Here is a 230,686-nt window from a genome sequence, read left to right as displayed (position 1 = left end):
CTGGTCGGATCGGCGCTCGACGGCCCGACCGCGCTGCGGCGGGCCATCGACCTGCGGCCCGACGTGGTGGTGCTGGATCTCTCGATGCCCGGCATGAGCGGCATCGAGGTGGCGCGGAAGCTGCTGGCCGCCTGTCCCAGCAGCCGCGTGCTGCTCTTGACCGTGCACGAGGACGCCGCCTATTTCCGCCAGGCGCTCGAGATCGGCATCGTCGGCTATGTCCTGAAGCGCACGGCCACCGAGGAGCTGAACCGTGGCATTCACGCGGTCGCCGCCGGCGCGGTCTATCTCGATCCCGCGATCGCCGAGCGCGCGCTCGGGACGGCGGCGCGGCAGATCCCGATCCGCGCCGACGCGCTCTCCGGCGTCGAGCTCAGCCTGCGCGAGGCCGAAGTGGCGCGGCTGACGGCGGCCGGATACAGCGCCAAGACCATCGCGCTGAAACTGCAGATCGGCGTCAAGAGCGTCGAGACCTACAAGAAGCGCTGCATGACCAAGCTCGGCTTCCAGAGCCGGGTCGAGCTGATCCACTACGCCATCGGCAAGGGCTGGCTGAGCGCGCCATGAGACGGTGACGGGTCTGCAGCCCGCCATCGCGGATCACCGCAACCCGTCGCGGATCATGTAGCCGGCGCCGCGGATGGTGTGCAGCAGCGGGCGGTCAAAACCCTTGTCGATCTTGGAGCGCAGCCGCGAGATGTGGACGTCGATCACGTTGGTCTGCGGATCGAAATGATAATCCCAGACGTTCTCCAGCAGCATCGTGCGCGTGACCACCTGCCCCGCATGCTTCATCAGATATTCGAGCAGGCGAAACTCGCGCGGCTGCAGGGTCAATTCGTCCTTGCCGCGGGCGACCCGATGCGACAGGCGGTCGAGCTCGAGATCGCCGACCTTGTAGGTCGTCTCCTCGGCCGGCCCGCCATGGCGGCGCGACAGCACCTCGACGCGGGCGAGCAGTTCGGCAAACGCGTAGGGCTTCGGCAGATAATCGTCGCCGCCGGCGCGCAGGCCCTTGATGCGGTCGTCGACCTGCCCGAGCGCCGACAGGATGAGAACCGGGGTGCGGTTGCCCTTGTCGCGCAGCGCGCCGATCAAGGACAGGCCGTCGCGCTTGGGCAGCATGCGGTCGACCACCAGCACGTCGTAATCGCCGCTCTCGGCCATGGCGAGGCCCTCCTCGCCATCGCCAGCGAGATCGGCGACATGCCCGACTTCGCGGAACGCCTTGACCAGATAGTCGGCGGACTCGCGGTCGTCTTCGATGATCAGGAGGCGCATTGCGGAAACGGGGGCGACGGTCACGGTTGGATGTCCATCTACATGGCCCGGCCGCCGTTTCCGTGCAAGGCGGCCTCAGCCCGGGGGGTTAATCAAACGGGGAAAGTGGGCGGTGAAGCTGGGGGACTTCACCGCCCGAGTTCCTTCCGACGGAGGGGGGCGTTGTTCCTACCGGAAGGTTTGCGGGAGCGGGACTTATGCCCGCCCCCAGGAAGAGCCGCCGACGCGGGGGCAACATGCCGGCGACTCTCCATCTCGTGAAAGCCTCAGCCCTTCATCAGCCTTTGGCCAGCGGCACCGCGACGAAGCGCGACTGGCCGCCGCTCTTCACCCGCATCAGCACGCTGTTCTTGTTGTCGTTGCGGGCGGCATTGATGGCCTCGCGCACGTCACCGGCCGAGGTCACGCTCTTGCCGGCCACTTCGAGGATGACGTCGCCTTCCTTGAAGCCGCGATCGGCCGCGGCGCTCTTCGGATCGACCTCGGTGACGACGACGCCTTCCTTGCCGGCGCCGGCCACGCTCGATGCCGGAGCGACGGTCATGCCGAGCTTCGGCACATCGGCGCCGCGGGTCGGGCTGGAATTGTCGCCGCCGGTGTCGGCCTTGGCCTCGATCGTGTTCGGCAGCTTGCCGAGCGTCAGGCTGATGGTCTTCTCCTGGCCCTTCTGCAGCACGTTCAGCTTGACCGACGCGCCGGGCGCGAGACCGCCGATGGTGCGGGCGAGCTCACGCGCGTCCTTCACCGGTTCGCCATTGACCGAGGTGATGACGTCGCCGGACCGGATGCCCGCCTTCGCCGCCGGACCATCGGCCTGGGGCTCAGCGACCAGCGCGCCCTCGGCCTTCTTCATGCCCAGGCTGTCGGCGATGTCCTGCGTCACCGGCTGGATCTGCACGCCGATCCAGCCGCGGCTGACCGAGCCATTGTCCTTGAGCTGCGCGATCACGCTCTTGACCGTCGAAGCCGGGATCGAGAACGCGATGCCGACGCTGCCGCCGGAGGGGGAATAGATCGCGGTGTTGACGCCCACGACATTGCCGTCGACATCGAACGCCGGACCGCCGGAATTGCCCTTGTTCACGGGCGCGTCGATCTGGATGAAATCGTCATACGGGCCGTTGCCGATGTCGCGGCCCACGGCCGAGACGATACCAGCCGTCACCGTGCCGCCGAGGCCGAACGGATTGCCGACCGCCAGCACCCAGTCGCCGATGCGCGGCTTGCCGTCGGCGAGCTTGGCGAACGGGAAGTTCGAGCCACCCTCGACCTTGATCAACGCCAGATCCGTGCGCTGGTCGGTGCCGATCACCTTGGCGCTATAGGTCTTGCCGTCGTCGGTGGTGACCTCGACCTTGTCGGCGCCGTCGACCACGTGATTGTTGGTCACCGCATAGCCGTCGGCGGAGATGAAGAAGCCGGAGCCTTGGCCGGTCACGGCGCGACCGCCACCGCGGCCGCCGCGGCCCGGCATGCCGGGAATGCCGTTCTCACCGCCGAAGCGGCGGAAGAAGCGCTCCATCGGCGAGCCCGGCTGGAACGGCGTGTCGTCGTCGCTGTCGTTCTTGGCGACCTTCTCCGCGATATTGACCTTGACCGAAATCACCGACGGCTTCACCCGCTCCACGATGTCGGCAAAGCCGACCGGGCGCGCCACCTTGCTGACCTCATTCGCGACCTGCGCATGCGCCGAGGTCGAGAACAGGTCGAGCGGCGCCCCCTGCGGCGACAGGCCATAGGCGGCGACGCCGAGGCCCGCGACCACGGAGGCCATCAGCGCGAATTTGCGCGCCGAGAACAGCCCACGCCAGGGCTGGCGATAGGAGGGAAGCGAGGACAGGTCGGTCGGACGGTCAGTCATACGGTTTTCTCCGCAAGCGATTTTGTTCAAGGTCAAAACTTGGGTCCCGGGCTACTCGCCCCGTTCGCCAGTGAAGATGGGGCTCGCCGCCTTACGGCGTGCTGGCTGCGGCGTTAAACTTCTGTAATGGACGGACATGAAGACTGCGGCAGAATGGCGCAGATCGCGGGCCACGCAAGAAAAGAGGCGTACTTTCAATCTCTTGTCGCAGTCCCGACAGCCCCACCGCTGCCATCTCTGTGACCGCCCGACCAAAGTCGTAGCGCACCTCCCGTCCGTTCGCCGCGGGTTCACCGCAGGCGTAGACCACCACACCAACCGCCTGGCCAAAACGACGGATGACGCTGGCACTCATCCGCCCTCCCCGTTCCGGCTGCGTCCGGGCCCCGTAGCCCGCATGAGCGAAGCGACATGCGGGGATCACCGCCCCCATCAATGTCGCGCAAGCTCCCGCCCCGCCCTCAGCCGTCATTCCCCGCGAAGGCGGGGAATCCCGTACGCCGCGGCCTCTCGGTCAAGCCACGACGCCACGGAGTCCTGGATCCTCTGACTGAGACTGTCCTCGGCTCGCCTGAGTACTACTCGACTCAAACTCCCCTCTTTGCGAGCGCATGCTCGCAATGACGCGAAGAGCCATCCCGATCCACACTGTCAAACAGCCCACGGAGAGACATGACAGCAAGCCGAGCCCCATCACCCTCGCGACGCATTCCGCGCCCGAGCCATGCCCGACATCTCACCCTCACGGCGAGGACGCAGGAAAGGCCGGGAGCTCGCCGCTCCCATGGCCGCGTGCGTCGGACACGCGCGATCTCACCTGATGACGGGCTTGACCCGGCCATCCACGTTTTTCCGCTTTGCGCGGGAGATGGATGCGCGGGTCAAGCCCGCGCATGACGCCCGAGTGTGTTGAGCTCGTGTGTATCGGGTCAAGCCCGGCCACGACAATGGAGAGAGGTGTGCCTCACAGCATAGCGAAGACGTCGATGAGCGTCACTTGTCGCCTGATCAGCTCGCCTTCACGCTGATGATGAACGCGTCGACCTCGCGCTTCAGCGTCTCGGCCTGTTGCGACAGCTCGCCGGCGGCATCGCGGGCGTCGGTAGCGAGGCGGCCGGTTTCGGCCGAGGTGGAGGTGATCTGGGCGATGTGGTTGGAGACGTCGAGGGTGCCGCGGGCGGCTTCCTGGACGCTCTTGGAGATATCCTGGGTGGCGTTGCGCTGCTGCGAGGTGTCGACCTCGATGCCGGACATGATGGCGCTGATCTCGCTGAGCGTGGTCGAGATGCCGTCGATGGCGCCGCGGGTCTCGGCCGTAATGCCTTGGATGCTGGCGACATGCGACGAGATCTCATCGGTCGCCTTGCTGGTTTGGTCGGCGAGGTTCTTCACCTCGGAAGCGACCACCGAGAAGCCCTTGCCGGCCTCGCCGGCGCGCGCCGCCTCGATGGTGGCGTTGAGCGCCAAGAGATTGGTCTGCGCGGCGATCGCCTGCACCAGCTGCACCACGGTGCCGATCTTCTCGGCGGCATCGGACAGCGAATGAATCGTGTTCTTGCTCTTCTCGGCCTGCGACGCCGCGCCCTCGGCGCGCTGGGTGGCGTCGGAGACGCGGCGGCTGATGGTGCCGATCGAGTTCGTCATGTCCTCGGTCGAGCCGGCCACCGTCTGCACGCTGCGATTGGCGTGGTTGGCGGCGGCCTCGACCGCGTTGGCCTTGGCCGAGGTGTCATTGGCGGCGCGCGACAGCGTCTCGGCATTGCTCTTCAACCGCACCGCGGAGGACGCGACGCTGCTGACGACGCTGGCGACGAGCTCGTTGAAGGAGTGAATGCGGCCGTCGAGATAGCGCGAGCGCTCGCCCTGGCGCTGCGCCTCCTGCAGCTCGCGTTCGGTGAGGCGCTGGCGCTCGATGCCGTTGGTCTTGAACACCTCCAGCGCGCCGGCGAGCTGGCCGATCTCGTTGCCGAGACCGAGGCCGGGGATGCGCGTGTCGTATTTCTGGTCGGCCACGTCGCGCATGGCGCTGACCATCGCCGCGAGCGGACGCAGGATGCCGTTTTGCACGGCGGCATAGGTCATCAGGCAGACGGCGCTGGCGAACACCGCAATCGCAACGCAGGCGACCAGGAACCAGGAGAACGCCGACTGGGCCTGCTGATAGATGACGGTCGCATGATCGCGCGCCGGGCCGCTCAGGGCCGCGAAGTCTGAGGACAGGCTGGTGATCTGGTTGTTGAGATAGAGCACCGCGATGAAGCCGGTGCCGCCGCCGATCGCCAACAGCAGCAGAAGCGAGGCGACGACGCCCCCCACGAGGAAGCGGATGGTCAGATTGCTGTTGGAGAACATTGGCTTTGCCCGGGAACGTCAGACGGAATGTCTGACGCACGTTTCCAGACAAAGGTAAAATAAGCTGAAAGCCGGGGGGCGTGCCGACCACGGGAGAGCACGGGACTTTGCGAGATGTGCGCCCGCGCGACCTTGGCGCCGCGCTCCTCACCATGAGGAGGCTGGTCCGAAACCGGAGCTGCGCCGGCTCCTCGACAGCGCGTTGCAGCCGGGCCTTTACGACGCCGGCGGCTGCTGCTCCGCTGCCATCAGGGCGGCGAGGCGCGTCTCCTCCTCCGCCGTCAGCTTCGGCGCGGTCTCGACGCCGCGCTGGCTGCGGCGGCGGACCTGCAGCCATAGCGCGAGGCCGCCACCGAGCAGCAGCAGCGGCGGCAGCAGCCACAGCAGCAGGGTCTGGCGCTCGAAGCGCGGCTTCAGCAGCACGAACTGGCCGTAGCGGGCGACCAGGAAATCCAGCACCTGATTGTCACTGTCACCGGCGGCGAGACGCTCGCGCACCAAAAGGCGCAGGTCGCGCGCCAGCGGCGCATCGGAATCGTCGATCGACTGGTTCTGGCAGACCATGCAGCGCAGGTCGCGCGACAGCGCGCGGGCGCGCTGCTCCTTGGCGGTGTCGGCCATGACCTCGTCGGGCTGCACGGCATGCGCCACCGGGGCGGCAAGCAGCAGCAGCGCGAGGCAGGCCAGACGGAGACGATTCCGCATCCGCTTTACTCCGCCGGCTGCAGCGCGCGCGCCGCACGGGCCGGCCGCGGCGCACCGACGCGCAGCCGCCGATCCGACAGCGAGAGCAGCCCGCCGAACGCCATCAGCACCGGGCCGAACCAGATCAAGAGCACCAGCGGCTTGTGATAGATGCGCACGGCAAGGCCGCCATCGGCCGTGGTGTCGCCGAGCGAGACATAGAGCTGGCTGACGCCGCGGGTCATCAGCGCCGCCTCCGTGGTCGACATGCCGCGTGTGGCGAAGCTGCGCTTGGACGGCGTCATCACGCTGAGCTGCCTGCCGTCCTCGCTGATGATGAAGGTGCTGACGACCTCGGTGAAGTTCGGCCCCTGGCGCTGGGTCATGCCGTCGAACTTGATCTCGTAGCCGGCGAGATTGCGGACATCCCCCGGACGCAAGGTCGAGATCAGCTCGCTGTTCCAGGTGGTCTCGCAGACGATGCCGAGCAGGGCTATACCGAGGCCGGCATGGGCGAAGGCGGTACCCCAGACCGAGCGCGGCAGGCCGCGGGTACGGTGCAGCGCGGTCCTGAAGGGGACGCGCGCGACGCCGCTGCGCTCGACGAGATCGACGATGGCCCCCGTGATGACGAAGATGCCGAGTCCGATGCCGAGCGGCGCCAGCGCGCTGCCGCCGCGCGCCCAGGCCCAGGCGATCGCGATCGCCACCAGCGACGCGACGCCGGCCGCAAGCAGCCGCTGCGCCGCGGCGACGAGATCGCCGCGCTTCCAGGCCAGCATCGGGCCGAACGGCACGATCAGCAGCAAGAGCGCAAACAGCGGGCCGAAGGTGAGGTTGTAGAACGGCGCGCCGACCGAGAGCTTGAAGTCGAGCGCCTCCATGATGACCGGATAGAGCGTGCCGAACAGCACGGTGGCGCAGCTCACGGTGAGCAGCAGATTGTTCAGCACCAGCGCGCCCTCGCGCGAGATCGGCGCGAACAGGCCGCCCTGCTTCAGCGCGGTGGCGCGGCCGGCGAACAAAGTCAGGCTGCCGCCGATGAACAGCACGAGGATGCCGAGGATGAACACGCCGCGCGTGGGATCGCTGGCGAAGGCATGCACCGAGGTGATGACGCCGGAACGCACCAGGAAGGTGCCCAGCAAGGACAGCGAGAAAGTCAGGATCGACAGCAGGATGGTCCAGACCTTGAGCGCGTTGCGCTTCTCCATCACCAGCGCAGAGTGCAAGAGCGCGGTGCCGGCGAGCCAAGGCATCAGCGAGGCGTTCTCGACCGGGTCCCAGAACCACCAGCCGCCCCAGCCGAGCTCGTAATAGGCCCAGTACGAGCCCATGGCGATGCCGAGCGTCAGGAAGATCCAGGCCATCAGGGTCCACGGACGCACCCAGCGCGCCCAGGCGGCATCGATGCGGCCTTCGATCAGGGCGGCGATGGCGAAGGAGAACGAGATCGAGAAGCCGACATAGCCGAGATAGAGCATCGGCGGATGCACCGCGAGGCCGATGTCCTGCAGCACCGGATTGAGGTCGCGCCCCTCGATCGGCGGGGTGGCGAGCCGCGCGAACGGGTTGGAGGTCATCAGGATGAAGAGATAGAAGGCGGCCGCGACCCAGGCCTGCACCGCGAGCACGCGGGCGCGCAACGACAGCGGCAGATTGTTGCCGAACAGTGCGACCATGGCGCCGAACAGCGCCAGGATCGACACCCACAGCAGCATCGAGCCTTCGTGGTTCCCCCACACGCCGGTGATCTTGTAGAGCAGCGGCTTCATCGAGTGCGAATTCTCGAACACGTTGGCGACGGAGAAATCCGAGGTCACGTGCAGGGTGATCAGCGCGATGAAGGACAGGCCGGCGAAGACAAGCTGCGCCAATGCCGCCGAGCGGCCGACATTCATCAGCGCAACGTCGCGCTGATGCGCGCCAAGCATCGGCACGGTGGACTGGATCAGCGCCAGCGCGAGCGCCAGCACCAGGGCATAATGTCCGCTCTCTGCAATCACTGGGTCGCTCCTGCCGCCGTCTTCTCGCCCTCGCGCATCGACACCGGGCCCGGCTTCGCCGCTTGCGGCTTGCCGTAATCGTCCTTCCAATGGCCCTGCTTCTTCAGCGTGTCGGCGACTTCCTTCGGCATGTAGGTCTCGTCATGCTTGGCAAGCACGGTGTCGGCCTTGAACACACCGGCGGCATCGAGCGCGCCCTCGGCGACGACGCCCTGCCCTTCGCGGAACAGATCCGGCAGGATGCCCTTATAGGCGACCGGCAGCTTGGCGCCGCCATCCGCAACCTCGAACGTCACCGCGAGATCGTCGCCACGCTTCAGCGAGCCAGGTTGGACCAGGCCGCCGAGCCGGAAGCGCTTGCCCGGGCCGATGTGCTTCTCGGCCACCATGGTCGGCGTCGAGAAGAACACGATGGAATCGCGCAGCGCATTCAGCACCAGCCCGGCTGCGACCGCGAGCACGAACAGCGCCCCACCGATGATCGTCAAACGCCTCTGCTTGCGTGTCATCCCAACATCCCGTTGGCGGCGGAAGCGCCGCTCATCCATCCAGCCCGAACGTCTTCACGCCCTCGTTGAGCTGGCGCAACCGTTCTGTATCCTTCACGGCCTGGCGCGCATCCGATAACGCCGATCGGGCCTTGTCGAGATCACCCATCACGACATAAGCGCGCACCAGCCGCAGCCAGCCCTCGACATCGTCGCCATTCTGCTGCAATCGCGCCGCGAGACGGTCGACCATGCCGCGGATCATCGTCTCGCGGTCATTGTCGCTCATGCCCTTGGCGGCGGCCATGGCCTCGTTCGGCAGCGCCGGCGCCTCGCCGCCGCCGACCCGGGCAAGCGCGGCGCTGACCAGCGGCCGCCACGGCGCGTCCGCCGGACCCTTGCTCAGCATCTTCCGCCAGATCGCGGCGGCATCGTCCTTGCGGCCGTCCTGCTCGGCGGCGACGCCGAGATAATAATTGGATTTGGGCTCATCGGCGTCGAGCGCATGGCCGCGCTCGAACTCGGCCTTGGCTTCGGCGGTGACGACGCCCCCCGCGGCCGCCGCGATCATCTCGCCCAGATCGGCGCGCTTGGATGCGCCGTCGCCGGCATAGGTGATCATGTTGCGATAGGCGCGGATCGCGTCCTCGGTGCGGCCGAGCCGGGCCAGGACGGGGGCGAGCACCGTCCAGCCGCGGCCGTCGGTCGGGTTCTTCTGCAGATGCTGCTCGACCTGCGACACCAGGTTCTCCAGCGGCTGCGAGCCGTCCGCGGGCGTGGCGCGGGCGGTCAGCGGAAAGTCCGGCAATTGCGGCGAACCGAGCGGCAGATAGACCGCGAGCGCCACGATCGGCAGCCCGATCAGCGCCAGCACGGCGGCAAGCCGGCGCAGGCCGAGGCTGGTTTGGACCGGCGCCTCGCCCTCCTGCTCGGCGGCAGCCAGCAGGCGGCGGCCGATCTCGACCCGCGCCGCCTCGGCCTCGACCTTGCCGATCAGGCCGGTTTCGACATCACGCTCGATCTCGGCCAGTTGGTCCTTATAGACGGCGACCTCGCGGCCGTCCGACGCGGCGCGCGCGCCGAGCCCGAGCGGCAGCAGGACGGCGAAGATCGCCGCGGCCGTCATCACGGCAAACACGAACCAGAGCGTCATCAGACAGAGTTCCAGGCGGCGTCCACCGGCAGACGCGCGTTGCGCAGCTTTTAACCAGCACCGTTCCCGGCGGCAATTCACAATTGCCACCCTGGTAGCCCAGCCCCCGAAGCCAAAAAACTCAGGAAGATTACGTAATTAGGGCACCTCGAAATCCGCGCTTTTGGCCAGATAGGTGCCGTGGCCGTTCAGCGCCATGAGGAAGTAGGTGCCCGGCCTGATCTCGTCGGTCAGCCTGATCCGCAGCGACCCTGCCGGGACCGGAGACGCAATCGTGGTGACGGGATCGGGCAGCGGCGCCCCGCTCGTCTTGTCGACGAGCACGACCTTGGCCTTGATCATGAGGTTGCGATAGGTCGCCCGCACAACGCGGTTCTCGACCTCGACGAAGTTGATGACGGAAATCATGGTCTTGATGAAAAGTCTGAAATTGACAGCGTGAACGGGTGCCCAGCCCCGGAGCGAGACCAGACGAAACCACAATCTAAAAACGATGGAACTATAGCAGAGAGATCAACCAGCGCGTGAAGATTTTCGCTCGCCATTCAGCGCATTTTCGGCGGCCCGGCTCATCAGCTGAGCATAATCATTGCCGAACAGGACGTGGCAGAAGCGGATCGCCGCCGAGACTTGCGATTGCCGATAGGCGCGCGCCCGCGCATCGCCACTGCGAAGCGATTGCACCAGAGCCTCGGTGGCCTTCTCGACATATTGCTGCAGATCGGAATAGGTCCGCAGCGTCACCTCGTTGATGGCGAGCTCACTGGCGTAGTTGCGGCACACCGCGACGAACTCGATCAGCGCCGCGACCTCTTCGACCTCGCTGGTATCGACGCCGGCACCGGCCGGAATGTCCTTGTCGGCGCGCTGGCGCAGGATGCGGCGGGCACGGCCCGGCACGCTGTCGATCTCCGATTGCAGCGCGTTGGAGATGTCAGCGCGGATCGCGGTGAGCTGCTTGCCCCAATTCGATTCCGAGCGCAGATCGAGCTCGGTGCGCAGGCCGCGAACGCCATCATGCAGCGTCTTCAGCGTATCGCCGAGATTGGCGAAATGGCCGCGCCGGATGTCGGCACGCAGCACCGTGGCGAGGTTGGCCAGATCGTTCAGCGCAATGGTGACGGCGACGCCGAACGGCGTCGCCGCAACGCGGATCTCGTCATCGGAGGCCGCGATCTTGGTGGCGAGGCGGATGATCTGCCAGGGCGCGGCGAGCCGCTGCATCACCAGCGCCAGCGCGAAAGGCAGCATCAGCGGGGTCTGCAATGACGGCACGTTGATGGCGTCGGTCACCGAAGCGATCTGGGAATCGCCGAGCACCCGGATGATGCCGGGCAGCCGCCCGTTGAGACCGTCGAGCGCCTCGCGATTCTGCAACACGAGGGCGATCGGCAGCAGATCCTCGATTACGCTGGGAGCACCGATGCGCGCGAGCGCGCGCTGGCGGTCGCCGGTCGCGTTGGGGCCGACCAGCTTCATCAGCGCCTCGGCGGTGGCAAGCTGCAGCTTGCGGGCCGCCATCTCGACCTCGCGCGAGCCATCGCCCGCGGTGGACAGCGCCGCTTCGAACTCGGCATAGCGCTCCGGCGCGCCTTCGCGGCCGAGCCACTGCCAGACGGCGAGCAGCGAGGCGCGGCGGATCTGGCCCGGACGCAGCGGCCCCGAAGAATCGGTCAGGAAAGGCTCAAGCGGGCGAAACAGCCGGCGCGGACCGTCGCCGCTCTGTCGGCGATCCTCGCGTGCCGGCGGACGGCTGACCTCGATGGCCGGTTGCGGCCGCACCGGCTCTGCGACGGGCGTCGGCGGCGCGGCGGGTGGCGCGGGACGCACCACCTTGCGCAACTGCTCGAGCACCAAGGTGGCGACCGCGACATCCTGGCCGCGTTCGATGGCGCGCTCGAACTCGCGCATCAACAGCGACTGCGCGTTCGGCGGCAGCTGCCCGAGATATTCCCTTAACCGCTCGTGAGCTGTCTGACCCATGCGCCGGCGTGCAAATTTCCACGGCGAGAGCGCACATCGCGCACCCCGGCCTCAACCATAGCGCCCGCGTTATTAAGAACACCTTTAGGATGGCGAAAATCGCCGCCCGGTCAGACGCCGGGCAATCTCAGTTCGGCCCGCAGCCCCCCGATCGGGGCGTCGTCTAGCGTCAAACGGCCGCCGTAGAGGCCGGCGAGATCGTTGACGATCGACAGGCCCAGCCCCGACCCGGGCTTGGATTCGTCCAGCCGCTGGCCGCGGCGCAGCACCTGGGCGCGCTCGGCCGCCGACAGGCCGCGGCCGTCATCGTCGACGATGATGCGCAGCATCGGCGTGGCCCCCGCCTGGGCCGGCGGCTCCACGCTGACCTCGACCGCGACCCGCGACGTCGCCCATTTACAGGCATTGTCGACCAGATTGCCGACCATTTCCTCCAGATCCTGGCGCTCGCCCCGGAACCGGGCGGCCGGATCGGCGGTCGTCTCGACCACGATGCTGCGCGCGCGATAGATCTTCTCCATGGTGCGGCGCAGCGCCTCGATCGCCGGCGCTACCTCGGTCACCGTCGAGACGATGGTGACGCGGGCAGCGATGCGGGCCCGCTCGAGGTGGTGGGCAAGCTGATCGCGCATCACATCCGCCTGCTCCATGACCTTGGCCGCGAACGGATCGGCCGAATGCGTCGCCGCCTCATTCACGATGACCGAGAGCGGGGTCTTGATCGCATGGGCGAGATTGCCGACATGGGTGCGCGCGCGCTCGACGATCTCGCGGTTGGCGTCGATAAGCGCATTGGTCTCGCGCGCCAGCGGCGCGATCTCGACCGGAAACTCCCCTTCCAGGCGCTCCGCCCGGCCGGAACGGATATCGGCGATCGATTCGGAGATGCGCTTCAGCGGCGCGAGGCCGTAGCGGACCTGGAAGATCGTGGTCAGCAGCAGCACGATGCCGAGCGCGGTGAAGGTGCCGCCGAGGTAATAATCAAAGCTGCGGGTCTCGTCGAAGATCTCCGAGGCATCCCCGGCGACGCTGACCAGGAACTTGCCGTCGGAGCCGAGATCGACGGGACGCTCGACCATCCGCAGGTCCTGGTTCTCAGGCCCCTCGACATAGCCGATCCTGATACCGGCCGCGGTCAACTCGATGCCTTGATCTTCCAGCTTCGGCAGCTTCTTGTCCCACAGCGAGCGCGACGCCCGCACCTCCGGCTTGTCGGCGTCGGTGCGGGTGATCTGCCAATACCAGCCGGACAGCGGCAGCTCGAACAGCGGCTCGCCGAGCGACTGGAATTGGCGCTCCGGCGGATCGTCGGGGGTCGCCACCTCGGCAATCAGCGTCCGCAGATAGAGGTTGAGCCGGCGGTCGAAGGCGCGCTCGGTCGCATTGCGATACACCGAGGACAGCACGATGCCGGTGATGGCGAGGATGACCACGAGCCACGCGGTCGCGGACAGGAACAACCGGGTGGCAAGTGAACTCTGGCGCATGACCGCAAATTAGCCAAACGACCGGCGCCGGGCCACAGGGAAAGGCGTCGCCGGAGGGCGGATTACGCCCCGGCAGCCGGTGGCGGCGTCAGGAGATAACCGAGGCCACGCACGGTCTGGATGACGTCGCAGTCGAGCTTCTTCCTGATACGGCCGACGAACACCTCGATGGTGTTCGAGTCGCGGTCGAAGTCCTGGTCGTAGAGATGCTCGACCAGCTCGCTGCGCGACACGACGCGGCCGGAATGATGCATCAGATAGGATAGCAGCCGGTATTCATGTGAGGTCATCTTGACGGGATTGCCCGACACGCTGACCTTACCGGTGCGGGTGTCAAGCGTGACGGGCCCGCAGGTCAATTCGCTCTGGGCATGGCCGGCCGAGCGGCGCAGCAGCGCGCGAATGCGCGCCAGCACCTCCTCGAGATGGAACGGCTTGGCGACGTAATCGTCGGCACCGGCGTCGAAGCCCTGCACCTTGTCGCTCCAGCGATCGCGTGCGGTCAGGATCAGAACCGGCATCGCCCGGCCATTGCGCCGCCACGCTTCCAGCACCGAGATGCCGTCCATCTTGGGCAGGCCGATATCGAGCACCACGGCATCGTAGGGCTCGCTATCGCCCAGATAGTGCCCTTCCTCACCGTCGAACGCACGGTCCACGACGTAGCCGGCGTCGCTCAGCGCGGTCGTAAGCTGGCGGTTGAGATCCGGATCGTCCTCGACAACGAGCAGACGCACGCTTGCCTCCAAAGCTGAACTGCACGATTTCCGCCCTCAAGATGAACCGGAAGGCCGTGAACCGCGCATGAACGGAACCCGACCGACCACGTTACTTTTTGGTCATCTCGGTCAGGATCGTCGGCAAGGGCCGACAGGATTGGGGGCATATAGGCTATCGCGGGCAATAATGAAAAGCCCGGCCGTGTGCGCGGCCGGGCTCAGACGTGGTCGGATGATCCGAGCGGGCCGGTCCAAGACGCACGCCGCCCCGGCGGCATCGCCGCGGCGCGGCCGCGCCTGCCGCTCCCGTCGTCAGGTGTGGAAGAACACGAACCAGATCAGGCCCAGGATCAGCAGCGCCAGTCCGGTGGAGATCGCGAGCATCGCCAGGACCGACGGTCCCAGCTCACCCTGGCGCGCTTCGGTAGGAGTTTCGACGATCTGCGGCGGTCGTCTGGTTGCCATGGCGCCCTCAGCTCTCGAGTTCAAAAGGTATTGCGCTGTCGTGTGCGCGTACTCCCTCTGGCAACGTCGGCCGTCAGATGATGTTCCGGCGGCTTAGCCCGCCCGCGACCAGTTAACGCCGATGAGCAAATAAGCCGCGGAGCCGTGTTGAATCCGGGGGCTCGGGTGTTATCCTCGCCGGACGTCTCGGCAGCACGCGCCGCAGCAGTCCAGTCCGGAGCACATCGTCAGTTCAGAGTAGGTGGAGTAGGTCATGGCCCCGCGCGCCAATTGGAAGGGTTTTCTGCGGCTGTCGCTCGTGACCTGTCCGGTCGCGCTGTATCCAGCGACCTCGGAATCCGAGAAGGTCTCCTTCAACCAGATCAATCGCAAGACCGGCCATCGCATCAAATACAGCAAGGTGGACGCCGAGACCGGCGAAGAGGTCACCAATGACGACATCGTCAAGGGCTACAAGGTCGATACCGACACCTATATTGAAGTGACCAAGGGCGAGCTCGACGAGCTGGCGCTGGACTCGACGCATACCATCGACATCGATGAGTTCGTGCCGCGGAGCGACATCGACAGCCGCTATCTGATCCGCCCCTACTACCTCGTGCCCGACGGCAAGGTCGGACACGATGCCTTCGCGGTCATCCGCGAGACCATCCGCAGCATGGACAAGGTCGCGATCGGCCGGGTGGTGCTGACCAACCGCGAGCACATCATCGCGCTGGAGCCGCTCGGCAAGGGGCTGATGGGAACCCTGCTGCGCTACCCCTACGAGGTGCGCAGCGAGCAGGACTATTTCGACGACATACAGGACGTGACCATCACCAAGGACATGCTCGATCTCGCCAAGCATATCGTCGAGAAGAAGTCGGCCGATTTCCGTCCGGAGAATTTCGAGGATCATTACGAGGCCGCGCTGATCGAGCTGATCAACAAGAAGCGCAACGGCGTGGCGATCACCGCAAAGGCCGCGCCGAAATCGAGCGGCAATGTGATCAACCTGATGGACGCGCTGAAGCGCAGCCTCGCCAGCACCGACACAGCGGCCCCTGCCCCCGCACCGAAGGCAAAAGCCAAGAAACCCAAGAAGCGCGTCGAGGGCCAGCGCGAGATGCTGCTGCCGATCAGCGGCAAGAAAGCGAAAGACGAGCCGAAGAAGGCGGAGGAACCGAAGAAGGCCGAGAAGCCGGCCCGAACGAGCGCGCGTTCGCGCAAGGCGGGTTGATGCGCAAACACCAGATCCCGCTCGTCCCTCCGGCCGGCGAACAGCGGGTTCCCTTTACATCGGGTTCCCTTAAGTTAGAGAGCGTGCGGGCGACGGCCCGACCAACGCGCCTGCACGCGGCTCGCCTCCCCCGCGACCCGTCGTGTCTTCCTTTCCGCCTCGGTAAAACGGTCCAGCTCAGCTGAGTCGATCCGCCAATGCCGATCAAGCGCCTGACGCGGATTTGTGATCGATGCCATGCGTCCTGGATGCTTGCGGAATGAGCAGGCCGCGCCTAGTTCTGCACCGCGGGTGAATGATCAGGCGCGACCTCCAAGCAGATGCGACTGGTCAGTGATGGTGGATCGACCTTGGCGGAGTCGGTCCGGCACGACACGGCGTATGAGGGGGCATGAATGGTTCAGCATGATCAGAGACAAGGCCTGGCGCGGCACGACTAGAGCATGGCGCGGGTCCAGTTCTCTGAGCTCTCCGCATTCGCGGCCGTCGCGGATACGTTGAGCTTCACCAAGGCTGCAGCTCAGATCGGCTGCTCCTTGCCGACCATCAGCCATACAATCAAAAGCCTTGAGGAACGGTTGGACGTCAGGCTGTTCAATCGTACGACCCGCAGCGTGGCACTGACCGAAGCCGGCGAGCGGCTGCTCGCAGAGATCCAGCCGATTTTCGAGCAGGTCGACCAGGCCATCGAGAGCATCAACGCGTTCCGCGACAAGCCGGTCGGAACGCTGCGGATCGCGGTGCCCCGCGTGTTCGCAATCAGAGGGCTGGGCCCGCTGATCAGATCGTTCCTGGCCGAATATCCGGACATCCAGCTCGAACTGGCGGTCGACGACACGAACAGTGACATTGTGCGCAATCGATTCGATGCCGGCATCCGATCCGGGCATCGCGTCGAGCGCGACATGAAGGTGATCCGCGTAGTCGACGACCTGCAATTCGTCGCCGTCGCCTCTCCAGACTATCTCGCCGTCCATCCGGCACCGTCTTCTCCGGAAGATCTTGGCGCACATAATTGCATCCGTCATCGCTTTCCCGCTGATGAAACGTTGCAGCCCTGGGTGTTCGAGCAAGGTGAGCAACGGGCCGAGATCGCCGTGGACGGCTCGCTGATCGTCAACGATTTCGACCTGGCCCTGAATGCCGCGCTCGATGGCGTCGGCATCGCCTATCTGGTCGAGCCGTTGGTCGACGCACATCTGGCGGAAGGACGATTGGTCCGCGTGCTGCCGGATTGGAGCAGTGCAACGCCCGGGTTGTTTCTCTATCACCCGAGCCGGCGGCAACCGCCGATGCCGCTGCAGGTCTTTCTCGACTTCGTCAAGCGATGGCGTATCCGTGCGACGATCGCTCCGATGACGCGCGCCTCGGATGGCGGCCGAAGCGCGCTGGTTGCGGCCACGCCCCACCGATCCGCGCTCCCTATCGATTAGAACTTCTCCTGAGATCTTCCGTGAGATCGATCGCGCATCGCCAGCGGTGCGCGATCGCATCGGCGTGCGCGCAATGCTCCACCGCGCGCCGCGATTATTCGGCTTTTTGATCTACCCTATTCACGATTGGCATCATTAACAAATTGGCAGCGAAGCGTCAGAACCGCGGCGTGGCTGCGTCGAAGCCGGTGCGAGCAGCCGGGCGTGATCGGCAACTAAGTGAAGCACCGGCAGACCAGAGCACATTGATCGAATCCAGATGAGCTCGCGCACATTTCGCTCGCACGTATCGCAAGTCGATGAGTTCGACCCGACCCGGAACGCAGGTGTGCGAGCAGCAATCTGGCAAGGCCAGGGGCGACACGCGGGGGACGTGTGCATCGCCGATGAACCGGAGATACCAAGATGAAGACGATGAGGGGCCTGCTCCTGGCAACAGGAGCAGCGTTATTGTCCACCGCAGCCGCTCAGGCCGCGGACCTTCCGCTGAAGGCGAAGGCCGTTGAGTATGTGAAGGTGTGCTCGCTCTACGGCACGGGGTTCTACTACATCCCCGGCACCGACACCTGCATCAAGCTCGGCGGCTATCTGCGCGCCGAGACCGCGCTGTGGACCAACAGCAATTATGGCGGCGCCTATTCGGGCCAGGCCGGTGCCGACAATCGCCTCAGCAATCGCTACCAGATGCGCTCGCGCGAAAACCTCAACATCGACACGCGGACCGCGACCGAATATGGCGTGGTACGGACCTACTTCGAGACGGTGATGAACTGGACCTCCGGGTCCTATGCCGGCGCGGGGGCCGGCGCAACGTCCTATACGGGCGACGCCATATCCGGCGGCAGCATCGGCGTCTACTACGCCTTCATCCAGTTCGCGGGCTTCACGATGGGCAAGGCGGTGTCGACCTTCGACGCCCCCTGGACCAACTATCCCGGCAATAATTTCGACGGTCTGGTCGGCGGCAGCGGCTCCAATAACGGCGTCAATCAGTTCACCTATACGGCCGATTTCGGTCAGGGCATCTCGGCCGCAGTGTCGCTGGAAGATCAGACGCAGTTCTTCACCACGAACATCTGGAACACGTCGGGGATCACTGCAGCCGGAGTGCTCGGTGGCAGCTATGGCGCGAGCGCCTTCGGCGGCACGGTGGCTCCTGACATCATCGGCATGGTTCGCATCGACCAGGCCTGGGGTCTCTTCCAGGCGTCGTTCGCAGCGCATGACAATCATGCCGCCTACTACGGCGCGGCCGAGACCTCGGGCCATCCGTCCGACAAATGGGGCTGGGCCGCGCAGCTGTCGCTGTCGGTCAAGAACATTCCGACCGGCGCTGGCGACGTCCTCAACCTGCAGGCAGTCTATACCGATGGCGCAAGCCGCTACAATTTCCAGAGCCTGGCCAGTACATCCTATTCGATGTACGGCAGCACCGGCGTGACCGGCGCCTATCAAAGCATCGGCTTCGCCGGCGTCGGCGACGCGGTGTTCGGGACCGGCACCGGGCTCTCGACCGTGCAGACCTGGGGCATGCGCGGCGCGTTCACCCACAACTGGAATCCGAACTGGAATTCGGCTCTCTACGGCGCCTATGCGCAGGTCCGCTACGGTCAGACCGGCGCGAGCCTGATCTGCGCCGGCATCGCCGCGACCGGCATGCTCACCGCGGGCTCGACCTGCAACCCCGATTTCAATCTCGGGCAGATCGGCCTGATCACGCGCTGGACGCCGGTCAAGAACCTGACCTTCTCGGCCGACGTGACCTACAGCCACCTCGACCAGAAGTACTCCGGGACGGCCATCGCCCCGGCTGTCGCGAGCACGGCCAAGCCGGCCGCGATCTACCAGCTGAAGGACCAGGACACGGTAAGCATGCTGCTGCGCGCTCAGCGCAACTGGTGACGTTGAACTGTTAAGCCTCCAACTGCTCCACGAGCTTCCGGCGATGCCCCGCCGGAAGCTCGTTGCTTGTCGGCGGCAACGTCACGGCGACGGCACAAACGCAAGCGGCGCCGTAAAGACCAACGGCGCCTTGCCATGAGCGGCCCGCGATGGGACGGCGATTACTTGATCGAGCTGTTGATCGAGGTGAACTTGCTGCTGAGGCCAGATCCCAGACCGTTCACGGCTGCCAGGATCACGATGCTCAGTCCGCCAGCGATGATCGCGTACTCGATCGAAGTCGCGCCAGCCTGATTCTTCAGGAAGCTCGCAATCATCTGCCGCATCTACCACTCCGGTCGGGCTCGATCATCGACGCGCCGCAACGGCGCGCGCACACAGGCCGGGACGGACGCCCCTGGATCGACCCTCGGCCATCGGCTTGAACAATCAGTTAATCTGCTCAGATAGCGCAGGGTCGCCGTGAGCAGGCCGGGCCCTGCACCATTGGTCCTTTCTGGCCGGGCGGCCGGACGCGAAACTGTCCGCAAATATATGGATTGATTGAGCTTTATTTTCGAATGCCGGCTTTCGGGCCGTGCTGCTTGCATGGCCCGAATGCCGGCATTTGGCCCGGACACGTTCAGAAAAAATTCGGCTTGCCCGATGGATGCCGTGTGATGGCAAGTGATGGGCCGGGGCATGATCTGGGTCAACGGGCTTGGCGGGGATCGGCCTAGGGATAATGCTGGTCGCCATGAGCACAATCGATTCCGCCCGTCCCCAACTGAAAATCCGCAGCGTCGCGCTCGACACCGGCCGCGAGAACGTGGTCGTGATCTCACGCCGGTCGCGGGCGTTGCGCCCCGAAGTGTTCAGCGGCTTCAGCCGGGTCGAGCTGCGCTGCAATTCGCGCACGCTGTTGGCGACGCTCCTGATTACCGACGATGATGCCCTGGTCGGGCCGGACGAGATCGGGCTGTCGCAACCGGCGCTGCGGCGCTTCGCCGAGCCGGCCGGCACATTCGCGACCGTCTCGCCGGCGACCCCGCCTGACAGTCTGGAGGCGGTGCGCGCCAAGATCCGCGGCGAGACATTGAGCGACCAGGCGATCTCGGCCGTCATCGACGACCTCGCTCACTACCGCTATTCGGACATGGAGATTGCGGCCTTCCTTATTGGCTCGGCCAGCTTCATGACATCGGGCGAACTGCTGGCCCTGACGCGCGCCATGGCCAATGCCGGCACCCAGCTGAAATGGCCCGAGCCCGTGGTCGTCGACAAGCACTGCATCGGCGGCATCCCCGGTAACCGCACCTCGATGGTGGTGGTGCCGATCGTCGCCGCCCACGGCCTGACCATTCCGAAGACGTCCTCCCGCGCGATCACCTCCCCGGCCGGCACCGCTGATACGATGGAGGTGCTGGCACGGGTCAATGTCGGCGCCGAGGAGATGAAATCCATCGTCGCCGCCTGCAATGGCTGCGTGATCTGGGGCGGCCACGTGAATCTGTCGCCGGCCGACGACATCCTGATTTCGGTGGAGCGTCCGCTCAGCCTCGACACCCGCGAGCAGATGGTGGCCTCGATCCTGTCGAAGAAGCTCGCGGCCGGCTCCACGCATCTGCTGCTCGATTTGCCGGTCGGCCCGACCGCCAAGCTCAGCAGCGGCGCGGAGGCGATGCGCCTGCGCAAGCTGTTCGAGTTCGTCGGCGATCGCTTCGGCCTCAACGTCGAGGTGATCACGACCGACGGCCGCCAACCGATCGGCAATGGCATCGGCCCGGTGCTGGAAGCGCGCGATGTGATGGCGGTGCTCGGCAATGAGCCGGGCGCGCCAGCGGATTTGCGCGAGAAGTCGCTGCGGCTGGCAGCGCATCTCCTCGAATATGATCCGAAGCTGCGCGGCGGCGCCGGCTATCAACGGGCGCGGGAGTTGCTCGACAGCGGCGCGGCGCTGAAGCAGATGCAAAAGATCATCGATGCCCAGGGGCCGACAACGAGCCGGAACGAACTCGGCGACCTCGCCTTCGACGTCAAGGCCGGTCGCGACGGCATCGTGTCGGCGATCGACTGTCTGCGGCTCAATCGCCTGGCGCGCACCGCCGGCGCACCGATCAACAAGGGCGCCGGAATCAGGCTGTTCAAGAAGATCGGCGACCGGGTCGACCAGGGTGAGCCACTTTACCGCGTGTTCACCTGCGACCCGTCCGAGCATGATCTGGCGGTGGCGGCAGCCGCGGCCGACCATGGTTACGGCTTCGCCGACGAACCGAACGGCCATCAGCGATGACCGCGCGTCAGACCTTGTTCAATTTCGATCGCGAGGCCCCATGAGTGTGACCCTTCGCTTCTGCGGTGCCGCCCATACGGTGACCGGGTCGTGCTACCTGGTCCGCACCGACAAGGGCCAGATCCTGATCGATTGCGGCCTATTCCAGGGCCAGAAGACGCTGAAGGAGCTGAACTACGGCGACTTCCCGTTCCGCCCGGCGGGCATCGATGCCGTGCTGCTGACGCATGCGCATATCGACCATAGCGGCCTGCTGCCCAAGCTGGTGCGCATGGGCTTCGACGGCAAGATTTTCGCCACGCGCGGCACCATCGATCTCTGCTCCTGGATGCTGCCCGACGCCGGCAACATTCAGGAGCAGGAGGTGCTGGCGCTGAATCGCCGCAACAGCGCGCGCGGACGCGGCGAGGTGACCCCGATCTACACCCAGGCCGACGCGATCGCCTCGCTGCAATATTTGCAAGCCGTCGCCTACGAGACCTGGACCGAGATCATCCCCGGCGTGCGCGCCCGCTATTGGAATGCGGGACACCTGCTGGGCTCGGCGTCGATCGAGATCGAGTTCGCGGGCCAAGGCGCCGACGGTGCGCCGCTGCGGCTGCTCGCCTCCGGCGATGTCGGCCCTGATGCCAAGCTGCTGCAGCCCGATCCCCGGGCGCCTGAAGGGTTCGACTATGTGATCTCGGAAGCCACCTATGGCGACCGCATCCGCGAACCGACGACGCCGGAGCTGCGCAGAGGCCGTCTCGCCGGCGAGGTGCGCGACGCCGCCACGACCAAGGGCGCGCTGCTGATCCCGGCCTTTGCGGTGGAGCGGACCCAGGAGCTGATCGTCGACCTGGTTGGCCTGATGGAGCGCGGCGAGATTCCGTCGGCGCCGATCTTCCTCGATTCACCGCTCGCCATCCACGCCACCGAGGTGTTTCGCGACCATGCCGCAAGCCTCGACGGCGGCAATGATGTCGGCCGGTTGCTGTCCTCGCCGCACCTGCGCTTCACCGAGACGGTGGATGAGAGCAAGGCGATTGCCAAGCTGACGGGCTTCCACATCATCATCGCTGCCAGCGGCATGTGCGACGCCGGGCGCATCCGCCATCACCTGAAGCGCTGGCTGTGGAACAATCGCGCCACGGTGCTGCTGGTCGGCTATCAGGCGAACGGCACGCTCGGGCGCTTCCTGCAGGACGGCGTCAAGGCAGTGCGCATCCAGGGCGAGGAGATCAAGGTCGCCGCGCGCATCCGCATGATCGACGATTACTCCGGCCATGCCGACGGCGCCGAGATCGCGCGCTGGATCGCCGCGCGTCGCCCGATCGCGCGCGGCCTGTTCCTGTCGCATGGCGAGGACGCCGCCATTGCCGCCTTGGCGGCGCGGGTCGGCGAGCGGATCGTGCCGTCGGCCAGGCTGTTCTCGCCCCTGCTCGACGACGTCTATGAGCTGACCAGCGCGACGCCGGCCTTGCTGGACGTAGCGCATCGGCGGCGGCTGGCGCCGGAAGCGGTGACGCGGCTTGATTGGCACAACGACATGTCGGGCCTGCTGCTCGACATTCACGAGCGCATCGAGCAGGCGGCGGATGATCGCGCCCGCGGCGTCATCATTCGCCGGCTCAGGCGGGCGCTGGAAGAACAGCGTCCGTGAACGGCGTGACGTTGACGGGCCTCCGTCGTCGAACGGTCACAGTTTGATCGCACCTTCATCGGCTTGAACGTCGAACAGAAACGGCCGAGGTTTTGAGGAACGCAGCTGCAGGTCACGGCGCCAGCCCCGCTTGTGAATAGCCAAGGGCACAACGCGGGGACGACTGGTCTTCGAAGCCGATTCTGTTACGCTGATCACGTGGTTCGCGATGCCGGATTGATCCGACTGAACCCGGCGCAGGTGGGGAAACGGGGGCTCTCACATGCATCAACCATCGAAATGGTGGCCAGGCCTGATCGCTATCGCCGTGCTGTGGCTGGTTGCGATCGCCTTCAAGACCGCCGGGGTGGAAGACGAGATCGCACCGCGCGCCCGCGCCGCCGTCGCGTCCGCCGCCCCCGATACCGTCGCAGCATTGAAGGTCTCGGTCGCCGGCCGTGACGTTCGCATCGAAGGGCCGGAGTTCAGTCCAGAGCAGGCGGACCGGCTGGACGACGCCGCAGCCGTGAATGGCGTCCGGCTCGTCGTCGGCAATTACGACAAGCTGCCGACGCCCAAGCCCTACGCATTCCGCGCCGCGCGCGATGGCAACCAGCTGGTGCTCGAGGGCGGCGTGCCGACCCCCGCGGTCCGCGAGGCCCTCATCAAAACCGCGCGCGCCGCCCTCGGCAGCGGCGCGGTGGTCGACCACCTCGGCTATGCCCTGGGTGCCCCCGCCGACTTCGCGGCGATCGCCAGCCATGGACTGACGCAGGCCGGCAAGCTCAATGGCGGCACCTTTGCGCTTGCGGACAAGGCCTATTCGATCGCCGGTGCGGCGACATCGTCCGACATCTATGAGGCGGCCGTCGCTGCGATGCGCCAGTTGCCGGGCGGCGCCGTGCTCGACAAGGTGTCGATCCTGCCGCCCGAGGCCAAGCCGTTCATCTGGAGCGCGGTCCGCGAGGGTCAATCGGTCGTGATGTCCGGCGTGGTACCGAACGACGCGATCAGGCGCGCGCTCGAGGCTGCCGCGGCCAAGGCCTGGCCCGGCGCGTCGGTGATGCATCATATGCAGATCGCACGCGGCGCGCCGTCCGGCGATTTCAGTGCGTACACGACTTATGCCCTGGCCGAGCTGTCCCGGCTGAGTACCGGACGTGTCGTCATCTCCGATGCCAACTACACGATCGCTGGCGAGGTCCCCTCGCCCGCCGCGTATGACGAGGCCATGGCCGGCGTCGGCAAGCTGCCGAGCGGACTGACGCTTGCCAAGGCCGACATTGTGCCGCCTGAGATCAAGCCCTATCGCCTGTCGGCGGAGCTCGGCCCGACCGGCCTCACCCTGACCGGCCTTGCGCCCAGCACGTCCGTTCGCGACGCGATCACAGCCGCGGCGAATGGACAATTCGCAGGCAGAACGGTCACGGCCAAGATCGGCATCGCGCGCGGCGCGCCCGAGGGCGACATCGCCAAAGCGAGCGTGAGCCTGCTGACGGAGCTCGGCAAGCTGGCCCAGGGCCGCGCCGAAATCAACGACGCGCAGATTTCGCTCAGCGGCGTCGGACTGGCCAACGTCACCGGCGCGGCGGTGCGGCAGTCGCTCGCCGGCGCGCTCGCCGCGCCGTTTGCGGTCGCGGCGGTCGACGTGCGCGACGGTCCGGTGTCGCCTTACGCGTTCGAACTGCAGAAGCAGGACGGCCGCGTCCGATTGAGCGGCTACGTCCCTGACGACGCGGCACGGCGCGATCTCGTCGAGGCCGCCAGCGCGGCCTTCGTCACGGACACGGTCGAGGACGGCCTGAAAACCGCTGACGGTGCGCCGAAGGCGTTCGTCACGTCGCTCAAGGCGACGTTCCCGGCGCTGGCGCGGCTGTGGTCGACCAAGCTCGCCGCGAAAGACGCTGACATCACGATCGAGGGCGAGGCCATCTACGACAAGTCGGCCGAGCAGGTCCGCAAGGAGCTCACCGACGCAGCCGGCGGTGACGTCAAGCTCGCGGACGTCAGGATCGGCCTCAAGCCGGAGAGCCCGCCACTGCCCACCGAGGCCTGCCAGCCGGCCTTCAACGGGCTGCTCGCCAAGGGCCGGATCCGCTTCGATACCGGCAGCGCCGAGCTCAGCCGCGAGTCGCTGGCGCTGCTCGACCACATCGTCGTCGTGGCGCAGCGCTGCAAGGACGCCGAGATCGTGATCGAAGGCCATACTGACAATGTCGGCGACGAGGAGGACAATATGGACCTCTCGAAGCGGCGGGCGGTGGCCGTGGTCGGCTACATCGGCGAGGCCGGCATCGACACCTCGCGCATGACCTCGGCGGGCTACGGCCAGACCCGGCCGATCGCCTCCAACGACACCGCGGAAGGCCGGGCGCAAAACCGCCGCATCGAATTCGTCGTGAAGTGAGGCGCTGACATCATGATGTACGACCTTACGACGTTCTTATTCTGGATCCTGCTCGCTGCGGTCATCGGCGGCTTCGTCGGCTGGTACAGCTGGTCGGACGACAAGCGCCCGGACTGGCTGCGCAGCTGGCTGCTGCCCGCCACTTTGGCCTTCGGGATCGGCGCCCTTCTGGCATTGCTGAGCGTGCTGCCGGGGCGCGCCGGGCTGTGGCTCGAGGTCGCGCTGCTAATGGTCAGCGCCTATGTGCTCGGCTGCCTGAGCGGCGGACAGTTGAAGGAATATGTCGGGCTCGGCGACAGCAGCGCAATGGCGCCGGGAGGCCCCGGGACCAGCGCGGCGTTCACGGCGGCCCCAGCGCCGCCGGCACGCCCGTGGGCAGACAGCCCTTCGCCGGCCGTGCAAGCCGCAGCCAGTATCGAGGCTGATCGGCTGGCCGCTGAAGCTGCCGTAAAGACAGAGGCGGATCGCCTGGCTGCTGAAGCTGCGGCAAAGGCCGAGGCCGATCGCCTGGCTGCTGAAGCTGCGGCAAAGGCCGAGGCGGATCGCCTGGCCGCTGAAGCTGCCGCAAAGGCAGAGGCCGATCGCCTGGCCGCTGAAGCTGCCGCAAAGGCAGAGGCGGATCGACTGGCTGCTGAAGCTGCGGCAAAGGCCGAGGCCGATCGACTGGCTGCTGAAGCTGCGGCAAAGGCCGAGGCCGATCGACTGGCCGCGGAGGCTGCCGCAAAGGCTGAGGCGGATCGTCTCGCTGCGGAGGCTGCCGCGAAGGCCAAGGCCGATCGTCTGGCCGCTGAAGCTGCCGCGAAGGCCGAGGCGGATCGTCTCGCTGCGGAGGCTGCCGCGAAGGCCGAGGCCGATCGACTGGCCGCTGAAGCTGCGGCAAAGGCCGAGGCGGACCGACTGGCTGCTGAAGCTGCGGCAAAGGCCGACGCAGATCGACTGGCCGCGGAGGCTGCCGCAAAGGCTGAGGAGGATCGTCTCGCTGCGGAGGCTGCCGCGAAGGCCGAGGCAGATCGACTGGCCGCTGAAGCTGCCGCAAAGGCCGAGGCCGATCGCCTGGCCGCGGAAGCCGCCGCAGCAAAGGCTGAGGCGGATCGCCTTGCCGCGGAGGCCGAAGCCGACCAGCTTGCGGCCGAAGTTGCGGCCTCAGCGCCGACCACCGTCACCGCCGACGACAGGCCACCGGCCCTGCCCGCCCCCGACGGCACGGCTGACGACCTCAAGCTCATCAAGGGCATCGGCCCGAAGAACGAGCGCATCCTCAACGAGATCGGCGTGCATCATTTCAGCCAGATCGCGGCATGGTCGCCAGGCCAGGCGAGCTGGGTCGGCGATCACATGGCGTTTCCCGGCCGCATCGAGCGCGAGCACTGGATCGCTCAGGCGAAGCTGCTCGCGGCCGGTCTCGACACCGCGCATTCGAGCGCGGTGAAATCAGGGGCCATCACGATCGATGATACGGCCGATGCGCCGCTGAGCGGCGACGAGGCCGACGCCCTCCTGGCGCAGCTGCCGGATTTGGCGCCCGCGGTCGAGAACGAGGACGCCCATGCTGGTCGCCGGCCGCTCGGCCTGGCGGCGCCTCGCGGCGGACAGGCTGATGATCTCAAGCTGATCAAGGGCATCGGCAAGCAGAACGAGGCGCGACTGCACGGCCTGGGGATCTGGCACTTCGCGCAGATCGCGGCATGGACCCCCGACCACGCCAAATGGGTCGGCTCCTATCTCGCCTTCGCCGGCCGGATCGAGCGCGAGCAATGGATCGCGCAGGCCGAGGAGCTGGCCAGCGGCGGCACCACCGAATTCGCCCGCCGCGTCGAAGCAGGTCTGGTGAAGTCGTCGCTCGACGACGGCTCGCATGGCCAGGACAATATCGAGATCGTGCAGCCGCGGGAGTGAACTCGACGCGGAGAGCCCGTGGCGCTCCTCCCTCATTGCGGGACGCGCGGAGCCTGTGTCCCGCTGTTTTACTCCGCCATATCCACCGGCTCGGTGCGCGACGGGCCGGCCAGCGGCCGCTCCTCCATCAGGATCATGCAGACGGAGGCGCAGGCGAGCATCACGGTGGCGGCCGCAAACACGAAGCGGAAGGCATAGATCATGTCGGCTTCCGCGATGCCGCTGACCGCGCCATGCGCCCCCTCCGCCAGCGAGATGTCTGCGCCGAGCACCATCAGCAGGATGGCGCTGAAAGCCGCGACGGTGAACGACGACATCATCGAGCGGAAGAAGTTCATGGCGCCGGTGATGGTGCCGATCTGCGACCGCGCCACGGCGTTCTGCAGCGACACCACCGAAATCGGGAACGCCGTGCCGAGCCCGATGCCGCAAACCGACAGCAGCACCAGCAGGACCCACAGCGACGGCGTGGTCACCGTCATGACCGCGGCCGCGATGGTGCCGATGAAGGTGCCGAGGATGGCGACGCGCTTGTAGTGCTTGACCCGGGCCATGGTGCGGCCGGCGATGGCCGCCCCGAAGGTCGAGATCGCAGCGATCGGAATCAGGCCAAGACCGGCCTGGCTCGGCGTCAGATGATAGACCAGCTCGTAATACAGCGGCAGGTGCACGGTCAGCCCGATCAGCGCGCCGAGCGCGCAGCCGCTCGCCAGCATGCCATAAGGCACCACCGTGCCGCCCATCAGCGACAGCGGCAGGAACGGCTCATCGGCCCGCTTGGCGTGCCAGACGAAGCCGAGGCCGAGCGCAACGGCGCTGCCGATCATCGCCAAAATGGTCGGCGACAACCAGGCCAGCCGGTGGCCGCCCCAGGTCAGGACCAGCATGAACACGACGGCCGAGGCCATCAGCAGCAGGCCGCCGGCCCAGTCGACCTTGCGCAGCCGGTGATAGACCGGCAGCCGGGCCATCTTGGGCAACAGCAGTGCCAGCGCGGCAATCGCGAGCGGGACGTTGATCCAGAAGATCATCGACCAGTGCAGGTGGTCGGCGAAGAAGCCGCCGATAACCGGCCCGAGCAGGCCGGCGAGCAGCCAGACACCACTGAAATAGGCCTGGTACTGACCGCGCTCGCGGGGGCTGACCACGTCCGAGATCACCGTCTGGACCACCGGCATGATGCCGCCGCCGCCGAGCCCCTGCAGGCCGCGGGCGAGGATCAAGACCGGCATGTTCGGCGCCAGCGCGCAGACCACAGAGCCGACGACGAACAGGCTGAGCGCCGTGATGATCATGGCGCGGCGGCCATAGATGTCGCAGAGCGTGCCGAACACCGGCGCCACCGCGGTCGAGGCCAGCAGATAGGCGGTGATCACCCATGAGAGATTGGTGACGTCCTGGAACTCGCGGCCGATGGTCGGCAGCGCCGTCGCGACGATCGTCTGGTCGAGCGCGGCCAGGAACATCGTCAGCAGCAGGCTCATCAGAATCGTGCGGACCTCGGTCTGGGTCAGCGGCACCGGCGGCGCGATCGGCGGGGCGTCCTCGACCGCCTGCACCTGCGGCGGAATGGCCGCCAGCTCGGCCGCAATCTCTTCGGGCAAGGATTGGGACGCAGCCGGATAATGGCTCTGCCGATCAAACTTGTTCATGGGGATAAATGCTATGCCGCGCGCGGCCAACGCCGCGCAGATTCGCCAGATAGCGAACTACTTAAGGGATAATTTTCCCTTGCGGCAGCAGGCGGCGCGCATGGGTGCATCCCGGCAGCGCACGTGCGGTCGCGCCGAGTTGAATTGCTGCGAGCGCGAAGTGACCGGCCTATTTCGGCCGGCGCTTAAGCTTGGCGCGCTTCGGCAGCAGCACCGGCCACGCGACGATGTGGTTCTCGAGCTGGTCGTCCGGAACAGTGTCCTCCGTCCCCTCGACGCGGCCGCGCACGGACACCCCGGCTTCATGCACGGTCTGAGGATCCCCCGAGATCAGCGGATGCCACCAATAGAGATCACGCCCCTCCGCCACCAGCCGGTAGCCGCAGCTCGGCGGCAGCCAGGTGATGGTGCGGACATTCTCAGGCGTCAGGCGAACGCAATCCGTCACCTGTTCGGAGCGGTTTGCGTAATCCTTGCAGGCACATAGACCCGCATCGAGAAGCCGGCAGGAAATATGGGTGAAGTAGATGTCACCGGTATCCTCGTCCTCGAGCTTCTCCAGGCAGCAGCGACCGCAGCCGTCGCACAGGCTTTCCCATTCGGCCTCGGACATCTCTTCCAAGGTCTTGGTTTTCCAGAAAAATCCCTCCTGGCCCGAGGGACGTTTGAGCGGAGCAGTCATCAGACGAATCCCAGCGGGCGCGGCATCGCCGCCATCTAGTGGCCCCACCCGAGCGGGCGCAAGGGGCGCTTGGCCGGTTGAAGCGGCACGTTAGCTTTGTGCATCAAATTATGAGCGGAACCATTGGTTTGTGCCCCCCGCTCAGCTAGATATGAAGGCGAGTCGTCCCCGGCAGCGGCATTGCGACTCGGTGCAGGCTACTCCAAGTTGGGGGACCTGAACTTGGAGCTGCCTTGGGTTTGCCGCAACAATCGCGCAAGACCCTTCGATAGCCCCAGCCCCGTGTGCTGAGTGCTTTCGAAGCCAGCTGACACGCTTTCGAAACGACCAGGGTTCCCGTGCGGCAGATCATTCCAGACGAATGGAAGAAGCGGATCAACAATTTCCGCCTGGATCTCGACGCCCGGTTCGATTCGGCGTTGTTCTCCTCGCTGCGCGGCACCCGCGAGCTGTATGAGCGCTATTCGGCGTTCATGGACCGCTTCTACGTCGGCGGCTGGAAGCGCTGGGTGTTCGTCGAGCCGCTGTCGGAGGCTGCAACGATCGGCCTCGGCGGCCTGGTCCTGATGTTGGCGCTCGCGATCCCCGCGTTCCGGGAAACGGCGGACGAGGACTGGCTGAAGAAGTCCGACCTCGCGGTCACCTTCCTCGACCGCTACGGCAACCCGATCGGCAGCCGCGGCATCAAGCACAACGACTCGATCCCGCTGGAGGACTTCCCGGATAATCTGATCAAGGCGACGCTCGCCACCGAGGACCGCCGCTTCTACGACCATTTCGGCATCGACTTCCCCGGCCTCGCGCGCGCGCTCGTCACCAACGCCCAGGCCGGCGGCGTCCGCCAGGGCGGCTCCTCGATCAGCCAGCAGCTCGCCAAGAACCTGTTCCTGTCCAACGAGCGCACCATCGAGCGCAAGGTCAACGAGGCGTTCCTGGCGATCTGGCTCGAGACCCGCCTGACCAAGAACGAGATCCTCAAGCTCTATCTCGATCGCGCCTATATGGGCGGCGGCACCTTCGGCGTCGACGGCGCGGCGCATTTCTACTTCAACAAGTCGGTGCGCGACATCAACCTGGCCGAGGCCGCGATGCTGGCCGGCCTGTTCAAGGCGCCGACCAAATTCGCGCCGCACATCAACCTGCCCGCCGCCCGTGCCCGCGCCAATGTGGTGCTCGACAATCTCGTCGATGCCGGCTTCATGACCGAGGGCCAGGTGTTCGGCGCCCGCCGCAACCCGGCCTTTGCGGTCGACCGCCGCGACGAAAGCTCGCCCAACTACTTCCTCGACTATGCCTTCGACGAGATGCGCAAGCTGGTCGACACGTTCCCGAAATCCTACACCGAGCGCGTGTTCGTGGTGCGGACTTCGATCGACATGAACGTGCAGCATGCTGCCGACGAGGCGATCGAGAACCAGCTGCGCCAGTTCGGCCGCGACTACCATGCCACCCAGGCCGCCACCGTGGTCTCAGACCTCGACGGTGGCATCCGCGCCATGGTCGGCGGCCGCGACTACGGCGCCAGCCAGTTCAACCGCGCCACCGACGCCTATCGGCAGCCGGGCTCGTCGTTCAAGCCGTACGTGTACACGACGGCGCTGCTCAACGGCTACAAGCCGACCTCGACCATTGTCGACGGCCCGGTCTGCATCGGCAATTGGTGTCCGCAGAACTATGGCCATTCCTATTCCGGCACGGTGACGCTGACGCAGGCGATTACCCGCTCGATCAACGTCGTTCCGGTGAAGCTGTCGATCGCGCTCGGCGGCAAGGAGGGCCCGAAGGCGGGCCGCGCCAAGATCGTCGAGGTCGCCCGCCGCTTCGGCATCAAGGCGCCGCTGCCGGACACGCCGTCGATGCCGATCGGCTCCGACGAGGTTACGGTGCTGGAGCACGCTGTCGCCTATGCGACCTTCCCGAACAAGGGCAAGGCCGTCACGCCGCATTCGGTGCTGGAGGTCCGCACCGGCGCCGGTGACCTGGTCTGGCGCTGGGACCGCGACGGTCCGAAACCGAAGCAGGCGATCCCGGCCTCGGTGGCCGCCGACATGGCGGGCATGATGAGCCACGTGGTCAGCGAGGGGACCGCACGCCGCGCCGCACTCGACGGCATCCCGACCGCCGGCAAGACCGGCACCACCAACGCCTACCGTGATGCTTGGTTCGTGGGCTACACCGGAAACTTCACCTGCGCCGTCTGGTACGGCAATGACGACTATTCGCCGACCAACCGCATGACCGGCGGCTCGCTGCCGGCGCAGACTTGGCACGACATCATGGTCGCCGCGCATCAGGGCGTCGAGGTCAAGGAGCTGCCCGGCGTCGGCATGGGCGAGAAACTGCCGCAGCCGGCCTCCGCCGCGATGGCCCAGGCAGGCCAGCCGAAAACCCTCGAGATCAAGCCCGGTCCGCCGCCGGTGCTGACCCGCCGTGGCGCCGAGATCCTGGTCCAGGTCGAGAAAATGCTCGACGATGCCGCCCGCGTCGCCGAGAAGGCGGCACCGGTCGATCCGCGCAAGCCGGCCAAGCCCGTGTCGTCGAGCGCGCTCGCCTTCCCTGAGAACTACGCCGCGGCAACCGCCGATGGCGTGACCACGCCTGCCTTGCGCAAGAACTGACGACGGCGATTTCCGTGCGGCTGCTCTTCATCACCTTGATTGCACTCCTGATCGCGACCGGCGTCGGCATCGGCGCAACCTGGATGACCACCACGCGCGGCACCGAATTCGGCACCTTGACCATCGGAGCGTGGACGGCACGCCCGAAGACCGGCACGGCCGATGTCGATCCTTACGCACGCGCCACCATCACCCGCAACGGCGAGCTGCCGATCGGCACCGGCGATGGTGTCGCGTTCACCGCCACCACCGACGACAAGAAAAAGCCGCTCGATGGCCGCTGCGACATCCTCGTCAGCGGCGTGACGCCCCCCGCCCGCTTCTGGACGCTCACGCTGTACGATCGCAAGGGCCACCTCGTGCCCAACACGCTGCAGCGCTACGGCTTCACCAGCCAGGAGCTCGTGCGTGGCGCCGACGGCTCGTTCGAGATTCGCGTCGCATCGCGCTCACGCTCCGGCAACTGGTTGCCGACCGGCGGCATCGAGCGCTACGCGCTGATGCTGCGGCTGTACGACACGCCGGTGGGCGTCGCCACGCGCACGCAGCGCGACGCGCCGATGCCCGCGATTACGACAGTGGGCTGCCCATCATGATCCGGCTGCTGTTCACCGTGATCGTCGGCGTGCTGCTCGGTGGCGTGGTCCATCTCGTCAGCGTGCTGGCCCTGCCGCGGATCTCGACCCAGGATGCCTATTCGCGGCTGACGCCGATGACCAAGCTCAATGCCGTGACGCAGCTGCCGCTTGCCGATCCCAACAACTCGCCGATGCCGTTCATGGACCCGGCCTTCGCGATGGCGATCTGTCGCTACGATCTGTCGGAGGGGCCGCTCAAGCTGACCGTTCCGGTCAGCCAGGCCTATACGTCGGTGTCATTCTATACCCGCAACGAAATCGCCTATTACGCCATCAATGATCGCTCCGCCGGCAAGCGCGTGATCGAGCTCGATCTGATGACCGAAGCCCAGCACGAGGATCTTCCAGAGGACGAAGAGATCACCGCCGCCGACCGGCTGATCATCGATTCGCCGACGACCACCGGATTGATCGTGTTGAAGGCCCTCGCGGCCGAGCCCGGCCTGATGCCGCAGGCCCAGGCCTCCCTTGCAGCCGCCAGTTGCGGCCTGCAGGCCGAGGCTCCCGCCAAGGCGGAAAAGCCGCGCGGCAAGCGGTAAGGCGTTACGAGGACCTTCAATCAAATCCACAACGCTCTCTTCATCCTTGGTGGCATAGTCGTTGTCGCGCTTCGCTGCTATGACGGCACAGGACGGCGGCGCTTCGCCCAATATCAAGGTCATGCCCCTCGAAATCGAACGGAAGTTTCTCGTCAAGTCCGAGGCTTGGCGAGGTCAGGCGACGCATCGTCAGCGTCTTCGCGATGGTCTCGTCGCGCGTCAGGATGGGCTCAAGGTTCGCGTCCGGTGCTATGGCGATCGAACGACGCTTTGCGTGAAGAGCGGCCGGCGGGGGTTGTCGCGGGAAGAATTCGAGTACGAGATTCCCAGGGATCATGCCGAGGCGATCTTCGCGCATTGCGAGGGACGCATCATCGAGAAGACCCGTCATTATGTGCCGGGCGACAGCGGCCTCTGGGAGGTCGACGAGTATCACGGGCCACTGGACGGCATCATCATCGCAGAAATCGAGCTGCCGACCGAAACGGCTGCCGTGCAGATCCCGGATTGGGTCGGCGACGACGTCACCGGCGATCCACGCTACAGCAAGGCCAACATGCTGACGGAGCGGTTGCGTGCGACGGACGTTCGCGAGCTGCGACGCGCGCGTCTTGCAGGCCTGTGATGCGCGGATCCGCCGCTTGACCCGTGTCAAATCATCCCTGCGCCGCCCATCCTAAACAGCGCGGGTTTTGGCGGGCGTGAACAGGCCTGCGCACGGAGTGTCTGATACGATGAGTTCATCGCAGGTGATGTCGCAGGCGCTGCGCGCCAAGATCATGTCGGCGGACGACGCCGCCGCGTTGGTCAAGCCCGGCAGCCATGTCGGCATGAGCGGCTTCACCGGCTCCGGCTACCCGAAGGCCGTGCCGCTGGCGCTGGCGCGCCGCATCGAGGCGGCGCATGGGCGCGGCGAGCCGTTCCGCATCGGCGTCTGGACCGGCGCATCGACCGCGCCCGAACTCGACGGCGCGCTGGCCAAAGCCAATGGCATCGATCTGCGCCTGCCCTATCAGTCCGATCCCACCACGCGCCAGCGCATCAACGCCGGCAGCATGGAATATATCGATCTGCATCTCAGCCATGTCGCGCAATTCGTGTGGTTCGGATTCCTCGGCCATCTCGACATCGCCGTGATCGAATGCGCCGGCATCCTTCCCGACGGACGACTGATCCCGTCGACCTCGATCGGCAACAACAAGACCTGGCTCGACCAGGCCGACCGCGTCATCATCGAGGTCAATTCCTGGATGAACCCGGCGCTGCTCGGCATGCACGACGTCTATTACGGCACGCGGCTGCCGCCGCATCGCAAGCCGATCCCGATCATAGCTCCAGGCGACCGCATCGGCGAGACCACCTATCGCTGCAATCCGGACAAGATCATCGCGATCGTCGAGACCCATGCGCCGGACCGCAACACCACCTTCACTCCGCCTGACGAGGTCTCCGGTGCGATCGCCGGCCACATCCTGGAGTTCTTCGAACATGAGGTGAAGCAGGGCCGCCTGCCGCGCAACCTGCTGCCCCTGCAGTCGGGCGTGGGCAATGTCGCCAACGCCGTGATGGCGGGGCTCGATGAGGGGCCCTTCCCCCACCTGACGGCGTACACCGAGGTGCTGCAGGACGGCATGCTCAACCTGATCCGCTCGGGGCGGATGGATCTCGCTTCGGCAACCGCACTGTCGCTCAGCTCGGAGGCGGCGATCGAGTTCAACCGCGAAATCGAGTTCCTGCGCGACCGCATCGTGTTGCGGCCGCAGGAGATCTCCAACCATCCCGAGGTGATCCGCAGGCTCGGCGTCATCGCCATGAACGGGCTGATCGAGGCCGACATCTACGGCAATGTGAACTCGACCCATGTCCGCGGCAGCAGCATCATGAACGGCATCGGCGGGTCCGGCGACTTCGCCCGTAATGCCTATCTGTCGATCTTCATGACGCCGTCGACGGCCAAGAACGGCGCGATCTCCTGCATCGTGCCGATGGTGACCCATGTCGACCACACCGAGCACGACGTGCAGATCCTCGTGACCGAGCACGGACTGGCCGATCTGCGCGGCCTGTCGCCGAAGCAGCGCGCGCGCGCCATCATCGACAAGGCGGCGCATGCGAAATTCCGTCCGGCCTTGTCGGACTATTTCGAGCGGGCCTGCCGCGATTCGAGCGGCAAGCATACGCCGCATCTGCTCGACGAGGCGCTCCGCCTGCTCAGGCCCGAATGAGACTGGCCTCGGCTAGATCATGATGCGTTTCCACGGAAACGCATCATGGTCTTTCCTCCTTGTTTGTGCATGATCTTTTCGGAAAACCGGTTTCCACTTTTCCGGATCATGCTCTACCCCTTGGAGGTCAGCGGCCGCTGGATGAGCGGGCGCGCGGCCACCGGCGGATTGGCGGTCTGAGCGGCCAGTTCGCCGATCAGGCGATCCGCTTCGGCTGCGATCGAATCCGGCGCCTGCAGCACCAGCCGCTCCAACGCCCAGCGATAGGACGAGACGCGCTGCTCCAGGCAGATCTGTACCCATTGCACGATCAGCGAATTCTCCTGCATGCGCGCGACGGCATCGGCCTTTTCGCGCGGCGACAGCTCGGTCATATAGTGCATGCTGGCATCGCGCTTGCGGTCGAGATCGATCACGCGGATCGCGGATGCAAAGAACGGTTCGAAGCGAGTGATGTCGTCGCGTACGTCGTCGATCAGCTGCGCGTAGCGCGACGCATGCGAGCGATGCGGCTCGTCGATCAGCGCACGGCCATAGGCGGTGCGATCGAACGCCACCTTCTGGCGCCAGGGCGATGCTGACGGCTGGTAGTCGCCGAACACCGCCTTCCAGGCGGGACGCGAATGCGGCGGCTCGATCAGCGGATAAGCCAGATCGCGCAGTTGGCGCTCATTGTCAGTCAGCTGAAACTGCGATGGCTTGACGCCCACGCTGGCGGTGGCTTCCGCCCCGATCCATTTGTGCATGTCGTCGTTGCGCATATCGGCGCGCGTGCGGCCGAAATCACCGCCGCTGCAGGCGCCGAGCAATGCGCTGGAAAGACCAAGCGCGACGGCCGGCGCTGCCCGCCGGACCCGAACCATCATGTCCGGCATTCCCATTCCCCTGCGCAATCAGCGGCGACGGCGGCGGCGGCTCGGTGCGGCGCCCTCGCGGGGACCGCGATCGTCACTGCTGCTTTCCCGCTCGATGCGAACAACGGGAAGAATCACAATCGTCGCCATGCCCTCCTGCGGCGCGTCGGTCACCGGGGATCGCGCGCGACGCGCTGCATCCGTCGGGAATTCAATGATGGTCGCCATGTCAGCTCTCTTTCGTGCCCGAAGTTCGAACCCCCAAACTTTCCCCCTTGCCCGAACTTCGCAGGCCAGAGGGCACGCACAACTGACGATTTCGATGCGACGCCCTGACGAGACAAGGCAGCGGCGACGCGGTGAGACAGGATCGAGCCGGCATCATGTCAACGCCATGGCTCGACGCTCGAACGGGTCGATTAAGATCAGGACGTGGTTAAGAGGGTGTTAATGCACGCTGCCGGAAACACGGATGGCGTGCAGCCGTAGCGGAGATCGCAAGTGGGCGTTGCGCCTTTGTCTCACCGGGAAAATTCGGCCCATCTTCACCGATTGTTTTCCTTAACGGCCCATTAAAACAACTCGGCTCTAATCGACACAACGATTGCCGAAGTTGCGTACCCGACATGACAAGATCATCGCTGTTCCCCGGCTTCGACGGGTTGCTGACGCTGTCGCGCCGCGAGGGCGTCGACATCAAGCCCACTCTGCTGCGTGTCCTGACCGACCTCTATGTCCAAGCGAGCACCCATTCGGCGGATGAGGAGCGGCAATTCGTCGAGTTGGTCTCGCGATTGGTCGACGACGTCGATGACGCGACCCGCGCGGCCGTCCGCGCCCGCCTCGCGATCTATCCGGGTACACCGATCGAGATCCTGACGAAGCTCGGACTGCGGCCGGCGCAGAATGAAGCGATGCTGCCCTTGGCCGGACCTATTCCGTCGGCGCTCCGCGCATCTCCGCTCAAAGCTCCCGCACGCGAGGACACCCCGTCCGCCGGATTGACGATGCAGCCGCGTGATGCGGCCGAGCTCAGCGAGATGTTCCTGCGCGCCGGCGTCAAGGAGCGCATCGCCATCCTGGAGAACCTCGCCACCGCGCCGCTGCGGCCTGCAGCGCCCACACCGCCGCATCGCGCGCTGAATGCAATCGAGGCTTTGGAGATGGCGGCCTTCAATGCGGACGTGGAGACGTTCACGTTGGAGCTCGGCGAAAGCCTGCTGCTTCCGGCACGCATCACGCAGGAGGTGATGAACGATGCGAGCGGCGAGCCGCTCGCCTGCGCGGCAAAGGCGCTCGGCATGCCGGGCGCGGCATTCGAACGCGTGCTGCTGTTCCTCAAGCCCGAGATCGGCCAGTCGGTCGAGGCCGTCTTCAGATTGTCGCGGCTCTACGAGCGCCTCAGCGAGCAGGCAGCCTTGATCATGCTGGCGGCCTGGCGTGGCTCGGCGATCGCGGCGATCCGGGCGAAGCATCGCCCGGCTCTCTATGATGACGAACGGCAGAATGTCCGCGCAAGCACGCCGCGCACAGCGCAAGGTTCGCCGCGGCCGATCGTGCGCACCGTCAGCGAGGGCTTCAAGCGCTGACGCGCCGCTCTGCCGTCCTGGCTGAGCGGCTTCGGCATGGACGCTTGCGAATTGGCGCTCGCAACGGGAGGCTCGCGATGGCGGATTACGCCTGATCGCGGGCGAGGTCGAGAAAGTGGCGGCCCTGCTTGTCCTCGGTCTCCACGATCCAGGCGTCGGGATCGAAACGCACTTCCTTCACCAGACGCTCTTCGATCTGCGTCTCGGGCTGCGGCTGAGGAGCGATCGGGACAAAGAAGCGGTCGATCGGGCGACTGTCGTCATAGACGGTCTGCGGCGCCGGCATGTACAGCTGCGCGGTGCCATCCATCAAGGCAACCTTGATGAACACCGCACCGGCCTCTTCGGCGCCACGCCGGCGAATCGCGCTGAATGCGCCGGCCGACTGGCAGCGGCGCAAATAGGCGCTCACCCAGATGCTGCTCTTCAATCGCATGACAGGTTCACGGCCGGCGGAACGACGCGCTGCAAGCTGCAGCCCAGGGACGCCCTGCTCTATTCGATCGGATGGCCGATGACAATCGCTAGCTCGCGCACCAGCCGGTCCGACAGCTGGCCTGTCACCGGCAGCTTGCGCTCACGCTCGAACTTCTGGATCGCAGCCTGGGTCTCGGAGCCGATCATCCCGGTGGGCTTCAACTGACCATAGCCATATTCAGTGAGCGCGCGCTGGACTGCGGCGACGCGACGCGCGTTGCCGCCCGGCGTGGGCTGGGCGCGTGAGGCGCCCTGGCCGCCGCTGACCGACCGCACCAGGTCGGCCAGCGGATCGGCGTATTTCTGATCCGGCCGCGCATCGGCGGTCCGCTGCTCCGCCGGCCTCGGTTCCACGACCCGCGTGTCGGGAGGCCGGGTCTCGGTCACCTTGGGATCGAACGGAGAGAGATCGGCCTCCGTCGGTCGCGGCCGCGGCAACGGATTGGCATTGGCAAGCGCCGGAGGAATGGTGACGATCGAGCCGAACATCGGTGCGGGATGCGGACCCGATTGCAGGAAGACAGCGTTGACAATGATCGCGCTGCCGGCCGCACAGGCCAGCAGACCGGCGAACATGTCCTTGGGGCTGTAGAGGACGGCACGCATCAGCCAGCCGCGTTCGTCCACCGCCTCGACCGCGGCAGCAGCGGCACCGGCGCGCTTGCGGCGGCGCCGGACCGGCGCCTCATCCTCGTCTGCGGCTCGTCTAGGCACTCTTCTTCACCTGAATCACCTGCCCGGCCTGGGCAGATCGCGAAGGGGACAGCGCCGTGATCGTCGCGCCCGCCGCCTCCGCGGCAACACAATCGATGGGAAGCGCGATCGAGACCGTCGTTCCCTCGTCGAGCTTGCTTTCTATCGACATTTCGCCGCCATGCAAGTTCACGAGGCTCTTCACGATCGAGAGACCGAGGCCGGTTCCCTCGTGCCGCCGCTGATAGGTCTTGCCGGCCTGGAAAAATGGATCGCCGATGCGCTTCAGGTCGTCGGCCGCGATCCCGACACCTGTGTCGGTGATCCGCAGCAGCAGTTGTGGCCCCTCGATGGCGGCCGAAACCATGACCCGGCCGCCACGCTCCGTGAACTTGATCGCGTTGGACACCAGATTGATCACGATCTGCTTGAACGCACGCGGATCACCCGTGATGGTCGGGAGATCGTGCGGCACGTCGGCTGACAGATCGACGCCGTTTTCCCGGGCGCGCAGCGCCAGCAGATTGCAGCAATTGATCAGCGCTGCGCGCGGCGCGAACGGCTCGGGCGTCAGCTCGAAATTGCCCGACTCCATCTTCGACATGTCGAGAATGCCGTTCACGACAGACAGAAGATGCTGACCGGAATCATTGATCAGCTGGGCATATTCGCGGCGGCGCGCGGCGTTGAGCACCAGCGCCTGCTCCTGCATCAACATCTCGGAGAAGCCGATGATGGCGTTCAGCGGCGTGCGCAGCTCGTGGCTCATGGTCGCGAGGAATCGCGTCTTGGCCGCATCGGCACGTTCGGCCGCGCTGCGCGCCAATTCGAGCGCCTGCTCCTGCAGCTTGCGATCGGTGACATCGCGCATGACGGCGACCACCTCCTGCTCCGCGCCGCTCGGCGTCCGGGCGGCGGCATCGAGCGGCCGACAGCGCATCTCGACCCAGATGAAATCGACCGCATGATGCGGGCCGCGCGTGTCGCCCCCGGCATCGCGGCGGAGCCGGAACTCGACGCTCGACGCTTCGCTGCCGCGCGCCGCTTCCGACAACGCCGTCAGATAAGCGGGGCGATCGGCGACATGAACCCGCTCGAACAGGCCATGGCCTTGCAACTGGGCAACAGAGGTCCCAAGCAGATTCTCGACTGCAGGCGAAATGAACATCACCGCGCCGTTGCGCCGGTGGCGGGAGATCACGTCGCTCATGTTGCGCGCGAGCAGACGGTAACGCTCCTCCTCCATCGACAACAACGTCACGCCGGTTCGCGCCAGCGTGTCGGCGGCAAAAGCGAGCACGGCGGCATAGAGCGTGGCAGACGCGACGCCGAAGGCGAGCAGACCCATTCGCACCGCCGGATTCATCTCCGGCCTCGGCAGCCAGCCGAGATGCCCGATGAGGATCAGCAGCAAGGCGCATGACAGCGCCAGCGCCGCCGAGAACACCACGACGCGACGCGACGCCGAGAACGCGGCCTCCAGGGGCACGACGATCAGCCAGACTGCGGCAAAGGATTCGATGCCGCCGGTCTCGATCGAGACGGACATGATCAAGGCGGAGAGCGCGAGCGACGACAGCGCGCAGGCGCTCTCATAGCGGCCCGTGCGTGACAGATACCAGGACAGCAGGATCGGCGCGATCAGCCATGCCAGCGCGCCGACCTCGAGCGCACTCGGCGCGCCGCGCATCGCGAGATAGGCGGGAAAGACGGCGAACGCAGCCAGGCTGCCGAGCAGGCGCGGCGCGATGAAGGCGCGGTGGCGCGCGCGCGTCATCGCATCAGTTCGAGCCGATGGATGCAACAAAGCATCAAGACATTCGCGGATGATACTCAACACACTCACGGCTCTCGCGCCTCGGCCTGTCGGACACTGTCATAAAGAACGTGCCGGGACGCCCCCTGTCGTCACGCGTCAACCTGTCAGACTCGCATTAAGCGAACGCTAAGGGCCACGCTGCGGTGACTGCGCCATTCGGCCGGGATGGTGAACGCATGGTTTCCGCCTCTCAGTGCGACCGCCAAAGCGTCGCCATCCGCAGCTGGTTGGAAGGCGCGCCCTGCCGTCGCCAACGAAACGTTTACGTCGAAAAAAGTTCCCGGGCCGGCTTCGCGAAATCTCAACCAATTAAGCTCACAGCAAGCAGTCGCGACGTAAAACAAAGCATCCGCCGATCTCGGCCGCGCCTCTCAGAGACAGGCGAGATCAGGCAGGACGGTCGGGGTTGCGTGATGTTCTTTCTGCTTCGGATGGCATTCTGGCTCGGACTCGTGCTGGTGCTGCTGCCGCGCGAGAAGAGCCCCGACGCCGACAAGCTGCCGCAGATCAATGCGCACGAAGCCGTGCAGGCGGCGACCGCTGCGGTCTCCGACATGAGCCAGTTCTGCAAGCGTCAGCCGCAAGCCTGCGAGGTCGGCGGCCAGGCTGCGACCGTGATCGGTCATCGTGCCCAGGAAGGTGCGCGCAAGATCTATCAGATCATCACCGACAAGCCGGAGACGGCCGAGAAGCCGGCCACTGCGGACAAGTTGATCGGGCCGGTGAAGCCGGCCAATCTCGACAAGCGCGCCAACGATCATACCGGGTCGATCGACGGCCCCGCGGCTGAGGAGGCTCTGCCAGGAGACGCTGCCGCTGACACGCTGTCCAGCGACGACCTCGCAGCCGAATGGCGCCTGCCGCCGACGCCCTGACCCCACCGCAGCGCTGTCGCTTTCGTCCCGCCGAACGCCTATATGAGGGCGCATATCGGGACCTGAGAGCACCATGACGATCGACGAAATCCGCGACAATTTCGCCCTGCTTGACGACTGGGACGACCGCTACCGCTACGTCATCGAGCTCGGCCGCACCTTGGCGCCGATGCCCGAGGACGAGCACTCGGCTGCCAACAAAGTGCAGGGCTGCGCCAGCCAGGTGTGGCTGTCGCGCCATGTCGATCGCGGCGGCGCCGGGCCGATCCTGAACTATCTCGGTGACAGCGACGCCCATATCGTGCGGGGCCTGATCGCGATCCTGCTGACGCTGTATTCGGGACGCACCCCGCAGGAGATCCTCGCCATCGACGCGCCTGCTGTGTTCGACGAGCTCGGATTCCGCGAGCATCTGACGCCGCAGCGTTCCAATGGTCTGCGTTCCATGGTCGAGCGCATCCGCTCGGACGCGCGCGAAGCACTCGCCGCCGCCGGCTGATCGGTTCCGCTATTTCTCGCGCTCGGGGCGCTGCTGACCAAGCCCCATCTTCTTGGCCAGTTGCGAGCGCGTGACCGCGTAGTTCGGCGCCACCATCGGATAGTCCGGCGGCAGGTTCCATTTGTCGCGATATTGCTCGGGCGTCATGTTGTACTGGGTGCGCAAATGGCGGCGCAGTGATTTGAAGCGCTTGCCGTCCTCGAGGCAGACCAGATAGTCCGGATGGATCGACTTTTTCACCGGCACCGCGGGCCGCGCCGGCTCGGGCGCAGGCTCGCTGCGTCCCGCAGCGACGCGCGTCAGCGCGGCGTGGACCTGGCTGATGAGCGAGGGAATCTCGGCCGCAGGCGTCGGATTGTTGCTGAGATAGGCCGACACGATGTCGGCAGTCAGATCGATGAAGCTCTTGCCGGCTCCGTCCGTCATTGCCCCCTCGCCGTCTTCCACCCGGTGATTCTCGTAAGCAAGTATCGCTCTGGCCGAGCGCCCCTGTTGTCTTACGATTCTTCAAGCAATATGGGCAAATGACTGGCGAAATGACAATAAGGTGAGGACTTCTTCTTGAGAAGATCTGTCCACGGCGAAGTAATGTGTGCGGTATACCAGTGAGGTCGGCCGTCCGCGGCTCAGCCGCGGCCTTCGAGGTGCGTGCGCAATTCGTCGATCGAGGCAAAGCGCATCATGCCCTCCGGCATCTGCGCCTCGATCGAGCCGTCCGAATAGAGCGAATAGGCCATCCCATCGACAACACCGGACTTGATGATGCTGATCGCAGCCGGTGCCTCGGCCGGCGCGATCTCAGGCTCAGGGGCGGGCTCGGGCTCCGGCTCGACGAAAGCCGGCGCGGCGCGCGCGAAGCGACGCGGGAATGGCGGTCGAGGCGCCTCTGCCGCCCGCGGCCGCTCGGAGCGCTGCCAACCATCATCGAATCCCGGCGCAGGCTCCGGCGGCGCCGGAGCCTCAAGCGGCTCAGCGGGGGGCTCGGTCGGCGGAGGCTGCCGGAAATCGCTGGCGAACGGCTCGGAGCCGCGCTTGTCCGCCCGTTCACGATCCCGCCTTGACGATGAGGCGAACAGCAGATTGCGCTTGGGACGCTCGGACGCCTCCGTCTCCGGTCCGCCAAGGGTCGGTTCTGGCTCGGACGGCCGCAGCGGCGAAGCAAGCGGTGGCGGCGCGGACAGAGACGACAGGGGCCCGGCGGACATTGGCGAGGCAGGAATAGGCGCCGACGACAACGGCGCCGACAGGTCCGGCATGCGCGGACGCGCGCGCGGCGTCACGCCCTCCCGCCAGGCATCCTCGGCCGGCGGCATCGCGGGCGCGTCGAGGTCAGGCTTGTTCACCCCCGGCAATTGCAGCGGCCGGATCTCTGCATCCGCCGGACCGCGCGTGCGCAAGCGCTGCGAGATCACTTTCAACTCGGCGAGCACAGCCGCGAGTCCGAGCATCAGCAGGCCGCTGCAGACGCCGAGGGTTCCAGACAGGATCAGCGTGTTGCCGACGCTGAACTCTTTGACCGGAATACCCCAGGCTATCGCTCCAAGCCCAGCCAGCACGGCCAGAGCCCCAGCGGCCAACATCGCACTCATCATTCGAACCTATCCCCTAATGCGCCGGTACCAGACTGCGTCCCGACCGATATCACACTAGTTTCCTGCGGTTGCCCGCGTCCCTTGAATCCGGTTCTAGTCGAAATCCGCGACAATTTGCAGCGGAACTTCGGCCGCACTCCCGGCTCTCCACGTCGAAGCGGCCAAGCGCGCCACGATCGCGCCACATTTCCCCGCCGCTAACCCACGGAACCGGCTCGGGTTCCTCCGGGTTTTCCCGGAGCCTGATGGTTCAGGACGCGTTCATGTGGCTATGCCAATATGGCACCAAGCAGCCGAAATTCGGGCTCCTGCTGCACTGCAATGGACGCATGACGCGACTTTTCCAACACCTTGGAAACGAGGACGCGCTATATCCAGGCGGGGAACACAGGCCTGAAGCGCGGGAGCGGGGTCGTTAGGGGACGCCGGGTCACACTCAGCCATGACATCGATAACCACTTCGGTCCTCGAGACGCCGACGCGGCGGACCCTCGAGCGGACTTGTGACGATTTCGCCATGTTCGTGCTCGCCGCGGTCGCGGTGGTGGCCGGACTGACGTTCCGCGATTACGGCCTGGGCTGGGACGATTACACCCATGCCGAGTATGCCGATCTGTTGCTGCGCATGTACGGCTCCGGATTCAGGGACACGGCGGCACTGTCGTTCGCCAATCTCTATATGTACGGCGGCGGGTTCGACATGGTTGCAGCCCTGCTGCACAAGATCCTGCCCCTGGAATTGTTCGAGACGCGCCGGCTGGTCGGCGCCATCGTCGGGTTGATCGGCCTCGCGGTGACGTGGCGGGTGGCACGCCGCATCGGCGGCGCCGTGGCCGGCGTGGCCGCGCTGCTGCTGCTGGCCCTCTGCCCGATCTTCTACGGCCACATGTTCATGAACCCGAAGGATGCGCCATTCGCGGTGGCCATGGTGGTGCTGCTGATGGGTCTGGTGCGCCTGGCCGAGGAGTATCCCTACCCCTCGCCGCGCACCGTCCTGATCATCGGGCTCGGCGCCGGATTTGCGATCGGCTCGCGCATCCTTGGCGGCATGGCGGTGGTTTACGCCGTCGTCGGCTTCATGCCCCTGTTCGTGGAAGAATACCGCACGCAGGGCGCCCGCGAGGCCATCCGCCGCTTCGCGCATCTGATCTATGTGCTGATCCCCGGCCTGATCCTGGGCTACCTGATCATGGGCCTGATCTGGCCGTGGTCGATCATCGAGCCGGCCAATCCGTTCCGGGCCCTGACCTATTTCTCGCACTTCTTCGAGAAGCCGTGGAAGGAGATGTTCGACGGGGCCCTGGTCTCGGTGCCGGACATGCCCTGGTCGTATCTGCCGACGCTGTTTGCGCTGCAGATGCCGGAGCTGATGATCGGGCTGTTCGTGGCCGGCGTGGTCACCTCGCTGATGTCCTTGTCGCGGCCCGACATGCCGGCGCGTCAGAAGAGCATCCTGCTGATGCTGACCTTGGCGGCAACGCTGCCGATCCTGATCGCGATCGTCAAACGCCCGGCGCTCTACAACGGCATCCGCCACTTCGTGTTCGTGATCCCACCGATGGCGCTGCTCGGCGGCATCGCCTTTTCCTGGCTGCTGTCCTGGCTCAACAAGGACGAGCGCCGCAGCTGGCAGCCGGTGGCGATCGCCGCCTTCTGCTTCGGCCTGCTGCTGCCGCTGGCGGAGATGATCCGCCTGCACCCCTACCAGTACACGCATTTCAACTTCATCGCCGGCACGGTGCGCGAGGCCGACGCCCGCTTCATGCTCGATTATTGGGGTCTGGCACTGAAGCAGGCCTCCGATGGCCTCAAGGAGCAGCTCGACGAGCGTCAGGAAGTGCCGCCGATCGGTCACAAATGGAAGGTCGCGGTCTGCGGTCCGCAGCGGCCGGCCCAGGTCGCGCTCGGCCCCGATTTCACGATCGGCTGGGACAGTCATGCCGCCGACTTCGCGATGACCCTCGGTGAGTTCTACTGCAAGGGACTGACCGCTCCGGTGATGGTCGAGATCAAGCGCGACGACGTGGTGTTCGCACGGGTCTACGACATCCGCGGCCGCAGCATTTCGAGCCTGCTGTCGATCCCGGCTCCCTAGCCGATCGGCCATATGGTCAGGGCGATCGTCCCGATGAGGAACGATCGCCCGATGAGCCTGGCGTCTCTAGAGCATGATCCGGAAAAGTGGAAACCGGGTTTCCGAAAAGATCATGCTCAAACAAAGAGGAAAGATCATGATGCGTTTCCGTGCAAACGCATCATGATCCATTAGACGGGCTTAGAACCGCGCATCGATGTCCACGATGTCGATCAGCTTGTGATTGACGAACTCCTTCAGGCCGAGTCCGATCAGCTCACGACCATAGCCCGAGCGGCGGATGCCTCCGAACGGCAGATCAGCCTCGACCTTGGTCGGATGGTTCACGAACACCATGCCGGTCGAGACCCTTCTCGCGAGCTCGGCACCATGCGCCGGGTTGGCGGTGAAGACCGAGCCGCCGAGACCGAACGGTGAATCATTGGCGATACGAACCGCGTCATCTTCGTCCTTGGCGCGGAACAGCATCGACACCGGGCCGAAGAACTCCCAATGACGTGCCGGATTGTCGTCCGCGACCTCGGTCAGAATCGTCGGCTGCACGAAAGCACCGCGATTGGGCACCGGAGGGCCCACCTCCTCGGCCTTGGCGCCGAGCTGAACCGCTGCCCGGATCTTCTCCTTCACCTCGTCAGCCGCACCTTGCGACGACAGCGGCGCCAGCGTCGTCTTCGGATCGAACGGGTCGCCGGCGACAAGACCCGCAACGCCCTTGCGGTAGCGGGCGAGAAACTCGTCATAGATCGGATCGACCAGGATCATCCGCTTGGACGACACGCAGACCTGCCCGCCATTCCAGTGCCGGCCGAACACCGCCCATCTGGTGGTCTTGTCCAGATCAGCGTCCGCGAGCACGATGAAGGCATCGGCACCGCCGAGCTCCATCGTCGATTTCTTCAGCGCCTTGCCGGCTTGCGCAGCCACCACCGAGCCTGCCCCTTCGGAGCCGGTGAGCGCCACGCCGTGAACCCGGTCGTCGTTGAGAATGAGCTCGACCTGGGACCGCGTGGCATAGAGATTCTTGAACGCGCCGCGGGGCAGACCGGCCTCGGCCATCAGCTTCTCGAAGGCCGCCGCCGACTGCGGGACATTCGAGGCATGCTTGAGGAGCAGCGTGTTGCCGGCCGACAGCTGCGGCGCCAGGATGCGTGCGATCTGATAATATGGGAAATTCCACGGCTCGATGGCCAGCAGAACGCCAAGCGGCTCACAGACGAGAATGGCCTCGCCTTCGGCCGGATCCAGAACCGGCAGCTTTTCCGGCGCCAGCAGCGCCTCGGCGTGGCGGGTGTAATATTCGAGGATCTTTGCCGACAGTTCGACCTCGGCCTTGGCTTCGCTGAACAGCTTGCCCATCTCCAGCGTCAGCAGCCGCGCATAGGAGTCGCTGTCCCGGCGCAGGATGTCGGCGGCCGTCTGCAGAATCCGGCCGCGTTCGGCGAAGGACGTCTGCTGCCAGGCGAGAAACGCCTCATGCGCGGCGGCGATCGCCGCACGCACCTCGTCGTCGGTCGCATCCGGAAAGGAAGCGAGGGTTTCCCCCGTATATGGATTGATGGTCTGGTAGGTCATTGATCGTACTCCGTGGACCCCTCTCGCCCGCTGCACATGCACCTGCGGCGGGGTCCTGCGGAGCGCGCGGAGCCACGGCCTGGCATGTCGGTCGCCAAGCTATTGTGCACGCCGCCATGCGCATTGACGGTAATCAAGACGGGCCACCGGCGCCCTGCTCGCACCGGCCACCGCGGCGGCATGGGCGGCCGAAAGGCCGCAATCCATGCATGGCCGCCTCTGCGCCCGGCGTCTTGTCGGCCGCAAGCGGGCCGCCTAGGCTCCGGTCACGATATCGAGATTGGAGAATGCCATGTCGCCCGCGGAAGCTCGCCTGAAGGACGCGCCCTCGAACATGACCGAGGCCGAGTGGTCGCAGCGGGTCAACCTCGCCGCCGCCTATCGCCTGGTGGCGATGTTCGGCTGGGACGATCTCGTCGACACCCACATCTCCGCCCGCGTGCCCGGCCCGGAGCACCATTTCCTGATCAACCCCTATGGCCTGCTGTTCGAGGAGATCACCGCCTCCAGCCTGATCAAGGTCGACCTCTATGGCAATCAACTGTCGGAGAGCCAGTACAGCATCAATCCGGCCGGCTTCACCATCCATTCGGCCATCCACGAGGTGCGCGAGGATGCCGGCTGCGTCATCCATCTGCACACGCTGGACGGCGTCGCCGTGTCGAGCTGCGCCGACGGCCTGCTGCCGCTGAACCAGATCGCCCAATATGTCACCCATGATCTCGCGTATCATGACTATGAGGGCGTGGCCCTGGACCATGACGAGCGGCCGCGGCTGCAGCGCGACCTCGGCACCAAGAACCACATGTTGTTGCGCAATCACGGCACGCTGACCGTCGGACGCTCGGTCGCCTCCGCCTTCGAGCGCATGTATCATCTCGAGCGCGCCTGCTCGATCCAGGTGCGGACGCGCACGCTGGGCGCAACGGCCTATCCGGTCCGCGACGAGGTGGTCGACAAGAATGCGAAGCTGTTCGACAATCAGGATCGCGTCGAGCTGCGCTCGAACCAGCTGGTCTGGCCACCGCTGCTGCGCAGGCTCGATCGCGTCAATCCCGGTTACAGGAATTGATTTTCGCGCGCGCGGGCGATAGAAACAACCATCACCCTCTACGCTATTTGGAATGAAACGCCGCCCAATTCCGGGCGGCGTTTTGATTTGAGCGTGGTTGTTGACTGACCACGCCCGGCGAAACGTCAGCAGCGGCCGGCGCGGCCCAGGCCTTGATGCTCGGACAGACCGTGCAGTTGCTGCAGCTCCTCGGCCAAGCGGCGCTCGACGAAACGGCGCTCGTGGTCGGCGAGCCGGGTGGCCAGCAGCTTGCGATAGCGCCGCACATTGGCTTCACGGGAAAAGGCTTCGCGGGAGAAACGCAGCCGTGCCGCCGGCCGCACCCGGCCGGCAGCCCCACCTGGCGCATGGTCGGGCGCAGCTCCATCCGCCTGCACATCGGCCCGGGGCACGACACGCATCGCGGCGCCGCCGCGCGGCCGCGGCGGCTGATCCTCGCGATCCAGTTGCCGCAGCGCGCCGAGGACATCGGAGAGGCGCAGCGGCCGCGCAATGCCGGGAATTTCGCGCAGCTGCGGCTGTGACTCGACCGCATACATATCTGATGCCCAGGAGGACAGGATCAGCCGCTTCTCGGCCCGCGACAGTTTCGCGTCGTTGAGCAGATCGGCCGGGGATTCGTAGTGCGAGACCGGGTGGAAGGTCCCCCCGCCTGCGGTGGTGATCGAAACACTGCGCTCACTCATGTCGTGTCTCCTCCTAACGCTCCTTTCGCATGGACACTGCTGCCGAAGCGCGCGGGCACCACCGCCCGCGCGCCACGTGACATCGGCCTCACGCCGCCTTCTGTTGCGCGATCTGCTCGACCGGCCCGGTGTTGATCGCGATCCGGCGCGGCTTCATCGCCTCGGGAATTTCCCGCACCAGTTCGATCCGCAACAGGCCGTTGTCGAACGACGCCTTCGTGACCTGCACATAGTCGGCGAGATTGAACTGCCGCTTGAAGGGACGCGACGAGATGCCCTGGTAGAGATATTCGCGGCCGTCCTTGTCGGCCTTGCGACCTTCGACCGTGAGCACATTATGCTCGGCCGTGATCGCCAATTCGTCCGGAGAGAAGCCGGCGAGCGCCAGCGAGATCTGATAGCAGTAGTCGCCGAGACGTTCGATATTGTAAGGGGGATAATTGTCCTCGACCGCGCGCTGCGTCTCATCCAGCAGGTCGAACAGACGGTCGAAGCCGACGGTGGAGCGCCACAACGGGCTGAAATCGTAGGTCCTCATAGCCAAGTCCTCCAAAGAGCAAGATGGATACGAAGGAGCGCCGGCCGATGCAGGACCTCTGAGTACCAGACAAGCGGTCAGCGCCCAGATGACAGCCGGGCCCCGAAGGCACCCGGCACCGCCGAAGCGGCAAACAACGAATTAGAAAAACCGAAACCGGTTTCAAGAGGCTGCCGGCAGATTTTTTTGTCGCATCTGCGATGCGGTTGATCGGCCGGTCAGGCCGCCACGGCCGACAGCCGTTGCAGCCGCATCGTGGCCTCGCGCAGCACGCTGACCAGCCGGTCGCGCTCGCGCGCATCGAGATCGCCGCGCGACAGCACCGTCTGGCAATGCGCGACCACGCGCTGCTCACTTTCGATGAGAAAACGAGTCAAACGCCGCGGATCGGCAATCGCCATGGCGGCGGCCGGATTGGGTGGCGGATGATCGTACTGCCAGGCAGGCATGATCGCCCCTGCAAACACGCGAAAGCGCTGCGACCGAACCCCGGGCGGCGCGACAGCGCCCCAATCACACCTCCCGTCGACCGTCGCTCCATCGATGGCCGCAGCAATTGTGGCCGGCCATGGACGGATTGCGGTCTTAGGTTGTTTGATAGCTGCGCGTTATGGCCGATCCACGGCCAGTCACGGCCATCAGCTGCTTTCTTTTCAGCGAAGCGCACCGAATACCGTGGCGGGCCGAGCCGGCCCGCCACGGGTTCTGGCGATCAGAAGTCCATCGCCGGCGCTGCCTGCGTGGCCTCCGCCTTCTTCGGCTTGTCGGCAACCAGCGCCTCGGTGGTGATCAGCAGCGAGGCGACCGAGGCCGCATCCTGCAGCGCGGTGCGGACCACCTTGGCCGGGTCGATCACGCCGGCCTGCACCAGATCCTGGTACTCGCCGGTCGCGGCGTTGAAGCCCCAGCTGTAGGTGTCCTTCTCCAGGAGCTTGCCGACCACCAGCGAGCCGTCCTCGCCGGCGTTCTGCACGATCTGCCGCACCGGCACCTGGATGGCGCGGCGGATGATGTCGACCCCGGCCTTCTGGTCGGCATTGGCGGTCTTGACGCCGTCGAGCACCTTGGTGGCGCGCAACAGCGCCACGCCGCCGCCGGGCAGGATGCCCTCCTCGACAGCCGCGCGCGTGGCATGCAGCGCATCGTCGACGCGGTCCTTGCGCTCCTTGACCTCGACCTCGGTGGCGCCGCCGACCCTGATCACCGCGACGCCGCCGGCGAGCTTGGCCAGCCGCTCCTGCAGCTTCTCGCGGTCATAGTCGGAGGTGGTCTCCTCGATCTGCAGCTTGATCTGCTGCGTGCGCGCCTCGATGTCCTTCTTGGCGCCGGCACCATCGACGATGGTGGTGTTTTCCTTGTCGATGACGACCTTCTTGGCGCGGCCGAGCATCGACAGGGTCACGTTCTCCAGCTTGATGCCGAGATCCTCTGATATCGTGGTGCCGCCGGTGAGGATCGCGATGTCCTCCAGCATCGCCTTGCGGCGATCGCCGAAGCCCGGCGCCTTGACGGCGGCGATCTTGAGGCCGCCGCGCAGCTTGTTGACGACCAAGGTCGCCAGCGCCTCGCCTTCAACGTCCTCGGCGACGATCAAGAGCGGCTTGCCGGACTGCACCACCGCTTCGAGCAGCGGCAGCATGGTCTGCAGGCCCGACAGCTTCTTCTCGTGGATCAGAATATAGGGATCCTCGAGCTCGACCCGCATCTTCTCGGAATTGGTGACGAAGTATGGCGAGACATAGCCACGGTCGAACTGCATGCCCTCGACCACTTCGAGCTCGGTGTCGAGGCTCTTGGCCTCCTCGACCGTGATCACGCCCTCATTGCCGACTTTCTGCATGGCCTCGGCCAGGAAGCGGCCGATCTCGTTGTCGCCATTGGCCGAGATGGTGCCGACCTGGGCGATCTCGTCATTGCTGGTGATCTTCTTGGCGTGCGCCTTCAGGTCGGCCACGATGGCGTCGACCGCGAGGTCGATGCCGCGCTTGAGGTCCATCGGGTTCATGCCGGCGGCGACCGACTTCGCGCCTTCCTTCACGATCGCCTGGGCGAGCACGGTGGCGGTGGTGGTGCCGTCGCCGGCGAGATCGGCGGTCTTCGAGGCCACCTCGCGCACCATCTGCGCGCCCATGTTCTCGAACTTGTCCTCGAGCTCGATCTCCTTGGCGACCGTGACGCCGTCCTTGGTGATGCGCGGCGCGCCGAACGATTTCTCGATCACGACGTTGCGGCCCTTGGGGCCGAGCGTGACCTTGACCGCATTGGCGAGGATGTCGACGCCGCGCAGCATGCGGTCGCGCGCGTCGGTCGAAAACTTCACGTCCTTGGCAGCCATGTTCTCGTCTCCTTTCTCCGATGACTGTCAGTTGCGGGGATCAAGCAGCCTTCTTGGCCGCGACGGGGGCATCGATGATGCCGAGCAGGTCGCTCTCCTTCATGATCAGGAGATCCTTGCCGTCGATCTTGACCTCGGTGCCGGACCATTTGCCGAACAGCACGCGGTCACCCGGCTTGACGTCGAGCGGCACCAGTTGGCCCTGCTCATTCCGCGCGCCAGGGCCCGCGGCGACGATCTCGCCCTCCTGCGGCTTCTCCTTGGCGGTGTCGGGAATGATGATGCCGCCCTTGGTCTTCTCTTCGGCATCGATGCGGCGCACGAGCACGCGGTCGTGCAATGGACGGAAATGCATGCACATCCTCCTTCACAAGATCAGCGATGTCATAGGACCCGGGTCCCATGAGGCCCCCGGGCGAGCAACGACCTAGGAAAGCCGAACTTTTCGTTCAAGAGGGTCACGAAAAATTTTTGGCACTCGGTGGGAACGATTGCCAGGACGGCTCTTGACCGCACCGGCCGTCCTGACCAGTTTCACCGTCGCCAAATCCGTCCAGATTCCGTCGAGGAAAAAACGATGCAGATTCTGCGTTGTGTCCGGCCTTTGGTTCTGCTGCCGGCGATCGTGCTCTCCCTCCTGGCTGCCCCTGCCCTCGCCCAGATCCCGGACCTCAAGCTCGGCCGCGTGCCGACCTTGGCGCCACTGGTCAAGGAGGTCACCCCGGCCGTCGTCAACATCTCGGTCGAAGGCAAGGTCCGGCAGGACAATCCGCTGTACCAGGACCCGCTGTTCCGCGAGTTCTTCGACGTTCCGAAACAGGTCGAGAAGCAGATCAGCGCCACCGGCTCCGGCGTCATCGTCGATGCGCAGCGCGGCTACGTGATGACCGCCAATCACGTCGTCGAGCATGTCAGCACCGCACAAATCCGGACCAAGGACGGCCGCAAATTCTCCGCCCGCCTGGTCGGGCGCGATCCCGCCACCGACATCGCGGTGCTGCAGATCAAGGATCCGACCGAGCTCAAGGCGATCGCGCTTGGCGACAGCGATGCGCTCGAGGTCGGCGACTTCGTGATCGCGGTCGGCAACCCGTTCGGCCTCGGACAGACCGTCACCTCCGGCCTCGTCAGCGCGCTCGGGCGAACCGGGCTCGGCAAGCAGGGCTATGAGGATTTCATCCAGACCGACGCCGCGATCAATCCCGGCAATTCAGGCGGGGCGCTGATCAACCTCCGCGGCGAACTGGTCGGCATCAACACCGCGATCATCTCGCCGGGCGGCGGCAATGTCGGCATCGGCTTTGCCGTGCCGATCAACATGGCGCGACGGGTGATGGAGCAACTGGTCGCCAACGGCCGCGTCGACCGCGGACGCATCGGGGTCACCCTGCTCGATCTGGATTCGCCGGCCGATGGCCGCGTCCAGGGCGCCCGCGTCGCCGATGTGACCGTCGGCTCCCCGGCCGAGCGGGCCGGACTGCGCAAGGGCGACATCATCGTGAAGGCGAACGACATGCCGGTGCGCAGCGCGACGCAGGTTCGCAATCTCATCGGGCTGACGCCGGTCGGCCAACGCGTCCGCCTCGTGTTCGAGCGCGACCGCGCGCTCGGCAATGCGACGGTCGAGGTCGCGCCGGTTACCGAAGAACGCGCCCGCGCGCGAAGCTCGGGCTGAGCATGATCAACCTTCAGTCCACAATGGGGAGCGCCCACGACGTGTAGTAATTTTTTACCGCTCATCAAGCATGGAACGAGACGCCGATACCTCTCTAAAGGCCTGTTAAGCGCCTTGCCCTTAGTGAGCGCGAGGGCGGAGGTAATGACATGCGGGGTGACGGTCTGGCTTTCAGTTTGCCACGCTGGCGCGTGACGCGCTGGCTGGCAGACCCGGGATATCCGGTATCTCCCGACGATCGCCTCGCCCTGATCGGCGAGCTCTATGGCTGCTGGTCCGTGTTCGCCGGTGGCGCCATCAACACCGTGGCCGTCGCGGCAGCGCTCGCACTGCGCACACCGACTGCCCTGTTCATCAGCTGGCTTGCCCTGGAGCTCGTGATCTGCCTGTCTCGGCTGATCGTGATGATGATCGCCTATCGCAGGTCACGTTACAAGCTCACGACGCCGACCGATGTCCACATCCTGCTCTCGGTGGCCTGGAGCGCCAGCGTCGGTTTCGGTGTCGGCATCAGCTTGGCGTCGGGCGACTGGGTCGCGGCTTCACTCGCCTGCATTTCGTCGGCGGCCATGGTCGGCGGCATCTGCTTTCGCAATTTCAGTGCGCCACGCCTCGTCGGCACGATGATCCTGTGCAGCATCGGCCCGGTGCTCCCGGGTGTCGCGATTTCCCATGAACCGCTGCTGTTCGTGATGTATCTGCAGATGCCGGTGTACTTCGTGGCGATGACCGGCGCGGCATTCCGCCTGAACAAGATGCTCGTCGCGGTCATGCGCGCCAAGACCGAAAGCGATGAGCGGGCGCTGCGCGATCCGCTCACGGGCCTGTCCAACCGTGCCGGCCTGATCGAGGCCTTGCAACGAAAGCTCGCGGGCAAGGCCGATGCGGACCAGCGCTTCGCCGTGCTCTATCTCGATCTCGACGGCTTCAAGCCGGTGAACGACACCTTTGGCCATGCGGCGGGCGACGAACTGCTGAAGATCGTCGGCCGGACGCTGCGGCAGGTCGTGTCTCCGGCCGACCTGATTGCGCGGATCGGGGGCGACGAGTTCGTCGTGCTGGTCAGCGATCCGTCGATCGACCACGCCCTGGCGCTCGGCGAACGCATCATCGAGATGATCACTGCGCCGGTGGTGCTGCCGGGCGGCGCGCGCGTGCATATCGGCATGAGCATCGGCATTGCGGCCGCGCCCGAGCACGGCAGCGATGCCGAGGCTCTGCTGTTTGCCGCCGACGCCGCGCTTTATGATGCCAAGTCGAGCGGCAAATCGTGCTGGAGACTGGCCTCGGCAGAGGCCAATCTCGCAGCCTTGCGCAAATATGCCGGCATCGATCAGGTCGCGGCCGAGAAGCTGACCGCGGCCTGAGGCGTTCGCGCCGGCCTGTTAGCGCGGCATCTCCGCGAGCGCCGCGAGGATGCGGGCCCAGGAGCGGATGCCCTTGTGATAGCTCTTGAGGTCGTACTTCTCGTTCGGCGAATGGATGTTGTCGTCATCGAGACCAAAGCCGACCAGCAGCGAGTCGAGCCCGAGCGTCTTCTTGAAGTCGGTGACGATCGGGATCGACGCGCCCGAGCCCATCAGGATGGTCTCCTTGCCCCACTCTTCGGTCAGCGCCTGCTTGGCGGCGGCGAGCGGCTTCATGGTCCAGTCGAGCGCGATCGCCGCACCCGCGGAATGGTCGCCGAACTCCACGGAGCAGTCGCCGGGAATGCGCGCCGACACGTAGTCGCGGAACGCCTTGCGGATCTTCAGCGGATCCTGGCCCTCGACGAGACGGAACGAGACCTTGGCATGCGCCAGCGACGGGATCACGGTCTTGGAGCCTTCGCCGATATAGCCGCCCCAGATGCCATTGATGTCGCAGGTCGGCCGCGAGGAGATCTGCTCGATCAGCAGGCGATCCTTCTCGCCAGCTGGGATCGAGAGACCGACGGGCTTGAGGAAGCTCTCGGGTGTCAGGTTCAGCTTCTTCCACTGCTCCAGAACCTCCGGCGGAACGTCCTTCACGCCGTGATAGAAGCCTGGGATGGTGATCCTGCCATTCTCATCGAACAGGCCGCCGAGAACTTCCGTCAGCACCCGGATCGGGTTGCGCGCGCCGCCACCGAACACGCCCGAATGCAGGTCGCGATTGGCCGCCTTGATCTTCACCTCTTCGTACAAGAGCCCGCGCAGCGAGGTGGTGATCGCCGGCGTGTTGGGGTCCCACATGCCGGTGTCACAGACCAAGGCGAAATCAGCCTTGAACTCGTCCTTGTTGGCTTCCAGAAACGGCACGAAGTTCTTCGAGCCGACCTCCTCCTCGCCTTCGATCAGCATGGTGATGTCGAGCGGCAGCGATCCGGTCACCTTCTTCCAGGCGCGGCAGGCCTCGACGAAGGTCATCAGCTGCCCCTTGTCGTCCTCGGCCCCGCGCGCGACGATGATCTTGCGGCCGTCGGCGTGATCGGTGACGACAGGCTCGAATGGCGGCCGGTGCCACAGCTCGAGCGGATCGACCGGCTGCACGTCGTAATGTCCGTAGAACAGGACATGCGGCTTGGCGGCGCCATGGCCGTTGCTCTTGCCGACCACGGCTGGATGGCCTGCGGTCGGACGCACTTCGGTCGCGAAACCGAGCGTCGACAGGTCCTTGGCAAGATGATCAGCCGCCGCCTTGCAATCCGCTGCGAAGGCCGGATCGGCCGAGATCGACTTGATGCGGATCAGTTGGAACAGCCGGTCCAGACTGTTGTCGAAATCGGCATCGATGTGATCGAGAACGGATTGAAGCTGCGCATTGGCCATGGCCACCGGATCCTTCGCATGTGACGGCTATTGGCCGCTTGTAGCTCCGTTGCGCGGCCCGGGCCAGCCTCATGCGACGGCGGAGAATGCTGCATGTCCACAGCCGGCGCCGATGACATCGCGCCGACCGGGAACGGGTCTGACATCAGCGCCGCAGCAATCCGCCAAGTGCACCACGCACCAGGCTGCGGCCGATCGAGCTGCCCAGCGAGCCGCCGACCTGCTTGCCGAGATCGGCGGCGATGCCGCCCACCACCTTGTCGGTGACTTGGCGCGCGACATTGCGCGCGATCACCTGCGTGGTCGACAATTGCCCGCGCTTGACGTTGGTGCCGAAGATGGTCGCCGCGATGTCACCGATCTTGCCCAATACGCTGCCGGACGATGCGTCCGCCGTTGCCGCCGTGCCGGCGATCCGCTTCTGCAGCAGCTCATAGGCAGACTCGGCGTCGATCTCGGTGTCGTATTTGCCCTTGACGGGGCTCGCGTCCATGATCGCCTTGCGTTCCTCGGGCGTGATCGGTCCGATCCGCGCCGACGGCGGCCGGATCAGCACGCGCTCCACGATCGCCGGCGTCCCGTTGCCCTCCAGGAACGAGACCAGCGCCTCGCCCTTGCCGAGCTCCATGATCACCTTGGCGGTGTCGAGCTTGGGATTGGGACGAAACGTCTCGGCGGCCGCCGCGACAGCCTTCTGGTCGCGCGGCGTGAAGGCGCGCAGCGCATGCTGCACGCGATTGCCCAATTGCCCGAGCACGCGATCCGGCACGTCGAGCGGGTTCTGCGTGACGAAATAGACGCCGACGCCTTTTGAGCGGATCAGGCGCACCACCTGCTCGATCTTGTCCATCAGCGCCTTGGGCGCATCGTTGAACAGCAGATGCGCCTCGTCGAAGAAGAACACCAGCTTCGGCTTGGCGAGATCGCCCACCTCGGGCAGTTCCTCGAACAGCTCCGAGAGCATCCACAGCAAGAAGGTTGCATAGAGCCGCGGATTCTGCAGCAGCCTGTCGGCAACCAGGATGTTGATCATGCCGCGGCCGTCGCGGTCGGTCTTCATGAAGTCCTTCAGCGACAGCGCCGGCTCGCCGAAGAACTTCGTGCCGCCCTGGTTCTCTAGCACGAGCAGCTGGCGCTGGATCGTGCCGACGGTGGCGCGCGTCACGTTGCCGAACGACTGGGCCGCTTTGCGGATCGGCGCCAGCGGATCTTCTGCCGCATCCGCGCCCTTCTTTCCGGCCTCCGGAATGATGGCGTCGAGCAGCGCGCGCAGATCCTTCATGTCGATCAAGGCGAGGCCGTTCTCGTCGGCGACGCGGAACGCGACGTTGAGCACCCCTTCCTGGACATCGTTGAGATCCAGCATGCGCGCAAGCAGCAGCGGGCCCATCTCGGTGACGGTAGCGCGCACCGGATGGCCCTGCTCGCCGAACACATCCCAAAATACCGTCGAGAACTCATCGGCCTGATAGGTCAGTCCGAGTTCGCCGGCGCGCTTGAGGATGAAGTCCTTCGGCTCACCCGGCCGAGAGATCCCGGAGAGATCGCCCTTGATGTCGGAAGCAAAGACAGGAACACCTGCGCGCGCAAAGCCCTCGGCCATCACCTGCAGCGACACGGTCTTGCCCGTTCCGGTCGCTCCGGTCACGAGACCATGGCGATTGGCAAACGCCAGTGTCAACCACGCCGGCTGCTCGCCGCCACCCACGAAAATCTTGTCGTCGGTATCGCCCAGTGACGTTCCGGATGGTGCCATGATGATCCGTCTTTCTATATATGATCGGCTGCATCGCGTGTGCTGCAAGCATCGTGCGCACTAACATACTTTAGTTTCATGTTTTGGAACCAGCGCCGACCGCTTCACCTCTTCGTAAGACCGGTGCTCTTCTTAGCATGCGATGCACGCAAGCTGCACATTCAACGGTAGACTCGCCACCTGGTCTTGCATCGCTGCAACAGTTCGCGAATCGATTCGCGACGCGAGCCAGCTCCTCGCTTGTAATTCACGGTTGGTCCGATCAAGATGAATTTCAGCGAGGACGTCCGGTCGTGGGGGACCGGATGAAGACGGGGTTCACATGAGCGAGCTGATTGAGCCGCTGGCCAGAATGGCTGGCATCGATGGCGCCGTGCCTGAAAGGTCCATCGAATGGCCTTTCCACGTTTCGCTTGAGGGTCTTCGCACCGACGGATCGCACCATCAGCCGCATCGACGGCTTGCAGCTGAGCCATCAGGGCTCGGCCGCCACCTCAGCGTGACCGTCCCGATCGGCAGGATGCTGGCAAGCGCGCCCAGCCTGGGCCGCTTCGCCTGAAGCATCGTCGTCCGCAGCACCTTCTCGCCTGAGTATTCATGACATATCCAATCACCGAACTCGAAGGCATGACGTCCTTCTATGCCTCGAAGCTGAGAGCCTTGGGCATCCGGACCACCGACTCGTTCCTCGAAGCCGCCCGCACGGTCAAAGGCCGCAAGGCGCTCGCCGCCAAGACCGGCATCAGCGAGCAGCTGCTGCTCGATTGGGCCAATGCCGCCGATTACATGCGCATTCCCGGCATGGGCCGGGCCAAGGTCTGCCTGGTGCGGGCCGCCGGCGTCACCACGGTGCGCGAGCTGGCGCACCGCAATCCCGCCCGGCTGGCGCAGAACATCAAGGAAGTGAACACAAGGCGGAAGCTGGTTCGCATCCTGCCGTCGGAGAAATCGGTCGGGCAGTTGATCGAAAAAGCGCGGCGGCTGGAGCCGAAGATCAGCTATTGAACGGCGGCTGGCGGGATGCGCGCGGCTGTTGCAGCGCGACACCTTGACTCGCTCGTAGCAACCGCGCAAAGCGGCGGCCATGAGCGCCATTTCGCCGCACGCCGCATCGGATCTCGCATCAAGCCACCCGCTGCTGCGGCCGTGGCTGGCGCGCCCCTATCCGGCGGTGATGGGCATCCTGAATGTCACGCCGGATTCCTTCTCCGATGGCGGCCGTTTTGACGCACCGGACCGCGCCATCGCCCAGGCGAAAAGCATGATCGCGGCGGGCGCCGAGATCATCGATATCGGCGCCGAATCGACCCGGCCCTACAAGGGTGCGGAGCCGGTGACCGCTGCGGAGGAACTGGCCCGCCTGCGCCCCGTCCTGCCGGCGATCGTTGCACTCGGCGTGCCCGTGTCCATCGACAGCATGAAAGCTGAAGTTGCCGCCTACGCGCTGGACCAGGGCGCTCAGATCGCCAATGATGTCTGGGGCCTGCAGCGTGATCCCGCAATGGCCGAGATCGTCGCCGTGCACGGCGCGCCGGTCGTGGTGATGCACAACCGCGTCACGGTCGATCCGGACATCGACATTATCGAGGACATGCTCCGGTTCTTCGCGCATTCGCTCGAGATCGCCGCCAAGGCCGGCATTGCTGCCGGCAACATCGTGCTCGACCCCGGCATCGGCTTCGGCAAGACTCCACAGCAGAGCATGACGGCGCTGGCGCGGCTCGATCAATTGGCGCGCTTCGGACTGCCGCTGCTGGTCGGCGCCTCGCGCAAGCGCTTCATCAGCACCGTGGTGGAGTCGGAGCCCCGAGAGCGTCTCGGCGGATCGATCGCGGCGCATCTGATGGCCGCTCAGCGCGGCGCTGCGATCATCCGGGCGCATGACGTTGCCGAAACCGTTCAAGCCGTGCGTGTGGCCGCGGCAATCGAGGCACAGCGATGACCGATCGGATTTTCATCAAAGGCGTCCTGATCCATGCGCGCCACGGCGTGATGGAGCATGAGAGCGAAGTCGGCCAGCGCTTCGTCATCGACCTCGAGCTTGACACCGACCTGTCGGCCTCCTCGCGCAGCGACCGCCTGGCCGATACCGTGTCCTATTCCGACGTGGTGGAGACCGCGACCGCGGCCTTCAAGGACACGAACTACCGCCTGCTCGAACGCGCCGCCGGCGCGGTGGCCGATGCGATCCTGGCGACCTTCGCCCGCATCCGCGCGGTCAAGGTGACGGTGCACAAGCCGCATGCTCCGATCGCCGCCATCTTCGAGGATGTCGGCGTGGTGCTGACACGTTCGCGGCATCCGTGACGCGATGGCCAGCGCGCTGATTGCTCTCGGTGGCAATGTCGGCGATGTCCGCACGACCTTCCGCCAGGCCATTCCGGAGATCTGCCGGCGCGCCTCCGCGCGCCTTGTGGCGCGGTCATCCGGCTACATCACCCCGCCATGGGGCGAGGAGCAGCAGCCGCCCTTCGTCAACGCCTGCATCGCCATCGAGACCACCACTGCACCGCAGGCTTTGCTCGCGAAACTGCACGAGGTCGAGCGCATGTTCGGCCGTAACCGGGCCCAGGAGACCCGCTGGGGTCCACGCACGCTCGATCTCGATCTCATCGCCTATGACGACCTGACCATCGACACGCCCGACCTCACCCTGCCCCATCCGCGCCTGTTCGAGCGCGGCTTCGTGCTGGTGCCGCTGGCGGAGATCGCCCCGGATCGCCGGATCGCCGGCCGCCGGGTCGACGAGGCGCTGCGGGGCGTTTCGCGCGACGGAATCCGGGCGTTGCCGTCAGCCGAATAGCTGACATCTCCGGCCAAACAACCGTTTGGCTTGGCGGTCGCGACGTGGCATTTTGCGCCACAATAATCGCGATAACAGACGCCCGGGAGACACGAGCCGCATGACGACCGACACCGAACAGCTGCGATTGGCCGCCGATTTCGCGCCGGCCAGCGAGGCGGACTGGCGCAAGCTGGTCGATGGCGTGTTGAAGGGCGCGGCGTTCGAGAAACTGGTCGGCAAGACCTATGACGGACTCAAGATCCAGCCGATCTACCCGCGTGCCAAGGACGCCGCCCCCGTCGTCGGACGTGCGCCAGCCGCCGCGTGGCAGATCATGCAGCGCGTCGATCATCCCGATCCGGCCAAGGCCAACGCGCAGGCCCTGCTCGACCTGGAAAATGGCGCGACCGGGTTGACGCTGGTCTTTGCCGGCGCCAATGCCGCGCATGGCTTCGGGCTCGCCGCCACCGCGGACGCGCTGGCGCGCGCGCTTCAGGGCGTCCATCTCGACGCTGCGATTGCGATTGAATTGCAGCTCGGCGAGTCCTCGATATCGGCAGCCTCGCTGCTGGCCGCCGACGTCAGACAGCGCGGCTTTGCGCCGGCGGCTTGCGAGATCCGCTTCGGCCTCGATCCGATCGGCGACGCGGCCAGCCGCGGCGCCAGCGCGCATGATGCAGCGAAGCTCGCCGGCAGCGCCGTCGAACTCGTCAAGCAGTTGCACGCTGGCGGCTTCAAGGGCCCGTTCCTCGCGGCCGATGGACGCGTCGTGCATGATGCCGGCGGATCGGAGGCGCAGGAGCTGGCATTCGTGCTCGCCTCCGCTGTCGCTTATCTGCGCGCGCTCGAAGCCGGCGGCGTCGCATTGGAGACTGCGCGCGACATGATCTATGCGCGGCTCGCCGCCGACACCGATCAGTTCCTGACGCTGGCGAAGTTCCGCAGCCTGCGCCGGCTGTGGGCGCGCATCGAGGCCGCGTGCGGGCTGGCACCCAAGCCGCTCTTCATCTCCGGCGAGACCGCGTGGCGTATGCTCACCAGGCGCGATCCCTATGTGAACATGCTGCGCGCGACCATCGCGACCTTCGCAGCCGGCCTCGGCGGCGCCAATGCGATCACGGTTCTGCCGCACACCGCGGCGCTCGGCCTGCCCGATGCCTTTGCGCGCCGCGTCGCGCGCAATACGCAATTGGTGCTGCTCGAAGAGAGCAATCTCGCCCGCGTGGCCGATCCCGCGGCAGGCGCCGGCGGCATCGAGGCGCTGACAAACGAGCTGAGCACCGCCGCCTGGACGCTGTTCCAGGAGATCGAGAAAGCCGGCGGTGTCGTGGCCGCGCTGCAGGCCGGCTTGATCCAGTCGAAGATCGCCGCGGTGAAACAGGCGCGCGACGCCAATCTCGCCAAGCGTCGCGACGTGCTCACCGGCGCCAGCGAGTTTCCGAACCTCAATGAGGCCGAAGTCGCGGTCGACGCGGTCGCACCGCTAGCTCCGCAACCGGCTGCCAAGGCTGCTCTTACCTTTGCTGCGCTCGCGCCGATCCGTCTCGCGGACGCGTTCGAACGGCTGCGCGACCGCTCTGACGCCCTGCTCAAGAGCAAAGGCCAGCGGCCCGCCATCTTCCTCGCCAATCTCGGCACCGCCGCGGACTTCACCGCGCGCGCCACTTTCGCCCGCAGCTTCTTTGAAGCCGGCGGCATCACAGCGGTCGACGGCCCGGGCGGCGCCGATCCGGCCGCGCTCGCCGACGCGTACCGCGCGTCGGGAGCCGCCATCGTCTGCCTCTGCTCGTCGGACAAGGTCTATGCGGAGACCGCGGTTCCCGTGGCCCAAGCCCTTCAGGCCGCCGGCGCCCGACATATCTATCTGGCAGGCCGCGGCGGCGAGCAGGAGGCTGCGCTGCGCGAGGCCGGAATCGGCAGCTTCGTGTTCGCCGGCGGCGACGCGCTGAAGACACTCGAAGACGCCTATACGCATCTGGAGTGAGCATGACCGAGGCGAGCAAACCCGTCCTGACCGGCGGCTGCCAATGCGGCGCGATCCGCTACGCGCTGACGGCGGCGCCGACGCGCGTGAGCATCTGCCATTGCCGGATGTGCCAGAAGGCCTCGGGGGCGCCGTTCGCATCGTTCGCCGACATCAATCGCGAGAACCTGACCTGGACACGCGGCACGCCTGCCACGTTCCGCTCCTCCTCGATCGCCGATCGGTATTTCTGCCCCGCTTGCGGCACGCCGCTCGGCTTCGGCGGCATCGATGGACCGCGGATCGAGATCATGACCGGAACCTTCGACCGGCCCGACCGTGTCGTGCCGACCCGCCAGTTCGGTTCGGAATCCCGACTCGGCTGGGTGGTTGCGATCGCCAATTTGCCGAGCCAGACCACGCAGCAGAATTACGGGCCGGAGAAGATGGCTACCATCGTCAGCCATCAGCATCCGGACCATGATTGAGCGACCTGGTCAGGCATCAGCTTGGAGATGTTGGAGAGGACCATGATCTGGACGCTCATCATCATCTTCGCAGTTGAATGTATTGTGTGGTGGCTGCTGCGATCCGCGCCATGGGCATGGACCTCGTCCATGGCGAAGACGTAGCAAGGCAGAGGCTTTGACGATCCGGTGTACAAGAACAACGTTCAGCGACGAACTGAACAGAGCCGCAATTGAGGACGCCAGGGAATGAGCCGCATACCTGATTTCGCCGACATCGCCTTCGCGCCCACGGCAGCCCCTGCGCCGGCGGGCAGCGCCGAACCGTGGCTGACGCCCGAAGGCATTCCCGTCAAGCCCGCCTATGGCGAGGCTGATCTCGCCGGCATCGACTTCCTCGACACCTGGCCGGGTATCGCGCCGTTTATGCGCGGTCCCTACCCGACCATGTATGTCAACCAGCCCTGGACGGTCCGGCAATATGCCGGCTTCTCCACCGCGGAGGATTCCAACGCCTTCTACCGGCGCAACCTCGCCGCGGGACAGAAGGGCCTGTCGGTCGCATTCGATCTCGCCACCCATCGCGGCTATGATTCCGATCATCCGCGGGTCGGCGGCGATGTCGGCATGGCCGGCGTCGCGATCGACTCAATCTACGACATGCGCACGCTGTTCGCCGGCATTCCGCTCGACCAGATGAGCGTGTCGATGACCATGAACGGCGCAGTGCTGCCAATCCTGGCGCTGTTCGTCGTCGCCGCCGAAGAGCAAGGCGTGCCGCCGGAAAAGCTGTCGGGCACCATTCAGAACGACATTCTGAAAGAGTTCATGGTGCGCAACACCTACATCTATCCGCCGACGCCCTCGATGCGGATCATCTCCGACATTTTCGCCTTCACCTCGCAGAAGATGCCGAAGTTCAATTCCATTTCCATCTCCGGCTATCACATGCAGGAAGCCGGCGCGACGCAGGATCTCGAGCTCGCCTACACGCTGGCCGACGGCGTCGAATACTTACGCGCCGGCATCGCCGCCGGGCTCGACGTCGACCGCTTCGCGCCAAGGCTGTCGTTCTTCTGGGCGATCGGCATGAACTTCTTCATGGAGGTCGCCAAGCTGCGCGCCGCGCGGCTGTTGTGGGCGAAGCTCCTGAAGCCGTTCAATCCCAGGGATCCGCGCTCGCTGTCGTTGCGCACCCACAGCCAGACCTCGGGCTGGTCGCTGACCGCGCAGGACGTCTACAACAACGTGGTGCGCACCGCGGTGGAGGCGATGGCGGCGACGCAAGGCCATACGCAGTCGCTGCACACCAACGCGCTCGACGAAGCGCTCGCGCTGCCGACCGACTTCTCCGCGCGCATCGCCCGCAACACCCAATTGTTCCTGCAGCAGGAGAGCGGCACCACCCGGATCATCGATCCCTGGGGCGGCTCGTATTACGTCGAGCGTCTCACCCGCGATCTCGCCGCCAAGGCCTGGGGCCACATCCAGGAGATCGAGGAGCTCGGCGGCATGGCCAAGGCGATCGAAGCCGGCGTGCCCAAGCTGCGCATCGAGGAGGCCTCGGCCAAGACGCAGGCCCGCATCGACACCGGCCGGCAGTCGGTGATCGGCGTCAACAAATACAAGCCGACCGACGAGCCGCCGCTCGACGTGCTCAAGGTCGACAATTCCACCGTGCGCCGGCTCCAGATCGACAAGCTCTCCAGGCTGAAATCCGAGCGCAAGCAGGCCGAGGTCGATGCCGCACTGGCCGCGCTGACGCGCTCGGCTGGCGACGGCAACGGCAATCTGCTGGCGCTGGCGATCGACGCGGCGCGCGCCAAGGCGACCGTCGGCGAGATCTCCGACGCGCTGGAGAAAGTGTTCGGCCGCCATCGCGCCGAGATCAAGTCCATCACCGGCGTCTACAAGCGGGAGATTGCCGCCATGTCCGGCAAAGCCGAGAAGCTGCAGGCGCTGATCGAGGCGTTCGAGGAGGCCGAGGGCCGGCGTCCACGCATCCTGGTCGCCAAGATCGGCCAGGACGGCCATGACCGCGGCCAGAAGGTGATCGCGTCGGCCTTCGCCGACATCGGCTTCGACGTCGACATCGGGCCGCTGTTTGCCACCGCCGACGAGGCGGCGCGTCAGGCGGTCGAGAACGACGTGCATATTCTCGGCGTCTCGTCGCTGGCGGCCGCCCATCTCACCGCGGTGCCGGAGCTGAAGGCCGCGCTGAAGAAGCAGGGACGCGAGGACATCATGATCATCGTCGGCGGTGTCGTGCCGCCGCAGGATTACGACGCACTCACCAAGTCCGGCGCCGAGGCGATCTTCCCGCCGGGCACCGTCATCGCCGATGCGGCCGAGGAGCTGATCCACAAGCTCAACGCCCGCCTCGGCCACAGCGAGGCGGCGGAGTAGTCCTTCGGATTCGCAGGCGCATGGGCAGGCGCGCGGTCGCCAGATCGCGCGCCAATGCGTTGGCATGAACCTCGGCTCCTCCCCGCGATACGCATCTTCACCCATTGGATAAATCGATTGCCATGACGCGGACCTCGATCTGCATTGCTGCGCTCCTCGGCCTGCTCGCCGTTTCCCCTGCCCTCGCTGCCGACCGCAAGCCGGACGCCACCATCAACACCAAGGCGGTCGAGGCCAATGTGACGCTCGATGCGCCCATCAAGGCCGACGGACCGCTCGCCGCCTATTGCCTCGCTGAGGGCAAGAAATGGATCGACAGGAACGCCGCCGATGCCGCCAAGGAGCGCAAGGCGGACCCGCAATTGTTCCGCGACCGCAAATGGTCGTTCGAGCGCAGATATTCGCTGCGCTCCGTCGTCGCCGATCGCTATGTCAGCGTCGTCAGGGACGACTACATGGACACGGGCGGCGCGCATCCCAACAGCGACGTCAACACCATCCTGTGGGACAAGTCTGCAGCCAAGCCGATCAGCATCCGCCCCTTCTTCACCGAGACCGCCGACAATGGTGCCACGATGAAGGCGATGCTGGCGGCGGTGATCACCTCGCTGAAAGCTGAGAAGACAAAGCGGGATGCCGGAGAGACGGCCACGGCCGAATGGTTCAAGGGATTGGAGCCGGCGCTCTTGAAGATCGGCGCCGTCACGCTCGCGCCGTCGACGGAGACCGGCAAGAGCTCCGGCCTCACCTTCCACTATCCGCCCTATGCGGTCGGCCCCTATGCCGAAGGCCAGTATGTCGCCTTCGTGCCCTGGGAGACGCTGAAGCCCTATCTCAGCCCCGAGGGCCAGGCGATCTTCGGCGGCGTCAGGCCGAAGGGGGACGCGGAAGACAACTAGCTGGCCCGGCCGCGCGCATCCGCTATAACGGGCGCATGTCCTCCCGCTCCCCCGCTCAGCCAAACACGACGGTCTTGGCCGACGATCTCCGCGCCGGCAGCCGCGCGGCGCTGGCGCGCGCGATCACGCTGGTGGAGAGCCGCCGCGCCGACCACCAGGCCGCGGCGCGCGAACTGGTGCAGGCGGTGCTGCCGCAGACCGGGCACGCTATCCGCGTCGGCATCACCGGCTCGCCCGGCGTCGGCAAGTCGACCACGATCGATGCGCTCGGCATGCACCTGATCGCGCAGGGCCACAAGGTCGCGGTGCTCGCGGTCGATCCGTCCTCGGCGCGCACCGGCGGGTCCATCCTCGGCGACAAGACGCGGATGGCGCGGCTCTCTCACGACGAACACGCCTTCATCCGCCCGTCGCCCTCCTCGGGCACGCTCGGCGGCGTCGCCGCCAAAACGCGCGAGGCGATGCTGCTGTGCGAGGCCGCGGGCTTCGACGTGATCCTGGTGGAGACCGTCGGCATCGGCCAGTCCGAGACCGCGGTCTGCGACATGACCGACTTCTTCCTCGCACTGATGCTGCCCGGCGGCGGCGACGAGCTCCAGGGCATCAAGAAGGGTCTGGTCGAGCTCGCCGACATGATCGCGATCAACAAGGCCGACGGCGACAATCTCAAGCGCGCCAACATCACCGCGGCCGACTATCGCGGCGCGCTGCATCTCCTGGCCCCCCGCTCCGAGCACTGGCATCCGCCGGTCGTGACCTATTCGGCGATGACCGGCACCGGCATCGCCGAGCTGTGGCAGAAGGTGCTCGATCATCGCAAGGCCATGATCGCCTCCGGCGAGTTCGCCGCGCGCCGGCGCGACCAGCAGGTGAAGTGGATGTGGACCATGCTGGAGCAGCGGCTGATGGCGCGGCTGCGCACCGATCCGTCGATCCGCACAAAGGTGAAGAAGCTCGAGACCGACGTCGCCGAGGGCCGCGTGGCACCGGCGCTCGCCGCCGAGCAGTTGGCGGAGCTGCTGACGTGAGCGAGCCGCTTCGCATCCTGCTGACAGGCTTCGGCCCGTTTCCCGGCGCGCCATCCAATCCGACGATGCCGCTGGTGAAGCGGCTGTCGGCGCTGCGCCGGCCGGCGCTGGACGATGTCGAGATCAGCAGCCACATTTTTCACGTCACCTACAGCACCGTCGATCGCGAACTGCCGGCCCTGATCGCCGAGCGCCGTCCGCATGCGCTGCTGATGTTCGGTCTCGCCGGTCGGACATCGTATCTCCGCATCGAGACCCGCGCTCGCAACGCCGTAACGACCACCTTCCCCGATGCCGATCGCCAGATCGCCCGCAAGGGCGTCATCGTGCCGGGCGCGCATCCGATGCCGTTCGGCCCGCACATGGGCCGACTGCTGCGCGCGGCGCGCGCCACCGGCATCGATGCGCGGGCCTCGCGCGATGCCGGCAGCTATCTCTGCAACTATCTGAGCTGGCGCGCGATCGAGGCAACGAAGACCGCCGATGGTCCGCGCATCGCGGCGTTCATCCACATTCCGCCGCTGCCACGCGCCGGGACGGCGCTGCCGCAGGGCAGCCCGCGCATCACCTTGGAGGCGCTGGTCGATGCCGGCGAAGCCATGCTGATGGAATTGGTCAAGCTCGCGCGACAGGCATCCAGCCGCGCGAGCTGACGTCGTTTGTTGGAGATCACGCGCTCCAGCGGCGCCGGCGGCCAAATCCGCCACCGATCAGGCGCAGCACGAGCAGCAGGACCACCGCGCCGATGAAGGCGTTGATGATCGCGGCGACCAGTCCGACACCCAGATGAATACCGAGCTGCGGCAGCAGCCAGTTGCCGATGAACGCGCCGACGAGGCCGACGATCAGATCGCCGATCAGGCCGAAGCCGCCACCTTCCATGACGCGGCCCGCGAGCCACCCGGCCACGATACCGACGAACAGAATAACCAGCAGACTCTCATTGGACAAATGCATGACCCTCTCCTCCTTGATCCCAGCTGGAACAAGCGCGGCGAGTCCCGATGGTTCCCGTCAGGAGGACGTGGTCCGGGCAAATAGCTGCTTGGGGCATCTGTCCGCAGTCCGATGACAGCCGCTCGCTCGGCTCACGCGCGCCGCGCATAGGCCAAACGCCCACGACGGCCTGATGTGAAGCTTTAACCCTACCGGCAACAATCCCAGGCGCCGGCGCTGATCCTCAGCATCCGCTTTCAGGCTTTCGGCTTAAGTCGTGGCAGCCCATCATCTTTTGCGCGAGACGCTGACCATGGATGTCAATCGCCGCCGCATTCTGGCCGGATCGGCCGCCGGCGCCGCCGGGGCTTTGGCCTTGCCGGTCGATGCCGCACAGGCCACACCGCAGATCTCCACGCTCGGCCGCGATGCCACGCAATATGGCGTGAAGCCCAACAGTCCCGACGAACAGACCCGCGCGCTGCAGCGCGCGATCGACGAGGCGGCACGGGTCCAGGCACCGCTGGCGCTGCCTCCCGGCACCTACAGAAGCTCAATGCTGCGACTCGCCAGGGGCACCCAGCTGATCGGCGTCCGCGGCGCGACGAAGCTCGTCTTCACCGGCGGCGGCCCGTCGCTGCTCTCAGGCGAAGGCGCTGATGGCGCCGGCATCGACGGCATCTCGCTCGACGGTGGCAGCATCGCCCTGCCCCAGCGCCGCGGTCTGCTGCATCTTGCAGCCGCCCGCGATATCCGAGTCATCGATTGCGAGATCGCCCGCTCCGGCGGCAGCGGCATCTGGCTCGAGCAGGTCTCCGGCGATGTCAGCGGCAACCTCCTCACCGACATCGCGGTCACCGCGATCGTGTCATTCGACGCGCTCGGGCTGATCGTGTCGCGCAACACCATCAAGGGCACGCGCGACAACGGCATCGAGATCCTGCGCACGGCGATCGGCGACGATGGCACGATGGTGCTCGACAACGTCATCGAGGACATCAAGGCCGGCCCCGGCGGCTCCGGCCAGTATGGCAACGCCATCAACGCCTTTCGCGCCGGCAACGTGATCATCCGCGGCAATCGTATCAAGAACTGCGACTATTCGGCCGTACGCGGCAACTCGGCCTCGAACATCCAGATCGTCGGCAACAGCGTGACCGATATGCGCGAGGTCGCGCTCTATTCGGAGTTCGCGTTCGAGGGCGCGGTGATATCAGGCAACACGGTGGATGGCGCCGCCTTCGGCGTCTCCGTCTGCAACTTCAACGAAGGCGGCCGCATCGCCGTCGTCCAGGGCAACATCATCCGCAATCTGATCCCGAAGCGCCCGATCGGCACCGCGCCCGACGACGACGCCGGCATCGGCATCTATGTCGAGGCGGATTCCTCGGTAACCGGCAATGTCGTGGAAAACGCGCCCTCCTACGGCATCGTCGCCGGCTGGGGCCGCTATCTCAGGGACGTCGTCATCTCCGGCAACGTGATCCGCAACGCGCTGGCCGGCGTCGGCGTGTCCGTCGTCCGCGGCGCCGGCACGGCTCTCATCAGCAACAACATGATCTCGGGCACGCCGCGTGGCGCCGTGATCGGGCTGGATCACATCAAGCCGGTGACCGCGGATCTGACGCAGGCCGGCACGCAGCAATTCAGCCAGCTCGTGGTCACCGCAAACGCGGTGCAACGCAGCTGACACGCCTTGCGCGTCATTCGGGCGAACGCGGCGCGTGTCAGTACGCGACCGCCAGCGCCGGATAGCGGCGTTCGATGGCGTCAAGTTCGACCAGCGGCGCATCGTCATCAGCATCGGGTCCGATACCGACGCTCAGGGCCTCCGCGAGGGCGGCCATGTCGATGCGCGGCGTCGCCAGGGTCAGCTCGACCTCGAAATCGTCCTCCGCAGGCAGGCCAGCGTCGAGACCGTCCTCGGCCACGTTGTCCTCGATCGGCACGATGATCTCGGATTCGGCAAGAACGGTCTCCAGCGAGCGCGGCAACTCGATCGGTTTCGCCTGGACGGCCGCAGGCGGCAGCCAGGATGTCGGTACGCGCGGCGCGACGGACAGCGGCTCCAGCACCGGCCGGGCTCTCGCAGCCGGCAACGGGGCTTCAGACAGCGACCGCCAAGCCAACACCGCCGCCTTGGCATTGCGGAGATCATCGAACAGGGATTGCTCGGTGTAATAGCGCCGCCAACGGCCGCTCTCGTAGAGTTCGGTGAGGTGATCGAGCCGCCGTTCGGCAAGCGCGCACCAGCGCTCAGCCAGTTCGCGGCTGCAAGCCACGTCCAGTCGATGTGTCATAGGGGAGCCCGCAAGAAGAAGGGACGGACGCACTCGGCACGAATCAACGCAACGTGACGTGAATATTTTGTGGAAAAGGTTAACAAAGTCTAGATGACGCCATCTTCTTTCGGCGGCCGCCCGTAGTTTCGCGGACTTTACGGGCTCTTTTTCCACTCTCTCTGCATCGATACAATTTGAGCGTGAGAGCCGACACCGGCTCTCATCTGATTCTCGCGTCCCCCATCTCGACCATTGCCCTTTTCATCATTCCGCATGCTGCGACAGCATCGCGCCACTCGAATTGCCCCGAACTCGGCCGCCCGATGCGAGCTCCGTGATCAATCACTCCCCGGTGTCGAAAGCAGCTGGCTGCGCGCAGTTCATCGTTGCGTTTGAGCGTCAAACCTTTTGGAGCGACTACCCAGGCCTTTGACCCCGAGACCCAAAGGTCGGTCCTGGCGATGTCGGCAAGGAGCACAGGCTCCTCGAACCGGAATTGCGCCATGTCACGAATTGAACATTACGCCAGCCGCTTGGCGCCCAACGTCGCCCCGATCAACGCGATCTTCATTGCCCGACACTTCAACCGCGTGTTCGGCCGGCGGCCAAGGCCGCCGCAGGATCCGGAGGCGGACTATCATGATTTCCTGGTCGATCGGATGAGCCGCGGCGGCTGGAGCAGCACACAGCTTCGATGCGTCGACAAGGAGTTTGCAAAACTTGAAGCGAGCAAGCTCCATCCCGCAATCAAGGCTGCCGAAACGGTCGCGGTCATCCCGATCCGAGGCATGAGCATCGATCGCTTTACGGAGGCCATGGGACCGCATCTGGGACGGCATTTCGTCGCCAAACCGACACACGGTTCAGCAGCGACGGAATTTCTGGACGCCCGCCCCGATCTCACGAAGCTCTATCGCGCCGGGCGCTACAATTATTTCTACAGTTTTCGCGAAAGTCAGTACGCGCCGCTGGAACGCAAAATCATCATTGAAGAAAACATCGCCGAACACGGTTCGGACCTGCGCGATTTCAAATTCTTCTGCAGCTTTGGACGCATTCTCTTCGTTCAGGTCGACGCCAATCGATTTATCGAGCACGAGCGCATTCTGCTCTCACCTCCCGACTTCGAGCCGCTCAACCTGACCTTGGGCGCTTTCAAGCCGACGACAACATGGGTCAGACCCAAACAGTTTGAGGCGCTTTGTCACGCCGCACAGGACCTGTCCCGACCATTCGATTTTGTCAGAGTCGATCTCTATGAAAAGGCAGGACAGGTGTTCTTTGGCGAATTCACCTTCACCCCCGGAGCCGGCATGGAGCCATTCTCTGAGCCGGGTTTCAGCAGACGCCTGCTCTCCGAGATCAAGGCGCGTCCGGATTGTCCTGCACGGTGAGCACCGCGCTTGAGACCGCTATACCCCGGCACATCGGACGAGCTCAGACTCAAGCCGTCGGGGGCAAATGAAAGAGCCGTCCGGGGGGACAACCGGACGGCTCGAGCCATATGGGCGCTTGGGGTGGATGGGCGCTCGCGCCTTATATAGCTTTGGGGAGAGGGATCACCGCTCCCACATTCGTTCTGTCGGGGGCGCCGCCGGGCACGTTCAAAGCGAGGCGGAAAATTCCCGAACGTTCACGAAAACGTTGACGATCTGTTTGCGGCCCTCGGCCGATGCCGCAACGTCTCGCCCCGACCTATTGAGCCGGCCTATTGAGCGGCCACCGCAAGGCCGACGATCTTCTCCCGCGCCAGCCGACCGATGAGGCCGTCCGCTTCGGCCTTGGACAACGGTCGGTCGCCGAGCTGCAGCTTGAAGGTCCCGCCTCTTGCGCTCTCGACGATCGTTCCCTGGTAGGAATCGAGCAGCGCCGTGATATCGGCCATCCGCGCATCCGGCGCGAACCGAACCAGCGCATAGGCGGGCGCCGCCGATGCAGCCACCTGTGGTCCGAGGCCGCGGATCAGCGGAGCCGCCGGCGCCGGCGCCTCGGCCACGCGCGAGCGGGCCATGCTCTCGGCCCGGTCGGCCGCAGCTGGTGCGGCGGGGCTCGGCGGCGGCGCGGCCATCCTTGGGGCAGGCGCGCTGGCACCTGGCAGGGCGGGAGCTGACTTGCTCATGGGCTCATTGGCGACGAGCTTGTCCTGGCGGAGCGAGGCCGTCTCAAAGCTCGCGACCTGCGACCGCATCAGCACCGCGCCGATGACCCCGGCCTGGATCAGCACCAGCAATCCGCCGAGGCTGACCGTCCAGGCCAATGTGCGCGGCGAAAGGCTCTCGAAGAACGCCAGAAGACGGGCGCCGATGCCGGGCGCGACGGCCGGCTTCTGCGTCGGATCCGCATCGATCGCGGCGAACAGCTTCTGCATCGCCCGCATCGACGGCGCCCCGAGGGTTTCATTGAGGGCAATGGTCTCGGCATATTCGCCCTGGATCTCGGCATATTGACGCGCGAGATCGGGATCGCTGGCGAGCGCCTCCTCGACCCGGCGCATGTCGCGCGCGTTCAGCGTGCCAGCGGCATACCAGGGCAGCAGCAGTTCGATTTCACTGGGCTCGTGGTCCAGCATCTTGTTGCTCAAAGCCATCATGGCCAGCCTCGCTCAATGCCGGCCGCCTTCAGGAGTTCGGCCAATTTCTTGCGCGCATAGAACAGGCGCGTCTTGACGGTATTCTCCGGAATTCCGACGATCTCGGCCACCTCCTCCACGGACTTCTCGTGGTAGTAGACGAGATCGACGATCTCCCGGTGGTCAGGCGAAAGCGCGGTCAGGCACTTGCGCAGGGCTTCCCCGGTATTCTTCTTCTGGACCGCGATTTCCGGATCATCGGACGTATCCTCGATCGCGTTCGCGGCCTCGTCTTCCAGCTCAACGTCCTTGCGGCGCCGAAGTGCCGACAGCGCCTTGAATCTCGTGATCGCCAGCAGCCATGTCGAGACGGCAGAACGGCCCTCGAACTTGCCGGCCTGACGCCACACATCCAGGAAGACCTCGCTGATGAGGTCTTCCGCCACCTGTTCGTCCCGTACGAGCCGGAGCCCGAAACGGTACACCCTGACATGGTGCCGGCCATACAGCACCTGCATGGCGAGCCGATCGCCTTGGGCGATCCTGGCCATCAGGGCTTCATCCGACGCCGCCGCTGTCACGCTCAATGGCCGTCTCGCAAGGTTGGTCTGGAGGAATGAGGACGCGGTTCGAATTCAACCGCAAAATTCTTCAAAATACCGGAAACATACGTCCCTGACTGTGAGCTGGCGCACAGTTCCGCCGTCCGACATGCGGTCTCCCGGCGCACCCCGGCCGGCGCGTTCTCGCATCCCCTGTTCAGACCCATCGTCGCTCATACCCCTCCGCTACCTTCCGGCCTCCGGCTCCAAGTGCCGATCAAGCGTCGATGTCGACAGCTCCTGACCGACACCGGGTTCGCTGAGGCTCACACGACGAAAAGCCCGTGATTTTGCGGTCGCGGCGCGCGGCGGCGGTTCGTCGCCACCGCATCACCACACGTGCATAGATACCAAAGTTAAAGGCTTTCCCACGTAGATTTTCAGCCAGCGACGACGAATTGCGAGCACATGGGCACGACGGCACCGCCTCTTTCACCTTCGATCGTTGCCGACACGCGCGGCGTCAAGCCGCCGCCGTCTCGCGACGTTCGCGCTCGCCGCGTCGGCCAGCGGCGGCAGATCTATGCCATGATCGCGGGCTGCTACCTGATCGATGCCGTCATCCTCCTGATCTACGCGCAGGCCGGCACCGTGCCGGCCTCGATCGCGCCGGTCTACGCAGCCATCGGACTAGCCACCGTCGCGCTGTGGACCTTGTTGTCGGAGAGCGGCTTCAACGAGCGCTTCAGGGACCACTATTTGGTCGTTCCGCAGTCGATCGTGAGCATGATGTTCACGGTGGCCTTCTGCTACGTCGCGCCCGAGGTCAGCATCGTGTTCCTGTGCACGCTCTACCTCGTCGTCGGCTTCAGCTCGCTCCGGGCGACGCCGCGCCAGACCGCGATCTGCTGGACCTTCCTGGCACTCGGCCTCGCCGGACTGTTCCTGCTAACCGACAAGCCGCTCGGCATGCCCACTGGCGGTGCGCTGGAGCGGCTCGCCACGCTGCTGGTGTTCGTGCTGACGATCGCCGGCTGCATGTTCCTCGGCATCTTCTCGAGTTCGCTGCGCGAGTCCTTGTATCAGCGCGGCCTGAAGCTGAAAGAGGCGTATCGCCGGATCGAGGAGCTTGCCGAGCTCGATGAGCTCACCGGCGCGCTCAACCGGCGATCCATCATGCATGTGCTCGAGGAGGAGCTGACGCGGTCGCGGCAGACCGGCAAGCCATGCTCGGTGATGCTGATCGACCTCGATTGGTTCAAGCGCATCAATGACGAGCACGGCCATCCGACCGGCGACGACGTGCTGCGCACCTTTGCCATCACGATGTTCGCCAATATCCGCAGCAGCGATCGGTTCGGCCGCTATGGCGGCGAGGAGTTCCTGCTTGTCCTGCCCGGCGCACCATTAGACCCGGCCTGCCGGCTCGCCGAGCGCCTGCGCCAGATCATCGCCGATCTCGACTGGAGCGCATTCTCGGCCGGCCTGCAGGTGACATTCTCGGCCGGCGTTGCGACCTCGCGCGGCGACGAGACCACCGAGTCGCTGTTGTCCCGCGCCGATCGTGCGCTCTACGCATCGAAGGCCCAGGGACGCAATCGCGTCACCCGCGCCTGACGGGAGCGCGCCGGGATGAGTGGCAAGCCAGCGCCCAATGAGAGCCTGCTGGACGAGCTGCAGGACACGCTCGCGAACGGCACCGTCGCGCGTCGTGTCGAGACCCTGCGCAAGGTCACCGACCTGTTCATCGACGGCGCACCAGACTTCGCCGACGACCAGGTCGCGCTGTTCGACGACGTCTTCGAATGCCTGATCGCGCATATCGAAACATCGGCGCGCGCCCTGCTCGCCAGCCGGCTGGCACCGATCGACTGCGCACCGCCGAAAACGCTCGCCCGGCTGGCCGATGACGATGCCATCGAGGTCGCCGGTCCGATACTATCGAAATCGGAACGGCTCGATGAGGCCGCGCTGATCAGGACCGCCCAGACCAAGAGCCAGGCGCATCTGCTCGCGATTTCCATCCGCCGGGTGCTGAGCCGCGCCGTAACCGACATCCTGCTCCGGCGCGGCAATGACGAGGTCGTCCACAGCACCGTCAGCAATCCCGGCGCCGATCTGTCGGAACGCAGCGTCGACGCGCTCCTGGATCGCGCCGCACAGGATGGCGATCTGGCTGCATGTCTCGCGTTGCGGCCTGATCTGCCGCGCCACCTCTTTCTGAAGCTTGTGGCCAAGGCTTCCGCGGCGGTCCGCGCGCGTTTGGAAACGGCGAACCCCAAACTGGCGCAGGAAGTCTCCCAGGCGGTGAGGACCGCGGGCCGCCGTGCCCGCTCGGCGACGGTGGCGTTGACCAGCCAGACGGAAATTGCACATCGGCTGATCCGGTCGCTGCACGCCGATGGCCGGCTGGACGATCAGCTCGTCGCCCAGTTCACCGAAAGCCGGAAGTTCGACGAGGCCAATGCCGCGGTCGCAGCGATGGCCAACGTCCCGGTCGCGGTCGCCGAAAGCATCATGGTGGAGAGCCGCGCCGAAGGCGTGATGATCCTCGCCAAGGTGGCAGGCCTGTCTTGGCCGACGGTCAAGTCGATCATCCTGATGCGGGATGAGCTCGCCGGCACAGGACCAACTGACCTCGTCGCCAGCAAGGCCACTTACGAGCGCCTCAGGCCGTCGACGGCACAACAGGTGCTGCGCTTCCATCGGGTTCAGGATGCCGCAACGCCTGCACAGGCCTGATCGCTCAAGAGCATGATCCGGACAAGTGGAAACCGGTCTTCCGAAAAGATCATGCTCAAACAAAGAGGAAAGATCATGATGCGTTTCCGTGGAAACGCATCATGATCTAGCTCTCGTGCATCAATAACGCAGCACCCGCGCACCGATCCCGGCGCCGAGGCCGGCCACGACCAGCGCCGCGATCGTGTACCAGGTGGCGACAAACAGCGGCGAATCGTCGGTGCAGTGCGCGGCATAGAGCGTCGCGGCCAGTCCCGCCGAAACCAGGCCGGCGATCGCACCGGCCAACGCCGGGCGCGACGGTGCGCCATGGCGCAGCCCGAACAGCGCGGCCGCCAGCAGCGGCAGCGACAAGACGGGAATCGCGCTGACGCACAGCATCGAGTTATGGCCGACCAGCCGCGCCATCATCGGCGCGCGCTGCGGCACCATCATCTCCGCCACGATGCCGCCGACGAGGACCAGGACCGGCGCGATCAGGAGCCAGCTCCAGCCATGGAGCGACGCTTCGGGCCGCGACAGATGCAGGCTGATGATAAGCGCCGGAATAGCCAGCGCGGTGGTCACCACGAATTTGAGATCGAAGAACGGATTGCGCACCGCGAGCCAGATGTCGGGCCGGATGCCGAGGCCGATGAGCAGCATCGCGGTCGAGACCGGCGTCGCCGCCATCAGCGCCAGCGCCAGCACGATGCCCACGGGCTGCGCCCGTTGGGCATTGTCGGCCGCGAGCGAGCGGATAAGCTGATCGGTGTCCATGGCTCAATTGTCCCGTAGCTTGGCCGTGAGGCTGGCGAGCGCGCGATGCAGCGCCACGCGCACCGCGCCCTCGGTCATCGAAAATTTTTCCGCCGTCTGCTTGATCGAACTCGCCTCCACGGCGATCGACTGCAGCACGTCGCGTTGACGCTGCGGCAGCGTCTTCAATTGCGCCTCGACCTCGCCGGCAGAGACGGTCGGCGCGGGCGGCGTGTCGGCCAGCGTCTCGCTGAAATCGTCGATGTCGACGAACACCCGCCGGCCGCGCCGCCGCAGCGCGTCGATCAGCTTGTTGCGCGCGATCGCGAACAGCCATGGGGCGAACGGCGCATCGACGTCCCAGGTGTGCCGCTTGAGGTGAACCGCCAACAGAATGTCCTGCACGATGTCCTCGGACTGATCAACGGGCTGACCGGCGCGCGAAAGCCCGCGCCGTGAAGCTGCGCGCAGCACCGGCGTGATCGCCTTCAGCAACCGATGATAGACCTCATCGTCTCCGGCGATGGCCTGGCGCATCCAGGCCGTCCACTCGTCGTCACGCTCGCGCACCTGACGCTTCCACCCCCGATTATTCGCCCGTCGTCGCGCGCTGTTACTCCGCCGCCGAGACATTCACGAATTCGTGATCACCTGCGCAGCCATGGAACCAGCCGAGTTCCGCCATACCCAGATCATGGCCGCACGCAAGTCTCAACCCTGCTTCCATAGCACCGAATTGCACGGAGCAGGATCGGGCACTGGACCATATCATCGAGGGCGGGCCAGCATGATTGCGGCCTCGCCCTGCTTTTGCCTCGGGCGGCAGGAAGATACCCAAGTTCTGCCCCGTTCTCGACATCTGTCGGGGTCTCACTCTCGGCTGGGCTGGCGGGACGGGGAGAAGGCCGACGATGACGATCCAAGCCAGTGGACGTTCAGCATTGATCATTGCCGCCGCGCTCGTACTCAGCCTCACCGGCACTGGATTGGCGCGCGCGGCCGAAACTCAGACTTTCAGCCCGTTCCTTCCGGTCGGGTCTGACACGAGCGCGCCGGCCAAGCAGGAGGTGTCCCCTGCGCCGCAGGCGGAGGCGCCGCCCGCACCGATGACGCAGGCTACCGACGCGGCATCAGCCGAGCCGGCCCAGGCCGAGCCGGTCACCGTGAACCTCGTGACGGTCAGCAATGACGACAGTTCGGGCTGGGACAAGGCCTCGATCATCGGCAAGATCTTCATCGCCTGTGGCACCCTGCTCACCTTGGGCTCGGCGGCGCGGATGTTCATGATCTGAGACGCCGCGCGGCGCTGCTCCTACTTGATGCGCAACCCACCAGCGGGCACATTGCCCGCTGTTTCGATTTGCGGGGTAGGATCATGAGCGTTTACGAGCACATCATCGTCGAAGGCAAAGGCGCGGTCGGGGTCATTACCTTGAACAGGCCCAAGATGCTCAATGCGCTGTCATTCGGCGTTTTCCGCGAGATTGCCGCGGCCGTCGACGACCTCGAGGCCGACGACGCCATCGGCTGCATCGTGATCACCGGCAGTGAGAAGGCTTTTGCCGCCGGCGCCGACATCAAGGAGATGCAGCCCAAGAGCTTCATCGACATGTTCTCGAGCGACTTCACCGCGATTGGCGGCGACCGGGTCGCGCGCTGCCGCAAGCCGACCATCGCGGCGGTGGCCGGCTACGCCCTCGGCGGCGGCTGTGAGCTCGCGATGATGTGCGACTTCATCATCGCGGCCGACACCGCGAAATTCGGCCAGCCGGAAATCACGCTCGGCACCATCCCCGGCATCGGCGGTACCCAGCGCCTGACGCGCGCCATCGGCAAGGCCAAGGCGATGGACCTCTGCCTGACCGGCCGCATGATGGATGCGGCGGAAGCGGAGCGCTCCGGCCTCGTCAGCCGCGTCGTGGCGGCGGACCGGCTGATGGAAGAGACGATGGCCGCGGCCGAGAAGATCGCGTCGATGTCGCGCCCGGCGGCGGCCATGGCCAAGGAAGCCGTGAACCGCGCCTTCGAAACTCCGCTCTCGGAAGGCATGAATGTCGAGCGCAACCTGTTTCACGCTACCTTCGCGCTCGAGGATCGCGCCGAAGGCATGGCCGCGTTCATCGAGAAGCGCAAGCCGGTCAACAAGAACCGCTGAGAGCAGCGCTGCAGACGCCCGCCTCGTCGTGATGAGGCGGAGCGAGCTGGTCTGAGGACGGCGGGGGATGTGATCAGTTGTCACCCCCTGCTCCCTCAGCCGCACAGCACCTTTCGACGCACATCGATGTCTCCTTGCGAGGACGCGGAGAGATACAAGGCGGGCAAGTCGCCAATGGCTCGCGACAGGCCGGTGCGATTCGCAGCCTCCGCGTGCGGCGCGTCTCGCGGTTTTGGCCGCGCATCATGCCTCGCTTACAACAGCATGAAGCGATGGCGCTATCGGCTGACCTGATCGCATGTATTTGCGTGGTCCCGCATGGCGGTCTGTGGCGAGACCGCCACAACAAACCATGGAAAAGCCAACCCGAATCCACACCGATGGTTTGTGTGTGGCAGCCGTCCGCCCTAAACAGGTAAACAACCGGTTAAGGTCATGAGGCGCGGCGGTGTCAGATGGTGGGTCGGGGCAAGCAATTCACCGGGAGGACGCGGCGGTTCGGCATTGGCTTGGCCATCGCGACGGGGGTCGTCGCCTTCTGCTCGCCGTCCCGCGCCGAGGATCTCGCCGCCGCGCTGGCCAAGGCCTACCAGACCAACCCGGCCCTCAATGCCGAGCGCGCCCGGCAGCGCGGAACCGATGAGAACGTACCGCAGGCGCTGGCGGGTTACCGCCCCCAGCTTGTCGCGACTCTCGGGGCCGGCCTGCAGGCGGTGCGCAATCTGCTTCCGACCAACGCGATTCAGAGCCAGACGCTGAAGCCCTGGACCATCGGGCTGACCGTCACACAGACCCTCTTCAACGGGTTTAGAACCGCCAACAGCGTACGGGTGGCCGAGCTGCAGGTGCAGTCGGGGCGCGAGGCGTTGCGCAATGTCGGCCAGGGCATCCTGCTCGATGCCGTGACCGCCTATACCAACGTGCTGGCGAACCAGTCGCTGGTCGAGGCGCAGCGCTCGAACGTCGCATTCCTGCGCGAAACCCTGGCGGTGACGCAGCGCCGTCTCAATGCCGGCGACGTGACACCGACCGATGCATCCCAAGCCGAGGCCCGGCTGTCCCGCGGACTCTCCGATCTCAACGCCGCCGAGGTCAATCTCGCGATCAGCCAGGCGACTTACGCGCAAGTGATCGGCATGGCGCCCGGCCAATTGCGCGCCGCGGATCCGGTCGATCGCCTGCTGCCGCGCAGTCGCGAAGACGCGATCGCCCTGGCCAACAAAGAGAACCCGGCCGTGGCCGCGGCGAGCTTCGACGTCGACGTGGCTTCGACGGCCATCAAGGTTGCCGAGGGCGCCCTGCTGCCGAGCGTGACCGTGCAGGGCAGCGTCAGCCGCAGCCGCGATTCGGACCAGACGCTCGGCACGTTCGGGACCGACCAAGCCTCGATCCTCGGCAACGTCACCGCACCGATCTATGATGGCGGCACGGCCGCCTCGCAGACCCGCCAGGCCAAGGAGGTCGCGGCGCAGAGCCGTCTCGTCCTCGACCAGGTGCGCAACCAGGCGCGCACCGCCGTGATCAGCGCCTGGGTGGCCAATGAAGGCGCCAAGGTTGCGGTCAGCGCCTCCGAGGCCGAGGTCAAAGCCGCGACCGTCGCGCTGCAGGGCGTCTCGCGCGAGGCGCAAGGCGGCCAGCGCACCACCGTCGATGTGCTGAACTCGCAGGCCGATCTGATCCAGGCCAAGGCGCGCCTGATCGGCGCCCAGCGCGACCGCGTCATCGCCTCCTACACGCTGCTGAGCGCGATCGGCCGGCTCGACGTCAAGAATCTCAACCTGAACACGCCCGATTATCTGCCGGAGGTTCACTACCATCAGGTTCGTGACGCCTGGCACGGCCTGCGCACGCCCTCGGGGCAGTAGCGATCGTCATCAAGGGCCATTCGCGAGCGGGCCGAGTTTCTCGGCCCGCGTCTTCGCTCTTGCCCCCTGCGCCGCGCCGGTTCACGCTCATCCTTCGACATCACGCGCGTCACCCGCAACGCACGCGCGACATCCGGGGAGGATCACCATGCTCAACCGCCGCAGCCTGCTGCTGGCCTCGCTCGCCGCCGGAGTGACGATGACCACCACAGCCCGCGCCAAGCCTTCGCAACCCGCGACACCCGTCGACTTCGACGTTCCGGCCGGCGCCTGCGATTGTCACACCCACATCCACGGCGATCCCGAAAAATTTCCGTTCGCCGCCACCCGCGTCTACACGCCGGAGCCGGCGTCGCCCGAGGAGATGGCCGCGTTGCACAAGGCGCTGCACATCCAGCGCGTCGTCATCGTCACGCCGAGCGTCTACGGCACGGACAATTCAGCGACATTGTTCGGCATGAAGGCGCGCGGCAACGACGCCCGCGGCGTCGCCGTGATCGACGACAAGACGACCGAGGCACAACTCGATACGATGAACGCGGACGGCTTCCGCGGCATCCGTCTCAACCTTGCGACCGGCGGCATCAACGATCCCAATGTCGGCCGCGCCCGCTTCCAGGCCGCGGTCGAGCGCATCAAAGCGCGCGGCTGGCACGTCCAGCTCTACACCAACACGCCAATGATCGCAGCCATCAAGGATCTCGTGATGCAGTCGCCGGTCCCGGCGGTGTTCGATCATTTTGGCGGTGCGCAGGCCGAACTCGGCCTCGAGCAGACCGGCTTCGCCGACCTCCTTGATCTCGTCCGCAGTGGCAAGGCCTATGTCAAGATTTCCGGCGCCTACCGCGCCTCGACCCGCGGCCCCGACTACGCCGACGTGATCCCGTTTGCGCAGGCGTTGATCGCAGCCAACCCCGACCGCATCGTCTGGGGCACCGATTGGCCGCATCCGGATTCCTCGCCGCATCCCGAATTGAAGGTGACGGACGTCCGGCCGTTCTACGCGATCGACGACGGCCGCCTGATGAACCAGCTGCCGGTGTGGGCCCCGGACGCCACGATCCGCAAGAAGATCCTGGTCGACAATCCGGCACGACTGTACGGGTTTTGATGCGCATGACCGCCATTAGGAGTCCGGTCCGGTCACTCCTGCGTGTCTCCCCAGATCAGAAACAGCCCGATGTCGCCCGGGAGGCCATCGGGAAATTCGAGCACGCTCGCCGTCAGCCGAAAGCCATGCGGTTTCAGATCCCGCTCCCAGCGCAGATACATCTCTGCTGCTGCGCCGCGTAACGTCGCATTCCAGCCCGGCTCGGCAACGTTGACAGCGCGGCCACCGTCGATGCAGAGCCCGCTGGGAAAACGCAACAGCATGAGCTGTTTCTCGCCGCGATGCGCTGCTTCGCGCGCGAGGTGGAGCAGGGTTCGCCATTTGTCGTCGGAAATATGCCGATCGATCAAGTCCTTCACCTGCTGCCGGCGCTGTGCGGCGGCTGCCTCGCGAAGGGCATTGCGCTGTTCCCCCTCATGGCGCTCGAATTCGTCCACCAGATCCCGGAAGTCCGCCGCCAGCGGGAGCTCCTCCTCCGATCGGCTGACGGGACGCCGCGCCTCAGGGGCTTCGGCTGGTCGGCGGCGATGCAGAAACTGCCCGTCGAGACTGGCAAGGGCGCGTGATAGCACCCCGTTCTCGTGCCGGGACATCGCGGTCTCCTCCTGTGACAACAGCACGGCGAGAAGGTTGGCGCGACTGACAATGCCGACGATGCGGCCGTCGCGGACGACCGGTACGCGCTTGATCCGGTGGGCCGTCAAGAGCCGTGCGATCTCGGGAACGCTGGTATCTTCGCCGACTGCAACAACCGGTGCCGACATGACATCGCGGGCGGTTCTCGCCAGGACATGCGCGCTGGCCGGCCAATCACGATGCACCTCCTCCTGCCCGGCCAGCAGCTGAAGCCACCACTCTGTGCCCGCCACCCGCTCCAGATCGTTTCGCCCCATCAGGTCGCCTTCGCTGACCATCCCGAGCGGCAAACCTTCAGCATCGACCACGGGCACCGCGCTGATGCCCTGGCCGAGGAGCAGCCTCGCAATCTCGCGGACCGGCGTGTCCGCGAAGACCGATACGACGGCAGTGGTCATGACGTCGCGGGCCGTGCTCATCCGGCGCTTTCCTCCAGCTTCGTGCACGGCCGTCGCCGTCGACGTTCCGCCGATATGGCTGCTGCCGTCCCAGGACGCGGTATCTGCCACCGACATGGATCGCTCCTTCCTCTGCTCAATTCGTTCCGACCGCCCCAAACAGCTGCTGGACCCGGGCCAGCCGCCTGCCAGCCTCGGGCGTCACCTCACCGCCTGCGCTGACGATGTCGCGGATGACCGCAAGGCTCTCGCTCCGCTGGCCGGCATCAGCCGGCAGCAGTCCCGGAATTGCGGCAAGCGCCGCTTCCTGATCCAGAAGCAGCAGGTCAAACTGTTCGCGCGCCATCGCCTTGAATTGGGCCAGCGTCAACCGCGCGCCTTCCGTGCGCGGGCGGATCAGCCGCAGCGCGTGGAGAGCGCGCTCATCGATGCCTTCCTGGGCCATCCCGACGAAGATCAGCCCTCGAATGGCCGCCTCAAGCAGACCGCCGCTCGAGATGTGCGACCTCAGCTCGGCGGCACGCAGTTGCAGCAGTTCACGATGCAGCTGCGATTCCACTGGACGATCGGAGACAGCGGCCGTGCGATCGATTCCGACGGCGGCCTGCAGAACGGGTGAACCGTAAACAGCCAGGAAGATCGATTCACTGAGCTTCTCCTGGTGGTCGCGCCAAGCGTCGAGCGCGGACACGATCTGCCCGGAGACGGCCTCCTGTGCCAGCAGGAAGGGATTGTCGGCAGATACCGGAGAGCGGTGCGTTCGAATCTGCTCGGCAAGCTCGGCAATGGGCTTCACCAACGGATTCAGATTGCTGAAAAGCGCGTATTGCATGCGCTGCGGATGAACCTGGCGAAGCCACTCGGCGGCCTGTGGCGTCATCGATGCTCTGATCGCGGGCTGGACGAAGGTCCGATAGAGCGACAGGTTGATCTCCGACACACGGGCGACGGTGGCAAAGCGCCGCTCGTCATCGCTCGTATTGCCGCCCATGGCCCTGATGTCGTCGAGCGTTCGCTCCCGGCAATGCATGACCCAGTCGCCGCAAACGAGCGCCGCGTCTGCGGCATCGTCGGCGTGCTCGAACGTCGCCTCGTAGAGACCGGGCGGCAGCAGATCGATCAGGTCGATATTTCCGGCGAACTCGCGGTATTCCTTCTTGGCGACGCCGCTGGACACGAAGATTCCGAGATGGCCCACGGTTTCGTGGACCGTGTAGACGATGGTCTGACCGTAGGATCTGATCTCATCGACGTCGCTGTAGAGATCCAGGATCCATCCCAATGCCTGCTGCGGCGGCGTGATGTTGTCGCCTTTCGAACAGAAGACAACGATCGGCGAGCGGATGTTGCGCAGATCGACTGCATTGCCCTCGGAGGTCCGGATGTGGCCGGCAGCAAGCCTGTTGCCGACGAACAACTCGTCGACGATGAACTGCATTTCCTCGGCGTTGAGGTTCACATGTCTGCCCCACCAACGCTCGAAGTCGAGATAGCGCGAGGCTTCGGTGTCGATCTTCGAATAGACGTTGTATTGTTTGCTCCAGAGCGTATTCGCTGGATTCTGGTTTTCGAAGTTCTGCACCAGCCAGCTGCCGTCGAACTTGCCGTCCCCCATGTCGCTGGTGAAAGCGGTCAGCCAGCTGCCGCCGAGCAGGCCTGCGGAGTACCGCATCGGATTCCTGCCGCGCACGCCTGCCCAATAGGATAATGGGGCGCCCGCGATGATGATCGGCCCGAAGAGCTCGGGCCGAAGCGCCGCCAGGATCATCACAGCCCAGCCGGCCTGGCAGTTGCCGATCACGCACGGCTTTCCATCGGCGTCGGGATGCAAGGAGATGACGTGCTCCAGGAAGACTGCTTCGGCCCGAACGATGTCCTCGATGGTCTGGCCGGGCATCGGGTCGGCCGTGAACCCCACGAAATAGCAGGGATGCCCTGCCCTCAGGGCCTCGCCGATTTCGCTGTCGGCCTTGAAGCCGCCGATCCCCGGACCGTGCCCGGCGCGTGGATCGATGACGACAAAAGGCCGGCGCGTGGTGCTGATCTCCTCCCCCGCTGGCGGGACGATTCGAAGCAGGGCGTAATTGACCGGGCGTTCGAAATTGCGTCCGTCCCGGAGAATCTCGAACGCGTAGTCGAGAACGTGCGGCGCCGTCTGCAGGCTGCGCTTGCGATGTTCGTCGGCGCGCTGACGCATGACGTCCCAGAACAACACGCTGCGTTCGGCAGCATCGCGCAGATAGGCGAACGCGAGGACGAATGGGTTCGAAGGCGCAATGCCGAAGGCCCGGTCTTCTCCGACTGACATGGATCGATTTCCTTTGAACCCGCGCAGCTGCCTGCACGCCCGCATTATAAAACGATACTGTTTCGTTCTTAAATAGAATGACAATCGCCCGAAAGGCAAGAGCGCGACAGCGCCCCGCAGCGCTCCTTAGACCCCGGTGCCGCAGACGGAGATCCCATTGACCTCCGAGCAAATTCCGGCATGTGCAGGACAGAAGCACTTGATCGTCGCGGGAGCTTCACGACCATTTGAGCTACGCCACGTCGCCGACAACCTGCCGAAGGCGGAGCACTGCACAACGTCCACGTCATCGCGTGCGAAGCGAGATGACTTAAGAACGCTGGAGCACGTCTGCGCGACGTCTGCGAAATTTACATGTCTTGGTCATGAGTTCTTGCGCAGCCGCGTCGGATGACGGCGACGCCGATGGACGCGCGACAATCTCGGATTCCGGCGTCAAGGCCTGCGGCCCTGCCCGGAATAAAGTGCGGTCGCATCTGTCGCATGGAGCAAGCGTGGCGCGAACGTCTGCCAATAAGTTGCGCCGTCATGCGGCGCTTGTCCCGCCTGCACGGTGGAAGCCGCTTCGGCGCGGCGAAGGCCGGGCATCCACATCGTCGCGAGGGCGCCGGACCAGGTGGGTGCCGGGACACGCCCGGCCATGACGACGTGGAAACGCCTGGGCGCAACACGTCGACCGCCATATGCAATAGCCCTGCCCGAACGACGATGGCGAGGCTGTACGGTTTTATCGCCTCGCAGCCCTGGCGTCGCGGAAGGATACCAGGCGGCTTTGCGCTTCGTCCCACAGCACCAGCCGGACACAGCGCAGGCTTTCGGGCAGCGTGATGCGGCCGATCTCGCGCAGCTCAGGATGATCGCGCAGCACGACCGGCAGCCGGTAGTAGGGAATCCGGCTCGACAGATGATGGACGTGGTGGATGCCGATATTGGCGGTGAGCCAGTGCAGCCAGGCCGGCAGATCGTAATGCGAGCTGCCGTAAAGCGCGGCCTGCTGCTGCGTCCAGCGCCCGTCCCGCTCCCAGACGGTGTGCTCGAACTGATGCTGGACATAGAACAGCCAGACGCCGGCCATGGCGGCGAGCAGCATGATCGGCAGATGCACGACCAGGAAGGCCTGGATGCCGATCAGCCACATCAGTCCGGCGACGACCAGGGCGATGCCGAGATTGGTGGCCATCGTGCTGATCCAGGGCGACCAGCCGGCGCGCATGAAGCCGAACGGCAGGCGGTGCTGCAGGAAGAACAAATAAGCGGGCCCGGCCACGAACATCACCAGGGGGTGGCGGTAAAGCCGGTAGCGCAGCCGCGCGAAGGCCGACAGCGCCTGATATTCGCGCACCGTCAACGTATCGATATCGCCGATGCCGCGGCGGTCGAGATTGCCGCTGGTGGCGTGGTGGATCGCATGCGCGCGTCGCCACCAGTCGTACGGCGTCAAGGTCAGCACGCCCAGCACGCGGCCGACCCAGTCGTTCGCCTGGCGCCCAGCGAAGAACGTGCCATGGCCGCAATCATGCTGGATCATGAACAGCCGCACCAGAAAGCCGCCGGCCGGAATCGCGATCAGCAACGACGCCCAGGCATGGCCGAGCGAGAACGCGAACCAGGCTGCCGTCCACAACGCCACCAGCGGCACCGCCGTGATCACCAGTTCGACGATGCTGCGCATGCGGCTGGGCGTGCGGTAGTTGCTGAGAATCTGCATCCAGTACCGGGCATCGGCCGTCGCGCGGCCTTGGTCATGGCCAGTACGTGGGGGTGCGGAGTCCTTGGGCTGCACAGCCGCCATCGCGACTGGCTGATCGAATTGCAATGTCGTCTCCACCTTGTGTTCTTGGCGATCGCGCATGTCGCGACCGCGCGCCAATTGCCCCCTGAGCACCGCCGAACCGGCTGCAGGAGTTCGAAACCATGCGCCTTCGCTGGTCTAACCGTGGTCGAAGCCAAATGGTTCATCATGCGCCCTGGCGATGAACCGGTCTGGAAGAGGAGTCTGGGACGTCTACGCCCGTCAGGAGCGAGTAAGAGAGCGCACAGGGCGGATCTGTGTAAGGTAACCCGCCAGCCTCCTCATTGCTAGGAGATGGCGGATTACGTTCCGTTAATCCCCCCCTGAATTGCTGCGTCAATGAGGCGTTGCTGTGCCTCCTCCGGGTCTTTCCGGGGCGCGCGCCAGGAACGATAGCGCGTTCGGGCTCGATCGCTGCCCCGGCCGGTCCGGACGGAAGGCAGCCAGATCCCCTGGGGCTTGCCATGACCACCGAATCGTGCACCGCGCGCCTTCATCCCGGCCCGGGCGGGGTCTCCTGCACGAACGCCCCGTCGCGTCGTGCGTCGGAGAACATGCTCCAGATCGCGATGAACATCGCCGCCATCGCCGGGCCGATGATGAAGCCGTTGAGGCCGAACGCCTCGATCCCGCCCAGGGTCGAGATCAGCACGACATAATCAGGCATCTTGGTGTCCTGGCCGACGAGGATGGGACGCAGCAGATTGTCGACGAGGCCAATGACCAGCGCGCCATAGGCGATCAGGATCACACCATGCCAGATCGCTCCGGTGGCCAGCAGATAGAGCGCGACCGGAAACCACACCAGCCCTGCTCCGACCGCCGGAAGCAGTGAGAGGAACGCCATCACGACGGCCCATAGCAGCGGCGCGGTGATGCCGAGGAACCAGAAGATCAGACCGCCCAGCGCGCCCTGCGCCAGCGCCACGACCAGATTGCCCTTCACGGTCGCGCGGATGACGACCGTGAACTTGTGCAGCAGTGCATTGCGTTGCTCGGTCCGCAGCGGAATGGCGGTCGCGATGCGCTCCGACAATGCGTCCTGGTCGCGAAGCAGGAAGAACAGCAGATACAGCATGAGGAACAGGTTGACGAAGAACTCGAAGGTTCCCTGGCCGATGTTGAGGGCCTGACCTGCGATCATCTGGCTGCCGCGCAGCAGCACGGCGGACAGCCTGTCCTTCAGCCCGGCCAGGCTGCCGAGACCGAACCTGTTGAGCAGGTCGACCACCCAGGTGGGCAGCGCCTCCATCATCTTCTGAAAGTACTGCCCGATATCCAGCTGGCCGGACTGCGCCTGTGCGTAGACACCGGTCGCCTGCTGCGCCAGCGCCGCCCCGATCAGCGACAGCGGAATGATCACGATCAGGACGACGAGCAGCACCACCACGGCGGCAGCGAGGCCATCTCGGCCGTGCATCGATCGCGCCAGTCGGCGGTGAAGCGGAGCGAAGACGACTGCGCCGACGAGGCCCCACAGCACGGCTCCGTAGAACGGCAGCAGGATCCAGCCGAGCGTCAGCGTGATCGCGACGAGCAGGACCAGAAGAACTCGATCTTCGAAGCTGCGCATTTCCACTTTCCAGTCTGGCCGCGACATCTGGACGCGCGGCTTGGTCTTCCGGGCGTCGCGAGCCGCGTATCGCCGAATTCAGCAGCGGTCAACGCGGCAACGCGCCATTCGGGCTCCATCCGGTCGCGATCGAGACCGCAAATTGCATCACATCTCCCGCCACTTTCGCAGCCCATACCACGTTCGGCACCGGCCGACCGAACCGACCGCAACGCCTCCGATGACGCCTGCCAGTTCGCAGCGCGCAGAGGCCGACCGCCAGATCGCACGCGATCTCCCCGGGCCATTCGTGACGATGGTCCAGGCTCAGCCACGGCTGCGGCCTGTCCTGGCACGGAACCTTCTGCAGGCCCTGCCCCGTTGCCAAGCGCACGGCAAGCCGCAATAGTCCGCGCTTTCCGAGCCGGCGCGACCGGCCCGCCGACCTGGAGGCATGATGATGACGACGACACCGACCGCAAAATCATCCGACAAGGATGTCTGGCGCGTCGGCGTGCTGTTCTCGCGCAGTGGCCTGATGGAGGTCACCGAGTCCGAGCACTTCTTCGGTACGGCGCTCGCGATCCAGGAAATCAACAAGGCCGGCGGCGTGCTCGGCCGCGAGATCGAGGTCATCGCCTATGATCCGGGCTCGCAGCCCGAGACCTTCCGCAAGCTCGCCGACCGCCTGCTGACCGAGGACGGCGCCTCCGTGATCTTCGGCTGCTCGACCTCGGCCGAGCGCAAGGCGGTGCTGCCGGCGATCGAGCGCCGCAACGGCCTGCTCTGGTACCCGTCGCTCTACGAAGGCTTCGAATACTCGCCGAACGTGATCTACACCGGACCGGCGCCGAACCAGAACGCGTTCCAACTCGCCGAATACATCGTGCGCAAGCATGGTCCACGGGTCTACCTGATCGGCTCGGACTACATCTATCCGCGCGAGTCCAACCGCATCATGCGCGACCTCGTCGAGTCCTATGCGGGCCGCGTCGTCGGCGAGCAATATGTGACGATGGAGGCGGGAGACGCCGAGCTGACGCGCGGGCTCGATGCCATCAGGGAGGCCGCGCCCGACGTCGTGTTCTCGACCATCGTCGGCCGCACTGCGCAGCGCTTCTATCGCATGTATGCGGCCGCGGGCTTCGACCCGAAGCGGCTGCCGATCGCGAGCCTGACCATGGCCGAAGGCGAGGTTCGCGCCATCGGCGCCGAATACTGCGTCGGCCACCTCACCGCAGCGAGCTATTTCGGCACGCTCGCGCGCGACAGCAACGACCGCTTCAAGACGGCGTTCGCGGCGGCCTTCGGCATGGAGACGCCGGTCAGCATGTGGAGCGCCTCGGCCTATGCGCAGATCAAGCTGTTCGCGCGGGCGCTGGAACAGGCCGGCAGCCTCGATACGCAGAAGCTGGTCGAGGCCGCGCTCGGCCTCAGCCTCGAGGCGCCGGAAGGACCGATCCGGATCGATCCCGACAACAACCATGTCTGGGTGACGCCGCGCATCGGGCGCGTCCGGGCCGACGGCCAGTTCGACATCGTCTGGGAGAGCAAGAGCCCGATCAAGCCGGATCCCTACCTCTCGGTGTCGCCGATCGGCGGCCGCTGGCTGAGCGAAGAGGCGCTGTCAGCATGAGGCCGGATGACCGCATGAAGCCTGGTGTGCGCCGCCTCATCGAGGATCTGCGCGGCGCGCGCGTGCTGGTGATCCATCCGCGCGATGCCGAGGGCGACGCCCTGATCGACCAGCTGAAGCGCATCGGCTGCAACGTCCGCGGCGTCTGGCCTCCGCCGGCCGCGATCCCGCACGACATCGACACCGTGTTCCAGTTGATCGAGACCTCGGAGGAGATGATCTTTCCCGAAGGTACCAGCGATCATCCCCTCACCTTCATCGCCATCGTCGACTACGAGAACCCGACGATCCTCAAGCGCCTGCTCGACAGCAACGCCCATGGCGTCGTCAACAAGCCGATCCGCTCGTTCGGCATCCTGTCCTCGCTCGTGCTCGCGCGCTCGCTGCGCGGCTATACGCGCCGGCTCGAGGGCAAGGTGCAGAAGCTCGAGGAGACGTTGAAGGCGCGGCGCGACGTCGACAAAGCGGTGAAGATCCTGATGGGGCTGAAGCAGGTCGGCGAGGTCGAGGCTTATGAGCTGATCCGCGCGCAGGCGACGCAGAAGCGCGTGGCGATGGCCGACATCGCGATCTCGATCATCAATGCACAGGAGACGCTCGGCGGATTGGGGGTGCTTGATGCGCCAGTTTCGCGCTGAGCGCGCCGTTCCGCGCTCACGGGTTGGGCAGCGGCGGCCTCAATTTTTTGCAAGCGACGGCGTTGACTTCGTTTCGCGCATGGGAATTACTTGAGGCCGTCGCGGACATCGGATGTCCGCCAATGGCCGGTCGGCCATTTCACATCAGGCTATGCAGCCCTCGCATTGCGCCGCAAGGCGCAGTCGGGGGCTTTTTGTTTGGCGCGCGCGAACCTCGCGAACGCAACGGAGACTCGTGCCTTGACAACGGATGATGACAGCAAAGTGCGGATCGCCTGCATCCAGATGCAGCCGATGGTCGGCGAGTTGGCGACCAACCTCGCCCACAGCCTCGATCTGATCAAACAGGCGGTCGCGATGGGAGCAAAGCTCGTGGTGCTGCCCGAGCTCGCCTCCTCCGGCTACGTGTTCAAGTCACGCGAGGAGGCGTTCGCGGCGTCCGAGACCATCCCCGGCGGCCCGGCCGTGACCGCCTGGAGCGAGATCGCGGCCAAGCACGGCCTGCATCTCGTCGCCGGCATCTGCGAGCGCGACGGCACGAAGCTCTACAACAGCGCCGTGCTGATCGGGCCGAAGGGCTATATCGGCAGCTTTCGCAAGGTGCACCTCTGGAACGAGGAGAACCTGTATTTCGAGCCCGGCAATCTCGGCTTCCCGGTCTACCACACTGAGATCGGTCGCATCGGCATGGCGATCTGCTACGATGGCTGGTTTCCGGAGAGCTACCGGCTCAACGCGCTGCAGGGCGCCGACATCGTCTGCGTGCCGACCAATTGGGTTCCGATCCCCGGCCAGGCCGAGGGCCGCGAGGCGATGGCCAATATCCTGGCGATGGCGGCCGCGCATTCCAACTCGATCTTCATCGCCTGCGCCGACCGCGTCGGCGTCGAGCGCGGCCAGCCCTTCGAAGGGCAGAGCCTGATCGTCAGCTACACCGGCTGGCCGGTCGCCGGCCCTGCGAGCCGCGACAAGGAGGAAATCGTGATTGCCGACGTGGCGCTCGGCGAGGCTCGCCGTGCCCGCAACTGGAACGCCTTCAATCAGGTTCTGCGTGATCGTCGCTCCGACGTCTATGACGAGATGCTCGGCAGCGACGTCAAGCGCGGCTGGTACTGACTGCTTCAGCCCTTTCCATTTCGACCATTCATGGAGGACAACCGATGACATCGCGTTTGCTGACGACCTCGCTGGCGCTCGCCCTAGCAGCGACCACGCTCTCCCCTGCTCTTGCCGTCGATCCGATCAAGATCGGCGTCCCCGTCGGCCTGTCCGGCGCCAACTCCGTCGTCGCGCCGTCGGTCGTGCAGTCCGCCGAGCTCGCGGTGGAGGAGATCAACGCCAAGGGCGGCGTGCTCGGCCGCAAGCTCGAGCTCGAGGTTGCCGATGATGCGTCCGGCGCCGCCGGCGCCCAGAAGGCGTTCGACGCGCTGATCTTCCAGAAGAAGGTCAACGTGCTGATCTCGATGGAGACCAGCGCGGCGCGCAACGCCGGCCTGCCGATCGTCGCCCGCGGCAAGACGCCCTACATCTACACCTCGTTCTACGAAGGCAAGTCCTGCAGCCCCTATCTCTACGTCAATGCCTGGGTGCCGGACCAGCAGGTGCCGCCGATCGTCGACTACTTCAACAAGGAGAAGAAGGCGAAGAGCTACTTCCTGATCGGTTCCGACTACGCCTTCGGCCGCGGCATGCTCGGCTTCACCAAGACGTACATCGAGAAGACCGGCGGAAAGGTGGTCGGTGAAGAGTATCTGCCGATGGACGGCTCCGACTGGACCTCGATCATCTCCAAGCTCAAGGCCTCCGGCGCGGATGCGCTGATCACCTCGACCGCGGGCGGCGCGCCGAATGTGACGCTGACCAAGCAGTTGCGCGCCGCCGGCGTGACCCTGCCTTACGGCAATCTCGCCGTCGACGAGGGCACCGCCAAGGGCATGGGCGCGGATGCCGCTGGCATCTACCTGTCGGCGTCCTACGTGACCGGCATCGACACGCCCGCCAACAAGACCTTCCTGGCGTCGATGGCCAAGAAGTTCGGCGCCGAGCTGAAGACGCCGAACGATCTGTCTGTTCCGCAGTACGAAGCGGTCTACGCCTACAAGGCTGCCGTCGAGAAGGCTGGCAGCACCGACCAGGACAAGGTTTTGAAGGCGCTGGCCGAGGTCTCGGTCGAGGGTCCGCGCGGCACCATCAAGATGGACAAGCAGCGCCATGCGCCGCTGACCATGTATCTCGGCCAGGTCCAGGCCGACGGCAGCGTGAAGGTCATCCAGAGCTTCAAGAACGTCGATCCTGGCGCGCAGTGCCCGGGCAAGTCCTGATCGTCTATGATCCCGGCGAGGCGGAGCATCTCCGCCTCGTCCCTCTCGACTGGGAATGACCATGCTGACCGTCGCCCTCGATGCCGTCACGACGGCTGCCATGCTCTTCATCATCGCCGCCGGCCTGCTGATCGTGTTCGGCGTCATGAAGATCATCAATTTTGCCCACGCCGCCTTCCTCACCGTGGGCGCCTATGCCGCGCTGGTCGGCGCGCAGCTGAGCCTGCCATGGTTCCTGATCCTGCCGCTGGCCTTCGTTGCCGGCGCGATCTGCGGCGGCGTCACTGAAATCGTGATCGTTCGCCGTCTCTACAAACGCCCGCTCGATGCGATCCTCGCCACCTGGGGTCTCGGCATCGTGCTGGGACAGCTGATCACGCTGATGTTCGGCCGCGAGGTGCAATTCGTGCAGGCGCCGATCTCGGGCACGGTGCATCTGTTCGGCGTCGATTATTCCGCCTACCGGCTGGTGATGATCGTCGCGGCCGTGATGGTCGGCCTGCTGTTCACCGGCCTGCTCAACGGCACGCGGCTCGGCCTGTCGACCAAGGCGGTCATCATGAACGAGATGCTGGCGCAGGGGCTCGGCGTCGACTCGTCGCGGGTGCGGCTCATCACCTTCGCGCTCGGCAGCGGCCTCGCGGCGCTCTCCGGCGCACTGATCACGCCGCTGTCCAGTGTCGATCCGAACATGGGCGTGCCCTGGCTGATCGGCGCGTTCATGCTGGTGATGGTGTCCGGCGGGTCGCTGCTGGCGTTGGCCGGCTCCTGCGCCGTGCTCGGGACCTTGCAGGTTCTGGTCTCGACCTTCGTCAATCCGATCCTTGGCGGGCTGACCATCGCGATCTGCGCCGCGATCGTGCTGCGGATCCGGCCGGAGGGTTTTGCCCGTGCCTGATGCGCGCCCCCTCGCCTCTCCCGAGACGCCCGCGACGAGCCGTGCGCTGCCGCGCCTGATCGTCCCGGCGGTGCTCGTGGCCATCGCGGCCGGCGTGATCATCATCGCGCCGCTGCTGCTCGATACCTACCTCGTGAACATCCTGGTGCGCGCCTGCTTCGTCGCGATCGCCGCGATCACCGTCGATATCATGTGGGGCTATTGCGGCACGCTGACCTTCGGCCAGTCCGCCTTCTTCGGCATCGGCGCCTATGCGCTCGCGATCATGTTCACCGAATATGGCTTCGGCCCCTGGCAGATCTGCGCCGCGATCGCCGCCGCGGTCGCGGTGGCGGCCGCTGTGGCCGCCTTCACCGGCTGGCTGTCATTCTATCCCGGCTCGACGCCGCTCTACGCCTCGGTGATCTCGCTGGTGGTGCCGATCGTGCTGGTGCAGATCCTGTACTCCGGCGGCACCTTCACCGGCTCGTCCAGCGGCCTTGTCGGCTTCGAGAGCTTCGATCTGGAGATCGAGACCTGGCTGCGCCTCGCCGGCCTCGGACTGCTCGCGACCGCGGTGCTCGCGCTCGGGCTGATGCGCAGCGACACCGGGCGGCTGCTGTCGGCGCTGCGCGACAATGACGCGCGCTGCAGCTATCTCGGCATCGATACATCGCGGCTGCGCATCATCGTGCTGGTGCTGTCCGCGATCGTCTCTGCGCTCGCCGGCTTCTTCTATGCCGGCTTCGGCGCGGTCGCCGCGCCCGAAAACGCCAGCTTCACCTTCGGCACCAACCTCGTGATCATGGTCGCGCTCGGCGGCCGCGGCACCGTGATCGGCCCGGTCATCGGCGCGCTGTGCATCGAGGTCGCCAGCGCCTATCTCGCCAACAGCCTGCCCTATGTATGGGAGCTGATCGTCGGGCTCGCGCTGATCATCGTCATCCTCGCCTTCCCCGACGGCCTGCTCGGCGCCGTGATGCGCCTGATCACACGCGGTTCGGGGAGCGCCGCCGCTACGAGGCTTTGTCCGGCGCCTGCCGCCACGACCGTCAGCCATCCGGATGCCGTTGCGATCGAGGTGCGTGGGCTCGGCAAGCATTTCGGCAGCCTCTCGGTGCTGGACGGGGTCGCGTTCACCGCGCATCGCGGCGAACTGCTGAGCCTGGTCGGCCCCAACGGCGCCGGCAAGACCACCCTGATCCGCTGCCTGTCGGACGGACGCGAACGCTCCACCGGCGAGGTCGCGATCGCCGGGCACGATATTGCGCGGCTGCCGCCGGACCGCGTCGTGCGCTTCGGCTTGGGGCGCAAGTTCCAGACCGCCTCGGTGTTCGAGACCCTGACTGTCGCCGAATGCCTGCGCGTCGCACGGACGCATGCCGATCCGCCGTCGCTGACCTCCCGCTCGGCGACACTCGCGCTGCCGCCCGCGGCGATGTCGGTGGTCGAACGATCCGGCCTCAGCGAGCGGCTCGACGAAGAGGCGCGCAATCTCAGCCACGGCCTCAAGCAGGCGCTCGAGCTTGCGATGGTGCTGTCGCTCGAGCCCGACGTGCTGCTGCTCGACGAGCCCACCGCCGGCCTCACCCGCGCCGAGCGCCAGGGGTTCGCCGAGATTCTCACCGCGCTGGCGCGCCGTGATCGCCTCTGCATTCTGCTGGTTGAGCACGATCTGGATTTCGTCCGCGAGATCTCCTCGCGCATCATCGTGCTGCACCAGGGCCGGCTCGCGCTCGACGGCTCGGTCGACGAGGTCGTCAACAGCGATCTGGTGCGCGAGATCTACACCGGCCAGCACGTGCCGCATGCGGAGGAGCGGGCATGACCGCGATCCTTGAGGTCAACGCGCTGGCCAGCGGCTATGGTTCGTCGGGGGTCATCAGCAATGTCGGCCTGACGCTGGCGAAGGCCGAGACGCTCGCGATCGTCGGCAAGAACGGCATGGGCAAGACCTCGCTGCTCAAGGCGATCATGGGCTTTCTGCCGGCGTGGCGCGGCAGCGTCACCCTCGCGGGCAAGGACGTGACGCGGGTGGCGCCACATCTGAAGCGCAAGATGGGGCTGGTCTACGTGCCGCAGGAGCACGCGCTGTTCCAGGACCTGTCGGTGCGCGACAATCTCAGGCTCGGCCTGTTGTCGGACAAGGACATCGAGGCCCTGTTCGAGCAGGTCGGCAGCTGGTTTCCGGTGTTGACGAAGCGGCTGAACCAGCGCGCCGGGACCTTGTCGGGCGGCGAGCAGAAGATGCTGATCGTCGCCCGCGCGCTGATGGCCAAGCCCGACGTGCTGCTGCTTGACGAGGTCACGGAAGGACTTCAGCCTTCCGTGGTCGACCGCCTGTCGGAGGTGCTGGTCCGCGTCCGCCGCGAGATCGGCACCTCGATGATCGTGGTCGAGCAGCATCTGCCGTTCGCACTGTCGATCAGCGACCGCTATCTCGTGTTCAAGCGCGGCGAGATCGTCGATGCCGCCGTGGTCGATGCCGGCGCGGCCGCGCGCATCGACGCGCACATGCGGATCTAGCGAACCCGCCGCCGCGAGAACAGCGAGATCAGTACGGGCAGCGTGATCAGGATGACGACCGGCGCCAGCATCATGCCGGTGACGACGACGATCGCGAGCGGCTTCTGCACCTGCGAGCCGATGCCGGTCGAAAGCGCCGCCGGCAACAGGCCGATGCCGGCGACGACGCAGGTCATCAGCACCGGCCGCAGCTGCAACTCGCCGGTGCGGATCACCGCCTCGATCCGGTCGACGCCCTCGTCGATCAGCTGGTTGAACTGCGACAGGATGATGATGCCGTCCATCACCGCGATGCCGAACAACGCGATGAAGCCGATCGCCGCCGAGACGCTGAACGGAATCCCCGACAGCACGAGGCCGACGACGCCGCCGAAGATCGCCATCGGGATCACGCTCATCGCCAGCAGCGTGTCGGCCATCGAGCCGAAATTGAACCACAAGAGCACGCCGATCAGCGCCAGGCTGATCGGCACCACGATCGACAGCCGCTTGATCGCGTCCTGCAGGTTGCCGAACTCGCCGACCCATTCGACGCGCGAGCCGGCCGGCAGCTGCACCTGCTCGGCGACCTTCTGCTGCGCCTCCTGGATGGCGCTGCCGAGATCGCGCTCACGCACCGAGAACTTGATCGGCAGATAGCGCTCCTGCTGCTCGCGATAGATATAGGCCGCGCCCGAGACCAGCTTGATGGTGGCGACCTCGCTCAACGGGATCTGGGTGACGCCGTTCGGCCCCTGGGCGCCGATGCGCAGATTCTCGATCGCCTCGGCGCTCTTGCGATATTCCGGCGCGAGGCGGACGATGATCGGGAAATGCCGGTCGCTTCCCGGCTCGTAGAGATCGCCCGCGGTGTCGCCGCCGATCGCCACCTTGATGGTGGCGTTGATGTCGCCCGGCGCCAGCCCGTAGCGCGCCGCCTTGGCACGATCGATGTCGATCTGGACGGTCGGCTGCCCCAGCGAGGTGAACACCGCAAGATCGGTCACGCCCTGCACCGTGGACAGGACCTGCTTGATCTTGTTGGCGGTGTCGGTCAGCGCCTGCAGGTCGTTGCCATACAGCTTGATCGAGTTCTCGCCCTTCACGCCGGACACAGCCTCGGAGACGTTGTCCTGCAGATATTGCGAGAAGTTGAACTCGACGCCTGGGAAGCGGTCATCGAGCTGCTTCAACAGCTCGGCCGTCAGCTGGTCCTTGTCCTTGGTGCCGGGCCAGTCCTTGACCGGCTTCAGCGGGGCGAAGAACTCCGCGTTGAAGAAGCCCGCGGCATCGGTGCCGTCGTCAGGACGGCCATGCTGCGAGACCACGGCCTCGACCTCGGGCCGCGCGCGGATCATCTTGCGCATCTCGTTGACGTAGGCGTTGCCCTCCTGCAGCGAGATCGTCGGCGGCAGGGTGGCGCGGATCCAGAGATTGCCCTCTTCCAGCTTGGGCAGGAATTCGAGACCCAGCAGCCGGCCGACCACCACGGTGAGCAGCACGAGGCCGATCGCACCCGTGATCACCAGATTGCGGTTGCCGACGGCCCAGCGCAGCACCGGCGCATAGATCGCGTGCAGCAGCCGCATCAAGCGCGTCTCGGTCTCCTCGACATGCGCCGGCAGGATGATGGCGCTCAGCGCCGGGGTCACCGTGAAAGTCGCGAGCAGGCCGCCGGCCAGCGCATAGGCATAGGTGCGCGCCATCGGCCCGAAGATGTTGCCCTCGACGCCGCTCAAGGTGAACAGCGGCAGGAAGGCGGCGATGATGATGGCGGCGGCAAAGAAGATCGAGCGCGACACATCGGCCGCGGCCGACAGGATCGCGTGGCTCTTCATGCCCATCATCGTTTCCGGCGAGATGTGGCTTTCCTCGGCGGCGGACAGCGGCGTCGTCTGCGACAGCCTGCGGAAGATCGCCTCGACCATGATCACGGTGGCATCGACGATCAGGCCGAAATCGATCGCGCCGACCGACAGCAGGTTTGCGGATTCGCCGCGCAGCACCAGGATGATGACGGCGAAGAACAGCGCGAACGGAATCGTGGCGCCGACGATCAGCGCGCTTCGGAGATTGCCGAGGAACACCCACTGCAGCAGCACGATCAGGCCGATGCCCACCACCATGTTGTGCAGCACGGTGTGCGTCGTGGTGTCGATCAGGTCCTTGCGGTCATAGATGCGCTCGATGCGCACGCCCGGCGGCAGGATCGTGGAGTTGTTGATCTGATCGACCAGCTGCTCGACGCGGGCGATGGTCGGCGAGCTCTGCTCGCCGCGCCGCATCAGCACGATGCCCTGGACGATGTCGTCATTGTTGTTGAGGCCGGCGATGCCGAGCCGCGGCTTCTCCGCCACCGTGACATTGGCAACGTCCTTCACCAGCACCGGATTGCCGCCGCTCTGCGACACCATGGTGTTGGCGAGGTCGTCCATCGAGCGGATCAGGCCGACGCCGCGCACCACGGCCGACTGCGTGCCGATCTCGACGGTGTTGCCGCCGACATTGATGTTGGAGTTGCCGACCGCCTGCAACAGCTGCGGCAGGGTCAGGCCGTTGGCGACCAGCTTGTTGAAGTCGACCTGGATCTCATAGGTCTTGGTCTTGCCGCCCCAGCCGGTGACGTCGATGACGCCCGGCACGGCGCGGAAGCGCCGCTGCAGCACCCAGTCCTGCAAGGTCTTGAGGTCGAGCACGCTGTAGCCGGGCGGGCCGCGCAGCCGATAGCGATAGATCTCACCGACGGCGCTCAATGGCGAGATCTGCGGCGTGACATTGCCCGGCAGCGGCGACAGCTGCGACAGCCGGTTCAGGACCTGCTGCAGCGCCTCGTCATAGGTGTAGTCGAAGGAGAACTGCAGCTTGACGTCGGAAAGGCCGTACAGCGAGATCGTTCGGATCGTGCGCAGGTTCTTGATGCCGGCGACCTGGGTCTCGATCGGGATCGTGATGTAACGCTCGATCTCCTCGGCCGACAGTCCCGGGCTCTGCGTCACGATGTCGACCATCGGCGGAGTCGGATCGGGATAGGCCTCGATGTTGAGCTGGCGGAACGCGATCAGGCCGCCGATCAGCACGGCGACAAACATTCCGACCATGAGGAAGCGCCGCTGGACGGCGATGGCGACGAGGCGATCCATTCAGGTCGGCACTTTCAGCAAGGCAGGCAGAACCACATCTCAGCTGCCGGAGGCAGCGCGATCGATGAACAGGCTGCCTTTGGTGACGATCTGCTCGCCCGCGCTCAGATTGTCCTCCACGGCCACCTGGTCGCCGTTGACGAGGCCGGTCTTGATCTTGCGGAGCTCGATCGATTTGTCGGGACGAGCGACCCAGACCCGAACCTGGTTGCCTTCATAGATCAGCGCCTGCCGCGGCACGGCCACGGCGGGCTTTTCGCCCGGAGAATAGATCGTGACGTTGGCAAACATCTCCGGCTTGAGCAGACCGTCCTTGTTGTCGATGGTCGCGCGCACCAACAGCCGGCGCGTCGCCGGGTCGATCGACGTGGCGACATAATTGATGCTGGCCTTCAAAGGACGGCCTGGCAGCGCCAGCACGTTGACGAGGATTTCCTCGCCGACATCGACCAGCGCGGCGTCGCTCTCCCGAACGAAGGCCGTGAGCCAGACGGTCGACAGATCTCCGATCACGAACACGGGATCGCTCGCGCCGGCATTGACGTACTGGCCCGGCCCGACCTTGCGCTGCACGACCGTGCCGCCGATCGGCGCGTAGATCGTGATCTCGCGATCGATGGTGCCCTTGTTCTGGAAATCGGCGATCGCGGCATCGGTGAAGCCGAGGATACGCAGCTTGTTGCGGGCCGCCTCCAGCGCCGTTTGTGACGAACGCATGTCGTTCTGGGCCTGAACGGAGGTTGCCTCCGCCTGCTGAAAGTCCTTCAGCGGGATCGCCCGCCCCTCGAACAAATCCTTCGCGCGCTTGTACTGGATATCAGCGAGATCCAGCGCCGACTTGGCCTTGTTCATCGAGGTGATCGCGGTGATGAAATCGTTCTGCGCCTGGACAGTATCGGCGGCCTCGATGACGAACAGCGGCTGGCCCTGGCGGACGGTCTCGCCCGGGCGCGCCAGCAACTTGGTCACGCGGCCGGCATAGGGCGAGAAAACCGGTGTCGAACGGTCCTCGTCGACGGCGACCTTGCCCTCGGTGATGTGCTCTGCGCGGAAGATCTTGTCACAGACCGGCTCGATGGTCAGCGTCGCCCATTCCGCTGCCGAGGGCGTGAAAGTGGTGCTATTGCGGCGCGACTGGCTGGACAGCTCGATATTGTCCTTGGCGGACGGCATCGAACGGAATTGGGCGTAGACATAGCCACCCGCGCCGGCCACGGCCAGCGTCGCCAAACCGATGATCAGCCGTTTTGTACTCAGCAATTGCGGGGACTGGTTCATGTTCGACGCCATAGCCCATCCACCTTACGTCCACCTTACGATGGCGCCCGGGTATCGGCCGTTGATTGCTGCGCTATTAGTGCGGAACTGACACTTTAAACAACCTAAAAATCGCCCAACTCGCCTCTGTTTTGCTTTAAAAATTTGAAAGTTCAACGACAGCCGTTCAGCCTGCATTCAGCTGGTTTTGGCCCGTTGCAATTTCGTTGCAACGCACCATCCCATATCGAGGGAACCAGAAATAGCGCTGGCGGTGAGACGCAACATCAGGACAACCTCGGCAGGTACGACGCTACTCTGACGTTTGCACAACGGGATCCCCGGGCATCTGAAGGGCTCGGGCCCGCGCCGCGGCCAGTGGCGCGCGACGCGATGCCGTGACGCGATGCAATGTGACATCTCAATGAAAATCGCGCGAGCGTGGCAAAATCCGGACGTTGCGGGGATGGCTGACGCGCTGCGAGGGATTGTCGGGATGATCGCGGCGGTCGTCGTTGAGCGGCTCTGCCGGCATCGGGCCTTGCGGGATGGCGCTGCTGCCGAGGCGATCATCCGCCAGCAATGCGAGATCGGCGCTGCGGTCGACGAGACGCTCGGCGACGAGATGCACGACCTTCTCCGGACTGCTCTGGATGCGGCCCTCGACCAGCACCAGGCGCGCGCCCATCACCTCCTTGCGGAAGGTCTCCATCACCTTCGGCCACACCACGATGTTGGCGATCCCGGTCTCGTCCTCCAGGGTCATGAACACGACGCCCTTGGCGCTGCCCGGCCGCTGCCGCACCAGCACCACGCCGGCGCAGCGGATATGGCGGCGATCATTGGCGTCGTTGACATCGCGGCAGGCCAGCACGCCCTCAGCCGTGAAGCGCCGGCGCAGGAACTCCATCGGATGGCCCTTCAAGGACAGGCGGATGGTCTGATAGTCCGCGACCACCTGCTCCGGCAGCGGCATTTCCGGCAGCGGCTTGGCGCCCTCGTCCGGCTGTTCGCGGGCGATCGCGGCCTCGAACAAGGGCAGCGGCACGTCGTCGGGTAGCCGGCGCACGGCCCAGAGCGCGGCGCGGCGATCGAGCCCGAGCGAGCGGAACGCATCGGCATCGGCCAGCAGCAAGAGCGCGCGCTTGGGCAGCGCGGTGTCGCGGGCGAAGTCCTCTAGCGAGGTGAAGGGGCCGCGGGCGCGCGCCTTGACGATGCGGTCGGCCCAGTCATCGTCGCGGTCATCGTTCTGGAGTGAAGCGACAGCATCGCCCCCTCGACCTTCATCAAGGGCTTGTGAGTCAGAAACGACTGCCTCCACGCTGTCATTCCGGGGCGCCCGGAGGGCGAGCCCGGAATCCGTACTCCCGATCGTGGTTATGGATTCCGGGCTCGCGCTACGCGTGCCCCGGAATGACACCGAGGAGATAGCTGGCAAAGAACGTGGAGAGACAGCCGCCGCCTGCGCTTTTCGCACCACCTCCGACAGCTTCCTGATCCGCTCCTCGTCGCGGTCGATCCAGCGGAAGCCGTCGATCTGGCGGAAGCCGAGGCGGACGGCGCAGTATTTGCCGTCGGTCTCTTCCAGCGTGTTGTCGGCGAAGCTGTGGGAGACGTCGATGTTGCGGATCTCGACGCCGTTCTTGCGGGCGTCGCCGACGATCTGCGCCGGCGCGTAGAACCCCATCGGCTGCGAGTTCAGAAGCGCGCAGCAGAAGGCATCCGGGTGGAAGCATTTCAGCCAGGACGAGACATAGACCAATTGTGCGAAACTCGCGGCATGGCTTTCCGGAAAGCCGTAGGAGCCAAAGCCCTTGATCTGGTCGAAGCAGCTCTTGGCGAAGGCCGGATCGTAGCCGCGCGCGATCATGCTCGAGACCATCTTCTCCTCATAGGAACCGATGGTGCCGACATTGCGGAACGTCGCCATCGCGCGGCGCAGGCCGTTGGCCTCCTCGGGTGAAAACTTGGCGGCCTCGATCGCGATCCGCATCGCCTGCTCCTGGAACAGCGGCACGCCGAGCGTCTTGTGCAGCACTTTGTAGAGTTCATCCGCCGGACCATGATCCGGTGACGGCGACGGATAGGTCACCTTTTCCAGCCTGTTCCGGCGGCGCAGATAAGGATGCACCATGTCGCCCTGGATCGGCCCGGGCCTGACGATCGCGACCTCGATGACGAGATCGTAGAAGGTGCGCGGCTTGAGGCGCGGCAGCATGTTCATCTGCGCCCGGCTCTCGACCTGGAACACGCCGAGCGACTCGCCTCGCTGCAGCATCTGATAGACTTCGTTATCATCCTCCGATTTGATATCCGCGAGCACATACCGCCTGCCCTTGTGATCGGCGATCAGGTCGAAGCATTTGCGGATGCAGGTCAGCATGCCCAGCGCCAGCACGTCGACCTTCATCATGCTGAGCGCGTCGACGTCGTCCTTGTCCCATTCGATGAAGGTGCGGTCGTCCATCGCGGCATTGCCGATCGGCACGTAACTGTCCAGCCGGTCCTGGGTCAGCACATAGCCGCCGACATGCTGCGAGAGATGGCGCGGAAAATTGATCAGCTCGGCCGCGAGTTCGACCGCGCGTCGGATCATCGGATTGGCGGGATCGAGCCCGGCTTGACGCACCTGTATGTCGGAGAGCCCGTCACCCCAGCTGCCCCACACGGTGTCGGCGAGCACGGCGGTGACGTCCTCGGTCAGCCCCAGCGCCTTGCCGACATCGCGAATGGCGCTGCGCGGGCGATAATGGATGACGGTGGCGATGATCGCGGCGCGGTGGCGGCCATAGCGGCGGTAGACATATTGCATCACCTCCTCGCGCCGCGAATGCTCGAAATCGACGTCGATATCCGGCGGCTCCAGCCGCTCCTTGGAGATGAAGCGCTCGAACAAGAGGTCGATCTTGGTCGGATCGACCGAGGTGATGCCGAGCACGTAGCATACCGCCGAATTCGCTGCCGAGCCACGACCCTGGCACAGAATGCCTTGGCTCCGCGCGTAGCGGACAATGTCGTGGACGGTGAGGAAATAATGCGCGTAGTTGAGCTCGGCGATCAGCGCCAGCTCCTTGTTGAGGACCGCGCGCAGCCTGTCGTCGAGGTCATCGCCGAAATAGGTTTTCGCGCCGGCCCAGGTCAGGTCCTCCAGATGCCCCTGCGCGGTCTTGCCGGGCGGCACCGGCTCGTCGGGATATTGGTATTTGAGCTGGTCAAGCGAAAAGACGATGCGGTCGGTGAAGCGGATGGTCTCAGTGATGGCATCGGGGTAATCGCGGAACAGCCGCGCCATCTCGTGTCCCGGCTTGAGATGGCGCTCGGCATTGGCCTGGAGACGGCGGCCGATGCTCTCGATCGTGGCCTTCTCGCGGATGCAGGTCAGCACATCCTGCAGCATCCGCTGCTGGGGATGGTGATAGAGCACGTCGTTGGTCGCGATCAGCGGCACCTTGCTTGAAGCCGCCAGACGCGCGAGCCGCGCCAGCCGGCGGCGGTCATCCCCGCGATACAGCAGGCTCGCCGCGAGCCAGACGCCGTCGGCGCGGCTGTCTTTCAGCCGTGCCAGGATGTTGCCGAGGGCGTCCTCGTCAAAGCGATGCGGCGGCATCAGCACCAGGAGCTGGCCCGCGATGAAGTCGAACAGATCCGCGAAGCTCAGGCGGCAATCGCCCTTGGCGACCCTGTCGAGATCACTGCCGCGCTTGCCGCGGGTGAGCAATTGGCACAGCCGGCCGTACGCCGCGCGGTCGCGCGGATAGACCAGGATATCCGGGGTGCCGCAGCTGAACACCAGCCGCGCGCCATAGATCAGCTTCGGCTTGTAACTCAGCCGGTCGTTACTCAACTCGCTATAGGCGCGCACGATGCCGGCCAGCGTGTTGTGATCGGCGATGCCGATGGCGGTGAGACCATATTCGGCGGCCTGGTGCACATAGTCCTGCGGATGCGAGCCGCCATGCAGGAACGAGAAATTGGTGGTGACGCCGATCTCGGCATAGGGGATCGGAGTCATGGCGGGGCCACAGAGATTGGGACGACGCGTTGCCTGTGCGATGCGGAAGAAAAGCGCTCACAAAGCGGCTTGCGCAGCTGCCCACCCTCCCCTGGAGGGGGAGGGTCGACGCGCGCAAAGCGCGCGGCGGGGTGGGGTGAGCCCAGCAAACGGTCGCTCTTGACTCCGCTCTTCTCAGCTATGCGTGATCTCGCTCGCATAAAGTTGAGCACCGCAGCCGCGGATGCTCTGTCACCCCACCCCGGCGCGCATGCGCGCATGCGCGCCGACCCTCCCCCTGCAGGGGAGGGTGAACAGCGAGGTCGGCGCGGGATGGAGGCGATCTCGCCTACCCTCATGCGAACAGCCCGTGCATATACCAGACGGGCTGCACCGGCAGGCCCTCCTGCGGCTCGAGCTCGCGGTCATACAAACCATCGCGATAGAGCCAGAAGCGCAGGCCGTGCTCGTCCTCGACGCGGAAATAGTCGCGCGTCAGCCCCTGCCCCTCCGGCCGCCACCATTCCATCGCGATGCGCTCCGGGCCTTCGGCGCGCACGACCGCATGGGCGGCACGGCGCCAGACGAAGCGCGCGGGCGGACCATCCGGGACACCGGCGATCACCTGGATGGCCTCGGGGCGCGCGAACAGCCGCAGCGGTCGCAGCGGCGGCTCGCCGTCGCTACGCTCCGGCCAATCGGCCGTGCTGGTGGCCGCCAGATTGTGCTGCGCCGGCAGCGGCAGCGCCGCGCGCTCGGGGATGTGGGTGTCGACTGGCAGATGCACGATGACGCGCTTGCCGCCGATGCGCGCGGCGATGCGGTCGATCAGCGCCGACAGCTCGTCATTGTCGTGGACATGGGCGTCGAGATCGCGCTGCTGCTGCACCACGATCTCGCTGCGGCTGGCCGACAGCCGGATCATGTCGAAGCCGAAGCCGGGATCGAGCGGATCGTTCAAGGCGTCCAGGCGCTCGCGAAACAGCCGGTCGACGACGGCAGCTTCGGTCACCGGCTGGCCGGTGTCGACCGCGATGATGCGCACCAATCCGTCAGTGCGGAAGAAGCTGGCCTCCAGCCGCCGCGCGCCCTTGCCCTGCTGCGCCATCGCCGCCACCAGCATCGCCGCCAGGCTGGAGAGGCTGGCCGCGATCACGGTGTCGGTCGCGACCGGCTCGGCAAAACGCTTCTCGACAATGTAGTCCGGCGGCACCTTGCGCGGGCTGATCGGCGCATCGGCCTCGCCAAGCGCTTGCGCGAGCACGCGGGTGAAGGCGGCGCCGAACCGCGCGGTGATCTCGTTGCGGCCGCGCGAAGCAACATCGCCGATGGTCTTGAGGCCGGCACGGCGCAGGCCGAGCGTAACAGCCTCACTGCCGCCGAGTGCGACCACCGGCAGCGGCGCCACCGCGGCCGCCTCCTCGCCGTTAGGCACGATGCGGCCATGGACCTGCCGGTTCAGGGTGCGCGCGCACACCGCATTGGAGGCGATCGCCGCCGACACTGTGAGGCCATGCGCGGTCAGCGCGTCACAGACCGATTGCATAAGCTTGGCCTCGCCACCGAACAGATGCACGCAGCCGGTGATGTCGAGCGACAGCCCATGCGGCGGGTCGAGCGCCACCAGCGGCGTGAAGCGGTCGCACCAATCGGCGATGCCTTCGAGCATCTTGGCGTCAGCCGCGAGATCGGCCTCGTGCACGACGAGGTCGGGACAGACCGCGCGGGCATTCGCCAGCGGCTGGCCGAGGCTGACGCCGTGACACGCCGCGGCCTCGTCGAGCGTATGGATGAGCAGTGCATTGGCGTCCTTGATGACGACGACCTGAGGCTTGCTCTCAGGCGGAGCGCCGGTGAAGGCCAGCTGTCTTTTGATCCGATCGATGGGCAGGCGCGGCAGCCACAGGCTGAGGATCCGCCGCCGGTTCGCTGAAACGGCACGCATCGGGGGTCCACTCCATGATCCAGCGTCCGGTCTGGCCGTGACGGTTGCGAATGAGCTCGGCATCGAGGCGGGGCGCGCCCCACGCCATCCACGGTGCAGCTGAGAGCGACGGCGCGCTGCGCACCACCCAGCGCGTCTCCGCGGTCGAGGGCTCAGGCGCGGCGGCGATGCGCAAGAGCAGCGCTGTCACGCCGGACTCCTGCGCCATCAAGGTCAGCTTGCGGCTGGCGACGAGATCGAGCTTTGGCGTCTCGCCCCACACCTCCAGCATCACGCTGCCGAGCGCATCGCAGGCGAGCGCGTCGGCAGCGGTGCGCAGAGCATGGTCGAGATCGGGCGCGCGCACGATCACGAGGCGGCGCGGATCGAGCCCGAGTTCGGCGAGCCCGCTCATCGACAGCGCGCCGGCCTCGCGCTCGGCGAAATCCTGCCGGATCCAGATCAACGGCCGACGTGCCGCGACGCGCGCCGCGAGCCCGCACAAAAAGCCGGTCGCAGCCACCGCCTGGCGACCGCTCTCGGCGAACACCTCGTGCAGCGCGCCCGTGGCGAGGCCGCCTTGCAGCACCGCATCGGCCTCGTCATGGCCGAGCGCGACCCGGCGCAGATCATGCGCACCATCGGCCGCTTCGAGGCGGGCAATGCGGCCGCGCAACCGCGCGAGCGTCTCCATGCGTGCGCCGGTCATCCGTCGCCGCTCCTTTCAATCCATCGTGCGGGCGCTGCCGTTCTTTCAGTGTCAGGCAGTGAACCCGCGACGACCCTCTTTGTTCATGATACGTTCTAATATAAAGCTAACGCCTTCGAGAGAGTCAATCGGGATTGACCCGGGTCTGATTCAACGAATGGAATCAAAGGGATTCAAAAGCATGGAGCTGCTGCGCAAACTTGAGATCCTGGCCGATGCCGCCAAGTATGACGCGTCCTGCGCCTCCAGCGGTACCGAGATGCGGGATTCCCGCGACGGCAAGGGGCTCGGCTCGACATCGCCCGGCATGGGCATCTGCCACTCCTATGCGCCGGACGGACGCTGCATCTCGCTGCTCAAGATCCTGCTGACCAACGCCTGCAACTTCGACTGCCTGTATTGCGTCAACCGCGCCTCCTCCAACGTGGCCCGCGCGCGCTTCACGGTCGACGAGGTGGTGAAGCTCACCATCGACTTCTATCGCCGCAACTACATCGAGGGACTGTTCCTGTCGTCGGGCATCATCCGCAGTCCCGACTACACGATGGAGCAGGTTGTCAGCGTCGCGCGCAAGCTGCGCGAGGAGTACCGTTTCCGCGGTTACATCCATCTGAAGACGATTCCGGAAGCGGACGAGGCGTTGATCGCGGAGGCCGGCAAATATGCCGATCGGCTCAGCATCAACATCGAGACGCCGCTGGAGGCGAGCCTCACGATGCTGGCGCCGGAGAAGGACCAGCGCGCGATCCGCCGCACCATGGGCCGTCTCCGGCTCAAGCTCGACGAGACAGCGGAGGCGAAAAAGACGGCGCGCCGCGCCAGGCCGCCGCGCTTCGCGCCGGCCGGCCAGAGCACACAGATGATCATCGGCGCCGACCAGGCCAATGACCGCATTATCCTGTCGACCTCGTCCAATCTGTACGGCGCCTACAAGCTCAAGCGCGTCTATTACTCCGCCTTCAGCCCGATCCCCGATGCCAGCCGCGCGCTGCCGCTGCAGGCCCCGCCCCTGGTGCGCGAGCACCGGCTGTACCAGGCCGACTGGCTGATGCGGTTCTACGGCTTCGAGGCCGATGAGATCGTCGAGGAGAACGAGGGCATGCTGCCGCTCGACATCGATCCCAAGCTCGCCTGGGCGCTGCGCCACCGCGACCGCTTCCCGCTCGACATCAACACCGCCAGCCGGGAGGAGCTGCTGCGGGTCCCCGGTTTCGGCACCCGCACCGTGCAGCGCATCCTCGCCACCCGCCGCACCACCACGATCCGCTTCGCGGATCTGGCCCGGCTCAACGTCATCCGGAACAAGGCACTGCCGTTCATCGTTCTCTCCGACCACCGGCCACAGCCGTCTCTGCTCGACGGCGCCGGCTTGGCGGCACGGCTACGCCCCAAACCGCAGCAGTTGGGATTTGGATTCTAACCAGGTCGTCATTGCGGGGGCGACGCCCCGAAGCAATCCAGGGGCGGCACGACGACTCTGGATTGCTTCCGCCGTGGCCCCTCGGGCTATGGCGGACAGGCCGCCTCGCCCGCAATGACGTGAGGAGACAAATGCACGTCGTAACCCTCGACAGCGACACCGATTTCGACGGCTGGCGGACGGCGGCGCGGGCGCTGGCGATGAACGACGTCAGGCCCGCCGACGTCTCCTGGCGTGTCAAAGGCGCCGCGCCCGACCTGTTCGACGATCAGGCCGATACGCAGCTCCCTGAGGTGCCCAAGGGCGCATTCTCGGTGCCGGCGAGCTTCATGGAGCTGGCCGAAAGCGCGATCCTGCACCGCGATCCCAACCGCTTCACCCTGCTCTATCGGCTGTTGTGGCGTCTCAGGACCAACCACGATCTGATGGAGATCGCGACTGATCCTGACGTGGCGCAGGCAAATGCGCTGGCGCGGGCGGTGCGGCGCGACGTCCACAAGATGCACGCCTTCGTCCGCTTCCGCGAAGTCGGACGCGAGCGCGAGGCGCGCTACGTCGCCTGGTTCGAGCCGGACCACCACATCGTGGAACGCGCCGCGCCGTTCTTCGCCCGCCGCTTCGCCGACATGCCCTGGTCGATCCTGACGCCGGAAATGTGCGCCCACTGGGACGGCAGCCGCGTCTCCTTCACACCCGGTGTGAGCAAGGCCGAAGCGCCGTCGGAAGACCGGCTCGAAGAGGTGTGGCTGCGCTATTACGCCAGCATTTTCAATCCGGCACGGCTGAAAGTGAAGGCGATGGAAAAGGAGATGCCGAAGAAATACTGGCAGAACCTGCCCGAGGCCAAGCTGATCCAGCCGCTGATCGCGGCCGCCGGCAGGCGCATGTCGGCAATGATCGCCGAGCCCGGCACCGCGCCGCACAAGCCGCAGAAACGGATTGAGGAGCCAGCAATGACGCGCAAACCCACGGCACCCGCTGCTGAGACCTCACCTGATGTCGCCGCGGCCGATCTTGAGACCTTGCGTGAAGAAGCCGCTGCCTGCCGCGCCTGCCCGCTGTGGAAGGATGCCACGCAGACCGTGTTCGGCGAAGGCCCTGACCATGCGCCGCTGATGCTGGTCGGCGAGCAGCCCGGCGACAAGGAGGACCTCGCTGGCCATCCCTTCGTCGGCCCGGCCGGCCAGATGCTCGACCGGGCGCTGCAGGAGGCCGGCATCGACCGCAGCAAGGTCTACGTCACCAATGCGGTGAAGCACTTCAAGTTCGTCCCCCGCGGCAAGATCCGGCTGCACCAGAAGCCTGCGACGCCGGAGATCAAGGCCTGCCGGCAATGGTACGAGCGTGAGCTCGCTACGGTCCGCCCGGCCCTGGTGGTGGCGCTGGGCGCGACCGCGGCGCAATCGGTGTTCGGCAAGATCACGCCAGTCACCAAGAACCGCGGCCACGTCGTCGACCTGCCCGAGGGTCCCAACATGATCGCAACCAAGGCGATGGTCACGGTGCATCCGTCCTACCTGCTCCGGCTTCCTGATGCCGACGCCAAGGCGCGGGAGTATGAGCTCTTCGTCAAGGACCTGAAGATCGCCGCGGCCGCGCTCAAGCGCGCGCATGCGGCCTGACGCTGCGGCCGAAACGAAGATGGCCGGGTCGAGCCCGGCCATCACGACGAGACAGCAGATGCGCGGGGCGGCTCACGCCGCCAGCGTGTTCTCCACCACCTTGATGAAGAACGAGGTGCCGTAGACGATAGCCTCGTCGTTGAAATTATAGGCCGGGTGATGCAGGCCGGCCGAGTCGCCATTGCCGACGAAGATGAAGGCGCCGGGGCGGGCTTCGAGCATATAGGCGAAATCCTCACCGCCCATCATCGGCGGCATCTCGTGCACATTGGCGTCGCCTGCGACCTCCTTGGCGGCACGGATGGCGATCTCGGTCTGCTCGGGATGGTTCATCACCACGGGATAGTTGCGCGAATAGTCGAGATCGATCCGGGCGCCGGTCATCTGGGCGACGCCGGTCACGACCTCGCGCACCCGCTTCTCCATCAGGTCGCGTACCTTCGGCGTCAGGGTGCGCACCGTGCCGCGCAGCACCGCGCTCTGCGGAATCACGTTGCGCGCATTGCCGGCGTGGAATTCGCAGATCGACAGTACCGCCGCCTCCAGCGGATCGACGCTGCGTGACACGATCTGCTGCAAGGCCGTGACCAGCTGAGCGCCGACCAGCAGCGAGTCGATGCAATTGTGCGGCTTGGCCGCATGACCGCCATGGCCCTCGATGGTGATGTCGATGGCGTCGGTCGAAGCCATCAGCGCTCCCGGGCGGATCGCGAAGGCGCCGATCGGCAGCCCCGGACCGTTGTGCATGCCGTAGACCTGGTCGATCTTGAAACGCTCGATCAATCCGTCCTTAATCATCGCCTCGGCGCCGGCACCGCCCTCCTCGGCCGGCTGGAAGATCACGGCCACCTCGCCGGCGAAGTTGCGGGTTTCGGCGAGATAGCGCGCGGCGCCGAGCAGCATCGCGGTATGGCCGTCATGGCCGCAGGCATGCATCAGGCCCGGGGTCTTCGAGGCATAGGGCAGCCCGGTCGCCTCCTCGATCGGCAGCGCATCCATGTCGGCGCGCAAGCCGAGCACCTTGACCTCGCCGCTGCCGGGCTTGCGGCCCTTGATGACGCCGACGACGCCGGTCTTGCCCAGCCCCGTCGCGACCTCGTCACAGCCGAATTCGCGCAGCCGGTCGGCCACGAAGGCCGCGGTCCGATGCACCTCGTAGAGCAGCTCCGGGTGCGAATGGATATCCCGCCGCCAGGCCTGGATATCGGGCTGCAGATCGGCGACGCGGTTGACGATGGGCATGGGGGACTCTCGTAGCTCCAGAAAGGATATTTGAGCCGTTCTAGCATGCAAAAGTCGCACCGCCCAAGATCTCGCCAGGGTCTGGGCTGCGCCTGTCTCATGGCTCGGTCAACCAGCCATGAACGTGATGCTTGTCCCTCCCCGTCTCCGCTGACTAAAAGCCTCCCCAATGATGGGAAGGGAATGCCGCATGCCGAGACAGCTCGAGGGCGATTATGACTACATCGTGGTGGGCGCCGGCACCGCCGGCTGCATCCTCGCCAACCGGCTGTCGGCTGATCCGACCAAGCGCGTCCTGATCCTGGAGGCCGGCGGCAAGGACAATTGGATCTGGTTCCATATTCCGGTCGGCTACCTCTTCGCCATCGGCAATCCGCGCTCCGACTGGATGTTTCGCACCGAGGCCGAGCCGGGCCTCAACGGCCGCTCGCTGGCCTATCCCCGCGGCAAGGTGATCGGCGGCAGCTCGGCCATCAACGCCATGATCTCGATGCGCGGCCAGGCTGCCGATTACGACCATTGGCGGCAGCTCGGCCTCGCCGGCTGGTCCTATTCCGATGTCCTGCCGGTGTTCCGGCGGCTCGAGGACCATTTCCTGGGCGAGAGCGAGCACCATGGCGTGGGCGGCGGCTGGCGGATCGAGGCGCCGCGGCTGTCCTGGGCGGTGCTTGATGCGGTCGGCGATGCCGCCGAGCAGATGGGCATCCGCCGCATCCCCGATTTCAATACCGGCGACAATGAAGGCATCAGCTATTTCCACGTCAACCAGAAGCGCGGCCGGCGCTGGTCGTCCGCGCGGGGCTTCCTCAAGCCGGCGCTGCATCGGCAGAACCTCCGGCTCGAGACCAACGTCCTCGTCGATCGCCTGATCGTCGAGAACGGCCGCGCCGCAGGCGTGCGCTTCCAGCAGAATGGCGAGACCATCGAAGCCCGCGCCAAGGGCGAGGTGATCCTCAGCGCCGGCTCGATCGGCTCGGTGCAGGTGCTGCAGCGCTCCGGCATCGGCCCGGCGGACTGGCTGTCCGGGCTCGGCATCGACACTGTCTTCGACAAGCCCGGCGTGGGGCGCAATCTGCAGGACCATCTGCAGCAGCGCGCGATCTACAAGGTCACGGGCGTGAAGACGCTGAACGAGACCTATTACTCGCTGGTCCGGCGCGGCCTGATGGGACTGGACTACGCGTTCCGCCGCCGCGGACCGCTGACCATGGCGCCGTCCCAACTCGGCATCTTCACGCGCTCGGACGCGACGCGCGACCGCGCCAACATCCAGTTCCACGTGCAGCCGCTGTCGCTCGACAAGTTCGGCGATCCGCTGCACCGTTTCCCGGCCATCACCGTCAGCGCCTGCAACCTGCGGCCGACCTCGCGCGGCACGGTGCGCATTCGCTCCGCCAAGCTGGACGAGGCGCCCTCGATCGCGCCGAACTATCTGGCGACGGAGGACGACCGCCAGGTCGCGGCCGACGCCATCCGCGTCACGCGCCGGCTGATGAAGCAGAGCGCGCTCGCAGCCTACAGGCCCGAGGAATATCTGCCCGGTCCGGCCGTCGGCGACGACGATGCGGCGCTGGCCAAGGCGGCCGGCGACATCGGCACCACGATCTTCCATCCCGTCGGCACGGCGAAGATGGGTATCGCGGACGATCCAATGGCGGTCGTCGACGAACGGCTGCGCTTCCACGGCATCGCGCGCCTGCGCATCGCCGACGCCTCGATCATGCCGACCATCACCTCAGGCAACACCAACACGCCGACCGCAATGATCGCCGAGAAGGCGGCCGCGATGATCCTGGAAGATACGCGGTGAGGACGTCGGGCGGGGAACGCGCTGATCGCGACCCGTGCCGCTCGCCTGTCACGAGCGGCACGACGCGATCTCGCACACGCTACGCTTACGCTACGGGCTGCGCGCTTGACGCCGCGCGAACTGCTGCGGACGCTATCGCGCGAAACTAACATTTCGCTGACAGGCCGACGACGGCAGGCACGCGCAGGACAATGGGGATAAGACCCGGCGGGTCATGCTGCCGTCGTCAAACTATGCTCACGCATCGGACACGGCATTCAGATGACCCGCGCGACCAGCGGAAGGCGCCGCAACAGCGCCGCCGCAAGCCAGCTCACCGAGAGCGTCCCGACCAGGACGATGGCGAACTTCACCGCCGCGGGCCAGGCCGGAACGTAGACCAGATATTGCAGCCACAACAGCGGCAGGAAGTGCAGCAGATAGATGCCGTAGGCCGACGGCTGCATGCGATCCATCAGCGCCAGCGGCACACTCCTCCAGCGCAGGAAGAAGGTCGGTACTGCGAACGCCATCGAAGCGCAGAAGCTAGCCACCGCCATGCCGTAGGCCGCGCGCCACCACAGCGGCGGCGAGTCGAAATCGGCGATCCAATTGTGATGCGCGTAGGCGAGAAACAGGATCAGACCATAGCAGCCATAGGACAGTCCGAACCACACCGGCCAACGCTGCACCAGCGCCCCCTGCGCGGCGAACGGCCCGGTCGTTAGTCCGGCCGCCCCCATCGCCACACCGGCCATGAAGAAGACGGGATAAAGCAACGACCGGCTCGCCTGCAGCGGCAGCGGAAAATGCCCGGGCATGAACCATACGCCGTCGCCGAACCAGAGATGCGGCGGCAGATAGGCGGCGTTCGCGACCAGGAGGAAGACGGCAAATCCTAACAGGGGCCGGCGCAGCAACGCTGCGGGCCATCGGCCCAGGCGACCGATCAGTTGCGGCGCCATGGCCCATGACAGCGCCGCGGCGGCATCGAACGCCAGCAGCACGCCGAGAAACCAGGCCGAGCCCGATGGCCACGGACCTTCGCTGATCATCCGCCACCACACCGTGGTGAAATGGTCCTCCGCCACATAGTAGCGGTAGTAGGCGATCGGCATGATCACGAAGATCGACACGATATAGGGCACGCCGAGGCGCAGCGCGCGACGGCCGACATAATCGGACGGTCCCCGCCTCGCCAGGCTCGCCGGCACGAACAGGCCGGAGATGAAGAACATGCAGGACATGAAATAGCTGTCGTTGAACAGCGCGATGAGATCGAAGCCGAGCCAGTGCATGCGGTCGCCGCCCTGGCCGAAATAGGTGTAGTTGATCGCGGAGTGATACAGCACGACCGACAGCGTGATGAAGGTCCTGGCGCGGTCGAGCGCGACGATCCGGCCGGCGACCGTCTCGGCCTGTTGCAGGTTCGGGGTCACGCGGTCATGCATCGGAATGGCGTCCAGTGGATCAGCCGCGGCCATGCGGCACCAGACATCACTATATTTCGCACGGCGCCCGGCCGATATCCTGCTTGCGTATGCGAGCCGTGCGCCGATGCGGGCATGATCACGAACACGTCATCGCAGGATCGGCTGCGCAAGGCCGGGAATAAACCGCCCGCTTCTTCGCTCTCCCTACCCGTAAGCCCAATGAGGACAAAGGGAGAGCATGATGAGCTTCGATGATCATGACGCGCGCGGCGCCAGCCGCCGCAAGGTGCTGGAATGCATGACATGGGCCGGCACGGGCGTGCTCTGGACGCTGTCAGGCGGCGTGCCACGCTCGCTCGGCCTCGTCGACGCGGCCCGGGCCGCCGAGCAGCAGGCGTCCGGCCTGACCTTCCTGCAGATCAGCGACAGCCATGTCGGCTTCGATAAGCCGGCCAATCCCAACGCGATCGGCACGCTGGAAGAGGCCGTCAATCGGATCAAGGCGATGCCGGTGAAGCCTGCCTTCATGATCCACACCGGCGACATCTCGCATCTGTCGAAGGCGGCCGAGTTCGATGATGCCGACCGCATCATCTCGCAAAGCAGGCTCGACGTCCATTACGTGCCCGGCGAGCACGACTTCCTCGACGAGGAGGTCAAGCTTTATAAAGAGCGCTATGGCAAGGGCACACGCGGCGCCGGCTGGTATTCGTTCGACGCCAGCGGCGTGCACTTCATCGGCCTCGTCAACGTGGTTGATCTCAAGGCCGGCGGCCTCGGCAATCTCGGCGCGGATCAGCTGGAATGGCTGGCGCAGGACCTCAAGGGCCGCTCCCGTTCGACGCCGATCGTGGTGTTCGCGCATATCCCGCTGTGGACGGTGTACCCGCAATGGGGATGGGGAACCGAGGATGGCGGCCGCGCGCTGGAAACCTTGAAAGAGTTCGGCTCGGTGACGGTGCTGAACGGCCACATCCACCAGGTGATGCAGAAGGTCGAGGGCAACGTCACTTTCCACACCGCGCGATCGACCGCATTCCCGCAGCCGGCGCCGGGCACAGCGCCCTCGCCGGGTCCGATGAAGGTCGAGGATGCGAAGCTGCGCAGCCTGCTCGGCATCGCCAGTATCGACTTCAAGCCCGGCGCTGAGCGCCTGGCGATCATCGACACGCCGCTGGCGGGCTGAGGATCGATCGCGATGACAGGATTCGTGTCGTTCGACCGCAGCATCGGCTGGGCGCTCGCTGCTGCCCTGCTCGGCTTCGCGGCAACCCCGCTGCGCGCCGAGACCATCAAGGTCACGATCGACAATTTCACCTTCACCCCGGCCGAGGTGACGGTGAAGGCCGGCGATACCGTGACCTGGACCAACCACGACGACATTCCGCATACGGTGGTGTCGGCCGGCAAATACCGATCGAAGACGCTCGACACCGATGACAGCTTTTCGTTCACCTTCGCGGCGAGCGGCGACTACAAATATTTCTGCTCGCTGCATCCGCACATGACGGGACTGGTGAAGGTTGAGTAGCGCCGCAAACCAGGGCATGAGCATCACATCACGGTCGAGCCGGCAGCGCTGCGCGGGCCCGGCCGTGATGCCGCGAAGCGACCCGGAGAGGAAGCCGGTGACCACACCGCATGATGATCCCGAAAGGGCGCGGCGCTTCCGCGAGGCGGCGCTGCCGCATCTCGACGACGTCTATACGCTGGCGCGCTATCTGCTCCGTCATCAGGCCGACGCCGAGGATGCCGTGCAGGAATGCTATTTGCGCGCCTACAAGCATTTCGACACTTATCGCGGCCCGGCGATCAAGCCATGGCTGTTCGCGATCCTGCGCAATGTCTGCCACGCCGAATTCGCACGTCGCGCCGGCGCGCCGGTCAAGGCGCTCGACGATGCGCCGGAGACCACGGAGCAGGCACCGCTTTGGCAGGACAGCGTCGAGACGCCGGAAGGCGCCATGCTGCGCCAGCGCGATGCCTCGTCGATCCAGCGCCTGATCGATACGCTCACCGAGCCGTTTCGCGAGACCTTGGTCCTGCGCGAGATCAACAACCTGTCCTATCGCGAGATCGCGGAGGCCGCCGGCGTGCCTGTGGGCACGGTCATGTCGCGTCTCGCCCGGGCGCGCGCGATGCTGCGCGCCGCCTGGCTGGCGCAGGAGGAGCCCTAAGCCATGACCTGCGACGATGCCGAAATCCTGATCCACGCGCTGGCCGATGGCGAGCTCGATGCCGGCCATGCCCGGGAGGTCGAGGCCCATATTGCCGCCTGCCCGCGCTGCGCTGCCGAGCTAACTGCGATCAGGCAGATGAAGCAGGCGCTGGCCGGCGCTGACCTGATCACGAAGGCGCCCGCCGCCTTGCGCCTGCGCATCGAAGCTGCGCTGCCTGCCGCTGCTGCGGCGTCGATCACGCCGCTCGCCGCGGTGCCGAGCCGGCGCACGCTGCTGAAGGGTTTTGCGATGGGCTCGGCCGTGTCGGCGTTGGCCGCCACCGGTCTCGTCGCGATCGTGTTGCGCAACGACGACCAGCAACGGATCGAGGCCGAGATCGTCTCGGCGCATCTGCGCTCGCTGCAGGCGGGTCACCTGACCGATGTGATCTCGACCGATCAGCACACCGTCAAGCCCTGGTTCAACGGCAAGCTCGACGTCGCGCCGCCGGTGATCGACCTCACCGCACAGGGCTTCACTTTGATCGGCGGCCGGCTCGATTACGTCGACGCGCGCCCGATCGGCGCCGTCGTCTATCGCCGGCGCCAGCACGTCATCAATCTGTTCGTGGCGCAGACATCGTCCACTGCACGCCGCGCGTCACGGCTGGAGACGATCCAAGGCTTCAACATCCGCAGCTGGCGCGACCGCGGCCTGAGCTATTGGGCGGTCAGCGACATCAATCCGGACGAGCTCAATGAGTTCGGCGAACGCTTCGAGCGCACGATGGGGGGGAGCGGCTGAGACGAGCTTCAGTCGTTGCGAACGAAACGACGTGAGCCCACCAATGGCGAGAGAGAAACTGATATGGTGGCACGGCGCTTCGCGCTTTTGCCCCCCTGCGAAGCCGCATTCCTCGGATGCCATGCCCGCGCAGGCGGGCATCCAGTACGCCGCGGCCCATCGAGATGATCACAACCGTCCCAATGTACTGGATCGCCCGGTCGAGCCGGGCGATGACAGCTCGGCGTGTGGCGCCGACGTTGATCGTGGAGTCGGTCGGCTCACGCCGATTTGCGGATCGCGTTGTCGACCAGGGTCTTGCCGAGCGACCAGATCGCGCCGGGGACCTTGTGGCTCTGGGCGATCACGTCGTCGAAGGCCCGTTCGATCCAGCTGCAGTCCTCTTCGGTGATCGTCAGCGACGGCAGGAGCTTGATGGTGTGCAGGCCGTGGCCGGCGACCTGGGTCAGGATCTTGTGATCCTTGAACAGCGGCACCGTGATCAGCTGGCAGAAAAGGCCCTTATTGGCGCTCTCCAGCACATTCCACGAGGCCTTCAGGCGCAGCGATTTCGGCGGGCCGAACTCGACGCCGATCATCAAGCCCTTGCCGCGCACTTCCTTCAACAGCTCATAGCCCGGCACCATGCGCGTCAGCGCCAGGCGCAGCTCGGCGCCGCGCTTGGCGGCAGCCTCGATCAGCTTCTCGGCCTTGATCACCTCGAGCGTCGCGATCCCGGCCGCCATTGCGAGGTCGTTCTTGGCGAAGGTCGAGCCGTGCACGACAGCCCGATCCATGCGGTTGAAGATCTTGTCGAAAATGTGCTTGCGCGTCAGCAGCGCGCCGACCGGCACGTGGCCGCCCGACAGCGCCTTCGACAGCAGCACCATGTCGGGCTCGACGTTCCAATGTTCCACGGCAAGGAACCGCCCTGTGCGGCCCATGCCGGTCTGGATCTCGTCGGCGATGAAGATCGTGCCGTATTTCTTGCAGAGCGCAGCCGCACCGGGCAGGAACTCGTCGGAGGGCATGTTGACGCCCTTGCCCTGGATCGGCTCGACGATGAAGGCCGCGATCTCGCGCGACGACAGCGCCTGCTCCAGAGCAGCCAGATCGTTGAACGGCACGGCCGTGCAACCCGGCAGCAGCGGTTCGAAGCCGGTCCGGAAGTTGGAATCGTCGGTCAGCGACAGCGCGCCATAGGTCAGGCCGTGATAGGAATGCCCGCAATAGACGATGCCGGGCCTGCCGGTCGCGCCACGCGCGAATTTGATCGCCGCCTCGACGGTCTCGGCGCCGGAATTGGCGAAGAACACCTTGTCCAGATATGGGACATATTCGAGCAGCCGCTCGGCCAGAACGCCGGCAAGTGTCGAAACATCGAGCTGGACGAGGTTCGGGAGATCGCTGTCGAGCACACTCTTCAGCGCGTCACGCAGGGTCGGATGGTTGCGGCCGATTGCAAAGACACCAAAACCGCTCAGAAGGTCGAGGTAGCGGGCGCCGTCACGATCGTAGAGATATTGGCCTTGTCCCTTTTGGAACCCGACATCGTATCCGATCGTCTTGAGAACGCGAACCAGCTGCTCGTTCAGATGCCGAGAGTGCATCGTGCTGCGCTGCGCTTGGCGCTCCACAAACATCTCGGAAACGTCTAGATTTGGTTTTAGCATCAGCTACATACTTCGGTTGAGAGACGTTTCGTCAACTGAAAACGCGCAATGCGGCGTTTTGCCCTCATTCGCATCATCAAAGCAAGCACGGGTTTCTGCCAATGTTGCATCGCTCCAAAAACCTCATGCGGACAATGATAACATATTCGGGCGTTTTGTTCGCATCAGGAATTTCGTCCGCGCTCGCAGCCGATCCGACCGGCGACTGGCGAGTGTCTGACGGTGTCGCAAACATCCGAGTCGCACAATGTAATGGCAGCATGTGGGGCGTCGTGGCCTGGGAGAAGACCCCGGGGGGGCGTGACAGCAACAATCCCGATCCGGCCAAGCAGAGCCGTCCGACACTCGGCATGCCGATCCTGATCGACATGAAGAAGAAGGCCGGAGCTGACCAATGGGAAGGCCAAGTCTACAACGCCAAGGACGGTCAGCTCTATAGCTCCACGATCACACCCAGCGACCCAGATCATCTGGAGATCAAAGGATGCGTGCTCGGCTTCCTGTGTGGGGGCGAGACGTGGACGCGGGTCGGTCCGCCGATCCCGTCGAGCCCCGTGAACAGCATGGCCAAAGGTACACAGAAACCCATCGCGCCCGCTCCAGCTGCGGCCCCGGCTCCGAAGACGACCACGGGCGTGGTGGCAGCGGCCGGTAAACCGGCAGCAAAGCCCGCCGACCAGGTCGGCGACATCTGCCTGCTGCCGGAGATCGCACGGGTCCGCTGAAGCACGGCGGACGTCCAAAACAAAAGCGGCCGAGATGCTCGGCCGCTTTTTTCGTCATCAAAATCCGCAGTGCGCGCCTATTCCTTGACCTCGCGCGGCTTGCCCATCAGGGCCGGCTGGAACAGCAACACCGCGGCCAGCGTGGTGACCAGCGACAGCGCCAGCAACTTGCCCATGCTGGATGTCCCGGGGTGGCTCGACAGCCACAGGCTGCCGAAGGCGGTCGCTGTCGTCAGCGCGCTGAAGAAGATCGCGCGTGTCAGGCTGGTCTGCAGCAGGTTCGTTCTGCCGGAACGCCAGGCCACGACATAATAGATCTTGAAGGCCACGCCGATGCCGAGCAGCAGCGGCAGTGCGACGATGTTGGCGAAGTTCAGCGGCAGCTTGATCAGAACGCAGATTTCGAGCGTCACCGCACCGGCCACCAGCAACGGCACCAACGTCATGAGCACGTCCGAGAAGCGGCGCAGCGTCACCCACAACAACAGGCTGATCACGACCAGCGAGTAGATGCCGGCGTGAATGAACGCCTTCACGATCGTGTCACCGGACTTCAGGATCGAGACCGGTCCTCCGATCGCATTCGGCTCCGCGGCCAGCACCGCATTGGCGAACCGCCGGAGATTATCGTTGTCGTTCGGGTCACCCTTGGGCTGGGCCTCGACGCGAATCAGGCCGTCCTTGCTCTTCCACTGCGATACGAGCTCCGGCGGCAGGTTCGCAAGCGTCACCGGCTGCGCCTGCAAGGTCGCGTTGAGTTGCTCCAGCGTGATCCGCAGCGGCTCAACGAACACGGCCTGCGCCTTGTTGCGAAGGCTCTCGCTGGCGCCGGCGAGCTTGGCGAGCGCGTCGGCCAACCGCCGAGATGCCACCGCGCCGGGCCCCTGCCCGTCACCGGCCGTGCGGCGCAGATTGTTGACGGTCGAATTCAGCGCATCGATATTCTCTTTGTCGGTCGGCGCTGCATCGACCTGATCCGGATTGAGTGCAGGCCCGAGCACCTTCGCGCCCTGCGCGATCATCGCCAGCTTGGCCGGCTGATCCTCCGGCACGAAGCTGTCGAGCGACATCACGCGCGCCACTTCAGGCAGCTTCGCGAGCTTGGCCTCGATCGCCTTGGCCTCGGCTTCCGAGCGCGTCAGCACGTCGATGGCATTGGCGCCGGTGTTCGGGTCCTTGCGGAGGTCCAGATAGGTCGCAATCGATTCAGCGTGCGGATTGCGCAGGTTCATCGGGTTGAAGTCGAACTTCATGTAATAAAGCAGCGGCAGGCCAGCGATGACGAGGCCAAGCGTGCCGACGATGATCGGCACCCGGTGCGTTTCGAGGAAGTGATCGACCGGGGCCAGGAAGGCATAGCCGACCGGCTCCTTCTCACCGGGCGGATTGAGGATCTTCAGCAGCGCCGGCAGAACCGTGATCGACGACAGGAAGGCGATCATCATGCCGGCCCCGGCGATGGCGCCGAGCTCGGAAATGCCCTTGTAGTCGGTCGGCAGGAAGCAGAGAAATCCGGCAGCGGTCGCCATCGCCGCGAGCGACAGCGGCACCGCGGAGCGCCGCGCCGCCTCGGCCAGCGCCTCCGGCAGATCGTCGTTCTTGAAGCGCTCGGAGCGGTAGCGGACGCTGAACTGGATGCCGAAATCGACGCCGAGGCCGATGAACAGCACGGCAAAGGCGACCGACAGCAGGTTCAGCGAGCCGACCATCATCAGGCCCACCGCCGTGGTGATGGCAAGGCCCATGAACAGATTGATGAACACGGCCGAGATGATCTTGGCCGAATGCAGCGCCAGCCACAGGATGACCAGCACCACCACGACGGTGCCGATGCCGTTGACGACGGCGCCCTCCTGCACCGTGGCGTATTCCTCGTTGGCGATCGGGACCGGCCCGGTCAGCCTGACACGGGCGTGGAACCGGTTGGGGAAATCGAGCTCGGCCGCCGCCTGGCGGATGGCATCGGTCGCCGCCTTGCCGGGCTCGAGCGCCTGATAGTCGAGGATCGGCTTGAACTGGATGAAGGCCCGCTTGTCGCCCTCGGTGAGCGGCTTGTCCGAGATCAGCTGGCGCCAGGAGAAGGTGGCATCGCCCTTGTCGAGCAGGGTCTCCACCGTTTGCGAGATGTAGTCGAACGGACGCGCGGTGCTGTCGAGCTTGACCTGGCCACGCGTGACGCCGGCAAGACCCGTCTCCAGCGCACCGGTCAGACCGCGGATCGACGGGTCACCGGCCATGATCTCGATCAGCGGCGCCGCGGCAGCGAACTGCCCGGTCAACTGCTTCACCTCGTCCGTCGGCAGGAACAGCAACCCGTTACGGGCGAAGAACTCGCCGCCGCCGAGCAGATCCACGGAGGAGAAGTTCTTGGTGTCGCCCTTGAGCTTCTTGGCGAGCGCATCCGCCGCCACGCCGGTCAGTTCCGGCGTCGCCGCCTCGACCACGCCGAGGATCATCCGGTCGCGATCGAACGCCTGCTCATATTGCTGATCGCGCTTGCGCCAATCGAGCTCCGGGGAAATCAGCTTGTTGATGTCAGTGTTGATGGCGAAATGACCGGCGGTGTAGACGCCCGCCGCCACCGACAAAAGCAGGCCCGCAATCAATGTCGGCCACGCAAACCGCGTGCAGGCCTTGACGATGGAGACGACAATCGTTGTCAGCACTTCTTGACTTTCTAATGTTTTACGGGCTGGGCGGAAACGTCCGCTTCATGGCGGAGTTCCCTGGCCAGGACCAGCCGCGGACCATGTCCGAAGCGGCCCCGACACGGCCTTGGCCCAAACCCGTGACGAGTCGGATGGTCCCTGGACGGCGGCTCAGATCGAGCGATGCACGGAACCGTCGGGGCGGCTGATATAGCGGCTGTTCTCGGCGGTAAAGTGACGAACGAGTGAGATCCTAAGTAGCTCAGGTAACAGGGATAATCTGCAATTACTAAAATACCACCACCGATTCGCTGCCCGTGTGCGTTCGATCACATGCGAGCGAGTTGCAAACCGGCTTTCCTCCGTGCTCGATTTTTGACACAAAGCCCTGCGCTTCCATGCGGAGCAGCGCGCAAATGAGGCATCCGCTTGGTGCGGATATTGCAGCTCATCACGCGCACGGAGGTGCGGGTCGAAAGTGAGGTAACGTGACTGACCGACGTCCACTGCAGATCTATCTCGCGCAGCCGCGCGGTTTTTGTGCGGGAGTCGTGCGCGCCATCGAGATCGTCGAGCGCGCGCTGGAGAAGTACGGCCGGCCCGTTTATGTGCGTCACGAGATCGTGCACAACAAATATGTCGTCGAGAGCCTCAAGGCCAAGGGCGCGATCTTCGTCGAGGACCTCTCGGAAGTCCCGCCGCGCGCGGTGACCGTGTTCAGCGCGCATGGCGTGGCACGCAGCGTCGAGGAGGAGGCGGCCGCCCGGGGCCTGCCGGTCCTCAATGCCACCTGCCCCCTCGTGACCAAGGTGCATAACCAGGGCAAACGCTATATGTCCAAGGGCCGTACCCTGGTACTCATCGGCCACGCCGGACATCCCGAGGTCGAGGGCACCATGGGCCAGGTTCCCGGCCCCGTTCATCTGGTCCAAAACGTCGCCGATGTGGCCGCTTTGCCCCTGCCCAGCGACACGCCCGTGGCCTATATCACCCAGACCACCCTGAGCGTAGACGACACCAAGGACATCATTTCGGCCCTTCAAGCCCGCTTTACAGACCTTCAAGGTCCCGATATCCGGGATATCTGCTATGCGACACAGAACCGCCAATCTGCGGTATGGGACTTAAGCAAGCTGGTGGACGTTATCCTGGTGGTGGGCGCCGCCAATAGCTCCAACTCGAACAGATTGCGCGAAATCGGCACCGAGGCCGGGGTCGCAAGCTATCTGGTCGCGGATGGCAGCGAGCTCAATCCGGAGTGGCTGAAGGGCGCCCGGGCCGTCGGCATCACCGCTGGCGCCTCGGCTCCCGAAGTGCTCGTCGACGACGTCATCGAAGCCTTGCGGCGCATCGGACCGGTTGAGGTCGCGGTGGTCCCGGGGCGGGAAGAAAACATCGAATTTCGCCTGCCGGCCGAATTGGTCGCGGGCTGATCGCTCCTCGTTTGGTCCAGAAAGAAGAGACGTAATGGCAATCCCCTTCCACAAGGAACTGCGTATCGGGGCCTATCTGATGAAGCAGAAGCTTCTCGGCCGCAAACGCTATCCGCTCGTGCTCATGCTGGAGCCGCTGTTTCGCTGCAACCTGGCATGTGCAGGCTGCGGCAAGATCGACTATCCCGACGCGATTCTCAACCGCCGCATGACGGCGCAGGAGTGCTGGGACGCGGCCGACGAATGCGGTGCGCCGATGGTGGCGATCCCCGGTGGCGAGCCGTTGATCCACAAGGAGATCGGCGAGATCGTGCGCGGCCTGGTGGCGCGCAAGAAATTCGTCTCGCTCTGCACCAATGCGCTGCTGCTCGAGAAGAAGCTCGATCTGTTCGAGCCCTCGCCCTATCTGTTCTTCTCGGTGCATCTCGACGGCCTGCGCGAGCATCACGACAAGGCCGTGTCGCAGAAGGGCGTGTTCGATCGCGCCGTGTCGGCGATCAAGGCCGCCAAGGCGCGCGGCTTCACCGTGAACGTCAACGCCACCATCTTCGACAATCATCCGGCCGAGGAGATCGCCAAGTTCCTCGACTTCACCACGGAGCTCGGCGTCGGCGTCACCATGTCGCCGGGCTATGCCTATGAGCGCGCGCCGGACCAGGAGCACTTCCTGAACCGCACCAAGACCAAGCAGCTGTTCCGCGACGTGTTCGCGCTCGGCAAGGGCAAGAAGTGGAATTTCATGCATTCCGGCCTGTTCCTCGACTTCCTGGCCGGCAACCAGGAGTTCGAGTGCACGCCCTGGGGCATGCCCGCGCGCAACATCTTCGGCTGGCAGAAGCCCTGCTACCTGCTGGGCGAAGGCTATACCAAGACCTTCAAGGAGCTGATGGAGACCACCGATTGGGACTCCTACGGCACCGGCAAGTATGAGAAGTGCGCCGACTGCATGGCGCATTGCGGCTACGAGGCCACCGCAGCCGACGCAGCGCTGACGAATCCGCTGAAGGCGATGTGGGTGTCGCTGCGCGGCATCAAGACCGAAGGCCCGATGGCGCCGGAGATCGACCTCTCCAAGCAGCGCCCGGCGCAGTACGTGTTCTCGTCCGAGGTGCAGAAGCGCCTCTCCGAGATCCGCCGCGACGAGGCGATCGAGGCGCAGCAGAAGGCCTCGACCGCGGCCTGAGACGACATCAACGGACAGCAAAGAAGGCCGCCGAGCAATCGGCGGCCTTTGTTTTTGGACTGAGAACGAGTGAGCTGCCTGCGAAGCCGCGGGCGAGCGTCACAGGGAGTAGCAGCCGGGCTCTCATCCTTCCCGGCCGGTGCGCTCCCCCGCCCGGCTTGCAGGGTCAGGGGTGGCGAGAATTGTCCTGCGACAGCGGATTCGCTGATGCAGCCAACGGCCAAGATCGTCGACGCGCACAACGTTCGCGGCGACAGCTGATTCAACGGCGCAAGATCGGGAACGCTCACGCCTCGGCGGCGGCCAGCGTCTCGGTTTCGAGGAAATGCTCCGCTGCGAGCAGGCCGCTCAGCAGCAGATCACGGGCGCCGCGCAGCGAGCGCAAAGCGCGGTTGAACTCGATGCCAGTGGAGACCAGGCCGCCCAGCACGGTCGGATTGCGGGCCACGCCGCGCAGGATCATCGGCAGGTCGATGGCGCCGTTCGGCTTGATGGCGTCCTTGGCCAGCGACGGCAGCGTACGATGCGCGGGATCGGAGATCACCCGCAGGGCCGCGAACGGCAGTCCATACTCAGCGGCGTAAGCGGCTGCGATGTGGCTCTCCATGTCGACAGCGGCCGCGCCGGTCTTCATCCGCAGCGCCGCCTTGCGGGCCTGCGCCACCACCACCTCCTCTGCCCCGGCGAGCACGCCGCGCACCACGCGGCGCTTCTTCAGCGCGGCGCGCGCGATGTGCTCCTCACGAAGCGACATGCCCGACAGCCAGCGCGCATCCCCGGCGGTCACCTCGGTCGCGAGGACGATATCACCGGCCTTGAGACTGGGATCGAGGCCGCCGGCCACGCCGAAGCTGACGACACCGCGAATAGAGGTCGGGTCGAACACCGTGAGCAGCGAGCGCAATTGCTTTGGATCGCTCGAACTGCAGATAACCATCATGCCGGGCCCGGCAGCAATCCGGGCCTCCTGCACCAGACCGGTCACAACCAGAACCGGTCGCGGATCAATGGGGCGATCCGCGGACGTTTCGTCCCCCATCCCCAACTTCACAATCCGACCCCTGCCACCTGTATCGGACGTCGCGAAAGCCGACGTCTCCGTCTCTTGTTCCAATGCCTCGAGCGCGGCGGCGCCAGAGCGGAAAGACCTTAACAAACCGAGGATTACGCAGAAAAAATCCGCGAGGAAACCCTGTTTGCGCCGCACTGCACCCGCAAGCGATGCATTTTCTGCCCGGTGTTGCCATTTGGTGCCGCTGACGCCGTCCCAGAGTGGAACATCGCCCGGCCGGCCTCACCGGTCATGGAACTCCAAGCAAAAACCACGCCACGAAAATGTGATAATCCCGTCCCGGCCTCACCTCAGGCCAGGCGGCCGCAGCGGCGCTTCTGTCGTCCGTCAGGCTTTGCCGAGCAACAGATCCGCAGCGCGATCGCCGGACCGCACCGATCCCTCGATCGTCGCCGGCAGGCCGGTATCGGTCCAGTCCCCGGCCAGAGCGAGGTTGGCAAAACTGGTTTTGACGCCCGGCCGCAGCGCGTTCTGTTCCGGCGTGGCTTCGAAGGTCGCGCGGCGCTCGCGAACGATCTGCCAGGGCGGCAGCTCGGCGGAGATGCCAGCGGCCTTGCAGACGTCGGCCCAGATCGCAGCGGCGAGCTGCTCGCGCGGCATGTCGACCAGCCTGTCGCCATTGCTGATCGTGACCGACAGCCGCTCCGGAAAGGCAAACAGCCATTCGACCAGTCCGCCGACCACGCCGAGCAGCGCCGGCGCGCCCTTCGGCGGGGTGATGCGGAAATGGGCATTGACGATGGCACGAAACTTCGTCGGGCCCGTCAGGCCCGGCAGCAGCGCCATCGCGGGCCGCGGCGGCACCGCCAGCACGACAACGTCATCCGGCCCGAGCGCGACGGTCTCGTCACCGCCGAAGCGCAACCCGGTGACGCGGCCAGCGGCCTGATCGAGGCTGCGCAGCTCCCGCCCGATCCGGACGCTGCCGCCCTTGCCTTCCAGGAATTTGACGGCGGGGTCGATCAGCACGCCGGAGAGACCGTCGCGCGCGATCAGCGGACGGCAGGCCTGGCCGCCGGCCAGCAACGTCTCGCGCACGATCGCCCCGGCCAGGCCAGCCGAGCCCTCGGGCGGATCGCAGTTCAAGGCCGCCAGCAGCAGCGGCTGCACCAGCCGGTCATACAACGTGCCCTTGCAGGGTATCGTATCGCCGATGGTCTTGGCGGTGCCGGCCCAGATCAGCGGCGACAGCGCCAGATAGTCCCCGAGCGTGGTATCGGGGACGCGGCGGCTTTCGTCGAACACCCAGAGCGGCAGCCGGCCGCTGCCGAGATCGAGCAGCCAGCGCTGGCCGGTCCGGATATCGACGAAGGCGAATTGCGCCTCCTTCGGCCCGACCAGCCCTGCCTCCGAGCCGATCACCCGGGCATAGGCCAGCACGTGGTGGTTGGCCGAGAGCAGCAGATGATTACCATTATCGATCACGAGATCGGTGGCGGCATCGTAATAAGAGCGGCACCGGCCGCCGAGCTGCTGGGTCGCCTCGTGGACATGGACGGTGTAGCCGGCATTGGCGAGCCGCACGCCGGCGGAGAGGCCGGAGATTCCGGCGCCGATAATGTGAGCGATCTTGTTCATCAGATGAAAGCGTAACGGAGGATGATGCCGATCTTCGTGAGCTTGCTCACGCGCACCGGCTCACGCGGCGGGGCAAAACCGCGTTCGAGCAACAGGTCGAACACGGCGCGGTAATATTTCGCCATGATCCGCGGCGCCCGCACGGTGCGCCGGCGATTGCGCCGCATGATCTCGTCGGCCTTTTCGAAATGCGTTTTCGCCCGTATGGCAACCGAGTTGCACACCTTGGGCAGCGCGCGCTCCTGCACGACTTTCGCTGGATCGTCGCCGGTGATGCCGGCGAACAGCAGCGCCTCGCGCGGCAGATAGAGCCGGCCGATGCCGGCGTCCTCGTCGATATCGCGCAGGATATTGGTGAGCTGCAGCGCGCGGCCGAGATGATGAGCCAGCAGGATGCCGTCCTCTTCGGGCATGCCGAAGATGCGCACCGACAGCCGGCCGACGGCGCTGGCCACCCGGTCGCAATACAGATCGAGCGTGGCGAGATCGGGCGCGCGGATCTCCTGCGGCACGTCCATCTCCATGCCGTCGATGATGGCGAGGAAGTCTTCCCGCTTCAGCCCGAACGTCTTCACCGAACTGACGTAGTCGCGCAGCCGCGGCGGCGGGTTGCCCTGATACAGCGCGTCGATATCGTCGCGCCATTTCTGCAGCGCGGCCAGCCGTTCGGAACGCGGGCCATTGGAATCGGCGATGTCGTCGACCTCGCGGCAGAAGCTGTAGACCTGGAACATCGCATCGCGCTGGGCCGGCGGCAGGATGCGCATGGCGGCATAAAACGAGCTGCCGGACGCGGCGGTGCCGTGATCGATGCTGTCTGCAGTCGCCTCCAGAGTCATGCGCCGGCCGCCGATTTGCTGACCGGATGACGTCCCGCGAGGCGACGCCCGATCTCGCCTGCGACCGCCGCGGCGGTGAGACCGAGCATCCCCATCGGCGACAGATGCACCCGCTCGCTGAGCGGATCGCGCACTTTGAGCATTGCGACAATACGATCGGCGAAAGCCTGGATCACGGCAATCTCCAGTCCGAAGCGGAAGTCCTTGACGCCGCTGTTGAGGTCCCTGCCCTCCTCGAGCAACGCCGCATTGCGCACAGCGAGCTTCTGCAGGCAGGTCAGCAGCGGCGGCGCCGCCTTGGGCGCGCCGAGCATCTCGACCGTGGCACCGGCCTCGGCCAGCGCATCGCGCGGCAGGTACACGCGGTTGAGCGCCTTGTAGTCCTTGGCGCAATCCTGCAGGTGGTTGTTGATCTGCAGTCCGGCGCAGATCGCGTCAGATGCCGGCCAGGTCGCGGTGGACTCGCCATGCACGTCGAGCATGAAACGTCCGACCGGCATCGCCGAATAGCGGCAGTAATGGATGACCTCGTCCCAGTTCTCGTAGCGCAGCTTGGTGACGTCCATGCGGAAGGCGACCAGCAGGTCAAGGGCATGGCGCGGGGCCATGCCGCGCGCGGCGAGCGCCCGGCGCAGGCCGACAGCGACATCCTGCGTCTCGCCGGTCCCGGTGAGTTCGGCCTCGAGCAGATCCAGCAGCCGCAGCTTCTCGTCGCCCGGCAAGCTCGGATGGTCGGCGATGTCGTCGGCGGTGCGCACGAAATTGTAGAAGGCGAGGATCAGCGCCCGATGCTCGGGGCGGATGATCCAGGACGCGACCGGAAAGTTCTCGTCCCGGTGTGTCTTGCCGGATCGCAAATCGCTCGCGGTGGTCATGGACGAAACAGCTATCAGGTTTGAAGGGCGCTACGACAAACGATGCCCGCCGCTTCGCTCATGCGAACGGATCGCTGGCCTCCATATAGGCGAAGATCCGGCCAAAACCAATGCAATCCATCTCGGGGAAGCAACACGGCCGGGCCGCCGTCCACCTCGAATCGGCGGGACGGCAGCCGTTAACCATTGCATGGACCGGAGCACAGTCAGCCCCGGTCGACACGCCTCACTGGTTGTGGTTCTTCAGCACCTGATCGCAAGCCGGGCTGATCTTGGGGCGGTTCTCCTTCAGGCACGCCAGGATCGTGAAATCGCCCTGGTCGATCACGGCCCGGCAGAACTTCTGAACGTCACGGGTGCAAGCCGCCTGCTCCTCTGCGGTCCCCCGCGCGCCTTGCGCGAACGCGGCGGTGGTAGCGGACAGCGAGAGCAGAGAAAGTGCCAGGAAAATCTTACGCATCGTGTTCCTTCGTTTGACAGCAGAGGAGACCTCCCGGATCGCCGATGCTGCCCGGGAAAACACCTGTTTGGTTTGCAAGGACCGCCAGCCCCCCAGCGCCAAAGAAACGCTGCCAATTGCGGCCAAATTTACGCCCTAGGATCTCTGGGCAGGTCGAGCCCAGGGCCAAGCTTTGACATAAACAAGGCTTTGATACTAGGGCATTATTTTCGGAACACGTTTTTCGCATTTGGCTGTTGCAAGCATGCCGCGCGGACCGTTAGATGCGCGCCAATCGGGGTGCGAGGGACGACAGCCATTTGCACGAGCGGCGCGACCGATCGCACGATCACCGCGCGGCATCATGGCACCTGACCGCACCTCACGCCCGGTCAGCTGTCATTTGAACCTCACTTTTGGCGGGGACACTAAAGTGTTCGAAGCGGTGAAACGCGGCCGCACAACGGCGTCATTCTGGATGGGAAACTCACTATGAAACTGTTCGGCTCACCTCTCTCAGGCCGTGTCATCAAGGCAGCCGGACTCGGCGCGGCGCTGATCCTGTCGGCATCGGCAGTTCAGGCGCAATCGGGTCCGTTCGCCGGCTTCGACGGCTCGTGGTCGGGCAACGGCACGGTCGCGCTGTCGGACGGAACCACCGAGCGCATCCGCTGCAAGGCCAGCTACAAGGTGGCCGGCGCCAATCTGAAGCAGAGCCTGCAATGCGCCAGCGACAGCTACAAGTTCCTGCTGTCCAGCGACGTCACCAGCCAGGGCGACCGCATCTCCGGCAATTGGAGCGAGGCGAGCCGCAATGTGAACGGCGAATTGCAGGGCACCGCGGGCAATGGCCAGATCGACGTCTTCGTCCAGGCCGCAGGCTTCGCCGCCAGCATCACGCTGAGGACCAACGGCAACAAGCAGGTGGTTCAGATCTCGTCCAAGGGCGAGATCCGCGGCGTCAACATCACGATGTCGAAGACCTGACCCACACGATCAGCACCGGAATAGGCAAGCGGCCCTGACGATGTCAGGGCCGCTTTTATTTCTTACTGCGTCCAAGAGGAACATAGGCGTTTAAGCCCCGCTGTCGCCGCCCGGCTTGCCGCCTTCGCTAAAGCTGCGGCGCGCCCTTGAGCTCGTGGCCGCGTCGAAGCCGGGACCGGGCGCCCCATTATTCCAGGGCGATTGTGATTGAACGGATAGGCCGCGGCTTACCGGATCGCCCGGTCAAGCCGGGCGATGACAATTGTGTGTTTGGGCTTGGACCAAGTCCCGCCCCTCACACCGGCTTGCGCTTCAGTTTCTGGGCCAGGTTGATCAGGAACATTGCGGTCGGACGCAGGATGAAGAGATCGGCGAACAGCGCCGCCACCATCGAGAAGGCGCTGAGCCAGCCGAACAGCCGCAACGAGGGCAGATCCGAGAACACGGTGACGACGAGGCCGCAGGCCAGCACCACCGTGGTGAGGATCAGCGCCGGTCCGACCAGTACGGTGGCGCGCTCGACTGCCACCGCCGCGCTCACGCCGGGCGCGCTTTCCATGCGCAGCCGGTTGAGGAAGTGGATGGTGGCCGACAGGCCGAGCCCGAATGACACGGTGAGCGCGACGACGCTGGCAAATTGCAGCCCCTCCCCCATCGCCCAGAGCAGCGTGCCGGACATCACGACCGGGAAGATGCCGGGCAGGATGCAGGCGAGCATCACGACCCAGGAGCGGAAGGCCAGGCCGATGAACATCGCCACCAGGGCAAACTCGATGGTCAGCCCATGGTTGAGCTTCTGGATCATGGCGGCGGAATTGCGCGCCGCGATGGCGGCCAGGCCGGTCACTGCAACCTCATAGCCAGGGTGCTTCTTCCTGACCGTATCGAGCTCGCGGTCGAGCTTGTCGACCACCGGCAACAGCTGGCTGGAATCGAGATCGGGCACCCGGCCGGCCACGACGACGGCGTCCTGCTCCTTGTCGATGAAGCGGCGCACCAGATGCTCGGGGATCAGGCTGACATATTCCTGCAGGGTTGCCGTGTCCGATGAGCCGGCCTTCTCGGCGAGCCAGCGCCGGAGCGTCTCGACCGACCACACATTGCCGACGCCGGCGGTCTTCTCGACCGTGGCATGGACGTCGGCGATCGTCTGCAAGGTCTCAGGCGAATAGAGCGATGCGCCCTTGGGAAACTGGATCAGCACATTGACCGGATTGGCGCCGGTGAGCTTGGCATCGAGCCGATTGCTGGCCGCCACGGCCTGGCGCTTGTCCGGCACCTGGTCCGCGAGCCGATAGCGCGGCTCAAGGCTCGCATAGATCACCGCGAGCGAGCCGACGAACACCACCGCAATCAGGCTGAAAAGGCCGGGCCGGCCGACCATGCGCACCGCGATCCAGTAGCAGAAATTGCGCAGCGCCTGGACGCCGGCATCGGCGCCCTGGAATTTGACCGCGAAGGTCTTTTCGTTGCGCACCAGCAACACGCCGAACACCGGCACCAGCGACAGCACCGCGAGCAGTGCGATGATGGTGGCGGCAAGCCCCGCCTCGCCGAACTTGCGGATCAGGTCGCTGTCGGAGAACTGCAGAGCGATGAAGGAAATGCCGGCGGTGGCGTGGGTCAGGACGCAAGCGGGCCCGACGACCAGCACCGCGTTCTTGAACGCCGTCACCTTGTCCTGGCCGGCGATCAGCCGGTCCCGCGCGGCAAAGGTGAGCTGCATCGAATCGGAGAAGCTGATGACCATGATGAGCGGCGTCATCACGTTCAGGAACATGTTGAGGTTGAAATTGGCCCAGCCCAGCGCGCCCAGAGCGAGCAGGATCGCGATCAGCGGCGGGAAGGCCGCCGCGATCATGAAGGAGACCTTGCGGAAGAAGATGATGGCAATGATGCAGCCGGCGAGAATGCCGAGCACATTGTAGGTCAATCCGTCACGCTCGACCGCATTGCGGATCTCGAGCTGCATGACCGGGACACCGGAGAGCTGCACGTTCAGCCCGGTATCGGCCAAGTCGTCCGTCATCAGCTTTCTGATGTCGCCGACCACCTTGCCGAGGTCGTTCGATGCGACCACCTTGGGCTCGAGGGACAGCACGATCAGCGCCAGCGTGCCATCCTCCGACAACAGCTTGCCGCGGATGATCTCGTTGGATTTCACCGTCTCGATGAACTTGTCATAGGCCTCGCCCTCCGGCAGATCGGCGGGAAACAACGCCGCGGGAAGCTTGCCTGGTGCCGGGGCCTGGCGGGCGGAGAACAGCGACACCAGGCCGCGCGTCCCCTCCACCAATTGCAGATCGGTCACGAACTCGCGGAGCTTCTCCAGGTTGGGCCGGGCGAGCAGCGACTTGCCCTCAACCACGACGAGGACGTCGAACTCCTCGGCCGGGAACTTCTTGGTGACCTCCTCATATTGGTGGAATTCCTTGCTGTCGGAGCGGAACAGCTGGCTCAGCGAATCGTCGATCTGGATGCGCTTGATGCCGAAGACGGCCGCCACGATCAGCAACAGCAGAACGACGCAGGAGAGGATCGGCACCTTGACGGCGAACAGACCGAGGCGTTCGAGCCCGAACGCGATACTGTCGGCCGGCCGCTGCTCGACCTTCTCGACATGGACTTCGTTGTCGTGCCTGACTTCCAGCATTCGGTGTCCAGTGGTTGAAGCGCGGCCCAATTCGGCGGGCTCGAGCGCATAGGGCAGAATTAAGGCCGCTCAGCGAGCCAGACATGACCGATTTGTGGCCTGCAGCTGCAGCTAATCCTTGAAAATGCGTGAAAATTCGTCGGGCCAGGGTCTAGCAGGGTTCACTCCCCGGCCGCAACCATGCGAGCCCACACAAGACCGGGAGCCAGCATCGAATCGGATCACGCCACGATTCTGGCGGCCTTGAAAAGGCCGGGTCAGCGGGTCGAGTGCCCTGAATAGCTGATGCGCTCAACAATCTGGCCGGACGCCCGATCTGCAGCCACCGCGCCGCCCGGCGGCGCGGCTCCGAAGGCCCTTACGCGGCGGGGATGGCGGCCTCGCGCAGTCGGATCGAATAGTTCGAGGCGTTCTGATGGCCGCGGGAGGCCGCGCGGGCGAACATGATCAGGTGATGCGCGATCATCGCCACCGCGATGAAGTTCTCGATCTCGCCGCGCCTGAGCTGGGTCCAGGCAAAGCGCCAGAACGGCCGCTTGTAGTCGCCGAGCACACCGACCTTCCAGAAGATCTTGGCCATCATCACCAGCCCGCGCCGGATGTTCGGCCAGCTCTTCATCTCCGCGCTGACCGGCACCTTGATGCGGTTGGCATAAGTGGTGTCGCATTGATGCTGATAGCGCGCATAGAGCCGCTCCGGCTCATAGGCCACATCCATGCAGCGCCGCCACGCCGACACCACCTCGTCATAGGGCATCAGGAACTTGACGTTGGAATCGCGTCCATCGTCGTGGACCAGCCTGCCTTCGCGCTCCAGGCGATCCCATAGCGGCGTCTTCGGCAGCGCCTGCAGCAGATTGATCGTGAGCAGCGGAATCCGGCTCTCCTCGACGAATTGCAGCAGCGCATCGGCGGTCTGCGGCGTGTCCGTGTCCAGTCCCATGATGATGCCGGAGACCACCTCCATGCCATAGCTGTTGATGGTCCTGATCCCCTCGAGAATCGGCACCATCATGTTGTGGTCCTTCTGCATCGCCGTCAGCGCATCGGGATCGGGCGTCTCGATGCCGCAGAAGATGGTGATGAAATAGGCCTCCCGCATCTTCTCCAGGATCTCGGGCCGCTTCGCGATATTGAGCGTCGCCTCGCAGGCCAGCCGCATGACATAGCCGGTGCGCTTCTGCCATTCGATCAGATGCGGCAACAGCTCCAGCGCCGCCTTGCGGTTGCCGATGAAATTGTCGTCGACGAAATACACCGAGCCGGTGACGCCGCATTCCCGGAGCTTGTCGAGCTCGGCGATGATCTGCTGCGGCGTCTTGATGCGCGGATTACGCCCATACAGCCCGGGAATGTCGCAGAATTCGCACTGATAGGGACAGCCGCTGGAATATTGGATGCTGCCGAGGAAGTAATTCTTCACCTCCGCGAGCTCATAGGCCGGCACCGGGAATTCCGTCATCGCCACGCGCTCCTTGGTGCGCAGCACGACCTGTTGCTCAGGCCGTGACGGGTCCCGCGCGAGGCGTTCAATCAGCTCGTCGGTGGCATCGCCGAGCTCGCCGACATGCAGATAGTCAAAGCTCGGATAATAGTCGGGACAGGCACTGACCGAGGGTCCGCCGAGGGCGACCGGCAGATCGAAGGCGTGGGCACGCTGGCAGATGTCGTTCATCTGCTGACGCTGGATGTGCATGCCGCTGACGAACACGGCCTCGGCCCAGGCGAAATCCTCCGCCTGCGCAGCGCGGATGTTCTCGTCGATGAAACGGACCTGCCATGAACTCGGCAAATAGGCTGCGATCAGCAGCAGCCCCTGGGGCGGCATGAAGGCCTGGATGCCGTCCGTGAGCGGATAGGCATGTTCGAACGTTCCGAACGAGGAGGTGTAGCGCGGAAACACACAGAGGATACGGCGTACGGTCTGGACCCCTTCGAATCTCATGATCGCCCTCGCAGTCACGGCTCCATGATACCATAGAGCGATGGGCGCGATTGCGCCACCACTTCCAGAAAAGTTGAGTCGCGTCCGCGCGCGCACGCAGTGCGACACAAGCCAAGCCGCCAAGCCGCCGGACGAAGATCGACAACGATGTCGATGATCAAAGGTTCCGACTCACTGCAGGCCCGCGCTGACTGACATCAAGGTCGACAGCTGACCTGCGGTCGCTCAGGACATGCGCGATTCGTCCCTCGGATCGCAAATGCTGCCGGCGACGAGTTGCGATGCATTTGCAATGAGGGCGCGTGGAATGAGGAGGGACGGAGTGAGGCGACGCCGGCGGCCCGAGGGGTATCCGTAATCACGCGGAGACCGCGGTGCTGCAGCAGGTTCCGAGGACGCCCCTATTATTTTGAGATCGTGGATCAATTCCGTGGTGGTTGCATCATACTGGCGATGCCCCACTTAACGCTTTCTCCATGAAGGTTTTGCATAACTATTAACAAATAATCGCTTCTGCGTTGCAGCCCAACCCTGCGGTAATCCACCTCATGACTCCACGTTCGACGTCAACGAAGACGGCCACGCGCCATTCCATCGCAGTGAAGCTCTACGCGATCTTTGCGCTGTTCGCCCTGTTGACGGCCGCGATCACCTGGCTGTCCGACTACAATTCGCGGCGCGGCGCCGAGCTGACCAAGGCAATCGAGACGGCCAATCTCGCGGCGCTCAACGTCCAGCTGGTCAACGGCCTCGTCTACGCCGTCGTGATGGAGTCGCGCGGCGTCTACATGTCGACCGACCCCGCGGTGGTGAAGCGCTACGGCGACGGGTTGCTCAAGTTCAATGCCGAGATCCTCAAGGTCGTCGACAAGTGGCAGGCGATCGTGCAGGCCGACGACGCGCAACAATTTGCGACCTTCAAGAAGCGCATCGAGCAGTTCGTCGATTTTCGCAAGGAGCTGGTGCGGCGCGCCATCGAGATCAGTCCTGCCGCGGGGCGCGAATGGGGCGACAATGACGCCAACCGATCGGTTCGCTCGGCGCTCAACAAGGATCTCGACGAGCTGTCGAAAGTCTATCTGGAACGCGGCCGCAGGATCAGCGAGGACACCGAGACCAATCGCCGGCTGTCGCTGGTCCTGACAGGCCTGGGCGGGGTGATGCTGCTGCTCGTCGCCGCCGGCGTCGTGATCATCGCCCGGTCAGTCGCCCGGCCGCTGTCGCAGATCACCGATACCATTCGTCAAGTCGCGACCGGTGCCGAGAATGTCGAGGTGCCGCATGCCTCCAGGGCCGACGAAATCGGCGAGCTCGCGCGCGCCATCGGCGTTTTCCAACAGGCGATGGCTCACAACCGCGACCTCAACAACCAAGTTTCGCAGGATTCGGAGATTCGCGAGGCCCGCGCGCGCCATATCGAAGCGGCCGTCGAAGACTTTCGCACGGCGATCAGCGGCGTGATGCGGACCGTCACCGAGAACGCCGCCGCGATGCGCAGCACTGCCGAGACGATCACGCGGCTGACGGCGGACGCCAACGAGCGCGCCACCACCGCGGCCGGCGCCACAACGCAAGCCTCGACCAACGTCTCCGCCGTCGCGAGCGCGGCCGAGGAGCTTTCCGCGTCCGTCGAAGAGATTGGCCGCCAGATCCGGCAGTCCGCCGGCGCCGTGGAGCAGACCGGCCAGCGCACCGAGAAGTCGATCACCGAGATCGAGGGCCTGGCCGCCGCCACCCAGCGCATCGACGGCGTGCTGACGCTGATCCAGACCATCGCCGAACAGACCAATCTGCTGGCGCTCAACGCGACCATCGAGGCGGCGCGAGCGGGCGACGCAGGACGGGGCTTTGCCGTGGTCGCGCATGAGGTCAAGGCGTTGGCGGGGCAGACCGCCAAGGCCACGGAGGAGATCAGCGAGAATGTGGCACTGATCCAGTCTTCGACCAAGACCGCGGTCGACGCGGTCCGGGAGATCGGCGATGCCGTGCGCGGCATCAACGAGATCACCTCCAACATCTCCAATGCCATCCAGCAGCAGGATCAGGCGACGCGCGAGATCTCGGTCAATGCGCAATCGACCGCGCATGGCAATCAGACGCTGGTCATGAACATCGGCTCGCTGCGTGATGCGATCGGGGAAACCTCGACTGCCGCGGCTTCCGTGCTATCAGCCTCCGGCGATCTCAACTCGACCGCACAGACGCTCGCCCAGGAGGTCGAGAGGTTCTTCCAGAACCTCCGCTCCGGCCCGTCCACAGTCCCGACGCTGCGGCGGGCGTCCTGACCGGCCTCCCTGCGACCTGGTCGGTCACGGCACACACCGACCACAAGCTCCGACAAACGTCCGCCGGGGATTTTCCTGATCCCCGGTGATCCGCGCCGGTTTGGGTTCCGTTACCCTGCTTTCGGAGAGCCCCCGTGCGCAACACAGCCAAGAAGCTTCCCTTCGCCTGCGACCCGGTCCGCGTTACCCAGGACGATGTCGAAGACGCCATTCGCACCATCCTGACATGGATCGGTGAAGACCCTTCGCGCGAGGGTCTCTCCGAGACGCCGGCGCGTGTCGCCCGCGCCTATAAGAGCTACTTCGCCGGTTATGACCAGAACCCTGAAGAGTATCTGCGCAAGACCTTCGAAGAAACGGCCGGCTATGACGAGATGGTGCTGCTGCGGAACATCCCGTTCCAGAGCCATTGCGAGCATCACATGGCGCCGATCATCGGCCGCGCCTGGGTCGGCTACGTTCCCCGCAGCCGGGTCGTCGGCATCTCCAAGCTCGCCCGCGTCGTCGAGGCCTATGCCAGCCGGCTGCAGATCCAGGAGCGTATGACCGCCGAGATCGCCAACATCATCGATGAGGTCCTGCAGCCGCAGGGCGTGGCCGTCGTGATCAAGGCAGCCCATCACTGCATCAGCTCGCGCGGCGTGAAGAAGCACGGGGTCGACCTCACCACCAGCCGCATGCTGGGCTGTTTTCGCAACGATCCGATGAGCCGGCAGGAGTTCCTGGCCATGGTCAATGCGGACCTGAAGGATTGAGGTTCCGGAACCTTCCAGGAGCCGAAGTGATCCAACCCGACACCGCCCACGTTATCCTGCATTGGGCATGTGTGTCGGGGATCATGAGCGCACGACTGAGAGCTGCTGGATTCGCACGTTCGAACGTGGCATCGTCGCGCCGCAGGGTCGTGCGCGCAGGTGCCCCGATCCGGATCAACGCGAGCAGTGGGCCGAAGGTAACCGTGGATTGGGCGGAATTGATCGGACGCGTCGCCGAACGCGGCGACCGTGAGGCGTTCAAGGCCCTGTTCGAGCACTTTGCGCCGCGCATCAAAGGCTTCCTCATCAAGTCCGGCTGCAATGCCGACGAGGCCGAGGAGATTGCCCAATCCACCATGGTCGCGGTTTGGACCAAGGCCGGGCAGTTCGATCCGTCGACCGCAGGCGCTGCCGCCTGGATCTTCACGATTGCGCGCAATCAGCGGATCGATGTGGCCCGCAAGGCCATCCGCGAGGGCCGGCTGAGCAAGGAAATCGTGCTCGACGACGAGGCTGATCCGACGCTCGCCGCCGACCAGATCCTGTCGCGTGTCGAAGATGCCACACGCGTCGAGGCGGCGATCGAAAGATTGTCGGTGGAGCAATCCACCGTGATCCGGCTGTCGTTCATCGAGGAACGACCGCATTCGGAAATCGCGGCCGTGCTTGGACTGCCGCTCGGAACTGTAAAATCACGAATCAGACTGGCGATGAACCGCCTGAGAGACCTGTTGGACGACGCGACATGACGATCAGCCATCACCCGCCGGAAGACCTGCTGGCCGACTATGCCACTGGTGCGCTCGACGAGGCCGAGCAGCTGGTGGTCGGCGTCCATGTCGCCGACTGCCCACGCTGCCGGCGCTTCGTGCGTGCGATCGAGCGGCTGGCCGGCGCCTCGATCGAGGCGGCCGAGCCGGTCGCGGTGGCCGCCGATGCATTCGACGCCGTGATGGCCCGGATCGACCGCCGCCCGCAAGCCGCGCCGCGTGTCAGCGAGGCCGCCGAGCACGATCCCGAGCTCGCCGACCTGCCCGAGATGGTCAAGCGCTGCAAGATCGGCAAGCGGCGGCGCGTGGCGCCCGGCATCAGCATGCGTCCGATCATGCTCTCCGGCACCGGCAAGTCGCGCGCCTTCCTGCTCCGTTCGGAACCCGGCGCGCGCATGCTGGAGCATACCCATTCGGGCAGTGAGCTGACCTGCGTTCTGAAGGGCAGCTTCAGCCATCTCGGCGGCTACTACGGTCCCGGTGACTTCGACTATGGCGACGACGAGGTCGACCATCGTCCGGTGGTCGGCGATGAAGGCCCTTGCCTGTGCCTCGTCGCCATGACCGGCGACCTTCGCATGCACGGCCTGCTCGGCCGACTGATCAGCCCGTTCGTCCGTCTCTGATCCGCCGCTCGCGCTTGCGAGCGGAACGAACCGTCCGCCGCCTCTAGAATCCGTCAAAGCAATCCAGAGCCTCAATGGCCTGGATCGCGTGGTCGATCGGCTGTTCGCAGCCAAGCCCGCACGCGCGGCGAGTGATCCGCATCCGGTCCCCACCCGTTTCCGCATAGGAAGCGCAAGGAGGACAATGATGCAATCAGCGGGCGCGCAAAAGAGCTACGTCGCGCATCTGAGCAGTCTGCTGGCCCGTGCCGGACGCGGTGACGCGCAAGCCTTCGCTGAGCTCCACGCCGCGACCGTCGTGAAGATGCGCAAGACCGTGCGCGCGGTGATCCCGTCCGCGGCGGATGTCGACGACATCCTGCAGGACGGCTATCTGAAGATCTGGCGGCACGCGGCGAGCTTCGATCCGGCCCGCGCCTCACCCATCACCTGGATGTGCACGATCATGCGCAACACCGCGATCGACGCCCTGCGGGCGACGGGTCTGCCGACCTCGGAGCTGGACGAGGCCTTGGCGATCCCGGATCCGGCGGCCACGGCTCCGGATGACGAGTTCGATTATGCGCTGGCGGAACCGATCGCGCGCGAGGCGCTTGAACGTCTGCCTGAGGAACGCCGCCAACTGCTCGCGCTCGCTTATCTCGAGGGCGAAAGCCGGACGCGGCTGTCGCAACGGTTTGGTGTGCCGGTCGGCACCATCAAGACCTGGCTGCATCGCAGCCTGATCATGCTGCGCAAGGACTGCCTCGGGCACGCCCATGACGTGACGGCCGCAGCCGCCTGACGGGATACGATGAGCAAGACAGCTGCCGTGAGACATCTCGTCGTCGTGCTGGGCGACCAGCTCGACGCCGAGTCGGCTGCGTTCGACGGCTTTGATCCGGCGCAGGACGTCGTGCTGCAGATGGAGGTCGCCGAGGAGGCGACCTATGTCCCGCAGCACAAGATGCGAATCGCCTATTTCTTCGCGGCGATGCGGCACTTCCGCGCCGAGCTTGAGGCCCGCGGCCGCACGGTCCACTATATGCGGCTGGACGATCCGGCCAATACCGGCGCGTTCGACAGCGAGATCGCCCGCCACCAGGCGGCGCTGCAGCCACAGGCGACGATCGTGCTGGAGCCCGGCGAGTTTCGGGTGCGCGAGAAGCTCCGCCAGCTGCCGCAACGCGTCGAGCTGCGCGCCGACCGCCACTTCCTGTGCACGGCGGACGAGTTCGACGCATTCACCGAGCGGCATCCCCGGCCGATCATGGAGACGTTCTACCGCGCGATGCGGCGCAAGACCGGCCTGTTGCTCGACGAGGGCGGCCGCCCCGTCGGCGGCAGCTGGAATTTCGATGCCGAGAACCGCAAGGGATTCGGCAAGAGCCGCCCGCCGATTCCGCTGGCCAGATCCTACGCGCCCGACGCCATCACGCGCGACGTGCTCAAGCTCGTCGCGGCGCGTTTTTCGAACAGCCCGGGCAGGCTCGACCGCTTCGACCTGCCGGTCTCGCGGGTGGACGCGCTGACAGAGCTGTCGGATTTCGTCGCCTGGCGCCTCTCCCTGTTCGGCACCTATCAGGACGCGATGCTGTCCGACGAGCCGTTCCTGTATCACTCGCGGCTGTCGGGGGCGCTGAACCTGCACATGCTCGATCCGCGCGAGGTGGTCGAGGCCGCGCTCGCCAACCGCAACGCGCCGCTGAATGCCCTGGAAGGCTTCGTCCGCCAGATCATCGGCTGGCGCGAATTCGTGCGCGGCGTCTATTGGCAGCGCATGCCTGATTATGCCGAGGAGAACGCGCTCGACGCCGATCTGCCGATGCCCCGCTTCTATTGGACCGGCGAGACCGACATGCGCTGCCTGGCTCAGGCGATCGGCCACACCATCGATCACGCCTATGCGCATCACATCGAGCGGCTGATGGTGCTCGGCCTGTTCGCGATGCTGCTCGGCGTCCGGCCCTACGACGTGCATCTGTGGCACATGTCGATGTTCCACGACGCCGTCGACTGGGTGTCGCTGCCCAACACGCTCGGCATGAGCCAGCATGGCGACGGCGGCGTGGTCGGTACCAAGCCCTATGCCGCGTCCGGCCACTATATCGATCGCATGAGCGATCATTGCCGCAACTGCCGCTACGATCCCAAACAGGCGACCGGCGACCGCGCCTGCCCGTTCACGACGCTGTATTGGAGCTTCCTCGCCAAGCACCGCCGCCGCTTCGCCAATAACGGCCGCATGCGCAACCAATACGTCAATCTCGACCGCCGCAGCGCAACGGAGATCCGCGCCATCCGCGCCCACGCCGATACGATCACCGCCGCGCTGGTGTAGCCCCACGCCCCGGCCGGCTTGCTGGCCGGGCGGCGATCGGTCATATGTCGGACGGTCCCACCCGCCCTTCCGAGATCCATGACCGGATACCTCCCGCAATGACCACGGCCATCGTCGCCGTCTTCGCCCTCGCCTATGCGGTCGTGGCGCTGGAGCATCCATTGCGGATCAACAAGGCGGCCACCGCCTTGGTCGGCGCCGGGCTGATGTGGACGGTCTACGCGCTATCGGGCCATGCCGCGGCGCAAGTCGCAGGCGAGCTCAATGAATCCGTGGCCGCGACGGCGCAGATCATCTTTTTCCTGATCGGCGCGATGACGATCGTCGAGGTGATCGATGCCCATAACGGCTTCGAGGTCGTGACCTCGCTGATCCGGACCAGGAGCCAGGTCGCGCTGGTCTGGCTGGTCGGCTTCGTCACCTTCTTCCTCAGCGCCATGCTCGACAATCTCACGACCGCGATCGTGATGGTGTCGCTGATGAAGAAGCTGTCCGGCCGCGACGAGGATCGCCTGGTGTTCGCCGCGATCATCGTCATCGCCGCCAATGCCGGCGGTGCCTGGTCGGCGATCGGCGACGTCACCACGACCATGCTGTGGATCGGCGGTCAGATCACGCCGCTTGCGATCATGAAATCGGTGTTCATCCCGTCGCTCCTGAACCTGCTGGTCCCGCTCGCCGCCGTGAGCCTGGGTTTGCGCGGCAAGCAACTCGCGGCGCCGGCGGCCGCAGGACTCGCCTCGATCAGTCCGATCCTGCCATTCGAGCGCAACCTGATGTTCATGCTCGGCCTCGGTGCTTTGGTGCTGGTGCCGGCATTCAAGGCCGTCACCGGCCTGCCGCCGTTCATGGGCATCCTGTTCGGACTGGGCCTGCTCTGGATGGTCGGCGAGATCATCCATCGCGAGAAGGGCTCCGAGCAGAAGCAGCGGCTGACGCTGGTGCATGCGCTGACGCGGATCGACATGCCCTCGATCGTGTTCTTCATCGGCATCCTGCTCGCGGTCGCAGCCCTCGAGCACACCCACATACTGCAGGCGCTCGCGCAATGGCTCGACCGCACCGTCGGCCGGCTCGACCTGATCGTGATCGTGCTTGGCCTTGCCAGCGCCGTCATCGACAACGTGCCGCTGGTCGCGGCCTCGATGGGCATGTACGCCCTCGATCAGCACCCGCCGGACAGCTTCCTGTGGGAGTTCGTCGCCTATTGCGCCGGCACCGGCGGCTCGATCCTGATCATCGGCTCGGCGGCCGGCGTCGCGGCGATGGGATTGGAGAGCATCCATTTCTTCTGGTACGTGCGCCGCATCAGCGCCATCGCCCTGCTCGGCTATTTTGCCGGCGCTGCCGCCTATATCCTGCAATACCATCTGACGCATTGAGCAGACCGATGACGCCGTGGCGCATCCTTGCAGCTGTCGCGACCGCATTGCAGATCGGCGCCGGGACCGGTCACACCGAGACCACAACGAGCCGCAGCGGTTATGCGCTGGGGAGTACCAGCTGCGGCGACGGCGCTGTCGGCTTTCCGCGGCTGCAGATCGACATGAAGCCCGGCTTCTGCGCCGGCCTCGTCGCCAGCCGCGAGGACGGGCTGAAATTTCCCCGCGGCATCGTGCAGATCCCCGGCCAGCCGCTGTTCGTGATTGCCGATATGGGCGGCTGGGGCCATGACGACGGGCGGCTGCTGATCCTCGATCCCGCGGCTCCTGCCGGCCGCCGCATCCGGGAGGCGATCACACGGCTGTCCTACCCGTTCGGTGTCGCCGCAGGTCCCGACGGCAAGATCTACGCCGCGACCGACACCGCGATCTTCCGCTTCGATCCGCTCGCCGCCAATCCGGCGGCGACCATCGAAACCATCATTCGTGACCTGCCCGGACGCCGCCTCACGCTGCCGGACGGGACCCGCATCGACGAGAGCGCCCATCCGTTGAAGGCCTTCGCCTTCGACCGCAACGGCCGGCTGTTCGTCAATATCGGTGCACACAGCGACAATTGCCTGTCACCCGCTCCGATCCTGCGCCCCTGCGCGGCGGGCGAAGGCGCGTCGTCTCTGGCGTCCATCTGGCTGTTCACACCGCCCGCGGGCGGCGTCTTTCCGGCGCTGAAGCCCGGCGACCCCAGCCCGCCGCACGAGGTGTTTGCGCGCGGGCTGCGCAACTCGTTGGCGCTGGCGCTGCATCCGCGCTTCCCGGAGCCCGGCACCGCCTTCCTGCAGGGCGAGAATGCGCGCGACCTGCAGGACATCTTCACGCCCAACGAGGAGATCAACGCCATCGAGCAAGGCCGTCATTATGGCTGGCCCTATTGCTACGATCTGACCACGGCGAGCCCGGAGTTCAAGCGCGTGCTGCAGGCGGGCAGCTACAAGGACTTCTGCACCTCGGCGGCGCGCTACAAGCCCCCCTTGTCACTGCTGCCGCCCCACGGCGCACCGCTCGGCATGCTCTATTACAACGCCGACCGATTCGCGGAGCTGAAAGGCAGGCTGCTGGTCGGCCTGCACGGCTATCGGCCGACCGGCAGCCGCCTGCTCGCCTATGAGGTCGACGAGCACGGCTTCCCCAGGCTGAGCACGTCGCCGGTGCGCTATCATGTAAGCTGCGCCGCCGAGCCGACGCGCGCCTTCCAGACCGCGACGGGAGAGGTGCCGGCCGCAGCCTATGACGAGCTCATTGCCGGCTGGCATCGCGTCAACGGCATCCGGCCGCAGGGCGCGCCGGTGGGCATGACCGTGTCGGATGACGGCGCCATCTGGCTGGTCGAGGACAAGAACCAGACCGTGATCCGCATCGATCGCGCGAGCGGAACAGCGCCAGATCCACTGCCCTGCGACACGCGAAGCGATGCGCTGATCGCGCGGCTTGCCGCCTATGTCGAGAACGATGCCGCGAACCGCGCGCGCCTCACGACCTTGCGCAAGACCCTCATCGAGCAACATTGCCTCGGATGCCATTCGGATTTCGGCCTCAAGGCCGGACAATCCGATCAGGACAAGGACCGCGCGGTGCTGCGCTTCATGCTGGCCCAGGACGGCTGGATCTATCCCGGCGAACCAGAAGAGGGCCGGCTGCGGCAACGCTTGCGGGGATTGGGAGCCGAACGGCAGATGCCGCCGGGCGGCAACCTGATCAAGACGGAACCAGGCTACGCAAGGCTGCTCGATGTCGCCGACGCGTTCGTGGCGCGCATGGTTCCAGGCAGCCGCATGCGCGTCAAAGCCGGCGGCCCGCCGCATCGCAAGTTCTACGCAGCCGACGGCCGCGAATGCGGTGATATTCCGTTCGGCAAGGTTGTGGTGGTGACGGAGCGGTTTGCCGTCAATAAGCCCGGCTTCAGTCGTTTCTTCCGGCCGGCCGATCCGCATCTGAACGGCACCTGCACGGACGAGAATGGCTATTACATCCCACAGCAGTTTCTGGTGCCGCTCTGATGTCACCGCCATGAGGGGTGGGCTGGGCAAGGCGGTCGCCGAGGGCGGCGCGCGCGGACCGGCCGCCGCCACCGGTGCCCGCGATGCCGGACGCGGCGATCTCAGCCATGCCTCGTCCTCCCCCCGACGTATCGCGCATGTGGCGACATTGGTCATGCTCGCCCTCGTCGCCGTCCCTGCCCTCGCCGCGCCAAAGCTGTTCGAAAGTGCGCAGCTCACCCCTGCGGGCGAATACACGTTCGGCATCGAGGGACCGGCCGTCGACCGCGACGGCAATCTGTTCGTCGTCAATCTCGGCAAGACCGGCACGATCGGCCGGCTGGCGCCCGAAGCGACGGCCTCGGAGCCGTTCACCGCGCTGCCGGAGGGCAGCATCGGCAATGCGATCCGGATCGACGCGGTCGGCACGATGTTCATCGCCGACTACAAGAAGCACAACATCTTCGCCATCGCCCCCGGCAGGACGGAGCCCCGCATCGTTTTCCACGCCGACGAGATGAGCCAGCCCAATGACATCACCTTGGCGCGCGACGGCACGATCTATGCGAGCGACCCGAGCTGGAAGGCGCGCAGCGGCCGCATCTGGCGGATCGCGAAGGGCCCGGACGGCGCGATGCAGGGCGCGGCGATGACGGCGCCACGCGCCATGGGCACCACCAACGGCATCGATCTCAGCCCCGACGGCCGCACGCTCTATGTTGGCGAATCCAACAGCGGCGAGATCTGGTCCTACGCGATCGACGGCGACGCGCTGACGCGGCCGAAGCTGATCAAGACCTTCGAAGCCAACACCATCGACGGCCTGCGCACCGACACCAGCGGCCGTCTGCTCGTCGCCCGCATTCTCAAGGGCAGCATCGCCGTGCTGACGCCGGACGGCCGCATTGTTCGCGAGATCACGCTCAAGGCCAAGGAGCCGACCAACCTCGCCTTCGGCGGCAGCGACGGCAAGACCGTGTTCGTCACCCAACGGCAAGGCGGCTTCATCGAATCGTTCCGCACCGACATGGAAGGCCGAGAGCATTGCCTGCAGATGGGGCGATGTTGAACTCTGCTCGGCGATGTCCGCGCGACAATTCATAGCTGACGCATCTGTCTCATGCCCAAACTGCCCGTCGTGCCAGTTCGTCGCACATTTGCCGCTTGCGCTGTCGGGCAAATCGGGTGGATGTTTCCGCGCATCCCGGGCTCGTGAGAGGGGCGGATCGCGATCGTCACGAACGTGGAGCCTGGGGAGCGGTGGGCGCATCGTGCTGCAGCGTGATCAATCGCGCCGACGAACAGCATGATGCGCACGGTGAAGTCGTGATGTCCTGATACCCCGATGCTGGTATCAACCTGGCGCCATACGATCGCGCCGGGGATGGCGGCCAGAAAGCCCGGCGCGCCAGGGAGACCACGTATAAGCCGTAACGCCATCGCGCAGGGAATGCCGGGTCGATCCGGCGGCACCTGTGGTACCTGCCGCCTGCATTTTTTCACGCAGGCGGGCCATGGGTGAGGCCATCGCCCGGCATTCCCTGCACCCTCTCGCGATCGGAGGGTCGAACCCATCAGCACAGCTCGGACATGTCGTGTCGCGAGAACGAACTCACACGTCCATCATCATGCCTAGCCACTCACCGTCATGTCCGGCGCAAGCGGGGCCATCCAAGACGCCGCGGCCTGTCGATCGACCACCGCTGTCGGTGATGACTCGATGGTCCGCCGCGCGGACGATGAGCGGCGGACAGCTACCGGCCGTACACGACCGGCGCGCGGCGCACGATCAGCGGCGGCGGCAGATCGCGTTGCCAGACGCGGCCGTCGTCGAACTGAATGCGCATGCCGTCAGGCGAATACACCGCGCCCTCGTCGCGCGCGTCGATCCAGAGCCGGCTGTCCGGTGCCGACCAGTCCGGCCACGCGCGGTAGGACTCGCCGGTCTCGGTGGTGAGATTCACCGCATCGCCGTTCTGGGTCACGAAGGCCGGCGCACCGATCAAGCCGTCGCGGCACATCTGGATGCAGCGATAGGTGCCGGTGAGGTTCGCACTCGGCTGGGCCGAGGCGGCGCCGGCCACACAGGCGCCAAGCAGGCCGATGACGATTGCAACACGCTTCATGTCGATCACTCCCTTGCTCGAATGGGACAGCAAGCCCCCAGTCGGGCCCCTCGGGCGGATCAAGCGCGGTGCGACGAAAATGTTCCGGCTGTTCCCGACACGGGAACCGCCCTACTCGACCAGCACAACGTCGACGGCAACGCCGAGCTTCTGCTTGGGCGACCCGACGATGATGCCGTCGACCGGCGAGACATCGGAGAAGTCGCGGCCCATGCCGAGCATGATGTGATCATTGCCGACCAGGAGATCATTGGTCGGATCGAATCCCACCCAGCCGAGCGCTTCGCCGCACCACACGGACACCCAGGCATGCGTCGCGTCGGCGCCCTGCAGCCGCGGCTCGCCTTCCGGCGGGATGGTGCGCAGATAGCCGCTGACATAGGCCGCCGGCAATCCGAGACCCCGCAGGCCCGCGATCATGACATGGGCGAAGTCCTGACAGACGCCGTGGCGCTTGTCGAATACCTCGCGCAACGGGGTCGAAATCACGGTGGCCTTGGGATCGTAGCGGAACTCCTGGTGGATGCGCCGCATGAGGTCCGCGGCTCCGGCGACGATGCCGGTCCCCGCTGGAAAGCTGCCGGCGGCATAGTCGGCCACCGGAGCGAGCACCGGCACCAGCGCGCTGGCGAAGACATAGCCGATCGGCGACGACGGCCCGAGGCTGGTGGCCTCGAAGGCGGCATCGCGCACGCGCTCCCAGGCCGAGCTCGGCGCATCGCGCTCCGGCGGTGTGCGCGACAGCTTGACCCGCGAGCGCGCATCGATGAGCAGATGGCGGTGCTGGGTGTCGATGACGATGCTCTCGGTCAAGGTGCCGAAGAAGTCGCGCCGTGCCGTCCGCTCCGAGGGCCGCGGCCGGATGTCGACGCTGTGGGAGATCAGCTCCTGGCCGCCGCCACTGAGCGGCTCCAGCCGCAGCGAGCAGCGCGCAAAGCTGACGTTGCTCTCATATTCATAGGTGGTGACATGCCGGATGTCGTAGATCACGCGAGGCCCGTCAGCTTTTCCGGCCGGGTCGCGTTCGGACCGTGCGGGAAGTAATGCTGGCCGATCGCCTCCGCCAGGTTGAGCAGATCCTGCTCCAGCGCGAACAGGCCGCGGCCGTCGAGATGGGCCGCCTCGGCGGTGGTGAGCCGGGCCTGCAGCGACACCGCGAGCCGCTGCGGCCGCTCGATCAGCCCATTCTCCTTCAGCGCCGGCAGGCTCGCGATGTGCTCGTTCAGCACCTCGATCTGAAATGCGACCGAGCGCGGATTATAGGGATCGAGCACGACGAGATCGCGGATCGGCGCCAGCGACGGGCCGATCAAATAGCGCGAGCGATAGGTGATCTGGCAGTCGACCAAGGTGAGCAGGACATCGAGATCCTCGGGCGTCGCCTCGTCATAGCCGAATTGCCGCGCGAAACGCACGGTGTTGATGGCGCGCTCGGCGCGGCGGCCCATATCGAGGAAGCGCCAGCCCGCGGCGCGGTTCATGTTCTCCTGGGCGAGGCCGGCGAAGGTCGCGAGCTTCTCGAGCGTGAGTTCGGCGAGGCTGACGATGGCATCTTCGTCCTCGGCGTCCTGCGCCAACCTGCCTGGCATCTCGGTGATCACCTGCCAGGCATCCGGCGACAGACGCTCGCGCAACGACGTCGCCGTGCGCTGCGCCGATCTCAGCAGGGACAGCGCCGAGCCGAACTGCGCCTCCGCCTGCAGCGCCTCCGCGGAGACCTGCGATCCGCGCGCGCGCGACGTCTGCTCGATCGCGCCCCAGGCCAGCAGCAGGCGCTGAATGCGCTCGGCGGTGTTGAGCTGGGCGGGCGAACCCTTGCCGGGATCACGATGCTGAGCCGCGAGCACCCGGATCAGCCGCAACGTCGCTTCGGCGCGTTCCAGATAGCGGCCGAGCCAGAACAGATTGTCGGCGGCGCGGCTCGGCAGCACGCCGGCGATGCGGCGGATCCGGACATTGTCCGAGCCCGGCAGCAGGCTGCGCGCTGCCACGGCCTTGTCCGCGAGAACCCAGACATCCGCCGCCCGCACGCCGTCGCCCATCGACACCGCACGGGCGTCCGGCTCGTCGGCGATGCGGCAGAACCCGCCGGGCATCACCGTCCATCCTTCCGAGGTGGCCGCCGCGAACACGCGCAGCACGAAGGGCCGCGGCTTCAGCCGTCCGTCCTGCCACACCGGCGTGGTCGACAGCCGCACCACCTCCTGGCCGACATATTCCATCCCGCGCTGGGCAATGGCGTTGCGCAGCCGCTCACGTTCGGCCGCGGGCAGTTCGCTGGCGAGCACCGGGCCGGCATTGGCAAAGCCAGGCACCGCGCGGCCATAGGCGCCTTCGATCGCAAACTCGTCCAGCCGCGACAGCACCTCGTCGCGCGCCGACTTCTGGCCACACCACCAGGTCGCGATGTGCGGGATCTTCAGATCCTCGCCCAGCACACGTCGCGAGAGGCTCGGCAGGAAGCCGAGCAATGCGCGGGCCTCGAGCACGCCGGAGCCGGGCATGTTCGCGACCACGACGCCGCCTTTGCGCACGACGTCCATCAGGCCGGCGACGCCGAGCCGCGAGGCGGCATCGAGCTCCAGCGGATCGATCGAGTTGGAGTCCAGCCTGCGCAGCAGCACGTCGACACGCTTGAGGCCGGCGACGGTGCGGATATGGACGCGGTCGCCGCTCACGGCGAGATCGTCGCCCTCCACCAGCAGGAAGCCGAGATAACGCGCGAGCGTGGCGTGCTCGAAATAGGTCTCGCTGAAGGTGCCCGGCGTCAGCAGGCCGATGCGCGGCTCGTCGCGATCGGCGCTGGCTCGCAGCGCGTCGCGAAACGCCTCGAAGAACGGCGCCAGCCGCTCGACATTCATCGACTTGTAGATCGAGGAGAAGGCGCGCGACAGCACCAGCCGGTTCTCCAACGCATAGCCCATCCCGGATGGCGCCTGCGTGCGATCACTCAGCACCCACCAGCGTCCGTCAGGGCCGCGCCCGATATCGGCGGCATAGATGCTGAGGAAGCGGCCCCCCGGCGGCTTGATGCCGCAGACCGGACGCAGATATTCGCTGGAGCCGGCGACGGCCGCGGCGGGCAGCGCGCCGCTCGCGATCAGGCGCCCTTCGCCATAGATGTCCTGCAGCACACGTTCGAGCAGTTCGGCGCGCTGGACGATGCCTTGCGAGAGCTGCGCCCACTCGGCCTCGTCGATCAGCAGCGGCAGGTGGCTCAGCGGCCAGGATCGTTCGGCGTTGTCGCTCGGCGAGCGGTAGGTGACGCCGGCCTCGCGCAAATGGCGGTCGGCCGAGGCGAAGCGACGGTCGATATCCGTCGGCGCGAGCGCTGCGAAAGTGTCGGCAAAGCGGTTCCAGACCGGGCGGGGCTGACCGTCGGCACCGATGAACTCATCCGGAATTCCGGGCAGCCTTGCATAGTCGCTCGCCCATTGCGTGGCCCGGCGCAGGACCCGGCGGGCGGTCCCGGGCTGACCGGCGGGTCGCGCTCCCTGGTCCTTGCCGCTCGGGCCGTCCATTTCCTGATCCTCCGCACAAAATCCGTTCCATCAATGCAGGAGCGGCCTGCGCAAGTCGAGCGTCATCGGGAATTCATTTGTGCGTTCTTCCGGCGGCAACGCGATTCGTCCGGGGGTGTGGCCGTGATCCTGGAAGCGCGCGAGCCGGCGTGCCTCGGCCTCGTAGGAGTTGATCGGCTTGGTGTCATAGTTGCGGCCGCCAGGATGGGCGACGTGGTAGACACAGCCGCCGAGCGACCGGCCATTCCAGGTGTCGATCAGGTCGAAGGTGAGCGGCGCGTGCACCGGGATGGTCGGATGCAAGCCGGAGGCCGGCTGCCAGGCCTTGAAGCGAACCGCTGCAACCGCCTCGGCCGAACGCCCCGTCGAGGTCATCGGCATTCTCCTACCATTGCAGGTGATGAGATGCCGGCCTTCGATGAAGCCCTCGGCCTTCACTTGCAATCGTTCGACAGAGGAGTCGACGTAGCGCACCGTGCCGCCGGCCATGCCCTCCTCGCCCAGCACATGCCAGGGCTCCAGCGCCTGCCGCAGTTCCAAGGTCACGCCGCCATGCTGCACGCGACCGAAGGTCGGAAAACGGAACTCGAGCTGCGCCTGATACCATTCGGGCGAGAAATCGTAACCGCAGGACCTGAGCTCATCCAGCACATCAATAAAGTCGTCCCAGATGAAGTGAGGCAACATGAAACGGTCGTGGAGCGCGGTGCCCCACCGCACGAAATTGCCCTGCTGCGGCTCGCGCCACAATTTGGCGATCAGCGCCCGGATCAACAGCTGCTGCGCCAGCGACATGCGCGGATCGGGCGGCATTTCCAGCGCGCGGAACTCGACCAGTCCGAGACGTCCCGTCGGCCCTTCCGGCGAATAGAGCTTGTCGATGCAGATCTCGCTGCGATGGGTGTTGCCGGTGATGTCGACCAGCAGATGCCTGAACAGGCGGTCGACCAGCCAAAGCGGTACGCTCTGGCCCGCGGGCGGCACATTGGCGAGCGCGATCTCCAGCTCATAAAGGCTGTCGTGCCGGGCCTCGTCGATGCGTGGCGCCTGGCTGGTCGGGCCGATGAACATGCCGGAGAACAAATAAGACAGCGACGGATGCCGCTGCCAATAGAGCACCAGACTCTTCAGCAGATCGGGGCGGCGCAGGAAGGGCGAGTCCGGCGGCGAGTTGCCGCCGACCACGACATGATTGCCGCCGCCGGTGCCGGTGTGACGGCCATCGATCAGGAAGCGGTTGGCGCCGAGCCGCACCTTGGCGGCGTCCTCATAGAGGCCGAAGGTGATGTCGACCGCCTGCCGCCAGTTCTGCGCCGGCTGGATATTCACCTCGATCACCCCAGGATCGGGCGTCACCTTGATCACATCGATCCGCGGATCGAACGGCGGCGCATAGCCTTCCACATGAACCTTGATCTGCATCGCCTCAGCCGTCGCTTCGACCGTGGCGATCAATTCGAGGTAATCCTCGATTGTCTCCACCGGCGGCATGAACACGCAGAGAATGCCGTCGCGGATTTCCACCGACATCGCGGTGCGGACGCCGAGCCCACTCCAATACTGATATTGGACGTCCTGCTGCTGCGTCGGCCGATTGAGCTTCGGCAGCGGCGGCACCTGCGGCACGACGACCGGGCGCCCCTGCGTGTAGACCGGCAGTGGCCCTCGCGGCTCCATCGGGTCCTGCTCGTGAATATAAGGGAAATCCTCCGGCGGGATGTAGAGCAGCGAATTGATCGGCAGCCGCAGGCCGAGCGGCGAGTCGCCGGGAATCAGGAACAACCGCTTGCGCCGCAGACCCCAGCGTTCGCTGTACCAGCGCCTGGGCTGCGCGTTCCAGCGCTGGATCGGGAGCACGAAGCCGCGCGGAATATGAAGTCCCTCGTCGAACACCCGGGCCATGCGCGCGCGCTCCTCGGGATCGGCGAGCTTGGAATCGAGCGCGTCGACATTCTCGGGCAATGCGGCTTCCTTCTGCAGCCAATGCGCGGGATCCTCGAACGCCGGCAACACGTAGTCCGCCTCGAGCCCGAGCGCCTCCGCCGTCGTATCAAGAAAGCGCTGCGCATCCGCGATCGTCGCCACGCGCGGGCCATCGACATGGGCAATCAGGTCCGGATTGCGCCAGATCGGCTGGCCGTCCTTGCGCCAATAAAGTCCGAACGCCCAGCGCGGCAGGCTTTCGCCCGGATACCACTTGCCCTGGCCGTAATGCAGCAGACCGCCGGGCGCGAAGCGGGAGCGCAGACGCCGGATCAGGCTGTCGGCCAGTCCGCGCTTGGTCGGTCCGACGGCGGCGGTATTCCACTCAGCCGACTCCATGTCGTCGATCGACACGAAAGTCGGCTCGCCGCCCATCGTCAGTCGCACATCATGGGCGGCCAGATCGGCATCGACGGCCTCACCGAGCTGGTCGAGCTTGGTCCAGGCCTCGTCCGAGAACGGTCGAGTGATGCGTGGCGCTTCGCGGATACGCCTGACGTTCATTTCGAAGTTGAAGTCGACCTCGGCAATGCCGGCACTGCCGCTGATCGGCGCGGCCGAACGGTAGTGCGGCGTAGCAGCGACGGGGATATGTCCCTCGCCCGCGAGCATCCCCGAGGTGACGTCGAAGCCGATCCATCCGGCGCCCGGCAGATAGACTTCGGCCCAAGCGTGCAGGTCAGTGAAATCGTTCTCAACTTCGCGCGGCCCTTCGATCGGATCGATATCAGGACGCAGCTGGATCAAATATCCAGAAACAAACCGAGCTGCGAGGCCAAGATGCCGCAACGTCTGAATCAGCAACCATGCGGAGTCGCGGCACGACCCTGCTGCGGACGCCAAGGTTTCCTCCGGCGTTTGAACGCCCGGTTCCATCCTGATTATATAACGAATCCTACTTTGCAACTCAGCATTGAGAGCAACGAGGTAACTTACGGTGTTGTCAGCCTCCCGCGGAATGGATTTCAAGTACTCGGTGAACAGCGGTCCCGGCTCGATCGTCTCCAGATAAGGTGCGAGCTCGGCCTTCAGACTCTCGGGATAGACAAAGGGAAAGCTGTCGGCGTAAGGCTCAACAAAGAAATCGAACGGGTTGATCACGGTCATCTGCGCCGTGAAATCGACCTCGATCTTGAGTTCGTTGACCTTCTCAGGGAAGACATAGCGCGCCAGCCAATTGCCCTGCGGGTCCTGTTGCCAGTTCACGAAATGGTTGGAGGGCGTGACCTTGAGCGAATAGCTCAGCACCGGCGTCCTGGTATGTGGTGCGGGGCGGAGACGTATCGTCTGGGGGCCCAACTCGACCGGACGATCATATTTGTAGTGGGTGACGTGATGTAATGCGACGTAGATCGACACGGGGGGTTCACAGCTCCAGCAACATTTTTAAGCAGAACATTGCCATGCTCAGGGATCAAGCACTAACAACGGGCAGAGCTGCCTATGAACTATCCTGGGCTTAAAGGACCGTATCGAGCCCCGACAGCAGGCCTATTCGCCCCAGTTTGGTCGTGCAACTGCCTAATCAGGTCGTTTTTCGCTGCTCGGGACCAGCTAGGCCGACCCGCTTTCATGAGAACGAGTCCGGAACAAGGTTCGCGATGCGCGTCTCTCCGCAGAGTTGTCCACAACCCAGCCCCGCGACTTCCTCACGGAAGATTGACCGGATCATTACAGTTCGGGTTAACCCCGACCGGTGAACTAACAAGAACTAATAGCGTTGCACTCGCCGCAATCGCTTGATAGCTCGACTACACATGCTATTTAGGACCCCCAATTATCAAAAGGAGAATCAATTGGCCAAGACAGCTAAGAAGGCAGCTACCAAGAAACTGGCGCGGAAACCCTATACCCCGGCCGACATCAAGCTGCTGAAGCAGCACTCGAAGTCCAAGACCCCGGTGGCCAAGATCGCCAAGATGATGAAGCGGACCGAAGGCTCGCTCCGGCAGAAGGCGCTGGCACTCGGCATCGGCCTCGGCCACCAGCGGTAAACGGTTCAGCGCCGCTGTCGCGCGCGACAGCGGCCACGCAACGACGGCGCTCATCAGTTGCAAATCAATCTCAGCAGCTGAAAAGTTCCAATCCGAGCTACATCGTAGCGCCAAGAACCCAGGGCGCGAACTCGGCCCCGCCGAAATCGAAGCTCTCGCTCTTGGTCGGTTGCCCGGAGGCGGTCTTCAGCATCAACTCGAAGATGCGCTGGCCGCACTCCTGCACCGTCTCCTCGCCATCGAGGATGGTGCCGCAGTTGACGTCCATGTCGTCTTCCATCCGCTTGTACATCGGCGTGTTGGTGGCGAGCTTGATGGACGGCGCAGGCTTGCAGCCGAACACGCTGCCACGCCCGGTGGTAAAGCAGACGAGATTCGCACCACCCGCAACTTGTCCGGTGGCGGCCACGGGGTCATAGCCGGGCGTGTCCATGAAGACGAAACCCTTTTTGGTGACCGCCTCGGCGTAATGCAGCACATCCACGAGATTGGTGCTGCCGGCCTTGGCCATCGCGCCAAGTGATTTCTCGAGGATGGTCGTCAGGCCGCCGGCCTTGTTCCCCGGGCTGGGATTGGCGTTCATCTCGGCGCCCTCGCGCGCCGTATACTCCTCCCACCAGCGCATCAGCGACACCAGCTTCTCTCCGACCTCGCGACTGACCGCGCGCCGCGTCAGCAGGTGCTCGGCACCATAGGTCTCGGGCGTCTCGGACAGAATGACCGTGCCACCATGTCGCACCAGCAGATCACTGGCAGCACCCAGCGCCGGATTTGCCGAGATGCCGGAATAGCCGTCGGACCCGCCACATTGCAGCGCCACCGTCAGTTCGCTCGCCGGGACCGTCTCGCGCTTCACCCTGTTGGCATCAGCGAGCGACTCCTTGACGAAGGCGATGCCGGCCTCGACCGTCTTGCGGGTGCCGCCGACCTCCTGAATGTCCATCGCGCGCAGCCGCCCGGCGAGCTTCTGCTCCTCCATCAGTCCGCCGATCTGATTCGCCTCGCAACCGAGGCCCAGAACGATCACGGCTGAGAAGTTCGCGTGCCGCGCGTAGCCGCCGAGGGTGCGTCGTAGCAACTTCAGCGGCTCGTCCAGCGTCATGCCGCAGCCGGTCTTGTGCGTCAGCGCCACGACGCCGTCGACATTCGGATAGTCGGCGAGCGGGTTGTCTCCCGTAAATGGATTCCTCTTGAAGACATCAGCGACCAGGCCCGCGACATGCGCACTGCAATTCACGGACGTCAGAATGCCGATATAGTTGCGCGTCGCAACGCGACCATCGGGGCGACGAATGCCCTCAAAGGTTGCGGGAAGGTCGAAGTTCGGCGTCGGCTTGACCTCGACGCCATAAGCGTAGTCCTTGGCGAAATCGCCCATGCCGCAGTTCTGTGTGTGAACATGCTGCCCTGGCGCAATCGGCGCGGTCGCGAAGCCGATGATCTGGCCATAGCGGCGGACCGGCTCACCCAAGGCAATCGGACGCACTGCGACCTTATGGCCTGCCGGAATCCGGTCGACCGTCACCACCCCATCGGCCACCGTGAGCCCGGGCGGCAGGCTCGAACGGGCGATCAGCACGCTATCCTCGGGATGAAGACGGATGACGGGGGCGGGAGCCATGGCGTTTCTCTCGTTTCGAGACGTCGACCGGTAACAGATACGCGAACAGCGAGAGCGAATAGCGGATTGAATCAATCCCTATTCGCTACTCCCCATTCGCAATTCGCTCTCAGGCTTTGCCGCCCGACTCTTTCCGGGTCTGGGCGACCTGCTGGCGAGCATAGACCTGCATCAGCCCGACCTCATTCGACAAGGTCACGAGCTTGAAGCCCATGTTGATGGCGCGGACAGCGCCTTCGGCGCCGCTGCAATGGATGCCGGGGTTGAGGCCGCGCTTGCCGCATTCCTTCACGATCTTCTCATAGATCTTCAGGATCTCCGGCTCGTCACGGTCGAGCTTCGGCACAAGCCCATAGGAAAAGCCGAGATCGGACGGCCCGATATAGACACCGTCGATGCCTTCGACATCGAGAATGGCTTCCATGTTCTCGACCGCCGTCTTGGTCTCCATCATCGGCAACAGCACGATCTCGTCATTGGCCGTCTTCTGATACTCGCCGGCGCCGCCATACATGCCCGAGCGGATCGGGCCGTTCGAACGCACGCCCTTCGGCGGATATTTCGAGTAGGAGACGAGATTGCGCGCCTCCTGCGGCGTATTGACCATCGGGCAGATCACGCCATAGGCACCGCCGTCGAGCACCTTGCCGATGATCCCGGGCTCGTTCCAGGGCACCCGAACCATCGGCGTCACCGGGTGACCATGCATCGCCTGGAAGCATTGCACCATCGACAGATAATCCTGCACGCCGTGCTGCATATCCACGGTGACGCTGTCGAAGCCGCACTGCGCCACGACCTCCGCGGAGAATCCCGAGGGGATCGCGAGCCAGGCATTCACCACCGCCTTGCCTTCGGCCCAGAGCTGCTTGACCTTGTTATTCGCCACGACTGCGTTTCCTTCCCTTGTTGTTCAATCGAATTGTCTTTTTCGAACTTGCCCGTTCTCACGGAGGCGCGGCGCGAAGAGATCCAACCCCGTCGATTTTGCTTCGGGGTCGCTCCGCGCGCCCCGCGATCATGCCGATGTCACGATGTGGCTCGCTGAATGCTCGCTTCGCTGACACCCACTTCACGGGCCGTGCTCACTATCGCTGCCCAGGTGTCATCGGGCAAGGGCACGCCGTTGGCGGTCCGCTCCGCCCGCATCTTGCGCTCGGGATCACCGGGCACCAACACCTGATCGACGCCGGACACCGGTTTGGTAGCCCGGATGAAATCCGTGTAGCGGGCGATCTCGCCGTCGAAGAAGCTGGCAGGATCGATCACTTTGGGGTCGATGTAGATGGCGAGCATGCCGTTGGCAAAGCGCCGCCCCGCCGAGGTTGCGCCGGTCCCGGTCAAGGCACCTCCGAGCAACTCGCAGATGAAGGCCAGACCAGAGCCCTTGTGCTCACCGAAGGCGCGAATGGCACCTGTTCCCTTGGTATGATCCCGCGTTCCCTCCGGCTCGTATGGACCGTAAAGCACCGACGGATCCTCGCTGAGCGTACCGTCGGCGTCGATCAGGGCACCTTTGGGGAGTTTCTTGCCGCCACGGCTTGCCACCAGCACCTTGCCCTCGGCGACGATGGAGGTTGCAAAATCCAGAACAATGGGATCCTGCCCGTGGCGCGGGATACCCACACAATACGGCGCCGTCGAGAACCGTTTCTCGACCCCCCCGAAAGGCGCGACTAGCAAAGAGCCCGCAGCAGTGACGAAATGAATTGAAACCAATCCTTCGGCGGCGGCCATTTCCGCCCAATCGCCGACACGGCCGAGATGCCCCGAGTTACGCAGCGCGAGCGCCGCGAGTCCGCTCTTTTTGCACCGATCGATCCCAATCTTCACCGCCTGGGGCGTGACGGTCTGGCCGTAGCCGAACCTGCCGTCGACGACGACCATCGACGGCGTGTCGACAACGATCTCGGCCGACTGATTGGGCACGATAAAGCCCATCTTCTGCCAGCGGATATAGACCGGAACCCTGATCACACCATGACTGTCGTGGCCGGTCAGGTTCGCGGTGGTGAGGTAGGTGGCTATTCGGCGGGCCTCCTCGGACGAGGAGTGGGAATGTTCGAAAATGTCAGCAACGAAATCAATAAGGCGGGAAACCTTGATTATGACCATGACAACTCGCGGGTTCGATCAAAATGCGAAACCAGAGTTAGCATGGATTGCCATGTCTGCGACGCACGCCATCTCCGCTCGACTGCATCGCTTCTTATCAAACTGTTGAAGAGCCTGCCAAGCATGAGCATCGGGCAAGGATGAAATTAGCCGATCTCTGCACGATGTCATTCATCGGGGCGGTCATCCGGCTCGAGATCAGGTCCGACGCTCTGTTCGAGCTCATCGAGCATTTTGTGCAACGCGGCAAGCTTGCGCGCGCCGTAACGCTCCGAAATGGACGCGTAGACCGCCTCGGAGCTCGGCGCGACCAGCGCAATCAGCCTCAGGCCCTTCGCTGAGATGGAGAGGACGCCCCGCCGCAGATCGCGCGCATTCACCTCGCGCTGGATGAGACCGCGCGTCTCCAGATCGCGCAGAATGCGTGACAGGCTGGGGCCGAGCAGAAACGCAACCCGCGCCAGCTCGGTCACCTCGATGGCATCGACGGCCGCCAGCGCACGCAAAATACGCCATTGCTGCTCCGTCAACCCATGCTGCCGCAGGATTGGACGGAACTGACGCATGACCGCCTCGCGGGCGCGCAGCAGCGCCATCGGCAAGGATTGTGAGAAGTCACGCATCGGCACCTTGCGGCTCTCCTTCGCCGACCGCTTTTCGCCCTTGCTTCTGGTCTCGCCCATGCCTCTCCCCCGCCCGCACAAATATTTGCAGCGCAGCAAATATCGTTTCGGTTTGCTCGTCGAAACTTAACATGTTAATCATGTACTGACACGTTATTTCCGAGCAATCATCTCATGCCCCTGACGCACGACCAGATCCACAGCTGCGCCCTGCGCCTCGATCAGGCCGAGAAAAGCCGTAGCCAGATCCGACAGCTCTCACGGGAGTTTCCCGCCATCACGATCGCGGACGCCTATGAGATCCAGCGGGCCTGGATCGACATCAAGGTCACGGCGGGCCGGATCATCAAGGGCCATAAGATCGGCCTGACATCGAAGGCGATGCAGAGCGCGCTCAACATCGACGAGCCGGATTCGGGCGTACTGCTCGACGACATGTTCTTCGCCGATGGCGGCATCGTGCCGTCGGACCGGTTCATCGCGACGCGGATCGAGGCCGAGCTCGCATTCGTCATGAAGCACCGGCTTTCGGGACCGGACTGCACCTTGTTCGATGTGCTGAATGCGACCGATTACGTCGTGCCTGCGTTGGAGATCCTCGACACCCGAATCGAGCGCGTCGATCCCGAGACCAAAGCCACGCGCAAGATTTTTGACACGATCGCCGACAATGCCGCAAACGCCGGCATCGTGCTCGGCGGCCGGCCGCTGCGACCGCTCGACGCCGACCTGCGCTGGATCGGCGCGCTTTGTTATAAGAACGGACAGCTCGAAGAAACTGGTCTCGCGGCCGGCGTCCTCAACAATCCCGCGACGGCGGTGGCTTGGCTGGCCAACAAGATCGCCGCGCAGGGGCTGGCCCTGGAACCGGGACAGGTCGTGCTGGCCGGCTCATTCATCCGGCCGATCGAGGCACGCAAGGGCGATACGATTCAAGCCGACTACGGTCCGTACGGGACGGTAAGCTGCTATTTCGGCTGACGCCAGCGCGAGACAAAAACCGAGAGCAAAGACCGAGAAAGAAGGGCATGCCGCATTTCAGCATCGAATACTCGGCCAATCTCGACGAGCGCCTCGACATGGCCGAAGTCTGTGAAATCGTTCGCAAGGCCGCCGGCGAAACCGGCATCTTTCCGATTGGCGGCATCCGCGTGCGCGCCATCCGCTGTGAGCATTACGCGATCGCCGACGGCAAGCCCGACTATGGCTTCCTCGCGATGCTGCTGCGGCTCGGCGAAGGCCGCGATCTCGCAGCTCGGCAGCGCGCCGGGGAACACGTCTTCAAAGCGCTCTCAGCGCATCTCGACCCGATCTTCGCGAGCAGCAAGTTCGCGCTGTCCTTCGACATGCAGATCAACGACGCAGCGACCAGCTGGAAACGCAACAACATCCACGACGCCCTGAAAGCGGAGGCATCACATGGATAAGGCCACACCCAAAGCCGACATCTACAAGGCCAATCTCGACCGCGCCGCCCCCCTGCTCGCCAAGCTCAAGGACGAGGGCATCGGCCACTTCATCGATGGCAAGGTGGTACCGGCGATTTCGGGCGCGACGTTCGAGACGAAGTCGCCAATCGACAACACCGTGCTGGCCAAAGTAGCGCGCGGCAATGCCGAGGACATCGACCGCGCGGCGACCTCTGCTGCGCTCGCTTTCAAATCCTGGCGCGAGATGGCGCCGGCGATGCGGCGCAAGCTCCTGCACCGCGTGGCCGATGCGATCGAGGATCATGCCGACGACATCGCCGTGCTCGAATGCATCGACACCGGTCAGGCCTATCGCTTCATGGCCAAGGCGGCGATCCGCGCCGCCGAGAATTTCCGGTTTTTCGCCGACAAATGCACCGAGGCGCGCGACGGGCTGAATACGCCGAGCGAAGAGCACTGGAACATCTCCACGCGGGTACCGATCGGCCCGGTCGGCGTGATCACCCCGTGGAACACGCCGTTCATGCTGTCGACCTGGAAGATCGCCCCGGCGCTCGCGGCAGGCTGCACGGTCGTGCACAAGCCGGCCGAATGGTCGCCGATCACGGCGCACTGGCTGGCAAAACTCGCCAAGGACGCCGGTATCCCCGATGGCGTGCTCAACACTGTCCATGGCTTCGGCGAGGAGGCCGGCAGGGCGCTGACCGAACATCCTGCCATCAAGGCGATCGGCTTCGTCGGCGAGAGCACGACCGGGTCGGCGATCATGGCGCAGGGCGCGCCGACTCTGAAACGCGTGCATTTCGAGCTTGGCGGCAAGAACCCGGTGATCGTGTTCGACGATGCCGACCTCGATCGCGCGCTCGACGCCGTCGTGTTCATGATCTATTCGCTCAACGGCGAGCGCTGCACCTCCTCGAGCCGCCTGCTGGTGCAGCAGAACATTGCCGAGACATTCACGGCCAAGCTCGCGGCGCGCGTGCGTGCGCTGAAGGTCGGTCATCCGCTCGATCCCGCGACCGAGGTCGGGCCGCTGATTCATGAGCGGCACCTCGCCAAGGTCTGCTCTTATGTCGACATCGCGCGCCAGGACGGGGCGATCATTGCCGTCGGCGGCAAGCCGGTCGCTGGTCCGGGCGGCGGCCACTACGTCGAGCCCACGCTCGTCACGGGCGCGAGCCAGATCATGCGCGTGGCGCAGGAAGAGGTGTTCGGGCCATTCCTGACCGTGATCCCGTTCGGCGACGAGGCGGACGCGATCGCGATCGCCAATGACGTGCAGTATGGCCTCACCGGCTATGTCTGGACCGGCGACATGGGCCGCGCGCTGCGCGTCGCCGACGCGCTGGAGGCCGGCATGATCTGGCTGAACTCGGAGAACGTCCGCCATCTGCCGACGCCGTTCGGCGGCATGAAGGCGTCCGGCATCGGCCGCGACGGCGGCGACTATTCATTCGACTTCTACATGGAGACCAAGCACGTCTCGCTCGCGCGCGGCACCCACAAGATCCAGCGGCTCGGCGTGTAAGGAGAACAGCCCATGACCTCCCCTCGCCTCGCCACCTATGCCGTTGACGGCGTGGTCCGCTACGGCCTCGTCACCGATCAAGGTGTCATCGATCTCTCGGCGCGCTGTGCCAAGGATTATCCGACCCTGCGCGAGGTGATCGCAGCCGGGGCCCTGCCGCGGCTGACCGACGCCGCCTCCGGCCTCTCGCCCGATCATCGCCTTGATGCGATCACCTGGCTGCCGCCGATCCCCTCCCCCGAGAAGATCATCTGCATCGGCGTCAACTATCCCGACCGCAATGCCGAATATAAAGACGGCCAGGACGCGCCGAAATATCCGTCGATGTTCATGCGCACCCCGCGCTCCTTCGTCGGCCACGAGACGCCGCTGGTGCGCCCGCGCGCCTCGCCGCAGTTCGACTATGAGGGCGAGCTCGTGCTGATCATCGGCAAAGCCGGGCGGCATATCCCGGAAAGCCAGGCCCTCGACCATATCGCCGCGCTGACGCTGTGCAACGAAGGCACGATCCGCGACTGGGTGCGGCACGCCAAGTTCAATGTCACCCAGGGCAAGAACTTCGACTCCACCGGCAGTCTTGGCCCCTGGATCGTGCCCTACACGGATGAAAGCCAGATCGCCGACATCCGGCTGACGACGCGCGTGAATGGCGAATTGCGCCAGGACGACCGCACCTCGCGGCTGATCTTCGGGTTCCGCTATCTCATCAATTACATCTCGACCTTCACGACGCTGATCCCAGGCGACGTGATCGTGACGGGCACGCCGACCGGCGCCGGTGCACGGTTCGATCCGCCACGCTTTCTGAAGCCCGGCGATACCATCGAGATCGAGGCCGAAGGCGTCGGCACCTTGCGCAACGGCGTCGTCGACGAAGCACAGTAGAAACGGAAGATCAGCATGACCACCATGACCGGCGGCGAAGCCATCGTCAGCGGGCTCGTTGCCCACGGCGTCGACACCGTGTTCGGCCTGCCCGGCGCGCAGGTCTACGGCCTGTTCGACGCCTTCCACCAGGCGCAGCTCAAGACCGTCGGCGCCCGCCACGAGCAGGCCTGCGGCTACATGGCGTTCGGCTATGCCCGCGCCAGCGGCAAGCCCGGCGTCTTCAGCGTTGTGCCCGGACCGGGCGTGCTCAACGCTGGCGCCGCGCTGCTCACCGCCTTCGGCTGCAACGAGCCGGTGCTGTGCCTCACGGGCCAGGTGCCGACGGACTATCTCGGCCGCGGCCGCGGCCATCTGCATGAGATGCCCGACCAGCTCGCGACCTTGCGCACCTTCGTCAAATGGGCCGAGCGCATCGAATATCCGGACTCGGCGCCGACACTGGTCTCCCGCGCCTTCCAGGAGATGCTGTCGGGACGGCGCGGCCCTGCCGCACTGGAAATGCCCTGGGACGTGTTCACGCAGAAGGCCGAGACATCAGCTGCAAAGCCGCTCGGGCCGTTCACGCCGCCGCAGCCCGATCCCGATCGCATCGCCAAGGCGGCGGCGCTGATTGCGGGCGCGAAGGCACCGATGATCTTCGTCGGTGCCGGCGCGATCGAGGCGCGCGACGAGATCCTGGAACTGGCCGAGATGATCGACGCCCCGGTTGTCGCCTTCCGCTCCGGGCGCGGCATCCTCTCCAACGCACATGAGCTCGGACTCACCATGGCCGCGGCCTACAAGCTCTGGCCGACCACGGATCTCATGATCGGCATCGGCACCCGCATGGAGCTGCCGACCACGTTCCGCTGGCCGTTCAAGCCGGACGGCTTGAAATCGATCCGCATCGACATCGATCCCGTCGAGATGCGGCGCCTGATCGTCGACGCCGGCATCGTCGCCGATGCCAAGGCCGGCACGGCCGCACTGGCCGCGGCAGTCAGCAAGGCTGGCTATCGCAAGACGGCGGGCCGCCGCGCAACCATTCGCGAGGCCAGCGCGGCGAGCTTGCAGGAGATCCAGAGGGTGCAGCCGCAGATGGCCTATCTGAACGTGCTGCGCGCGGTGCTGCCGCATGACGCCATCGTCACTGACGAATTGTCGCAGGTCGGCTTCGCCTCCTGGTACGGTTTTCCGGTCTACGAGCCGCGCACCTTCATCACGTCGGGCTATCAGGGCACGCTCGGCGCCGGCTTCCCCACCGCGCTCGGCGCCAAGGTCGCGCATCCCGACAGGCCGGTCGTGGCGATCACCGGCGACGGCGGCTTCATGTTCGCCGTGCAGGAGCTGGCGACCGCCGTGCAGTACAACATCGGCGTCGTCACCTTGGTGTTCAACAACAACTCTTACGGCAACGTCCGGCGCGACCAGCGGGAGCGCTTCGACGGCCGCGTCGTCGCCTCCGATCTCGTCAACCCGGATTTCGTCAAGCTCGCCGAATCCTTCGGCGTCGCCGCGAGCAAGGTCACGGCGCCCGATCAGTTCAGATCGGCGCTGGAAAAAGCGCTGGCGCACGGCGGCCCCTATCTGATCGACATCGAGGTGCCCCGCGACAGCGAAATCTCGCCCTGGGCCTTCATCCATCCGGCGAAGCCGTCAGCCTGATCAGCGCGCCCGGCGAAATGTCAGGTTGATGCGCCGGCGGCCGAGCAGCGCATGCTCGCCGTCGGCGAGCGGGGCTATGCCGTGGAAGGCGAGCCGCGCCGGGCCGCCCCACACGACGACGTCGCCATGAACGAGCCGATAACGCTGCGTCTTGTCGGTGCGCTTGAGGCCACCGAACAGGAACGTCGCGGGCAGACCCAACGACACCGAGACGATCGGCGCGCCGATGTCGCGCTCGTCGCGGTCCTGGTGCAGCGACATCTTGGCACCGGGTTCATAGCGGTTGATCAGGCACGCATCCGGCGCGAAGTCTGCAAAGCCGGCTTCGCTCGCGGCTTGCTCCGCAAGGTCGCGAAACAACGGCGGTATCGCCGGCCATGGCTGGCCGCTCTCCGGATCAAGGGCATCGTAGCGATAGCCGGTCCGGTCCGTGACCCAGCCACACGATCCGCAACTCGTCATCGCCACCGACATCTGATGGCCGCCCGGCGTCATCATGCGGCGGAACGGCGCCTGAGCGGCGATCGCCTCGATCACCGCGATCAGCTCGGCCTGCTGTGACCGCGCAAAGCCGCGCAGCAGAACGGCACCCGGCGCAAGCTGCTGGCGCGCCGGTCCTGCGGACTCGAGTCCATCGAACAGATCAGCCGCCATGCCTACTTCGCATCATGAAAGATCACGCCGAGCGTATGCCGCTGGCCGGCGCGGAGACGACTGACGCCGTGGCGCATGTTGACGCGGTAGCTGCCGCGCGTGCCCTGCACCGGGCGATTATGGACCGCGAACACCACGGCATCGCCCTGCCGCAGCGGCACGACCTCGGCGCGCGACTGCATGCGCGGCCGCTGCTCGGTCAGCACGAACTCGCCGCCCTCGAAATCGCGCCCCGGCTCGGACAAGAGGATCGCGACCTGCAGCGGAAACACGTGCTCGCCATAGAGGTCCTGATGCAGGCAGTTGTAGTCGCCCTCGACATATTGCAGCAGCAGCGGCGTCGGCCTGGTCTGGCCGGCTTGATGGCAGCGGGCGAGGAAGTCGGCATGCTCGGCCGGATAGTGCACATCGATCCCCATCGTCGTAGTCCAGCGATTGGCGATCGGGACAAGTTGCGCATAGAGATGCGGCCGCAGCTGCGCGATCGGATCCGGCAGCGGATAGTTGAAATATTTGTATTCCCCGCGCCCGAAGCCGTGACGCGCCATGACGACACGGCTGCGGAAACGCGCGTCGTCCGGATAGAGCGCCGCCAGCGCGCGGCAGTCATCGGGCGACAGCAGCTGCGTCAACACGGCGCAGCCGCGCGCATCGAGGTCGCGTTCGACTATGGCCCAATCAATCGCGTCGATACACGGAGAACCAAGGACTGGCGGAACCGGGGTCAATTTGCGTACGTTCGTCATCCACACAATGTGGCCCTCAGACCCCTGTCACGCCACCCGTTTCCGGATGAACAAGGTGTTCCGAGGCGACGCTAGTCGGTCAGATGAACTCAGCCCCGCACCACACCCTCGACCCCCGCGGCGATCTCCAGCAGCTTGCGGTCATTGCCGCCGGACTGTGCCAGCATCAGGCCGACCGGGACGTCGCCGTGGCGATGCGCCGGCAGCGAGATGGCGCAGCCGTCGATCATGTTGATGAAGGTGCAATTGCGCAGGGCCCGGATGTTCTCGCGGGCGAAGGCCTGGTCGTCGGCGAGATCGGCGATTTTCGGCGGCGCATTCGCCGTGGTCGGCATCACCAACGCGTCATAGGGCGCGATGCGCGCGGCCGCCCGCGCCACCAGGGAGCGTCGGGCGTTGAGCATCTCGATGTAGTCGGGCACGGTGATCGCCTCGCCGCGCATGATGCGGACCGACACGCGCGGATCATAGACGTCGCCCTTGGCTGTGAGCAGGAAGCGGTGCCAAGCATAGCTCTCGGCGGCGGCAAAGCCGCCCTTCATGCCGATGAGGCCGACGTCGAGGAATTCCGGGAATTCGATGCGCTCGATCAGCGCGCCCTGCTTCGCCAAGGTCTCCAGCGCGCGTTCGAACGTCTCCGCCACCTCGACGTCGAGCTCGTCGAGCACGACGGTGGTGGGCACCGCAAGCCGCAGGCCCTTCACCGGGCGCGGCGCGAGCGGCCGGATCGGCTCGTCTGCCAGCACGGAATCCAGCACCGCACAGCAGGCCACCGTGTTGGCGAGCGGACCAAAGCTGTCGAGCGTGGTCGACAGCGGCACGCCGCCGTCGAGCGGCACGCGGGCCTGCGTCGGCTTGAAGCCGGTGATGCCGTTGAAGGCCGCGGGGATGCGGCAGGAGCCGCCGGTGTCGGTGCCGAGCGCGCCATAGGCCATGCGGTCGACGACGGACACCGCAGCGCCCGACGACGAGCCGCCGGGTACGTGGCCGATTTCGCGCTTCCAGGCGCTCTTCGGCGTGCCGTAATGCGGGTTGATGCCGATGCCGGAATAGGCGAACTCGGTCATGTTGGTGCGGCCGATCACGACGAAGCCGGCCCGGCGCAGCCGCGCCACGACCGGCGCATCGGCGTCCGCCGGCGCCGAATCCTCCAGCGCGCGCGAGCCGGCGCGGGTCACCTGGCCCTTGATGTCGAACAGGTCCTTGATCGAGACGGGAATGCCGGCATAGGGCGACGGCGCGGCATTGGCCTTGCGCAGCGCATCCATGCCGTCGGCGGCCGCCAGCGCCGCCGCCTTGTCGACATGGATGAAGGCGCGCTGGCCTTCGCCGGCCGGGTCAGCGATCCGCGCGAGACACGCCTCGACCAGTTGGCGCGACGTCATGCGGCCGGCGGCGAGATCAGCAGCCAGCGCGGCCAGGGTCGGATTTGCAGTGGTCATGGCGTCCTATCGCATGTCTGCGGCATCGGCCGCGAGTTCCAGATCGAGCAGCGCGGAGCTCAGCGATTTGCCGTGGGCATCCAGCGCCAGCGAGCGGGTCACCCCGCCGCCGAGCGCCCGGCTCATCACGAAATTCAGCGCCGCAATGTTGGGCAGCTCATAGCGGACCACCTCGCCCTGGACAATGCCGGCAAAGTGCGCCCTGACCCGCTCGGCGGTCACTTGCGCCAGCAGCAGCGGGTAGTGCTTGGGGTCGTAGGCGATCACCGAGATGTTCGAGGTGTCCCCTTTGTCGCCGGTCCTGGAATGGGCGATGTCGCGCAGCTTCATCTCGGCTCCGTTCGTGCAGCCCTATCAAAGACCAATTTTCATCAGGCGGCAATTGCGGCCCGAACACCTCTGCACACGCCGGAGAGCCGCATGCGCGGCGTGATGGACCGTTGACGCCTCTGCGTCAAATGGCGCACACAAGTGACAAACGCGCGGGCGAAAGGCCCCGCCGCAGGGAGGCAAAGGGATGGCCGAGGCCAAGCGCGCACGCCCCAAACCGACACCCGAGACGCAGCATTTCTGGGACGGCACCAAGGCCGGCGAACTCAGGCTGCAGCGCTGCGACGCCTGCGCGCACGTCTACTTCCCGCCGCGTCCGTTCTGTCCATCCTGCGCCAGCCGCAAGGTCAGCGTCTTCAAGGCGAGCGGCAAAGGCACGCTGTACAGTTACGTCATCAACCATCGTCCCGCCGCTCCCGGCTTCACGCCGCCTTATGCGATTGCTGTCGTCGCGCTCGAAGAAGGGCCGCGCCTGATGAGCAACATCACCGGATGCCCGCAGACGCCCGAGGCGCTGGAGCTCGACATGGCGCTCGAAGTCACCTTCGAGGCGCTCGACGAACAGATCACCCTGCCCCTGTTCCGGCCGGCGAAAGGGTAACGCGATGCGTCGAAATCAGGTCGCCGTGGTCGGCGCCGCCGAGACCACCGAGCTCGGCATCATCCCCACGATGTCGCAGATCCAGCTGCATGCAGACGCGGCGCTGAACGCGATTGCGGATGCAGGTCTCAAGCTCTCGGACATCGACGGCTTCGCCACCGCGGTCGAGACGCCGCAGCAGATCTGCCATTATCTCGGCATTACGCCGACCTGGGTCGACGGCACCTCGGTCGGCGGCTGCTCCTTCATGCTCCATGTCCGGCACGCGGCGGCAGCCATCGAGGCCGGTCTGTGCAAGACCGTTCTGATCACCCATGCCGAAAGCGGCAAGTCGATGATCGGCAAGCAGCCGCGCTCGATTGCGCCCGACAGCCTGCAGGGCCAGTTCGAGGCGCCGTTCGGCGTTTACGGGCCGCCCAGCATGTTCCCGATCCCCGTGCTGCGCTACATGAAGACCTACGGCATCACCCACGAGCAGCTAGCAATGGTCGCCGTCGTGCAGCGCGAATGGGCCGCGAAAAATCCGCGCGCGATGATGAAGGACCCGATCACGGTCGACGACGTGCTCAACTCGCGCATGATCGCCTATCCGTTCCGGCTCTTGCAATGCTGTCTCGTCACCGACGGCGGCGGCGCGCTGATCCTGACCTCGGCCGACCGCGCCAAGGATTTTCCGCAGAAGCCGGTCTACATTCTCGGTACCGGCGAGAGCGTGGAGACGCCGATGGTCAGCCAGATGGAGACGTTCAACTCGTCGCGCGCCTTCAAGGTCGCAGGCCCCCTCGCCTTCAAGGAGGCTGGCATCAGCCATGCCGACGTCGACCATCTCATGATCTACGACGCATTCGCGCATCTGCCGCTGTTCGGCCTCGGCGATCTCGGTTTCATGCCGCATGCGGAGACCGGGCCGTTCATCGCAGCCGGGCACACCAGGCCGGGCGGCAAGCTGCCGCTCAATACCAATGGCGGCGGCCTGTCCTACATGCATTCGGGCATGTACGGCATGTACGCGCTGCAGGAAAGCGTACGCCAGATGCGCGGCATCGCACCGGCACAGGTGCCGGGAGCGAAAATTTCCGTGTGTCACGGCGTCGGCGGCATGTTCGCTGCGTCGGGAACGATCATCTTCACGAACGAGAGGTAACAACGCTCGTCAGTCGTGGCGGTCAGCATGGCCTCCAACGTCCTTCGAGACAGCCGCCTTCGGCGGGCTCCTCAGGACGAGGACTGATTTCGCGGAAAGAGGACTGATGTCGTGAAGAGATATCAACCCTCATGGTGAGGAGCGCCTCTTCGGCGCCTCTCGAACCATGAGGCCCCGGCCGCCAGACATTCGAGCTCCCCGTCGCAGCGGGGGCGAGGTAAGAATACACATCAAGCCAAGGAAACCACCATGACCAAATCGCTCCAGGACAAAGTCGTCATCGTCACCGGCGCCGGCCGCGGCATTGGCCGGGAGATCGCGCTGCTCTGTGCCTCCGAAGGCGCCAAGGTCGTGGTCAACGATCCCGGCGTCGCCTCCGACGGCTCCGGCACCAGCGCTGCGCCGGCCGAAGAAGTGGTCGAGGAGATCCGGAAGCACGGCGGCACGGCGGTTGCGAATTTCGAGAGCGTGTCCGAGGCCATCCCGGCCAGCAAAATCGTGAAGGCCGCGACCGACCATTTCGGCAGGCTCGACGGCGTGGTCAACAATGCCGGCATCCTGCGCGACATGATCTTCCACAAGATGAGCATCGAGGCGTTCGAGGCCGTCATCAAGGTGCATCTGATGGGCTCGTTCTACGTCGCTCACTCCGCGGCGCGGCTGTTCCGCGAGCAGGAGAGCGGCTCCTTCGTCCACTTCACCTCGACCTCGGGCCTGATCGGCAATTTCGGCCAGGCCAATTACGCCGCCGCCAAGCTCGGCATCGTCGGCCTGTCGAAGTCGATCGCGCTCGACATGGGCCGCTTCAATGTCCGCTCCAACTGCGTGTCGCCATTTGCCTGGAGCCGCATGATCGGCACCATTCCGGCCGAGACCGAGGCCGAGAAGGAGCGCGTCGAGCGGATGAAGCGGATGGGGCCGGAGAAGATCGCGCCCGTCGTCGCCTATCTCCTGAGCGATGCCTCGAAAGACGTCACCGGCCAGATCTTCGCGGTGCGCATGAACGAGATCTTCCTGATGGGCCAGTCGCGTCCGCTGCGCTCGGTGCACCGCGGCGAAGGCTGGACGCCGCAGACCATCGCCGAACACGCGATGCCGGCGCTGAAGCCGTCATTCTACAAGCTCGATCGCTCGGCGGACGTGTTCGGCTGGGATCCGATCTGACATTGCGGCGCGCAAAACCGCCGCTTGCAGTGCACACCATCTGAAGTTGTTTTTTGTTTAAACGACCCGCGCATAGCCATGATTTCGTCGTAGGATCGCCTCCCAACAAGAAACTGGGAGGAGACCATGACAAATCCACGACACGATATCGCGCAGGATTCGCCGACCGGGGCCGATGGCTTCGACCGGCGCACGCTCCTCAAGGGCGTCGCCGGCTTTGCCGCGGCCGCTGCGGCCGTCTCGCCTGCGCTCGCGCGGGACTACGGCCCGCAGGCCGAGCCGCAGCGTTATCCCGATCCCGACATCGTCGTGATCGACGAGAAGCGCTTCAAGGCCAAGGTCGGCAACACCACGATCAAGCGCCTGTTCACCGGCTGCCTGTGGGCGGAAGGACCGGCCTGGAACACACAGGGCCAGTATCTGGTCTGGAGCGACATCCCGAACAATCGTCAGCTGCGCTATCTCGACGATGACGGTCACATCTCGCAGCAGTTCCGCAAGCCCTCCAACGAGTCGAATGGCAACACCTTCGACTATGAGGGCCGCCAGATCACGGCCGAGCGCACGCGCCTCGTCCGCTTCGAGCACAATGGCACGGTGACCGTTCTCGCCGAAAAGGCCAATGACAAGCCGCTGAACGGCCCGAACGACATGGTCGTCAACCCCAATGACAAGTCGATCTGGTTCACCGATCCTGGCTACGGCTCGATCAATCTCTATGAGGGCCAGAACGTCCGCAACGGCTCCAACCAGCCGTTCCAGAAGGAGGCCGTCTACCGCGTCGACGCGCAGTCGGGCGCCATCACCAAGGTCGCCGACGAGCCGTTCAAGCCGAACGGCATCGCCTTCAGCCAGGACTACAAGAAGCTCTATGTCTGCGACACCGGCATCACGCATTATCCGAACGCCAAGAACGTGATCTGGCAGTACGACATCAATGGCGACAAGCTCGCCAACCCCAAGGCGTTCATCGACATGACACTGGACGGCAAGTCGGGCTTTCCCGATGGCTTGCGGGTCGATATCGACGGCAACATCTGGGTCGGCGCCGGCTGGGTCGGCGAAGGCTATGACGGCGTCCACATCTTCGCGCCGGACGGCGTCCGCATCGGCCAGATCAAGCTGCCGGAGATCTGCGCCAATGTCTGCTTCGGCGGCAAGAAGCGCAATCGCCTGTTCATGACCGCGAGCCAGTCGCTCTATGCGGTCTATGTCGAGACGCAGGGCGCGCATATCTGTTGATGAGCGAATAAAGAAAGGCGAATAGCGAAGTGGGAGTAGCAAATAGTGACACCTATTCGCTACTCGCCACGCGCTATTCGCATCATCCCGTATTTCTGAGACCCGCCGAGATGCCGTTGATCGTCAGCTGGATCCCGCGCAGCACCTGCTCATCCGGGTTCTGCGCGCGATGCTCCTTCAAAAGCTCGACCTGCACATGGTTGAGCGGATCGAGATAGGGAAAACGGTTGCGGACCGAGCGCTCCAGCAGCGGGTTGCCCTGCAACAGACGCTCCTGCCCCATGATGTCGAGCAAGGTCTCGATCGCAAGATGCCATTCACGGCGGATGCGGCCGAAGATCTTCTCACGCAACGCCTCATCAGGCACCAGTTCGGCATAGCGCGAGGCGATCGCGATCGAACTCTTGGCGAGCACCATGTCCATATTGGACAGGAGCATGCGGAAGAACGGCCATTCCTGATAGAGCTCGCGCAGGAACGGCATGCCCTGCTCCGGGTTCTCGGCGATCCAGGTCTCCACCGCGCTGCCGAAGCCATACCAGCCGGGCAGCATCAGCCGGCATTGCGCCCAGGAGAACACCCAGGGGATCGCGCGCAGGTCCTCGATCGCGCGGGTCTTCTTGCGCGACGCCGGACGGCTGCCGATGTTCAAGGTCGCGATCTCGTTGATGACGGTCGAGGCCCAGAAATAGTCGACGAAGCCGTCGGTCTCATAGACCAGGCCGCGATAGGCCTTGAAGGCGAGCTCCGAGAGCCGGTCCATCGCGGTGAGATATTCGCGCTTCGGCGCCGGCTGGCGCGGATGCAACAGGCTGGCTTCCAGGGTCGCAGCGGCGAGAATCTCCAGATTGTTGCGACCGACCTCGGCATTCGAATATTTGCTGGAGATGATCTCGCCCTGCTCGGTAATGCGGATCTGGCCGTTCACGGCGCCGCCGGGCTGGGCGATGATCGCGTCATAGCTCGGGCCGCCGCCCCGGCCGACCGAGCCGCCGCGGCCATGGAACAGCCTGAGACGGATGCCATGCCGCTCGAAGATTTCGACGAGGCCGATCTCTGCCTTGTACAGTTCCCAGCCGGAGGTGACGAAGCCGCCGTCCTTGTTGCTGTCGGAATAGCCGAGCATGACCTCCTGGACGGCGCCGCGGCTGTCGACCAGGCGGCGATAATCATGCAGCGCCAGCATCCGGTCCATGATGCCGCTGGAGGCCTGCAGATCCTCGATGGTCTCGAACAGCGGCACGATGTTGACGGCGCAGCGGCCGGACGGATCGATCAGACCGACTTCCTTGAGCAGCAGCGCGACCTCGAGCATGTCGGACATGCCCTTGCACATCGAGATGATGCATTGCGAGATCACGTCGGCGCCGAAGGTGGCATGGGCCTCGGCGGCGGCCCGGAACAGCTCGAGCTCGCCGACCGTCTCGTCGCTGTATTTGACGAACTGCGACACCAGCGGCCGGGTATTGCGCAACTCGCTGACCAGAAGCCCGACCCGCGCATCCTCGCTGAGCGCCATGTAGGACATGCCGGGCATGGCGGTATCGATCAGCTCGGCCACCGTGCGCTCGTGCACCGTCGAATTCTGCCGGATGTCGAGCCGGGCCAGATGGAATCCGAAACAGTCCACTGCGCGCCGCAACAGCCGCAGCCGGCCGCGCGCGATCACCTCGGCGTTGTTGGCGATCAGCGAACGGTGCAGCACGTCGAGATCGTCCTGGAACTGCTTGACGCTGTCATAGGGCGCCCCCACCCCCACCGGCAGCCGGCTGATCTGGATGCCGAGCTTTTTCGCCGTCGCCGCCAGCCGCGCATAGATGCCGGACACCGCCAGACGATAGGGCTCGCCGCTGCGGTGGGGTGAGGTGTCGGGCGAGCGTTCAGCCAGCGCGCGCAGCTCCTCGGAGACATCGGCGAGATGCGCCGCAATCGACAGTTCGCCGCCGAGCAGATGCAGTTCCTCGAGGTAATAATGCAGCGCGAGGCTGGATTGCAGCTTCAGCGTTCCGCGCATCACCTCCGCGGTCACGAACGGATTGCCGTCGCGGTCGCCGCCGATCCAGCTGCCCATGCGCAGGAAGGAGGCGAGATCACCCGCGACCTCGGCGCCGTCATTGAGACGATCCTCCAGCGTGCACAACAGGCGCGGCACCTCGCGCAGGAAGGTGTAGTCGTAGAACGACAGCCCGTTGGTGACCTCGTCAAGCACCGTCAGCTTGGTCCGGCGCAACAAATTGGTCTGCCACAGGGTCAGCACCGCCCGGCGCAGCGCCTCGTCATTGGCCTCGCGCTCGTCCGGCGTCAGCTGCATCCGCTCGCGGCGGTCGAGCAGCATGGCTACCTCCATCTCGCGGTCCATCGTGCTCTTGCGCCGCACCTCAGTCGGGTGCGCGGTGAGGACGGGACTGACGAGCGCGGTCGAGAAGAACTTGCGCAGGTCGGCGGCCTCGAACCCGGCCGATTTGGCATGGGCGAGCGTGGCCGCCAACATGCCCGCCCCGCCATTGGCGTCGCTCCTGGCGCGCATGCGGCGGATATTGTTCTGATCTTCGGCGATGTTGGCGAGATGCGAGAAATAGCTGAAGGCGCGCACGATGCGCACGGTTTCAGCAATCGTCATGCCGTCGAGGATCTGTTCCAGCTCACGCCTGGCCTGGCGGTCCTCGTCGCGGTGAAAGCGCACCGAGGTCTGGCGGATGCGCTCGACGAGATCGAAGACGTCGGCGCCCTCCTGGTCGCGCACGGTGTCGCCGAGAATGCGGCCGAGCAGCCGGATATCGTCCCGGAGGCGGGCATCCTCCTCCATGGCCTGGGCGTCAGCAGCGCGACTGGGCCGGATGTCCTCGGACGGCATGGTTTGCGGCGACATGGATGATCTCTCCAGCTGCTGCCCATTTACGGGTCAGTCTGCCGTATCTGTACCGCAGCGCAAGATCAAGAAAGAGGCGTCGCCTGCCTTATTCGATGCTGATGTCGTCCTCTCGCGATGGGGCGTGCAACATTGCGTCAGATCTGACGTCCTGCCTGCTCCCAATAGGGATCGCGCAACCGCCGCTTGAAGATCTTGCCGGAATCCTCGCGCGGCAATTTGTGCTGGATTTCGATGTGCTTGGGCACCTTGTAATCGGCCAGCGAGGCCTTGAGCCGGGTCCTGATCTCCATCGGGTCAAGCACGCGACCGGGCTGCGGCTCCACCACGGCCATCAAGGCTTCGCCGAACTCGGCATCCGGAATGCCAAAGACCGCGCAATCATGCACGCCCGGCACGGCGTGCAGCACCGCCTCGATCTCGGCCGGATAGATGTTGACGCCGCCGGAGATCACCATGTCGCGCTTGCGGTCGCACAGGAACACGTAGCCCTCGGCGTCCATGTAGCCGACATCGCCCGAGGTGATGAAGCCGTCACGGTCGATCTCGGCGCGCTTCTCCGGCTTGTTGTGATAGGTGAAATCCGGGTTGCCGGCGATGCGCGAATAGATCTCGCCGATCTCACCCTGCGGCAGGATGCGGCCGTCCTCGCCGACGAAGCGCAGCTCCGCCCCCGGCGAGACCTTGCCCACGGTGCCTGGCTTCCTCAGTGCGTCCTCGGAGGTCGCGAAGGTGACCGCGCCTGATTCGGTCGATCCGTAGAACTCATAGATCACCGGCCCCCACCACTCGATCATCGCGCGCTTGACATCGGCCGGGCACGGCGCCGCGGCATGGATGATATGGCGCAAAGTCGACATGTCGTAGCGGCGGCGAACCTCATCCGGCAGCTTCATCAGCCGGATGAACATCGTCGGCACCATGAAGATGGTATCGATCCGCTCCGCCTGGATGATGTCGAGAAACGCCTCCGGCTCGAAGCGCGGCATCAGCACCAGCGCGCCGCCGAGCCGGCCCGCGCGCAGGCCGAAGGCATTCGGCGCCGAATGATACAGCGGCCCCGGCAGCAGCGCGCGCGAGCCGGGCTTCAGACCGTAGATCAGGGCCCGCATCCGTTCCGCGGATTGCGACTGCTCGGCCGTCGGCGCGTTGCGGCGCACGCCTTTCGGATGCCCGGTCGTGCCGGACGTGTAGATCATGTTCTGCGGCTGCGGCACCTGCGGACCGTCATAGGGGCTTTGCTGGGCGAGCCAGCTCTCCAGCGCGATGGCCGATTCCGGGGTCGCGAGCAGATGCGCATCGATCCGATAGGCCGACAGGATCTCCGGCGGCGTGGGCACGCTGAGAACGGTGACACCTGCAGGTATCAGCCCGGCGAGCTGATGCAGCAGGTCGGCATGGCCGATCAGCACCTTGGTCCCGGAATCCTTCAGGATGTAGTCGATCTCCTCCGGCTTGAAGTGCCAGTTCACCGGCACGCCATAGGCGCCGAGCCGCATCGCGCCATAGGCCGCCTCGATGAAGGCGATGTCGTTGCGCATGAGGATGCAGACGCAGTCGCCCTGGCCCACGCCGAGCTGCGCCAGACCGCTGGCGATGCGCGCCGCGCGATCGGCGATGTCGGCATGGCTGCGGCGGCGATCGCCCGAGATGATGCCGCAGAACAAAGAGGACGTTTCCATTTTCTTGCTATCCGATCTGGCGTCGGTTCAACTTCAACACGGGGGCGATGCCTCGCATCCCCCCGTGAAGGACGGTATGAAGCAAGGACCGTGTTAATCTGTGAATTTCGGCGCGCGCTTCTCAATATTGGCGCGTACCGATTCGAGCTGGTTCGGGCTGCCGATCAGCTTCTGCTGCTCGACCGATTCCGCGAGCAGCGCCGGGCCCGGATCGACCGAGAGATTGTTCAGCATGCGCTTGGCGGCGCGGATCGCATCAGGATTCTTGCCGGCGATCTCACGCGCGGTCTCCAGCGCCGCCGCACGCGGATCGGCGCAGATGCGCGTGACGAGGCCGTAGGACTGCCCCTCCTCCGGCGAGAACACCCGGCCGGTGTAGGTCAGCTCGCGCAGAATGTCGTCGCGCATCAGCGTTGCGAGGATCGGGGTGCCGGCCATGTCAGGCACGAGCCCCCATTTGATCTCCATGATCGACATCTTGGTATCCGGCGCGACGTAGCGCATGTCGGCCCCGAGCGCGAGCTGGAAGCCGCCGCCATAGGCGACGCCATGCACCGCAGCAATCACCGGCACCGGCAATTGCCGCCAGCCCCACACCGCCTGCTGGGCGAAATTGGCCTTGCCGTGGGTGCGAACCGTGAGATCGCGTTTCTCGCCGCCCGGAATACCATTGCCGCCGGACTCCTTCATCGCCGCGAAACGGCCCATGTCGAGCCCGGCGCAGAAGGCACGCCCCTCGCCGGACAGCACCACCGCCCGCAGGCCCTTCTCCTTTGACAGCCGTTCGGTGGCCGCGACCAGCGCCTCGAACATCTCCATGTCCAGCGCATTCATCTTGTCGGCGCGAACCAGCCGAACATCGGCGACGCCGTCCTTGATCTCGATCGCGAGGCGGTTGTCCATCGAGCGGTCTCCCTACGGATGTCTTTGTGACTTTACAGAAGGCTGTCGGAGCGATTTAGTCAATCGACCAATTAACTCACAAGATGTCAGGCGGAAACTCCCATGTTCAAGGACAATCTCCTCGAAGGTCGACGCATTCTGGTGACCGGCGGCGGCACCGGCCTTGGCAAGGCGATGGCCGCGCGCTTCCTGCAATTGGGCGCAGAGGTGCATATTTGCGGCCGGCGGAAAATCGTCTGCGACGAGACCGCGACCGAACTGATGGACCTCTACGGCGGACGGGTCACCAGCCACGGCGTCGACATCCGCAATGCGATGGCGGTCGAGGAGATGATCGAGGCCATCTTCCAGGAAGGCGGCCTCACCGATCTCATCAACAACGCCGCCGGCAACTTCATCTCCCGCACCGAGGAATTGAGCCCGCGCGGCTTCGATGCCGTCGCCAACATCGTCATGCACGGCACGTTCTACGTGACGCATGCCGTCGGCAAACGCTGGATCGCCGCGAAGCAGCCGGGCAACGTGGTGTCGATCACGGTGACCTGGGTGCGCAACGGCTCGCCCTATGTCGTGCCCTCGGCGATGAGCAAATCGGCGATCCACGCCATGACGATGTCGCTCGCCACCGAATGGGGCCGCTACGGCATCCGCCTCAACACCATCGCGCCCGGCGAGATCCCGACCGAAGGCATGAGCAAGCGCATCAAGCCCGGCGACGAGGCCGGCGCGCGGACCAAGGCGATGAACCCGATGGGCCGCGTCGGCACCATGGAGGAGTTGCAGAACCTCGCGGTGTTCCTGATCTCCGGCGGCTGCAACTGGATCAATGGCGAGACCATCGCGATGGACGGCGCCCAGGCGCTGGCGATGGGTGGCAATTTCTATCAGCTGCGCGACTGGAGCGATGACGACTGGACCAAGGCCAAGGACTCGATCAAGGCCCAGAACGAGAAGGATCGCGCGACGCGCACGAGCTGAGGACACAACCAGACTGTTGATCGGCGCAGCCCGCCCTGTAGACTGCTCGAACGAAAGCCGCTCCGGCGTATCCGGAGCGGGAACGACGACAAGACCTACCACAACGAAGAACAAGACATCATCGGAGGGGAAACATGTCCGTCGCGACGGCAGCGTCGACGCTCGTCGATATCGTGCGCAAGCAGGCGCAAGCGCTCGGCTCCGCCACCGCCTATGAGTTCGAAGGCCGCGTCACCAGTTTCGCCGAGTTCGACCGCAAAACCAACCAGGTCGCCAACGCGTTGAAGGCGCTCGGCGTCAAGCCGCATGAGCGGATCGCCTATTTCGGCAAGAACAGCGACATCTATTTCGAGCTGCTGGTCGGCGCGATGAAGGCCAATGTGGTGATGGCGCCGATCAATTGGCGGCTTGCGGGCCCCGAGGTAGCCTTCATCGTCGAGGACTGCAAGGCCCCTGTCCTGTTCGTCGGGCCGGAATTCATCACGATGATCCGGAACATCAGCGGCGAGATCCCGAGCGTCCGGCACATCATCACCACCGAAGGTGGCGCGCCGGAATGGCAGGACTACACCGCCTGGCGCGACGTGCAGAGCGCGGAGGATCCGGGCGTTCCGATCACACCGAAGGACATCGCGCTGCAGCTCTACACCTCCGGCACGACCGGCAAGCCGAAGGGCGCGATGCTGTCGCACGCCAACTTCCTGAATTTGGTCAACACCGGCGATCCCGCGGACAGGCCGGACTGGAACAAATGGTCGACCGACGACGTCTCGCTGATCGCGATGCCGATCTTCCATATCGGCGGCTCCGGCTGGGGCCTGATGAGCCTCTATCACGGCGCCCGCGGCGTCATCGCGCGCGAGTTCGATCCGACCAAGATCCTGGATTTCTTCGAGCAGTCCGGCATCACCAAATTGTTCATGGTTCCGGCCGCGATGCAGTTCGTGGTGCGACAGCCGCGCGCGCGACAGGTCGATTTCTCGCGGCTGAAATATATGCTCTACGGCGCCTCGCCGATTCCAGCTGCGCTGCTGAAGGAATGCATCGAGGTCTTCAAATGCGGCTTCGTGCAGATGTACGGCATGACCGAGACCACCGGCACCATCATCGCGCTGCCGCCCGAGGACCATGTCGAGGGCCTGGAGCGGATGCGCTCGGCCGGCAAGCCGCTGCCGGGCATCGAGGTTGCGATCATCGATCCGCTCGGCAATCCGCTGCCGCCGCGCCAGGTCGGCGAGATCGCCACCCGCTCCGGCTCCAACATGGCCGGCTATTGGAATTTGCCCGAAGCGACCGCGCGGACCCTCGGCAAGGATGGCTGGCTGCGCACCGGCGATGCCGGCTACATGGACGAGGACGGGTATGTCTACATCCACGACCGCATCAAGGACATGATCATCTCCGGCGGCGAGAACATCTATCCGGCCGAGGTCGAGAGCGCGATCTGCGACCATCCCGATATCGCGGAGGCCGCTGTCATCGGCATCCCCGACGACAAATGGGGCGAGGCGGTCAAGGCGATCGTCGTGATGAAGCCCGGCAAGCGCGCCACCGCGACCGACATCATCAATTTCACCCGCACCCGCATCGCCGGCTTCAAGACGCCGAAGAGCGTCGACTTCCTCGACGCCTTGCCGCGCAACCCCTCCGGCAAGATCCTGCGGCGGACTCTGCGCGCCCCCTATTGGGCAGGCAAGGACCGGCAGGTGAATTGATTGCCGGGCCCGCGGTGACCATTCTGGATCGCATCGCTTGCGCTCGCGATGACGAGGAGAGAGTTCGCGCTCTCTCCCCCGTCATTGCGAGGCGCTCTTGCGCCGAAGCAATCCAGGGCCACGTAAACAACCCTGGATCGCTTCGCTGACGCTCGCGATGACGGACGAGAGAGGTCGCGACCTCTCCACACCGTCATTGCGAGGCGCGCTTGCGCCGAAGCAATCCAGGGTTCCGCTCACAGCCCTGGATCACTTCGCTACTGCTCGCGATGACGGACGAGAGAGCCCGCGCTCTCTCCCCCCGTCATTGCGAGGCGCTCTTGCGCCGAAGCAATCCAGGGCCACGTAAACAACCCTGGATCGCTTCGCTGACTGTTCAGCCCGGGGACATGGCTGACAGGTGTTCGGAGACATGGTTGACACCTCAAAATCGGCTCGATTCGTCAAGCAAAGGGACGAGCGATGCCGTGGCGAGAGGTGTCTGTCATGGACCAGCGACGAGAGTTTGTGATGCTTGCCAAGCAGGAGGGCGTGAACCGGCGGAAGCTGTGCCGTCAGTTCGGCATCAGCGCCGAGACCGGCTACAAGTGGATCCAGCGGTATGACGCCGGCGATACGACGCTGGCGGACCGGTCGCGGCGGCCGCATCGGAGTCCGGAGCGCACGGCGGCTGCGACTGAGCAGCAGATCGTCGTGTTGCGCGACGCTCACCCGGCCTGGGGCGCGCGCAAGCTCGCACGTCGTCTCGCGCGCGACGGGCAAACTGTCCCGGCGATATCCACCGTGCACACCATCCTGCGCCGCTACGATCGCGTGAGCGAGCCTGCAGGCACGCCGGGGCAGCCGTACAGGCGTTTCGAGAAGGATGCGCCCAATCAGCTGTGGCAGATGGACTTCAAGGGGCACAGTGCGCTGGAGAACGGCGTGTCCTGTCACCCGCTGACTGCGCTGGACGACCACTCGCGCTTCTCCGTGTGCCTGGCGGCGTGTGACAACGAGCGCGGCTCTACGGTCAAAGGACATCTGGAGACGACGTTCCGCCGCTATGGACTGCCGGATGCGATGTTCGTCGATAATGGTGGTCCCTGGGGCTTTACTCTCGAAGACCCCTGGACCGCGCTGACGGTCTGGCTTCTAAAGCTCGGCATTCGAACGATCCACAGCCGGCCGTATCATCCTCAGGGCCGCGGCAAGAACGAACGCTTCCACCGCAGCCTGAAGGCCGAAGTCTTTGCCTTCAAGCGCTACAGGGACCTTGACGACGTCCAGCGGGCGCTCGACGAATGGCGGGCCATCTACAATCTCGACCGGCCCCACGAGGCTCTCGACTTCGATGTGCCGGCGAGCCGCTACCGGCCCAGCCAGCGAACGATGCCGGATCGCCTTCCGACGGTGGAATACGACGAGGGTGAGATCGTCCGTTCGGTGTCGAGCACCAAGGCCTATGTCAGTTTCGAGGGACGGCTCTGGAAAGTCCCGCAAGCCTTTCGCAGCGAGCGGCTCGCTATTCGCCCGCTCAGCCAGGACGGAAAATTCGGAATTTTCTTTGCCGCGCATCAGATCGCAGCGTTCGATTTGCGCGACCCCAAAAGTGTCAACTATGTCCCCGAACAGGTGTAAGCTATGTCCCCGGGCTGAACACTGACGCTCGCGATGACGGTGCGCAGTTCAAGCTCGTCTCACCTCTTGTTCGCCCCCATATAGCCGAACAGGAAGCCTGCCACCTTGCGCATCTGAATCTCCTCGCTGCCTTCGGTGATGCGGTAGCGGCGGTGGTGGCGATAGATGTGCTCGAACGGCTTGTGGCGCGAATAGCCCATGCCGCCATGGACCTGGATGGCGCGGTCCGCCGCCTCGCAGCACAGGCGGTTAGCCCAGTAATTGCACATCGAGACCTTGTCGGAGAGCGTATGCTCCACCTGCGCCTGGGTGAGCTGGTCCATCTCCCAGGCAGTCTTGCGGATCAGCAGCCGCAGCATCTCGGCCTGGGTCGCCAGCTCCACCAGCGGCCATTGGATCGCCTGGTTCTCGGCCAGCGCCTTGCCGAACGGCTTGCGCTCACGCGCGTAGTTCACGCTCTCATTGATGCAGAACACCGCGGCGCCGAGCGAGCTCGCCGCCTGCCGGATGCGGTTCTCGTGCACGAAGCATTGCGCCAGCGACAACCCGCGCCCGACCTCGCCAAACAGCGCATCCTCAGGTACGAACACATCGGTGAAGCTGACGCGGGGATGATCGGTCGGCATGTTGAAGGTCCAGAGATACTCCTCGACCTTCACCCCTTCCGCCTTCGCCGGCACGAGAAAGCAGGTGATGCCGCGCGCATCGCCGTCATTGCCCGAGGTGCGCGCGAACAGCGCGCAATGGGTGGCGACGTGCATGCCCGTCGTCCACATCTTCTCGCCATTGATCAGCCAACCCTTGACGTTGTCGCGAGTCGCAGGCACCGCCTTGGTCTCCATATGGGTCGCATCGGAGCCGTGGTGCGGCTCGGTGAGACCAAAAGTGATGCGGTACTTGCCGGTGATCGAGCCGTCGATCATCGCCTTCTGGTCGTCGCGGCCGTAGCGGTCGAGCATGGTGACGATCGGCAGATTGCCGACGATCGAATGCTCGTTCTGCAGGTCGTTGTGCAGGCCGAGGCCCTTCGATGCGAAATGCTCGCGGATCACGGCCATCCAGAGGTTCGAGCCGTCCTTGCCGCCATAGCGCTTCGGGATCGCGAAGCGCAGGTGCCCGGCCGCGTCGGCGCGGTCCTTGGCCTTGCGCAGCAGCTGCTCCCAGTCATGCCGCGGCAGGCCGCCATTCTCGAAATCGGTGCGCGCCCATTCGCGGCGATGATCGAAGAAGCGGATGTTGTCGTCGGCCTCCTCCAGCGGCTTGATCTCGGTGGCAATGAAGCGATCGAGCTCGTCGAGATAGGCGACCAGTTCCTTCGGCAAGGAAAAATCCATGGCGTGTCTCCCTGTGCGTGTTGTTGTTGTTCGTTATCTTGGTCGGCGCCGCCTCCTGCCATGTGCTTGTGGCGCGCAGCGCGGTTGCGTATTTGGATGACTGCGAACGCTGCCCAGCCGCTAAGCTCGCGCAGGGCTGCCAATCATCGGACATCAGGAGGAACGGGCGATGGAGCTGAAATACTCGAAGATCACGCGCAAGGGGCCGGTCACGATCGTCACGCTCGCCCGGCCCGAGGTCTACAACGCGCTGCATATCGAGGCGCATTACGAGCTCGAGCGCGTGTTCGATACCTTCGCCGCCGATCCCGAACAGTGGGTCGCGATCGTCACCGGCGAGGGCGACAAGGCGTTCTGCGCCGGCAACGACCTCAAATGGCAGGCCGCCGGCGGCGCGCGTGGCTGGGGCAAGAGCGGCTTTGGCGGACTGACCTCGCGCTTCGACTGCGACAAGCCGCTGATCGCGGCCGTCAACGGCGTCGCGATGGGCGGCGGCTTCGAGATCGCGCTCGCCTGCGACCTGATCATCGCCGCCGAGAATGCGACCTTCGCGTTGCCCGAGCCGCGCGTCGGCCTCGCCGCGCTCGCGGGCGGCCTGCAGCGGCTGCCGCGCCAGATCGGCATGAAGCGCGCGATGAGCATGATTCTGACCGGCCGCCATGTCGGGGCGCGCGAGGGCCACGAGCTCGGCTTCGTCAACGAGGTGGTGCCGCAAGGCGAGGCGCTGGCGGCCGCTGAGCGCTGGGCGGAGACGATCGCCAAGAACTCGCCGATGTCGATCCGCGCCTCCAAGCAGGCGATCGAGAAGGGCCTCGCGGTGTCGCTGCAGCAGGCGATCACCGAGCAGCGCGACTACCCGGCGGTGCAGGCGATGATCCATTCGCAGGACTATATCGAGGGACCGAAGGCATTTTCGGAGAAGCGCCCGCCGAACTGGCTGGGGCGGTGAGCTCCATTGACGTTCGTCATTCCGGGATGTGCCGCCAAGCGCAGGCCCGGAATTCATAACCTCGATCGGACGTCTGGATTCCGGGCTCGCGACTGCGTCGCGCCCCGGAATGACGAAGCCTTTGTTTGCGACGGTGCCGCCTCGTCCACCGCCGTCATTGCGAGCGAAGCGAAGCAATCCAGACTCCCACCGCCGAGGCAGTCTGGATTGCTTCGTCGCTTGCGCTCCTCGCAATGACGGCGGAGAGTTATGCGTCATTCAGGCCCCTTCCCGCCTCGCGCTTGTAGGACGCGTAGTTCGGCTGATCGACGGCGAGCTTGTCGAGCGTGGTCTGCCAGAGGTGGTCCTTCAGGCCCGGGGTCTCGAGAGAGACCGTGCCGCTGGCGATCTGCGCAGCGAGCGCTCGATTGAGTTCGAGCAAATCACCATCCTGTCCCAGCAGCTGCTTCAGCCGCGTGAGCTCGGCAGCCTCCGCCGGCGAGGCCTGCGTCAGCTGCCGCACCACGAGATCGAGCGCGTTGATGCCGACGCGTAGCTTGAACGCCTGGTGGCCCGCGATCAGCGGCGCGATGTCGGTGCGCAGGAAATCCGCCACGGCCTGCACCAGTTCGGTCGGCGTCGGTTCGTCCTGCATCAGCCCTCTCCTCGCGGCGCAAGCAGCCGCAACAGGTCGATCTCCGTTTCCGACGCGCGCCGGCCGATCATCGCGCGCTCCATCGAGTGGTCGGGACCCAGCCGAAACCGCTGCATCATGCCGCAGCACATCACACCCCAGCGCAACGTGCCCATGACCTCCCAGAACTTCACGCGTGCAGCATCGACTTTTCGTCCAGCGGCTTCATAGCCGGCGAACAGGTCCTCGCGGGATCCGAAACCGCCGACCGGCTTGTCGATCTCGCCAAAGCGCCAGGAATTGACGCAGATCCAGCCGAGATCCTCCATCGGATCGCCGAGATGGGCGAGCTCCCAATCGAGCACCGCGCGCACCCCGTCGGGGCCGATGATCAGATTGCCGTTGCGGAAATCGCCATGCACCAGGGTCACATCGGCCGAGGGACCGGGATCATTCTGCGACAGCCAGCGCAGCGCCAGATCGAACACCGGGCGCGGCCAGTCGAAGCTGCGATACTCGCGCGCGAGCTCCGCGATCTCCTTGGTCGCATTCATCTCGCGCAACGGCGGCAGCGCTTCGCGGGCGATGCCATGAATGCTGGCCGCAATGCCGCCGAGCTGGCGCGCAAGACGCGGCCGCGCCTCGGCATAGTCAGCATCGCGCAGGATCTTGCGCGCGATGGTCTCGCCGTCGACGCGGCGCATGATGAAGCCGGTGCCGAGATCATCCTTGGGCGTCAGCACGTGCAGCACCTCGGGCGACGGCACGCCGGCCGCATGCGCAAGCCGCATCAAGGCCGCCTCATTGTCGAGCCCCGCCGCACGGCCGGGCGCCGCGCCGTAGCCTTTCGGCGAGCGGCGCAGGATGGCACCGATCGCGCCATCAGGGTGCATGATGTCGAAACGCCACGTCTCCTGGCTGGCGCCGCCGGAAAGCTTTGCGGCGCCGCGCACGCCGATCGCCCCCGGCATGAACGCGGCGACGCAGCGGGACAGTTCGGTCTCGATCATTGGCCCTTGAACTTGGCGGGACGCTTCTCGAGGAACGCGGTGACGCCCTCCTTGAAATCGGCGGTCGCGCCCGCGATGCGCTGGGACTGGAACTCCTCGTTGAGCTGCTCCTCGAACGAGTTCTCCGGGCTCTCCCAATACAGACGGCGGATCTGCGCCAGCGCGACCGTCGGACCGTTGGCGAGTTCGTGCGCGACTTTCATCGTCTCCTCTTTCAACGCGGCGTCGTCATACACGCGGTTGACAAGGCCCCATTGCAGCGCGGTCTCGGCCGGCAGCTTCTCGCCGAGCAGCGACAGCTCGATGGCGCGCGCCTTGCCGACGAGACGCGGCAGCAGCCAGGTCGAGCCGCAATCAGGCACGAGCCCGATGCGGCGGAACGCCTGCAGAAAGTAGGCGGACCTGGCGCACAGGATCATGTCGCCCATCAGCGCGAAGCTCATTCCGGCACCGGCGGCCGGCCCGTTCACGGATGTCACGATCGGACAATGCAGGTTGCGCAGGCGGCGCAGGAACGGGTGGAAGGCGGTCTCGAGCGCGGCGCCTGCATTGCTGCGGCCGGGCTTGGCCTGCGCGTTGCGGCCCTGCAGATTGGCGCCGGTGCAGAACGCGCGTCCCGCCCCTGTCACCACCAGGCAGCGCACCTCCGCCTTTCTCTCCTCGATCTCGTCGAGCGCCTCGGCAAGGCCGCCGAGCATGTCGATCGAGACCGCGTTCATCACCTCTTGATGGTCAAGGGTGAGGACGGCGACGGGTCCGTCGAAATCGAGCGTGACGTGCTTGAACTGCATGGTTTCCTCTCAATGGCTTGTCGAGCGCTGCATTCTTCGCGGCGGAAATTCGAAGCAGAGCCTGGTTCGTGCAGCATATTTGATTTTTGCGCTTCGCTTGTCCATGGTTGCGTCATCCAAATAACCAAGCGGCGCCGGGCGCGCTGACATCATCACGGAAACGCCAAAGAGAACAATCATGACCATGTTCGATCTCACCGGCCGGGTGGCCGTCGTCACCGGCGGCAATGGAGGCATAGGCCTCGGCATCGCTCAGGCACTTGCGTCAAGTGGCTGCAATGTCTCGATCTGGGGCCGCAACGCCGAGAAGAACAAGGCAGCTGCGGCCTCGATGGCCGCAGGGCCCGGCAAGGTCGACACGCGCATCTGCGATGTCACCAGCCCCGCCTCCGTGGCGGAGGCGATGAAGGCGACGCTCGACACGTTCGGCCGCGTCGATGGCTGCTTCGCCAATGCGGGCATCGGCGGCGGCGGTCGCAAGCCCTTCATCGAGCGCAGCGAGGAGGAATGGCGTACGATGTTCGCCACCAATCTCGACGGCGTCTTCCACGCCTTCCAGGCGGCGGCCAAGCACATGACGGCGCGCGCCGAAGCCGGCGACCCGTTCGGCCGGCTGGTTGCGACCTCGAGCCTCGCCTCGCTGTTCGGCACCGCGCGCAACGAGCACTACGCGGCCACCAAGGCGGCGATCAACGCGCTGTGCCGCGCGCTGGCGGTCGAGCTCGCGCGCTATGGCGTCACCGCGAATGCGATCCTGCCGGGCTGGATCAAGAGCGACATGACCGCAGGCATCATGGGCAACGAGAAGTTCGTCGCCAATGTAATGCCGCGCATCCCGGTGCGGCGCTTCGGCGAGCCGTCGGATTTCGGCGGCATCGCGGTGTACCTCATGAGCAAGGCGTCGTCCTACCATACCGCAGACTGCTTCGTGATCGACGGCGGCTACACCGCCTTCTGACCCGCTCCGGCGCGAGGTGGACCGGTGCGCCGGTCCACGAAACCCGGGTTTGTTCCGGTCCCATATTCCAAGATTTCCGAAATTTAATCCGGTTTCAGGTGCCACGCCCCCGTGACCCCGGCGTTGTCCCTCATCACATGACGGAGAGAATTCCAAGGGGAAGGACGCCATGAAGCGCGGTGTGACGGTTTTGGCCTGTGTGTCTGCCCTGGCTGTTGCCGGTTACTTTGCAATGGCCAAATGGGGCATCCAGCACGAGAGTCGGGAGTTCTACGACGCGGCGCGGCAGCGGCCGATCAACGTCGATATCGCCGTGCGCAAGGACTACGAGATGAAGGCCAATGCCGGGCTGTGGCGACTGCCGGTCGCGGTCATCTCGAACGGCAACACGGTCAAGAACACCGAGTACTCCTTCCTCGCCAACGTCTTTGCCGCCCGCGGCTACCTCGTCGCCAGCGTGCAGCAGGACCTGCCGACCGATCCGCCGCTGGTCACCAAGGTCGGACTGCCCTATGTCGGCCGGCTCGACGTCTACAAGAAAGGCGAGGCCAACATCCTCTGCGTCTTGAACGAAATGAAGCAGCGCCATCCCCATGCCGATTACGATCATCTGACCCTGGTCGGCCATTCCAATGGCGGCGACACCGCGATGTATTTCGCCAAGGAGCATCCCAACATCGTCTCCCAGGTCGTGACGCTGGACAATCTGCGCGTGCCTTTCGTTGTCAGGGACAAGCTCAAGATCCTGTCGTTCCGCTCGGACGATCCGCAGTTCAAGACCGACCCGGGCGTGCTGCCCTCGCAGGTCGGAGCCAAGAGCGGCATCGACATCATCAAGACCGAGTTCCAGCACACCTGGATGAGCGATCGCGGCCCCTATACGGCGCGGGAACGAATCCAGGCGACGCTGGACAAATATCTCGGCGGCGAGACCACCAGCGAGCTGGCGCCGGCTGATACGGATAATCTGATCGTAACCAACGCCGCAGCGGCGCTACCGTGACGAGGTCAGCCGGGCCTTGCCGGTTCGAGACTGCCGGATACCGGCGGTTCAAAATATACGGGGCGGCCGCGCCAACGCGGCCCCCCCGTAGCGCTTACTCCTGCGGCTTCTTCGCGGGTGGGCCGTTCTTGTTGCCCGGCATGCCCTTGATGTTCGACGTGTCCTGATTGCTGACGTCCGTGTTGTGACGGTTGATCGTGGAAGACGATCCAACCGTGCCGGATTCGGTCGCCGCGGGTCCATTCTTGTTGCCGGGGGCCCCTTGAATGCCGGCTCCGGAATTCTGTGCGCTCGGCGGCATGGTGGTCTGCTGCTGCGTGCCTTGGGCATAAGCCGAACTGGCTGAGACGACGAACGCACAGGCAATCATGCTGATCATTGGTTTCATGGCGCGACCTCCTTTTGTAGTTGCTGTGCTGTTCGAACGTGGCGTCCCCCGGAGCCGTTCCAGGGAACACCTGATTTACCCGGCAACCGCCGCCGACACGCGCAGCTCCTGCCCGCTTTATCGCCTTCCGCATTGCATCACGGGTCACTACGGTCGGGCGACGAACGCATCAGAGGCCGTGACCATGCAATACCTCTCCACCGATCTCAGCCCGCGCGAGCGCTACAAGATCCTGACCTCCTTCGTGCTGCCGCGGCCGATCGCCTGGGTGACGACGAAGAGCGAGAGCGGGGTCATCAACGCCGCCCCCTTCTCGTTCTTCAACGTGCTCGGCGAGGACCCGCCGCTCTGCGTGTTCGCGATCAATTTGCGGCCCGACGGCCGGGTCAAGGACACGCTCGTCAATATCCGCCACAGCAACGCGTTCGTGGTGCACATCACCGACGAGCCGCTGGCGCAGGCCATGCACGAGACCGGCGGCGACTTTCCGCCAGAGGTCAGCGAGCCAGATCATCTCGGGCTCAAGCTCGCACCGTCACACATGATCGGCGTGCCGCGGCTGGCAGACGCCCCTTTCGCGATGGAGTGCAAGACCTGGCAGCTGATCGACGTCAATGGCGATCGCGTGCTGGTGCTCGGTGAGGGCCTCGCCTTCCACATCCGCGATGAGCTGTGGGATTCCGAGAAGATGCGAGTCGAGATGGAGCTGTTCCACCCGGTCGGCCGCATGTTCGCCGACCGCTATTGCCGGACCAACGACCGGATGGATTTCCCGCCGGCGAACGGACTCGGCTGAGAGGCGATCGCCGTTGCGAGCGCAGCGAAGCAATCCAGGGCCCGGGACGACTCTGGGAACGCGTCGTCGCCGCGCTCCTCGCAATGACGGTGGACACGCTTCAAGGGCGCGGACTGGGGCCCGGATGAGCGTAGCGCTATCCGGGCCAAGGGACGACGCTGCGGCCTATCCGCTTTTCCCGATCTTGTCCTGCGTCTTGGTGTCGAAATCGCTGGCGTCGTGGCGCTCGTGCAGCTGGCTGGCGGGGTCGCCGGAAACGCGGTTGACCATGCGACCGCGCTTCACGGCCGCGCGCTGCGCAATCTGGTCGGTCCATCGCTGGACGTTCTTGTAGTCCTGCACCGACAGGAACTCGCCGCCTTCATAAAGCAGCCCCTTGGCGAGCGCGCCGTACCAGGGCCACACCGCAATGTCCGCGATGGTGTAGTCCGGGCCGGCGAGATATTCGGTTTCGGCGAGACGGCGGTCGAGCACATCGAGCTGGCGCTTGACCTCCATCGCGAAGCGATCGATGGCGTATTCGATCTTGGTCGGCGCATAGGCATAGAAGTGGCCGAAGCCTCCGCCGAGATAGGGCGCGGCCCCCATCTGCCAGAACAGCCAGGACAGGCATTCGGCGCGCTTGGCGGGCTCCGTCGGCAGGAAGGCGCCGAACTTCTCGGCAAGATAGACCAGGATCGCTCCGGACTCGAAGACGCGGATCGGCTCGGGCCCGCTGCGATCCAACAGCGCCGGGATCTTCGAGTTCGGATTGATGGCGACGAAGCCGGAGCCGAACTGGTCGCCCTCGCCGATGCGGATCAGCCAGGCGTCATATTCGGCGCCGGCATGGCCGAGCGCCAGCAGCTCCTCGAGCATCACCGTGACCTTCACGCCGTTTGGCGTGCCGAGGGAATAAAGCTGCAAGGGATGACGGCCGACAGGCAATTCCTTGTCGTGGGTCGGACCCGCGATCGGACGGTTGATGTTGGCGAAGCGGCCGCCGCTGGCCTTGTTCCAGGTCCAGACCTTGGGCGGCACATAGCTGTTCTGTTCGGACACGAAAAAACTCCGGCGTGAGCGGCAAAGGAGCGAATGTTCTAGGCGGATATGCCGCGGAGCGGAAGCCACGCCGCGCGCGTGCGGCGCCCGCATTTTCTGCATTGCGCCACCGAACCTGCAATGACAGAACGGAGACAAGATCAAGATGGTGGTCCGTCACGGGCCGCCCGTTCGGAAACGCCCATGACTGCAACTGCCCTGCCCGCGGACCGCATTCCCGTCATCGTCGGCGTCGGCGAGATCGTCGACCGTCCCAAGGACATCGCGGAGGGGCTCGAGCCGCTGGCGCTCCTGGAACAGGCGATCCGCCGTGCGGAAAATGACGCCGGAGCCAAGCTGGTCCAAGACATCGGCTCGCTCGACGTCGTCAACTTCCTGAGCTGGCGCTACCGCGATCCGGAGCAGCTGTTGGCGCAGCGGCTCGGCGTGACACCGTCGCACTGCTATTACGGTCCGGTCGGCGGCGAGAGCCCGATCCGCTATCTGCATGAAGCCGCCCTGCGCATCGCGCGCGGCGAATGCGAGGTCGCGGTGGTCTGCGGCGCCGAGGCGCAGTCGACCGCGACCAAGGCCGAGCGCGCCGGCGTACAGCTGCCATGGACACCGTTCGCCCATGACGTCGAGGAGCCGAAGCGCGGCGCGGCGTTCCAGAATCCGCTGGCGGTGAAGCTCGGCGTGTTCCGCCCGGTCTCGGTCTATCCGTTCTACGAAGTCGCGAGCGCGGCGAAGTGGGGCCAGACGCCGCGGCAGGCGCTCGCCGAATCCGGCGAGCTGTGGTCGCGGTTCTCGGCGGTCGCGGCCTACAATCCGAATGCCTGGCTGAAGCGGCATTTTACGCCGGAGGAGATCACGACGGCATCGGTCGACAACCGGCCGATCGCCTGGCCCTATACCAAGCTGATGGTGGCCAATCCCATGGTCAACATGGGCGCCGCGCTCATTCTGACCAGCCTCGCAAAGGCACGCGCCTCCGGCATCGCCGACGCGCGCATGATCTACCCGCTCGGTGGCGCTTCGGCCGAAGATCCACGCGATTATCTCACCCGTGATCAGTTCGCCGAAAGCCATCCGCAGAACGCGGTGCTGCAGGCGGCGATGGATCTCGTCGGCGGCAAGGGCACGGCCTTCGACGTCATCGAGCTCTACAGCTGTTTTCCTTGCGTGCCGAAGATGGCGCGGCGCACCCTTGGGCTCGGCGCCGACGTCGAGCCGACCGTCACCGGCGGCCTGACCTTCTTCGGCGCGCCGCTCAACACCTACATGACACATGCCGCCTGCGCGATGGTCCGCCGGCTGCGCGGCGGCGGCGCCAAGCGCGGCCTCCTCTACGGCCAGGGCGGCTTCGTCACCAAGCACCATGCTCTGGTGATCTCGCGGGAACCGCCGCCCTCTCTGTCCCAGGACGTCAGCGTCCAGGCGGATGCTGACCGGCGTCGCGCGGCCGCGCCGGACTTTGTCAGCGAGGCGCGCGGCCACGGCAAGGTCGAGAGCTTCACCGCGCTCTATGATCGCAACGGCGAGATCGAGCATGGCGTGGTGATGCTGCGCACCGAGCAGGATACGCGTACCCTGGCGCGTGTGCCGGCGCAGGACCAGGTCACGCTGGCGCAGCTGATGAGGCCCGACCGGACACCGGTAAGCGCGATCGGTACGATTTCCATGTCCGCCGACGGCGTGCCGGAGTGGCGCGCGAATTGAGGATCGATGCCGCTGCAGCGAACTCCTCTATCGCTGCGCGCCCTGGATTGCTTACGCGTCCCGCGCCTCGCGCTGCCAGCGCGCATAGGCCGCGTCCCAGCCGGGATCCGCTTCGGCGACGAAACCCAGCGTCTTGCCGCCGCCGAGATCACGGAAATTCATCATCGCGCGGCGATGCGCACCGCTCCGGACATAGGCCCGCATGCTGGCCTCATCCGTCCAGACTGTCAGCGTGTGATAGATGCCATCGACGGGACGCAGCTCGACGCGCAGATTACCGGCCGCCCGGCGAGCCTGCCGGCCGGCCCGCAGCACGTGCCACCAGAAGCGGACGAGCCGGAGCCAACCGCGATGGGGCCGGAAGCCCGTCACAGAGACGTAGACACTCATCGCGGCTCCTGCGCGTGGTTGGCAGGCGTCGCGATCGCGCGCCCGGACAGCTGCAAGGGCAACGCTGCTGAACGCAGCTTGGATGTCGGGTTCCCGCGACGGAGACGAGATCAGCGCGGCGGCGTGTTCGACGGCGCCTTGGGCGGCAATGTCCCCGTCGTCTCGTTCCCGGGGGCTCCCGGTACGCTGCTGTCGTTCGCCATTCGCTGCTCACGCTTGCGATCCAGCGCCTCGTCGCGGCGCGCGGCAGCGACCGCCAGGGCCGGATCGAGCTTGAGCGCCTGGTTGAAATCGGCGAGTGCGCGGTCGTAGCGCCCCTTTGCCAGCCAGACCGCGCCCCTGTCGCTGTACAGCCGCGCATCGCTGAAGCTCATGCGCACCGCGCGATCGAGATCGATCAGCGCACCGTCGAGTTCGCCCTGCTGCTGGAGCGCCAGGCCGCGATCATGAAACAGCGCGGGGTTGTTCGGGTCCAGGCGGATCGCCCGGTCATAATCGGCGAGCGCGCGCTCCCAGCGTCCCCTGCGGCCAAGGTCGCGGGCGCGGTAGCGATAGATGTCGGCGTTTCGTGGCGCCAGCCGTACCGCCTCGTCGAAATCCGCAATGGCGCCGTCGAGATCGCCCAGCCGGCTGCGGTCGAGCGCGCGCTTCAGGTAGGATGCAGCATCCGTCAATGCGGGCGCCTCAGGGAGGCTGGCGGTCTGAGGCGGCTTGGTGGGAGGCAACGCGCCGGTCGCCTGCGGCGCTGCGGGCCCCGGCACGGTCAGGCCACCGACATCGGGCTGTGGCCTGGATGGCAATGGCGGCAAGGGCTGGACCGTGGCCGAGCGGGTCTGCGGCTGCCTGCTCATCCAGTCTCCGACCGAGGGCAGCAGCAGGATCTCGAGCCCGATCAGGATCGCGCTGAGCACGGCGGTCGCCGCGACGAACTGCAGAACCGCATCCCAGCGCTCGCGCCGCACGGACTCACGTTCGAATGCGAGTTGAGCGTCGTACTCGGCGCGCAGATTGGGATCACGCAGCACTTTATAGGCGGCCAGGATCACCTTGAGCTGATGATCCGCGGCTGCATCACCGCCGCCCGTGAGATCAGGATGATGAGCCTTGGCGGCCCGCCTGAAGGCCCGCTTGATCGTGTCGAGATCGGCGCGCGGCGAAACACCGAGCACCTGATAATGCGTCTTCATGGCTCAGCGCCCCCGCGCTTGCTCTGGGGCCGGACCGGAATCAGGCGGGAAGCAGGTCGAGCGCATAATGGGCGCCATCGCGAACGAGCCGGCCGAACCCGGCCCAGGGAAAATGAGATCCGCAGATCATCATCTCTTCGGCGACCACCCGGTCGAGCAATCTGCGCCGGCTGACCTCGGCGGCAGCGCCGTCCTGGTCATAGGCGCCGTGCCATTCGGGATGGCGCAGGCAAAGCGCCGGAACATAGGCAGTATCGCTTGAGATCATCAATTGCTCCGCACCTGAGCTGATATGAAATGCCGTGTGCCCCGGCGTATGACCGAAGACGCTGACGAAGCGAATGCCAGGCACAACCTCGTCCTCGCCCTCGACCGGCAGCACGTTTTTCCAGCTCGGGATCACACTTTGAATTCGCCGTGCCAGCGACTGCCGCCATGGCGGCAGGCGGGCGGTCGATGATGAATCGGTCCAGAATTTGTATTCCGCCGCAGCGACGATGATCTCGGCATGAGGAAACACCTGGGCGTTGGTGTCCTCACTCAGCAATCCAAAAATATGATCGGGATGGAAATGTGAGATCAGGATGGTGTCGATATCCTCAGGGCGAATGCCAGCCGCTTTCAGATTGTTCAGCATTCGCCCCGAGACGAAGATGGAATCGGAATTGTAGCCCTGCACCTGGCCGCCGCCGCCAGCATCGCAGAGCACGGTCTTGCCCTTCAGCCGCACCACGAAGGTGGAGATCGGCACCGGGACGAAGCTGGCGTCGAGACCCGCCGTGCGCAGCGCCTGCTTGACGTCGCTGACGCTGGCATTGCTCAAGAACCCCGCCTCATGCGGCTTCTCCCACATGCCGTCATAGAGCGCGATGATTTCAGCCTCACCGATGGCGATCCGGCGGTAACCAGGCTCGGGGTCCGCGGTCCGGCGGCGCGGCCCGGCAGCGACGATGGCAAGGCTCGCATCGAGACCAAAGGCCATGGCAGCGGTCGCCGCCGACAGCACCAAGGTCCTTCGGGAAGGTTCGCCTGCCATCACATCGTCCGCCACCAATCAAATCTCTGGTTGATTGACCAGTCGGGCGGGAAAGGACATGCGCACCTTAGCGGGATTAAGGCGCGACGGCGGCGTTTCTGGCAGGTGCCGGCCAGTGTGGGATCGCTGCAACGCTACGGCGTTGGTAGATCAGCTACATCATACCACATGCCAACCTGTTCGCTGTCCGGGCGATACTGCAGCCGACGAAAGGCCCCCATATTGAGGGCGTCGCCGGCCGGGTCGCGCTCATCATTCACATCAGGCGGCGCGAACCGATTGCAGGAAGCGGCTGACCTCCTGCTTGAGGCGATGACTATCCTCGGAGAGCTGGCGCGCTGCGTTGAGCACCTGGTTCGATGTGTCCCCGGTCTCGCTTGCGCCGCGCTGGACGTCTGTGATGTTGGACGAGACCTCCTGGGTCCCGGTCGCAGCGTGCTGAATGTTGCGAGAGATCTCGGAGGTCGCCGCGCCCTGCTGCTCCACTGCGGCGGCGACGGTGGCCGCGATCTCGGACAGCCGTTCGATCGTCGTCGAAATCTCCCGGATGGCGCCGACCGATTCCTGCGTCGCAGCCTGGATCCCCGAGATCTGCTGCGCGATCTCGCCGGTGGCCTTGGCTGTCTGCTCAGCCAGCGCCTTGACTTCGGACGCCACGACCGCAAAGCCGCGGCCCGCTTCACCGGCGCGCGCCGCCTCGATGGTCGCGTTCAGGGCCAGCAAATTGGTCTGGCCTGCGATGGTGTTGATCAGTTCGACGACGTCGCCGATGCGGGTCGCAGCCCGCGACAGCTCGCCCACGCGGTCATTGGTGCGACGCGCCTGATCGACGGCATCGGACGCGATGCGCGCGGACTCCTGCACCTGGCGGCTGATCTCCTTCACCGACGACGTGAGCTCTTCGGTCGCCGACGCGACCGCCTGAACGTTTGCCGACGCCTCCTCGGACGCCGCAGCAACAGCCGTCGAAAGCTCCTGGCCCCGCATCGCGGTGCCCGACAGCGAGTTCGCCGAGCTCTCGAGCTCGTTCGAGGCCGAGGACACGGTCTCGACGATATTGCCGACGGCTCCCTCGAAACTGTCGGCGAGCTTGGACATCTCCTGCTTGCGCAGCGAAGCGGCGCGCTGTTCCTGCTCCTTGAGCTCCCGGGCGTTGAAGCGCACCATCGTCTGCACGGTCTGCAGGTTGCGCAAGGCGCGGCCGATCTCGTCGTCGCGCTCGATGCGCATGCGGGTGTCGAGCTTGCCCTGGGTGATGGCCTCCATCGTCTCGTTGACATGATCGAGCGGACCGACGATGACGCTCATCGTACGATAGCCGACCAGGCCGCAGAGCACGACACCGAGAGCCGCAATCGCCGCGGCCGTCATGCCGCCGCCCGCACCGAAGGACATCGCGCCCAGCACGATCAGAAACAGCGTCTGCAGCGCGACCAGCGTCCGCAGCCGGGCGGCAATGGTGCCGGTGAACATCGCGAGGTGGTCGAACACCGAACGGCGGCGAATGATGCCGTCCTCGATCTTGTAGTTGTGCGGCTTGTTCTCGCGAATCGCGGCGTAGACCTGCTCGGCCTCGGTACGCTGGTCGGACGGCAGCTTGGTGCGCACCGACGTGTAGCCGACGACTTGGCCGTCCTTGCAGATCGGCGAGGCCGTCGCCAGGACCCAGTAATAATCGCCATTCTTGCGGCGGTTCTTGACCGCGCCGACCCAGGGGCGCTTCGCCTTCAGCGTGGTCCAGAGATTGTCGAACGCCTCGGGCGGCATGTCAGGATGGCGCACGATGTTGTGCGGCTGCCCCATCAGCTCCGTCTCGGTGAAGCCGGCCGCCTTGACAAAGTCCTCATTGAAGAACGTCAGCTTGCCCTTGGTGTCGGTCTTCGAGACGATCAGAGTATCGTCGGAGATCGGATACTCGACATTGGTGATGGGCAGGTTCTTACGCATGCGGGATTTCCGATCCACAATGACAGTCAATCGTCATACCTGCGTTGGCATGACTACTTTTAGGGCAATGAAGAGCTCGAACATCGCACGGGTAAATTAACCCAAGATAAAGCCCTACCCCCGTGGAAGTACGGCGCGTTACGCTCATGACTGTTGTTCGCTGTTCTGGGCAGCGCTCCGCTCATGAACGAACGGCGGCACCGTCGCCGCCGTCCTCCGGAATGATTCGCTCGCTTCTGCGACCCGGCCGCGTCAAGCGGCGCGAACAGTTTGCAGGAAGCGGCCGACCTCGAGCTTCAGCCGGTTGCTGTTGGCCGCAAGCGATTTGGCGGCCGACAGCACCTGGGCGGACGCGCTGCCCGTCTCGGTCGCACCGCGTTGCACCTCGACGACGTTGGACGACACCTCTCCAGTGCCGACCGCAGCCTGCTGCACATTGCGCGCGATCTCCTGAGTGGCCGCACCCTGCTCCTCGACGGCAGCCGCGATGGTCGACGAGATCTCCGACAGCTTCTCGATCGTGACCGAGATCTCCCTGATCGCCGTCACGGAGTCGTGGGTCGCGCTCTGGATGCTGCCGATCTGCTGGCCGATCTCGCCAGTGGCCTTGGCAGTCTGCTCGGCCAGCGCCTTCACTTCGGAGGCGACCACGGCGAAGCCGCGGCCCGCCTCGCCGGCACGCGCCGCCTCGATCGTGGCGTTGAGCGCCAGCAGGTTGGTCTGGCCGGCAATGGTGTTGATCAGTTCGACCACGTCGCCGATCCGTGTCGCAGCTTTCGACAACTCGCCGACGCGATCGGTGGTCGAGCGCGCCTGACCGACCGCTTCGCCGGCCATGCGCGCCGATTGCTGCACCTGGCGGCTGATCTCGGTCACCGAGGACGACAGCTCCTCCGTGGCAGAGGCGACGGACTGAACGTTGGTCGAGGCTTCTTCCGATGCCGCAGACACCGTCGTGGCCAGCCGTCGCGAACGGTCCGCACTCGATGACAACGACGTGGCGGAGGCTTCGAGCTCGGTGGAGGCCGATGACACCACCTCGATGATCTGTCCCACTGCGGCTTCGAAGCCGTCGGCGAGTGTCTGCATCTCGACCCGGCGCTGCTCGGCGGCGATCTGGTCCTGTGCGATCTTGGCCTCCGCCTCGTGGCGCGCCTTCTCGGCCAGCATCTGGCTGACGCCTTCCACCGCCCGCGCGGTGTCGCCGATCTCGTCCTTGCGGTCGAGACCGACCATCGCCGGCGCTTCGCCGCGCGCCATGCCCTGCAGCACCAGAACGAGGGCCCGCATCGGCTGCGCGATGCCGAACACACCGATCGCGAGCGCACCGGAGAGGGCTGCAAGGGCGGTCAGCACCGCCATGATCAGCGTATTGCGCGTCCCCGCGACGGCCAGTTCGTGCTGCTCCCTCGCCCTGGCCTCCGAGAACGCGATCGCTTCGCGTTGAAGCTCGACCGAGAGGTCCACAGCGGCTCTGAGCTTGTCATTGCATTCTGCCCGCATGCGTTCTGCGGCCTTCGCCTTTTCCTCAACCGTGGAGGCTCTCGCTGCGATCTGGATCACCGGAGCACAGGCTGAAAATGCGTGACCGTAAAGTCCCTTCAGCCTCGCGATGCCGCTCGCCTTCTCCGGCAGATCGACCTTGTTCAGACCGTCGATGACCTGAGCCGACATGTCCTGCGTCGTCTTGAACAGGCGCGCATTGCCCGCATCGGAGGTTTCCGTCAGCAGTTCGAAGGCAGCAGCACGATACGTCTCGGCCCGGCGGGTCGAGCGGATCAACCATGAAGTGGAGGCATCGACCCGCTGCACGACATCGGCATAAGCGCGATCGATGGACGATGTCTGGCTGGACATGTAACTGACAAGACCGATCATGGCGGTGCCCATCAGAAGCGCAATCAGACCGACCTTGAAGACCATACGAGTATTGTTGAGCACGAGAACGTCTCTCTGTTGCGTATGAAAAGCTGCGTGAAGGGACGATTGTGCGCGCCCTATTAACGTTGGTTAAAGGATACTGAATTCACCGTAATCCTACGGATCCAGCGGGCCGCCGCGCGGGATCAGCTCTTTTCCGACTAAGCGAGATCTCTAGCCGACGAGAACGCGGCCGCAATGCAAGAAGGCGTAGCTGATCACCACGCCTCCCAGCGCTTGGGGTCTCCGATCAGGCGGCGCGCACGGTTTGCAGGAAACGTGACACTTCGAGCTTCAGGCGGTTGCTGTTCGCTGCGAGCGATTTGGCGGCGGAAAGCACCTGCGATGACGCGCTGCCCGTCTCGGTCGCGCCCTGCTGCACATTGCCGACATTGGCCGAGACCTCTTCGGTGCCCGCGGCGGCCTGCTGCACGTTGCGGGCGATCTCCTGAGTGGCCGCGCCCTGCTCCTCGACGGCAGCCGCGATCGTCGACGAGATCTCCGACAGCTTCTCGATCGTGACCGAGATCTCCCTGATCGCCGTCACCGAGTCGTGGGTCGCGCTCTGAATGCTGCCGATCTGCTGGCCGATCTCGCCAGTGGCCTTGGCGGTCTGCTCGGCCAGCGCCTTCACCTCGGAGGCGACCACGGCGAAGCCACGGCCCGCCTCGCCGGCACGCGCCGCCTCGATCGTGGCGTTGAGCGCCAGCAGGTTGGTCTGGCCGGCAATGGTATTGATCAGTTCGACCACGTCGCCAATGCGGGTGGCGGCCTTGGACAACTCGCCGACGCGATCGGTCGTCGAGCGCGCCTGGCCGACAGCCTCGACCGCCATGCGTGCCGATTGCTGCACCTGGCGGCTGATCTCGTTGACCGATGAGGACAACTCCTCGGTCGCCGAGGCGACGGACTGGACGTTGGTCGAGGCTTCCTCCGAGGCCGCCGACACGGTGGTGGCGAGCCGGCTGGCGCGGTCCGCGCTCGACGACAGCGACGTGGCGGACGCTTCGAGCTCGGTGGAGGCTGACGACACCACCTCGATGATCTGCCCCACCGCGGCCTCGAAGCCATCGGCGAGTGTCTGCATCTCGGCCCGGCGCTGCTCGGCGGCGATCTGGTCCTGTGCGATCTTGGCCTCCGCCTCATGGCGCGCCTTCTCGGCCAGCATCTGGCTGACGCCTTCCACCGCCCGCGCGGTGTCGCCGATCTCGTCCTTGCGGTCGAGACCGACCATCGCCGGCGCTTCGCCGCGCGCCATGCCCTGCAGCACCAGGACGAGCGCCCGCATCGGCCGCGCAATGCCGAACACGCCGGTGGCGAGCGCGCCGCCGATGGCAACAAGGGTGGCCAGCACCGCCATGATCAGCGTGTCGCGCGTGCCGTTGACGGTCGCCTCATGCTGCTCCCTCGCCTTGGCCTCCGAGAACGCGACGACATCGTTCACCGCCGCGAGCAGGACGCTCACCGCGGAATTGAGGACATCCCGGCATTCGTCGTTCAACTTCTGCCCCGCTTTGACGTTCTGCTCCGGGGTCATCGCGGCGCTCGCGGCCTGGATGCCCGGCTCGCAGGCGGCGAAAGCCGTCTTGAAGCGATCGGCGATCCTGCCGATCTGATCGGCCTTTTCCGGCAGATCCGTCCGGATCTTGTCGAGACCGTTCCGCACCTGGGCCGCGGCATCCTGTGCCGCCTTGAGCAGGCGCGCATTGCCCGCCTCGGTGGTTTCGGCGAGGAGCTCGAAGGCCGAGGCGCGATAGGTCTCGGCCCGGCGCCCGGTCCGCGCCAGCAGCACCGTGGAACTGTCGATCCGCTTCACGACATCGGTATAGGCCAAGTCGATACCGGACATCTGGCTCGACATATGGCTGACCAGGCCGATCATGATGACGCCCATGATCAGGGCGATCAGGCCGATCTTGAAAACGATGCGAAAATTGCTGAGCACGGCGAATGTCTCTCATTCCAAAAGTTGTAGAGAGTTAAAATTCGCCTGATCAGTTTAACATAGGATAAAGTTTAAGCCGCCGCGCCCGTAGTTTCGCGGATTGCATGGCGCTCATGCATCTCACGATGGCGCTCCTTTGCGTTGCTCCCGCGCCAAGCGAAAGGGCGTGGCCAGCGGCCACGCCCAGGACGAGTTCGCCGGTCGAACGCCGCAATCAGGCGGCGCGGACGGTATTGAGGAAGCGGCTCACTTCGGCCTTGAGACGGTTGCTGTCGGACGACAGCGCCTGGGCCGCAGACAACACCTCGGAGGAGGCGGAGCCGGTTTCATTGGCGCCGCGCTGGACCTCGACGATGTTGGTCGAGACATCTTTCGTGCCCTGGGAAGCGTGCTGGACGTTGCGGGAAATCTCCTGGGTGGCGGCGCCCTGCTCCTCGACCGCGGCGGCAATGGTCGACGCGATCTCCGAAAGCCGCTCGATGGTCGCCGAAATTTCCTTGATGGCGCCAACCGATTCCTGGGTCGCGCTCTGGATGCCGGAAATCTGCTGACCGATCTCGCCGGTCGCCTTCGAGGTCTGCTCGGCAAGCGCCTTCACTTCGGTGGCGACCACGGCGAAGCCACGGCCCGCTTCCCCGGCGCGCGCCGCCTCGATCGTGGCGTTGAGCGCCAGAAGGTTGGTCTGGCCGGCGATCGTGTTGATCAGTTCGACGACGTCGCCGATGCGCGCGGCCGCCTTGGAGAGCTCGCTCACCTGCTCGTTGGTGCGGCGGGCCTGGTTGACGGCCTCGCCCGCCATCCGGGCCGATTCCTGCACCTGGCGGCTGATCTCGGTCACCGACGACGACAGTTCCTCGGTGGCCGACGCCACCGACTGCACGTTGGTGGAGGCCAGTTCGGACGCCGATGCCACGGTCGTCGTCACCTGCTGCGCACGTTCGGCGGAGCGGCTCAGCGAGTTGGCCGAGGTCTCCAGCCGGCCTGACGCGGTGGACACGGCGTTCACAATGTCACCGACGGTCTGCTCGAAGCGGCCGGCGAGGTCCATCATCTCCCGGCGGCGCTGCTCGGCCTGCCGGCGCTCCGTCTCCTTCTGCTCGGCCTCGAGCGCCTGGACGCGGATGGCATTGTCCTTGAAGATCTGCACGGCCTTGGCCATCTCGCCGACCTCGTCACGGCGATCGGCATAGGGAATCGTCACGCTGAGATCATTGTTGGCCAGCCGCCCCATGGCGGCGGTCATGCTGGTGATGCCGCGGGTCACGGCGGAATTCAGCACCAGCAGCGCGATCACCGCGATCACTGCCATGACGGTGCCGCCGGTCACGATCGCCGTCTTCGACGACGCCAGAGCGGCGTCGGCCGCGTCCGCACGCGTCTGCAGCAACGCCGCTTCGACGTCGACCGCTTCCTTCACCAGCGCGCGAAGACCATCCATGTACTTCTTGCCGGCGCCGGAGGCTTCGAGGTTGCGCGCCTCCTGTACGGTCTGCGGATTGCGCATCAGCGCGATCTCTTTCTCCGCCACGTCCTGGCGCCAGCCGGTCGCGGCCTTCTCGATCTGCTCGAAGCGGCGTTGCTGAGCCGGATTGTCGGAGGTCAGCTGCTTCACCTCCGTCAGTGCCTTCTTGAAGGCGGCATCAGAATTCTTGTAGGGCTCGAGGAAGTTGTCGGTGCCGCCGACCAGGAAGCCGCGCACGCCGGTTTCGGCATCGACCATCGCGGAGACCAGCGCCTTGGCCTGCTCCATCACTTGATAGGTATGCACCGTCCAGGAATTGTTCTGCGCCAGCGTGGTGAGGTTCTGCCATGTGATCACGCTGGCGATGATGGACACGACCATCGTCATCAGGAAGGCAGCGCCAATCTTGCGCGACGTCTTCATGTTCATCAAGAAGGTGAGCATCGTTTGTTCTCTGTGGGAGCTGTGCCGGCTGCAGCTGGACAGGCGGCGGACGGACGGACTGGGAAACTGCGAACAATTCGCCAGAAGGAATTGAAACTCTTCTTAATATTTGGGGCCGTAGTTCCCACGCGACGGAACTGACGCTGCGATGCGGACTGGCCGCGGCGTGTCCTGGGCGCGTGCCTCACGCGCAAGGCGCGGCCTTGCGGCCGCGCCTTGTTCGTCGACGAAGCAAACTCGACTTGACCGCCGCGCTCAGGCGGCGCGGACCGTGCTCAGGAAGCGGTCGACCTCGACCTTCAGCCGGTTGCTGTCACCGGACAGCATCTGCGCTGCCGACAGCACCTGGGACGAGGCCGATCCGGTCTCGCCGGCGCCACGTTGCACCTCGGAGATATTGGCCGAGACCTGCTGCGTGCCGATCGCCGCCTGCTGGATGTTGCGCGAGATCTCCTGGGTCGCGGCGCCCTGCTCCTCCACCGCGGCGGCGATGGTCGAGGAGATTTCCGACAGCTTCTCGATCGTGCCGGAAATCTCGCGGATCGCGCCCACCGACTCCTGCGTCGCGGCCTGGATGCTGCTGATCTGCTGGCCGATCTCGCCGGTGGCCTTGGCGGTCTGCTCGGCCAGCGCCTTGACCTCGGAGGCGACCACCGCAAAGCCGCGGCCGGCCTCACCGGCGCGCGCCGCCTCGATGGTGGCGTTGAGCGCCAGCAAATTGGTCTGGCCCGCAATGGTGTTGATCAGTTCGACGACGTCGCCGATCCGGGTCGCGGCCTTGGACAACTCGCCGACACGCTCATTGGTCCGGCGCGCCTGGTCGACGGCATCGCTGGCCATGCGGGCGGATTCCTGCACCTGGCGGCTGATCTCGTTGACCGAGGACGACATTTCCTCAGTCGCCGACGCCACCGACTGCACATTGGTCGAGGCCTCGTGCGAGGCGGACGCCACGGTGGTGGCCAGCGTCTGCGAGCGCGCGGCCGTCGAGCTCAACGAGGTGGCCGAGGCTTCGAGCTCGGTCGAGGCATGGGACACGGTCTCGACGATCTGCCCCACGGCCTGCTCGAAATTGTCGGCCATCTGGTGCATGTCGGCACGGCGCTTCTCCGCCATCATCTTGTCCATGGCGACCTTGGCCTCCGCCTCCTGGCGGGCCTTCTCGGCCAGCATGATCTTGATCTCGTTGACGGCCTGGGCGGTCTCGCCGATCTCGTCACCGCGACCTTCGCCCGAGATCGCGACGTCCTCGCCCTTGGCCATCCGCTGCAGCACTGCGACCAGCGCCCGCATCGGCTTGGCAATGCCGAACTGCCCGATCACAAAGCCGAGCGACAGGCCGAGTACGGTGCCGACGCCAGCGATGATCATCAGCGTGCGGGAGGTCTGCTCGTATTGTACTTCCGCCTCCCCAGCCAGATTTTCGACGCGGACGTTCAGCCGGTCGGCCACGTCCTTGACCTTGGCCTGGAGCTTCTCGGCCGCCCCCCGGCTCTTCATCGCAGCGTCACGCATCCGGACGGTTTGCTCGCTGATCTGCATATCCTTGGCAGTGCCGATCACCCGAAACGTCTCGTCCGCCTCCTTCTCATACTCGGCGTAAGCGCTGCGGATCTCTGGAATCATCGCCCGCGCCTGATCGTCATTGGTCTTTGAGACCTCTGCCATGTGCTCTGCAAAAAGCTTGCGCTGCTCCTGCACCACCTTCAACGCTGCATCGCGGTTCTCCGCATGAGGATCCAACGCGGCACGGAACTCGGCACGGCTGAGCGCAAGGACGTTCTGATTCGCCCGCGCCGCGTGCAGGGCACGGTTGGCGGCTGCCGCCATCTTGCTCCCATCCTGGGCCAGCGTCTCCAGCGCGGCGATGGCAAACCAGCTGATCGTGACCGCCACGGCCGCCATCAGCATGACGATGGCAAGGATTTTGGTCAGTACACGAAAGTGCGAAAGAAATGACATTATTATGATGAACCTCGTCTGGTGCCGGATGGGCAGACGAGGACCTGCCATGACAGGCGGCGGCAGTGTCTCTCCCGCATCATCGGCGATGTGGAACGAGACCATCCTACAAACTCGACATCCGCGATTTTGTTAATTTGCTCTCCCGTGAACTACGGAGATGAGGGCGAAACGAACAGGACGCGGCCTTGTGGCCACGCCTGTCTGTCGACGAACGGCGGGGATGAGCGTCGCGCTCAGGCGGCGCGGACCGTGTTCAGGAAGCGATCGACCTCGAGCTTCAGCCGGTTGCTGTCGCCAGACAACATCTGCGCCGCCGAGAGCACCTGGGACGAGGCCGAGCCGGTCTCGCCGGCACCGCGCTTGACCTCGGCGATGTTCGCCGAGACCTGCTGGGTGCCGATCGCCGCCTGCTGGATGTTGCGCGAGATCTCCTGCGTCGCGGCGCCCTGCTCTTCCACCGCGGCGGCGATGGCCGAGGAGATCTCCGACAGCCTCTCGATCGTGCCGGAAATCTCCCGGATCGCGCCCACCGACTCCTGCGTCGCGGCCTGGATGCTGCCGATCTGCTGGCCGATCTCACCGGTGGCCTTGGCGGTCTGCTCGGCCAGCGCCTTGACCTCCGAGGCGACCACCGCAAAGCCGCGGCCCGCCTCACCGGCGCGCGCCGCCTCGATCGTGGCGTTGAGCGCCAGCAAATTGGTCTGGCCGGCAATGGTGTTGATCAGCTCGACGACATCGCCGATGCGGGTTGCAGCCTTGGACAGCTCGCCGACCCGCTCATTGGTGCGGCGCGCCTGCTCGACGGCGTCACTGGCCATGCGCGCGGATTCCTGCACCTGGCGGCTGATCTCGGTGACCGAGGACGACATTTCCTCGGTCGCCGACGCCACCGACTGCACATTGGTCGAGGCCTCCTCGGAGGCGGCCGCCACAGTGGTGGCGAGCGTCTGCGACCGTGCGGCGGTCGAACTCAGCGACGAGGCCGAAGCTTCGAGCTCGGTCGACGCATGCGACACCGTCTCGACGATCTGACCGACCGCCTGCTCGAAGCCATTGGCCATCTGGTGCATCTCGGCGCGGCGCTTCTCCGCGATCAGCTTGTCCATCGCGATCTTGGCCTCGGCCTCCTGCTGCGCCTTCTCGGCCAGCATGATCTTGATCTGGTTGACGGCCTGGGCGGTCTCGCCGATCTCGTCACCGCGGCCTTCGCCCGAGATCGCGACCTCCTCGCCCTTGGCCATCCGCTGCAGCACCGCGACCAGCGCCCGCATCGGCTTGGCAATACCGAACTGGCCGATGACGAAGCCGAGCGACAGGCCGATGACGATGCCGATCGCGGCCACCGTCATCAGCATGCGCGAGGTCTGCTGATATTGCTCATCCGCGGCCTTGGCCAGATTCTCGACCCGCGCATTCAAGCGGTCGGCGACATCGCGGATCTTGAACTGGAGCTTCTCGGAATTGGCGCGGCTCTTCAGCGCGGCATCGCGCATCTTCTCAGCCTGCTCGCTGATCTGCATGTCCTTGGCGGCGGTGATGACGCGGAACGTCTCCTCCATGCCCTTGACGTACTCGTCGTAGAGCGACCGGACATCGGGGATCATGGCGCGCGCCTGATCATCCTTGGTCTTGGCGACCTCCTCCAGGCGCTCGGCGAATTGCTTGCGCTGCTCCTCGACCACCTTCAGCGCCGCCTCGCGATTCTCGTTACGCGGATCGAGCGCGGCGCGGAACTCGGCGCGGTTGAGCGCAATCACGTTCTGATTGGCGCGTGCCGCCAAGAGAGCGCGGTTGGCGGCGGACTTCATCAGGGCGGCGCCTTCGGCCACGGTGGCCAGCGCGTCGATGGCGAACCAGCTGATCGTACCGGCCACGCCGGCCATCAGGATGACGATCGCAAGAATCTTGGTGAGCACACGAAAGCGGGACAGCAGCGACATCGGTGACCTCGTCTGGCGCCAGATGATGGACAGGCGGAAGCTGTGGTCGCCCCGCCAACCCCCTGTCCGACATCATTGGCAGCGTGAAAAGCGCGCTAAGTCTGCTGCTGAGCACACCGAGATTCCGTTAATTTTCTACTCCGTAGAATTTCGGCCGCATAGTTGCGGGTGACACGCTGCTCGCGTGAGCGGGTCATCCGCCATGGCAGATATGTCGCGCTCAAGCCGCACGCACCGTCTCCAGGAAGCGGCTCACCTCGGTCTTCAGCCGGTTGCTGTCGGTCGACAATGATTTTGCCGCTGACAGAACCTGGGCCGACGCCGATCCGGTTTCGCTGGCGCCGCGCTGCACATCGGCGATATTGGCCGAGACCTGCTGGGTGCCGTGCGCGGCCTGTTGCACGTTGCGCGAGATTTCCTGCGTTGCGGCGCCCTGCTCCTCGACAGCGGCCGCGATCGCCGAGGCGATCTCGGAGAGACGTTCGATCGTTGCCGAGATGGTGCGGATCGCGTTCACCGACTCCTGTGTCGCCGCCTGGATGCCGGAAATCTGCTGCCCGATTTCGCCGGTCGCCTTCGACGTCTGCTCGGCGAGCGCCTTGACCTCGGTGGCGACCACGGCGAATCCCTTGCCGGCTTCGCCGGCGCGGGCCGCCTCGATGGTGGCATTGAGCGCGAGCAGGTTGGTCTGCCCGGCGATGGTGTTGATCAGTTCGACGACGTCACCGATGCGGGCGGCGGCCTTCGATAGTTCGCCGACCTGATCATTGGTGGTGCGCGCTTGCGTGACCGCCTCGCTGGCCATCCGCGCCGACTCCTGCACCTGGCGGCTGATCTCGGTCACCGACGACGACAGTTCCTCGGTCGCCGAAGCCACCGACTGCACGTTGGTCGACGCTTCTTCCGATGCCGAGGCCACGGTCGTGGCCAGCCGCTGCGAACGGTCGGCGGTCGAGGTCAAGGTGCCGGCCGAGGCTTCGAGCTGGCTGGAGGCCGAGAACACCGTGTTGACGATGTCGCCGATCACGGCCTCGAACTGACGGGTCACCGCATCGACCCGGCGGCCGCGCTCGATCTTGGCGTCGGCGTCCTTGGCCGCCGCCTCGTCCGCCGCCTTCTTGGCGATCAGCGCGTCCTTGAAGATCTGCAGCGCATTGGCCATCGCCCCCATCTCGGTGCTCTCGCCGCGGTGTGGGATCTCGACCGAGAGGTCGCCCTCGCCAAGAGCCTGCATCGGCTTCACGATCGAAACGATGCCCTGCGATACGCTTCGCACCATCAGGAAGCTGACAAGCACGCCGACGATCAGCATCACGAGATTGATAGCGCCGAGCATCGCAAAGGATGTCGAATAGGTCGAAGCCGCGTCGGCGGACGCCCTATCGGCGCCGCCATTGTTCAACTCGATGCTCTTGCGCAACACCTCGTCAGCTTCGAGGCCGATCTTGTTGACCGTATTCTGGTTCAGCACATGCGCCTCGTGCGGCACCTGCCCCGCCGCCTTGCGCGACAGCTCCATCACCTGCTGACTGCCGGCAAGGTACTTGTCCCAGACGCCCTTCCATTGTTGATAGATCGTTCGCTCCTCCGGCAAGGCAATCATCGTCTCATAGGACTTGGCCGCGGTGTTGATGGTGTCGAGCACCGTGGCCGCCGTCTTCTCCTGGGCCAGCTTCTCATCGAGCGTCTCAGCCAGCATATGCTCGCGAACCACATTCCGGTAAGTGATGGTCGCGGCCCGGAGGTCACCGAGAACACGCACGCTCGGCAGCCAATTGCTGGTGATGTCAACCGTATTGGCATTCATCATGCGCATGCTCGATATGCCGAGCAGGCCCATTGCGGTCAGAACAATGAGAAGCAGCGCAACGACCGAGATGATCTTGGCGCGAATGGACATGCTGGCGAACATGGCAACTCCCTCGAGGCGGCGCCTTCGCTGCGAGACTACGAGCGCCGGGCGCAGCCGCCGTGTGGTTAAAATCGAGTTGCATTGTGCGCGTTCCGTCGATGGAACATCGTTAACATCGCGCCCCGTAGGGTTACGGAGATGATTTCGTACGCCGGAAAGACGCCCACCCAAACCGAGGAACTCCGCAGCTTTCGGCACGGCCTTCCCTGGTCTGCATGCACTTGTCTTCGATGGCCGCGTTCAACTACGCGGCACGCACCGTGTCCAGGAAACGGCTGACCTCGAGCTTCAGGCGGTTGCTGTCGGTCGACAGGGTCTGCGCGGCCGACAACACCTGCGAGGACGCCGTGCCCGTCTCGCTGGCCCCGCGCTGCACCTCGGTGACATTGGACGAGACCTGCTGCGTGCCTTGCGCCGCCTGCTGAACGTTGCGCGAGATCTCCTGGGTCGCGGCGCCCTGCTCCTCGACGGCGGCTGCGATCGTCGAGGAAATCTCCGACAGACGCTCGATCGTGCCGGAAATGGTCCGGATCGCGTTCACCGAATCCTGCGTCGCCGCCTGAATGCTCGCGATCTGCTGGCCAATCTCGCCGGTCGCCTTGGAGGTCTGCTCGGCCAGCGCCTTGACTTCGGTGGCGACGACGGCGAAGCCTCGGCCGGCCTCGCCGGCGCGCGCCGCCTCGATCGTGGCGTTGAGCGCCAAGAGGTTCGTCTGGCCGGCAATGGTGTTGATGAGCTCGACGACGTCGCCGATCCGGGCCGCCGCCTTTGACAGCTCGCTGACCTGCTCGTTGGTCTTGCGGGCCTGGTCGACCGCCTCGCCGGCCATACGTGCCGATTCCTGCACCTGGCGGCTGATCTCGGTGACCGAGGACGACAGTTCCTCGGTGGCGGATGCCACCGACTGGACGTTGGTCGAGGCCTGCTCGGACGCGGCCGCCACGGTCACAGCCATCTGCTGCGACCGTTCAGCCGTCGAGGTCAGCGAGCCTGCGGAGGCCTCAAGCTCGGTCGAGGCTGACGACACGGTCTCGATGATCTGGCCGACCGAACGCTCGAACGAGTCGGCGAGCTGATGCATCTCGCGCTTGCGCTGGGCGGCGGCGATCGCATCCGCCTGTGCCTTCTGCTCGGCCTCGGCGCGCGCCTTGGCCTCGGCATTCTCGCGAATGACCACGACATTCTTGGCCATGTCGCCGACCTCGTCGCCGCGATCGGCACCGGGGATCTGGATGTCGAGATCTCCCGACGCCATGCGCTCGAGCGCGCCGTTGAGGGCAACGATCGGACGCGAAATGCCGAGGAAGCCGAACGCAACCGAGCCGGCGAGCACGAGCACCAGAACCATCGAGAGCAAGAAGTTCACCTTCGTGGCGCTCGCGACCGCGGCCTCCGCCTGCTCCCTGGCCTCGCGAGAGAATTGGTCGGCGGCCTGGACGGCCTCGGCCATCAGCTTGCCGGCCTCCTCGGCCGCAGGCAACATGCGCTCGGCGAGCAGCTTGGTCTTGGCTTCCTCCAGCGAGGCGGCCTTGGTTGACGACTCGATATAGGCTCTGAGATCCGCTCGCAGCTTTTCGACGTCCGGCTTCCCCGCAGGCGGCACCTTGTCCAAGAGCTGAACAAAGCTCTGATCCAGATCCTTGGAGCGTGCGATCATGCTGTCCTTCGACTTGACGTCGCCGGTCGCAAGATAGCGCCAGGCGTTGGTGCGGATCGCCGTGCCTGCTGCGTTGAGCTCATGCAAGTCGCGTTCGATCGCGATGGCGTCGGGAGCTGCCTTCAGCGCCGGCAGCTTGATCAGGTGATCGAATTGCTTGTTCCAATCGGCGGCCTGCGCATCCCGTAGCAGGTTGGTCGCCAGCAGCTCCTTCTGCATCCTGACGATCTCCTCCGCGCCCTTCTTGTAGTCGGCTGTCAGAGCGAGGATCTTGACGAAGCGCTCCTTGGTGGCCGGACGAACCGCCGTGGTCTGCGCCATTTCCAGCCCCGTCTTGATGCGCGCTTCGACCGTGTGCTCATCCTCCAGCAGCTTGTCGACCTCGGCCGCGCTGCGTGCGAGCCGCACGCCGCGATTGACGAATTGCAGGCTGCGCAGATCGGCGTCTGCGGTCAGCGCGAGCTTGCGGATGGCGAGCTGCCGATCCGAGGTTTTGGTCGCCTGCTCGACCGCGCTCTGCGACATCTGTTGATTGACGAGCGCCGCCACCGCCAGCAGCATGCCGCCTAAGCCAGCCAGGCCCAGCTTGTAGCCGATACGATTGAACTTCATCTTTCCAGCTTCCGGGTGGGGCGCTGCAAGATCACGCTCATGTGCGGACGCTGCGCCAATGCGTACAAATTGAGAATTACAAATTGGCCGTGGCGCATACGGGAAAGATTAACGGCGAGCACCGGAGATTTACGGAGACAGGGCCGTTTCGGCGCGGCACATTGACGCAAATTTCGTAGGACTACGGAGGAACAGCCTCGGCAAGGCAGTCCGCCCGGCCGGAAAAGTTGAAGGCCGGGGCGTCGCCGCCCCGGCCTTCGTTCAACGATCAAAACCAGCTTGAGCCGATCGCGGCAATCTCAGATCACGCCGCCCGCACCGAGCCGAGGAAGCTTGCGACCTCCTGCTGCAGACGGCTGCTGTCGCCGGACAGCGCCTGGGCAGCGGCAAGCACCTGCGCCGAGGCCGATCCGGTCTCTGCGGCGCCGCGTTCGACGTCGGCGATGTTGGCCGAGACCTGCTGCGTGCCATGGGCGGCCTGCTGCACATTGCGGGAGATTTCCTGGGTCGCCGCGCCCTGCTCTTCCACCGCCGCCGCGATGGTCGAGGAGATCTCCGACAGCTTCTCGATCGTCGCCGAGATCTCCTTGATCGCGCTGACCGACTCCTGGGTCGCGACCTGGATGCTCGAGATCTGCTGACCGATTTCACCGGTCGCCTTGGCGGTCTGCTCGGCCAGCGCCTTCACCTCGGAGGCGACCACCGCAAAGCCGCGGCCGGCCTCTCCGGCGCGCGCCGCCTCGATGGTGGCGTTGAGCGCCAGCAGGTTGGTCTGGCCGGCAATGGTGTTGATCAGCTCGACGACGTCGCCGATGCGGGTTGCCGCCTTCGACAGCTCGCTCACACGACCCGTGGTGGTGCGGGCCTGGCCGACGGCCTCATTGGCGATCCGCGCAGATTCCTGCACCTGACGGCTGATCTCGGTCACCGACGATGCCATCTGCTCGGTCGCCGAGGCGACCGACTGCACGTTGGTCGTCGCTTCTTCGGAGGCCGTGGCAACGGCCGTCGTCAGGCCTTGCGAGCGTGTCGCCGCCTGGGTCAACGTGGTCGCAGACTGCTCGAGCTGGCCGGATGCGGCCGATACGGTGTTCACGATCTCGCCGACCGCCGCCTCGAACTGTTGCGCGAGGCGCTGCATGTCGGCCTTGCGCTGGCGCTCAGCCATCGCATCCTGCGTGTTCTTGGCCTCGGCCTCGGCGCGCGCCTGCTCCTCGGCGTTGCCGCGGATCACGGTGACGGTCTTGGCGAGATCGCCGATCTCGTCGCCGCGCGAGGCGCCGGGGATGACAATGTCGAGCCGCCCGCGCGCCATCTCGCCGAGCGCCGCATTCAGCCGGGTCAACGGCCGCGCGATACCGAGGAACGAGAAGACCACCGATGAGATCACCGAGAGCAGCACCGCCAGCCCGACGATCTGCGTGATGCGGCTCGCCTGCGCCGCCACCTCGTCGGCATCATATCGGGCGCTGGCATTGCGGGCGCGGGCATCCTGGATGGACGCCGTCATCAGCTCGCTCGCCTCGCCGAGATAAACCAAAGTGCGGTCGCGCAGCAGCGCCTCCTTGATCCCCTCGAACTTGACGACCTCGTCATTGGCGACGACGAAGTCCGAGGCGATGCCGTTGAGCCTGGTGATCGCGGCCTGGATCTCGCGATCGTCGGCGAGCATGCGGGCGTCGGTCAGCGAGCTCTTCAGGATCGGTACCGTCTGTTTCAGCTGGGTAATCGCGCCGGCGTCGCCGGTGACGCCGAACCGCCAGGCCTGCGAGCGCATGAAGTTCAGCTTGGCATCGGCGGCATGCAGCTGCCGCTCGACGCGCTCACGAAACGCCAGGTTCGGCAGGGTCGGCGAGCCCAGGATGGCCTGAAGTCCCTTGCTCCATTCGGCAGACACCGCGCCGCGCTTGTCGATCTGCAGCAGCAGCGCCTGTTGGGCCTGCGCCAGCTCGACCGCGCCGGCGGCATAGCTCTTCATCAGTTCCTTCAGCCGGGTCAGCCGGTTGCGGTTCTCGGCGGTGCTGACATTGGCCAGCGCCCCATCGATATCCGTGACCATGCCGGTGGAGAACTGCTGGATCTCGGCGGCCGCCTTCTCGGCATCGGCCGGCACCCGCGCCAGCCGGGCCGAGCGCCCCGCAAGCTGGGTCTGCTGCATGTTGATGCTGGCGGACATGACGCTCTCGACCACACGCCGCGCACGCTCGGCCCGCTGATTGGCCGCACTGACCGCACTCTCGGCCATCATCTGATTTACGATCATACCGACCGCGAGAGTGGCGCCGATGGCGCCGGCGAGCCCGAGTTTGTAGCCGATCCGATTCAGTTTCATTGCCCTACCCACAGAAGGACCATCACGCCGCGGTCCATCCTGAAGGTATAGAGGTGAGGTCCATAGAGACCGTTAATTTACGGGTGTCGGCGTGCATTACACGTGAAAAACTTCTGCTTTTTCTGTGTGCGTTCCGGCGCTTAAGGCGGCAACCCGGCGTTCGCACGCCGCCGGCCGGCGCACGAAGGATGCAGATGATGAAATCGGGATCAGCGCGCGGTCGCCGAACGGCTAGCGCATCAGCCCGAGCGCATCGGCAAAGAACTGCGGTCCGCCGAAATTGCCGGACTTCAGCGCCAGCAGCATGTCGCCGGCCTCCGCGCCGATCGCGCGCAGCACGGGCACGCCGGCGGCGATCTCCGGACCCACCAGGAAGCCGGGAATCCTGAGCCGATCAACGACCGCGCCGGAGGTCTCGCCCCCGGCGACAATCAGCCGCCGCACGCCGGCCTCGATCAGCCCCTCGGCGAGATCGGCCATGGCCTGCTCGATGGCGTGTCCCGCCGCTTCGCGGCCGTGCCTGGCCTGGAGGGCGCTGACCTGATCCGGCGTGGCGCTGGAGGCGATCAGCACCGGACCACGGCCGATCCGCTCACCCGCCCAGACCATCGCCCGCTGCGCTTCATCGGGACCGGCGACCAGAGCCGCCGCATCGAGATGCAGCACCGGCATGATCGTCTCGGCCTGTGCGATCTGCTGCAGCGTCGCCTGCGAGCAGCTGCCGGCGAGGCAGGCCGCCATGCCGCCCACCGGCGCATCATCGTGATGGGTCAGGCCGTGAGAATGCGCCTGCCCGGCCGCAACGAGGGCACGCGCCAGGCCGAGCCCGATCCCGGAGGCGCCGACCGAGACTTTGCTCTTCAATGCAGCCGCGCCGATGGCGGTCAGGTCGGCATCGAACACCGCATCGATGATCGCCGCGCCAAAATCCTGCCCGGCCAGCTCCTGCAGGCGGTGACCGATCGCCTCCGGCCCGTGCACGACGGTCGCGAGATCGACCAGGCCGATCCTCCTCCGGCTCTGGCGGCCGAGCACACGCACCAGATTGGCATCGTGCATCGGGTTGAGCGGGTGATCCTTCAGTGGGCTCTCATTGAGCGGCACGGCGCCGACGAACAGGTTGCCCTGATAGACGGTGCGTTTCGTCTCCGGGAAAGCCGGCGTCACCAGCACGATCGGATCGCCGGCATCGCCGGCCAGCGCATCCATCACCGGGCCGATATTGCCGGCATCGGTGGAATCGAAGGTCGAGCAGATCTTGAACAAGACATGCTCAGCGCCGCGTGCACGCAGCCATCTGTCCGCCTCGCGCGACCGCGCCACCGCCTGCGAGGCCTCGATCGAGCGGCTCTTGAGCGAGACCACGACGGCATCGACCTCGGGCAGCGCAAGGTCGGAGGCCGGCACGCCGATGGTCTGCACCGTGCGCAGGCCGGCGCGCGTCAGGGTGTTGGCGAGGTCGGAGGCGCCAGTGTAGTCGTCGGCGATGCAGCCGAGCTTCAGGCTCATGGCTTCACTCCCTTGTAGGGGGCGAACCATCCAAGCCCGTCCTCGGTGCGGCTGCGCGGATTGTACTCGCAGCCGACGAAGCCGGCATAGCCGAGCCGGTCGAGCTCTTTGAACAGGAACGGATAGTTCAGCTCCTCGCCATCCGGCTCGTTGCGCGAGGGAATGCTGGCGATCTGGATGTGGCCGGTGATGTCCATCATCTCGCGCAGCCGCATCGTGACGTCGCCATGGATGATCTGGCAGTGATAGATGTCGAATTGCAGCTTCAGGTTCGGAATCTTGAGCTCGCGGATGAGATCGCGGGCGAAACCGAAATCGTTGAGGAAATAGCCGGGCACGTTGCGTGGATTGATCGGCTCGATCACGACGTCGAGGCCGTTGGGTGCGAAGAACTCGGCAGCCCAGGCCACGGACTTGTAGTAGGCCTCCACCGCCTTCGCATCATGACGATCGGCAATGCCGGCCATCAGATGCAGCCGCTTCACGCCGGTCGCCTTGGCATAAGGCAGCGCTGTTTCCAGGCTCGCCTTGAGATCGTCGAAGCGTTCCGGCAGCGCGGCAAAGCCCTTCTCGCCGGCGTCCCAATGGCCCGGCGGAAGATTGAACAGCGCCTGGGTCAGGCCGTTGTCGCGCAGCCTTTTGCCGACCTCCTCGGCCGGATGATCATAGGGAAACAGGAATTCGACGGCGGTGAAGCCGGCCTTCGCGGCGGCCGCGAAGCGGTCGAGGAATGGATGCTCGGTGAACATCATCGAGAGATTGGCGGCGAAACGGGGCATGGCGCGAGCTCGTTGAAAGGCAGTTAGTTGGATTGGCCAGGCAGCTTGGTGCCGGTGACCTGCGCATACATCCGCGCCACCGAGGCATCATCGTCGCGGCCCATGCCGGCGGCCGATGTCATCAGGAACATCTGCAGCGCCGCGGCCGAGACCGGCACCGGGAAGCGGTGGTTGCGTGCCATGTCCTGGATGATGCCGAGGTCCTTGACGAAGATCTCGACCGCGCTGCGCGGCGTGTAGTCGCCATCGAGCACGTGCGGCATGCGGTTCTCGAACATCCAGGAATTGCCGGCCGAGGCGGTGATGACCTCGTAGACCTTGCGGATGTCGAGGCCCTGCTTGGCGGCGAAGGCAATCGCCTCGCTGGCGGCTGCGATGTGCACGCCGGCGAGCAACTGGTTGATCATCTTGAACGCGGCGCCCTGGCCCGCGGCATCGCCGAGCTCATAGAGCTTGGCGGCCATCGCGTCGAGCGCCGGCCGCGCCCTGGCGAAGGCCGCCGGGCTACCCGAGGCCAGGATGGTCAATTCGCCTTGCGCGGCACGCTGCGCGCCGCCGGAGATCGGCGCATCGAGATAGTGCCGGCCGGTGGCTTCGAGCTGTTTGGCGAGGCGACGCGCGACATCCGGGTCCATGGTCGCGGAGGAGACGAACACGGCGTCCTTCGGCATGGTCTCGGCCGCGCCGCCGGGGCCGAACAGAATGGCCTCGGTCTGCGCCGCATTGACGACGACGCTGACGACGATGTCCGCGCCTGCTGCGGCCTCAGCCGGGCTGTTCGCGCCCTTGCCGCCATCGGCGACGAACCGCGCCACGGCATCGGCCGAAACGTCGCATCCGGTCACCGCGAAGCCGGCACGCTTGAGCGAGGTCGCCATGCCATATCCCATGGAGCCGAGCCCGATCACGGCGACGTTCAATTGCGATGGCTGCGGCATGCGGCAAATCCTCGAAGCGTTTCCTGAACCTGTCCGGTTGACCCGGCTGGTCCCTGGGTATCACGGCTTGGCCACGCTGCCAAAGCGTGAGACAAAGCGGCAAGAGGTGAGGAACGAGGAAAGACCCGTGGCGGATACTGCGATTCGCGAGGCCATCTGCCGGTTCGGCCGCTCGCTGTTCGAGCGCGGGCTGACACCGGGCTCGTCCGGCAACATCAGCGTGCGGCTCGACGATGGCGGCTGGCTGGTGACGCCGACCAACGCCTCGCTCGGCTTCCTCGATCCCGGCAAGCTCTCGCGCCTCGATGCCAACGGCAGGCTGATGTCGGGCGACGCGCCGACCAAGGAGGTGCCGCTGCACACCGCGCTGTACCAGACCCGCGCCGCCGCCCGCGCCGTGGTGCATCTGCACTCGACGCATTCGGTGGCAATCTCGATGCTGCCGGAGATCGATCCGCTGATGGCGCTGCCGCCGCTGACACCTTATTATTTGATGCGCTGCGGCCAGACGGCGCTGGTGCCCTATCATCGCCCCGGGGATCCGGCCGTCGCCGACGCGATCAAGGGCCTCGCCGGCCAATACGCCTCGGTGCTGCTCGCCAATCACGGGCCGGTGGTGTCCGGCGACACGCTGGAGGCGGCGGTGTTCGCGATGGAGGAGTTGGAGGAGACCGCCAAACTCTATCTGCTGCTGCGCGGGCTCAATCCGCGGCATCTGTCGCCGCAGCAGGTCGACGATCTGGTGAAGGTGTTCGGCCTCACTCTGCCCGATCACGCCGATCATCACTGATCGAACCGGCCCGGTGGACGCACATGCAGTACCCTGCACCATCGCCCGCCGAGATCGAAGCGGCCGCCCGCGTTTTGTTCGAGGAGGCGCGCTTCTATCGCTGGTTTCCGATCACGACCGAGTCCTACGAGATCTTCGCCGAATCCGATCGGATCGGGGTCGCCGAATTGCGCGGCATCGCTGAACGCATGCTGATGGCGGCCGCCCAGGCCAAATTGCGCGCGGTGCTGCGCTAGCCGAGCCACGCCTGCGCCGCCATGTCGCTCGCCGTTCCGCCTTGCCTCCGGATGGCAATAATGCCTAATGTTGAGGCAGAACATGGCTGCGCAGGCCATCAGCGGCCGCTCGATCGATAGGCAGATGCCGGCACTGCCGCCCTTTTGCGGTGCGGGAGCGCGTTCGGATCTTCCACCATCAATTGCAGCGGCGTCCGCTCCACACGCCTGATGCACAGACGGGAACGGACAAAGTGCCTCCACACCGCCGTGGTTGCAGCTGTTTTCCTGGGTCTTTGCTCGGCGCGCGGGTCGCCGCAGCCGGGGCGGACGGCTCGTGCGCGCCAATTGCATACGCATCGCGGGCTGAGCGCACTCTTTATGCACCGCGCAACGCGGGCGCCGATCCCTTGGCATATCCGTTGCAGACACCACGCCGTCGGGAGCCGGGCGCCCGACCGTGCGGACGATGACTCATGCCCGGTTCTTGCTGACGACAGGCGATATGGAGGGCGGATGGCGGCGGGCGCGAGCTTGGAACTGGTGAAGGTGACGAAGATGTACGGTCACGTCACCGCCGTCGACGCGATCGACCTGCGGATTCCCGCCGGCTCCTATTGCTGCCTGCTCGGCCCGTCCGGCTGCGGCAAGACCTCGACCTTGCGCATGATCGCCGGCCACGAATCCGCGACCTCCGGCGACATCATCGTCGGCGCCAAGAATGTCACCGAGCTGCCGCCCGCCGGGCGCGGCACCGCGATGATGTTCCAGTCCTACGCGCTGTTTCCGCATCTCTCGGTGATCGACAACGTCGCCTTTGCGCTGAAGATGAAGGGCGTGTCCAAGCCCGAGCGCCACGCCCGCGCGCGCGAGCTGCTCGAGCTCGTGGACATGCAGAGCTATGCCGGCCGGCTGCCGGCGCAGCTCTCCGGCGGCCAGCAGCAGCGCGTCGCGCTGGCACGCGCGCTGATCACCTCGCCGCAGATCCTGCTGCTCGACGAGCCCTTGTCGGCGCTCGATCCGTTCCTTCGCTTGCGCATGCGCGCCGAGCTGAAACGGCTGCAACGCGAGCTCGGCCTCACCTTCATCCACGTCACCCACGGCCAGGACGAGGCGATGGCGCTGTCGGATCTCGTGGTGCTGATGAATGGCGGCCGTATCGAGCAGCAGGGCAGCCCGCGCGAGATCTTCAACCATCCGCGCACCGAATTCGCCGCCCGCTTCATCGGCGGCCACAACGTGATCCCGCTGAACGGCGAGACCTTCGCGGTGCGCGTCGACCGCATTCAGCTGAAGGCGCCGACTGCCGCGATCGACGGCCCGGCTGTGCCGGGCACGATCAGCAAGATCGAATATCAGGGCACTTACGTGCTCATCGCGGTCACGACCGATGGCGGCCCTGAAATCTCGGCCCAGCTCAGCGACGATCAGTTCGACGCGGAGACCCACGTGATCGGCGAACGCGTCGTCGTGACCTGGAATCCGGCGCTCGCCGACGCTCTGACGCCCCATTCCGCGACGTCGGCCGCGCCGGCTGCCGAACTCGTGGCCTGATTTTCACCTGCTCGTTCTGATCCCAAGGAGATGATCATGACTGATCGATCGAAAAAGACATCCATCAGCCGCCGCTCGCTGCTCAAGGGCGCGGCCGGCGTCGCCGGTCTCGCCGGCTCAGGCACGCTGCTCAGCGCGCCCTATGTCCACGCTGCCGACCCCAAGGTGCTGCGCTATCTCGGCACCGCGGTGAACGAAGGCGACGAGATCTCGAAAAAGTGCCTCGCCGACACCGGCATCAAGATCGAATACATCACTGCCACGACCGACGACGTCACCAAGCGGGTCATCACCCAGCCGAACTCGTTCGACGTGCTCGACACCGAATATTTCTCGCTCAAGAAGCTGGTGCCCTCGGGCAACATCTTCCCGCTCGATGCGCGCAAGATCAAGGAATTCGACAATATCACGCCCGTCTTCACCAAGGGCGAGCTGCCGAACGGCAAGAAGATCGGCGGCCAGGGCACCGCGCCGTGGAAGGTGCTCTATCTCGAGGGAGCGAACTCCAAGACCTTCTCGGCGACGCCGACCGAGTACGTCACGCTCATCCCGACCGTCTACAACGCCGATACGCTCGGCATCCGCCCAGACCTGATCAAGCGCCCGATCTCGTCCTGGGCCGAGCTGCTCAACCCCGAGTTCAAGGGCAAGGCCTCGATCCTCAACATCCCCTCGATCGGCATCATGGACGCCGCCCTCGTCGTCGAGGCGACCGGCCAGTACAAATATGCCGACAAGGGCAACATGACCAAGGCCGAGATCGACTTGACCATGAAGGTGCTGACCGAGGCCAAGAAGGCCGGCCAGTTCCGCGCCTTCTGGAAGGACTTCAACGAGTCGGTCAACCTGATGGCCTCGGGCGAGACGGTGATCCAATCGATGTGGTCGCCGGCGGTCACTAAGGTGCGCTCGATGGGCATCCCCTGCGTGTTCCAGCCGCTCAAGGAAGGCTATCGCTCCTGGGCCTCCGGCTTCTGCGTGTCCAAAGCCGTCGCCGGCGGGCCGAAGCTCGACTGGGCCTATGAGTTCGTCAACTGGTACCTGTCCGGCTGGGCCGGCGCCTATCTCAATCGCCAGGGCTACTACTCGGCCGTGCTGTCCACCGCCAAGGCCAACATGACCGAGGACGAGTGGGGCTACTGGATGGAAGGCAAGCCGGCGAAGAACGACATCAAGGCGCCGGACGGCACCCTGATGGAGAAGGCCGGCGCCGTGCGCGACGGCGGCTCCTATGAGGACCGCATGGGCAATGTGGTCTGCTGGAACGCCGTCATGGACGAGAACGACTACATGGTGCGCAAGTGGAACGAGTTCATCGCCGCCTGATGTGACCGATCATGCTGCCGCGCCCGCCTCCCCGTGGGCGCGGCAGCCTTTCTCAGCCGCTCCAAGCATTCGCGACCCGACGACAGGTATTCCCGTGGCCGTGACGATCGAAACTTCGCCCGACAGCGTTGCGCCGGCCGAAGGCGCCCTCCGCAAATTGACCATGCGCTCGATCGCCTGGCTGCAGGCCGGGCCGATGATGCTGGTGTTCGCGCTGTTCTTCCTCTTGCCGCTGGTGCTCGTCGTCATCGTCAGCGCGTGGGACTACAACGAATATGAGATGATCCCGGCCTTCAGCTTTCGCGGCTATACTGACACGTTCGAGGGCTGCGTCGCCAATCTGCCCGAGCTGTGCACGATCCTGAAGACCTATCTGAAGACGCTGAAACTGTGCCTGCTGACCTGGGGCCTGACGCTCCTGATCGGCTTCTGGGTCGCCTATTTCCTCGCCTTTCACGTCCGCAGCAAGACCTGGCAGATCGTGCTGTCACTGCTATGCACCATCCCGTTCTGGACCTCCAACGTGATCCGGATGATCGCCTGGATTCCGCTGCTCGGCCGCAACGGCCTGGTCAACCAGGGCCTGATCGGCGCAGGCTTTATCAACAAGCCGGTCGAGTGGCTGCTGTTCTCCGAATTCTCGGTGGTGCTGGCGCTGGTCCACCTGTTCACCTTCTTCATGGTGGTGCCGATCTTCAATTCGATGATCCGCATCGACAAGCGCCTGATCGAGGCCGCCTATGACGCCGGCGCATCGGGCTGGCAGACGCTGGTCAACATCGTCATTCCGCTGTCGAAGCCCGGCATCGTGATCGGCTCGATCTTCGTCATCACCATCGTGATGGGCGACTTCGTGACCATCGGCGTGATGGGCGGCCAGCAGATCGCTTCCGCCGGCAAGATCATCGAGTCGAGGCTGTCGGCGCTGCAATTCCCGGCCGCCGCCGCCAACGCCGTGATCCTGCTCGGCATCACCATCATCATCATCTCCGCCCTGACGCGGATCGTCGACGTGCGCAAGGAGCTCTGAGATGGGAGACAAGCGTCCCCGCTCCTTCTACATCCTCGCCGCGTTCTTCTCGGCCTATGTGCTGTTCCTGTACGGGCCGATGATCGCGATCTACATCCTGTCGTTCCAGGGCCCGGATGGCGGCCTGACGTTCCCGATGAACGGCGTGTCGCTCACCTGGTTCGGCAAGGTGTTTTCCGGCGGCGGCATTGTCGACATCGGCGCGGCCTTCAAGCGCTCGCTGGCGCTCGGCCTGGTGGTGATGGTCATCACGGTGGTGCTGTCGGTGGCCGCCGGCATGGCCTTCCGCAAGCCGTTCCGCGGCGCTTCGATCCTGTTCTACACCGCGATCGCCAGCCTGATCATGCCCTCGATCATCACTTCGCTCGGCATCGCCTTGGAATTCCGCCTGATCGACGATTTCGTCAACAAGCACGGCGCCAATGTCGGCCTCGGCTGGCTCGCCGACGGCTACACCACCGCCATGGGCCTGTTCACGTCGGGTCTCGGCGCGCATCTGACCTGGACCTTGCCGTTCGGCCTCCTGATCATGTTCGCGATCTTCAACCGCTTCGATGGCCGGCTCGAGGAAGCCGCGCGCGACCTCGGCGCCACGCCGTGGCAGACCTTCCGCCACGTCGTGCTGCCGATCATCCTGCCCTCGGTCGTCGGCATCGGCCTGTTCGGCTTCACGCTGTCCTGGGACGAACTCGCCCGCTCCAGCCAGGCGATCGGCTCCGTGAATACGCTGCCGCTGGAATTGCAGGGCCTGACGACGACCGTGACCAAGCCCGACATCTACGCGCTGGGCACACTGACCTCGGCGGTGTCCTTCGTCGTCATCTTCGCGGCGCTATCAGTGATCCTGGTGCTGCAGGCCCGCCAACGGCGACAGGGGTCTGATGCGGGCAAGGGGATGGTGTGAGGCAAGACGGGTGAATACTCGATCACCGTTGTCGCTCGACATCCTCTCCAACGAGACCTTGGCCTTGGCCCCTGGATTGCTTCGCTGCGCTCGCAATGACGGTTGTGGCGGGCACCGCAGATCCTACATACTCCGTCATCGCGAGCGCAGTGTTCAGCCCGGGGACATGGCTGACAGGTGTTCGGAGACATGGTTGACACCTCAAAATCGGCTCGATTCGTCAAGCAAAGGGGCGAGCGATGCCGTGGCGAGAGGTGTCTGTCATGGACCAGCGACGAGAGTTTGTGATGCTTGCCAAGCAGGAGGGCGTGAACCGGCGGAAGCTGTGCCGTCAGTTCGGCATCAGCGCCGAGACCGGCTACAAATGGATCCAGCGGTATGACGCCGGCGATACGACGCTGGCGGACCGGTCGCGGCGGCCGCATCGGAGTCCGGAGCGCACGGCGGCTGCGACTGAGCAGCAGATCGTCGCGTTGCGCGACGCTCACCCGGCCTGGGGCGCGCGCAAGCTCGCACGTCGTCTCGCGCGCGACGGGCAAACTGTCCCGGCGATATCCACCGTGCACACCATCCTGCGCCGCTACGATCGCGTGAGCGAGCCTGCAGGCACGCCGGGGCAGCCGTACAGGCGTTTCGAGAAGGATGCGCCCAATCAGCTGTGGCAGATGGACTTCAAGGGGCACAGTGCGCTGGAGAACGGCGTGTCCTGTCACCCGCTGACTGCGCTGGACGACCACTCGCGCTTCTCCGTGTGCCTGGCGGCGTGTGACAACGAGCGCGGCTCTACGGTCAAAGGACATCTGGAGACGACGTTCCGCCGCTATGGACTGCCGGATGCGATGTTCGTCGATAATGGTGGTCCCTGGGGCTTTACTCTCGAAGACCCCTGGACCGCGCTGACGGTCTGGCTTCTGAAGCTCGGCATTCGAACGATCCACAGCCGGCCGTATCATCCTCAGGGCCGCGGCAAGAACGAACGCTTCCACCGCAGCCTGAAGGCCGAAGTCTTTGCCTTCAAGCGCTACAGGGACCTTGACGACGTCCAGCGGGCGCTCGACGAATGGCGGGCCGTCTACAATCTCGACCGGCCCCACGAGGCTCTCGACTTCGATGTGCCGGCGAGCCGCTACCGGCCCAGCCCGCGAACGATGCCGGATCGCCTTCCGACGGTGGAATACGACGAGGGTGAGATCGTCCGTTCGGTGTCGAGCACCAAGGCCTATGTCAGTTTCGAGGGACGGCTCTGGAAAGTCCCGCAAGCCTTTCGCAGCGAGCGGCTCGCTATTCGCCCGCTCAGCCAGGACGGAAAATTCGGAATTTTCTTTGCCGCGCATCAGATCGCAGCGATCGATTTGCGCGACCCCAAAAGTGTCAACTATGTCCCCGAACAGGTGTAAGCCATGTCCCCGGGCTGAACAGCAGCGAAGCGATCCAGGGGCTCCAGAAAAGACTCCAGGTGATACTCTGCCGCCCCGCTTGATGTTGGGTGTGCCGATGAAACATCCCTACGTGTACATCATGGCAAGCGGCCGGAACGGAACGCTCTACGTAGGCGTGACGAGCGATCTTCCGAAACGGGCCTACCAGCATCGTGAAGGCCTCATTGCCGGCTTTACCAAAACCTATGGCTGCAAGGTATTGGTGTGGTACAAGCCGCACGAAACGATGATGGCTGCCATCGAACGCGAGAAGCAGATCAAGTCCGGCAGCCGCAAGAAGAAGTTATTGCTGGTCGAAGCGCTCAATCCGCAATGGCTCGATCTCTACGAAACGCTGAACTGACCTTGACTGCAAATCGGACCGTCTCCTGTTCAGACAGTCCTGGATTGCTTCGCTGCGCTCGCAATGACGGTTGGGGTGGGCGCCACCGTCCCCCGCAAACTCCGTCATCGCGAGCGCAGCGACGCGATCCAGGGGCCGCGGACCGGACTCTCGATGGTTTCGCTACGCACCGCGAACACAACGAAGCCGAGCAGGCAATTAAATGTATTGCTTCAGAGCCCCAGATACGCCTTCCGCACGTCCTTGTTGCCGCTGATCTCGGCCGCTGTGCCCTGCATCAGCACGCGGCCGGTTTGCAGGATGTAGGCACGGTCGGCGATCTCGAGGCACTCGGCCATGCGCTGCTCGACGATGAGGACCGTCATGCCGGCATCGCGGATGCGCTTCACCGCCTGGAAGATTTCGTCGACCAGCTTCGGCATGATGCCCTGCGACGGCTCGTCGAGCATCAGGAGCCGCGGCCGGGTCATCAGCGCGCGGCCGATCGCCAGCATCTGCTGCTCGCCGCCCGACAAGGTCTCGGCGCGCTGCTCCAGCCGCTCGGACAAGCGCGGGAACAGCTTGAAGACGAAGTCGAGCGGCTCGTCGCGATTCGCTTCGCTGCGGTAGAGATAGCTGCCGAGCCTTAAGTTGTCGCGCACCGAGAGCCGCGGAAACAGCCGGCGGTTCTCCGGCACATAGGCGATGCCCTTCGCGGTGATCAGATGCTGCGCCATGCCGTCGATGCGGTTGCCGTCGAAGGTGACGCTGCCGGCGCGCGGCCGCTCGGCACCGGCGATCGACTTCAACAGCGTCGACTTGCCGGCGCCATTGGCGCCGGCGACGCAGACGATCTCGCCCTTCTCGACGTCGATCGAAACGTTCGAGATCGCAACCAGCCCCTGATAGGCGGTGGTGACGTCACGCACCGACAGCATGGCGGTCTCCGAGGTAGGCGGAAATGACTTTGGGATCGCGGACGACATCCGTGGGCTTGCCTTCGATCAGCACCTTGCCGAGGTCGAGCACGATGGCGCGGTCGACCAGCGGCATCACGATCTCCATGACGTGCTCGACCATCAGCACCGTGATGCCGGTGTCGCGCACACGACGCACGAGCTCGACGCCCTTCTGCGATTCGACCGGGGTCAGGCCGGTGAGCACCTCGTCGAGCAGCAACAGCTTCGGCTCGGTTGCAAGCGCGCGGGCCACTTCGAGCCGCCGCTTCTCCGACGGCACGAGGTCGCTCGCCAGCACGTCGGCCCGCGCATCGAGGCCGCAGAAGGCCAGCACCTCATGTGCCTTGCGACGGGCGTCGCGCATGTTGGTGCTGCGCACCAGGGAGCCGACGATGACGTTCTCGATCACCGTCATGCTCTCAAAGCTCTTCACGACCTGGAAGGTGCGGCCGATGCCGCGCTGGCAGCGCTCGGCGGCCGGCAGCGCCGTGACATCCTCGCCGTCGAAGAGGATCGTGCCTTCGCTCGGCTTGAACGCGCCGGCGATCAGGTTGAACAAGGTCGACTTGCCGGCGCCGTTCGGACCGATCAGGCCGACGATCTCGCCGCGCCCGACCGAGATCGAGACATCGGAGTTCGCGGTCAGACCCGAGAAGCGCTGCGTGATGTTGCGGGTTTCCAACAACGCGGTCATGACGCCACCGCCTCTCGCGCCGGCTGAGCGGCCGGCTTCGGCTTGCGGGAGAACAGGCTGACGAGCCCTTGCGGCCGCGCCAGCGAGATCGCGATGATCAGGCCGCCATAGACGATCAGATCGACGCCGCGGCCGGAGCCGCCGATATAGGAGCGGGTCAACTCGGTCAGCGGGATCAGGATCACCGCGCCCAGCATCGGTCCCCACAGCGTGCCGATGCCGCCCAGCACGGCCGGCAGCGCCATCAGCAGCGAGAACTGGAAGCCCATGACACTCTCTGGGTCGATGTAGGAGACGAATTGCGCATAGAAGCTGCCGCCGATCGCGACCAAGAAGGCCGAGACGGCCGCGGCGCCCATCTTCGAGTTGAACACGTCGACGCCGAGGCTTTCAGCGGCCACCGGATTGTCCTTCACCGCGCGCCACCAATAGCCCCATTTGGAGTCCTCGAGCCACCAGGTGACGAACCAGGCGACGCAGGCGAGCGCCAGCGCGAAGTAGAAATATGGCAGCTTCGAGCGGGTGAACTGGAAGGTCAGCCAGGAGTCGCGCCGCACCGGAATGTCGATGCCGAGCGCGGCGCCCGCCCAATCCCAGTTCTGGAACAAGAGCAGCGTGATTTCGGCGATGACGATCGTGGCAATGACGAAGTAATGGCCGCCGAGCCGGAAGCAGGGATAGCCGAGCGCCATCGCGATGAGCGCGGAGATCAGACCGCCGGCGAGCATGCCGAACCAGGGCAGCACGCCGAACTTCGTGAACAGGATCGCGGTCGTATAGGCCCCGAGGCCGAAATACAGCGCATGTCCGAGCGAGATCTGGCCGCAATAGCCGGACAGGATGTTCCAGCTCTGCGACAGCGCCGCATACATCAGGGTCAGCACCATGATGTTCTGGACATAGACGTCCTTGACGAACAGCGGCACGGCCGCGGCGATCGCCGCAAGGAAGGCGGCGACGACGAGGTCGCGCCGGCGACGTTGAATGAATGCCTTGTCCATCAGATCGATCCGAACAGGCCGCGCGGGCGGATGAAGACGACGAGGAGATAGACGCCATAGATGCCGACCGTCTTGAGCGATGGCGGCAGGATCAGGGTGGTGATGGCCTCGACAAGACCGACCACGATGCCGCCGGCAAAGGCGCCGAACACGCTGCCGAAGCCGCCGAGCGCCACCGTGACATAGGCGATGGTCGCAAACGAGGCGCCGACGTCCGGGAAGACATAGAAGAAGATCGCCATGACCGCGCCGGCAAGGCCGACTAACGCCGCACCGAGGCCCCAGCCGAGCGCGAACACCTTGTTCTTGTCGATGCCGACCAGCGCCACCGCGCCGGCGTCCTCGCGGGTTGCTTCCAGCGCCCGGCCGAAATCGGTGCGGTGGATGAAGAAGTACAGGCCGGCGAAAGCCGCGATCGCGATCAGCGCGCCGACCAGCTGCGGCTGCGGCAGGTAGATTCCGGCGATCGAGATCGTCTTGCCGCCCAGCCAGGAGTGCGGAATGCTGCGATAGTCCGGCGTGAAGAAATACTGCGCGACGCCACGCATGAGCACCGCGAGGCCGAAGGTGGAGAAGATCTGCACCATGCCGGTATTGGCCTTGGCCCGGACCGCAAATCTCACGATCAGCAGATAGACCACAGCTCCGAAGATGAACAAAGCGGCGGCGACCAGGGGCGCCGACAACAATGGATCGAGTGCGAAGAACGCGAACAGGAAGAAGGTCGCGTACATCGCGATCATCAGAAACTCGCCATGGGCGAAGTTCACGACGTCCATCAGGCCGAAGATGAGCGCCAGCCCCACGGCGATCAGGCCGTAGAGCAGGCCCATCAACAGGCCGCTGGCGAGACTTTGAATGATTGTTTCTGCCGTCACTTCTCTTGCTCCCCCGTCATTGCGAGCGAAGCGAAGCAATCCAGACCTTCTCCCTGGCTCCTGGATTGCTTCGTCGCTACGCTCCTCGCAATGACGGAGCACGACCGATGCTCCGCCATGGTCCGATGCAGAGCGCCGCCGGCGCCCTGCGCGCGCTTATTTCATCGGCCAGCTGGCTTCGGCCACGGCGGCCTGTGTCGGGAAGATAGTGACGAACTTGCCGCCGACATATTGCAGCAGCACCGGATCGGCGTCGTTGTTCTGGCCATTCTCGTCGAACTTCACCCGCTTCCACGGCATGATGGTCGCCTCGCCCGGCATGTCGGTGGCGGCCAGTGCGTCGCGGATCTTCTCGCCCTCCGTCGACTTGGCGCGGTTGATGGCGTCGGCCATCACAATCAGGCCCATGAACTGGCGCGAGGAATAGTCGTTGAAGTCCTTGCCCGACTTCGCCTTGAACATGTCGTTGATCTTGCCGACCATCGGCCGCTTGGCGGCGAGGTCGAGCGAGAACGAGCCGCGCGAGATCACGCCTTCGAGCTTGTCGCCGACCGCATCATACAGCGCCTTCTCCGAGAAGCCGGCGTCCTGCGCCACGATGGCGTTCGGCTTGTAGCCGAGCTCGGCCATGGTCTTGACCAGCAGGATGCCGTCGGTGGTGTAGCTCGACGGCATCAGCACGTCGGCATTGGCCGCCTTGAGCTGCTGCACCTCGGCCGACAGCGACGGCGAGTTGGCGCGGTACTTGATGTCGGCGACGACCTTGTAGCCGCGCTCTTGGGCGAGCTTGAGCTGGGCATTGCTCGAATCCGTGCCGAAGATGGTGTCCTCGTGGAACAGCGCCAGCGTCTCGATCTTGGTGCCCTTCTTCTTCATCGCGTCGAAGAAGTCGAACATCGCCTGCGAGAACATCTCGTCATGCGGCGCGGCGCGGAAATAATATTTCAGGCCGCGGCGATGCAGGCTCGGCGAGGAATTGTCGGCCGACAGATACGGGATCTGGTAGCGCTCGCAGATCTGGCTCGCGGTGACCGCGACCGCGCTCTGATAGGAGCCGATGACGGCCGCGACCTTCTCCTGCGTGATCAGGCGCTCGGCCTCGGCGCGGCCCTTCT

At 65.4% G+C, this 230,686-nt stretch carries 191 protein-coding genes (2 of these 191 running past the window's edge); 92 read left to right on the top strand and 99 right to left on the bottom strand.

Translation table 11 applies throughout. From position 1 onward, the window contains the following. Positions 1-567, top strand: partial view of a response regulator transcription factor gene (locus BBTA_RS14390; RefSeq protein ID WP_041750641.1) — the 3' portion only. 108 nt of this gene lie to the left of the window's left edge; only the last 567 of its 675 coding nucleotides appear in the window; its start codon lies beyond the left edge, outside the window; the stop codon is at positions 565-567. A 33-nt stretch (positions 568-600) separates the two neighbouring features. Here the strand turns inward: BBTA_RS14390 and BBTA_RS14385 are convergent, their stop codons facing one another. The 13 genes from BBTA_RS14385 to BBTA_RS40735 all read right to left on the bottom strand — a co-directional run bounded on the left by BBTA_RS14385 (position 601) and on the right by BBTA_RS40735 (position 14,479). Further along, complete coding sequence (locus BBTA_RS14385) at positions 601-1,281, bottom strand: response regulator transcription factor (protein WP_009031474.1); 681 nt, start codon at positions 1,279-1,281, stop codon at positions 601-603. 277 nt (positions 1,282-1,558) lie between these two features. Then, on the bottom strand, positions 1,559-3,142 hold the full coding sequence (locus tag BBTA_RS14380; RefSeq protein WP_012043214.1) for a Do family serine endopeptidase: 1,584 nt from the start codon (positions 3,140-3,142) through the stop codon (positions 1,559-1,561). 91 nt (positions 3,143-3,233) lie between these two features. After that, positions 3,234-3,497 (bottom strand): hypothetical protein, encoded by a 264-nt coding sequence (locus BBTA_RS40055; protein WP_148221440.1) that lies wholly within the window; start codon positions 3,495-3,497, stop codon positions 3,234-3,236. Positions 3,498-4,150: 653 nt separating this feature from the next. Continuing rightward, complete coding sequence (locus BBTA_RS14375; protein WP_012043213.1) at positions 4,151-5,494, bottom strand: methyl-accepting chemotaxis protein; 1,344 nt, start codon at positions 5,492-5,494, stop codon at positions 4,151-4,153. Positions 5,495-5,710: 216 nt separating this feature from the next. Then, the gene (locus BBTA_RS14370; RefSeq protein WP_012043212.1) at positions 5,711-6,199 is read right to left on the bottom strand and encodes a cytochrome c-type biogenesis protein; all 489 of its coding nucleotides are present in this window, start codon (positions 6,197-6,199) and stop codon (positions 5,711-5,713) included. A 5-nt stretch (positions 6,200-6,204) separates the two neighbouring features. Continuing rightward, positions 6,205-8,184 carry a heme lyase CcmF/NrfE family subunit gene (locus BBTA_RS14365; protein WP_012043211.1) on the bottom strand — a complete coding sequence of 660 codons (1,980 nt, stop codon included), beginning with the start codon at positions 8,182-8,184 and terminating at the stop codon, positions 6,205-6,207. Further along, complete coding sequence (gene ccmE, locus BBTA_RS14360) at positions 8,181-8,693, bottom strand: cytochrome c maturation protein CcmE (protein WP_012043210.1); 513 nt, start codon at positions 8,691-8,693, stop codon at positions 8,181-8,183. The genes BBTA_RS14365 and ccmE overlap by 4 nt, the downstream gene beginning before the upstream one ends. A 31-nt stretch (positions 8,694-8,724) precedes the next feature. Continuing rightward, positions 8,725-9,825, bottom strand: a complete 1,101-nt coding sequence (gene ccmI, locus BBTA_RS14355; protein WP_012043209.1) for a c-type cytochrome biogenesis protein CcmI — start codon at positions 9,823-9,825, stop codon at positions 8,725-8,727. A 138-nt stretch (positions 9,826-9,963) separates the two neighbouring features. Beyond that, positions 9,964-10,233 (bottom strand): hypothetical protein, encoded by a 270-nt coding sequence (locus BBTA_RS14350; protein WP_012043208.1) that lies wholly within the window; start codon positions 10,231-10,233, stop codon positions 9,964-9,966. 105 nt (positions 10,234-10,338) lie between these two features. Then, complete coding sequence (locus BBTA_RS14345; RefSeq protein ID WP_012043207.1) at positions 10,339-11,808, bottom strand: hypothetical protein; 1,470 nt, start codon at positions 11,806-11,808, stop codon at positions 10,339-10,341. A 110-nt stretch (positions 11,809-11,918) separates the two neighbouring features. Next, complete coding sequence (locus BBTA_RS14340) at positions 11,919-13,295, bottom strand: sensor histidine kinase (protein ID WP_012043206.1); 1,377 nt, start codon at positions 13,293-13,295, stop codon at positions 11,919-11,921. 62 nt (positions 13,296-13,357) lie between these two features. Further along, a complete protein-coding gene (locus BBTA_RS14335; protein WP_006614547.1) occupies positions 13,358-14,032 on the bottom strand; it encodes a response regulator transcription factor in 675 nt (224 codons plus the stop codon). Positions 14,033-14,326: 294 nt separating this feature from the next. Then, a complete protein-coding gene (locus BBTA_RS40735) occupies positions 14,327-14,479 on the bottom strand; it encodes a hypothetical protein (RefSeq protein WP_012043205.1) in 153 nt (50 codons plus the stop codon). A gap of 253 nt (positions 14,480-14,732) precedes the next feature. On the opposite strand from BBTA_RS40735, the gene BBTA_RS14330 reads away from it, so the two are divergent. From BBTA_RS14330 to BBTA_RS14320, 3 genes are all read left to right on the top strand, one after another. After that, positions 14,733-15,698, top strand: coding sequence for a Ku protein (locus BBTA_RS14330; protein WP_012043204.1), 966 nt, complete (start codon positions 14,733-14,735; stop codon positions 15,696-15,698). A gap of 443 nt (positions 15,699-16,141) precedes the next feature. Beyond that, a complete protein-coding gene (locus BBTA_RS14325; RefSeq protein ID WP_012043203.1) occupies positions 16,142-17,131 on the top strand; it encodes a LysR family transcriptional regulator in 990 nt (329 codons plus the stop codon). 405 nt (positions 17,132-17,536) lie between these two features. Next, positions 17,537-19,033 (top strand): porin, encoded by a 1,497-nt coding sequence (locus BBTA_RS14320; RefSeq protein WP_012043202.1) that lies wholly within the window; start codon positions 17,537-17,539, stop codon positions 19,031-19,033. Positions 19,034-19,194: 161 nt separating this feature from the next. On the opposite strand, the gene BBTA_RS14315 is transcribed toward BBTA_RS14320, so the two are convergent. Beyond that, entirely contained in the window at positions 19,195-19,359 is a 165-nt protein-coding gene (locus BBTA_RS14315; RefSeq protein WP_041750640.1) for a Flp family type IVb pilin, read from the bottom strand. 410 nt (positions 19,360-19,769) lie between these two features. Here BBTA_RS14315 and BBTA_RS14310 point away from each other — a divergent pair, with 410 nt between their 5' ends. The 4 genes from BBTA_RS14310 (at position 19,770) to BBTA_RS14295 (ending at position 27,229) form a co-directional block, all read left to right on the top strand. Further along, positions 19,770-21,305, top strand: coding sequence for a thymidine phosphorylase family protein (locus BBTA_RS14310; RefSeq protein ID WP_083780785.1), 1,536 nt, complete (start codon positions 19,770-19,772; stop codon positions 21,303-21,305). 40 nt (positions 21,306-21,345) lie between these two features. Further along, positions 21,346-22,947 carry an MBL fold metallo-hydrolase gene (locus BBTA_RS14305; RefSeq protein ID WP_012043200.1) on the top strand — a complete coding sequence of 534 codons (1,602 nt, stop codon included), beginning with the start codon at positions 21,346-21,348 and terminating at the stop codon, positions 22,945-22,947. A 262-nt stretch (positions 22,948-23,209) separates the two neighbouring features. Continuing rightward, entirely contained in the window at positions 23,210-25,333 is a 2,124-nt protein-coding gene (locus tag BBTA_RS14300) for an OmpA family protein (protein WP_012043199.1), read from the top strand. A gap of 12 nt (positions 25,334-25,345) precedes the next feature. Beyond that, complete coding sequence (locus tag BBTA_RS14295; protein WP_041750639.1) at positions 25,346-27,229, top strand: cell envelope integrity/translocation protein TolA; 1,884 nt, start codon at positions 25,346-25,348, stop codon at positions 27,227-27,229. Positions 27,230-27,297: 68 nt separating this feature from the next. Here BBTA_RS14295 and BBTA_RS14290 read toward each other — a convergent pair whose 3' ends face one another. Next, positions 27,298-28,881, bottom strand: a complete 1,584-nt coding sequence (locus BBTA_RS14290; protein ID WP_012043197.1) for an MDR family MFS transporter — start codon at positions 28,879-28,881, stop codon at positions 27,298-27,300. A 169-nt stretch (positions 28,882-29,050) separates the two neighbouring features. Continuing rightward, positions 29,051-29,563 (bottom strand): YcgN family cysteine cluster protein, encoded by a 513-nt coding sequence (locus BBTA_RS14285; protein WP_041750638.1) that lies wholly within the window; start codon positions 29,561-29,563, stop codon positions 29,051-29,053. Between the two features lie 338 nt (positions 29,564-29,901). On the opposite strand from BBTA_RS14285, the gene BBTA_RS14280 reads away from it, so the two are divergent. The 5 genes from BBTA_RS14280 (at position 29,902) to BBTA_RS14260 (ending at position 35,583) form a co-directional block, all read left to right on the top strand. After that, positions 29,902-32,181, top strand: coding sequence for a transglycosylase domain-containing protein (locus tag BBTA_RS14280; protein WP_012043195.1), 2,280 nt, complete (start codon positions 29,902-29,904; stop codon positions 32,179-32,181). A gap of 14 nt (positions 32,182-32,195) precedes the next feature. After that, positions 32,196-32,777, top strand: a complete 582-nt coding sequence (locus BBTA_RS14275; protein WP_012043194.1) for a DUF1214 domain-containing protein — start codon at positions 32,196-32,198, stop codon at positions 32,775-32,777. After that, entirely contained in the window at positions 32,774-33,358 is a 585-nt protein-coding gene (locus tag BBTA_RS14270) for a DUF1254 domain-containing protein (RefSeq protein WP_012043193.1), read from the top strand. Before BBTA_RS14275 ends, BBTA_RS14270 begins: the two co-directional genes overlap by 4 nt. Positions 33,359-33,479: 121 nt before the next feature. Next, a complete protein-coding gene (locus tag BBTA_RS14265; protein ID WP_012043192.1) occupies positions 33,480-33,983 on the top strand; it encodes a CYTH domain-containing protein in 504 nt (167 codons plus the stop codon). 109 nt (positions 33,984-34,092) lie between these two features. Further along, positions 34,093-35,583, top strand: a complete 1,491-nt coding sequence (locus BBTA_RS14260; protein ID WP_012043191.1) for an acetyl-CoA hydrolase/transferase family protein — start codon at positions 34,093-34,095, stop codon at positions 35,581-35,583. Between the two features lie 113 nt (positions 35,584-35,696). Here the strand turns inward: BBTA_RS14260 and BBTA_RS14255 are convergent, their stop codons facing one another. Continuing rightward, positions 35,697-36,446 carry a hypothetical protein gene (locus tag BBTA_RS14255; RefSeq protein WP_012043190.1) on the bottom strand — a complete coding sequence of 250 codons (750 nt, stop codon included), beginning with the start codon at positions 36,444-36,446 and terminating at the stop codon, positions 35,697-35,699. A 30-nt stretch (positions 36,447-36,476) separates the two neighbouring features. Next, a complete protein-coding gene (locus BBTA_RS14250) occupies positions 36,477-36,665 on the bottom strand; it encodes a hypothetical protein (RefSeq protein WP_012043189.1) in 189 nt (62 codons plus the stop codon). A gap of 398 nt (positions 36,666-37,063) precedes the next feature. Here BBTA_RS14250 and BBTA_RS14245 point away from each other — a divergent pair, with 398 nt between their 5' ends. Continuing rightward, a complete protein-coding gene (locus BBTA_RS14245) occupies positions 37,064-38,026 on the top strand; it encodes a DUF2336 domain-containing protein (protein ID WP_012043188.1) in 963 nt (320 codons plus the stop codon). An 85-nt stretch (positions 38,027-38,111) separates the two neighbouring features. On the opposite strand, the gene BBTA_RS14240 is transcribed toward BBTA_RS14245, so the two are convergent. Genes BBTA_RS14240 through BBTA_RS14230 form a run of 3 tightly spaced genes read right to left on the bottom strand, consistent with a single transcriptional unit; the run spans position 38,112 to position 40,973 of the window. Beyond that, positions 38,112-38,462, bottom strand: a complete 351-nt coding sequence (locus tag BBTA_RS14240) for a DUF1491 family protein (protein WP_012043187.1) — start codon at positions 38,460-38,462, stop codon at positions 38,112-38,114. 59 nt (positions 38,463-38,521) lie between these two features. Beyond that, a complete protein-coding gene (locus BBTA_RS14235) occupies positions 38,522-39,217 on the bottom strand; it encodes a peptidoglycan-binding domain-containing protein (RefSeq protein ID WP_012043186.1) in 696 nt (231 codons plus the stop codon). Continuing rightward, entirely contained in the window at positions 39,210-40,973 is a 1,764-nt protein-coding gene (locus BBTA_RS14230; RefSeq protein ID WP_012043185.1) for an ATP-binding protein, read from the bottom strand. Before BBTA_RS14230 ends, BBTA_RS14235 begins: the two co-directional genes overlap by 8 nt. 455 nt (positions 40,974-41,428) lie before the next feature. On the opposite strand from BBTA_RS14230, the gene BBTA_RS14225 reads away from it, so the two are divergent. Together BBTA_RS14225 and BBTA_RS14220 are read left to right on the top strand one after the other, a co-directional pair. Next, positions 41,429-41,890, top strand: coding sequence for a DUF5330 domain-containing protein (locus BBTA_RS14225; protein ID WP_012043184.1), 462 nt, complete (start codon positions 41,429-41,431; stop codon positions 41,888-41,890). Between the two features lie 73 nt (positions 41,891-41,963). Continuing rightward, positions 41,964-42,389, top strand: coding sequence for a SufE family protein (locus tag BBTA_RS14220; RefSeq protein WP_012043183.1), 426 nt, complete (start codon positions 41,964-41,966; stop codon positions 42,387-42,389). A gap of 9 nt (positions 42,390-42,398) precedes the next feature. Here the strand turns inward: BBTA_RS14220 and BBTA_RS14215 are convergent, their stop codons facing one another. Both BBTA_RS14215 and BBTA_RS14210 read right to left on the bottom strand, forming a co-directional pair. Beyond that, positions 42,399-42,815, bottom strand: coding sequence for a MucR family transcriptional regulator (locus BBTA_RS14215; RefSeq protein ID WP_012043182.1), 417 nt, complete (start codon positions 42,813-42,815; stop codon positions 42,399-42,401). A 200-nt stretch (positions 42,816-43,015) separates the two neighbouring features. After that, positions 43,016-43,981 (bottom strand): hypothetical protein, encoded by a 966-nt coding sequence (locus BBTA_RS14210; protein WP_012043181.1) that lies wholly within the window; start codon positions 43,979-43,981, stop codon positions 43,016-43,018. Between the two features lie 442 nt (positions 43,982-44,423). On the opposite strand from BBTA_RS14210, the gene BBTA_RS14205 reads away from it, so the two are divergent. Beyond that, positions 44,424-46,076 (top strand): glycosyltransferase family 39 protein, encoded by a 1,653-nt coding sequence (locus BBTA_RS14205; protein ID WP_041750635.1) that lies wholly within the window; start codon positions 44,424-44,426, stop codon positions 46,074-46,076. A gap of 180 nt (positions 46,077-46,256) precedes the next feature. Here the strand turns inward: BBTA_RS14205 and BBTA_RS14200 are convergent, their stop codons facing one another. Then, positions 46,257-47,648, bottom strand: a complete 1,392-nt coding sequence (locus BBTA_RS14200; protein WP_041750634.1) for an NAD-dependent succinate-semialdehyde dehydrogenase — start codon at positions 47,646-47,648, stop codon at positions 46,257-46,259. A gap of 292 nt (positions 47,649-47,940) precedes the next feature. On the opposite strand from BBTA_RS14200, the gene BBTA_RS14195 reads away from it, so the two are divergent. Next, on the top strand, positions 47,941-48,720 hold the full coding sequence (locus BBTA_RS14195) for a class II aldolase/adducin family protein (RefSeq protein ID WP_012043178.1): 780 nt from the start codon (positions 47,941-47,943) through the stop codon (positions 48,718-48,720). A gap of 125 nt (positions 48,721-48,845) precedes the next feature. Here BBTA_RS14195 and BBTA_RS14190 read toward each other — a convergent pair whose 3' ends face one another. The 5 genes from BBTA_RS14190 to groES all read right to left on the bottom strand — a co-directional run bounded on the left by BBTA_RS14190 (position 48,846) and on the right by groES (position 52,634). Continuing rightward, positions 48,846-49,406: a hypothetical protein gene (locus BBTA_RS14190; protein WP_012043177.1), complete on the bottom strand. Its 561-nt coding sequence runs from the start codon at positions 49,404-49,406 to the stop codon at positions 48,846-48,848. 88 nt (positions 49,407-49,494) lie between these two features. After that, the gene (locus BBTA_RS14185; RefSeq protein WP_012043176.1) at positions 49,495-49,944 is read right to left on the bottom strand and encodes an Hsp20 family protein; all 450 of its coding nucleotides are present in this window, start codon (positions 49,942-49,944) and stop codon (positions 49,495-49,497) included. Positions 49,945-50,162: 218 nt separating this feature from the next. After that, the gene (locus tag BBTA_RS14180; RefSeq protein WP_012043175.1) at positions 50,163-50,393 is read right to left on the bottom strand and encodes a hypothetical protein; all 231 of its coding nucleotides are present in this window, start codon (positions 50,391-50,393) and stop codon (positions 50,163-50,165) included. 263 nt (positions 50,394-50,656) lie between these two features. Then, a complete protein-coding gene (gene groL, locus BBTA_RS14175) occupies positions 50,657-52,279 on the bottom strand; it encodes a chaperonin GroEL (protein ID WP_012043174.1) in 1,623 nt (540 codons plus the stop codon). Between the two features lie 40 nt (positions 52,280-52,319). Continuing rightward, a complete protein-coding gene (gene groES / locus BBTA_RS14170) occupies positions 52,320-52,634 on the bottom strand; it encodes a co-chaperone GroES (protein ID WP_012043173.1) in 315 nt (104 codons plus the stop codon). 222 nt (positions 52,635-52,856) lie between these two features. Between groES and BBTA_RS14165 the strand changes: the two genes are divergently transcribed. Together BBTA_RS14165 and BBTA_RS14160 are read left to right on the top strand one after the other, a co-directional pair. Further along, positions 52,857-53,954: a trypsin-like peptidase domain-containing protein gene (locus BBTA_RS14165; protein ID WP_012043172.1), complete on the top strand. Its 1,098-nt coding sequence runs from the start codon at positions 52,857-52,859 to the stop codon at positions 53,952-53,954. Between the two features lie 149 nt (positions 53,955-54,103). Further along, positions 54,104-55,321 (top strand): diguanylate cyclase, encoded by a 1,218-nt coding sequence (locus BBTA_RS14160; RefSeq protein WP_012043171.1) that lies wholly within the window; start codon positions 54,104-54,106, stop codon positions 55,319-55,321. Positions 55,322-55,339: 18 nt separating this feature from the next. On the opposite strand, the gene BBTA_RS14155 is transcribed toward BBTA_RS14160, so the two are convergent. Both BBTA_RS14155 and BBTA_RS14150 read right to left on the bottom strand, forming a co-directional pair. Then, positions 55,340-56,743: a M20/M25/M40 family metallo-hydrolase gene (locus BBTA_RS14155; RefSeq protein WP_012043170.1), complete on the bottom strand. Its 1,404-nt coding sequence runs from the start codon at positions 56,741-56,743 to the stop codon at positions 55,340-55,342. A 145-nt stretch (positions 56,744-56,888) separates the two neighbouring features. Next, complete coding sequence (locus BBTA_RS14150; RefSeq protein ID WP_012043169.1) at positions 56,889-58,499, bottom strand: helicase HerA-like domain-containing protein; 1,611 nt, start codon at positions 58,497-58,499, stop codon at positions 56,889-56,891. A gap of 322 nt (positions 58,500-58,821) precedes the next feature. On the opposite strand from BBTA_RS14150, the gene BBTA_RS14145 reads away from it, so the two are divergent. The 11 genes from BBTA_RS14145 to BBTA_RS14095 all read left to right on the top strand — a co-directional run bounded on the left by BBTA_RS14145 (position 58,822) and on the right by BBTA_RS14095 (position 68,700). Further along, the gene (locus tag BBTA_RS14145; protein ID WP_041750633.1) at positions 58,822-59,058 is read left to right on the top strand and encodes a hypothetical protein; all 237 of its coding nucleotides are present in this window, start codon (positions 58,822-58,824) and stop codon (positions 59,056-59,058) included. 38 nt (positions 59,059-59,096) lie between these two features. Further along, on the top strand, positions 59,097-59,504 hold the full coding sequence (locus BBTA_RS14140; RefSeq protein WP_012043168.1) for a DUF4332 domain-containing protein: 408 nt from the start codon (positions 59,097-59,099) through the stop codon (positions 59,502-59,504). 79 nt (positions 59,505-59,583) lie between these two features. Further along, a complete protein-coding gene (gene folP / locus BBTA_RS14135; RefSeq protein ID WP_012043167.1) occupies positions 59,584-60,441 on the top strand; it encodes a dihydropteroate synthase in 858 nt (285 codons plus the stop codon). Further along, complete coding sequence (gene folB, locus BBTA_RS14130; RefSeq protein ID WP_012043166.1) at positions 60,438-60,806, top strand: dihydroneopterin aldolase; 369 nt, start codon at positions 60,438-60,440, stop codon at positions 60,804-60,806. Before folP ends, folB begins: the two co-directional genes overlap by 4 nt. A 4-nt stretch (positions 60,807-60,810) precedes the next feature. Further along, a complete protein-coding gene (folK, locus tag BBTA_RS14125; protein ID WP_012043165.1) occupies positions 60,811-61,302 on the top strand; it encodes a 2-amino-4-hydroxy-6-hydroxymethyldihydropteridine diphosphokinase in 492 nt (163 codons plus the stop codon). Between the two features lie 100 nt (positions 61,303-61,402). Next, complete coding sequence (locus tag BBTA_RS14120) at positions 61,403-63,268, top strand: methylmalonyl-CoA mutase family protein (protein WP_012043164.1); 1,866 nt, start codon at positions 61,403-61,405, stop codon at positions 63,266-63,268. 2 nt (positions 63,269-63,270) lie between these two features. Further along, positions 63,271-63,735 (top strand): GFA family protein, encoded by a 465-nt coding sequence (locus BBTA_RS14115; RefSeq protein WP_012043163.1) that lies wholly within the window; start codon positions 63,271-63,273, stop codon positions 63,733-63,735. A 228-nt stretch (positions 63,736-63,963) separates the two neighbouring features. Further along, the gene (gene scpA, locus BBTA_RS14110) at positions 63,964-66,120 is read left to right on the top strand and encodes a methylmalonyl-CoA mutase (protein ID WP_012043162.1); all 2,157 of its coding nucleotides are present in this window, start codon (positions 63,964-63,966) and stop codon (positions 66,118-66,120) included. 122 nt (positions 66,121-66,242) lie between these two features. Next, the gene (locus tag BBTA_RS14105) at positions 66,243-67,019 is read left to right on the top strand and encodes a DUF3298 and DUF4163 domain-containing protein (protein ID WP_012043161.1); all 777 of its coding nucleotides are present in this window, start codon (positions 66,243-66,245) and stop codon (positions 67,017-67,019) included. 35 nt (positions 67,020-67,054) lie between these two features. After that, positions 67,055-68,047 carry a methylmalonyl Co-A mutase-associated GTPase MeaB gene (meaB, locus tag BBTA_RS14100; RefSeq protein ID WP_012043160.1) on the top strand — a complete coding sequence of 331 codons (993 nt, stop codon included), beginning with the start codon at positions 67,055-67,057 and terminating at the stop codon, positions 68,045-68,047. Further along, positions 68,044-68,700: a pyroglutamyl-peptidase I gene (locus BBTA_RS14095; protein WP_012043159.1), complete on the top strand. Its 657-nt coding sequence runs from the start codon at positions 68,044-68,046 to the stop codon at positions 68,698-68,700. Before meaB ends, BBTA_RS14095 begins: the two co-directional genes overlap by 4 nt. 16 nt (positions 68,701-68,716) lie before the next feature. Here the strand turns inward: BBTA_RS14095 and BBTA_RS14090 are convergent, their stop codons facing one another. Then, positions 68,717-69,004, bottom strand: a complete 288-nt coding sequence (locus tag BBTA_RS14090; RefSeq protein WP_012043158.1) for a GlsB/YeaQ/YmgE family stress response membrane protein — start codon at positions 69,002-69,004, stop codon at positions 68,717-68,719. Between the two features lie 292 nt (positions 69,005-69,296). Between BBTA_RS14090 and BBTA_RS14085 the strand changes: the two genes are divergently transcribed. Beyond that, positions 69,297-70,673 (top strand): TIGR03808 family TAT-translocated repetitive protein, encoded by a 1,377-nt coding sequence (locus tag BBTA_RS14085; protein ID WP_012043157.1) that lies wholly within the window; start codon positions 69,297-69,299, stop codon positions 70,671-70,673. A 37-nt stretch (positions 70,674-70,710) separates the two neighbouring features. On the opposite strand, the gene BBTA_RS14080 is transcribed toward BBTA_RS14085, so the two are convergent. After that, a complete protein-coding gene (locus BBTA_RS14080; RefSeq protein WP_041750632.1) occupies positions 70,711-71,283 on the bottom strand; it encodes a TIGR03809 family protein in 573 nt (190 codons plus the stop codon). Between the two features lie 485 nt (positions 71,284-71,768). On the opposite strand from BBTA_RS14080, the gene BBTA_RS38155 reads away from it, so the two are divergent. After that, positions 71,769-72,659 (top strand): ATP-grasp fold amidoligase family protein, encoded by an 891-nt coding sequence (locus BBTA_RS38155; protein ID WP_168167893.1) that lies wholly within the window; start codon positions 71,769-71,771, stop codon positions 72,657-72,659. A 314-nt stretch (positions 72,660-72,973) separates the two neighbouring features. Here the strand turns inward: BBTA_RS38155 and BBTA_RS14065 are convergent, their stop codons facing one another. Together BBTA_RS14065 and BBTA_RS14060 are read right to left on the bottom strand one after the other, a co-directional pair. Further along, positions 72,974-73,855 (bottom strand): zf-HC2 domain-containing protein, encoded by an 882-nt coding sequence (locus BBTA_RS14065; RefSeq protein ID WP_012043154.1) that lies wholly within the window; start codon positions 73,853-73,855, stop codon positions 72,974-72,976. Then, complete coding sequence (locus BBTA_RS14060) at positions 73,852-74,421, bottom strand: sigma-70 family RNA polymerase sigma factor (protein ID WP_012043153.1); 570 nt, start codon at positions 74,419-74,421, stop codon at positions 73,852-73,854. The genes BBTA_RS14065 and BBTA_RS14060 overlap by 4 nt, the downstream gene beginning before the upstream one ends. Positions 74,422-74,844: 423 nt before the next feature. Here BBTA_RS14060 and BBTA_RS14055 point away from each other — a divergent pair, with 423 nt between their 5' ends. Continuing rightward, positions 74,845-75,993 (top strand): GGDEF domain-containing protein, encoded by a 1,149-nt coding sequence (locus BBTA_RS14055; protein WP_012043152.1) that lies wholly within the window; start codon positions 74,845-74,847, stop codon positions 75,991-75,993. Positions 75,994-76,008: 15 nt separating this feature from the next. Then, a complete protein-coding gene (locus BBTA_RS14050; RefSeq protein WP_012043151.1) occupies positions 76,009-77,118 on the top strand; it encodes a DUF2336 domain-containing protein in 1,110 nt (369 codons plus the stop codon). 120 nt (positions 77,119-77,238) lie between these two features. Here BBTA_RS14050 and BBTA_RS14045 read toward each other — a convergent pair whose 3' ends face one another. Both BBTA_RS14045 and BBTA_RS14040 read right to left on the bottom strand, forming a co-directional pair. Next, positions 77,239-77,877, bottom strand: coding sequence for an NrsF family protein (locus tag BBTA_RS14045; protein WP_012043150.1), 639 nt, complete (start codon positions 77,875-77,877; stop codon positions 77,239-77,241). A 3-nt stretch (positions 77,878-77,880) separates the two neighbouring features. Next, the gene (locus tag BBTA_RS14040; RefSeq protein ID WP_083780654.1) at positions 77,881-78,426 is read right to left on the bottom strand and encodes a sigma-70 family RNA polymerase sigma factor; all 546 of its coding nucleotides are present in this window, start codon (positions 78,424-78,426) and stop codon (positions 77,881-77,883) included. A gap of 341 nt (positions 78,427-78,767) precedes the next feature. Here BBTA_RS14040 and BBTA_RS14035 point away from each other — a divergent pair, with 341 nt between their 5' ends. The 4 genes from BBTA_RS14035 (at position 78,768) to BBTA_RS14020 (ending at position 82,987) form a co-directional block, all read left to right on the top strand. Further along, positions 78,768-79,148 (top strand): hypothetical protein, encoded by a 381-nt coding sequence (locus BBTA_RS14035; protein WP_012043148.1) that lies wholly within the window; start codon positions 78,768-78,770, stop codon positions 79,146-79,148. Positions 79,149-79,231: 83 nt separating this feature from the next. Next, complete coding sequence (locus BBTA_RS14030; RefSeq protein ID WP_012043147.1) at positions 79,232-80,011, top strand: enoyl-CoA hydratase; 780 nt, start codon at positions 79,232-79,234, stop codon at positions 80,009-80,011. A gap of 455 nt (positions 80,012-80,466) precedes the next feature. Next, on the top strand, positions 80,467-81,876 hold the full coding sequence (locus tag BBTA_RS14025) for a TolC family outer membrane protein (protein WP_012043146.1): 1,410 nt from the start codon (positions 80,467-80,469) through the stop codon (positions 81,874-81,876). A 148-nt stretch (positions 81,877-82,024) separates the two neighbouring features. Next, on the top strand, positions 82,025-82,987 hold the full coding sequence (locus tag BBTA_RS14020; protein WP_012043145.1) for an amidohydrolase family protein: 963 nt from the start codon (positions 82,025-82,027) through the stop codon (positions 82,985-82,987). Positions 82,988-83,019: 32 nt separating this feature from the next. Here BBTA_RS14020 and BBTA_RS14015 read toward each other — a convergent pair whose 3' ends face one another. The 4 genes from BBTA_RS14015 to BBTA_RS14000 form a co-directional block, all read right to left on the bottom strand. Beyond that, complete coding sequence (locus tag BBTA_RS14015) at positions 83,020-84,138, bottom strand: CBS domain-containing protein (RefSeq protein ID WP_049795359.1); 1,119 nt, start codon at positions 84,136-84,138, stop codon at positions 83,020-83,022. A 19-nt stretch (positions 84,139-84,157) separates the two neighbouring features. Next, positions 84,158-86,329 carry a DUF3141 domain-containing protein gene (locus tag BBTA_RS14010; protein WP_012043143.1) on the bottom strand — a complete coding sequence of 724 codons (2,172 nt, stop codon included), beginning with the start codon at positions 86,327-86,329 and terminating at the stop codon, positions 84,158-84,160. 727 nt (positions 86,330-87,056) lie between these two features. Next, positions 87,057-88,181 (bottom strand): fatty acid desaturase, encoded by a 1,125-nt coding sequence (locus BBTA_RS14005; protein ID WP_012043142.1) that lies wholly within the window; start codon positions 88,179-88,181, stop codon positions 87,057-87,059. A gap of 433 nt (positions 88,182-88,614) precedes the next feature. Continuing rightward, a complete protein-coding gene (locus BBTA_RS14000; RefSeq protein WP_012043141.1) occupies positions 88,615-89,694 on the bottom strand; it encodes an AI-2E family transporter in 1,080 nt (359 codons plus the stop codon). A gap of 439 nt (positions 89,695-90,133) precedes the next feature. Here BBTA_RS14000 and BBTA_RS13995 point away from each other — a divergent pair, with 439 nt between their 5' ends. The 7 genes from BBTA_RS13995 (at position 90,134) to BBTA_RS13965 (ending at position 97,671) form a co-directional block, all read left to right on the top strand. Continuing rightward, positions 90,134-91,309, top strand: a complete 1,176-nt coding sequence (locus BBTA_RS13995) for a transporter substrate-binding domain-containing protein (RefSeq protein WP_012043140.1) — start codon at positions 90,134-90,136, stop codon at positions 91,307-91,309. Between the two features lie 14 nt (positions 91,310-91,323). After that, on the top strand, positions 91,324-91,947 hold the full coding sequence (locus BBTA_RS13990; protein WP_041751433.1) for an ANTAR domain-containing response regulator: 624 nt from the start codon (positions 91,324-91,326) through the stop codon (positions 91,945-91,947). Between the two features lie 240 nt (positions 91,948-92,187). Continuing rightward, positions 92,188-93,063: a nitrilase family protein gene (locus BBTA_RS13985; RefSeq protein ID WP_256374709.1), complete on the top strand. Its 876-nt coding sequence runs from the start codon at positions 92,188-92,190 to the stop codon at positions 93,061-93,063. A gap of 44 nt (positions 93,064-93,107) precedes the next feature. Continuing rightward, positions 93,108-94,268 carry a substrate-binding protein gene (locus BBTA_RS13980; protein ID WP_012043137.1) on the top strand — a complete coding sequence of 387 codons (1,161 nt, stop codon included), beginning with the start codon at positions 93,108-93,110 and terminating at the stop codon, positions 94,266-94,268. 61 nt (positions 94,269-94,329) lie between these two features. Then, complete coding sequence (locus tag BBTA_RS13975; RefSeq protein WP_012043136.1) at positions 94,330-95,166, top strand: branched-chain amino acid ABC transporter permease; 837 nt, start codon at positions 94,330-94,332, stop codon at positions 95,164-95,166. Next, positions 95,159-96,973: an ATP-binding cassette domain-containing protein gene (locus tag BBTA_RS13970; RefSeq protein WP_148221438.1), complete on the top strand. Its 1,815-nt coding sequence runs from the start codon at positions 95,159-95,161 to the stop codon at positions 96,971-96,973. The genes BBTA_RS13975 and BBTA_RS13970 overlap by 8 nt, the downstream gene beginning before the upstream one ends. Further along, a complete protein-coding gene (locus tag BBTA_RS13965) occupies positions 96,970-97,671 on the top strand; it encodes an ABC transporter ATP-binding protein (RefSeq protein ID WP_012043134.1) in 702 nt (233 codons plus the stop codon). Before BBTA_RS13970 ends, BBTA_RS13965 begins: the two co-directional genes overlap by 4 nt. Here the strand turns inward: BBTA_RS13965 and BBTA_RS13960 are convergent. The 5 genes from BBTA_RS13960 to BBTA_RS13940 form a co-directional block, all read right to left on the bottom strand. Further along, on the bottom strand, positions 97,668-100,790 hold the full coding sequence (locus BBTA_RS13960) for an efflux RND transporter permease subunit (protein WP_012043133.1): 3,123 nt from the start codon (positions 100,788-100,790) through the stop codon (positions 97,668-97,670). The two genes, BBTA_RS13965 and BBTA_RS13960, sit on opposite strands and share 4 nt — an antisense overlap. Before the next feature lie 39 nt (positions 100,791-100,829). Continuing rightward, positions 100,830-102,068, bottom strand: a complete 1,239-nt coding sequence (locus BBTA_RS13955; protein ID WP_371260196.1) for an efflux RND transporter periplasmic adaptor subunit — start codon at positions 102,066-102,068, stop codon at positions 100,830-100,832. A gap of 400 nt (positions 102,069-102,468) precedes the next feature. Continuing rightward, a complete protein-coding gene (locus BBTA_RS13950) occupies positions 102,469-106,059 on the bottom strand; it encodes an error-prone DNA polymerase (protein WP_012043131.1) in 3,591 nt (1,196 codons plus the stop codon). A 334-nt stretch (positions 106,060-106,393) separates the two neighbouring features. Further along, on the bottom strand, positions 106,394-107,983 hold the full coding sequence (locus BBTA_RS13945) for a DNA polymerase Y family protein (protein WP_012043130.1): 1,590 nt from the start codon (positions 107,981-107,983) through the stop codon (positions 106,394-106,396). After that, positions 107,877-108,671 (bottom strand): ImuA family protein, encoded by a 795-nt coding sequence (locus BBTA_RS13940; RefSeq protein ID WP_012043129.1) that lies wholly within the window; start codon positions 108,669-108,671, stop codon positions 107,877-107,879. The genes BBTA_RS13945 and BBTA_RS13940 overlap by 107 nt, the downstream gene beginning before the upstream one ends. A gap of 181 nt (positions 108,672-108,852) precedes the next feature. Here BBTA_RS13940 and BBTA_RS13935 point away from each other — a divergent pair, with 181 nt between their 5' ends. Beyond that, on the top strand, positions 108,853-110,091 hold the full coding sequence (locus BBTA_RS13935; protein ID WP_012043128.1) for a putative DNA modification/repair radical SAM protein: 1,239 nt from the start codon (positions 108,853-108,855) through the stop codon (positions 110,089-110,091). Positions 110,092-110,222: 131 nt separating this feature from the next. After that, positions 110,223-111,713: a UdgX family uracil-DNA binding protein gene (locus BBTA_RS13930; protein WP_012043127.1), complete on the top strand. Its 1,491-nt coding sequence runs from the start codon at positions 110,223-110,225 to the stop codon at positions 111,711-111,713. Between the two features lie 72 nt (positions 111,714-111,785). Here BBTA_RS13930 and BBTA_RS13925 read toward each other — a convergent pair whose 3' ends face one another. Beyond that, positions 111,786-112,955, bottom strand: coding sequence for a M20 aminoacylase family protein (locus BBTA_RS13925; RefSeq protein WP_012043126.1), 1,170 nt, complete (start codon positions 112,953-112,955; stop codon positions 111,786-111,788). A 190-nt stretch (positions 112,956-113,145) separates the two neighbouring features. Here BBTA_RS13925 and BBTA_RS13920 point away from each other — a divergent pair, with 190 nt between their 5' ends. Next, the gene (locus BBTA_RS13920) at positions 113,146-114,765 is read left to right on the top strand and encodes a GMC family oxidoreductase (RefSeq protein WP_012043125.1); all 1,620 of its coding nucleotides are present in this window, start codon (positions 113,146-113,148) and stop codon (positions 114,763-114,765) included. A 257-nt stretch (positions 114,766-115,022) separates the two neighbouring features. Here the strand turns inward: BBTA_RS13920 and BBTA_RS13915 are convergent, their stop codons facing one another. Continuing rightward, entirely contained in the window at positions 115,023-116,228 is a 1,206-nt protein-coding gene (locus tag BBTA_RS13915) for an acyltransferase (RefSeq protein WP_244424419.1), read from the bottom strand. Positions 116,229-116,418: 190 nt separating this feature from the next. Here BBTA_RS13915 and BBTA_RS13910 point away from each other — a divergent pair, with 190 nt between their 5' ends. The 4 genes from BBTA_RS13910 to BBTA_RS13895 all read left to right on the top strand — a co-directional run bounded on the left by BBTA_RS13910 (position 116,419) and on the right by BBTA_RS13895 (position 119,140). Next, the gene (locus BBTA_RS13910) at positions 116,419-117,363 is read left to right on the top strand and encodes a metallophosphoesterase (protein ID WP_012043123.1); all 945 of its coding nucleotides are present in this window, start codon (positions 116,419-116,421) and stop codon (positions 117,361-117,363) included. Positions 117,364-117,375: 12 nt separating this feature from the next. Next, positions 117,376-117,708 carry a cupredoxin family copper-binding protein gene (locus BBTA_RS13905; protein ID WP_012043122.1) on the top strand — a complete coding sequence of 111 codons (333 nt, stop codon included), beginning with the start codon at positions 117,376-117,378 and terminating at the stop codon, positions 117,706-117,708. A gap of 97 nt (positions 117,709-117,805) precedes the next feature. Next, positions 117,806-118,354: a sigma-70 family RNA polymerase sigma factor gene (locus BBTA_RS13900; protein ID WP_012043121.1), complete on the top strand. Its 549-nt coding sequence runs from the start codon at positions 117,806-117,808 to the stop codon at positions 118,352-118,354. 3 nt (positions 118,355-118,357) lie between these two features. Further along, the gene (locus BBTA_RS13895; RefSeq protein WP_012043120.1) at positions 118,358-119,140 is read left to right on the top strand and encodes an anti-sigma factor; all 783 of its coding nucleotides are present in this window, start codon (positions 118,358-118,360) and stop codon (positions 119,138-119,140) included. A 260-nt stretch (positions 119,141-119,400) separates the two neighbouring features. Here BBTA_RS13895 and hpnO read toward each other — a convergent pair whose 3' ends face one another. Beyond that, positions 119,401-120,792: an aminobacteriohopanetriol synthase HpnO gene (gene hpnO / locus BBTA_RS13890; protein ID WP_041750630.1), complete on the bottom strand. Its 1,392-nt coding sequence runs from the start codon at positions 120,790-120,792 to the stop codon at positions 119,401-119,403. 101 nt (positions 120,793-120,893) lie between these two features. On the opposite strand from hpnO, the gene BBTA_RS13885 reads away from it, so the two are divergent. Beyond that, complete coding sequence (locus BBTA_RS13885) at positions 120,894-121,517, top strand: DUF2147 domain-containing protein (RefSeq protein ID WP_012043118.1); 624 nt, start codon at positions 120,894-120,896, stop codon at positions 121,515-121,517. Between the two features lie 77 nt (positions 121,518-121,594). Here the strand turns inward: BBTA_RS13885 and BBTA_RS13880 are convergent, their stop codons facing one another. Next, positions 121,595-124,183 carry an MMPL family transporter gene (locus BBTA_RS13880; RefSeq protein ID WP_012043117.1) on the bottom strand — a complete coding sequence of 863 codons (2,589 nt, stop codon included), beginning with the start codon at positions 124,181-124,183 and terminating at the stop codon, positions 121,595-121,597. Positions 124,184-124,671: 488 nt separating this feature from the next. On the opposite strand from BBTA_RS13880, the gene ispH reads away from it, so the two are divergent. Further along, positions 124,672-125,598 (top strand): 4-hydroxy-3-methylbut-2-enyl diphosphate reductase, encoded by a 927-nt coding sequence (gene ispH / locus BBTA_RS13875; RefSeq protein ID WP_041751430.1) that lies wholly within the window; start codon positions 124,672-124,674, stop codon positions 125,596-125,598. A 34-nt stretch (positions 125,599-125,632) separates the two neighbouring features. Next, positions 125,633-126,781 carry an adenosyl-hopene transferase HpnH gene (gene hpnH / locus BBTA_RS13870; protein WP_012043115.1) on the top strand — a complete coding sequence of 383 codons (1,149 nt, stop codon included), beginning with the start codon at positions 125,633-125,635 and terminating at the stop codon, positions 126,779-126,781. Between the two features lie 286 nt (positions 126,782-127,067). Here hpnH and BBTA_RS13865 read toward each other — a convergent pair whose 3' ends face one another. The 5 genes from BBTA_RS13865 to BBTA_RS13845 all read right to left on the bottom strand — a co-directional run bounded on the left by BBTA_RS13865 (position 127,068) and on the right by BBTA_RS13845 (position 131,605). Then, entirely contained in the window at positions 127,068-127,832 is a 765-nt protein-coding gene (locus tag BBTA_RS13865; RefSeq protein ID WP_371260207.1) for a phosphorylase, read from the bottom strand. A gap of 348 nt (positions 127,833-128,180) precedes the next feature. Continuing rightward, entirely contained in the window at positions 128,181-129,431 is a 1,251-nt protein-coding gene (hpnE, locus tag BBTA_RS13860) for a hydroxysqualene dehydroxylase HpnE (RefSeq protein WP_012043113.1), read from the bottom strand. Then, positions 129,431-130,270 carry a presqualene diphosphate synthase HpnD gene (gene hpnD, locus BBTA_RS13855; RefSeq protein ID WP_012043112.1) on the bottom strand — a complete coding sequence of 280 codons (840 nt, stop codon included), beginning with the start codon at positions 130,268-130,270 and terminating at the stop codon, positions 129,431-129,433. Before hpnD ends, hpnE begins: the two co-directional genes overlap by 1 nt. Beyond that, complete coding sequence (hpnC, locus tag BBTA_RS13850) at positions 130,267-131,145, bottom strand: squalene synthase HpnC (protein ID WP_012043111.1); 879 nt, start codon at positions 131,143-131,145, stop codon at positions 130,267-130,269. Before hpnC ends, hpnD begins: the two co-directional genes overlap by 4 nt. A 226-nt stretch (positions 131,146-131,371) precedes the next feature. After that, positions 131,372-131,605, bottom strand: a complete 234-nt coding sequence (locus BBTA_RS13845; protein WP_012043110.1) for a hypothetical protein — start codon at positions 131,603-131,605, stop codon at positions 131,372-131,374. 471 nt (positions 131,606-132,076) lie between these two features. Here BBTA_RS13845 and BBTA_RS13840 point away from each other — a divergent pair, with 471 nt between their 5' ends. Further along, on the top strand, positions 132,077-132,571 hold the full coding sequence (locus BBTA_RS13840) for a hypothetical protein (protein ID WP_012043109.1): 495 nt from the start codon (positions 132,077-132,079) through the stop codon (positions 132,569-132,571). A gap of 295 nt (positions 132,572-132,866) precedes the next feature. Here BBTA_RS13840 and BBTA_RS13835 read toward each other — a convergent pair whose 3' ends face one another. Together BBTA_RS13835 and BBTA_RS13830 are read right to left on the bottom strand one after the other, a co-directional pair. Beyond that, positions 132,867-135,224, bottom strand: coding sequence for an RND family transporter (locus tag BBTA_RS13835; RefSeq protein ID WP_012043108.1), 2,358 nt, complete (start codon positions 135,222-135,224; stop codon positions 132,867-132,869). A gap of 358 nt (positions 135,225-135,582) precedes the next feature. After that, the gene (locus BBTA_RS13830) at positions 135,583-137,169 is read right to left on the bottom strand and encodes a B12-binding domain-containing radical SAM protein (RefSeq protein WP_012043107.1); all 1,587 of its coding nucleotides are present in this window, start codon (positions 137,167-137,169) and stop codon (positions 135,583-135,585) included. Between the two features lie 548 nt (positions 137,170-137,717). Between BBTA_RS13830 and BBTA_RS13825 the strand changes: the two genes are divergently transcribed. From BBTA_RS13825 to BBTA_RS13785, 9 genes are all read left to right on the top strand, one after another. Next, the gene (locus tag BBTA_RS13825) at positions 137,718-139,454 is read left to right on the top strand and encodes a methyl-accepting chemotaxis protein (RefSeq protein WP_041750629.1); all 1,737 of its coding nucleotides are present in this window, start codon (positions 137,718-137,720) and stop codon (positions 139,452-139,454) included. Between the two features lie 134 nt (positions 139,455-139,588). Next, on the top strand, positions 139,589-140,209 hold the full coding sequence (gene folE, locus BBTA_RS13820) for a GTP cyclohydrolase I FolE (protein ID WP_012043105.1): 621 nt from the start codon (positions 139,589-139,591) through the stop codon (positions 140,207-140,209). Positions 140,210-140,412: 203 nt separating this feature from the next. Continuing rightward, complete coding sequence (locus tag BBTA_RS13815; protein WP_012043104.1) at positions 140,413-140,958, top strand: sigma-70 family RNA polymerase sigma factor; 546 nt, start codon at positions 140,413-140,415, stop codon at positions 140,956-140,958. Then, positions 140,955-141,605, top strand: coding sequence for a ChrR family anti-sigma-E factor (locus BBTA_RS13810; protein ID WP_012043103.1), 651 nt, complete (start codon positions 140,955-140,957; stop codon positions 141,603-141,605). The genes BBTA_RS13815 and BBTA_RS13810 overlap by 4 nt, the downstream gene beginning before the upstream one ends. Positions 141,606-141,792: 187 nt before the next feature. Continuing rightward, positions 141,793-142,389, top strand: coding sequence for an RNA polymerase sigma factor (locus BBTA_RS13805; protein WP_041751429.1), 597 nt, complete (start codon positions 141,793-141,795; stop codon positions 142,387-142,389). 9 nt (positions 142,390-142,398) lie between these two features. Then, on the top strand, positions 142,399-143,925 hold the full coding sequence (locus tag BBTA_RS13800) for a cryptochrome/photolyase family protein (RefSeq protein WP_012043101.1): 1,527 nt from the start codon (positions 142,399-142,401) through the stop codon (positions 143,923-143,925). 98 nt (positions 143,926-144,023) lie between these two features. Beyond that, a complete protein-coding gene (gene nhaD, locus BBTA_RS13795; RefSeq protein ID WP_012043100.1) occupies positions 144,024-145,307 on the top strand; it encodes a sodium:proton antiporter NhaD in 1,284 nt (427 codons plus the stop codon). 8 nt (positions 145,308-145,315) lie between these two features. Beyond that, positions 145,316-147,361 (top strand): sorbosone dehydrogenase family protein, encoded by a 2,046-nt coding sequence (locus tag BBTA_RS13790; RefSeq protein ID WP_012043099.1) that lies wholly within the window; start codon positions 145,316-145,318, stop codon positions 147,359-147,361. A 154-nt stretch (positions 147,362-147,515) separates the two neighbouring features. Then, a complete protein-coding gene (locus tag BBTA_RS13785; protein WP_012043098.1) occupies positions 147,516-148,409 on the top strand; it encodes an SMP-30/gluconolactonase/LRE family protein in 894 nt (297 codons plus the stop codon). A gap of 685 nt (positions 148,410-149,094) precedes the next feature. On the opposite strand, the gene BBTA_RS13775 is transcribed toward BBTA_RS13785, so the two are convergent. The 4 genes from BBTA_RS13775 to BBTA_RS13760 all read right to left on the bottom strand — a co-directional run bounded on the left by BBTA_RS13775 (position 149,095) and on the right by BBTA_RS13760 (position 156,329). Further along, a complete protein-coding gene (locus tag BBTA_RS13775) occupies positions 149,095-149,475 on the bottom strand; it encodes a hypothetical protein (protein WP_012043097.1) in 381 nt (126 codons plus the stop codon). A 102-nt stretch (positions 149,476-149,577) separates the two neighbouring features. Continuing rightward, the gene (locus tag BBTA_RS13770) at positions 149,578-150,456 is read right to left on the bottom strand and encodes a transglutaminase family protein (RefSeq protein WP_012043096.1); all 879 of its coding nucleotides are present in this window, start codon (positions 150,454-150,456) and stop codon (positions 149,578-149,580) included. Next, on the bottom strand, positions 150,453-152,987 hold the full coding sequence (locus BBTA_RS13765) for a circularly permuted type 2 ATP-grasp protein (RefSeq protein WP_012043095.1): 2,535 nt from the start codon (positions 152,985-152,987) through the stop codon (positions 150,453-150,455). Before BBTA_RS13765 ends, BBTA_RS13770 begins: the two co-directional genes overlap by 4 nt. Before the next feature lie 30 nt (positions 152,988-153,017). After that, entirely contained in the window at positions 153,018-156,329 is a 3,312-nt protein-coding gene (locus tag BBTA_RS13760; RefSeq protein WP_012043094.1) for a DUF2126 domain-containing protein, read from the bottom strand. Positions 156,330-156,766: 437 nt separating this feature from the next. Here BBTA_RS13760 and BBTA_RS13755 point away from each other — a divergent pair, with 437 nt between their 5' ends. After that, positions 156,767-156,964, top strand: coding sequence for a hypothetical protein (locus BBTA_RS13755; RefSeq protein WP_012043093.1), 198 nt, complete (start codon positions 156,767-156,769; stop codon positions 156,962-156,964). A gap of 97 nt (positions 156,965-157,061) precedes the next feature. Here the strand turns inward: BBTA_RS13755 and BBTA_RS13750 are convergent, their stop codons facing one another. The 4 genes from BBTA_RS13750 to hpaR all read right to left on the bottom strand — a co-directional run bounded on the left by BBTA_RS13750 (position 157,062) and on the right by hpaR (position 161,383). Further along, positions 157,062-158,585 (bottom strand): UxaA family hydrolase, encoded by a 1,524-nt coding sequence (locus BBTA_RS13750; protein WP_012043092.1) that lies wholly within the window; start codon positions 158,583-158,585, stop codon positions 157,062-157,064. A 109-nt stretch (positions 158,586-158,694) separates the two neighbouring features. Beyond that, the gene (locus tag BBTA_RS13745; protein ID WP_008964011.1) at positions 158,695-159,474 is read right to left on the bottom strand and encodes an HpcH/HpaI aldolase/citrate lyase family protein; all 780 of its coding nucleotides are present in this window, start codon (positions 159,472-159,474) and stop codon (positions 158,695-158,697) included. 140 nt (positions 159,475-159,614) lie between these two features. Continuing rightward, entirely contained in the window at positions 159,615-160,700 is a 1,086-nt protein-coding gene (locus BBTA_RS13740; protein ID WP_012043091.1) for a malate/lactate/ureidoglycolate dehydrogenase, read from the bottom strand. 167 nt (positions 160,701-160,867) lie between these two features. Further along, positions 160,868-161,383: a homoprotocatechuate degradation operon regulator HpaR gene (gene hpaR / locus BBTA_RS13735; RefSeq protein ID WP_012043090.1), complete on the bottom strand. Its 516-nt coding sequence runs from the start codon at positions 161,381-161,383 to the stop codon at positions 160,868-160,870. Between the two features lie 114 nt (positions 161,384-161,497). Between hpaR and hpaH the strand changes: the two genes are divergently transcribed. Genes hpaH through BBTA_RS13710 form a run of 5 tightly spaced genes read left to right on the top strand, consistent with a single transcriptional unit; the run spans position 161,498 to position 166,813 of the window. Beyond that, positions 161,498-162,304, top strand: coding sequence for a 2-oxo-hept-4-ene-1,7-dioate hydratase (hpaH, locus tag BBTA_RS13730; protein WP_012043089.1), 807 nt, complete (start codon positions 161,498-161,500; stop codon positions 162,302-162,304). A 47-nt stretch (positions 162,305-162,351) separates the two neighbouring features. Next, the gene (locus BBTA_RS13725; protein WP_012043088.1) at positions 162,352-162,750 is read left to right on the top strand and encodes a 5-carboxymethyl-2-hydroxymuconate Delta-isomerase; all 399 of its coding nucleotides are present in this window, start codon (positions 162,352-162,354) and stop codon (positions 162,748-162,750) included. Continuing rightward, positions 162,743-164,281, top strand: a complete 1,539-nt coding sequence (gene hpaE / locus BBTA_RS13720) for a 5-carboxymethyl-2-hydroxymuconate semialdehyde dehydrogenase (RefSeq protein WP_012043087.1) — start codon at positions 162,743-162,745, stop codon at positions 164,279-164,281. The genes BBTA_RS13725 and hpaE overlap by 8 nt, the downstream gene beginning before the upstream one ends. Before the next feature lie 12 nt (positions 164,282-164,293). Next, positions 164,294-165,166 carry a fumarylacetoacetate hydrolase family protein gene (locus BBTA_RS13715; protein ID WP_012043086.1) on the top strand — a complete coding sequence of 291 codons (873 nt, stop codon included), beginning with the start codon at positions 164,294-164,296 and terminating at the stop codon, positions 165,164-165,166. Positions 165,167-165,181: 15 nt separating this feature from the next. After that, positions 165,182-166,813, top strand: coding sequence for a thiamine pyrophosphate-dependent enzyme (locus BBTA_RS13710; protein ID WP_012043085.1), 1,632 nt, complete (start codon positions 165,182-165,184; stop codon positions 166,811-166,813). Here the strand turns inward: BBTA_RS13710 and alkB are convergent, their stop codons facing one another. The 4 genes from alkB to BBTA_RS13690 form a co-directional block, all read right to left on the bottom strand. After that, positions 166,814-167,467, bottom strand: coding sequence for a DNA oxidative demethylase AlkB (gene alkB, locus BBTA_RS13705; protein ID WP_012043084.1), 654 nt, complete (start codon positions 167,465-167,467; stop codon positions 166,814-166,816). It lies immediately after the preceding gene. A gap of 2 nt (positions 167,468-167,469) precedes the next feature. Continuing rightward, the gene (locus BBTA_RS13700; RefSeq protein WP_012043083.1) at positions 167,470-168,213 is read right to left on the bottom strand and encodes a 2OG-Fe(II) oxygenase; all 744 of its coding nucleotides are present in this window, start codon (positions 168,211-168,213) and stop codon (positions 167,470-167,472) included. Between the two features lie 89 nt (positions 168,214-168,302). After that, entirely contained in the window at positions 168,303-169,655 is a 1,353-nt protein-coding gene (locus BBTA_RS13695) for an amidase (RefSeq protein ID WP_012043082.1), read from the bottom strand. A gap of 6 nt (positions 169,656-169,661) precedes the next feature. After that, the gene (locus tag BBTA_RS13690) at positions 169,662-169,985 is read right to left on the bottom strand and encodes a hypothetical protein (RefSeq protein WP_012043081.1); all 324 of its coding nucleotides are present in this window, start codon (positions 169,983-169,985) and stop codon (positions 169,662-169,664) included. A gap of 187 nt (positions 169,986-170,172) precedes the next feature. Between BBTA_RS13690 and BBTA_RS13685 the strand changes: the two genes are divergently transcribed. From BBTA_RS13685 to BBTA_RS13670, 4 genes are all read left to right on the top strand, one after another. Beyond that, positions 170,173-170,586, top strand: coding sequence for a Zn-ribbon domain-containing OB-fold protein (locus BBTA_RS13685; RefSeq protein ID WP_012043080.1), 414 nt, complete (start codon positions 170,173-170,175; stop codon positions 170,584-170,586). A 4-nt stretch (positions 170,587-170,590) separates the two neighbouring features. After that, the gene (locus BBTA_RS13680; protein WP_012043079.1) at positions 170,591-171,730 is read left to right on the top strand and encodes a thiolase; all 1,140 of its coding nucleotides are present in this window, start codon (positions 170,591-170,593) and stop codon (positions 171,728-171,730) included. A gap of 249 nt (positions 171,731-171,979) precedes the next feature. Next, positions 171,980-172,894, top strand: a complete 915-nt coding sequence (locus tag BBTA_RS13675; RefSeq protein WP_012043078.1) for an SDR family oxidoreductase — start codon at positions 171,980-171,982, stop codon at positions 172,892-172,894. 126 nt (positions 172,895-173,020) lie between these two features. Then, positions 173,021-174,136, top strand: a complete 1,116-nt coding sequence (locus BBTA_RS13670; RefSeq protein ID WP_012043077.1) for an SMP-30/gluconolactonase/LRE family protein — start codon at positions 173,021-173,023, stop codon at positions 174,134-174,136. A gap of 82 nt (positions 174,137-174,218) precedes the next feature. Here BBTA_RS13670 and ppc read toward each other — a convergent pair whose 3' ends face one another. The 3 genes from ppc to BBTA_RS13655 all read right to left on the bottom strand — a co-directional run bounded on the left by ppc (position 174,219) and on the right by BBTA_RS13655 (position 179,590). After that, positions 174,219-177,005, bottom strand: a complete 2,787-nt coding sequence (gene ppc, locus BBTA_RS13665) for a phosphoenolpyruvate carboxylase (protein ID WP_012043076.1) — start codon at positions 177,003-177,005, stop codon at positions 174,219-174,221. Positions 177,006-177,142: 137 nt separating this feature from the next. Next, a complete protein-coding gene (locus BBTA_RS13660) occupies positions 177,143-178,687 on the bottom strand; it encodes an acyl-CoA synthetase (protein ID WP_041750627.1) in 1,545 nt (514 codons plus the stop codon). A 93-nt stretch (positions 178,688-178,780) separates the two neighbouring features. Beyond that, positions 178,781-179,590: a crotonase/enoyl-CoA hydratase family protein gene (locus BBTA_RS13655; RefSeq protein WP_012043074.1), complete on the bottom strand. Its 810-nt coding sequence runs from the start codon at positions 179,588-179,590 to the stop codon at positions 178,781-178,783. Between the two features lie 102 nt (positions 179,591-179,692). On the opposite strand from BBTA_RS13655, the gene BBTA_RS13650 reads away from it, so the two are divergent. The 3 genes from BBTA_RS13650 to BBTA_RS13640 all read left to right on the top strand — a co-directional run bounded on the left by BBTA_RS13650 (position 179,693) and on the right by BBTA_RS13640 (position 183,903). Next, positions 179,693-180,568: an SDR family oxidoreductase gene (locus BBTA_RS13650; protein WP_012043073.1), complete on the top strand. Its 876-nt coding sequence runs from the start codon at positions 179,693-179,695 to the stop codon at positions 180,566-180,568. Between the two features lie 134 nt (positions 180,569-180,702). Continuing rightward, a complete protein-coding gene (locus BBTA_RS13645) occupies positions 180,703-182,283 on the top strand; it encodes a fatty acid--CoA ligase (RefSeq protein ID WP_012043072.1) in 1,581 nt (526 codons plus the stop codon). Between the two features lie 462 nt (positions 182,284-182,745). Then, the gene (locus BBTA_RS13640) at positions 182,746-183,903 is read left to right on the top strand and encodes an IS481-like element ISBrsp4 family transposase (RefSeq protein ID WP_083780650.1); all 1,158 of its coding nucleotides are present in this window, start codon (positions 182,746-182,748) and stop codon (positions 183,901-183,903) included. A gap of 59 nt (positions 183,904-183,962) precedes the next feature. On the opposite strand, the gene BBTA_RS13635 is transcribed toward BBTA_RS13640, so the two are convergent. Then, the gene (locus BBTA_RS13635) at positions 183,963-185,237 is read right to left on the bottom strand and encodes an acyl-CoA dehydrogenase family protein (protein WP_012043070.1); all 1,275 of its coding nucleotides are present in this window, start codon (positions 185,235-185,237) and stop codon (positions 183,963-183,965) included. Between the two features lie 169 nt (positions 185,238-185,406). On the opposite strand from BBTA_RS13635, the gene BBTA_RS13630 reads away from it, so the two are divergent. Continuing rightward, positions 185,407-186,186, top strand: coding sequence for an enoyl-CoA hydratase-related protein (locus tag BBTA_RS13630; protein ID WP_012043069.1), 780 nt, complete (start codon positions 185,407-185,409; stop codon positions 186,184-186,186). A gap of 247 nt (positions 186,187-186,433) precedes the next feature. On the opposite strand, the gene BBTA_RS13625 is transcribed toward BBTA_RS13630, so the two are convergent. From BBTA_RS13625 to BBTA_RS40730, 4 genes are read right to left on the bottom strand one after another with little or no spacing between them, the layout of a single operon-like run. Beyond that, on the bottom strand, positions 186,434-186,820 hold the full coding sequence (locus BBTA_RS13625; protein WP_012043068.1) for a DUF6285 domain-containing protein: 387 nt from the start codon (positions 186,818-186,820) through the stop codon (positions 186,434-186,436). Next, positions 186,820-187,809: a phosphotransferase family protein gene (locus BBTA_RS13620; RefSeq protein WP_041750626.1), complete on the bottom strand. Its 990-nt coding sequence runs from the start codon at positions 187,807-187,809 to the stop codon at positions 186,820-186,822. The genes BBTA_RS13625 and BBTA_RS13620 overlap by 1 nt, the downstream gene beginning before the upstream one ends. Continuing rightward, positions 187,806-188,600, bottom strand: a complete 795-nt coding sequence (locus BBTA_RS13615) for an enoyl-CoA hydratase/isomerase (protein WP_012043066.1) — start codon at positions 188,598-188,600, stop codon at positions 187,806-187,808. Before BBTA_RS13615 ends, BBTA_RS13620 begins: the two co-directional genes overlap by 4 nt. Before the next feature lie 9 nt (positions 188,601-188,609). Further along, the gene (locus tag BBTA_RS40730) at positions 188,610-188,786 is read right to left on the bottom strand and encodes a hypothetical protein (RefSeq protein ID WP_168167892.1); all 177 of its coding nucleotides are present in this window, start codon (positions 188,784-188,786) and stop codon (positions 188,610-188,612) included. Between BBTA_RS40730 and BBTA_RS13610 the strand changes: the two genes are divergently transcribed. Together BBTA_RS13610 and BBTA_RS13605 are read left to right on the top strand one after the other, a co-directional pair. Next, positions 188,779-189,558 (top strand): SDR family NAD(P)-dependent oxidoreductase, encoded by a 780-nt coding sequence (locus BBTA_RS13610; protein WP_012043065.1) that lies wholly within the window; start codon positions 188,779-188,781, stop codon positions 189,556-189,558. The two genes, BBTA_RS40730 and BBTA_RS13610, sit on opposite strands and share 8 nt — an antisense overlap. A gap of 169 nt (positions 189,559-189,727) precedes the next feature. Further along, a complete protein-coding gene (locus BBTA_RS13605; RefSeq protein ID WP_012043064.1) occupies positions 189,728-190,561 on the top strand; it encodes an alpha/beta hydrolase in 834 nt (277 codons plus the stop codon). A 94-nt stretch (positions 190,562-190,655) separates the two neighbouring features. On the opposite strand, the gene BBTA_RS13600 is transcribed toward BBTA_RS13605, so the two are convergent. Then, entirely contained in the window at positions 190,656-190,949 is a 294-nt protein-coding gene (locus tag BBTA_RS13600) for a hypothetical protein (protein WP_012043063.1), read from the bottom strand. 184 nt (positions 190,950-191,133) lie between these two features. On the opposite strand from BBTA_RS13600, the gene BBTA_RS13595 reads away from it, so the two are divergent. After that, positions 191,134-191,745, top strand: coding sequence for a flavin reductase family protein (locus BBTA_RS13595; protein WP_012043062.1), 612 nt, complete (start codon positions 191,134-191,136; stop codon positions 191,743-191,745). 165 nt (positions 191,746-191,910) lie between these two features. On the opposite strand, the gene yghU is transcribed toward BBTA_RS13595, so the two are convergent. Next, complete coding sequence (yghU, locus tag BBTA_RS13590; protein ID WP_041750625.1) at positions 191,911-192,786, bottom strand: glutathione-dependent disulfide-bond oxidoreductase; 876 nt, start codon at positions 192,784-192,786, stop codon at positions 191,911-191,913. Positions 192,787-192,969: 183 nt separating this feature from the next. Between yghU and BBTA_RS13585 the strand changes: the two genes are divergently transcribed. Next, positions 192,970-194,484, top strand: a complete 1,515-nt coding sequence (locus tag BBTA_RS13585) for an acetyl-CoA acetyltransferase (protein WP_012043060.1) — start codon at positions 192,970-192,972, stop codon at positions 194,482-194,484. A 51-nt stretch (positions 194,485-194,535) separates the two neighbouring features. On the opposite strand, the gene BBTA_RS13580 is transcribed toward BBTA_RS13585, so the two are convergent. From BBTA_RS13580 to ltnD, 15 genes are all read right to left on the bottom strand, one after another. Further along, entirely contained in the window at positions 194,536-194,874 is a 339-nt protein-coding gene (locus tag BBTA_RS13580; RefSeq protein WP_041750624.1) for a hypothetical protein, read from the bottom strand. A gap of 110 nt (positions 194,875-194,984) precedes the next feature. Continuing rightward, positions 194,985-196,061, bottom strand: a complete 1,077-nt coding sequence (locus BBTA_RS13575) for a tetratricopeptide repeat protein (RefSeq protein ID WP_012043058.1) — start codon at positions 196,059-196,061, stop codon at positions 194,985-194,987. 40 nt (positions 196,062-196,101) lie between these two features. Next, complete coding sequence (locus BBTA_RS13570) at positions 196,102-197,097, bottom strand: MBL fold metallo-hydrolase (protein ID WP_201767758.1); 996 nt, start codon at positions 197,095-197,097, stop codon at positions 196,102-196,104. 261 nt (positions 197,098-197,358) lie between these two features. Then, positions 197,359-199,044, bottom strand: a complete 1,686-nt coding sequence (locus BBTA_RS13565; RefSeq protein ID WP_012043056.1) for a methyl-accepting chemotaxis protein — start codon at positions 199,042-199,044, stop codon at positions 197,359-197,361. Between the two features lie 252 nt (positions 199,045-199,296). Beyond that, on the bottom strand, positions 199,297-200,967 hold the full coding sequence (locus tag BBTA_RS13560) for a methyl-accepting chemotaxis protein (protein WP_012043055.1): 1,671 nt from the start codon (positions 200,965-200,967) through the stop codon (positions 199,297-199,299). 247 nt (positions 200,968-201,214) lie between these two features. Then, positions 201,215-202,858: a methyl-accepting chemotaxis protein gene (locus BBTA_RS13555; RefSeq protein ID WP_049795495.1), complete on the bottom strand. Its 1,644-nt coding sequence runs from the start codon at positions 202,856-202,858 to the stop codon at positions 201,215-201,217. Between the two features lie 265 nt (positions 202,859-203,123). Then, positions 203,124-204,752 carry a methyl-accepting chemotaxis protein gene (locus BBTA_RS13550; RefSeq protein WP_012043053.1) on the bottom strand — a complete coding sequence of 543 codons (1,629 nt, stop codon included), beginning with the start codon at positions 204,750-204,752 and terminating at the stop codon, positions 203,124-203,126. 318 nt (positions 204,753-205,070) lie between these two features. Further along, entirely contained in the window at positions 205,071-206,777 is a 1,707-nt protein-coding gene (locus BBTA_RS13545; protein WP_012043052.1) for a methyl-accepting chemotaxis protein, read from the bottom strand. 236 nt (positions 206,778-207,013) lie between these two features. Beyond that, positions 207,014-208,720, bottom strand: coding sequence for a methyl-accepting chemotaxis protein (locus BBTA_RS13540; protein ID WP_012043051.1), 1,707 nt, complete (start codon positions 208,718-208,720; stop codon positions 207,014-207,016). A 220-nt stretch (positions 208,721-208,940) separates the two neighbouring features. After that, positions 208,941-210,632, bottom strand: coding sequence for a methyl-accepting chemotaxis protein (locus BBTA_RS13535; RefSeq protein ID WP_012043050.1), 1,692 nt, complete (start codon positions 210,630-210,632; stop codon positions 208,941-208,943). A 244-nt stretch (positions 210,633-210,876) separates the two neighbouring features. Further along, on the bottom strand, positions 210,877-212,901 hold the full coding sequence (locus BBTA_RS13530; protein WP_012043049.1) for a methyl-accepting chemotaxis protein: 2,025 nt from the start codon (positions 212,899-212,901) through the stop codon (positions 210,877-210,879). Positions 212,902-213,205: 304 nt separating this feature from the next. After that, the gene (locus BBTA_RS13525; RefSeq protein WP_012043048.1) at positions 213,206-215,233 is read right to left on the bottom strand and encodes a methyl-accepting chemotaxis protein; all 2,028 of its coding nucleotides are present in this window, start codon (positions 215,231-215,233) and stop codon (positions 213,206-213,208) included. A 231-nt stretch (positions 215,234-215,464) separates the two neighbouring features. Beyond that, the gene (otnK, locus tag BBTA_RS13520; RefSeq protein ID WP_041750623.1) at positions 215,465-216,742 is read right to left on the bottom strand and encodes a 3-oxo-tetronate kinase; all 1,278 of its coding nucleotides are present in this window, start codon (positions 216,740-216,742) and stop codon (positions 215,465-215,467) included. Then, positions 216,739-217,521 (bottom strand): 2-oxo-tetronate isomerase, encoded by a 783-nt coding sequence (otnI, locus tag BBTA_RS13515; protein ID WP_041750622.1) that lies wholly within the window; start codon positions 217,519-217,521, stop codon positions 216,739-216,741. Before otnI ends, otnK begins: the two co-directional genes overlap by 4 nt. A gap of 23 nt (positions 217,522-217,544) precedes the next feature. Next, on the bottom strand, positions 217,545-218,459 hold the full coding sequence (gene ltnD, locus BBTA_RS13510; protein WP_012043045.1) for an L-threonate dehydrogenase: 915 nt from the start codon (positions 218,457-218,459) through the stop codon (positions 217,545-217,547). A gap of 127 nt (positions 218,460-218,586) precedes the next feature. On the opposite strand from ltnD, the gene BBTA_RS13505 reads away from it, so the two are divergent. From BBTA_RS13505 to BBTA_RS13470, 8 genes are all read left to right on the top strand, one after another. Beyond that, the gene (locus tag BBTA_RS13505; RefSeq protein ID WP_012043044.1) at positions 218,587-219,249 is read left to right on the top strand and encodes an aldolase; all 663 of its coding nucleotides are present in this window, start codon (positions 218,587-218,589) and stop codon (positions 219,247-219,249) included. Between the two features lie 23 nt (positions 219,250-219,272). Next, complete coding sequence (locus BBTA_RS13500; protein ID WP_012043043.1) at positions 219,273-219,485, top strand: hypothetical protein; 213 nt, start codon at positions 219,273-219,275, stop codon at positions 219,483-219,485. A 495-nt stretch (positions 219,486-219,980) separates the two neighbouring features. Continuing rightward, the gene (locus tag BBTA_RS13495) at positions 219,981-221,018 is read left to right on the top strand and encodes an ABC transporter ATP-binding protein (RefSeq protein WP_041750621.1); all 1,038 of its coding nucleotides are present in this window, start codon (positions 219,981-219,983) and stop codon (positions 221,016-221,018) included. Positions 221,019-221,054: 36 nt separating this feature from the next. Further along, the gene (locus BBTA_RS13490) at positions 221,055-222,344 is read left to right on the top strand and encodes a PotD/PotF family extracellular solute-binding protein (RefSeq protein WP_012043041.1); all 1,290 of its coding nucleotides are present in this window, start codon (positions 221,055-221,057) and stop codon (positions 222,342-222,344) included. Between the two features lie 94 nt (positions 222,345-222,438). Beyond that, on the top strand, positions 222,439-223,374 hold the full coding sequence (locus BBTA_RS13485; protein WP_041750620.1) for an ABC transporter permease: 936 nt from the start codon (positions 222,439-222,441) through the stop codon (positions 223,372-223,374). Between the two features lies 1 nt (position 223,375). After that, a complete protein-coding gene (locus BBTA_RS13480) occupies positions 223,376-224,278 on the top strand; it encodes an ABC transporter permease (RefSeq protein WP_012043039.1) in 903 nt (300 codons plus the stop codon). 239 nt (positions 224,279-224,517) lie between these two features. After that, positions 224,518-225,675 (top strand): IS481-like element ISBrsp4 family transposase, encoded by a 1,158-nt coding sequence (locus tag BBTA_RS13475; protein WP_083780649.1) that lies wholly within the window; start codon positions 224,518-224,520, stop codon positions 225,673-225,675. 97 nt (positions 225,676-225,772) lie between these two features. Then, positions 225,773-226,060, top strand: a complete 288-nt coding sequence (locus BBTA_RS13470) for a GIY-YIG nuclease family protein (RefSeq protein ID WP_012043037.1) — start codon at positions 225,773-225,775, stop codon at positions 226,058-226,060. A gap of 212 nt (positions 226,061-226,272) precedes the next feature. On the opposite strand, the gene BBTA_RS13465 is transcribed toward BBTA_RS13470, so the two are convergent. From BBTA_RS13465 to BBTA_RS13445, 5 genes are all read right to left on the bottom strand, one after another. Continuing rightward, positions 226,273-226,977, bottom strand: coding sequence for an ABC transporter ATP-binding protein (locus BBTA_RS13465; protein WP_012043036.1), 705 nt, complete (start codon positions 226,975-226,977; stop codon positions 226,273-226,275). Then, positions 226,961-227,692 (bottom strand): ABC transporter ATP-binding protein, encoded by a 732-nt coding sequence (locus BBTA_RS13460; RefSeq protein WP_041750619.1) that lies wholly within the window; start codon positions 227,690-227,692, stop codon positions 226,961-226,963. The genes BBTA_RS13465 and BBTA_RS13460 overlap by 17 nt, the downstream gene beginning before the upstream one ends. Continuing rightward, on the bottom strand, positions 227,689-228,693 hold the full coding sequence (locus BBTA_RS13455; RefSeq protein WP_012043034.1) for a branched-chain amino acid ABC transporter permease: 1,005 nt from the start codon (positions 228,691-228,693) through the stop codon (positions 227,689-227,691). The genes BBTA_RS13460 and BBTA_RS13455 overlap by 4 nt, the downstream gene beginning before the upstream one ends. Continuing rightward, complete coding sequence (locus BBTA_RS13450; protein WP_041750618.1) at positions 228,693-229,571, bottom strand: branched-chain amino acid ABC transporter permease; 879 nt, start codon at positions 229,569-229,571, stop codon at positions 228,693-228,695. Before BBTA_RS13450 ends, BBTA_RS13455 begins: the two co-directional genes overlap by 1 nt. A 156-nt stretch (positions 229,572-229,727) precedes the next feature. Next, positions 229,728-230,686, bottom strand: the 3' portion of a protein-coding gene (locus BBTA_RS13445) for an ABC transporter substrate-binding protein (RefSeq protein WP_012043032.1). It continues 286 nt past the right edge of the window; only the last 959 of its 1,245 coding nucleotides appear in the window; its start codon lies off the right edge, out of view; its stop codon occupies positions 229,728-229,730.

Origin of the sequence: Bradyrhizobium sp. BTAi1 (assembly GCF_000015165.1) — a bacterium.
GTDB lineage: Bacteria > Pseudomonadota > Alphaproteobacteria > Rhizobiales > Xanthobacteraceae > Bradyrhizobium > Bradyrhizobium denitrificans.
This window is presented reverse-complemented; position numbering and strand designations above follow the sequence as displayed.

What these genes read in the sequence shown, in the direction of transcription:
- BBTA_RS13765 (WP_012043095.1), bottom strand. Translation starts at nt 152,987, where the DNA reads ATGGACGGCCCGAGCGGCAAGGACCAGGGAGCGCGACCCGCCGGTCAG.
- BBTA_RS13465 (WP_012043036.1), bottom strand. Translation starts at nt 226,977, where the DNA reads ATGCTGTCGGTGCGTGACGTCACCACCGCCTATCAGGGGCTGGTTGCG.
- BBTA_RS13470 (WP_012043037.1), top strand. Translation starts at nt 225,773, where the DNA reads ATGAAACATCCCTACGTGTACATCATGGCAAGCGGCCGGAACGGAACG.
- hpnH (WP_012043115.1), top strand. Translation starts at nt 125,633, where the DNA reads ATGGCAATCCCCTTCCACAAGGAACTGCGTATCGGGGCCTATCTGATG.
- BBTA_RS13645 (WP_012043072.1), top strand. Translation starts at nt 180,703, where the DNA reads ATGTCCGTCGCGACGGCAGCGTCGACGCTCGTCGATATCGTGCGCAAG.
- ccmE (WP_012043210.1), bottom strand. Translation starts at nt 8,693, where the DNA reads ATGACACGCAAGCAGAGGCGTTTGACGATCATCGGTGGGGCGCTGTTC.
- BBTA_RS13905 (WP_012043122.1), top strand. Translation starts at nt 117,376, where the DNA reads ATGACAGGATTCGTGTCGTTCGACCGCAGCATCGGCTGGGCGCTCGCT.
- BBTA_RS14190 (WP_012043177.1), bottom strand. Translation starts at nt 49,406, where the DNA reads ATGAGTGAGCGCAGTGTTTCGATCACCACCGCAGGCGGGGGGACCTTC.
- BBTA_RS14230 (WP_012043185.1), bottom strand. Translation starts at nt 40,973, where the DNA reads ATGACGCGCGCGCGCCACCGCGCCTTCATCGCGCCGCGCCTGCTCGGC.
- BBTA_RS13585 (WP_012043060.1), top strand. Translation starts at nt 192,970, where the DNA reads ATGACTGCAACTGCCCTGCCCGCGGACCGCATTCCCGTCATCGTCGGC.
- BBTA_RS14255 (WP_012043190.1), bottom strand. Translation starts at nt 36,446, where the DNA reads ATGGTTCGGGTCCGGCGGGCAGCGCCGGCCGTCGCGCTTGGTCTTTCC.
- BBTA_RS13490 (WP_012043041.1), top strand. Translation starts at nt 221,055, where the DNA reads ATGACTGATCGATCGAAAAAGACATCCATCAGCCGCCGCTCGCTGCTC.
- BBTA_RS14050 (WP_012043151.1), top strand. Translation starts at nt 76,009, where the DNA reads ATGAGTGGCAAGCCAGCGCCCAATGAGAGCCTGCTGGACGAGCTGCAG.
- otnI (WP_041750622.1), bottom strand. Translation starts at nt 217,521, where the DNA reads ATGCCCCGTTTCGCCGCCAATCTCTCGATGATGTTCACCGAGCATCCA.
- BBTA_RS14200 (WP_041750634.1), bottom strand. Translation starts at nt 47,648, where the DNA reads ATGACCTACCAGACCATCAATCCATATACGGGGGAAACCCTCGCTTCC.
- BBTA_RS13605 (WP_012043064.1), top strand. Translation starts at nt 189,728, where the DNA reads ATGAAGCGCGGTGTGACGGTTTTGGCCTGTGTGTCTGCCCTGGCTGTT.
- BBTA_RS13710 (WP_012043085.1), top strand. Translation starts at nt 165,182, where the DNA reads ATGACCACCATGACCGGCGGCGAAGCCATCGTCAGCGGGCTCGTTGCC.
- BBTA_RS13980 (WP_012043137.1), top strand. Translation starts at nt 93,108, where the DNA reads ATGACATCGCGTTTGCTGACGACCTCGCTGGCGCTCGCCCTAGCAGCG.
- BBTA_RS14290 (WP_012043197.1), bottom strand. Translation starts at nt 28,881, where the DNA reads ATGAACAAGTTTGATCGGCAGAGCCATTATCCGGCTGCGTCCCAATCC.
- BBTA_RS13895 (WP_012043120.1), top strand. Translation starts at nt 118,358, where the DNA reads ATGACCTGCGACGATGCCGAAATCCTGATCCACGCGCTGGCCGATGGC.
- BBTA_RS13525 (WP_012043048.1), bottom strand. Translation starts at nt 215,233, where the DNA reads ATGAAACTGAATCGGATCGGCTACAAACTCGGGCTCGCCGGCGCCATC.
- BBTA_RS13675 (WP_012043078.1), top strand. Translation starts at nt 171,980, where the DNA reads ATGACCAAATCGCTCCAGGACAAAGTCGTCATCGTCACCGGCGCCGGC.
- BBTA_RS14145 (WP_041750633.1), top strand. Translation starts at nt 58,822, where the DNA reads ATGAGCGAGCTGATTGAGCCGCTGGCCAGAATGGCTGGCATCGATGGC.
- BBTA_RS14065 (WP_012043154.1), bottom strand. Translation starts at nt 73,855, where the DNA reads ATGATGGCTTTGAGCAACAAGATGCTGGACCACGAGCCCAGTGAAATC.
- BBTA_RS13565 (WP_012043056.1), bottom strand. Translation starts at nt 199,044, where the DNA reads ATGCGTAAGAACCTGCCCATCACCAATGTCGAGTATCCGATCTCCGAC.
- BBTA_RS13635 (WP_012043070.1), bottom strand. Translation starts at nt 185,237, where the DNA reads ATGGATTTTTCCTTGCCGAAGGAACTGGTCGCCTATCTCGACGAGCTC.
- BBTA_RS13935 (WP_012043128.1), top strand. Translation starts at nt 108,853, where the DNA reads ATGGAGCTGCTGCGCAAACTTGAGATCCTGGCCGATGCCGCCAAGTAT.
- BBTA_RS14265 (WP_012043192.1), top strand. Translation starts at nt 33,480, where the DNA reads ATGCCCCTCGAAATCGAACGGAAGTTTCTCGTCAAGTCCGAGGCTTGG.
- BBTA_RS13455 (WP_012043034.1), bottom strand. Translation starts at nt 228,693, where the DNA reads ATGGACAAGGCATTCATTCAACGTCGCCGGCGCGACCTCGTCGTCGCC.
- BBTA_RS13680 (WP_012043079.1), top strand. Translation starts at nt 170,591, where the DNA reads ATGCGTCGAAATCAGGTCGCCGTGGTCGGCGCCGCCGAGACCACCGAG.
- BBTA_RS14300 (WP_012043199.1), top strand. Translation starts at nt 23,210, where the DNA reads ATGCATCAACCATCGAAATGGTGGCCAGGCCTGATCGCTATCGCCGTG.
- BBTA_RS14325 (WP_012043203.1), top strand. Translation starts at nt 16,142, where the DNA reads ATGGCGCGGGTCCAGTTCTCTGAGCTCTCCGCATTCGCGGCCGTCGCG.
- BBTA_RS13500 (WP_012043043.1), top strand. Translation starts at nt 219,273, where the DNA reads ATGCAGTACCCTGCACCATCGCCCGCCGAGATCGAAGCGGCCGCCCGC.
- BBTA_RS14220 (WP_012043183.1), top strand. Translation starts at nt 41,964, where the DNA reads ATGACGATCGACGAAATCCGCGACAATTTCGCCCTGCTTGACGACTGG.
- BBTA_RS14005 (WP_012043142.1), bottom strand. Translation starts at nt 88,181, where the DNA reads ATGCGCGATCGCCAAGAACACAAGGTGGAGACGACATTGCAATTCGAT.
- BBTA_RS13955 (WP_371260196.1), bottom strand. Translation starts at nt 102,068, where the DNA reads ATGAACCAGTCCCCGCAATTGCTGAGTACAAAACGGCTGATCATCGGT.
- BBTA_RS14020 (WP_012043145.1), top strand. Translation starts at nt 82,025, where the DNA reads ATGCTCAACCGCCGCAGCCTGCTGCTGGCCTCGCTCGCCGCCGGAGTG.
- BBTA_RS14245 (WP_012043188.1), top strand. Translation starts at nt 37,064, where the DNA reads ATGACAAGATCATCGCTGTTCCCCGGCTTCGACGGGTTGCTGACGCTG.
- BBTA_RS13670 (WP_012043077.1), top strand. Translation starts at nt 173,021, where the DNA reads ATGACAAATCCACGACACGATATCGCGCAGGATTCGCCGACCGGGGCC.
- folK (WP_012043165.1), top strand. Translation starts at nt 60,811, where the DNA reads ATGGCCAGCGCGCTGATTGCTCTCGGTGGCAATGTCGGCGATGTCCGC.
- BBTA_RS40730 (WP_168167892.1), bottom strand. Translation starts at nt 188,786, where the DNA reads ATGGTCATGATTGTTCTCTTTGGCGTTTCCGTGATGATGTCAGCGCGC.
- BBTA_RS13930 (WP_012043127.1), top strand. Translation starts at nt 110,223, where the DNA reads ATGCACGTCGTAACCCTCGACAGCGACACCGATTTCGACGGCTGGCGG.
- BBTA_RS13660 (WP_041750627.1), bottom strand. Translation starts at nt 178,687, where the DNA reads ATGGAAACGTCCTCTTTGTTCTGCGGCATCATCTCGGGCGATCGCCGC.
- BBTA_RS14385 (WP_009031474.1), bottom strand. Translation starts at nt 1,281, where the DNA reads ATGCGCCTCCTGATCATCGAAGACGACCGCGAGTCCGCCGACTATCTG.
- BBTA_RS13740 (WP_012043091.1), bottom strand. Translation starts at nt 160,700, where the DNA reads ATGGTCATAATCAAGGTTTCCCGCCTTATTGATTTCGTTGCTGACATT.
- groES (WP_012043173.1), bottom strand. Translation starts at nt 52,634, where the DNA reads ATGCATTTCCGTCCATTGCACGACCGCGTGCTCGTGCGCCGCATCGAT.
- BBTA_RS13685 (WP_012043080.1), top strand. Translation starts at nt 170,173, where the DNA reads ATGGCCGAGGCCAAGCGCGCACGCCCCAAACCGACACCCGAGACGCAG.
- BBTA_RS14295 (WP_041750639.1), top strand. Translation starts at nt 25,346, where the DNA reads ATGATGTACGACCTTACGACGTTCTTATTCTGGATCCTGCTCGCTGCG.
- BBTA_RS14000 (WP_012043141.1), bottom strand. Translation starts at nt 89,694, where the DNA reads ATGCGCAGCTTCGAAGATCGAGTTCTTCTGGTCCTGCTCGTCGCGATC.
- BBTA_RS14010 (WP_012043143.1), bottom strand. Translation starts at nt 86,329, where the DNA reads ATGTCAGTCGGAGAAGACCGGGCCTTCGGCATTGCGCCTTCGAACCCA.
- BBTA_RS14160 (WP_012043171.1), top strand. Translation starts at nt 54,104, where the DNA reads ATGCGGGGTGACGGTCTGGCTTTCAGTTTGCCACGCTGGCGCGTGACG.
- BBTA_RS14330 (WP_012043204.1), top strand. Translation starts at nt 14,733, where the DNA reads ATGGCCCCGCGCGCCAATTGGAAGGGTTTTCTGCGGCTGTCGCTCGTG.
- BBTA_RS14035 (WP_012043148.1), top strand. Translation starts at nt 78,768, where the DNA reads ATGACGATCCAAGCCAGTGGACGTTCAGCATTGATCATTGCCGCCGCG.
- BBTA_RS14215 (WP_012043182.1), bottom strand. Translation starts at nt 42,815, where the DNA reads ATGACGGACGGAGCCGGCAAGAGCTTCATCGATCTGACTGCCGACATC.
- BBTA_RS13800 (WP_012043101.1), top strand. Translation starts at nt 142,399, where the DNA reads ATGAGCAAGACAGCTGCCGTGAGACATCTCGTCGTCGTGCTGGGCGAC.
- BBTA_RS14250 (WP_012043189.1), bottom strand. Translation starts at nt 36,665, where the DNA reads ATGGCGACCATCATTGAATTCCCGACGGATGCAGCGCGTCGCGCGCGA.
- BBTA_RS13945 (WP_012043130.1), bottom strand. Translation starts at nt 107,983, where the DNA reads ATGCGTGCCGTTTCAGCGAACCGGCGGCGGATCCTCAGCCTGTGGCTG.
- BBTA_RS13640 (WP_083780650.1), top strand. Translation starts at nt 182,746, where the DNA reads ATGCCGTGGCGAGAGGTGTCTGTCATGGACCAGCGACGAGAGTTTGTG.
- BBTA_RS14270 (WP_012043193.1), top strand. Translation starts at nt 32,774, where the DNA reads ATGATCCGGCTGCTGTTCACCGTGATCGTCGGCGTGCTGCTCGGTGGC.
- BBTA_RS13950 (WP_012043131.1), bottom strand. Translation starts at nt 106,059, where the DNA reads ATGACTCCGATCCCCTATGCCGAGATCGGCGTCACCACCAATTTCTCG.
- alkB (WP_012043084.1), bottom strand. Translation starts at nt 167,467, where the DNA reads ATGGCGGCTGATCTGTTCGATGGACTCGAGTCCGCAGGACCGGCGCGC.
- BBTA_RS13790 (WP_012043099.1), top strand. Translation starts at nt 145,316, where the DNA reads ATGACGCCGTGGCGCATCCTTGCAGCTGTCGCGACCGCATTGCAGATC.
- BBTA_RS13840 (WP_012043109.1), top strand. Translation starts at nt 132,077, where the DNA reads ATGAAACTGTTCGGCTCACCTCTCTCAGGCCGTGTCATCAAGGCAGCC.
- BBTA_RS13610 (WP_012043065.1), top strand. Translation starts at nt 188,779, where the DNA reads ATGACCATGTTCGATCTCACCGGCCGGGTGGCCGTCGTCACCGGCGGC.
- BBTA_RS13750 (WP_012043092.1), bottom strand. Translation starts at nt 158,585, where the DNA reads ATGGCTCCCGCCCCCGTCATCCGTCTTCATCCCGAGGATAGCGTGCTG.
- BBTA_RS13545 (WP_012043052.1), bottom strand. Translation starts at nt 206,777, where the DNA reads ATGTCATTTCTTTCGCACTTTCGTGTACTGACCAAAATCCTTGCCATC.
- BBTA_RS40055 (WP_148221440.1), bottom strand. Translation starts at nt 3,497, where the DNA reads ATGAGTGCCAGCGTCATCCGTCGTTTTGGCCAGGCGGTTGGTGTGGTG.
- BBTA_RS13495 (WP_041750621.1), top strand. Translation starts at nt 219,981, where the DNA reads ATGGCGGCGGGCGCGAGCTTGGAACTGGTGAAGGTGACGAAGATGTAC.
- BBTA_RS13785 (WP_012043098.1), top strand. Translation starts at nt 147,516, where the DNA reads ATGCTCGCCCTCGTCGCCGTCCCTGCCCTCGCCGCGCCAAAGCTGTTC.
- BBTA_RS14185 (WP_012043176.1), bottom strand. Translation starts at nt 49,944, where the DNA reads ATGAGGACCTACGATTTCAGCCCGTTGTGGCGCTCCACCGTCGGCTTC.
- BBTA_RS13530 (WP_012043049.1), bottom strand. Translation starts at nt 212,901, where the DNA reads ATGAAGTTCAATCGTATCGGCTACAAGCTGGGCCTGGCTGGCTTAGGC.
- BBTA_RS13885 (WP_012043118.1), top strand. Translation starts at nt 120,894, where the DNA reads ATGTTGCATCGCTCCAAAAACCTCATGCGGACAATGATAACATATTCG.
- BBTA_RS14055 (WP_012043152.1), top strand. Translation starts at nt 74,845, where the DNA reads ATGGGCACGACGGCACCGCCTCTTTCACCTTCGATCGTTGCCGACACG.
- BBTA_RS13940 (WP_012043129.1), bottom strand. Translation starts at nt 108,671, where the DNA reads ATGACCGGCGCACGCATGGAGACGCTCGCGCGGTTGCGCGGCCGCATT.
- groL (WP_012043174.1), bottom strand. Translation starts at nt 52,279, where the DNA reads ATGGCTGCCAAGGACGTGAAGTTTTCGACCGACGCGCGCGACCGCATG.
- hpnO (WP_041750630.1), bottom strand. Translation starts at nt 120,792, where the DNA reads ATGCTAAAACCAAATCTAGACGTTTCCGAGATGTTTGTGGAGCGCCAA.
- BBTA_RS13920 (WP_012043125.1), top strand. Translation starts at nt 113,146, where the DNA reads ATGCCGAGACAGCTCGAGGGCGATTATGACTACATCGTGGTGGGCGCC.
- BBTA_RS13570 (WP_201767758.1), bottom strand. Translation starts at nt 197,097, where the DNA reads ATGGCAGGCGAACCTTCCCGAAGGACCTTGGTGCTGTCGGCGGCGACC.
- BBTA_RS14375 (WP_012043213.1), bottom strand. Translation starts at nt 5,494, where the DNA reads ATGTTCTCCAACAGCAATCTGACCATCCGCTTCCTCGTGGGGGGCGTC.
- ccmI (WP_012043209.1), bottom strand. Translation starts at nt 9,825, where the DNA reads ATGACGCTCTGGTTCGTGTTTGCCGTGATGACGGCCGCGGCGATCTTC.
- BBTA_RS14195 (WP_012043178.1), top strand. Translation starts at nt 47,941, where the DNA reads ATGTCGCCCGCGGAAGCTCGCCTGAAGGACGCGCCCTCGAACATGACC.
- BBTA_RS14205 (WP_041750635.1), top strand. Translation starts at nt 44,424, where the DNA reads ATGACATCGATAACCACTTCGGTCCTCGAGACGCCGACGCGGCGGACC.
- BBTA_RS14140 (WP_012043168.1), top strand. Translation starts at nt 59,097, where the DNA reads ATGACATATCCAATCACCGAACTCGAAGGCATGACGTCCTTCTATGCC.
- scpA (WP_012043162.1), top strand. Translation starts at nt 63,964, where the DNA reads ATGAGCCGCATACCTGATTTCGCCGACATCGCCTTCGCGCCCACGGCA.
- BBTA_RS14305 (WP_012043200.1), top strand. Translation starts at nt 21,346, where the DNA reads ATGAGTGTGACCCTTCGCTTCTGCGGTGCCGCCCATACGGTGACCGGG.
- BBTA_RS13600 (WP_012043063.1), bottom strand. Translation starts at nt 190,949, where the DNA reads ATGAAACCAATGATCAGCATGATTGCCTGTGCGTTCGTCGTCTCAGCC.
- BBTA_RS13475 (WP_083780649.1), top strand. Translation starts at nt 224,518, where the DNA reads ATGCCGTGGCGAGAGGTGTCTGTCATGGACCAGCGACGAGAGTTTGTG.
- BBTA_RS13995 (WP_012043140.1), top strand. Translation starts at nt 90,134, where the DNA reads ATGACGACGACACCGACCGCAAAATCATCCGACAAGGATGTCTGGCGC.
- BBTA_RS13910 (WP_012043123.1), top strand. Translation starts at nt 116,419, where the DNA reads ATGAGCTTCGATGATCATGACGCGCGCGGCGCCAGCCGCCGCAAGGTG.
- BBTA_RS13550 (WP_012043053.1), bottom strand. Translation starts at nt 204,752, where the DNA reads ATGGTCGTGTCCATCATCGCCAGCGTGATCACATGGCAGAACCTCACC.
- BBTA_RS14210 (WP_012043181.1), bottom strand. Translation starts at nt 43,981, where the DNA reads ATGATGAGTGCGATGTTGGCCGCTGGGGCTCTGGCCGTGCTGGCTGGG.
- BBTA_RS13650 (WP_012043073.1), top strand. Translation starts at nt 179,693, where the DNA reads ATGTTCAAGGACAATCTCCTCGAAGGTCGACGCATTCTGGTGACCGGC.
- BBTA_RS13915 (WP_244424419.1), bottom strand. Translation starts at nt 116,228, where the DNA reads ATGGCCGCGGCTGATCCACTGGACGCCATTCCGATGCATGACCGCGTG.
- BBTA_RS14120 (WP_012043164.1), top strand. Translation starts at nt 61,403, where the DNA reads ATGACGACCGACACCGAACAGCTGCGATTGGCCGCCGATTTCGCGCCG.
- hpaR (WP_012043090.1), bottom strand. Translation starts at nt 161,383, where the DNA reads ATGGGCGAGACCAGAAGCAAGGGCGAAAAGCGGTCGGCGAAGGAGAGC.
- BBTA_RS13990 (WP_041751433.1), top strand. Translation starts at nt 91,324, where the DNA reads ATGAAGCCTGGTGTGCGCCGCCTCATCGAGGATCTGCGCGGCGCGCGC.
- BBTA_RS13715 (WP_012043086.1), top strand. Translation starts at nt 164,294, where the DNA reads ATGACCTCCCCTCGCCTCGCCACCTATGCCGTTGACGGCGTGGTCCGC.
- folP (WP_012043167.1), top strand. Translation starts at nt 59,584, where the DNA reads ATGAGCGCCATTTCGCCGCACGCCGCATCGGATCTCGCATCAAGCCAC.
- BBTA_RS13925 (WP_012043126.1), bottom strand. Translation starts at nt 112,955, where the DNA reads ATGCCCATCGTCAACCGCGTCGCCGATCTGCAGCCCGATATCCAGGCC.
- hpnE (WP_012043113.1), bottom strand. Translation starts at nt 129,431, where the DNA reads ATGAACAAGATCGCTCACATTATCGGCGCCGGAATCTCCGGCCTCTCC.
- BBTA_RS14115 (WP_012043163.1), top strand. Translation starts at nt 63,271, where the DNA reads ATGACCGAGGCGAGCAAACCCGTCCTGACCGGCGGCTGCCAATGCGGC.
- BBTA_RS13725 (WP_012043088.1), top strand. Translation starts at nt 162,352, where the DNA reads ATGCCGCATTTCAGCATCGAATACTCGGCCAATCTCGACGAGCGCCTC.
- BBTA_RS13695 (WP_012043082.1), bottom strand. Translation starts at nt 169,655, where the DNA reads ATGACCACTGCAAATCCGACCCTGGCCGCGCTGGCTGCTGATCTCGCC.
- BBTA_RS14085 (WP_012043157.1), top strand. Translation starts at nt 69,297, where the DNA reads ATGGATGTCAATCGCCGCCGCATTCTGGCCGGATCGGCCGCCGGCGCC.
- meaB (WP_012043160.1), top strand. Translation starts at nt 67,055, where the DNA reads ATGTCCTCCCGCTCCCCCGCTCAGCCAAACACGACGGTCTTGGCCGAC.
- BBTA_RS13965 (WP_012043134.1), top strand. Translation starts at nt 96,970, where the DNA reads ATGACCGCGATCCTTGAGGTCAACGCGCTGGCCAGCGGCTATGGTTCG.
- BBTA_RS14025 (WP_012043146.1), top strand. Translation starts at nt 80,467, where the DNA reads ATGGTGGGTCGGGGCAAGCAATTCACCGGGAGGACGCGGCGGTTCGGC.
- BBTA_RS14285 (WP_041750638.1), bottom strand. Translation starts at nt 29,563, where the DNA reads ATGACTGCTCCGCTCAAACGTCCCTCGGGCCAGGAGGGATTTTTCTGG.
- BBTA_RS14225 (WP_012043184.1), top strand. Translation starts at nt 41,429, where the DNA reads ATGTTCTTTCTGCTTCGGATGGCATTCTGGCTCGGACTCGTGCTGGTG.
- nhaD (WP_012043100.1), top strand. Translation starts at nt 144,024, where the DNA reads ATGACCACGGCCATCGTCGCCGTCTTCGCCCTCGCCTATGCGGTCGTG.
- BBTA_RS14180 (WP_012043175.1), bottom strand. Translation starts at nt 50,393, where the DNA reads ATGCCTGCCTGGCAGTACGATCATCCGCCACCCAATCCGGCCGCCGCC.
- BBTA_RS14015 (WP_049795359.1), bottom strand. Translation starts at nt 84,138, where the DNA reads ATGTCGGTGGCAGATACCGCGTCCTGGGACGGCAGCAGCCATATCGGC.
- BBTA_RS14090 (WP_012043158.1), bottom strand. Translation starts at nt 69,004, where the DNA reads ATGCATTTGTCCAATGAGAGTCTGCTGGTTATTCTGTTCGTCGGTATC.
- otnK (WP_041750623.1), bottom strand. Translation starts at nt 216,742, where the DNA reads ATGAGCCTGAAGCTCGGCTGCATCGCCGACGACTACACTGGCGCCTCC.
- BBTA_RS13540 (WP_012043051.1), bottom strand. Translation starts at nt 208,720, where the DNA reads ATGTCGCTGCTGTCCCGCTTTCGTGTGCTCACCAAGATTCTTGCGATC.
- BBTA_RS38155 (WP_168167893.1), top strand. Translation starts at nt 71,769, where the DNA reads ATGTCACGAATTGAACATTACGCCAGCCGCTTGGCGCCCAACGTCGCC.
- BBTA_RS14240 (WP_012043187.1), bottom strand. Translation starts at nt 38,462, where the DNA reads ATGCGATTGAAGAGCAGCATCTGGGTGAGCGCCTATTTGCGCCGCTGC.
- BBTA_RS13655 (WP_012043074.1), bottom strand. Translation starts at nt 179,590, where the DNA reads ATGGACAACCGCCTCGCGATCGAGATCAAGGACGGCGTCGCCGATGTT.
- BBTA_RS13620 (WP_041750626.1), bottom strand. Translation starts at nt 187,809, where the DNA reads ATGATCGAGACCGAACTGTCCCGCTGCGTCGCCGCGTTCATGCCGGGG.
- BBTA_RS14165 (WP_012043172.1), top strand. Translation starts at nt 52,857, where the DNA reads ATGCAGATTCTGCGTTGTGTCCGGCCTTTGGTTCTGCTGCCGGCGATC.
- folB (WP_012043166.1), top strand. Translation starts at nt 60,438, where the DNA reads ATGACCGATCGGATTTTCATCAAAGGCGTCCTGATCCATGCGCGCCAC.
- BBTA_RS13805 (WP_041751429.1), top strand. Translation starts at nt 141,793, where the DNA reads ATGCAATCAGCGGGCGCGCAAAAGAGCTACGTCGCGCATCTGAGCAGT.
- BBTA_RS14350 (WP_012043208.1), bottom strand. Translation starts at nt 10,233, where the DNA reads ATGATTTCCGTCATCAACTTCGTCGAGGTCGAGAACCGCGTTGTGCGG.
- BBTA_RS14045 (WP_012043150.1), bottom strand. Translation starts at nt 77,877, where the DNA reads ATGGACACCGATCAGCTTATCCGCTCGCTCGCGGCCGACAATGCCCAA.
- BBTA_RS14320 (WP_012043202.1), top strand. Translation starts at nt 17,537, where the DNA reads ATGAAGACGATGAGGGGCCTGCTCCTGGCAACAGGAGCAGCGTTATTG.
- BBTA_RS13575 (WP_012043058.1), bottom strand. Translation starts at nt 196,061, where the DNA reads ATGAAGACGCATTATCAGGTGCTCGGTGTTTCGCCGCGCGCCGATCTC.
- BBTA_RS13555 (WP_049795495.1), bottom strand. Translation starts at nt 202,858, where the DNA reads ATGGGCGTCATCATGATCGGCCTGGTCAGCCATATGTCGAGCCAGATG.
- BBTA_RS13830 (WP_012043107.1), bottom strand. Translation starts at nt 137,169, where the DNA reads ATGAGATTCGAAGGGGTCCAGACCGTACGCCGTATCCTCTGTGTGTTT.
- BBTA_RS13480 (WP_012043039.1), top strand. Translation starts at nt 223,376, where the DNA reads ATGGGAGACAAGCGTCCCCGCTCCTTCTACATCCTCGCCGCGTTCTTC.
- hpnD (WP_012043112.1), bottom strand. Translation starts at nt 130,270, where the DNA reads ATGACTCTGGAGGCGACTGCAGACAGCATCGATCACGGCACCGCCGCG.
- ppc (WP_012043076.1), bottom strand. Translation starts at nt 177,005, where the DNA reads ATGTCGCCGCAAACCATGCCGTCCGAGGACATCCGGCCCAGTCGCGCT.
- BBTA_RS13835 (WP_012043108.1), bottom strand. Translation starts at nt 135,224, where the DNA reads ATGCTGGAAGTCAGGCACGACAACGAAGTCCATGTCGAGAAGGTCGAG.
- BBTA_RS14340 (WP_012043206.1), bottom strand. Translation starts at nt 13,295, where the DNA reads ATGCGCCAGAGTTCACTTGCCACCCGGTTGTTCCTGTCCGCGACCGCG.
- BBTA_RS40735 (WP_012043205.1), bottom strand. Translation starts at nt 14,479, where the DNA reads ATGGCAACCAGACGACCGCCGCAGATCGTCGAAACTCCTACCGAAGCG.
- hpaH (WP_012043089.1), top strand. Translation starts at nt 161,498, where the DNA reads ATGCCCCTGACGCACGACCAGATCCACAGCTGCGCCCTGCGCCTCGAT.
- BBTA_RS14380 (WP_012043214.1), bottom strand. Translation starts at nt 3,142, where the DNA reads ATGACTGACCGTCCGACCGACCTGTCCTCGCTTCCCTCCTATCGCCAG.
- BBTA_RS13690 (WP_012043081.1), bottom strand. Translation starts at nt 169,985, where the DNA reads ATGAAGCTGCGCGACATCGCCCATTCCAGGACCGGCGACAAAGGGGAC.
- hpaE (WP_012043087.1), top strand. Translation starts at nt 162,743, where the DNA reads ATGGATAAGGCCACACCCAAAGCCGACATCTACAAGGCCAATCTCGAC.
- BBTA_RS13615 (WP_012043066.1), bottom strand. Translation starts at nt 188,600, where the DNA reads ATGCAGTTCAAGCACGTCACGCTCGATTTCGACGGACCCGTCGCCGTC.
- BBTA_RS13810 (WP_012043103.1), top strand. Translation starts at nt 140,955, where the DNA reads ATGACGATCAGCCATCACCCGCCGGAAGACCTGCTGGCCGACTATGCC.
- BBTA_RS14310 (WP_083780785.1), top strand. Translation starts at nt 19,770, where the DNA reads ATGAGCACAATCGATTCCGCCCGTCCCCAACTGAAAATCCGCAGCGTC.
- ltnD (WP_012043045.1), bottom strand. Translation starts at nt 218,459, where the DNA reads ATGCCGCAGCCATCGCAATTGAACGTCGCCGTGATCGGGCTCGGCTCC.
- BBTA_RS14150 (WP_012043169.1), bottom strand. Translation starts at nt 58,499, where the DNA reads ATGGCACCATCCGGAACGTCACTGGGCGATACCGACGACAAGATTTTC.
- BBTA_RS14155 (WP_012043170.1), bottom strand. Translation starts at nt 56,743, where the DNA reads ATGGCCAATGCGCAGCTTCAATCCGTTCTCGATCACATCGATGCCGAT.
- BBTA_RS13460 (WP_041750619.1), bottom strand. Translation starts at nt 227,692, where the DNA reads ATGACCGCGTTGTTGGAAACCCGCAACATCACGCAGCGCTTCTCGGGT.
- BBTA_RS13975 (WP_012043136.1), top strand. Translation starts at nt 94,330, where the DNA reads ATGCTGACCGTCGCCCTCGATGCCGTCACGACGGCTGCCATGCTCTTC.
- BBTA_RS13630 (WP_012043069.1), top strand. Translation starts at nt 185,407, where the DNA reads ATGGAGCTGAAATACTCGAAGATCACGCGCAAGGGGCCGGTCACGATC.
- BBTA_RS13825 (WP_041750629.1), top strand. Translation starts at nt 137,718, where the DNA reads ATGACTCCACGTTCGACGTCAACGAAGACGGCCACGCGCCATTCCATC.
- BBTA_RS14080 (WP_041750632.1), bottom strand. Translation starts at nt 71,283, where the DNA reads ATGACACATCGACTGGACGTGGCTTGCAGCCGCGAACTGGCTGAGCGC.
- BBTA_RS14030 (WP_012043147.1), top strand. Translation starts at nt 79,232, where the DNA reads ATGAGCGTTTACGAGCACATCATCGTCGAAGGCAAAGGCGCGGTCGGG.
- BBTA_RS13625 (WP_012043068.1), bottom strand. Translation starts at nt 186,820, where the DNA reads ATGCAGGACGAACCGACGCCGACCGAACTGGTGCAGGCCGTGGCGGAT.
- BBTA_RS14260 (WP_012043191.1), top strand. Translation starts at nt 34,093, where the DNA reads ATGAGTTCATCGCAGGTGATGTCGCAGGCGCTGCGCGCCAAGATCATG.
- BBTA_RS13580 (WP_041750624.1), bottom strand. Translation starts at nt 194,874, where the DNA reads ATGAGTGTCTACGTCTCTGTGACGGGCTTCCGGCCCCATCGCGGTTGG.
- BBTA_RS14105 (WP_012043161.1), top strand. Translation starts at nt 66,243, where the DNA reads ATGACGCGGACCTCGATCTGCATTGCTGCGCTCCTCGGCCTGCTCGCC.
- hpnC (WP_012043111.1), bottom strand. Translation starts at nt 131,145, where the DNA reads ATGACCACCGCGAGCGATTTGCGATCCGGCAAGACACACCGGGACGAG.
- BBTA_RS13960 (WP_012043133.1), bottom strand. Translation starts at nt 100,790, where the DNA reads ATGGATCGCCTCGTCGCCATCGCCGTCCAGCGGCGCTTCCTCATGGTC.
- BBTA_RS14345 (WP_012043207.1), bottom strand. Translation starts at nt 11,808, where the DNA reads ATGGGTCAGACAGCTCACGAGCGGTTAAGGGAATATCTCGGGCAGCTG.
- BBTA_RS14370 (WP_012043212.1), bottom strand. Translation starts at nt 6,199, where the DNA reads ATGCGGAATCGTCTCCGTCTGGCCTGCCTCGCGCTGCTGCTGCTTGCC.
- BBTA_RS13595 (WP_012043062.1), top strand. Translation starts at nt 191,134, where the DNA reads ATGCAATACCTCTCCACCGATCTCAGCCCGCGCGAGCGCTACAAGATC.
- BBTA_RS13560 (WP_012043055.1), bottom strand. Translation starts at nt 200,967, where the DNA reads ATGGTCTTCAAGGTCGGTCTGATTGCGCTTCTGATGGGCACCGCCATG.
- BBTA_RS13700 (WP_012043083.1), bottom strand. Translation starts at nt 168,213, where the DNA reads ATGACGAACGTACGCAAATTGACCCCGGTTCCGCCAGTCCTTGGTTCT.
- BBTA_RS13845 (WP_012043110.1), bottom strand. Translation starts at nt 131,605, where the DNA reads ATGCGTAAGATTTTCCTGGCACTTTCTCTGCTCTCGCTGTCCGCTACC.
- BBTA_RS14315 (WP_041750640.1), bottom strand. Translation starts at nt 19,359, where the DNA reads ATGCGGCAGATGATTGCGAGCTTCCTGAAGAATCAGGCTGGCGCGACT.
- BBTA_RS13535 (WP_012043050.1), bottom strand. Translation starts at nt 210,632, where the DNA reads ATGTTCGCCAGCATGTCCATTCGCGCCAAGATCATCTCGGTCGTTGCG.